Here is a 230686-nt window from a genome sequence, read left to right on the forward strand (position 1 = left end):
CGATGACGGTGTGCAGTAAGTCGATCAGGCCGGTCGTCTCCAGGTAGCGGGCGATGACCAGGAGCGCCCACGCCGGGCCCGGCGGCTCCCGCCGGTGGCGGCGGAGCGCCCAAGCCCGGCCCGCGGCCGGGTCCGGTCCCGCCCGCGCCCAGCACGCCGGTCACCCCGGCGCCCGCGCAGGCGTCCGCCCCGTCCAGCCCGGCCCCGCCGGTGCCCAAGGCTCCGGGCGGCGCGCCGGCCGGCGGCCAGCGCGACGGCGGCCCGCGTGAGGGCGGTCCGCGTGACGCCGGTCCGCGCGACGGTGGTCCCAAGCCCGGTCCGCGCGCGCCCAAGCCGGGCCCGCGTCCCGGCCCGCGCCGTGACGGCGGCGGTGGCGGCGGCCGCGGTCCCGGTGGACCGCGTCCCGGCAACAACCCGTTCAGCTCGACCAACACCGGCATGGGCCAGGCGCCCAAGCCGGGGCCGCGTCCCGGCCCCCGGCCCGGCGGCGACCGGCCCGGCGGCGGCGACCGTCCGGGCGGTCCGCGTCCGGCCGGCGGTCCCCGGCCCGGCGGCGCTCCCGGCGCGGGCGGTCCCCGCCCGAGTCCGGGCAACATGCCGCCGCGGCCGTCCGCGGGCGGCGGCCCGCGGCCGAGCCCGATGAACATGCCGTCCTCGCGGCCGTCGTCCGCCCCCGGGCGGGGCGGTCCCGGTGGTGGCGGCCGTCCCGGTGGCGGCGGTGGCCGCCCGGGTGGCGGCGGTCGTCCCGGCGGCGGTGGCCGTCCCGGTGGCGGCGGCGGCTTCGGCGGTCCCCGTCCCGGTGGTGGCGGCGGTCGTCCCGGCGGTGGCTTCGGTCCCCGCCCGGGTGGCGGCGGCCGTGGCCGCGGCGGTACGCAGGGCGCGTTCGGCCGTCCCGGCGGGCGTCCGGCCCGCGGGCGCAAGTCGAAGAAGCAGCGGCGTCAAGAGTTCGACCAGATGCAGGCGCCGGCGATCGGCGGCGTCCAGGCGCCGCGCGGCAACGGCAAGGCGATCCGGCTTCCGCAGGGCGCCACGCTGACCGACTTCGCCGAGCGGATCGGGGCCAACCCGGCCTCGCTGGTGCAGATCATGATGCACCTCGGCAAGATGGTCACCGCCACCCAGTCGGTGGAGGAGAGCGACCTGCAGGAGCTCGGCCTGGAGCTCGACTTCGAGGTCCACGTCGTGAGCCCCGAGGAAGAGGACCGCGAGCTGCTCGAGTCGTTCGACATCGAGTACGGCGAGGACGAGGGCGGCGAGGAGAACCTCCAGGTCCGCCCGCCCGTGGTGACCGTCATGGGTCACGTCGACCACGGTAAGACCAAGCTGCTGGACGCGGTGCGCAACGCCGACGTGCAGGCCGGCGAGGCCGGCGGCATCACCCAGCACATCGGCGCCTACCAGGTGCAGACCGTGGTGGACGGCGAGGACCGCAAGATCACCTTCATCGACACCCCGGGTCACGAGGCGTTCACCGCCATGCGTGCCCGCGGTGCCGACACCACCGACCTGGTGGTGCTGGTGGTCGCCGCCGACGACGGCGTCAAGCCGCAGACGACGGAGGCGATCGACCACGCCACGGCGGCCGGGGTGCCGATCGTGGTCGCGGTCAACAAGATCGACGTCGAGGGCGCGGACCCGCAGCGGGTGCGGGCCCAGCTCACCGAGTACGGCCTGATCGCCGAGGAGTTCGGCGGCCAGACCCAGTTCGTCGACGTGTCGGCCAAGCAGGGCCTCAACATCGACGGGCTGCTCGAGGCGATCGTGCTGACCGCGGACGCCGAGCTGGAGCTCAGGGCCAACCCGGACATGCCCGCGCAGGGCTCGGCCATCGAGGCCCACCTGGACAAGGGCCGCGGTGCCGTGGCGACCGTGCTGGTGCAGCGCGGCACGCTGCGGGTCGGCGACTCGATCGTCTGCGGCGTGGCCCACGGCCGCGTCCGGGCGATGCTCGACGAGAACTTCAAGCCCGTCGACGAGGCGCCGCCGTCGCGTCCGGTCCAGGTGCTCGGCCTCACCGCCGTGCCCGGTGCCGGGGACAACTTCCTGGTCGTCGAGGACGACCGGGTCGCCCGGCAGATCGCCGACAAGCGGGTCGCCCGCAAGCGCAACGCCGAGCTGCTCAAGAGCCGCAAGAGCCTGTCCCTCGAGGACGCGTTCGAGGACCTGCGGCGCGGCGAGCGGGACGAGCTGCTGCTCATCCTCAAGGGCGACGTGTCCGGTTCGGTGGAGGCCCTCGAGGACTCGCTGTCGAAGATCGACGTGGGCGACGAGGTCAACCTGCGCGTCATCCGCCGCGGTGTCGGCGCGATCACGCAGGACGACGTCAACCTGTCGCTGGCCTCCGAGGGCGCGGTGATCATCGGCTTCAACGTCCGGCCCGAGCGCAACGCGCAGGACCTGGCCGACCGCGAGGGCGTGGACATCCGCTACTACTCGGTCATCTACCAGGCGATCGAGGAGGTCGAGGCGGCCCTCAAGGGCATGCTGAAGCCGGAGTTCGAGGAGGTCCAGCTCGGCACCGCCGAGATCCGCGAGATCTTCAAGGTGCCGCGGATCGGCAACGTCGGCGGCTCGATGGTCACCTCCGGTGTCATCCAGCGCAACGCCAAGGCCCGCCTCGTCCGCGACGGCACGGTGGTGGCCGACAACCTCACGGTGTCGTCCCTGCGCCGGTTCAAGGACGACGCGACCGAGGTCCGCGAGGGCTTCGAGTGCGGTATCGGCGTCGGGTTCAACGACATCAAGCTCGGTGACGTCATCGAGTGCTTCGAGATGCGGGAGAAGCCCCGCGTCTGAGGCCCTCGCGACGGCCCCGGACACGAGGTCGCGCACGTAACGGCACGGCGCCAGGTCGCACTCGCGGCCTGGCGTCGTGCCGCGTCGGTCCACGTCGGTCCACCAGGGACGCGGTCCGGGAACACCCGGGCCGCCGCCCGTCGTTCCACTCGATACGAAGATCCACGAGGTGATCCATCAGGTGTACGTGGGTGCGCTGACACTCGATCTGCTGCTGGGGGACGTCCGTTCGCTGAAGGAGAAGCGCGCGGTCGTGCGCCCCATCGTCGCGGAGGTCCGCAAGAGGTTCCCGGGCGTGGCCGTGGCCGAGACCGGCGACAACGACCTGTACCGCCGGGCGGAGATCGGGGTGGCGGTGGTCTCCGGCACCGCCGCGAACTGCACCGAGGTGCTGGACAAGTGCGAGCGGCTGGTGCACGGCCGCCCGGAGATCGAGCTGCTGTCGGCGCGGCGGCGGCTCTACAACGGCGAGGACTAGCGAGCTCCTCGCGAGAACTACGGAAAGGGAGTGCGATCATGGTGGACGCAGCTCGCGCGCGCAAGCTCGCCGACCGCATCCAGCAGATCGTGGCGGAGATGCTGGAGCGGCGGATCAAGGATCCGCGGCTCGGCTTCGTGACCGTGACGGACACCCGGATCACCAACGACCTGCGCGACGCCACCGTCTACTACACGGTGTACGGGTCGGAGGGCGAGCGGGCCGAGACCGCCGCCGCCCTGGAGAGCGCGAAGGGGATCATCCGCTCGGAGGTGGGGCGGCAGACCGGCGTCCGGCACACCCCGAGCCTGACCTTCGTCGCCGACTCCCTGATGGAGGACGCCGCGCACATCAACGAGCTGCTGGCCAAGGCGCGGGCGCGGGACGCCGAGGTCGCGAAGGCGGCGCGGGGCGCCAGCCACGCGGGCGAGGCCGACCCGTACCGGGCGCCCGCCGGTGACACCGATGAGACCGGCGGGACCGGCGAAAACGCTGAGGACGAGGGCGGCGAAGCGGGACACTCGTCATCGTGAGCGAACCGGTGGCGGGCGGCCCGCGGGCACCGGGGAGCGTCTGGACGAGCGACCACGACGCCCCCGCGCTGGCCTGGGGCGGCGCCGTCGACCACGTCGACCACTCGCCGGGCGCGGCCTCGCCGGCCCCGTCCGCCTCGCCGGCCCCGGCCCCGGCCTCCGGGTGGGACGGGCTGGACTGGGACCGCGCCGTCCGGATCATCCGGGAGGCCGGCGAGATCTCGCTGGCCTGCCACATCGCTCCCGACGGCGACGCGCTCGGATCGATGCTGGCGCTGGCGCAGGCGCTGCGGGCGCTGGGCAAGGACGTCGCGGCGTCGTTCGGGGAGCCGTTCAAGGTCCCGGACATCCTGCGCTTCCTGCCCGGCCAGGAGCTGCTGGTCGAGCCGTCCCGGCTGCCCGCCGCCCCGGAGGTCATGATCACCCTGGACGCGGCGGGCGTGGAGCGGCTGGGATCCCTGGCCGGCCGGGCCGGCGCCGCCGGGGCGCTGATCGTCGTCGACCACCACGCGTCCAACACCGGGTTCGGCGCCGTCCGGCTGGTCGACCCCGACGCGGCGGCGACCGCCGTGCTGGTCGACGAGCTGATCCGCCGGCTGGGCGCGCGGCTCACCCCGGACATCGCGGAGGGCCTCTACGCGGGGGTCGCCAGCGACACCGGATCGTTCAAGTACCCCTGCACCACCCCGGAGGTGCACGACCTGGCGGGAAGACTCCTGGCCGCGGGCGTGCGGCCGGAGGCGGTGAGCCGGGAGCTGTGGGACCGCGCCCCGTTCGGTTACCTGATGGTGCTGGCGGGCGCGCTGAACCGGGCCCGGCTCGAACGCGACGCCGCCGGCGGCCTCGGCCTGGTCTGGACGACGATCGGCCGCGCCGACCGCGACGCCCGGGGCGTCCCGTACGACCAGCTGGAGGGCGTCATCGACCAGCTGCGCCGCACCGACGAGGCCGAGGTCGCGGTGGTCCTGAAGGAGAACGACCAGGGCGGCTGGTACGTCTCGACCCGTTCCAAGGGGCGGGTGGACGTGGGCCGCGCCTGCGTGGAGCTCGGCGGCGGCGGGCACCGCACCGCGGCCGCGTTCACCATCACCGGCGAGCCGGCCGACATCATCGACCGCCTGCGGGCCTCGCTCGGCGCGGCCTGAACCCCGCCGCACCGACGAAGGGAGCACCATGAGCACGGCCGCCTCGGGGCTGGTCATCGTCGACAAGCCCGCGGAGTGGACCTCCCACGACGTGGTCGGCAAGCTGCGGCGGCTGGCGCGCACCCGGCGGGTCGGGCACGCCGGCACGCTGGACCCGATGGCCACCGGCGTGCTGGTGATCGGCGTGGAGAAGGCCACCCGGCTGCTCGGCCATCTGGCGCTGACCGAGAAGGAGTACGCGGCCACGATCCGGCTCGGCCAGACCACCAACACCGACGACGCCGAGGGCGAGATCACCGCGACCGCGTCCGCCCGTGATGTGGCAGAGGAGGCGCTGCGGGCCGGGATCGCGTCGCTGACCGGGCCGATCGAGCAGGTGCCGCCGCAGGTCAGCGCGATCAAGGTGAACGGCGAGCGGGCGTACAAGATGGCCCGCAAGGGCGAGGAGGTGGCCCTGAAGGCGCGGCCGGTGACCGTGCACGCGTTCACGGTGACCGACGTCCGCCGCGAGGGCGACCTGGTCGACGTGGACGCGGTGATCGGCTGCTCGTCGGGCACCTACATCCGGGCGCTGGCCCGGGACCTCGGCGCCATGCTCGGCACCGGCGGGCACCTGACGGCGCTGCGCCGCACCCGGGTGGGGCCGTACGACCTGGGCATGGCCCGCACGATCGAGCAGCTCACCGAGAGCATGGAGATCCTGCCGATCGGGGACGCGGTGTCGGCCGCGTTCCCGCGCCGCGAGGTCACCGCCGAGGACGCCCGCAAGGTCGCGCACGGCGGCCGGCTGCCGGCGCTCGGCATGGGGCCCGGCCCGGTCGGCGTCTTCGCGCCGGACGGGACGCTGCTGGCGCTGGTGGAGGAGCAGGGGAGGGCGGCGAAGCCGCTGGCGGTCTTCGTCCCCTGACGCCCTCATGGCGGAAGGGCGCGCGGCGCCGGGGTGGCGAGGCTCACGCCCCGAGTCTCCCGTCGGCCCCTCCCGAATCAACCTACGGTCGCGTAACCTACGTAACCGTAGGTTGTTGAGCGAGGAGGTCGCCGTGGCCACGATGAACCGGCCGTCACCGTCCCTTCCCGAGGCTCCGTCCCCCACACGCCCCCGGCTGCGGGGCTGGCTGCATCTGGGCGCGTTCCCGGCCGTGCTCGTCGCCGGGCTGGTGCTGGTGGCGCTCGGGCCGACCCTGGAGGCGCGGCTGGCCTCCGCCGTGTACGTGCTGGCGTCCGGCCTGCTGTTCGGGATCTCCGGCACGTACCACCGGCAGCGCTCGACCCGGCTGGTGGAGCTGCTGCGGCGCTTCGACCACGCGAACATCTATCTGATCATCGCCGGGACGTACACGCCGTTCGCCGTGGTGGCCCTGGACGGCGGCACGCGCCTGGCGGTGCTCGCGGTCGTCTGGACCGGGGCGGTCGCCGGCGTGGTGTTCCGCACGACCTGGGTCGGCGCGCCGCGCTGGCTCTACGTGAGCCTCTACATCGCGCTCGGCTGGGTCGCGGTGTTCTTCATGCCGCAGTTCCTGGACGGCGCCGGGCTCGCCGCCTGCCTCCTGGTGGCGCTGGGCGGCGTCGCGTACAGCGTCGGCGGCGTCGTGTACGGCCTGCGCAGGCCCGACCCGTCGCCGCGCTGGTTCGGCTTCCACGAGGTCTTCCACGCCTGCACGCTCGCCGCGTACGTCATGCAGTACATCGCCGTCTCGCTGGTGGTGTACCAGTCCGCGTGAACGCCTGCTACCCACGGGTAGAATCGCCACGGGCAGCCCCTCCGGTCACCCCGCGACCGGCCGCATGGCAGTCTTGAGGGCGACAACTGGACCGGCAGGCAGGTTTCACGCAGGGAGTGCATGGTGCGGCGCTGGCATGGCCTCGAAGAGGTTCCCGCCGATTGGGGCAGGTCGGTCGTGACGATCGGCGTGTTCGACGGCGTGCACCGCGGTCATCAGCGGATCGTCCGCGCCGCCGCCGACCTGGCCCGCGAGCGCGGCGTCCGGTCGGTCGTGATCACGTTCGATCCGCATCCCGACGAGGTGGTCCGGCCGGGCACCCACCCGCCGCTGCTGGCCTCGACCCGGCGCCGGATCGAGCTGCTGGAGGGCCTCGGCACCGACGCGGTGGCGGTGGTCCCGTTCACGCTGGAGCTGTCCAAGGTGCCGCCGGACGAGTTCGTCCAGTCGGTGCTGGTCGACCGGCTGCACGCGTCCCACGTGATCGTGGGGGAGGACTTCCGGTTCGGCCACAAGGCCAAGGGCGACGTCCCGCTGCTGCGCGAGCTGGGCGAGAAGTACGACTTCACCGTCGACGGGATGCCGCTGGTGGCCAACGGCGGCACGATCTCGTCCACCTACATCCGGGAGCGGCTCGACTCCGGCGCGGTCGAGGACGCCGCCGCCGCGCTGGGCCGCCCGCACCGGGTCGAGGGCGTGGTGGTGCGCGGCCACCAGCGCGGCCGGGCGCTGGGCTTCCCGACGGCCAACCTGGAGAGCCTGCCGCACACCGCGATCCCCGCGGACGGCGTGTACGCCGGCCGGCTGGTCTGCGACTCCGACCGCTACCCCGCCTTCAGCTGGCCCGCCGCGATCTCCATCGGCACCAACCCGACGTTCGAGGGCGGCGAGCGCACCGTGGAGGCGTACGCGCTGGACCGCGACGACCTCGACCTGTACGGCGAGCACATGGCGGTCGACTTCGAGGCGCGGATCCGCGACACGCTCAAGTTCGACTCGATCGACGCGCTGGTCGAGGAGATGCGGCGCGACGTGGCGCGCGCCCGGGAGCTCACCTCCTCCTGACCCGCCGCCCCGGGAATGATCACAAAATCCCTGATCACGCACGGTGCCCGGAGCGGGACGGGGTATCGGGGCGGGCATGGTACGGTGAAGAATCGCCGGGAAGGACCCCGGCCGGTGAGCTGCACCCTCATGCGGCTCGCCACGTTTCCTGCGCACCATGCGGACCGCCGTGCCGACCGGGCCGGGATCTGCGGGTGACGATCTCATCGAAGGAGCCACGTGTCGCTCGACACCGCCACGAAGAACAAGATCATCTCTGAGTATGCGACCACTGAGGGTGACACCGGTTCTCCGGAGGTCCAGGTCGCGCTGCTGACCCGGCGGATCAACGATCTGACCGAGCACCTCAAGGAGCACAAGCACGACCACCACAGCCGCCGCGGCCTCCTGCTGCTGGTCGGCCGTCGTCGCCGGCTCCTGAAGTACCTGAGCAACAAGGACATCAACCGCTACCGGCAGCTGATCGAACGACTCGGTCTGCGCCGCTAGCAAGGCGAGGGAGTGGCTCATGCGGGCCGCTCCCTCCTCTGTATCGGCCCGGGATCGCGGCCCGCACGGGCCCGCCGCCCCACCGCGCGTCCGCCGCCAGGCGTAGAACCGCCGCGGAACGGGAATGCGAGTCCGCGGACGCGGCGCCGCTCCCGGCGGCCGGTACGAGAGCCCGGGAGCCCCGGGCTCCCGCGCGCGGCCGGCGGCCGTGACCGGTCATCGGACGGCACGCCCGGCCGGCCCGCCGTACAACTGGAAAGACAAGCCCCGCGGACACCGCCCTGGTGCGGCCGGTCCTCGGTAGTGGCTTCCGGATCGCTCCGCGCGAGCGCCCGCCGACGGCGGGCCCCGTCCGATCCGGACGCTTCGATCGAAGACCGGCACTGCGCGAAGCCACGGGAGACGACCGCGGGAACGACCGAAACCTAGGAGGTTTCCCGTGAGCGATGCCGTGCGCATCGACGGCGCGCAGAGCGCCGAAGCCGTGATCGACAACGGCTCCTTCGGTACCCGGACCATCCGGTTCGAGACCGGCCGGCTGGCCCGGCAGGCGGCCGGCTCGGCCGTCGTGTACCTGGACGACGAGACGATGGTGCTCTCGGCCACCACCGCGTCCAAGAAGCCCAAGGACAACCTGGACTTCTTCCCGCTGACCGTGGACGTCGAGGAGCGGATGTACGCCGCGGGCCGGATCCCCGGCTCGTTCTTCCGCCGCGAGGGCCGGCCCTCCGAGGACGCGATCCTCACCTGCCGGCTGATCGACCGCCCGCTGCGCCCGTCCTTCGTCAAGGGCCTGCGCAACGAGATCCAGGTCGTCGAGACGATCCTGGCGCTGCACCCCGAGCACCTGTACGACGTCGTGGCCATCAACGCCGCGTCGCTGTCCACGCAGCTCGCCGGGCTGCCCTTCTCCGGCCCGATCGGCGGCGTCCGCGTCGCGCTGATCGAGGGCCAGTGGGTCGGCTTCCCGACCCACCCCGAGCTGGAGCGCGCCACCTTCGACATGGTCGTGGCCGGCCGGGTGCTGGAGGACGGCGACGTCGCGATCATGATGGTCGAGGCCGAGTCCACCCGCGACACCCTCAAGCTGGTCGGCGAGGGCGCCACCGCGCCGACCGAGGAGACGGTCGCCGAGGGCCTCGAGGCCGCCAAGCCGTTCATCAAGGTGCTGTGCCAGGCGCAGAGCGAGATCGCGGCCGCGGCCGCGAAGCCGACCGCCGAGTACCCGCTGTTCCCCGACTACCAGGACGACGTCCTGGACGCGGTCACCGCCGCGGTCTCCGGGGAGCTGGCGCAGGCGCTGACGATCGCCGGCAAGCAGGAGCGCGAGTCCCGGCTGGACGAGATCAAGGCGTCCGCCGCCGAGAAGCTCGGCACCGACTTCGAGGGCCGGGAGAAGGAGATCTCCGCCGCGTTCCGCGCCCTCACCAAAAAGCTGGTGCGCGAGCGCGTGGTCCGCGACGGGCTGCGGATCGACGGCCGCGGGGTCAAGGACATCCGGCAGTTGACCGCCGAGGCGCACGTGATCCCGCGGGTGCACGGCTCGGCGATCTTCGAGCGCGGCGAGACCCAGATCATGGGCGTCACCACGCTCAACATGCTCCGGATGGAGCAGATGATCGACACGCTCAACCCCGAGCGCACCAAGCGCTACATGCACAACTACAACTTCCCGCCGTACTCGACCGGTGAGACCGGCCGGGTGGGCTCGCCCAAGCGGCGCGAGATCGGGCACGGCGCGCTGGCCGAGCGGGCGCTGATCCCGGTGCTGCCGACGCGCGAGGAGTTCCCGTACGCGATCCGGCAGGTGTCGGAGGCGCTGGGCTCCAACGGCTCCACCTCGATGGGCTCGGTCTGCGCGTCCACCATGTCGCTGCTGGACGCGGGCGTGCCGCTGAAGCAGATGGTGGCCGGCATCGCCATGGGCCTGATCCACGAGGGCGGCGAGTACGTCACGCTGACGGACATCCTCGGCGCCGAGGACGCGTTCGGCGACATGGACTTCAAGGTCGCCGGCACCCGCGACGTGATCACCGCGCTCCAGCTCGACACCAAGCTGGACGGCATCCCGGCCTCGGTCCTGGCCGCCGCGCTCAAGCAGGCCAAGGGCGCCCGGCTGGCGATCCTGGACGTGATGGCCGAGGCCATCGAGGCTCCGGCCGAGATGAGCGAGTTCGCGCCGCGGATCATCACGATCAAGGTCCCGGTCGACAAGATCGGCGAGGTCATCGGCCCGAAGGGCAAGATGATCAACTCGATCCAGGACGACACCGGCGCCGACATCACGATCGAGGACGACGGCACGATCTACGTCGGTGCCACCGACGGCCCGTCCGCCGAGGCCGCGCGGCAGGCGATCAACGCGATCGCCAACCCGCACATGCCGGAGGTCGGCGAGCGCTACCTCGGCACCGTCGTCAAGACCACGACGTTCGGCGCGTTCGTGTCGCTGCTGCCCGGCAAGGACGGCCTGCTGCACGTCTCGCAGATCCGCAAGCTGCACGGCGGCGCCCGGATCGAGAACGTCGACGACGTGATCTCCGTCGGCGAGAAGATCCAGGTCGAGGTCACCGAGATCGACCAGCGCGGCAAGCTGTCGCTGGTCCCGGTCGAGGTGGTCGAGAAGGAGGCCGAGGCCAAGGAGGCCGGCGGCGACGCCGCCGCGCCGGCCGCCGCCAACGGCTCCGCCGACCGCGGTGACGACGAGGGCGGCGAGCGCCGCGCCCCGCGCCGCCGCCGCACCCGCCGCGGCGACGAGGGCACGCAGCGCAACTCCTGAGCCCGCACGACGATGACGGCCGACCGGTCTGCCCGACCCACCGGGCAGACCGGTCGTCCGGTTTCACCCCCCGGCCGTCCGGCCCCTGGCCGTCCGGTCCCCTGGCCGTCCGGCCTCGGGCATCGCGACATCCAGCACCCCCGGTAGCCCGCCCCCGGGCATCCCGGCACCTCGGTTCCCAGGTTCCCCGGTTCCCGGGCTCCCGGGGCCGGTTTCCCGGACGCCGGTATCCCGGCACCCCCGACATCCCGTAACTTCGATTCGATGGAGAGTCCGCCCGTGACGCTGCCGGCCAGGGCGCAGGAGCCCGGCACCACCCACACGATCCACCCCGGCGCCGACGGCGGCGGGGCGGTGCGCCGCACGGTGCTGCCCGGCGGGCTGCGCGTGATCACCGAGTCGATGCCGACGGTCCGCTCGGCCGCGTTCGGCGTCTGGGCCGGGGTCGGCTCCCGGGACGAGTCCCCGGCCGACGCCGGCGCCAGCCACTACCTGGAGCACGTGCTGTTCAAGGGCACGAGGCGGCGGTCCGCGCTGGAGATCTCGGCCGCGATCGACGCGGTCGGCGGCGACCTCAACGCGTTCACCGCCAAGGAGTACACCTGCTACTACGCGCGGGTGCTGGACGCCGACCTGCCCCTCGCGGTGGACGTGGTCTCCGACATGGTCGCCTCGTCGGTCAACCGGCCCGACGACGTCGAGGCCGAGCGCGGGGTGATCCTCGAAGAGATCCACATGCGCGACGACGACCCGGGCGACCTCATCCACGACGAGTTCTCCACCGCGCTGTACGGCGACGTCCCGCTCGGCCGCCCGATCCTGGGCACGGTCGACTCCATCAACGCCCTGACCCGCGACCGCATCCACGGCTACTACCGGGAGCACTACGTGCCCCGCAACCTCGTGGTCGCGGTCGCCGGCAACGTCGACCACGACCAGGTCGTACGGCTGGTCTCGGACGCGTGGGCGGACCGCCTCACCGGCGACGACCGCCCCGCCGCGCCCCGCATCGACGGCGAGGCCACGCCAGCGTCCCCGCAGGTGCGGGTGATCGACAAGGACACCGAGCAGGCGCACGTGATCCTGGGCGGCGCCGGCGTGTCCCGTACCGACGACCGCCGCTTCGCGCTCGGCATCCTCAACGCGGCCCTGGGCGGCGGCATGTCGTCCCGGCTGTTCCAGGAGATCCGCGAGCGCCGCGGGCTGGCCTACTCGGTCTACAGCTACACCTCGCAGTACGCCGACACGGGCGTCTTCGGCGTCTACGCGGGCTGCCAGCCCGCCAAGATCGACGAGGTGCTGTCCATCTGCCGCGACGAGATCGCCAGGATCGCCGAGGAGGGCATCGAGGGCGAGGAGCTGGACCGCGGCAAGGGCCAGCTGCGCGGCGCGATGGTCCTCGGCCTGGAGGACAGCGGCTCCCGGATGAGCCGCATCGGCAAGAGCGAGCTGGTGTACGAGTCGCTGCTCCCGGTGGACGAGGTCCTCGCCCGGATCGACGCCGTCACCCCCGACGACATCCGCGAGGTCGGCCGCGCCGTGCTCGCCGAACCGCAGGCCCTCACCGTCATCGGCCCCTTCGGCGACCGCGACTTCAGCCTGAGCTGACCGCCGTGCGGCCGGGCCCGCCCGCCGGCGGGTCGGGCTCGCTCACCAACGGGGCCGGCCCGCCCGTCGGCGGTCGGCTCAGGGATGTTTTCGTTTCGCCGGGTGGCGTCTGGGTTCCACGGCCGAGCTGAGGAGGCCGGTCAGCCAGTGTTTGGTCGGGTCCGCGTCCACCAGCAGGGCGCGGACCAGGGTGCTCAGAGGCACGGCCAGGATGGCGCCCAAGGGGCCGAGGACCCAGGCCCAGAGGATCAGCGAGATGTTGACCAGGGTGAACGACAGGCCCACGGCGTCGCCGAGGAACTTGGGCTGGATCAGGGACTGCAGGACGAAGTTGATGGCGCAGTAGGCGACGATGACCCAGATCATCGTGCCGACGCCGCCGTCGAGGAGGCCGAGGACGGCCGGGGGCGCCAGGCCGACCACGAAGCCGATGTTGGGGATGTAGTTGGTGAGGAAGGACAGCAGGCCCCACAGGAGGGGCAGCGGGACCGCGAGGATGTAGAGGGCCGCGACGTCGAGGGCCGCGACGAGCAGGCCGAAGACCGTGGTGACGACGAGGAAGCGGCCGGTGTCGCGGGCGAACGCGCGCAGGGCGCGGACGAGGTCGGAGCGGGCGCCGTCCTGGTCGGCGAGCTTGGCGAGCTGGCGGACGGTGCCGGTCGCGTCGATGCACATGCCGAACAGCAGCAGCACGATGAGCACGAGGGCCGAGGACGCGCTCAGCAGGCCGTTCAGGAACGCCTGGACGTAGGCGAACAGCTGGCTCGGGTCGAGCCGGGACACCGCGTCCTGGAGCTTGCGCTGGTCGATGCCGTACTTGGCGAGCGTGTGCGTGGCCTCGGTGACGAGGGCGTTGAACTGGCTGGTGTAGTCGGGCAGCATCAGGGCGAGCTGGGCGACCGAGACGGCCAGCGCCGCGCCGAGGGCGAGCAGGACGAGGATCACCGTGGCCAGCGGTACGGCCACGCAGACCCAGAACGGGGCGCCGTGCCGGTCGAGCCAGCCGCGCAGCGGGTTGACCGAGATCGTCAGCACCAGGGCCAGGAAGGCGGGGCCGGCGAGCGAGCCGATCGCCTTGATGCCGGCCACCGTGACGACCGCGGCGGCCGTGCCCACCAGGACCCGCAGCGCGGGCGAGCGCGCCTGCTCCATTCGTCCCCCCGAGGTTCGCACGTGTCGTAACAGTATCGTTACGGGGTGTCATTTCGGTTCGCTGACCGGCGGCGGCCGGTCGCGGGCGCCGCGATAGGCTGCGGGCCGCAGTCACTTCTGGAGGAGCTTGTGATCAAGGTTGGGGTGCTGGGCGCGCGGGGCCGGATGGGCGCCGAGGTGTGCCGTGCCGTCGAGGGCGCCGCGGACATGGAGCTGGTCGCGGCCGTGGACCAGGGCGACGCGCGCGACGCCCTGACGGCCGCGGAGGTCGTGGTCGACTTCACGCATCCCGGCGTGGTCATGGACAACCTGCGCTGGTGCGTCGAGCACGGGCTGCACTCCGTCGTGGGCACCAGCGGCTTCGATCCGGCCCGGCTGGACGAGGTGCGCGGCTGGCAGGCGGGGCGGAAGGACGGGAACGTCCTGATCGCCCCGAACTTCGGCATCGGCGCGGTACTGATGATGCACTTCGCGGAGAAGGCGGCCCCGTTCTTCGAGTCGGTCGAGGTCGTCGAGCTGCACCACCCGAAGAAGGTGGACGCGCCGAGCGGCACCGCGTACCGCACCGCCGAGCTGATCGCGGCGGCGCGCGCCGCGGCCGGCGTGCCCGCCTCGCCGGACGCCACCACGTCCGAGCTGGACGGCGCGCGCGGCACCGACGTGGAGGGCGTGCGGGTGCACGCGGTACGGCTGTCCGGGGCGATCGCCCACCAGGAGGTCCTGCTGGGCGGGCACGGCGAGCTGTTCACGATCCGGCACGACTCGATGAACCGCGAGTCGTTCATGCCGGGCGTGCTGCTCGCCGTCCGCAAGGTCGGCGGGCTGGACGAGCGGCTGACCGTGGGCATCGAGTCCCTGCTGGGCCTGTGAGCCCGCTGCTCTTCGACGGGGAGCCGTGGGACTACCTCGGCGCGCACGAGGCGGTGGACCTGGAGCACGAGATCGTGCAGTCCACCGCCTCGGCGCTGCGCACGGGTGACGACATCGCGTACGCGCGCGCCGCGTTCGAGTTGGCGCGCGACGACGTCACCCATTCGATGGACGCCCGTGACAGGCGCGTCACCTGGCGCGCGTCGGACGTCCTGCGCGAGCGCACGGGGCTCTGCTACGCCAAGTCGCACGCGCTCGTCGCGCTGCTGCGGGCGGGCGGCATCCAGGCGGGGTTCTGCTATCAGCGGCTGCTGCTGGGCGACGATCCCGCCGGCGGGTACGCGCTGCACGGGTTCGCGGCGGCGCTGATCGACGACCGCTGGGTACGGCTCGATCCGCGCGGCGGCCGGCCGGGCGCCGGCGTCGGGTTCTCGGCGGACGAGGACCGGCTGGTGTACGAGGCTCGCCCCGAGTTGGGGGAGGCCGACTACCCGACGGTGTACGCCGCGCCGCATCCGGCCGTGCTGGAGGTCCTGAGGGCGGCCGACGACTGCGTCCGCATGTGCGAGACCGGGGGCCTGCCTTCCGCGGAGCTGTGACGGGTGTGCAGAATGCCCGGCATGGACGACTCGTACGCACGCACGCTCTGGTCGGTCATCGAGCCCCTCCACATCGTCACGTACTTCTCCCCGGAGTGCGTTCAGGGCCATAAGGACGTGGGCCTCAAGGGCTTCTGGATGGGGTACTTCGGCGGCCGTGCCGCCCCCATGGGCCCGGTGCCCGCGGGCGTCGTCGAGGCGACGTTCTACGGCTTCCACCCGGACCGGGTGCGCAAGGCGGTGCCCGACGCCTGGACGTTCGCGTCGCCCCAGGACATCCTCCGCTCCCGCGCGGAGAGCGCCGCCAAGGCGCTGCGGCGGCTCGCGCCCGGGATCGACGAGGTCGCGGGCAGGGCGAACCCGCTGCTGGCCGCGGCGGTGGACGCGGCGGACGGCGCGGGCCGCGCGCTGTTCGCCGCCAACCGCGACGTGCCGGTGCCGGACGACCCGGTCGCGGCCCTGTGGCAGCACGCCGCGTCCCTGCGCGAGCACCGCGGCGACGGCCATCTCGCCGTGCTCGCCACCGAGGGCCTGGACGGCCTCCGGTCGAACCTCCTGGCCGCCGCCGTCAACGGGGTCGCGTTCGACATGCTGACCCTCACCCGCGGCTTCTCCGCCGAGGAGATCGCGGAGGGGGCCGCCGACCTCGCCGGCCGCGGCCTGCTCGCCGCGGACGGCACGGTCACCGCGGAGGGCCGGGAGCTGCGGGCGCGGATCGAGGACCGCACGGACGCGCTCGCCGCCCCCGCGTACCGCGTGCTGGCCGACCCGGAGGCGCTGCACGCGCTGCTGGAGCCGGTCGCGCGGCCGGTGATGGAGTCGGGCGAGGTGCCGTTCCCCAACCCGATCGGCCTGAAGAGGCGCTAGGGCGCGGGCGTCACGAACCCGTACTTGTTGAACAGCTGCCGAGCGACGGGGGAGGTCAGCCAGGACACGAACCTGGCGGCCTCCTTCTCGTTCGCGCTCTCCTTGACCGCGCCCGCGGCGTAGGTGGCGGTGACGTTCTCCAGCGCCGGGATGGGGACGCTGCTCGCGGCGACGCCGGCCGCCTTGAGGTCGGTGATGTAGACCAGGCCGGCGTCGGCCTCGCCGGTACGGACGCGGTCCAGCACGGCCCGCACGCTGATCTCCTCCGCCGACGACCGCACGGTGATCCCGGCACCCGCGAAGATCTTGCGAGCGTACCGCCCGGCGGGCACGGCCGAGGCCGCCAGCGCGACCCGCAGGCCGGGCCGGGTGAGGTCGCTCAGGCCGCGGATCCGGCGCGGGTTGCCGGGCCGGACGACGATCGTCATCGAGTTGTGGGCGATCACCCGGCGGCGGCCGGTGAGGTTCTCGTCGGCCCCGTTCATCGTGACCTCGTCCGCGGTCACCAGCACGTCGCCCGCGTCGCGCTCGGGCAGCCGCGCGGCCATCTCCTGCGAGCCGCCGAACGTGAACCGCACCTGCACGTCCCGGTGCTCGCGGTGGTAGGCGACGCCCAGCTCGCGCATCACCTCGCGGGTGGAGGAGGCCGCGAGCACGCTCAGCGTCGTCCGGCCCGAGGAGTCGCCGCAGCCGCCCGCGACCGCGCCGAGGCCGAGGAGGGACAGCGCGGCGCATGCGAGCAGGCGGCGCCAGCGGGGGGAGTCCGGCATATGTCCAGATCTTAGGGTGGGGACCCTTGTGCTCAGGTGTTCGGCATTGGCGTGTCAGTGCCCGCCGCTAGGGTTTCCACCATCGTGCAAACCCTTCCCCGGAGGCCATCGATGTCCCTCGACCTGTTGGAACTGCTGCCCGGCGGCTGGCGCGAGCGCCTCGACCCGCTCGTCGACCCGGTCGGGGTCGCGGCGCTGGGCGCGTTCGTGGCGCAGGAGTACGAGGAGCAGACGGTCTACCCGGCCCGGGAGGACCTGTTCAACGCGTTCCGGCACTGCTCGTACGACGACGCCCGGGTCCTGATCCTCGGCCAGGACCCGTACCACGGGCCCGGCCAGGCGCACGGCCTGAGCTTCAGCGTGCGCGACGGCGTCAAGCTGCCGCCGTCGCTGCGCAACATCTACAAGGAGCTGGCGGCCGACCTCGACGTTCCGGTGGCCAAGACCGGCGACCTGTCGGCGTGGGCCGCGCAGGGCGTGCTGCTGCTGAACGCGGTGCTGACCGTCCGGGCCGGCGAGGCGGGCTCGCACGGGGGCAAGGGCTGGGAGGACTTCACCGACGCGGCCATCCGCGCGCTCAACGAGAAGGAGGAGCGGGTGGTGTTCGTCCTGTGGGGCGCGTACGCCCGCAAGAAGGCCAAGCTCGTCACGGGCGCCCAGCACGTGGTGATCGAGTCGGCGCATCCGAGCCCGCTGAGCGCGAAGAAGTTCTTCGGCACCCGCCCGTTCAGCGCCGTCAACAAGGCGCTGGTGGACGCCGGCCGTCCCGAGATCGACTGGACGGTACCGCCGGGAGCCTGATCGAGGCCGCCGCCGGGCCCGCACGCGGGCCGCGGCGGCGGTGTACCGCCTCCGCGCGCGTACCGGCCGCTCTCACGCCCCGGCGGGCCCGTCCCGGCTAGAGGGCCAGGCCCAGCGTCAGCAGGGCGCCGTAGGCGAGCTGGAGGCGGCCGGTGCCGCCGAGGACCGGGATCAGCGCCGGTCCGGTGGCGCCCCGCAGGACGGTCTGGGTCGGCGGCACCGACAGCGGCGCCGACAGCAGCGCGAGCAGCACCCACGGATGCGGCGCCGCCATGGCCAGGACGATCGTGTACGGGAGCGCCGTGCACGCCGCGTACAGGACGCGGGTGTTGCGGTCGCCGAGCACGACGGCGAGGGTGCGCTTGCCGGAGACCTCGTCGGTCGGGATGTCGCGCAGGTTGTTGGCGACCAACATGCCGCAGGCCAGCAGCCCGACCGGTACGGCCGCCGCCCACGCCTCCCACGGGAGGCCCTCGACCTGCACGTACACGGTGCCCACGACGGCGACCAGGCCGAAGAAGACGAAGACCGAGACCTCGCCGAGGGCGCGGTAGCCGTACGGCGTCTTGCCGCCGGTGTAGAACCAGGCGGCCAGGATCGCCACGGCGCCGACCAGGATCAGCCACCAGGTGGTGACGGCGGCCAGCACCAGCCCGGCGACGGCGGCGGCCAGGAAGCAGCCGAGCGCGGCGGCGAGCACCTGCTTCGGCTTCGCGACCCCGGACCCGACCAGCCGCAGCGGGCCGACCCTGTCCTCGTCGGTGCCGCGGATGCCGTCGCTGTAGTCGTTGGAGTAGTTGACGCCGATCTGCAGGACGAGCGCGACGAAGCCGGCGAGCACGGCGCGCCACCACACGGCCTGGCCTTCGCCGATCGCGACGCCCGTGCCGACGGCGACGGGGACGAGGGAGGCGGGGAGCGTACGGGGCCGCGATCCGGCGACCCATTGGGAGAGCGTGGCCACTGGTTACCGTTGGTTCTCGTGGGGCGACAGGGGACTAGGCCTTCGATTGTCCCCGACGCGGCCCGCCGTCGCGCCGCGGGGACGGGCCGGGCCGCAGCCGCAGCGACACGGCCAGGCCGAGCGCCAGGATCGCGCCCGTGGCGAGCGCGGCGTTCCGGGTCGCGGCGGCCAGGCTCTCGTCGGCGGCGCGGGCGATCGCGGCCCGGTCGGCGTCGGCGTGCAGCTCGCGGGCGTACGTGCCGGCGCTCTCGCGCAGCTCGTGCGCGACGGCGGCGCGCTGCTCGGGGGGCAATTCGGTGCCCTCCAGCCGGTCGGTCATGGTGCGGCCGAGGCCGGTGGCGAAGATCGTTCCGATCAGCGCGATGCCCAGCGCGGCGCCGATCTGCCGGGCCGTCGACTGCGTTCCGGACGCCTGCCCGGACAGCTCCCGCGGCACGTCGGCGAGTGCGACGCCGGTGAGCTGGGCGGAGGTGAGGCCGAGCCCGACGCCGTACACGAACATCCAGGGCGCCAGGCCGAAGCCGGTCGTCGTCGCGGACACCGTCAGCGCCAGCGCGAGGACGGCCGCGACCTCCAGCACCATGCCGATCCGCACGACGCGCACGGGCCCCTGCCTGCGCGCCAGCCGGTGCGCGACCGCGCCGGTCAGGAACGCGCCGGCGGCCATCGGCAGGATCGCCACGCTGATCTGCAGCGGCGCCGTCCCGTGCACGCCCAGCAGGAACAGCGGCAGCACGAAGACCAGCCCCAGCTCGCCCACGTTCACCAGGGCGGACGCGAGGTTGCCGTGCCGGAAGTTCGGGATCCGGAAGAGCGCGAGGTCGAGCATCACCGGGCGTCCGGCGGCGGCGCGCGCCCGCTCGACGACGACCAGCGCGGCCAGCAGCACGGCGCCGAGCCCGATCACCACCGGTACCGGCGACAGCGCGCCCTCCGGCCAGCTGAACGGGCCGGTGTGGAACACGCGCGTCGCCGTCCACCAGCCGTAGGTCTGGCCCTCGATCAGCCCGCACACCAGCGCGCCGAAGCCGAGCGCGGCCAGCACCCCGCCCGCCCAGTCGATCTCGCGCAGGGCCCGGCGGCCGCCCGTTCCGGGACGTTCCGGCCGCGTCTCGGGCATCAGCGCGAGCGCGCCCGCGATCAGCGCGAGCCCGAGCGGCAGGTTCACCCCGAACGCCCACCGCCAGTCGGCCGCGGACGCGATCGCGCCGCCGATCAGCGGGCCCAGCCCGGCCATCCCGGCGATCATCGCGCCGTACGTGCCGAAGGCGGCCGCGCGCTCCCGGCCGGTGAACATCGCGTTCACCGTGGACAGCGCGGCGGGCAGCACCATCGCCGCGCCGACGCCCTGCAGCGCCCGCGCCCCGATCAGCGCCGACCCGTCGCCGGCCGCCGCGGCGACCACGCTGGCCAGCGTGAACACCGCGGTGCCCAGCACGAACAGCCGGCGCCGCCCGAACAGGTCGCCGGCCCGCCCGAACGGGATCAGCAGCGCCGCGAAGACGAGGGAGTACACCGAGGTGACCCACTCGGCGTCCGACGTCGTCATGCCGAGGCCGGCGACGATCCGCGGCAGCAGGACGCCCACGATGGTGGCGTCCACGACGATCAGCGAGACGCCGAGGCTGATGACGACCAGGCCGAGCCGGCGCCGGCGGGCGTCGGACGGCGCGGCCGTCCGGGCAGGCGGCGGCGAGACGGAGGAGGTCAGGGACACGCCCACAAACCTATGCCCGCCCTCTCGCGGGCCCGCACCGACCCCTGCCTCAGGCCGGGGCGCCCGCCCTGATATCGGTGTGGAGGCGGATCTGCCGGACGGGTTCCCCCATGTCGAGGTCGCGCGCCGTGCCGTCCGGGGCCCAGCCGGCCGAGCCGAGGAACGCGCGCAGCACCTCGTCGCGCTCGAACGCCCATGTGATGAGCGTCTCGAAGCCGTCCTCGCGCAGGAGGTCGACGGTCGCGGCCAGCAGGCGGCTGCCGTGGCCCGCGCGGGCGTGCAGGGGGTCGACCAGCAGCGTCACCAGCTCGGCGGTCACCGCCGGGTCGCGGTCGGGGTCGTCCTCGGCGGGCGCGTGCGCGGCGAAGCCGACGACCAGGTCGGACGCGACCGCGACCAGCAGCCGGTGCCGGGGGCTCGGCGGCTCGGCCGCCGCCTGCGCCCACCGCTCGCGCCACGCCTTCCGGGCGTCGTCGCCGGTCACCTCGGCCAGCACCGCGGCGGGCAGCAGGTCGCGGTACCCCTGCCGCCAGGCGCGCACCTGGATGTCGGCGACGGCGGCGGCGTCCGCGCGGCGGGCGGGCCGTACGCCCACATCGGCCATGGCGGCACGTCCTTTCGTTCGGGTCGGCTGGGACGGAGTGGGATCGGGAGCCGCCGGCCAGCCTAGGGCGCCGGGGTGCGGCGCCGGGCCCGGTACGTGCGTGTCTTGGTGCGGTTCCCGCACACGCGCATCGAGCACCACGCGCGGCTGCGGTTCTTTGAGGTGTCGAGGAAGGCCCACAGGCAGGTGCTCTCCTGGCAGACCTTCAGCCGCGGCCACGTCCCGTCGGCCACCGCGTCCATGACGGCCGCGGCGATCCGGGCGAGTCCGGCGGCGGTGCCCGTACCGGACGGGACGAGCGCGGGGCGGCCGGCGGCGAGCGCCAGCCGCAGCGGCAGCCGTCCGAGGGCGTCCTCCAACCCGTCCGGCATGCCGGGTCCGGGGTCGTCCGATCCATGGCCGGGGGCGTGGTCGGGGGAGTGGTGGGCGAGCATCGCGGCGCGCAGGCCCTCGCGGAGGGCGGCGGCGGTCGCGAGGTCGGCGACGCCGGCGGGGGTGCCCGCCGGGACGAGCCCGCGGGCGGCCAGCCAGCCGGCCAGCTCGGCGGGCGTGCCGATCGCGTCGGCGGCGGTCTCGACGTCCAGGGTGTTGACGAACTCGCGCAGCAGCAGCGCGGCCGGGGACTCGGCCCGCGGCCCGGTCCGCTCGCCGCCGCTCATCACCGCTCCCGCCTGCTCGGCCGCCGTCAGGCGCACCCTACCAAGGGGACACCGGTGTACCGGGCTGGCCGGTTGCGCGCCGTCCCGACACCGGCGTAGCTTCGTCGGTGGTGTTCACGAGAGGCGGGAGGAGCCGCATGCGGCCGAGGGTGTCGAACGTCGCGATCGACTGCACGGACATGGACGCGATGGTCGCGTTCTGGGGCGCGCTGCTGGACATGAAGGTGACCGGCCGCGACGACGACTGGACCGACCTGGAGGCGCTCGGCGACGGCGGGCCGCTGCTGAGCTTCCAGCTCGTCCCGGACGGCAAGCGGGTGAAGAACCGGGTGCACCTGGACGTGGAGGTGCCCGACATCCACGCCGCCGGAGAACGGGCGCGCGCGCTGGGCGCAACGGTGCACGGCCCGCCGATGGGCGACAACCCGGACAAGCCATTCCAGGTCTGGCTCGACCCGCTGGGCAACGAGTTCTGCTTCGTCACCGCCTGACCGTGCCTGCCGGTGCCTGAAGGTCACCGCGCGGTGGCGCGGACGACCTCGGCGAGCCGCCGGACCCCCTCGGCCAGCTCGGTCTCCGACGCCGCCGAGCCGTAGCTGACCCGCAGGAACGGCGCGGGCGGCTCGGCGGGGAAGAACGGCCGTCCCGCGCTCACCAGCACCCCGGCGCGCAGGGCCGCGTCCGCGAGCCGCACGTCGTCGGTCCCGGGCGGCAGCCCCACCCACAGGTGCGGGCCGCCGGCCGGGTTGCCGACCGGCAGGCCGGGCAGCTCGCGGGCGAGCGCCGCCCGCACGGCGTCCCGGCGCGCCCGCAGCGCGGCGCGCACCGACCGCAGGTGGCGCGGCCAGCCGGGCGCGCTGACCAGCTCCAGCAGCGTCCCCTGCATCGGCCGGGCCGGGAAGAACTCCTCGATCAGCTGGGTGGCCCGGATCCGCTCGGCGACCGGGCCCCGCGCGATCACCGCGGCGACCCGCAGGCTGGCGGCGGTCGCCTTGGTCGGCGACGAGATGTGCACGACCCGGCCCTCCTGGTCGGCGCTCACCAGCGGCGGCGGGATCGCGTCGATGGCCAGATGGCGGGCGAAGTCGTCCTCGATCACGAAGGCGCCCGCCGCCCGCGCCACCGCCAGCACCCGCGCCCGCCGCGCGGCCGGCAGCACGGCGCCGGTCGGGTTGTGGAACGTGGGCTGCGTGTACAGCACCCGCGCGCCGGTCATCTCGAACGCCTCGGCGAGCAGTTCGGGCCGCAGGCCGTCCTCGTCCATCGGCACGGGCACCGGGTGCAGCCCGCTGGCCCGCGCGACCGCCAGCGCGCCCAGGTAGGTCGGCGACTCCACCAGCAGCGGCGCGCCCGGCGGCAGCAGCGCGCGCAGCACGGTCGTGAGCGACTGCTGCCCGCCGCTGGTGATCAGCACGTCGGCGGCCGTGGTCTCGCCGCCGGCCGTCCGGGCGAACCAGGCCCGCAGCTCCGGGATCCCGCCTAGCGGCGGCAGCTCCCAGGCGTCCGGGCGGCGGGCGGCCCGCGCCGCCGCGTTCGCCAGCGCCCGTACGGGCTGGAGCGAGGGGTGCAGGTAGCCGCCGCTGAGCGCGATGGCGCCCTCGGGCGGGGGAGTGAGCAGCCGCGCGACGCCCTCCCCGTCCACCGCCCGGTCGCCGAGCGTCACCGCCTGCCAGCCGAAGTCGGCGGGGCCCGCGGCGGCCTCGGGACGCTCGGCGGCGAACGCGCCGCTGCCCGGCCGGGTCACCACGAGCCCCTCGGCCGCCAGCAGTCCCAGCGCCCGCGTCACCGTGACGGGGCTGACCTGGTAGCGGCGCATCAGCGCGCGGCTGGACGGCAGCCGCTCGCCAGGGTGCAGCCTCGCGACCTCGGCCCGCAGGCGATCGGCCAGCGTGGCCACACTGCTATCCTGATGCATGATAGACCACGATAGCGCTACTGATGCCACGCCGATAGCGCTCGGCGGCCTCGGGCTCGCCGGGCTCGGCGTGCTCGCCTTCTCGCTCACCCTCCCCAGCACGGCCATCGCCCTCGAAGGGCTCGACCCGTACCTGATCGGCATCGGCCGCTCCGCCGCCGCGGCCCTGTTCGCGGCGATCGCGCTGGCCGCCGTTCGCGCCCCCGTCCCGTCCCGAGCGCAGTGGCCCGGGCTGCTGGTCGTCGCCGCCGGGGTGGTCTTCGGCTTCCCGATGTTCAGCACGCTGGCCCTCGACCACGGCTCCTCCTCGGCGCACGCGGCCGTCGTCGTCGGCCTGCTGCCCGCCGCGACGGCCGTCCTCGCGGTGCTCCGCGGCGGCGAGCGCCCGTCGCCCGCGTTCTGGGCGGCCGCGCTCGCCGGGGCCGCCCTGGTCACCGGCTTCGCGCTGGTCCAGGGCGCCGGGCGCCTGACCGGCGCCGACCTGCTGCTGTTCGCGTCGCTGGTCGCGGCGGCGGCCGGATACGCCGAGGGCGGCCGGCTCGCCCGCGAGATGCCGGGCTGGCGGGTGATCTCCTGGGCGCTGCTCCTCGCCGCCCCGGTCTCCGTGCCGGTGACGCTCTGGCTGCTCGCCACGACCGGCCCGGACTGGACGGGCCGGTCCGCGCTGGGCTTCGGGTACGTGACGGTGATGTCGGCGTACCTCGGCTTCTTCGCCTGGTACGAGGGGCTGGCCCGGGCCGGGATCGCGCGGGCGAGCCAGGTGCAGCTCGCCCAGCCGCTGCTGACCATCGTCTGGTCCGGGATCCTGCTGGCCGAGCTGATCGACGCCGCCACCGCGCTGGCCGCCGTGGGCGTGCTGGTCTGCGTCGCCCTGGCCCAGCGCGCCCGGGTGCGTACCGTGGCGCCCCTTGCGGCATGTGACACGCTCCCGCAGGCTGGGAAGGAACGCGTCACAAGGACGTGAGCGTGAGGAGCGAGCCGGCATGGACGAGAAGGTCACCGTTCCCGAGGGCGGGTTCTGGCCCGCCCCCGAGATCCGGCAGCCGAACATCTACCCCATGGAATGGCGGGTGGAGACCGACAAGCTGGCGGCCATCTACGAGAAGTCCAAGCGGACCGTATGGAACCCCGCCGACCTTCCCTGGGAAGGCATCCGCCCGGAGGACTTCACCCCCGAGCAGCGGCTCGGGATCATGTACTGGTTCGCCGTGCTGGCCAACTTCGACGCCTCCGGCCCCGCCGTGTTCGCCCGCGCCACCATCCACGCGTTCGAGCAGCACGAGGAGGACCCCGTCCGCAAGTGCTTCTTCTCGATCACCCGCGACGAGATGAACCACGAGGAGTGCTGCCAGCGCACGATCGCGAAGATGTGGCCGGGCGGACCGCTGGACTGGACGCCCCGCACCGACCTGGAGCGCGCCGCCCACAACAACATCAACTGGCTGTACTACAACGGCGGCCGCTACTGGCAGGGCTACAGCTCCGCCGTGGGCAAGTACTCGCTCGCCGTGCTGTTCACCAGCTTCATGATGGGCGAGATGGCGGCGTCCACCCTGTTCCGCGGCATGGCGTCCGGGACGCGGCACCCCGTCTTCGGCGAGATGTTCCACCGCATCGGCCGGGACGAGTCGCGCCACCTCCAGATCTGCATGACGATCCTGGACAAGGAGTGGCCCGGCCTCACCGAGGAGGTCAAGGGCCAGATCACCAGGCAGCTGCGGGCCGGCTTCGTGTTCCTGTCCATGATCCTCTGGGAGCCGCCGGACGGCTTCTGGGACCTGCCGCCGTACTTCCTCGGCAACCACCGCGTGCTGATGGGCCACGCCCGCGACGCCGGCCTCGGCGTGCTCTCCTTCGAGGAGCAGGCCGAGAACTGGCGCCAGGCGATCGCCCGCGTCCGTGCCATCGTCGAACGCTGGGGGATCCCGTTCCCCGCCATCCCCGAACTGGACATCACGGGCGTCCAGGTCGACTTCATCGACCCGGAGGACATCATCCCGGTGTTCTGAACCGCGCCGTTTCCGCGATCATTGCGCGATGGTGTGGAAAAGGCGGATCGTACGGTCCCTGCGGTGGACCGGCTGGGCGGCGGCGTACGGGCTCGGGCTCCTCGCGCTCCTCCTGGCCGGCGTCTGGGCCTGGTGGCAGCCCGAGCCCGAGTCCCGCGGCACCACCGTGAACGCCCTCTGGGCCCGCCACCAGTGGGTCGGCGAGACGCACAGCGAGCAGGAGTACCGCGACCTCGGCCGCCTCCTCCGGCAGAACGCGATCACCGACGTGTACTTCCACGCGGGACCGTTCGAGGCCGACGGCACCGTCCCGGCCGCCAAATACCGCAACGCCCGCACCCTGATCGAGAAGATGCGGGTCCACGCGCCCGGCGTCCGCGCCCAGGCGTACCTCGGCCAGATCCGCAAGGTCGACGGGCACGGCATCACCGACCTCGACGACCCCGCCGTCCGCGAGCGCGTCCTCGCCACCGACAAGATCTTCCTGGACCTCGGCTTCGACGGCATCCACTACGACTTCGAGCCCATCTACACCGGCGACGAGGCGTTCCTGACCCTCCTCGACCGCACCCGCGACCTCACCCGCGCCCGCGGCCGCCTCCTGTCCGTCGCCATCGAGCAGCTCACCCTCGTCGACGCCGCCCAGCCCCTCTACCGCGCCCTCATGCCCCGCGGCTGGGGCCGCTTCCACTACCCGCCGCGCCCCACCGAGGACTACCTCCGCCGCCTCGCCGACCGCGCCGACCAGGTCGCGATCATGACGTACGACGTCTCGCTGCCCACCGAATCCCTCGCCGGACGCCACTTCGCCCACCACACCGAACGCACCCTCCGCCTCATCGGCGACCGCACCACCGTCTTCATGGGCGTCCCCACGTACCGGCCGATGATGGACTGGGCCGAAGACCTCACCGTCGCGCTCCGCGGCGTCCGCCGCGGCCTGGACGCCCTCGACCGGCCCCCCGCCCGCCCGTACGGCGTCGGCATCTACGCGGAGTGGACGACCGTACCCGCCGAATGGGCCCTCTACCGGGCCAACTGGCTGCCGGACGGGTCACGTTAGTTTCACTTTGTCGGCACCTGGCACGTCACGTTCCCATTCTTGCCTTTGCCCAGGTCAACCACATTGTTGTACGAGCCCCCGGCGCGGGTACGCACCCACAAGACCATCAGGGATGGGCGGAAGAACGGAGTGGGGGCCGATGGGTATTCAGCGGAGCATGTGGCACGAGACCGACCGGCTGACCGAACTCTCGGCCGAGTTCGCCGGCTGGCGGATCGGCCGCGGCGGCTCCGGCCACTGGTGGGCCGTACGCGGCAACGAACTCGTCCGCACGCCCGACGTCGAGGAACTGCGCGCCCGCCTGTACGAACTCACCGAGACCAGCTAGGCGCGTTACCCAACCGAGTCCGGGAAGTAGCCGGACTGACCCCGTAACGCGGCATTTGCGTGCCACGATGAGCAAAGAGAAGCCGCCCGCCACGCGTACCCCCGAGCGTGTGGCGGGCGGCTCTCGTTTATTGCATTGCCCTTGGCGTCAGGCCTTGGCGGCCTTCCTTCGGCGGGCAATGCGGCGATCGCTGCATTGCTCCGTCTCGCCTTGGCGGCTCGCTGCGCGATCAGATTCTCGCTTCGCTCGAATCTGGCCTTCGGACGCGATCGCAACGCTCCCGGCCCGCAGCCACCTCAGCAGGCCACCCCAGCCAGTCACGCCCCACCCCACGCCTCGCCTCCGGCATCGCGGTGCAACCTCGCCTTCGGCATCGGCAGACTCGCCTTCGGCTTCGTGGGACCACCTGGCCTGCTCCGGCGTGGCAACCGCCTCGCCTCCGGCATCGCGACGAGGCTCGCCTTCGGCATCGCGACCTCGCCTCCGGCTTCGGCAGGCCCGCCTTCGACTTCGGGGGACCACCTGGCCTGCTCCAACATCGTGACCGCCTCGCCTTCGGCCTCGCGGCGTCGGCTCGCCTTCGGCATCGAAGGGCCGCTTCGCCTTTGGCTTGGGCAGGCTCGCCTCCGGTTTCGCGGCGCCACCTCGCCTCGGGCTTCGGCAGGCTCGCCTTCGGCTTTGTGGGGCTGCCTGGCCTGCTCCGGCATCGTGACCGCCTCGCCTTCGGCATCGCGGCGCGGGCTCGCCTCCGGCATCGAAAGGCCAGCTCGCCTCCGGCTCGGTGGGCTCGCCTTTGGCTTTGCGGGGCGCGCGGGAGAGGCGGGGGTGTGCGTGCGTGGGGGGTGCGCGTCTGTATGGGGGGTGTGCGTGCGTATGGGGGGGGTGTGGACGCGTCTGGGGTGTGGAGTGTGTGCCTTGTTGTCCTTTTGTGGGGCGGGGTGGGACTTTATGGGGGGAGCTCGGTTGGGGGTCCTGCGTTGTCGGGTGGGTGTTGCCGGAAGTTTTCCGTTCTGGGGAGGGTGTCGCGGGGGTTCCTGAAGGGGGTGGGGAGACGGGCGTCCTCCCAGGTGAGGGCGCCGCTCGCGTACGCCATGAACAGGGCGGTACCGTTCTGAGTTATGGCACCCAGCACAATCAGCGGCGCTCCCTTCGGGAGGATGCTGACCGCTATGGTCACGCCGTTCCGGCCCGACGGCGGGGTCGACTACGACGGAGCCGCGCGCCTGGCGACCTACCTGGTCGACGAGCAGCGCCATGACGGCCTCGTCATCAACGGGACTACGGGAGAGTCGCCGACGACGAGCGACGCCGAGAAAGACCGGCTGCTGCGCACGGTGATCGACGCGGTCGGGGACCGGGCCGTCATCGTGGCGGGGGCCGGCACCAACGACACCGCGCACAGCCGGTACCTGGCGCGGGCGGCGGAGGACGCCGGGGCGGACGGCCTGCTGGTCGTCACGCCGTACTACAACAAGCCTCCGCAGGAGGGGCTGCTCCACCACTTCACCGAGGTGGCGAACGCTTCGGGGCTGCCCAACCTGCTGTACGACATCCCAGGGCGGTCGGGGGTGCCGATCCTCACCGAGACGCTGCTGCGGCTGGGCGAGCATCCGCGGATCGTGGCGGTCAAGGACGCCAAGGGCGACCTGTTCGCCGGGTCCGTGGTGATGGCCGAGTCCGATCTCGCGTTCTACTCGGGGGACGACACGCTCAACCTGCCGTGGCTCTCGGTGGGGGCCGCCGGGTTCGTGAGCGTGGTCGGGCATGTGGTGGGGGCCGACCTTCATGAGATGATCGACGCGTATCTCGCCGGGGACCGGGAACGGGCGCTGCAGATTCACCGGCGGCTGCTTCCCGTCGTCACGGCGATCATGACCCGTACGCAGGGCGCAATCGCCGTCAAGGCCGCGCTGAGCCTGCTGGGGCTGCCGGGCGGCACGGTACGCGCGCCCCTGGTCGACGCCTCGCTGGAGTTCGCGGCGCGCCTGCGCGAAGACCTCACGATAGGGGGAGTCAAAGTGCCGGAGGTCACCATTCCGGAGGTCGCCCGGTGAGTCATCCTCACCCCGGGCTGCCATCTCCGCCGAAGCTTCCCGAGCACGGCCTGCGCATCGTCGCGCTGGGCGGGCTGGGGGAGATCGGCCGCAACATGACCGTGTTCGAGTACGGCGGGAAACTGCTGATCGTCGACTGCGGCGTGCTGTTCCCGGAGACCGAGCAGCCGGGCATCGATCTGATCCTGCCCGACTTCGAGTACATCCGCGATCGCCTCGACGCGATCGAGGCCGTGATCCTCACGCATGGGCACGAGGACCACATCGGCGCGGTTCCCTACCTGCTGAGGGAGCGGCCCGACATCCCGCTGGTGGGGTCGAAGCTCACGCTCGCCCTGCTGGAGGCCAAGCTCAACGAGCACCGGATCAAGCCGGTGAAGGTGGAGGTCAAGGAGGGGGCGCGCCAGTCGTTCGGGGTGTTCGACTGCGAGTTCCTGTCGGTCAACCACTCGATCCCGGACGCGCTCGCGGTCGCCATCCGCACCCCGGCGGGCCTGGTGCTGGCCACCGGCGACTTCAAGATGGACCAGCTGCCGCTGGACGGGCGGCTGACCGACCTCGGCGGGTTCGCCCGGCTGGGCGCCGAGGGCATCGATCTGCTGATGTCCGACTCGACCAACGCCGAGGTGCCCGGGTTCGTCACGAGCGAGCGCAACATCGGGCCCGTCATCGACGATGTCTTCCGGACCGCTCAGGAACGCATCATCGTGGCCTGCTTCGCGTCCCATATCCACCGGGTCCAGCAGGTGCTGGACGCGGCCGTGGCGAACGGGCGCAAGGTGTGCTTCATCGGGCGGTCGATGGTGCGCAACATGGGGGTCGCGAGGGAGCTCGGGTACCTGTCGATCCCCGACGAGCTGATGGTCGACCCCAAGCAGCTCGACGACATCCCGCCGGAGCGGGTCGTGCTGGTGTGCACGGGATCCCAGGGCGAGCCCATGTCCGCGCTGTCGCGGATGGCCAACCGGGACCACCAGATCCGGATCACCGAGCGCGACACGGTCATGCTGGCCTCGTCGATGATCCCCGGGAACGAGACCTCGATCAACCGGGTCATCAACGGCCTCACCCGCTGGGGCGCGCGGATCGTCCACAAGGGCAACGCGCTGGTGCACGTGTCCGGGCACGCGTCGGCGGGCGAGCTGCTGTACGTGCTCAACATGACCCGGCCCGGCAACTTCATGCCGATCCACGGCGAGTGGCGGCACCTGCGGGCGCACGCCAAGCTGGCCGCGCTGACCGGCGTACCGGACGAGAACATCGTCATCGCCGAGGACGGCGTGGTCGTCGACCTGGTGGACGGGCAGGCGTCGATCGTCGGCGCGGTCCCGGCCGGGTACGTGTACGTGGACGGCCTGTCGGTCGGCGAGGTGACCGAGACGTCGCTGAAGGACCGGCGGATCCTGGGCGAGGAGGGGTTCGTCTCCATCGTGGTGGGGATCGACTCGACCTCGGGCAAGATCGTCGCTGGGCCCGAGGTGCACGCCCGCGGCGCCGGGATCATGAACGAGGACTTCGACGAGATCATCGAGCGGATCGAGGCCGTGCTGAGCGACAGCGGCGCCGACGGGGTCAACGACCTGCACCAGCTCAACCAGGTGGTGCGCCGCACGGTCGGCAAGTGGGTCAACGACAACTACCGGCGGCGGCCGATGATCATCCCCGTCGTCGTGGAGATCTAGACACTCCGGGCGTTTCCCGGGTGCGGGGAACGCGTGCGGTCCTTGGTTAGTCTCATGACCATGGCCACACGTGCGTCCGGGGGAGCGAAGGCGTCGTCCCGTACCCGGTCCGGCGCCGGTGGTGCCCGCAAGCCCGCGAGCCCGGCCCCCCGCAAGCGCCCCAGCGGCGCCAAGGGGGGCGGGGGCCGCGGCGGCAAGGGGCGTCCCCCGCAGAAGCCGGATCCGATCCCGCAGCTGTTCGTCGGCTTCTTCAAGCTGATCTTCAAGCTCTACCACCTGGCCGCGGTCGCGGTCGGGTCGATCTTCCGCGCGTACGGGCGGGGCGCCCGCGGGCTGGACGCCGAGCACCAGCGCGACGGGCTCGGCCTGGCGCTGCTCGGCGCCGCGATCGTGCTCGCGTCCGTCACCTGGTTCCGGCCGGACGGCGTGGTGCCGGTCGCGCTGGAGCAGGTCGTCCGGGGCGGGCTCGGCGTGGTGGCCATGGCGCTGCCGGTGCTGCTGGCGGTGCTGGCGTGGCGGACGCTGCGCCATCCCGAGCACAACGAGGACACCGGCCGCATCGTCATCGGGCTGACCGCGCTGAGCGTCGGCGTGATGGGCGTGATCCACGTCGCCGCCGGCGGGCCCGCGCCCGCGAAGGACATGGCGGGCGTGCGGGAGGCCGGCGGCGTGGTCGGCTGGCTGTCGTCGGCGCCGCTGGAGTCCGCGCTGAGCGGCTGGGTGGCGGTGCCGCTGCTGCTCCTGCTGTCGGCGTTCGGGCTGCTGGTGGTGACCGCGACGCCGATCGCCCGGGTGCCCGAGCGGCTCGCGGACCTGTGGGCCGTCGCCACCCTCCAGGGCCGTCCCGCGCGGCCCGCCGAGAAGGGCGAGAAGGACGAGGAGACGGAGCCCGCCGCCAAGCCCAAGCGGAAGCGCAAGCCGAAGAAGGACGCCGAGGACGTCCCGCCGGACGACGAGCTGGAGGTCGGGGAGCACTCCCGGCCGTACGACACGCCCGTCCTGGAGGAGCAGCCCGCCAAGAAGGGCAAGGGCTCCCGCGAGCTGGCCGACGATCTCTTCGAGGCGGACCCGTTCGGGGACGTGCCACCGCCGCCGCCGGAGCCCGATCCCGGGCCCGAGGACGAGGCCGAGACGGTCGTCGACCCGCCGGAGCGGCGGGCGCCCGACCCGACGCCGGCGCCGCGCCGCGTGGAGCAGCTGCCGCTGTCGTCGTCCGGGGAGATCTACGAGCTGCCCGAGCCCGCGCTGCTGCGGCCCGGGAGCGTGGCCAAGCCGCGGACCAAGGCCAACGACACCGTCGTGAAGGCGCTCACCGGGGTGCTGGAGCAGTTCGACATCGACGCGCAGGTCACCGGGTTCACCCGGGGGCCGACGATCACCCGGTACGAGATCGAGCTGGGTCCGGCGGTCAAGGTCGAGAAGGTCACCGCGCTCACCAAGAACATTGCGTACGCGGTCAAGAGCGCCGATGTACGGATCATCTCCCCGATCCCCGGCAAGTCGGCGATCGGGGTGGAGATCCCGAACGTCGACAAGGACATCGTCAGCCTCGGCGACGTGCTGCGCTCGCCGGCCGCGACCAACGAGCACCACCCGATGATCGTGGGGCTGGGCAAGGACGTCGAGGGCCGCACGGTCGTGGCCAACCTGGCCAAGATGCCCCACATCCTGATCGCGGGTGCCACGGGCGCCGGTAAGTCGACCTGCATCAACGGCCTGATCACTTCGGTGCTGGTACGGGCGACGCCGGATGAGGTGCGGATGATCCTGGTCGACCCCAAACGGGTCGAGTTGACGATGTACCAGGGCATTCCCCATCTGATCACGCCGATCATCACCAATCCCAAGAAGGCCGCCGAGGCCCTGGAATGGGTGGTCGGGGAGATGGACCGCCGCTATGACGACCTGGCGGCGTCCGGTTTCCGGCATATCGATGATTTCAACAAGGCGGTGCGGGCCGGGAAGCTGACGGCGCCGCCGGGCAGCGAGCGGGTGTACCAGCCGTACCCGTACCTGCTGGTCATCGTGGACGAGCTGGCCGACCTGATGATGGTGGCGCCGCGCGACGTGGAGGACTCGGTCGTGCGGATCACCCAGCTGGCCCGCGCGGCCGGCATCCACCTGGTGCTGGCCACCCAGCGGCCCAGCGTGGACGTGGTGACCGGGCTGATCAAGGCGAACGTGCCGTCCCGGCTGGCGTTCGCGACCTCGTCGCTGTCCGACAGCCGGGTCATCCTCGACCAGCCGGGCGCGGAGAAGCTCGTCGGGCAGGGCGACGCGCTGTTCCTGCCGATGGGCGCCAGCAAGCCGATGCGGATCCAGAACGCCTACGTGGCGGAGAAGGAGATCCACGGCATCGTCGACCACTGCAAGGCGCAGATGGAGGCGAGGTACCGCGAGGACGTCACCGATGTCGCCGGTCCCAAGAAGGAGATCGACGAGGAGATCGGCGATGACATGGACCTGCTGGTGCAGGCGATCGAGCTGGTCGTCAGCACGCAGTTCGGCTCCACCTCGATGCTGCAGCGCAAGCTGCGGGTCGGGTTCGCCAAGGCCGGGCGGCTGATGGACCTGATGGAGAGCCGCGACATCGTGGGGCCGAGCGAGGGGTCCAAGGCGCGCGACGTGCTCGCCAAGCCCGACGACCTGCCGGGGGTGCTGGCGGCGCTGCGCGGCGGCCCGGAGGCCGGGGACTAACGGTCGGGGACTGGCCGTATCAGGTTAATTGTCCGTTCCGATTTCGGCCGCACAGTCGCAACGATCTTGTGGCGATTCGCGATGATCTCGGCGGGCCGCCCGACCAGGCATGGCGGAATGATGCGAAATCTTGCCCGGTTTCGAACGTGTTGCCGCTCGCCGAGTGGGCATTGCGGTTCCTAGACTGGAGTCGCTGGAGTGTGGGGTTTCGGTCATGGTCCGCTCTAAGGAGGCCTGGCGTGAGCATCGGTGAGACCTTGGCGAGAGAGCGCGAGCAGGCCGGTCTCACCCTGACCCAGGTGAGTCTCCAGACCCGGATCCGCGAATCGGTGATCCGGGCCATGGAGCACGACGACTTCAGCACCTGCGGCGGCAACTTCTACGCCCGCGGCCACATCCGCAGCGTCTCCCGCGTGATCGGCATCGATCCGGAGCCGCTCGTCCGCGAGTACGACGACGCGCACGGCGGCGCGCCCATGCCGCTGTCGGCCGCCGCCGCGTTCGAGCCGGAGCGGGCCGTGGCGTTCCGCGAGCGCCGTTCCCCCAACTGGAGCGCCGCGATGGCGCTCGCGCTGGCCCTCGTGGTGGTGTACGGGATCTTCCAGGTGGTGACCACCGCCGGCGGCGGCGAGCGGCGTACCGCCCGCCAGGTCGCCGGGACGCCCGCACCCGCCAGGACCACGCCGTCCAAGGCCCCGCCGAAGGCCAACGACCCGGTGGCCGCCGCGCCGCGCAAGAAGGTCGTCCTCCAGGTCAAGGCCCGCCGTACGACCTGGGTCAACATCCGGGGCGACAAGGGCGAGCAGCTGTTCAGCGGCATGATCCGGGCCGGCGACAGCCGGAAGTGGACCGAGAAGAAGAAGATCAGCATCCTGATCGGCAACGGCGGCGGGCTGCGCGTCGCGGTGAACGGCGAGGACATCGGCACGCCCGGCCAGGGCGGCGGGGTGACCCGGATGACCTTCACCCCGGACGATCCGAAGACCGCCTGATCGGGCGGCCGCTGGTCGGCTTAGGGGCCGGGGGCCATTACCTTAGGGTCATGTCCACTCGCCGTACGGTCTCCCTCGTCACGCTCGGCTGCGCCCGCAACGAGGTCGACTCCGAAGAGCTCGCCGCCCGGATGGAAGAGGCGGGCTGGGGCCTCACCGACTCCGCCGACGACGCCGACGTGGTCGTGGTGAACACCTGCGGGTTCATCGACGCGGCCAAGAAGGACTCCATCGACACGCTGCTGGCCGCGCACGACTCCGGCGCCAAGGTCGTGGCGGCCGGCTGCCTGGCCGAGCGGTACGGCGCGGAGCTGGCGGCCGAGCTGCCGGAGGCCGACGCGGTCCTCAGCTTCGACGACTACGCCGGGATCGGGCGGCGCCTCGACGACGTGATGGCGGGCCGCCGGACCGAGGCCCACAAGCCGCGCGACCGCCGCACCCTCCTCCCGATCAGCCCGGTCGAGCGCTCGGCGTCCCAGGTGGCCGTACCGGGGCACGGAGACCTGCCCGATGGGGTGGCACCCGCCTCCGGTCCGCGAGTGCTCAGGCGGCGGCTGGGCGGCGGGCCGGTGGCGCCGCTGAAGCTGGCGTCCGGCTGCGACCGGCGCTGCACGTTCTGCGCGATCCCGGCGTTCCGCGGCGCGTACGTGTCGCGCCGCCCGGACGAGGTGCTGGAGGAGGCGCGCTGGCTGGCCGGCCACGACGTGCGCGAGCTGGTGCTGGTGAGCGAGAACTCCACCTCGTACGGCAAGGACCTCGGCGACCTGCGCGCCCTGGAGAGGCTCCTGCCGGAGCTGGCGGCGGTCGAGGGGATCGAGCGGGTGCGGGCGAGCTACCTGCAGCCGGCCGAGCTGCGTCCCGGGCTGATCGAGGTGCTGTGCTCGACGCCGGGCGTGGCGCCGTACTTCGACCTGTCGTTCCAGCACGCCAGCGGGCCGGTGCTGCGCTCGATGCGGCGGTTCGGCGACCGGGAGCGCTTCCTGGAGCTGCTGGACCGCGTCCGCGACCTGGCGCCCGAGGCGGGCGTGCGGTCCAACTTCATCGTCGGCTTCCCCGGCGAGTCGGAGGACGATCTGGAGGAGCTGATGGCGTTCCTCTCGGCCGCCCGGCTGGACGCGATCGGCGTCTTCGGCTACTCCGACGAGGACGGCACCGAGGCCGCGAACCTGCCCGGCAAGCTGGACCCCGACGAGGTCGCCGCCCGCGTCGAGGAGGTCACCGCGCTGGCCGAGGAGCTGACCGCGCAGCGCGCCGAGGACCGGATCGGCACCGAGATCCACGTCCTGCTGGAGGAGAAGGCCGACGGCGGCGTCGAGGGCCGGGCCGCGCACCAGGCGCCTGAAGTGGACGGGACGGTCCTGGTCCGCGGCGACGGGCTGCCGCTGGGCGAGATCGTCGCCGCCCGGGTCACCGGGAGCGACGGCGTGGATCTGGTGGCGGAAGCGTCATGATGACCGGCGCGCCCGAGCCGGTCGCCGGGGCGCCCGCCCCCCAGGCGGGGCTCTGGAACATCGCCAACGTGCTCACGCTGAGCCGGATCGCGCTGGTCCCGCTCTTCCTCTGGATGCTGTTCCAGGAGGGCACCGCGTGGCGGCTGGGCGCGTTCGCCGTGTTCGCGGTCGCGTCGATCACCGACAAGATCGACGGTGACATCGCTCGCAAGCGCAACCTGGTCACCGACTTCGGCAAGATCGCCGACCCGATCGCCGACAAGGCGCTGACCGGCGCCGCGCTGATCAGCCTGTCCGTGCTGGGCGAGCTGTGGTGGTGGGTGACGATCGTGATCCTGGTCCGCGAGATCGGGATCACGCTGATGCGCTTCGTGGTGATCCGGTACGGGGTGATCCCGGCCGGCAAGGGCGGCAAGCTCAAGACGATGCTGCAGGTCCTCGCGATCGGCTTCTTCATCATGCCGGGCCCGCTGGACCCGGTCCGGTACGCCCTGATGGCGGCCGCGCTGGTGGTCACGGTGGTGACCGGGGCCGACTACGTCCTGCAGGCGTGGCGGCAGCGGCACGAGCGGCGGCGCGGGCGCTGACCGGGAGCGCCCCGGCGGCCGGTCGCCCGCGGCCGCCGGGGTTCTCAAGCCTCCCGCGACCGGCGGCCGAGGCGGCATGACCGCCCGGTCGCGGAGGGGGGAGAAGGCTCGGCGGCCCCGTCAGCCGTAGGCCCCGCCCCAGATCGCGTTGCTGCCCGCCGGGCAGTTCAGCCAGAACTCGCGGGCGCCCGAGTACGTGCCCCAGATGTAGCGGTAGCCGTTGGTGCAGTCGACGTACGGCCGGTAGGCGCTGCCCTCGCACTTCTCGTGGAAGGTGCGGCCCGAGCGCCAGCCGTCCCAGCAGCGGAACCACTTGGCCGAGACCTCGCCCGACTTGGCGCCCTTGGACGCCGCGACGCCGCCGCTGCGGTCGGTGGTCTTCTTGACGGCGACCACCGCCGCGCTGGTGCGCGTGCCGGACTTCGTCACCAGGGTGGCCTCGCCGTCGGCGGGGCCCTGCGCGGCCGCGGCGGGCGCCAGCCCGAGGCCGACACCGGCCGCGATCCCGGCGATGCCCAGCGTGGTACGGAGTTTCATCCTTTTTCACCCTTTCCCGGAGTGCGCGGCCGGCGAGGATCCCGCTCTCGCCGGTGCGCATTCGCCTGTCTTGCCGGACGGTTCAAGACTGCGTCCGGGGAAGGGGGCCGGGCAATTATTCTTTTGGATGAACTACTTATAAGTGGATTCTGATGATATGTCCCTACCAGCTGTTTCGTTGTCCGCGGGCACAGCGCACGGCTCAGGGGACGCCGGCCACGCCCGGCCGGCGTTCCCGGAGTCCGAGCAGGTAGAGCTGGGCCGCGAGCCCGGCCTGGAGCCGCGACTCGACCTCCAGTTCCTTGAGGATCTTGGCGATGTGGGCCTTGACGGTGTGCTCGCTCACCACGAGCGCGAGCGCGATGCTGCGGTTCGACATGCCCCGGCCCAGCAGGAGGAAGACCTCCAGTTGGCGAGATGTGAGCCGGTTCACGAGATCGAGCGAACGGGTCCAGTCTTCTGTGGTTGATTCTTCAGGCACTTGGCGGTAACCCTCGGCTTTGGCGGGGAGCGAAAACGAATGCCGCGTTAATGCTAAGACCGGCCCGTTATCGTTTCGCTATGTCCCGGGGCGGCCTGATGCGGACAATCGCCGCGGCGGCCCGCCGACCTCCCGGCGCCGGCCCGTGAACCGCTCCGCCGCCGCGGCCCAATACGTGGTGAGGCGAGACGACGAGGGACGGGGCGGCCATGGAGATCATCCGGAGCGGGGACCGCACGCCACGCGGCCCGGCCGGGCACCCGGCGGCGAGCGGCACGGCGGACGGCACTGCGGGCGGCACGGTGAGCGGTATGACGGGCGGCACGGCGGGCACTGCGGGCGGCATGGCGGGCGGCACGGCGGGCACTGCGGGCGGCATGGCGGGCGGTACGGCGGGCAGCGCCGCCGGCGCGGCGGCCGTACCGGCCGGGGAGCCGGACGACGCCGACCTGATCGAACGCTCCCTCCGGGCACCGGAGACGTTCGCGGCGCTGTTCGACCGCTACGCCGCCCGGGTGCACCGCTACCTTGCCCGGCGGGTCGGCCCGGACGAGGCCGACGACCTGGTCTCCGACACGTTCCTGGCGGCCTTCGAGCAGCGCCGCCGGTTCGACCCGGAGCGCGCGCCCGGAGCCCTGCCCTGGCTGCTCGGCATCGCGACCAACCAGGTCCGCGGCCACCGCCGGGCCGAGGCGCGGCGCTGGCGGACCCTGGCCAGGGCGCGCCCGGACGGCGCCGAGGCGTCCCCCGCCGAGCGGGTGGCCGACCGGGTCGACGCCGGCGCCGCCGCCCGCGCCCTGACCGGCGCGCTGGAGGAGATGCGGCCCGGCGACCGGGACGCCCTCCTCCTGCTGGCCTGGGGCGACCTGACGTACCCGGAGATCGCCTCCGCACTGGAGATCCCCGTCGGCACGGTGCGCTCGCGCATCCACCGCGCCCGGGGACGGCTCCGCCGACACGTGGACGGCACCCACATCGCAGAACGGAGTGACCACGGTGAATGAGATCGAACTGCTCTCCCGCCTGGGCAGCGAGGTGCCGCCCCTGCCGGACGGGGCACGCCAGGAGGCCCGCGCGGCGCTCATGCGGGCGGCCCGTACCGAACGGCCCGCGGCCCCCGCGCGGGTGCCCGCGCCCCCGGCCCGCCGCCGCGGGCGGCTGCGCCTGGGCCTGGCCGCGGCGGTGACCGCCGCGGCCGCGGTCACGGCGGCGGTGGCCCTGCCCGCGGTCCTGGACACCCCCGCGTACGCCGTCGAGAAGAAGCCCGACGGCTCCACCGAGATCACGATCAGGGAGTTCCTGGAGCCGGAGAAGCTGCAGGCGAGCCTGCGCGAGGCGGGCGTGCCCGCGGTGGTCGACTACGTCCCCGCCGGGCAGAGGTGCACCGCCCCGCGCGGCGGCGCCGTACCGCCCGGCCGGGCGCCGACGCTCGGCCAGGCCGCCACCAAGGAGGGCACCGTCCTGAACGTCGGCGCCGGCCGCCTGGCGCCCGACCGCTTCCTCGTCATCGAGGCGACCTTCGACCGGGCCGACCCGGCCCGCGCGGGCAGCGTGGCGGCGCAGGTCGTCACCGGCCCCGTCCGGGCCTGCGACCCGGTCCCCGCCGGGCCCGCCGGGGGCCCGGACCGGGTCCGGATCCCCGATCAGGGTGGAACCCCCGCCGACCCGGCGGGCCGGAGCGGGTCCGGGACCCCGTGATCGAGACCCGCCGTCCACCGATCGCCTGAGGTCCCGGCCCAGGGGCGGCCCCGCGCACCGCACGCGCGGGGTCGCCCCATGCCCCACACCCACCCGCCCGCCGAGACGTCGACTCGTGGCCTGTAGGCCTTCGGCACGCGAGCGCAGAGGGCCCAGCCACGAGCCGACGCGGCGGTTGCGGGCGTCGTGGGATGCGGGGGCGGGCGCGGGTGGGGCGCGAGGGGAGTGGGGGCGGCGGGGTGTCGGAGGGCTGGCGTAGATTCGGACGGGTCGGCGGGGTGGGCCGCCGGGTGGGGAGGACGCGGGTGCGGGTCGAGCTGGTCACCATCGGGGACGAGCTGCTGCTCGGCGACACGGTCAACGGCAACGCGGCGTGGATGGGGCAGCGGCTCGCCGAGCACGGCCTCGAGGTCACCCGCAGCGTGGTCGTGGGGGACGAGCTCGACGTGATCATCGCCGCGGTCGAGGAGGCGCTGGAACGGGCCGACGCGGTCATCACCACCGGCGGGCTCGGGCCGACGTACGACGATCTCACCCGGGACGCGCTGGCCAAGGCGGCCGGCGTGGCGCTCGTCCGCGACCCGGAGCTGGAACGGCGGCTGCGCGAGCGGGTGGCGGCGGCCGGGCACGAGCTGAAGCCCATGGCGCTGCGGATGGCCGACGTGCCCGCGGGCGCGGGAGTGCTGGTCAACTCGGCCGGGAGCGCGGCCGGGCTGCGGGTCGAGCTGGCGGGCGGCGTGGTGTACGCGCTGCCGGGCGTGCCGTTCGAGATGCGGACGATGATCGACGAGTCGGTGCTGCCGGAGCTGGCGGGCGGGTCCAAGGTGGCCCGCCGCACCCTCCGCACGGCGGCGCTCTGGGAGTCGGAGCTGGCGTCGGACCTGGCGCCGGTGGAGGCCATGGACGGGGTGCGGCTGGCCTACCTGCCCGATCCGGCCGAGGTGAAGATCCGGATCACCGCGACCGGGCCCGGCGCGGGCGCCCGGCTGGACGAGGCCGAGGCGGCGGTGCGGGAGCTGCTGGGCGACGCGGTGTACGGGTCCGGTGCCGAGACGCTCGACCGGGTCGTCCACCGGCTGCTGGCGGAACGTTCCGCGACGGTGGCGACCGCGGAGTCGCTGACCGGCGGCCTGATCGGGGCCGAGCTGACCCGGATGCCCGGATCGTCGGCCACGTACGCGGGGGGAATGGTGGCCTACGCGACCGCGTTGAAAGAGGTGCTGCTCGGTGTGCCGGGCGAGCTCCTCGCCGCACACGGCGCGGTGCATCCGGACGTCGCGGGGGCGATGGCGTCCGGGGTGCGGGACAGGCTCGGAGCGACGTACGGGCTCGCCGTGACCGGTGTGGCGGGCCCCGAAGCGCAGGACGGGCACCCCGTCGGCACGATTTTCGTCGCGGTGGCCGGCCCGGGGACGGAACCACGAGTGATACGTCCGTCACTTCCCGTGCCCGGTGCGGGAGCGGAGATTCGCGGTGTGATGCGGCGGATGACCGTCGTGCACGCCCTTGAGCAGCTACGACGTGTGATCCAGGGCCTTGACGTGGGCCCCGGAGGCCGGGAGGCTCGAAGAGATGGGGAGAAGCCGGGCTGATTACAGCGTTACGTTTCCAGCGAACACGAAATCCACGGTCTGCCACGCTCGCGTCCGAGCCGGGTACGGTGGAACCCAAGATGGTCCGAACTGAGGGAGGGAGCGAGACGATGGTCCTGCTTCGCCAGCTGCTCGGTGATGTACTGCGGCAGCTGCGGCTGCGCCAGGGACGCACCCTCCGTGAGGTATCCGCGGCGGCACGGGTCTCCCTCGGCTATCTCTCCGAGGTCGAGCGGGGACAGAAGGAAGCGTCATCGGAACTGCTGTCCTCGATCTGCAAGGCCCTGGGAGTGCCGCTCTCGCACGTGCTGCGGGAAGTGGCGGACCAGCTGGCCCTCGCCGAGCTGCAGCACGAGCCGGTCATGGCGGGCGCGCCCGAGCACGAGCGCATCCCGGCCGAGCGGATCTCGACCGAGAGCATCCCGGCCACGCCGGAGGGCATCGCCGACGAGTTCCGCGCCGACATGGTGGCGGCCTGAGCCCGCGTTCATTCCCCGCCGCGGTGTGGGGTTGTTCATGAGTGAACGCGGTATGACCGGGGACCCTTCCGTGTTGTAACGGACAAGACGCAACGACGCGGAAGGAGCCCTCATCATGGTGGCGGTCAAGAGCCCGCTCGCTGAGGCGGACCGTAAGGTCGCGGGCGAGGCGCTGCAGGGCGCCCTCGTCGACCTGATCGACCTGGCGTTGATCGGCAAGCAGGCCCACTGGAACCTCACCGGCCGGCATTTCAAGGTCGTGCACGAGCATCTGGACGAGCTGGTCGACCTGGCCCGGCAGTACCAGGACGAGGTCGCCGAGCGCGCCGTGGCGATCGGCGTGAACCCCGACGGCCGCGCCCGCACCGTCGCGGACCGCACCGAGATCCCGCAGCTGGAGGCCGGCTACCTCGCGGACGACAAGGTCGTCGCCGCGATCACCGACGCGCTGGCGCAGGTCATCGGGCGGTTCCGGGAGCGGATCACGGCGACCGACGAGCCCGACCCGGTCACCCAGGACCTGCTCATCGAGACGACGGCGGCCCTGGAGAAGCAGCACTGGATGTTCCAGGCGCAGGTCTGAGGACGTCCCGCGCATCAAGGCCCCGGTCCATCGGACCGGGGCCTCGCCCTTTCTCCGGGCGGAACCCGGCGGCCCGCTCCCGCGTCAGATCCGGATGATCTTCCCTGCCCCGGTCCGGGTCGCGGCGGCCGGAGCCGCCCTGCTCGCGCTGAACGCCTGCGGCACCGGCGCGTCCGGCGGCGCGCGCCCGTGCACGATGATCGCCGCCAGGCACGGCATCGGCCTCGACATCAGGCCCCCGGACGCCGCGAAGGTCGAGACCGCGACCATGCGGATCTGCTGGAACGGCGCCTGCCGGAACGAGAGGCTCACGCTCCGGGGAACGAGCAGGCCGGTCCCCATGGGCTGCGACGGCGAGGGCCCCGATGCCGCCTGCGGGGCGTCCAGTTCCCCGGACGGCGGCAAGCACGGCTTCGCCGAGGTCGGCGACCTGCCGCGGGCGCCGGTCCAGGTCACGGTGGTGCTCAGGGGCGCGGGCGGCAAGCGGCTCGTGGACGAGAAGATCGATGTCACGCCCCGCGTCACGTACCCGAACGGCAGGCACTGCGGCGCCGGATCACCGCAGGCCGGCCTCGTCGTGTCCGCCGGAAAGGTCGCTGTCCGCCCCTGAATGGCCTTCCTCCGGAGGCGTCCGGCGTCCGCGCGGTTCCGCTCCCGCGGCGGCTCGGTTAGTGCCGGGCAGGTTCTCCTCGATGGTCTTCGAGAACTCGGTCGCGGGCGGGCTGAGCGCGTCGAAGGCGCGGGCGGCCCAGCCGGCGGCGAGCGGGGGGAGGCCGCGGACCGGGATCAGGCGGACGATGCCGCCGGGGCCGCGGTTCCAGCCGGGCAGGGCGGGCAGGACCGCGTGGCCGAGGCCCAGTTCGGCCAGCAGGAGGGCGGTGTCCCAGTCCGCGACGCCGGCCGCGGACTCCAGCCGGACGCCGTGCCGCTCGAGGGCGCGTTCCAGGCTGAGCCGGGACGTGGAGTGCGCGGGCAGTTCGATGTGCCGGATCCCGGCCAGCTCGGCCACCGTGACCGACTCCCGGTGCGCCAGCGGGTCGTCCACCCGGACGGCCAGGATCCACGGCAGCTCCACGCAGGGGCGCTGCTCGACGCCGTCGCAGGGCGTGCCGGCGGTGACCCAGGCCAGGTCGGCCTCGTGCGCCTGGACGGCCTCCAGGCAGCGGCGGCTGGACCCGGCGGTGACGAACTGCAGCGCGACCTCGGGGTGCCGGTCCCGGAAGACGGCGACGCCCTCGGCCATGAAGTGCCGTACGGTCGTGGCGCCGGTCGCGATCCGGACCGTGCCGCCGGCGCCGCGGCGCAGGTCGTCGAGCTGCCGCAGCGCGGTGCCGAGGCCGCCAAGCCCCTCGGCTGCGGCGCGGTAGAGGATGCGGCCCGCGGGGGTGGGGGAGACGCCGCGCGGGCGCCGCTCCAGCAGCGGGACGCCGGTCTCCTTCTCCAGCCGCTTGACGTGCTGGCTCACGGCCGGCTGGCTGCGGCCGAGGTCGCGGGCCACGGCGCTCAGGCTCTCGGCCTCGCATACCGCGACGAACACGCGGAGGTCGTCCAGGGTCACGTACCCAAGGTAGTGCTAGGGGCTGACCAAGGGAATCCGAGAATTGACTTGGGTGCCGGCCAAGGCGCACGATCTTCGTACGGGCGCAGGATCCGGCGACCCGGACACCGGCGGCGACCCGCCCGGGGCAGGCGCGCGCCCCCGGACGGGCGCCGACCGCACGCGGGCGAACGCGCCGGTCAGCGGCGCGGCTGGCAGCGCGGGCACCAGAACGTCACGCGGTCGCCCGCGCCGGACGGCTGGTCGGCGCGCTTGATGCGGGTGCCGCAGCGGCGGCACGGGCGGCCGGCGCGCCCGTACACCCAGTGCTCGCGGCCCGGGCGGCGGTCGCCGGTGGTGATGTGGCCGTGCCGCTCCTTGTTGGCGTTGAGCAGGCGGCGGGCCAGCGCGACGACGGCGTCCAGGTCCGGTACGTCGCGTACCGGCGTCCAGGGGTCGAGGCCGCGCAGGAACAGGATCTCGGCCTTGTAGACGTTCCCGATCCCGGCCAGCAGGCCCTGGTCGAGCAGCGCCTCGCCGACGGCCCTGTCCGGCTCCTCCGACAGGCGGCGTACGGCCTCGGCGGCCAGGGCCGGGGACCACTCGGGATCCAGCAGGTCGGGGCCGAGCCGCCCGACGATCCCGGCCTCCTCCGGTGTCGGCACGACCTCCAGGATGCCCAGCGAGAAGCCGAGGGCCTGCCATTCGGCGTTCTCCAGGACGAGCCGCAGCCGGTGGTCGCGGGGCGGCGGCGGACCGGCCTCGCGGACCCGCCACCGGCCGTCCATCAGCAGGTGGACGTGGATCGTCAGGCCGCCCTCGACGCGGATCAGCAGATGCTTGCCCCGGGACAGGACCGCCTCGACCGTACGGCCGCGCAGGTCGGTGGTGGCGAGCCGGGGGACGCGGAAGTCGGCCCGCGCCAGCGGCCGCCCGACGAGCGCCTGGCGCAGGCGCCGGGCGGTCAGCCAGACGGCGTCACCTTCGGGCATGGCGGGAGCGGCTCAGATAAAGGAGGGGCTCTCCCATGCGGCCGGGTCCTCGGTGAGCTTGGCGACCGGCGGCGGCAGCTCGCCGTTCGCGATGTGCCCGAGGTTGACCCGCTCCAGGATGGAGCGCTCGCTGGCGCGCAGCGCGATCCACACCTCCTGGAGGGAGCGCGCCGGCCCCTCGTACCCCACGTGCTCGGGCCGCTCGCCGCGCACGCCGAGCAGCGGCCCGTCGATGGCGCGGATGATGTCGGCGAGCGAGATCTGGTCGCGCGGCCGCGCCAGCCAGTAGCCGCCCTCCGGGCCGCGCTGGCTGCGGACCAGGCCGGAGCGGCGCAGCTGGCCGAGGATGTTCTCGAGGAACTTCGGCGGGATCTGCTGGGCCTCGGCGAGCTGGACCGCGGTGACCGGATGGTCTCCGGCCACCGCCAGCTCCGCCGCGGCGCGCAGCGCGTAGTCGACCCGGGCGGACAATCGCATGTACGTATTATCCCTTGCCGATCGGACTGGTCGGGCTGTCCTCCCCGCTAGGGGGCCTCCCGGGACGCCGCTAGGCGGCCGCCGTGAGCCCGAGCCGCTCGGCGGCGGCCTGCGCGTTGGCCTGCGCGGCGCCGTAGGTGGCCAGGTGCACGGCCCCCTCGGGCGCCCAGACCGGCAGGCCCATCTCCACCAGCACCGCGTCCGGCCGGGCGGCCAGCACCGCCGTGGTGAACGCCCGCTGATCGGTGTGCCGGTGCGCGTCGCGGAGGACGACGACGAGGCCGCGGCCCTGGGCACGTTCCAAGACGGGGGCCACCTCGCCGTTCGCCCCGGCCGCCCGCACCATGCCGGGCGCCCACGGGCCCAGCCCCCACGGAGTCGGGCCGACCGCGATGTTGCCGGCCGCCTCCAGCTCCACGACCAGCGGCGGCGCGCCGTTCCAGCGGGGCAGCTCTCCGGAGACCCGCACCGCGCGGCGCGCCGCGTCCAGCCCGGCGGACCGGTCGACCACGGCGGGGCCGCGGCCGGCCAGCCACTCCTTGAGCCGCCGGGTCCGCTCGGCGGCGTCGGCGAGGCGCTCCAGCGGCAGCCGCCCCTCCCGCACGGCGGCGCCGATGGCGGCCAGCGTGGCGCGCAGGCTCTCCTCGTGCTCGCGCGGGCCCAGGCACAGCAGGTCGGCGCCCGCGGCCAGCGCCCGCACGCCCGCCTCCGGGATGCCGATCGCCCCGCTGGCGCCGTCCATGTCGAGGGCGTCGGTGACGATCACTCCCTCGTACCCGAGCCGCTCCCGCAGCAGCCCGGTGATCGCGGCGGGGGAGAGGGTGGCGGGCACGTCGCCGGTGACCGACGGCAGGGCGAGATGACCGGTCATGACCGCCCTGGCCCCCGCGTCGATCGCGGCGCGGAACGGCGGCAGCTCGCGCCGCTCCAGCACCTCCAGCCCCGCGTCCACGACCGGCACGCCCAGGTGGGAGTCCGTCGAGGTGGCGCCGTGGCCGGGGAAGTGCTTGGCGCACGCCGCCACCCCCGCCTCCTGCGTGCCGGCCACGGCCGCCGCGGCGTGCCGCGCGACCAGCTCCGGGTCGGACCCGAACGAGCGGGTCCCGATCACCGGGTTGTCGTCGGCGGTGTTGACGTCCACCGACGGCGCGAAGTTGAGGTTCACCCCCACCTCGGCCAGCTCGGCGCCCAGCGAGCGGTAGACCCGGCGGGTCAGCGCCGGGTCGTCCACGGCGCCGAGCGCGGCGTTGCCCGGGTACGGGCTGCCGGTCAGGTGCCCGCCGAGCCGGGTGACGTCGCCGCCCTCCTCGTCGATGGTGACCAGCGGCGTGCCGGCCTTGCGCAGCTCGCCGGTCAGTGCCGCCAGCTCCTCGGTGCCGGGCACGTTGCCGTTGATCGCGAACAGCGTGACCCCGCCCAGCCCGCGCTCCAGCTCGGCCAGCAGCCAGCCGGGCGCCGCCGCCCCGCCGAACGCGGGCAGCAGCGTGCCCCGCGCCAGCCGCCCGATCTCGTCGTCGCTCCGGTCGTTGCTCAACCCTTTACCGCCCCTGAGACCAGGCCGGACACCATCCGGCGCTGAACGATGAGAAAGAAGATCATGACCGGGATGGTGAACAGCGTGGAGGCCGCCATGATCGAGCCCCACTCCACCTGCGTCCGGCCGAAGTGGTACGACAGCGTGAGCGGCAGCAGGTACTTCTCCTGGTCCTTGAGGAACGCGAACGCGATCACGAACTCGTTCCACGCGGTCACGAACGAGAAGATGCTCGTCGCCACCAGCCCGGGCGCCACCAGCGGGAACGTGATCCGCCAGAAGATCGTCCGGCCGGACGCGCCGTCCAGCGCCGCCGCCTCCTCCAGCTGCTTCGGGATCGCGGCCACGAAGCCGCGCAGCATCAGGATCGAGAAGCCCAGCGACGACCCGATGTACACGATGATCAGCCCGGTCAGGCTGTTGAGCAGCTGGAGCCGCTGCGCGTTCAGCATCAGCGGCAGCATCAGCGCCTCCAGCGGCACCATCTGCACGACGATCAGCATGACCAGGAAGCTCGCCCGGCCGCGGAACCGCGTCCGCGCCACCGCGTACGCGGCCAGCAGCGCCACCACGCCCGAGACCGCCACCGTCGCCAGCGCGACGATCAGGCTGTTGGCGAAGAAGTGCAGGATGCCGAACTCCAGCCCCTGCCCGCTGAACACCGCCCGGAAGTGCTCCAGCGTCCAGTGCAGCGGTACGGGCAGCGGCGTGCTGGAGTTGATGTCCTCGTCGGTCTTGAACGCGGTCATCACCATCCAGAAGACGGGGAAGACGGCGAAGAGGAAGACCAGCAGCCCGGCCCCGTTCAGCGCGATCCTCGTGGACCGCTTCGCGGCACCGCGCCCTTCCGTCCCGCTCACGCGACCTCCCCCTGCTTGACCATGACGCGCACGTAGAAGCCGGTGAAGATCAGCAGGATCACGGTGAGGATCAGCGCGATCGCGCCGCCGAGGCCGTACTTGGCCGGGAACGCCACCGCGGCCGAGTAGGCGTACATCGACAGGTTGAACGAGTCCCGGTTGGCGGTGCCGCCGGACAGGAAGTACAGCTGGGTGAAGATCTTGAAGTCCCAGATGATCGACAGCACGGTCAGCACCAGGAACACCGGCCGCAGCAGCGGGAAGGTGATCTGCCAGAACGTCCGCCACGGGCCGGCGCCGTCCACCCGCGCCGCCTCGTACAGCTCGCCCGGCACGCTCTTGAGCCCGGCCAGCACCGAGACGGCGATGAACGGGAACCCCTGCCAGACCACGCACAGCACCAGGACGAAGTAGGTCGTCCCGGCGCTGCCGAACCAGTTGTAGTCGTTCCAGCCGGTCCCGGCGAGCCAGTCCGGCAGCGCGTTCAGGAACCACGGGACGATGCCGCCGCCCGGCGTGAACAGCCACTTGTAGACGATCGCCGCCGAGATCGCGGGGGTCGCCCAGGCCAGCAGCGCCCCGGCCGAGACCAGCAGCGACATCTTGCGGCCGAGCCGCTGCAGCAGCAGCCCGACCAGGGTGCCCAGCACCAGCGTGAGGATCACCATCGCGGCCGCCGAGACGACGGTGTTGACCAGGACCTTCCAGAAGAAGCCGTCGCCGAGGACGGTCCGGAAGTTCTCCAGCCCGACGTTCTCGGCCGGCTCCAGGCCGCGCGCCTCGCGGGAGCCGATCTTGTGGAACGCCATCCAGACGAGCTGGCCGATCGGGTACAGGATCAGCGCCGCGATGATCGCGACGGTGGGGACGATCAGCAGGTACGGCCCCGCCCGGAAGCGGGACCCGGCACGGCGGGGGCGGCCCGGCGCCGGACCGGACCGGGTCCGGTCCGGCGCGGGCCCCGCCACCTGGACGGTCTGCGCCATCAGCTCTGGTTGAGGGTGTCGGTCAGGGCCTTGTTGGCCTTGGCGATCGCCTGGTCGACCGGCGTCCCGTTCATGACCTCTTTGAGCATGGTCGGGATGATCTTCTTGTTCTGGTCGGCCTCGGTCCAGTTCGGCGTCTTCGGCGCGCCCTTGACGTTGGCCATCTGCTGCGCGGCCGGACCCTGGATCGGGTCACTGCCGTACCCGCCGCCCTGCAGCAGGTCGTTGTACTGCGGGAAGAACTTCAGCCCGTCGGCGAACGCCTTGGCGTTCTTCTTGCTGGCGACCGAGGCGAGGTAGTCGAACGCGACGTTCGGGCTCTTGCTGTCGCGCCAGACCGCCAGGTGCGAGCCGCCCGCGAACGCCGGGCCGATCTGCCCGGTCGGCGTCGGGATGGTGAAGACGCCCATGTCGGACGTGTGCTTCTTGCTGATCTTCTCGATCTGCGGGAGCGTCCAGGCGCCGTCGATGTACATCGCGACCTTGCCGTTGGCGAAGTCGCGCTGCGGGCCGGCCAGCTCGTTCACGCCGATGTACTTCTTGGGCGCGACGCCGTCCTTGACCAGGCCGGTGTAGTACTCGACGGCCTGCTTGGCCTGCGGGGTGTCGAGCTTGCCGACCCACTTGCCGCCCTCCTGGGCGGCGATCTCGCCGCCGGCGCCCCACAGGAAGCTGGCGAAGCCGTTGGTGAAGTCGCTGGGCGCCGCGATGCCGGCGACGTCGCCGCCCTCGCCGTCCTGCAGCTTCTTGGCCGCGGCCTTCATCTCGTCCCAGGTCTTGGGCGGGGTGACCTTGTGCTTCTCGAACAGGTCCTTGCGGTACCAGACGACGCGGACGCCCGCGTACCACGGCACCGCGTAGGTCTTGCCGTCGAGCTGCCCGAGCTCCAGCGAGCCCTTGATGATGTCCTTGCCCTCGGCCCAGCCGCCGTACTGCTTGGTGACGTCGGCGAGCGCCTCCTGCGCCGCCCAGGTCACCGCCTGGTCGTTGCCGATCTCGACGACGTCCGGGCCCTGGCCGGTGTTCAGCGCGTCCTGGAGCTTCTTGGTCGCGTCGGGCCACGGGACGTACACGACCTCGACGTCGGTCTTGGGGTGCTTCTGCTGGAAGTCCGCCTTGGCCTGGGCCAGGACCTTGTCCTGGGGCGCGTTGGCGGCGCCCATGAACCACGCGGTGATCTTCGCGGGGTCCTCGCCCGTGGATCCTTTTCCGTCGTCGCCGCCGCCACCGCAGGCGGACAGCCCGATCGCCAGGGCGGCACCGAGGGCCGCGAATTTCGCGATCTTCATGGGATTCTCCTTTTCCCGGCATCGGCCGGCGCGGCGCGGGGCCCGGGCGGGGCACGGGACGAGCGGGGGTGGGGAAGCGACCGTACCGCTAGGGTCCGGTCATGCCCCTCTCGTCTCCATGCCGTCCACCTGGACACCCGGCCCGCCGGCCGGCGCTGCGCACGTCCCCGCCGTTCCGCCCGGACCGGTCGCCGGGCGGCAGGACGCTTGGCGTAAACTAACAAGAAACTTTCCTAAACAAAACCGTCCGTTAGCGGATTGAGACTTCGAGGGGAACGCGAGCATGGCCCCACGCCCCGGGACGCCCCGGCTGCTGCGCGAGCTGAACGACCGCGCCGCGCTCGACCTGCTGGTACGGCAGGGCCCGCTGACCCGGGCCCAGATCGGCGAGCACACCGGGCTGTCCAAGGTCACCGCCTCCCAGCTGCTGTCCCGCCTCCAGGAGCGCGGCCTGGTCGAGGTCGCCGGAGAGCAGGCGGGCGGCCGGGGCCCGAACGCCGCGCTGTACGCGGTCGTGCCGTCCAGCGCCTACGTCGCCGGCCTGGAGGTCGGCCCCGACGGCGTCACCGCCGGCATCGCCGACATCACCGGCGCGATCACCGCGCAGGTCACCGTCGACCCCAACGGCGCCGACGATCCGGTGAAACTCGTGCACAACGCCGTGGTTAAGGCGTGCCGGTCCGCCCGGGTGGCGCTCGGGAAGCTCAGCGCGTTCGTGATCGGCAGCCCCGGCGTCGTCGACCCGCGCACCGGCGACGTGCAGTTCTCGTTCGACCTGCCGTCCTGGCACGAGGGCGTCCTGGCCGCCCTGCGGACCGACCTGCGCCGCCCGGTCACCATCGAGAACGACGCCAACCTCGCCGCCGTCGCCGAGCGCGCCTACGGGGCCGCGCGCGACGTCGACGACTTCGCGCTGATGTGGCTCGCCCGCGGCATGGGTCTGTCGATCATGCTGGGCGGCCGGCTGCACCGCGGCCGGTCCGGCGGCGCCGGCGAGATCGGCTACCTGCCCGTCCCCGGCGCGCCGCTGGCGTCGGGCAAGGCCCGCGTCCAGCCGGGCGAGGGCGTCACCGCGTCCAGCACCTGGGGCATCCCGGCCCTGGCAGGCGGCTACGGCGCGCTCGTCGGCGCCGACGCCGTACGGGAGCTCGCGCACGCCCACGGACTCGACGAGCCGACCGCGATCGGCTGCGTCCAGGCCGCGGCCGCCGACGAGGACCGCGGCGGGGCGTTCCTCGACGCCCTGGCCGACCGCATCTCCTACGGCGTCACGTCGGTCAACATCATCCTCGACCCCGGCCTGGTCGTCCTGTCCGGCGAGCTGGGGCGCGCCGGCGGCACGCCGCTCGCCGCCCGCATCGAACGCGCGGTCGGCCGCATGACCCCGACCCGCCCCCAGATCGCGGTCAGCGAGGTCGAGGGCAACCCCGTACTGCGCGGCGCCCTCCACGCGGCCCTGGAACAGGCACGCGACGAAGTGTTCTCGCGGTAGCCCCCCATGGCCGCTCGCGCTGTGGCCCCACGCCCCCTGGCGGGGGTCACAGCGGCTCGGGCCGGACGCTATTCGGCGTGCTCGTGTACGGCCGCGCGAGGCGCGTTCGCGTTCGGCTGCTTGTGCGCGCGGCGCGGGTCGTGGAGAGCGCGGTCGATGACCGTCTGGTTGATGACCTGGCGCTTGCGCCGCTGGGCGGCGGCCCGGCGAGTGGTAGGCGTCATGGTGAGAATCCCCGTTCCGCGGCGGCCCCATCACCGCCGCAACCCCATTGATCTGATCATCCCAGGTCTCGGGTGGGCGGGGATCCGCCGCAGGGATGAAATCGCGCTCAGACCTTCTGCCGAGGCTCGTCCAGACCCAGGTAGCCGGCCGTGTACGCGAGCATCCGCCCGGCGCGTTCGGCCAGGTGGCGGGGGCAGTGCCAGGCGTCGGCGTCGACGCGCAGGCCGTCGCCGCCGAAGCCGGCCAGCGCGCGCACGTACCGCAGGAGGGTCCGCGGCGGAACGTCCGGATGGCCGTGCGGATGCGGGCACGGGCCGCCGAGCGGCGCAAGGTCGATGGTGGCGAGCGCGTCGCGGTAGACCGCCACCATGCCGGGCGGGGTCGCGCACCAGTGGCAGTGCTGCGCCGCGAAGCACACGGTCAGGAACAGCGGCACCCGCTCCTCCGGCAGCGCCCGGCCGCCGAGCAGCCGGCGCGCCGCCCACAGGGCCGCCTGCTCGGCCAGGTCGTTCGGGCCGCCGGGACGGTGGCGCTCCACGGTCAGCGTCAGCTGCTCGATGTCGGCCCGGCCGCCGACAAGGAAGAACGCGTCCAGATCGGCGGTGTCCGGCGGCTCGAACCGCGCCCGGCGGCCGTTGCCGAGCAGGGTGAGCGTGTCGGCCGCCAGCGCGGCCAGGAACCGCGGGCAGTGCCAGCCGGCGTCCAGGGCACCGGCCCGGCCGGCCATGCGGGCGATCTCCTCGTGGTCGCCGAGCGCCGCCACGTCGGGATGGAGGTGGGCGCCCGGCGCCGCGCAGCCCCGCGCGCCGTACACCGCCGCCGCCCGCTCCGCGGCCTCCACCAGCGCGTCGATCACCGCGACCCGGCGGACGCGCCAGAGCGCGTAGCAGGCGGTCGCGGCCATGGCGAGGGTCAGCGCCGTCCCGTCCGGGCCCGGCGGTGCCGCGCGCGCCCGGACCGCCAGCCAGCCGAGCACGGCGGCCGGGTCGCGTCCCGGCCGGTCGGTCACGATGCCGAGGAGGTCGCGGGTGAGCCCGGCGCGGTCGAGCGTGCCGTCGTCCTTCAGGTACACCGGTACTCCTGGTCGCATCGGGCCGCGTCGAGTGATCGTCGTGATGGTTGGGACGGTCCGCGGGCGGGCCGGGTTCCGCCGCTGCTGGGATCATGGCGGGGGAACGTTTCCGGCCTGGGGAGATCATCATGGCCCTGCGCGATCGGCTGCGCCGCGTATTGCAGCGACCGGGGAGCACCGATCTCGCCCCGTACGAGCGGATCGTCGCCGCGGCGGGCGGGCTGGAGTCCCGCATGCGCGGCCTCACGGGGGAGGAGCTGGCGGCGGCCGCCCGGGAGGACCCGGCCGGGCTGTGCGCCGCCGGGCGGGAGGCGGCCCGGCGCGCGATCGGCGAGCGGCCGTACGACGTGCAGCTCCTCGGCACGCTCGCCCTGCTGAACGGGCAGGTCGCCGAGATGGCGACCGGCGAGGGCAAGACGCTGGCCGGTGCGCTGGCCGCCGCCGGGTACGCGCTGCGCGGCGAGCGGGTCCACGTCCTGTCGGTGAACGACTACCTGGCGCGGCGCGACGCCGAGTGGATGGAGCCGCTCTACACGCTGCTCGGCGTCACGGTCGGCTGGATCGGGCAGGAGTCCGCACCGGACGAGCGCCGCGCCGCGTACGCCGCCGATGTCACGTACGCGCCGGTCAGCGAGGTGGGCTTCGACCTGCTCCGCGACCGGCTCGCCACCGATCCGGACGACGTGGTGCAGCCCGGGCCGGGCGTCGCGCTGATCGACGAGGCCGACTCGGTGCTGGTGGACGAGGCCATGGTCCCGCTCGTCCTCGCGGGCGCCGCCGGCGGGCCCGTGGCGGGGGACGGCCGCTCGTACGCCGAGCTGGTCAGGCGCCTGCGGCCGGGCCTGCACTTCGCCACCGACGAGGAGGGCCGCAACGTGCGCCTCACCTCGGCCGGGACGCGCGAGGTCGAGCGGGCGCTGGGCGTCGACCTGTACGCACCCGGCAGCCTGGACGTCCTCACGGCCGTGAACGTGGCGCTGCACGCAGAGGTCCTGCTGCGCCGCGACGTGGACTACATCGTCCGGGACGGCGCCGTGCGGCTGGTCAGCGAGTCGCGCGGGCGGGTCGCCCTGCTGCAGCGCTGGCCGGACGGGCTGCAGGCCGCCGTGGAGGCCAAGGAGGCGGTGGAGGCGTCACCGAGCGGCGAGATCCTCGACTCGATCACCGTTCAGGAGCTGGTCGGGCGCTATCCGGTCCGGTGCGGGATGACCGGGACCGCGCTCGGCGTCGCCGGGCAGCTGCGCGAGTTCTACGGGCTGGAGATCGCGGTGATCCCGCCGCACCGGCCGCGGATCCGGGTGGACGAGCCCGACCGGCTGTACGCGACCGCCGTCGACAAGGACATCGCGATCATCGAGGAGATCGCCGCCGCGCACGCCGCGGGCCGGCCCGTGCTGGTCGGCACGCCGGACGTGGCCGCGTCCGAACGGCTCGCCCGCCGCCTCGACCGGGCCGGCCTGGAACGCGTCGTCCTCAACGCCAAGAACGACGCCGAGGAGGCCGCGATCATCGCCCGCGCCGGCGCCCCGGGCGCCATCACGGTCTCCACCCAGATGGCGGGCCGCGGCACCGACATCCGCCTCGGCGAGGGCGTCACCGAGGGTCTGCTGGTGATCGGCACCGCCCGCCACCACAGCGGCCGGCTGGACGACCAGCTGCGCGGCCGCGCGGGCCGCCAGGGCGACCCCGGCACCTCGGTCTTCTTCACCAGCCTGGAGGACGACCTGGTCACCCGGTACGCGCCGGGCGAGAAGGCCAAGGCGCCCGCCGACGGCGAGGGCCGGATCGAGAGCAAGGGCGCGCACTGGATCGTCGGTCACGCCCAGCGCGTAGCTGAGGGCGTCGACCTGGAGATCCACCGCAACACCTGGCGGTACCACCACCTCATCTCGCTCCAGCGCCGCGAGTTCCTGGCCGAACGCGACCGAGTCCTGAACGGCGACGCGGCCGACCTGCTGATGCGCGAGCGGCATCCGGCCCACCACGCGGAACTGTCCGGGGACGTCGCGGGGGCCGCCCGCCGGCTGCTGCTTTTCCACCTGGACCGCTGCTGGTCGGAGCATCTGGCCTATCTCGCCGACCTGCGCGAGGGCATCCACCTGCGCTCGCTGGGGCGCGGGCTGGACCCGCTGGCCGAGTTCCACCGCGAGGCCGTACCGGCGGGCAAGCGGCTGCTGGACCGCGCCGGCGACCGGGCCGCCGCCGCGTTCGCGGGGCTCACCAGCCTGGACGAGGTCGACGCAGGCACCCGCCGCCCCTCGGCCACCTGGACCTATGTCGTCCACGACAACCCGTTCGGGTCCATGGACGAGCGGGCGTTCCGGGGACTGGTCGCGCTGGTCAGGTCGCGGCGTTCATGATCATTTCGGCGGTGCCGCGGGCGGTCCGCGCGGCGTCCGGCATGTTCCCGACGCTGAACGCCACCACCGCGCCCTCGTGCAGGATCAGCAGCCGGTCCGCCATCTCGGCATCGAGGCCCGCCTCGGTGGCCAGCTCCGCGTACAGGTTCCGCAGCCACGCCTTCTGCTCGGCCGCCGTCCGGTGGACGGGATGCGCCGGATCGGGCAGCTCGGCGCAGGCGTTCACCATCGAGCAGCCGCGCGCGCTCCGCGTGCTCAGCCACTCGCCGATCGCGTCGAACGTCGCCAGGATCCGCTCCCTCGGGCCGCCGGACTCCGCCAGCCGGGCGTCCAGGAAGGTCCGCCAGCGCTCGTCGCGTTCCCGCAAGTACGCCAGGATGAGCGCCTCCTTGGACCCGAACCGGTCGTAGACCGTCTTCTTGGTCACGTTCGCCTCGGCGGCGATCAGCTCCATCCCGACCTGGCCGACGCCGCGCTCGTAGAACAGCCGGCCCGCCACGTCGAGCACCCGCCGCGCCGCCGGGGTCATCGTCCGTTCCATTCCGCCTCCCTCAGGTACACGACGAGTATACCCACCGGGTTAGTTAGTATCTATACCGGTATGTATACCTGCGGAGGTGGACCAATGAAGAAGGACGTCCTGCTCGGCGGCGGCTTCGTCATCCTGTGGAGCTCCGGCTTCATCGGCGCCGAACTCGGCGCGCGCAGCGCCCCCGCCTCGACCCTGCTGGCCTGGCGGTTCCTGATCGCCGTCGTGCCGCTGGCCGCGTGGCTGCTGTGGCGCCGCCCCCGGCTACCGCCGCGCGACCTGGGCCTGCACGTCCTCATCGGCACGCTCGGCCAGGCCGGCTACCTGTACGGCGTCTTCGCGGCCGTCGAGCACGGCGTGCCGTCCGGCACGAGCGCCCTGATCGCCGCCCTGCAGCCCATCGTGGCCGTCGCCCTGGCCGTCCCCCTCCTCGGCGAGTCCGTCGTCCGCCGCCAGATCGCGGGCCTGGCCGTGGGGCTGGGCGGCGTCGCGCTCGTGGTCGGCGGCGATCTCGGAACGGGCGCGCCCCCGTGGGCCTACGCGCTCCCCGCCGGCGCCATGCTCTCCCTGGTCGCCGCCACCCTCGTGGAACGCCGCACCCGCCCGGCGATCGGCGTCATCGACGCCCTGGCCGTCCAGGCCGGGATCAGCGCCGTGCTCTTCACCGCGCTCGCCCTGGCGTCCGGGACCCTCGCCCCGCCCGCCGAACCCGCGTTCTGGACCGCGATCGCCGTCCTGGTCCTGCCGGCCATGTTCGGCGGGTACGGCCTGTACTGGGTCAACCTGTCGCGCAGCGGTGTCGCCCGCGTCTCGGGACTCCTCTACCTGACCCCGCCCGCCACCATGCTCTGGTCGTGGCTGATGTTCGGCGGCACCATGACCCCCCTCTCCCTCACGGGCGTCGCCGTATGCGCCGTGGCCGTGGTGCTGATCCGTCCCGCGGCGGACCGGGCCTCGGCGGCGGACGGCGCGGGTCAGGCGCGCAGGCGCAGGCCCTTGGGGGTGGGGTGGAAGCCGGCGGACTCCAGGGCGGCCGCCAGCGGGGAGCCGGTGATGGCCTCGCCGTCGGCGCGCTCGACGGTGAGGCGGCCGAGTGCGCCCTCGCGGACGGCCAGGGCGAGCGCGTCGACCGCCGGCTGCAGGACGTCCGGGGAGGCGCCCCAGGTCAGGAGGGTGCGGCCGCCGCGCTCGACGTAGAGGACCAGCTCCCCCTCGATCAGGACGACCAGGGCGCCCGCCTTGCGGCCGGGCTTGTGGCCGCTGGCGACCTCGTCCTCGCGGGTCGGCCACGGGAGGGCCGCGCCGTACGGGTTGGCGGGGTCGGCGGCGGCGAGCACGAGGGCGCGGCGGCCGGACCGGGCCGGCTCGCCGGGGAGCGGGGTCTCCCAGGGGTCGGCGGGCGGGGCCGCGGGCGCCGGCTGCAGGGCGCGCAGGCGGTCGACGGCGCCGGGGATGGCGAACTGGGCGGCGCCCAGGCCCTCGACGAAGTAGCCGCGGCGGCAGCGGCCGCTCTCCTCGAACGCGCGCAGGACGGGATAGACGGCCGCGAACCCGCCGGGCGTGCGCTCGGCGGCGACGGCCCCCCTGATGACGATGCCGTAGCGGTCGAGGAGAGCCTCAGCGAGGGCGTGCGAGCGCAGCGTCGCGGCGGTCTCCCGCTCGGGGAGCGGCCACCAGCGTCCCGCGACCGTCGGCGGACCCGTGCGGGACGGGAGCACGGGGCGCCCGCGCCGGGTGGTGCGCGACCGGTGGGTCGGCCTTCCCGAGCCCAGGGCGGAGCGGAGCGGGGCGAGGGTGTCGTTGGTGAGGTGCCCCGCCCAGACCAGGTCCCACACCGCGGCGACCAGGTCCTGGTCGTTGACCGTGACCTGGGCGTTGACGCGGTCGGAGAGCATGCGGAAGAACAGCGCCCCGCCGTCGGAGAGCGCGTCGAGCACGGCCAGGTGGACGGGGGTGAGCGTGATCTCGGCCGGTTCCGGCATCAGGAGCGGCGCGGTGTCGGCCAGGTAGAGGGAGACCCAGCCGTCACCGCCGGGAAGCCCGCCCTGGCCGGCCCAGACGACCTCACCGGCGGAGGTGAGCTCGTCCAGCATCGCGGGGGTGTAGCCCTGGACGCGGGACGGCAGGACCAGGCTCTCCAGCGCGGACGCGGGCACCGCCGCGCCCTGGAGCTGCTCGATCGCCTGCACCAGGGCGTCGATCCCGCGCAGCCGGGAGTTGCCCGCGATGCCGTGCCAGACGGGCAGGAAGCGGCCGAGCGCCTCGGGCGGCACGGGCTCCACCTCGGCGCGCAGGCGCGCGAGGGAGCGGCGCCGCAAGGTCCGGAGAACACCGGTGTCGCACCATTCGCCCGTCAGCGGGCCGGAGACGCTCTCGACGGGCAGGAACTCGCCCTCGACCACCCGCCCGGCGGCCGCCAGCCTGCGCAGGGCCTCGACCACGACGGCGGGGCCGAGCCCGAAGCGGACGGCGGCGGCGGTCGCCTGGAACGGACCGTGCGTGCGGGCGTAGCGCGAGACGAGGTCGCCCAGGGGATCGTCGACCGGCTCCAGGAACGCCTCGGGGATGCCCACCGGCAGCGGCGCCCCGAGCGCGTCCCGCAGCCGTCCGGCGTCCTCGATCGACGCCCATCGCTCCTCGCCCGCGACGCGCACGCGGATGATCCGCCGGGTCGCCTCCAGGTCCTCCAGCCACACCGCCGCGTCCGGATTCCCGGGCACCTCGGCGGAGGGACGCGACTCCGCGGCGGCGTTCCCGGCGGCCTCTTCGGGCGGCGAGAACGTCGCGGGGGAGTCCGGCGGCGCCGTACGGGCGATCACCTCGGCGGTGGTCAGGGGGCCCAGGCCGCGCAGGAGGTCGGCGACGCCCTCCAGGTCGCGGGCGCGGCGATCGGCGGCGAGGCGCTGCAGCTCGTACTCGGTGTCCGCGACGACCTCGGGGTCGAGCAGCTCGCGCAGGTCGGCCTGGCCGAGGAGCTCGGACAGCAGCGCGGTGTCGAGGGCGAGGGCCTGGGCGCGGCGCTCGGCCAGCGGCGAGTCGCCCTCGTACATGAAGGCGCCCACGTAGTGGAACAGCAGCGAGCGCGCGTAGGGGGAGGGCTCGGGCGTCTCCACCTCGACGAGGCGGACCTTGCGGCCGGACAGGTCGCGCATCAGACCGACGAGGCCCGGGACGTCGAAGACGTCCTGCAGGCACTCCCGCATCGTCTCCAGGACGATCGGGAACGAGGGGTACTTGCTCGCGACCGCGAGGAGCTGCGCGGCGCGCTGGCGCTGCTGCCACAGCGGCATCCGCCGGTCGGGGCGGCGCCGGGGGAGGAGCAGCGAGCGGGCCGCGCACTCGCGGAAGCGGGCGGCGAACAGCGCCGAGCCGCCCAGCTCGTCCACCACGATCCGCTCGACGTCGTCGGGGTCGAAGACGGCGAGGTCGAGGCTCGGGGGCTCGTCCATGTCGGGGATGCGGATGACGATGCCGTCGTCGGCGTGCATCGCCTGCGCGTCGACGCCGTAGCGTTCACGCAGGCGGCCCGCTATCGCCAGCGCCCAGGGGGCGTGCAGGCGCGCTCCCAGGGGGGAGTGGACGACCATCCGCCAGTCGCCCAGCTCGTCGCGGAACCGCTCCACCACGAGGGTGCGGTCGTCGGGGACGTGACCGGTGGCCTCGCGCTGCTCGTCCAGGTAGGAGACGAGGTTGGCGGCGGCCCACTCGTCCAGCCCGGCGGTGGTGACGCGGTCGCGGGCCCGGTCGGCCGGGAGGCCGGCGAGCTCGCGGGTGAACGCGCCCAGGGCCCGCCCCAGCTCGGCGGGGCGGCCGAGGGTGTCGCCGTGCCAGAACGGGAGCTTGCCCGGCTGGCCGGGGGCGGGGGACACGAGCACGCGGTCGGGCGTGATGTCCTCGATCCGCCACGAGCTGGCGCCCAGGACGAACACGTCGCCCACGCGCGACTCGTACACCATCTCCTCGTCCAGCTCGCCCACGCGGGACGACTTCTCTCCCACGAGGAAGACGCCGAACAGGCCCCGGTCGGGGATGGTGCCGCCGCTGGTCACGGCGAGCCGCTGGGCGCCGGGACGCTCGCGCAGGACGCCCGTGACGCGGTCCCACACCAGGCGGGGGCGCAGCTCGCCGAACTCGTCGCTCGGGTAGCGGCCCGCGAGCATGTCGAGGGTCGCCTCCAGCGCGGAGCGCGGCAGCGTCGCGAACGACGCGGCCCGCTTGACCACGGCCTCCAGCTCGTCGACCGTCCACTCGTCCATCGCCACCATCGCGACGATCTGCTGGGCGAGCACGTCCAGCGGGTTGCGCGGGTAGCGCATCTCCTCGATCTCGCCGCCCCGCATGCGCTCGGCCACCACGGCCGTCTGCACGAGGTCGCCCCTGTACTTGGGGAAGATGACGCCCTTGGAGACGGCCCCCACCTGGTGGCCCGCGCGGCCGACGCGCTGGAGGCCGTTGGCCACGGACGGCGGGGACTCCACCTGGACGACGAGGTCGACCGCGCCCATGTCGATGCCCAGTTCGAGGCTGGACGTGGCGACGACCGCGGGCAGGCGGCCCTGCTTGAGGGCGTCCTCGATGCCGGCGCGCTCCTCCTTGGAGACCGAGCCGTGGTGGGCGCGCGCTATCTCCAGCGGAGCGCCCTTGCTCGCCCCCGCCTGCGCCATCGTCTCCGCGGGCGCGTGGTCCTCCGCGAGGGGGCCGTTGCCGCGCTCGTACGCCAGCTCGTTGAGCCGCCCGCACAGCCGTTCGGCCAGGCGCCGCGAGTTGGCGAAGACCAGCGTGGACCGGTGCGCCTCGATGAGGTCGAGCAGGCGGTCCTCGACGTGCGGCCAGATGCTGCGCTGCCGGGGATCGGCCGTCCCCGCGTCGTCGACGAAGTTCCCCACCTCGCCCATGTCCTCGACCGGGACGACGATGTCGAGGTCGAAGACCTTGTCGGACGGCGGCTGCACGGCGGCGGCCGGGCGGGTGCCGCCCAGGAAGGCGGCGATCTCCTCGACCGGCCGTACGGTCGCCGACAGGCCGACGCGCTGGGCGGGCCGTTCGAGCAGGGCGTCGAGGCGCTCCAGGGACAGCGCCAGGTGGGCGCCGCGCTTGGTGCCCGCGACCGCGTGCACCTCGTCGACGATCACCGTCTCGACGCCGCGCAGCGAGTCGCGGGCGCGCGAGGTCAGGATCAGGAACAGCGACTCGGGCGTGGTGATCAGGATGTCCGGCGGCCGGGTCGCCAGCCGGCGGCGCTCGTCGGCGGGCGTGTCGCCGGACCGGATCCCGACCCGCACGTCGGGCTCGGGCAGCCCCAGCCGCCGGGCGGCCTGCCGGATGCCCGTCAGGGGCGCCCGCAGGTTGCGCTCGACGTCGACCGCGAGGGCCTTGAGTGGCGAGACGTACAGGACCCGGCAGCGCTCCTTGGGGTCGGGCGCCTCCTCCCGGGCGGCCAGCCGGTCGAGCGACCACAGGAAGGCGGCCAGCGTCTTGCCGGACCCGGTGGGCGCCACGACGAGCGTGTCGTCCCCGCCGGAGATGGACTCCCAGGCGCCGGCCTGCGCGGGCGTGGGCGCGGCGAACGCCCCCGTGAACCACGCGCGGGTGGCGGGGGAGAAGCGTTCGAGCACGTCACCGCTCATGCCACCATCCTGCACCCCGCCTCCGACAGAACGCGCCGCCGGTGGCGCGCGTCACGTTGTAAGCGAATGCTTGCTTGGGTCATCCTGGAGGGCGGCCATGGCCCCGAGGAGGTTGAGACCCGATGTCGTACGCCCTGCTGGCCATCGGCGCGGCGGCCCTGCTGCTGGCCCTGAACGCCCGCTACCCCGTCCGCCACACGGCGGCCTTCGTGCCGAGCTTCTTCCTGGCATGGGGCGCCATCGAGCTGGCGCCCCACCTGCTGGTCGCGGAGATCGCCGCGATCGCCGGGACGGCCCTGGCGGGCGGCCTGGCCGGCTGGCCCGGCTGGACGGGCCTGGTCCTGGGCGCCGCGGGTACCGCGGGAACCGTGGCGAACATCCTCGCCTCCCGCCGTACGGTCGTCACGCTCCGGGACAGCGGCGCCCCGCTGGACCTGGACCCCGAAGGCGCCCCCCGCTACCCGTTCTGGCACCTGGTCGTCCCGCCCGCCTGCCTGATCCCCCGGCGCGGCGTGAAGGTACGGCGCGACGTGGTCTTCCACGAGGAAGGGCGGCTGCGGCTCAAGGCGGACGTCTTCCGGCCGGCCCGCGAGGGCGACGGCCTCCGGCCCGGGCTCCTGGAGATCCACGGCGGCGGCTGGGTCATCGGCAGCAGGCGCGAGCAGGGCCTGCCCCTCCTCAACCACATGGCCCTGCAAGGGTGGGTCGGCTTCAACGTCGACTACCGGCTCAGCCCGAAGGCGACCTGGCCCGAGCACCTGCTCGACCTGAAGCGGTTCATCAAGTGGTACCGCGAGCACGCCGCGGAGTACGGCGCCGATCCCGGCTGCCTGTACGTGACCGGCGGGTCCGCCGGCGGGCACCTCACGGCCATGGTGGCGCTCACCGCGAACCTGCCGGAGTTCCAGCCCGGGTTCGAGGACGTCGACACCTCCGTGAAGGGTGCCGTGCCGTTCTACGGCGTGTACGACTTCGTCGGAACCGAAGCGTGCCCCGTGCCCAGGCCCATGGTCAGGCTCCTGGAACGGGTCGTGCTGAAGAAGTCCGCCGAAAAGGACCCCGAGGCCTTCGCCAAGGCGTCGCCGATGCACTACCTGAGGCCGGACGCGCCGCCGTTCTTCGTCATCCACGGCAGCCACGACTCGCTCATCCCGGTGGAAGGGGCCCGCGCGTTCGCCGAACGCCTGCGCGAGGCGTCGGAGTCACCGGTCGTGTACGCCGAGATGAAGGGCGGGCAGCACGCGTTCGACGTGTTCCCCTCGTACCGTACGGCCCGGGTCATCGAAGGCGTGGAACGCTACCTGACGGGCCTGCACCGCGAATACGGCCGGAAGGCGGCCGGCGCGCCGCCCGCCGTACCCGACGAGGTCACCGACTCGCTCGGATAGCGCCGGCCCCGGGCGGTCACCGGGCTCGGATAGCGTGAGCGGGTGCGGCTCACAGTGTTCTGGGATCGGATGAGGCAGCAGTTCGGCGACGCCTACGCGGAGAGCGTGGCCAAGGACCACGTCATGGCCGAACTGGGCGGCCGTACGATCGAGCAGGCCCTCGCCGACGGCGAGCCCGCCAAGAAGGTCTGGCAGGCGGTGGTGGCCACCTTCGACGTCCCGCCCAGCCTGCGCTGAGGGGCGTCCAGGGGAGGCGGCCACCGCCTCCCGTCATCAGTAGACCGCGACGGCGGTGACGAACCCGATCATCAGGTTGGCGACCGCGAGCAGGATCGCGGCGGGCTCCAGCTTGTCCTCGGCGTCGTCGGCGAGGTCCTTGATGCTGATCCCGACCAGCCGGTCGAAGACCAGCGTGGCGATCGTCATCGCGACGATGCCGACACCGCCGAACACCAGCGTCCGGGCCAGGCCCTCCAGCAGGTCGCCGCTCGAGGCGAAGATCGAGACGGCCACGATCAGGCCCACCCCGATCGTCGAGGCCACCGCCAGCAGCGTGGCGTTGGGGTTGCGGTGCTCGCGGATGACCGTGATCAGCCGGCCCGGGGTGGCCAGATCGGTCATATAGAAGCCGATCACGAACAGCACCAGGCCGGCCGCGGCGTAGGCGAGCAGCGCGCCCGTCCCGTCCAGCAGGATCGAGCCGAGGCTCTCCTCGTTCGCCAGCGTTCTCATGGGTCTCCTTACGGAACTCGCGTCCCCCGCGTTCAGGGGCGGGGCATGCGCTTGCAGGGGGTGACTTGCAGAGGGTGCCTTACAGCGGGATGCGATGGGGGACGAACGACGAGCTGTCATCGGTGATGAGCCCCGCCGTCTCGCGGATGCCCAGCCCCGCGGCCTCGTCGTGGACCATCCAGGCGCCCAGCACCGGGTGCTCGCCGTCGAACTCGGGCAGCGCGCAGAACTCCTGGAAGACGAAGCCTTCCTTGCCGTAGTCCCCCTGCGTGCGCTGCTCGCTGCCGTCCGGGGTGACGATGCGCATGCTCGCCCCCTCCCGTCCCAGCAGCGGCTTCTGCACGTACGAGGTGAGGTCGGACGGCGTGTTCAGGTACGTGGGGAGCAGGTTGGGGTGCCCGGGGAACAGCTCCCAGAGGAGCACCAGGAGCGCCTTGTTTGACAGGACCATCTTCCAGATCGGCTCGATCCAGCGCGTCGGCGTCCCCGGGATGTTGCGGCCGAACGGCTCGTTGACGATCCACTCCCACGGGTACAGCTTGCAGAGGGTGCGGATCTCGAACTCCTTGAGGTCCACGAACCGGTTGCGCCGCGGATCCCAGCCGACCTCCTCCATGGCGATCGCCACCCCCGGCAGGCCCGCCTCCTCGGCGGTCTCCTGCATGTAGGCGATCGTCATGACCTCCTCGCCCGTCTCGTCGCCGTGGGTCCACGCGAAGTGCGCCGGGCCCTCGCCCACCTCGGAGGCGATCTCCTTCCACCGCGCCACCAGGCGCTCGTGGATGGAGTTCCACTGGTCGTCCCCAGGGAAGGCCTCCTGCAGCCAGAACCACTGCACGATGGAGCTCTCCACCAGGGACGTCGGGGTGTCGGCGTTGTACTCCAGCAGCTTGGCCGGCCCCTCGCCGTCGTAGCAGAGGTCGAAGCGCCCGTACAGGTGCGGGTCCCCGCGCCGCCAGGACGCCTCTATGAGCGGCGCCACCCAGTCGGGGATGCCCAGCACGTGGTAGCGCCCGGTGGTCACCACGTGCTCGACCACCTGAAGGCACATCCGGTGCAGTTCCTCGACGACCTCCTCCAGCGCCAGGACCTCGTCCATCTCGAAGACGTAGTGCACCGACTCGTCCCAGTAGGGCCGCGGGAGGTGCGCCGGATGCGCCGTCCGGTGGTACGCCAGGCCGTGCTCCTCGACCTTCTCCGCCCAGTTCTCGCGCGGCTTCGAACGTGCTCTCCGCACGGCCTAGCCCCCGCTCTTGCCGCCGCCGCCGAAGCCGCCGCGGCTCAGGGTGTTCCCCCTGCTGGACTTGATCTTGCCCTTGCTGGGCCCCACCCGGCTGCCGCCCGACACGTAGCCGTCGCTGTCGCGGTTGCCGCCGTAGTACCAGAAGTACCGGCCGTATGAGATCGTTCCACGCTCGATGTCGCGGGTGTCGCAGAAGGCGTCCGGAACGACCCGGTAGCCGCCCTTGGTCTTGCCGACGTTCGGCGCCATGCGGTCCACGCACCACGCGGTGGTGGTCTTCGAGCCGCAGGCCGCCACCGTGAGGGACAGCGCGCTGACCATCCCGATCTTGACGGCACGGGAGCTGAGCCGACGCTTCTGTTCCTGTGGGGGCAAGGCGAACACGTCCTTCGAAAACGAGGCGACCCGCGACCGGCCGGTTCCACGGGACGGGCGCGGACGCCCGCGGGGAAAGTGAACTCTCGGTCGCGAGGCCATAGCTTAGGGCTGGTCGTTCCTCGGACGGAAGGGACACCCGTCCCGTTCCCGAAGGCTTAGAACTCTGTTCGGAGGGCTCAGTCCGGGACCGGCAGATGCGCGTACAGGTCCATCGGATCGACCGTCGACGGAAGGTCGCTCACCTGGCCGTCGCCGACCTCGACCACCCGCCACGCGCCGTCCTCCCGGCACGCCAGGTCGGTCGTGATGAAACGGCAGCCCAGAGTACGGACGGCGGGCGCCACCGCGTCCAGGACGGGGTCGGGCTCGAGGTCCGGGCTGTCCGGGTGCGGCCCGACCAGCGCGGGCTCTCCATCCACCCACCACACGCGCGCCTCGCCGTACTCGTCGTACGGCTCGTACTCGCGCACGACCAGGCCGCCGGCCAGGAAGTCCTCCTGCAGCGCCAGCATCTTGGCCACGATCCCGCGCAGTGAGGAGAGGTTCTTCACGTCCGGGACGTAGCACGCCTCGTCCCATTCGTGCTTACGCGACTTCACGTAGTCCTTCACGATGGCGGGACCCCCGCGGAGGGGGCGCACCAGTTCCCCCAGATCTCCCGGGTCCTCGCCGGGGGCGAGCGGCCGCCACACGCTCTGCGGCGTCAATCCCGCGAACGTGTCGTGCCATCCCGGCAGCTCGTGCGCGCGCCGGTAGTCCTCCGGATGCGTCAGCAGGAAGGCGCCGCGCGCCTTCAGCAGGCGCGCCATCGCGGCGTACTCGTCGCTGGTGAGCATCCAGCCGCGGTACCAGACGGGCCCCAGGTCCCGCGGAACGGCCCGTACCGCCGCCTCGGCGTCCCCGTGCCGGAGCGCGTCGTGGTCGATCAGGGCGATCTCGCCGTAGTGGTCCCGTACGGCGGCCGCCTCGCGGGCGAAGTGGGGGTCAACGCGCCGGGGCCGGAGCGGGTCGACGCAGAAGATGACGGTCAGCGTCATGATGGAACCCTCCGTGGACGGCGCCAGCGTACGGGTTCTTGAGTGTCGCGCGCACGGCGATTCCCGGGCAAATCCTCGGCCGAGACCATGATCGAACGGATGTTCGGTAAAGTCGGGGTACCGCGAACTGTCGGTGGCACCCCGTAACGTCGCCTCCGACATCGAAGGACAGACGGAAAAAGGGGCGAACCTCATGGCAGCGAACGACCGGGAGAAGGCTCTCGAGACCGCACTGGCCCAGATCGAGCGGCAGTTCGGCAAGGGCTCGGTCATGCGGATGGGCGAGGAGACGCGGCCGCCGGTCGAGGTGATCCCCACCGGTTCCATCTCGCTCGACATCGCGCTCGGCATCGGCGGCCTGCCGCGCGGCCGGGTCGTCGAGGTGTACGGCCCCGAAGGGTCCGGCAAGACCTCCATCGCGCTGCACGCCGTGGCGAGCGTGCAGAAGAAGGGCGGCATCGCGGCGTTCGTCGACGCCGAGCACGCCCTCGACCCCGAGTACGCCGCCAAGCTCGGCGTCGACATCGACGCGCTGCTGGTCTCCCAGCCCGACACCGGCGAGCAGGCGCTCGAGATCACCGACATGCTGATCCGCTCCGGCGCCATCGACATCGTCGTCATCGACTCCGTGGCGGCCCTGGTGCCCCGTGCCGAGATCGAGGGCGAGATGGGCGACAGCCACGTCGGCCTCCAGGCCCGGCTGATGTCCCAGGCGCTGCGCAAGCTCACCGGCGCGATCAACCAGACCCGCACGACCGCGATCTTCATCAACCAGCTCCGCGAGAAGGTCGGCGTCATGTTCGGCTCGCCCGAGACCACCACCGGTGGCCGCGCGCTGAAGTTCTACGCCTCCGTGCGGCTCGACGTCCGCCGCATCGAGACCCTCAAGGACGGCACCGAGGCGGTCGGCAACCGCGTCCGCGTCAAGGTCGTCAAGAACAAGATGGCCCCGCCCTTCCGCGTCGCCGACTTCGACCTCCTCTACGGCCAGGGCATCTCCCGCGAGGGCGGCCTGATCGACCTCGGCGTCGAGCACGGCTTCGTCCGCAAGTCCGGCGCCTGGTACACCTACGACGGCGACCAGCTCGGCCAGGGCAAGGAGAACGCCCGCAACTTCCTCAAGGCCAACCCGGACATGGCCGACGGGATCGAGAAGAAGATCAAGGAGAAGCTCGGCATCGGCCCCAAGGTCGACAAGGAGGCCGAACCGGTCCCGGCCGCCGCCGGCGACACCCCGCCCCCGGCCGCCGCCGCCCCGGCTCCCGCCGCCCGCGCCGCCGCCTCCACCTCGCGCAAGGCCAAGACCCCCAAGCCGGGCGACTCGTGATCAAGTAACGGGGATTCCCCCGATCCGGGTGTCTCTTGACGAAGGCTGAGGAATGATCTCGTACGAAGGGCGGCGGCGCCCCATCCCGTACCCGGCGGGTACGCGGACCTTCCCCAATGGCGCCGCCGCTCCCGAGGACCGCCGATGACGCGCGAGAACCCCTGGTCCACCGAGGACGACCCGGCACCGCCCGTGGAGGACGGCCCCTGGTCGTCCCTGGACGCCCCGCCACCCCCCAACCCCTTCGCCACCCCCTGGTCCCGCAACGCCTGGACCCAGGACGGCGAGGAGGCCCAAGAGGGCGAGGGCGACGAGGACGAGGGGAGCGTCCGAACGCCACCACCACCCCCCGCCGCCCCGGCGAGCACACCCCGCCCCACACCCTTGCCGGGCGCGGAAGCGTCCGAAAAGGCCGCGATCCCCTGGGAAACGCAGAACCCCTGGAACCAGGAGCCCGGGACTCCGGCCAGGCCCGCCACACCCCCACCACCTGAGACCCGCCCGGGTCGGCGGCCCGCCGGGGGCGATGACGGTCTGTCCGCGAAGAGCACGAGCGAGCAGCCACCGGGCCTTGTCGCCGACGAGGCCGTCCGGCCGGTTCCAGGGGAAGAAGGACCCCGAGGCGGCGACCCCGCGAGTGCTGAAGCCCCCGCGGCGGCGCCTCCGGTCCCCGCTGCGACTGACGGCGCAGGGCGGAGCGCCGGACGCGGTGGGAGGAAACAGAAGCGGCGGAGCCGGAACGACGAGGAAGAGCAGCGAGACGACGCCCTGCCCTGGGAAGCCGGGGTGCCTCGCGGTGTCGAGTCCGGTGAGCGGGCGGGAGACGCCGGGGCCGTCGAGCCGGCGCAGGACGCCGAGGTGCGCGGGCGGGAGGACCGGGAAGCCGGGCGGGGCGATTCCGCCGGGCCATGGGACGGTGCGGCTCGGGGCGCAGGACGTGGTGAGGGCAAGCGGAAGCGGCGGGGGCGCAAAGGCGCGGAAGAGCGCCAGGGCGGCGGCTCGGTCTGGGAGGGCCGGGGGGCCGCCGGCGCCGCCACCGGTGAGCGGGCGGACGACGGCGAGCCCGCTGAGCGGGACGCAGGTGACCGGGGAGCAGGTGAACGGGGCGCGGGCGGGCGGGACGCCGAGGGGCGGGCTCGGGAGATCTGCCTGCGGCTGCTCGGGATGGGGCCCCGGACCCGGGCGCAGCTGGCGGACGCACTGCGGCGCAAGGGGATCCCGGACGAGGTCGCCGAGGGGGTGCTGGGCAGGTTCACCGAGGTCGGGCTCATCGATGACGAGGCGTTCGCGCAGGCGTGGGTGCAGTCGCGGCACAGCGGGCGAGGGCTGGCGCGGCGGGCGCTCGCGGCGGAGCTGCGCCGGCGCGGTGTCGCGCAGGAGACCGTGAACGACGCGGTGGAGACGCTGGACTCCGAGCAGGAGGAGCGGACCGCGCGGCGGCTGATCGAGCGGAAGGCGGCGGCGACGCGCGGGGTGGATCCGGCCAAGCGGACGCGGCGGCTGGTGGGCGTGCTGGCGCGCAAGGGGTATCCGCCGGGGCTGGCCTACAGGGTCGTGCGGGACGTGCTGGCGGAGGAGGGGACCGAGGTCGAGGAAATGCCCGATCCGGACTGATCGTCGCGACACGCCGGAATGACCGGAGCCCCTGACCGGGCGGGAGGCGGTGGTCTGACTGCGATCGGGCAGGTCGGGGCCATTGCAGGGGCGGTAAGAGACTTCTTCCGTGGGCGTTCGGTTAGCCCGGAATGCCCTGGGTTTGCTTGCTCATTACCTCCCTGCCGCTTACCGTTACGGCAGTGAGGAGTTACTCCGCGCACCGCGGATTGCGATACGACCGAGCACGTTCACGCAGCTGAGAGGCATAGAGGACTAGACGTTGGCCGACCTCGCCGGAGGGGCCGTGGCCGCCGGGTGGAGTTTCGTGCCGCCCGGGCGCTGCCGCGTACCCGCGGGGCGTGCGGCGTCGTGCGCCGGTCCGCCAGGGCGCGGGTGAATCCTCGCAGAGCAGGGCCTCGATCTCCGACGGGGCCCGCGGGCGAGGAAGGGTCTGCCTCATGGCTGAGAGCGTCCTGTTGGGTGCCGCGCTTCTGGTGACCCTGGTCGCTCTCGTCATCATGCTTCTGCGGCGGCCCGCCGGCCCCGGTGAGGACGACGGCCAGGCGCAGCGCGACGCAGACGAGATCAGGGCGGGCGCGCGGGCCGAGGCCGAGGAGATCCTCGCCAAGGCGCAGGCGCAGGCCGAGCGGCTCGGCAGTGCCGCGCGCGGCGAGCTGGAGGAGGAGGCCCGGGTCCTGCGCGAGGACCTGCGCACCCTGCGGGAGGACCTGGAGCGCCGCGAGACCCGGCTGGCCGAGCGCGAGCAGCGCCTGGACGGCGAGGTGCGGCGCCTGGAGGAGTGGTCCGGCCGGCTCGCCGACTCCAAGCGGACGCTGGAGGCGCGCAAGCAGGAGCTCGGCAGGCTGGAGGAGGAGCGCCGCCAGGTGCTGGAGCGCACCGCCGGGCTGACCGCCGACGAGGCCAAGGCCGAGCTGGTCGCCGCGCTGGAGAACCAGGCGAAGCGGGAGGCCATCCCGATCACCCGGGAGATCGAGAACGCGGCGCGGCAGGAGGGCGAGAAGCGCGCCCGCAAGATCGTGACGCTGGCGATCCAGCGGGTGGCCGGCGAGCAGACCGCCGAGTCGGTCGTGTCGGTGCTGCACCTGCCGGGCGACGAGATGAAGGGCCGCATCATCGGGCGCGAGGGCCGCAACATCCGGGCCTTCGAGTCCACCACCGGCGTCAACCTGATCATCGACGACACCCCCGAGGCGGTGCTGCTCAGCTGCTTCGACCCGGTGCGCCGGGAGGTCGGTCGGCTGACGCTGGAGAAGCTCGTCCTGGACGGCCGCATCCACCCGCAGCGCATCGAGGAGGTGTACGAGCGCAGCCGCAGCGACGTCGAGCAGCTGTGCGTGCGGGCCGGCGAGGACGCCCTCGTCGAGCTCGGGATCACCGACATGCACCCGGAGCTGATCACGCTGCTGGGGCAGCTGCGCTACCGGACCTCGTACGGCCAGAACGTCCTCAAGCACCTGATCGAGTCGGCGCACCTCGCCGGGATCATGGCGAGCGAGCTGCGGCTGCCGGTGGAGCTGGCCAAGCGCTGCACGCTGCTGCACGACGTCGGCAAGGCCCTCACCCACGAGGTCGAGGGCAGCCACGCGCTGATCGGCGCCGAGATCGCCCGCCGGTACGGCGAGCACGAGGACGTGGTGCACGCGATCGAGGCGCACCACAACGAGGTCGAGGTCCGTACCGTCGAGGCGGTCCTCACCCAGGCCGCCGACGCGATCAGCGGCAGCCGCCCGGGGGCCCGCCGCGAGTCGCTGGAGGCCTACGTCAAGCGGCTGGAGCGGCTGGAGGAGATCGCCCGGGAGCAGCACGAGGGCGTGGAGAAGGTCTTCGCGATGCAGGCCGGCCGGGAGATCCGGGTGATGGTCAAGCCGGACTCGGTCGACGACATCCAGGCCCAGGTGATCGCCCGCGACATCGCCAAGCAGGTCGAGGGCGAGCTGACCTACCCGGGCCAGATCCGGGTCACGGTCGTCCGCGAGTCCCGTGCCATCGAGTTCGCCCGCTGACCCCGCCGGCCCAGCCGACCCCGGGGAGCCTCTCGCCGAGGGGCCGCAGTGGGTTCGCGTGCCGGCCACTGCGGCTCTACCGGGACGTCAGCCTGCGGTCAGCTCGATCGGATCTACTCCTCGTGGCTGGAAGTTCAGGGTCTGGCCGTAGAAGGCGAGTTCGGCGCGCAGGCAGGCGATGACGGTCTCGGCCCGGCGGAAGCCGTGGGACTCGCCCTCGAACGTCAGGTACGCGTGGGGCGTCTTCTTGGCGGCCAGCGCCGCCGCGAAGCGCTCGGACTGGTCCGGGGGGACGACCGGGTCGTCCAGGCCCTGCAGGAGCAGGACGGGGCAGGCCGTCTCGTCGGCGCGGGTGAGGGGCGAGCGCTCCTCGTAGGCGCGCTCGAATCCGGGCAGCGGGCCGATCAGGCCGAACAGGTACCGGGACTCGAAGTCGTGGGTGCCCTCGGCGAAGCTGGTCAGCTCGCTGACGCCGTAGTAGCTCGTGGCCGCGCTGAACACCTTGGTCTGCGTGATCGCGGCGAGGGTCGTCCAGCCGCCGGCGCTGCCGCCGCGGATGGCCAGCCGCTCGGGGTCGGCGATCCCGCCCTCGACCAGGGCCTCGGCCGCGGCGACGGCGTCCTCGACGTCCACGACGCCCCACTGGCGGCGGAGCCGCTCGCGGTACGCGCGGCCGTAGCCGGTGGAGCCGCCGTAGTTGACGTCGATGATGCCGATGCCGCGGCTGGTGAAGTAGGCGCGCTCCAGGTTGAGGACCCGGGACACCCGGCTGGTCGGCCCGCCGTGGACGAACACGACGTACGGCGGCAGCTCGCCCTCGGTGCCCGTGTACTCCGGGTTGGACGGCGGGTACACGTAGGCGTGCACGGGCCGCCCGAACGGCCCCTCGATGAGCTCGGTGCGGGGCTTCGGCAGGTACGCGACGTCCGGCAGCTCGGCCAGCTCGCGGCGCAGGCCCTCGACGCGCCCGGTGGTGGTGTCGATCCGCACCACCGACGGCGGGACGGCGGGACCGCCCGCGATGCCCACGATGGTGGAACCGTGCGCCGAAAGCGCCGGCTGCCAGTCGTCGTACGGGACCTCCAGGTCGACCAGTTCGAGGGTCTCGGGGTCGTAGATGCCGAGCCGCTGGTCGCCCTCCCCGTGCAGTACGGCGAGGCGTCCGTCCTCCAGGAGGGCGTACGGCATGCCGCCCAGCTGCCAGAGGGCCCCGGCGAACTCCTCTTCGGCGGGGTAGAGGGCCTGCGGCGACTCTCCGTGGAGGCCGACCTGGTAGATGTTCCACCAGCCGGGCCAGTCGGAGATGACGTACAGGGACTCGTCGTCGCGCCACAGTGGGGCGATGGCGGATTCGGTGAGGCCGCCCTTGACGGTACGGGGCGCGACCGTCTGGCCGTCCTCCAGGGCCGCGACGCGGATCTCGGTGCCGTCCCAGGGCATGCGCGGGTGGTTCCACTGCACCCAGGCGAGGTGGCCCCCACTGGGGGAGGGCACGGGGCTCGCGTAGAAGTCGGCGCCGGTGACCAGCTCCCGGATGGCGGAGGGGTCGGCGGCGGCGCTGCCGTCCAGGGGGACGGCCACGATGGCGCGCCTGATGCCTTCGGGGGTGTGCCCTTCGCAGACGCACCAGATCTCGGTGCCGTCAGGGGAGACGACGGAGTCGGCGTAGCGCAGGCCGCCGGGGATGGCGGGCTCGGGCGTCAGCGGCCGCGGCTTGGGGTCGCCGGGGTCGAGCCGGTGGAGGCGCTGGTCGTCGTAGTTGGAGAAGACGATCGCGTGCCCTTCGCCCGTGCGTACGGGCAGGTAGGACCGGCCGCCGTACTCGTGCACGCGCGTACGCGCGTCCCAGGGCGCCTGCAGGAGCTCGGTACGGTGACCGCCCTGGAGGTGGACGACCGTGGTCCGGCCGCCCTCTTCCGGCCGGGTCTCCTGCCACCAGACGTCGCTGTTGTGCACGGTGGGGAAACTGAGACGCAGCCGGGCGCGGGCGACGTCGTCGGCTGATATCGGAGAGGGCCAGGAGCCGTAGGGAAGGGTCGCACGAGCGGTCATATGCGAATCGTCCCGCATACAGGGTTCGGTTGGGGCCATGACGGGGCAGTTGACCTCGGAAAGATACAACCCGTTCACAAGCGACCGCACCGGGTGCCGGATCGCTCAGGCCCCTGCGGCGAGGGGCAGCGGGGCGAGCAGGCCCTTGATGTCGCGGACGGCGGAACGGGCGGCGCGGCCCGCCCCGATCGTACTGGCCGAGGGCCCGTATCCCAGCAGGTGGATCCGCGGGTCGGCGGCGACGCGGGTGCCGTCCATGCGGATGCCGCCGCCGGGCCCGCGCAGCCGCAGCGGCGCCAGGTGGTCGAGGGCGGCGCGGAACCCGGTGGCCCACAGGATCACGTCGGCTCCGGCCGAGGTCCCGTCCGCCCACGCGACGCCGGTGGGCGTGACGCGCGTGAACATCGGCAGCCGGCGCAGGACGCCGCTCTCGCGGGCCGCCCGCACCTCGGGCGAGAGGACGAGCCCGGTGGCGCCGACCACGCTCCCGGGCGGCAGCCCGCGCCGGACCCGCTCCTCGACCCGGGCGACGGCCTCACGGCCCCGCTCCTGGTCGAACGGTCCCTCGACCCATACAGGAGGCCGCCGGGTGACCCATGTGGTCTCAGCGGCCGTCTCAGCGATCTCCATGAGCGCCTGCGTGGCGGACGCCCCGCCGCCGACGACCACGACCCGCTTCCCGGCGAACTCGTCCGGTCCCCGGTAATCGGCGGTGTGCAGCTGGCGCCCCCGGAACGTCTCCTGCCCCGGGTAGTACGGCCAGAACGGCCGGTCCCAGGTCCCCGTAGCGTTGATGAGCGTGCGCGTGCGGAACGTCCCCTCGGACGTGTCCATGACGAACCCGCCGGACTCGTCGCGGACGGACCGCACGTCCACGGGGCGGCGCACGTCCAGGCCGAACTCGCGCTCGTAGCGGGCGAAGTACTCCGACACCACCTCGGACGCGGGCCGCGACGGCTCTCGGTCCTCCAGCGGCATCCCCGGCAGATCGTGGATGCCGTGGGCGGCCCCCAGCGTGAGGGTCGGCCACCGGTACTGCCAGGCACCTCCGCTGCGCGGCGCGTGGTCGAACATCACGAAGTCGAGCCCGGACCTGCGCAGGAAGTACCCCGCGGACAGTCCCGCCTGCCCCGCCCCGATCACCGCCACGTCATGCGTCACGTCCGGGCAAACCGCGAAGGGGGGCGCCGGATTCCCGGCGGCCCCCTTCGTCCACGGCCGTGCGCGGTACGCGCCGTCCAGCCCGTTCCGGGCCGGTCAGCCCTTCCCGCCGGGCTCGGCGAGCGCCATCCCGGGAGCGGGCGGCGCGCCGGTCCCGGTGCCGATCGTCTTGGCGGACGTCTTGCGGCTGCGGCGGCTGCGCCGCTCCAGCGCGTTCGCCAGCGCGCTCACCGCCATGTTGATCGCGATGTAGATGATCGCGACGACGATGCCGGCCTGGATGATGTTGTTGCCGAAGTTGGGCGGGACCTGCTTGAACCCGGCCTGCAGCAGTTCCGGGTAGGCGATGATGAAGCCCAGCGCGGTGTCCTTGAGCAGCACCACCAGCTGGCTCACGATCGCGGGCATCATGACCGTGATCGCCTGCGGGAGCAGCACCAGCCGCATCACGCCGTTCTTGCGCAGGCCGATGGAGTACGCGGCCTCCGCCTGCCCCCGGGGGATCGAGTTGACCCCGGCGCGGACGACCTCGGCCAGCACCGAGCCGTTGTAGAGCACGAGCCCGAAGACCACCGCCGCGAACGCGGGGACGGTGATGGTGCCCGCGTTGATCTCCACCCCGAACAGCCCGCCGAAGGTCTCGACCATGACCCGCTGGAACGTCCCGAGCGGGGACTCGGCGATCGCCGGGCTGATCTTGTTCGGCACGAAGAACGCCAGGAAGATCAGGATCAGCAGCGGGATGGCGCGGAAGAACTCCACCACCGCGCCGGCCGGGATCCGGATCCAGGCGTGGTCCGACAGCCGCGCCAGGCCGAACACGACGCCGAACAGCAGGGCCAGCACCGAGCCGACCGCGGCAGCCTTCAGCGTGTTCCACAGGCCCGGGAGGATGAGGTTCGTCCACACGTCGGGCTGGAGGAACGGCTCCCACAGCCGCCACGCGAACTGGCCCTTGTCGGCGAGCCGCAGCACGAGCGCCGCGACGATGCCGCCCAGCAGCAGCACCGAGACGACGGTGAGGACGTGGTTGCGCTTGCGGGCCCGGGGGCCGGGCGCGTCGAAGAGGACGTTCGCTTCCTGGCTCATCGCGCCACCGCCGTCCGCTTGGCCAGCCAGCCGAAGAAGAAGCCGGTCGGCAGGGTCAAGATCATGAAGCCCACCGCGACGCCGATGAACAGCGGTATCGCCCCGCTGGTGAACGACGGCAGGTCCATCAGGCCCTTCATCACGGCCGCCGCCTCGGCATAGCTGGCGGCGATGGCCACGGTGGTGTTCTTGATCATGGCGATGAGGATGCTGCCCAGCGGCGCGACGACCGCGCGGAACGCCTGCGGGAGAATGATCATGCGCAGGGACTGGGTGAACGTGAGCCCGAGCGAGCGCGCCGCCTCGGCCTGGCCGAGCGGGACCGTGTTGATCCCCGAGCGCAGCGCCTCGCAGACGAACGCGCCGGTGTAGCCGGACAGGCCGAGGACGGCCCACCAGTAGTAGGTGGTGCCGGTGTCCTTCGAGAAGGCCAGGCCGAGCACGTCGTTCAGCGCCAGGCTGCACATCAGCAGCACGAGGGTGAGCGGGGTGTTCCGGACGACGTTGACGTAGCCCGTGCCGACCCATCGCAGGACCGGCACCGGCGCCACCCGGAAGGCGACCAGGATCGTGCCGATGATGAGCGACAGGACCGCCGACGCGATCGCCAGCCGGATCGTCGCCCAGAAACCGTCGAGCAGGACGTCGCTGTTGTCGAGTACGGGGCCGAAGTCAAACAGGTCGAGTAGCTGTTCCATGGCGTTCCAGCGGGTCAGGGCCAGACCGGCGCGCTCCCCGGGTCGGGTCTGCCGGGGAGCGCGCCGGCATGGCGGGCGTCAGCCTGGGATCAGGCGCAGCCCTCGAACTGCGGGACGGTGGTGACGGTCTTGAGGCCGGTGCCGGCGAAGTGCTTGTCGAGCAGGCTCTTGCCGGTGCCGTCCTGGTACATCTTGGTGATGGCCTTGTTGACGGCCTCGCAGGTCTCCTTGTCGCCCTTCTTGATGCCGACGCCGTACTTCTCGTCGGTGAAGGGGGCGTTGATGACCTTGAACTTGCCCTTCTGCTGGTTGGCGAAGCCGGCCAGGATCAGGTCGTCGGTGCTGACCGCGTCGAGCGCGCCCGCGGCGAGCTTGGTGGCGCACTCGGAGTAGCTCTGCGCGTCCACCAGGTCGACGCCCTTGACGGCGAGCTTGCCGTCCGGCGGGCCCTCGGTGACGCGGCGGAACGAGTTGGAGCCGGCCGCCTTGCAGAGCTTCTTGCCCTTGAGGTCCTCGGCCTTCTTGATGCTGTTGTCGTCCGCGCGGACCATCGTGTCCTGGTGCGCGACGTAGTACGGGCCGCCGTAGGTGACCTGCTGCTTGCGCGCGTCGGTGATGGAGTACGTGGCGATGACGAGGTCGACCTGGCCGCCGCCGAGGAACGACTCGCGGTTCGCCGAGGTGGTCTCCTTGAACGTGATGCCGCTCTCGGGGACGCCCAGTTCCTTGGCGATGTACTTGGCGACGTCGACGTCGAAGCCCTCGAACGTGCCGTCGGGCTTCTTCAGGCCGAGCGCCGGCTGGTCGTACTTGATGCCGACGGTGATCTTCTTGGTGTCCTTGGCCTTCTGCGCGACCGTCTTGGCCTCGGTCTTCTCGGTGTCGGCGCCACAGGCCGTCAGGGCCAGGGCAAGCGCGGTCGCCGCACCGATGGCGGCGCCGAAACGACGTACTCGCATGTGCTGGTTCTCCCTCTGCTTTCGCCGGAGCCGTACAAGTGCTCGACGCGGGGTCTCAAACGGGTCCGGAGGCGGCTCGGCGAGCGGCCCCCGGTGAAGCCTCAGTGCGTAAGGATCTTGGAAAGGAAGTCCTTGGCGCGGTCGGTGCGCGCGTTGGTGAAGAACTCGTCGGGGGTGTTCTCCTCCACGATCTGGCCGTCGGCCATGAACACGACCTTCTGCGCCGCCCGCCGCGCGAACCCCATCTCGTGGGTCACCACGATCATGGTCATGCCGTCCCTGGCCAGCCCGGTCATGACCTCCAGCACCTCGTTGACCATCTCGGGGTCGAGGGCCGAGGTCGGCTCGTCGAAGAGCATCACCTTGGGCTTCATCGCCAGGGAGCGCGCGATCGCGGCGCGCTGCTGCTGCCCGCCCGACAGCTGCGCGGGGTACTTCTGCGCCTGGTTGGCGATCCCGACGCGGTCGAGCAGCTCCATCGCGTGCTTCTCGGCCTCGCTCTTGGAGGACTTGCGCACCTTGATGGGGCCGAGGGTGACGTTGTCCAGGATCGTCTTGTGGGCGAACAGGTTGAACGACTGGAACACCATGCCGACGTCGGCCCGGAGCTTCGCCAGCTCCCGGCCCTCCTTGGGCAGTTCCTTGCCGTCGACCCTGATCACGCCGTCGTTGATCGGCTCCAGCCGGTTGATCGACCGGCACAGGGTCGACTTGCCGCCGCCCGACGGGCCGATGACCACGACCACCTCGCCGCGGTTCACGGTGAGGTTGATGTCCTTGAGCACGTGCAGGTCACCGAAGTGCTTGTTGACGTGCTCGACCTCGACGAGGGGCTCGCCGGCCGCGCCGGCCGCGCCGTCGTCGTCCCGGGAACCGCCCTTGGCGACCTCGGGGTCCTGGGGTTCGCCCTTGGTGACCTCGGGGGTGACCTCGAGCTCGTCTCCGCTGTCCGTCATGGAGCCGGACTTTACGTCATCGCCGCTCACCGGCGACTCTCGGCGCGGTACCGATCCGATCACGAATCCGCACGTCGGCGGCATGATGGGCGATTGCGGGCAGGACCTGCGCGGAGTCCCCGCACGATGATCGCCCGAGGGCCCCGCGGGACGCCTCGACTGATCGCGTACGCGGAGCCGGTGCCTGCGCGTACCCTTGGTGACTGTCATGAATGCGCCCATGGAGACCGGCGCCCGCACGTACGAGATCCGTACCTATGGGTGCCAGATGAACGTCCACGACTCCGAGCGGCTCTCCGGGCTGCTGGAGGACGCCGGCTACGTGCGCGCGGGGGAGGGCGAGCCCGACGTCGTCGTCTTCAACACCTGCGCCGTACGGGAGAACGCCGACAACCGCCTCTACGGCAACCTCGGGCATCTGCGTCCCGTCAAGGACGGGCATCCGGGGATGCAGATCGCGGTCGGCGGGTGCCTGGCGCAGAAGGACCGCGACACGATCGTCAGGCGGGCGCCCTGGGTGGACGTGGTCTTCGGGACGCACAACATCGGGTCGCTGCCCGCCCTCCTGGAGCGCGCCCGCGTCCAGGACGAGGCGCAGGTCGAGATCGAAGAGTCCCTGGTGACCTTCCCGTCGACGCTGCCGACGCGCCGCGAGTCCCCGTACGCCGCGTGGGTGTCGATCTCGGTGGGCTGCAACAACACCTGCACGTTCTGCATCGTCCCGTCGCTGCGCGGCAAGGAGCGGGACCGCCGGCCCGGCGAGGTGCTGGCCGAGGTGGAGGCGCTGGTCGCCGACGGGGTCCTGGAGATCACGCTGCTGGGCCAGAACGTCAACGCCTACGGGTCCGGCTTCGGCGCCCTGGCGACCGCGCCGGACGAGGTGCGCGCGATGACGGCGGGCGGCCAGAGCGCCTTCGCCGGGCTGCTGCGCGCCTGCGGTGACGTGGCGGGCCTGGAGCGGGTCCGGTTCACCTCGCCGCACCCCAAGGACTTCACCGACGACGTCATCGCCGCCATGGCCGAGACGCCGAACGTCATGCCGTCGCTGCACATGCCGTTGCAGTCGGGTTCCGACCCGGTGCTGAAGGCGATGCGCCGCTCCTACCGGCAGGAGCGCTTCCTCGGCATCATCGACAAGGTCCGGGCCGCGATCCCGGACGCCGCCATCACCACCGACATCATCGTCGGCTTCCCGGGCGAGACGGAGGAGGACTTCGAGCAGACCCTCCACGTCGTGCGGGAGGCGCGGTTCTCCGGGGCGTTCACGTTCCAGTACTCCAAGCGTCCCGGCACCCCCGCGGCGACCATGGACGGGCAGCTGCCCAAGGAGGTCGTGCAGGAGCGGTACGAGCGGCTCGTCGCCCTCCAGGAGGAGATCTCCTGGGAGGAGAACAAGAAGCAGCTCGGCCGCCGGCTGGAGGTGCTGGTCGCCGAGGGCGAGGGCCGCAAGGACGGCGAGACGCGGCGCCTCTCCGGACGCGCCCGCGACAACCGCCTGGTGCACTTCCGGGCGCCCGACGAGGCGGCCGGGACGGTCCGGCCCGGTGACATGGTGACGGTCGAGGTCACGTACGCGGCGCCCCACCACCTGGTGGCCGACAAGCCGGTCGAGGCGGTCCGCCGCACCCGTGCCGGCGACGCCTGGGAGGTCCGCCAGGGCACGGCGGCGCCGCAGGGCGTCGCGCTCGGCATGCCGGGCATCGGCCGCCCGGCGCCCGCTCCGGCCGCCGCCCCGGGCTGCTCGACCTGCCCGTGAACGCCGCCCGCACCATGCTGATCTCCGCGGCGGTCTGCCCGCATCCGCCCCTGCTGGTCCCGGCCATGGCGGGAGAGGCCGCGGGCGAGCTGGACGCGCTGCGCGCGGCGTGCGGAACGGCCGTGGGGCGCCTCCGGGCGGCCGTGGAGGCGAGCGACGGCTGCGTCCTGTACGTGGTGGGCGGCGACACCGTCACCCGCGCCTACGGGCCGGACGCGTCCGGTTCGCTGCACCCCTACGGACTCGGCGAACGCCCCGCGCCGGACGCCGCCGTCCTGCCGCTGTCACTGACGATCGGCGAGTGGCTCCTGCGCGGCAGCGGGTTGGACGCGCGCTTCCAGGGCGTCGCGTACGACGCCTCTCCCGAGGAGTGCGCCCGGCTCGGCCGGGAACTGGCCGGCTCGGCCGGGCGCGTGGCGCTCCTGGTGATGGGCGACGGGTCCGCGTGCCTGACGGAGAAGGCCCCCGGCTACCTCCACCCGGACGCCGGGGCGTACGACGCCGCGGTGGCGCGCGCCCTTGAGCGGGCCGACGCCGCCGCCCTGGCGGCTCTCGACCCCAAGGTCTCCCATGAGGTCCAGGCGGCAGGGCGGGCGGCGTGGCAGGTGCTGGCGGGCGCGGCCGTGACGGCTCCGGCACCCGCCCGTTACGAATCCGAGCTGCTGGCCTACGAGGCCCCTTACGGCGTCGGCTACTTCGTGGCCTCCTGGGACGGCGTCCCGTGACGGCCGAAGCGGGCCGGGACGCGATCAGACGCCGTCGTCGCGCTGGCGCCCCTGCTCGTCCTGCCGGCCCTGGGTGCCCTGCCTGTCGATGTAGTCGCCGGCCCGCTCCTGGGCCTTGTCGACATGCTTGGAGTACTTGCCCCCGGTCCGCTGGTCGAGCATGTCACCGCCCTTCTCGACACCCTGCCGGGCCTTGTCCCCGTGCTGGCCGAGCATTTCCTTCACCTTGTCGACGATGGACATCTGGTTCCCCCCGGATCCCTCGTCCTGATGCGGCGTGCGCGGCAGCGGGCGGTGGCCGCCCGCTGCCCCTTACGTTCGGATCCCTACCCGTTCCGCCGGTTCCGTCACCAGAAGTAGGCCAGTGACCAGCAAAGCCGTCATCGCAGTCGTGGGCCCGACCGCGGCGGGGAAGTCCGATCTGGCCGTCGAGCTGGCGCTGCGCCTGGACGGCGAGGCGATCAACGCGGACTCCATGCAGCTGTACCGCGGCATGGACATCGGCACCGCCAAGCTCACCGCCGCCGAGATGCGCGGCGTCCCGCACCACCTCTTGGACATCTGGGACGTGACCGTCACCGCGAGCGTCGCCGAGTACCAGCGGCTCGGTGCCGAGGCCATCGAGAAGGTCCGTGCGCGGGGCCGGGTGCCCGTGCTGGTGGGGGGCTCCGGGCTGTACGTGCGGGCCGCGCTCGACCACATGGAGTTCCCCGGCACCGATCCGGACGTCCGGGCGCGGCTGGCGGGCGAGTTGGACGAGGCCGGGCCCGCCGCCATGCACGAGCGGCTGGCCGCCCGCGACCCGGCGGCGGCCGCGGCGATCCTGCCGAGCAACGGGCGGCGGATCGTCCGGGCCCTGGAGGTCATCGAGATCACCGGGCGGCCGTTCAGCGCGACGATGCCGGAGCGGCGCTACCGGTACGACGCCGTCCAGATCGGGCTCTCCGTCCCGCGCGAGGAGCTGGACGCGCGCATCGCCCTGCGCGTGGAGCGGATGTGGGAGGCGGGCCTGGTGGAGGAGGTCCGCGCGCTGGAGCGGGACGCGGGCCTCCGGGACGGCCTCACGGCGAGCCGCGCGCTCGGGTACGCGCAGGTCCTGCGGTTCCTGGCGGGGGAGTGGACCGAGGAGCGCGCCATGGAGGAGACGGTCCGGGCGACGCGGCGGTTCGCGAGGCGCCAGGAGTCCTGGTTCCGGAGCGACCCGCGGGTGCGCTGGCTCCCGTACGACGCCCCCGACCTGCCCGGGCGGGCGCTCGCGCTGACCGGCTGACGAGGCAATACGATCGATGCCATGCGGTTTGTCAAGGGGCACGGGACCGAGAACGACTTCGTCATCCTGCCGGACGCGGACGGCGGGCTCGACCTGGACGCGGCGTCGGTGGCGCGGATCTGCGACCGGCGGGCCGGGATCGGCGCCGACGGGGTGCTGCGCGTCGTGCGGGCCAAGGCCGCCGGCGATCCGGCCGCCGAGGCGCAGGCCGGCGACGCCGAGTGGTTCATGGACTACCGCAACGCCGACGGCGGCATCGCGGAGATGTGCGGCAACGGCATCCGGGTGTTCGCCCGCTACCTGGTCGACTCCGGGCTCGCCGCGCCGGGGGAGTGGGACGTCGCGACCCGCGCGGGGCTGCGCAGGGTGACGCTGGGCGCGTCCGGCGACGTGAGCGTCGACATGGGGCCGCCCGAATACCTGGGAACGGGCGAGGCGTCGATCGCGGGGCGTGTCCACACCGGTACGCGCGTGTCCATGGGCAACCCGCACCTGGCCTGCCCGGCCGGCGAGCCGGTCGCGGGGCTCGACCTCACGCGCGCGCCCGTGTTCGACCCGGCGGCCTTCCCGGAGGGGGTGAACGTGGAGTTCTTCCGCCCGGTGGGGGAGCGCCACGTGGAGATGCGGGTGTACGAGCGCGGTTCGGGCGAGACGCGCTCCTGCGGGACCGGAACCGTCGCGGTGGCCGCCGCCGCTGCGAGGGGGGCAGGCGCCGCCGAGGGGGACGCCGCGGGAGAATGGACCGTGGACGTGCCCGGCGGGCGGGTCCTGGTCACCCTCGACGGGCGGACCAGCCACCTGCGCGGCCCGGCCGTCCTGGTGGCCGAGGGAGAAATTCTTTCCGGGTGGCTGCGGGGCTCCTGAGGCCGCCGGAGGGGCGTCCGCAACGCCCTGACCTGGGTGTTCGCATCCACGGTGCCGCTCATCGGACGGTTCGCCCGGCAGTCCCCCGTACGGTCCCGGGAATATCGGGACGAGTGTCCCTGACCAATGGGACCGAAAGGCGCTACCTTCAGTAGTGCACACCCTCTGGTGAAGGCCCGCTCGGATCGGGATGGGAGCCCCGATCCGGGTGGCGCCGAGGGCCGGTGGCTCCTTCTTGGCGGGGGGCGGCCACCGGCCCTCCACTCCAGTAGAGAGTGGAGGGCGCGCCTGTAGAGCGCGACCCAGCGACCCCGATGAGCCTGCGCGAAGCTAGGCGAATTCCTGGGACGGGCCGCTGCCGCCGCCTCCGTTGGCGCCGACCGGAAGCCTCGCCCGGACGACCGTTCCCCCTTCGGGGCCGGGTTCCACCGTGCACGATCCGCCGATTTCGGCGGCGCGCTCGCGCATGGACGACATCCCCACGCCCGAACGGGCGCCCTCGGCCATGCCCACGCCGTCGTCCCCCACCCAGACGTGCAGGTCGCCGTTCAGCGAGAGCCGCACGAGCGCGTTCCCCGCCTGGGCGTGCCGGTAGACGTTCGTGAGGGCCTCCTGGACGATCCGGTACGCGGCGACCTCGGCGGCGGCGGGCAACTCGCCCAGATCGCCCTCCACCTCGACCTCGACCTCGGGCCCGTCGCCGGTCGCGACCACTCCGCCCAGCGCCCTGATGGCGCCGGCCAGGCCCAGGTCGTCCAGCGCGGGCGGGCGCAGCCCGTACACCAGCTCCCGGATGTCGCCGATGGTGCGGCCCATGGTCAGCCGCAGGTCCTCCAGGAGGGCGTCCACCGCGGCGGGGTCGGACTTGAGCGTGATGCGCGCCGCGTCCACCGTCATCGCGAGGCTGGCCAGCGTGGGGCCGAGGCCGTCGTGCAGGTCGCGGCGCAGCCGGCGGCGCTCCTCCTCGCGGGCGCGCAGGATGCGTTCCCTGGAACGTTGCACGTCGGCGGCCAGCCGCGCCGAGCTGGTCAGCTCGGCGAGGTTGCGGGCCAGGACCCCGGCCGTCCGGGCGTCCGGGCGGCGGGTGACGCCGAACAGCAGCCGGCCGACCGGCTCGCCGTGCCAGACCAGCGGGACGAGCCGCGGCGCGTCGCCCAGCTCCCCGTCCTCGGTGGCCGCCGTCGTGCGGCCGTCCCGGTCGAGCACCTCGATCCGCACCCCGGACGCGCGCAGCGCCTCGCGGACCATCGAGGCGGCGGCCGCCAGCGCCGCGGCGGGGTCGGAGGTGGTCTGCAGCCGGCGGTTGAGCCGGTCGGCGATCCGGTACGGGTCGCGCTCGCCGTGGATCAGCCGGTCCACGGCCCGCTGGAGGCGGCGCCGGGCGGGCTCGAACACCACGCCGGCGGCGATCGCGCCGAACAGCCCGACCATCGGGCCGCGCCCGGCGAACACGTTGCTGATCAGCCCGACCAGCGCGAAGTACACCCCGGTGATCACCACGACCAGCCCCGCGTACACCAGGGTCCGGCCGATGACCAGGTCGATGTCGTACAGCCGGTACCGGGTGATCGCGATCGCGATGCAGATCGGGACGACGGCGATCGTGACGTTGCGGACCGGGTCGCTGATCGGCGTGGTCTCGCCGATGTAGATGATCGCCATGGCGAGCACGCCGGGGTAGATGATCCAGCCGATCTGCCGCCGGACGTCGGGCGCGGAGCGCGCGAAGCGCAGCGCGACCGACAGGAAGCCCAGCGCCAGCGTGCCGAGGATCGTCGCGCTGATCGCGAGCGGGATGTCCTGGAACGGGTAGACCGAGACCCCGTTGTGCCAGCGGCGCGCGTCCGGGTCGATCGTGAGGTGGACGCAGACGATGAGCGGGACGGCGCAGGCCACGGCCAGGACGGGCCGGAACCGGGCCGACACCAGCCGGCCGTCGGGGAAGATCAGCGGCAGTACCAGGGTGAGCCCGAAGGTGTCCACGGCCCACAGCCAGACGCCGAGCCAGGTCAGGAACCCGGCCCCGGGCAGGTCGTGCAGCTCGAAGAGCGGCCCGAGGTTGAGCGCGAGGACGTAGACGGCGGCGCTCATGCCGCAGCCCAGCATCAGCAGGCCGACCCGGAGGCGGGGGCGGTACCGCAGGAGCAGGGCGGCGACCGGTGTCCAGAAGAGCGCGATGACGATCTCCGGGTGCCACCAGACCAGCCGCAGCGGCTCCGGCAGCCAGCGTCCCGCGATCAGGGAGGCGGCGACCGCGGCGAGGGCGGCGAGGGCCAGCGGTACGGGCCACCGGGCGGCCCCGCCGCGGTCCTCGGTCACCATGCGCTCTCCCCGCTCAAAAGTAATGGAATGTTAAAACGTCCCGCCGGGTGCATCGCCGGTCAAGGGACGGCCGCCTCAGGACAGCGGCGCGCGAGGGCGTACCGGAGTCCGCCGCCGCGGGCCGGTGGTATGGCGGCGTGGGCGGCGTGGACGGCGCGGAGGGGACGTGAAGGGGGCACGGGTGGCGGGGTCGGCTCGCAGGGACGCAAGGGGGCGGGAATGAGGTGAACGTGAGGTACCTGCCCGGCCGCGGGGAGGCGGGGCCGATGGCTAAGAGGTACCCGAACCACCCATATCGGGGCAAGACCCCCAGGCGGTCCGGGGATCGGACGGCCGGATCCGCGGCCGTATTGTGATCTTCGCGGGCGCCCGCGGCGAGCCGGGACGGGGCGGCCGCGGCGCGGTCAGGCGCCCTGGACGGGGTCGGTGGTGGCGCCCGCGGCGAGCAGGCTCTCGCGGGCCATCGCCCGGACGCCCGCCCGGAGCTCCTCGGGGGAGGCGTCGTCCAGGATGAGCCGCTGCAGCAGGAAGCCGGGGATGATCCCGAAGATCGCCTTGCCGGCCGCCACCGGATCGGTGTCCGGCGGCAGCAGCCCGGCGGCGACGCACCGCCGGGCGTACTCCGCCCAGTGCACGCGCAGGCCGACGACGTTCTGCTGCACGTAGCGGCGCAGGTCGGGGTCGTACATGGCGAGGGCCCAGGCCTGCGGGGCGAGCCGCATCGTGCCGTCCGGGCCGCTCAGCGCCACCACCCGCTCGGCCACGCGCACCACGAGCTCGTCCAGCGGCAGGACGGGGTCGTGCTGGACGAGCTCGCCCAGGAACGTGTGGAGGTCGCCGATCACCGTGCCCGTGATGGCCTCGATGATCTCGGTCTTGCTCTTGAAGTAGCGGTAGACCGCGCCGGCCGAGAGCCCCGCCTCGGCGAAGATGTCCTGCATCGAGGTGGCGTGGACGCCCTCGCGGATGAAGCAGGTCCGGGCGGCGTCGAGGATCTGCTGCCTGCGCCGTTCCAGGTGCTCGGGGCTCACTCGTGGCATGGCGCCAATTTAAAACGAATGTTCGTTCTTGACAACCGGGCGCGCCGCGCGCAGTCTGGTGAAGACAGAGAACGGACATTCGTTTTTGGAGGGGACCGTGAACTCCTCGCTCGCCAAGCGGGCCGTCGGCGTCACCCTCGCCGCCGCCGTGCTGCAGCTTCTGATGATCATCGCTTTCTCCTGGCCGGCGGTCCGGACCGCCCCGAACGACGTGCCGATCGTGACGGCCGGGCCGCAGGCCGCGGCGGTGGCCGAGCGGCTGGACCGGCAGCGTCCCGGCGCGTTCGCGGCGGCCGCCGTCGCCGACGAGGCGGCGGCCCGGGCGGCGCTGGCCGACCGGGAGGCCTACGGCGCGATCGTCACCACGCCCGCCGGCCCGCGGGTGCTGGTCGCCTCGGCGGCCTCGCCGGCGGTCGCGCAGCAGCTCACCCAGCTGGGCGTCCAGCTCGCCGGGGCACCGGCGGGCGGGGCCGTCCAGGACGTGGTGGCGGCCGACCCCGACGACCCGCGCGGGGCCGGGTTCGGCGCGCTGGCGCTGCCGCTGATCATGTCGAGCCTCGCCGCCGCCGTGCTGCTGACCTTCGCCCTCCCGCGGCTCGGCGCGCGGGCCGCGGCGCTGGTGGCCTTCGCGATCCTCGGCGGCCTCGCCGTGACGTGGCTGGCCCAGGGCTGGCTGTCGGTGCTGCCGGGCTCCTACCCGGCCGTCGCCGCGGTGATGGCCCTGACGATCCTGGCCGTCTCGGGAACGGTCACCGGGCTCGCCGCGGTGCTCGGACGGGCCGGGATCGGGCTGGGCGCGCTGACGCTCCTGCTGCTCGGCAACCCGCTGTCGGGCGCCACCTCAGCCCCGGAACTGCTGCCGCAGCCGTGGGGCGACCTCGGCCAGCTGCTCCCGCCCGGCGCGGCGGCCACGCTGCTGCGCTCGGTGGCGTTCTTCGACGGCGCCGGCGCGGGCGGGGCCCTGACCGTCCTGCTCGCCTGGGCGGCGGCCGGGCTGCTCCTGCTGGGGGCCGGCGCCCTGCGCGGCCGCCGCGGAGAAGCCCCCGCGGCCGCCGAGCGGGAACCGGCCATGGCCTCGTGATCCGTACGCCCTGGGAGGACGGCTCCGGCCGGTGACATCGGCTCGATGTCACCGGCCGGGGCCTTCTGCTCGCGGTCCCGTCCGCTCTACGGGAAGGCGATCTCGATGCCCTTGCGGTCGCTGGTGTAGCGGGCGTTCCACACGTACAGCCTGAGGTCCTCGGCCTTGAGGCCGTCCTTGACCGGCAGGTCGGTCGCGATGCGCACGACGTACGACGCCCCCGGCGGGATCAGCGTGTCGCCCGCCTCGCTGATAGGCGCCTCGGCCCCGTTCACCCGGGCGGTGACGCGGCTGCGGTTGGGCAGCGTGCACATGTCCTCGGGGATGCCGGGCTGCGGCATGCAGCGCTCGCGCGACTCGTCGGGCACCTGCTCGCGCGGCATGAACAGGTCGGCCGGATAGTCCAGCAGCGCGGGACGGCGCTGGTTGTTGGTGAGGACGTAGTCGGCGTACGCGTACGTCGTGCCCTCGGGCGGCGGCTGCGCGTCGTCGAGCGGGCGGTCGTCGGTGCCGGCCTTCGCCGCCGCGAGCCCGTACCCGTAGCCCTCGGGCGTGTTGACGCTGAGCGCGGGGCCGGTCGCGGGGGCCTGGCCGCTGGGCGGCTCGCCCTGCGCGCCGTCGCCCTGGCTGGCGAGGGTGGACGGGGACCCGTGCTCCTGCCCGCCCGGCGGGCGGAAGACGACGATCCCGGCGGCGACCGCCGCCATGGCGACGGCGCCGCTGAGCGCACCCGCGATGCCGAGCTTGCCCGCCCCGCGCTTCTTGCGGCGGCGGTGTGAGGGGTGGCCGCTCGGCATCGGCCTGGGCGGCGGCGTCGGCCTGTAGGACATGGCTTTGCGTACTCCTCGGCCTCTCCGGTCGGTAAGTACGACCTTTCTTGGCGGGCAGCCAACGATACAGGATGACCGTTTGTAGCAAATATGTCCCCTGTTGGGCCTTTCTTGGCGGGCGTGCCGGCCGCCGCCGCGTCATCCCGCGCGGGGCACCAGCGCCTCCCTGCCGAGCCCGCGGAGGGACGCGTCGAGGACCTCCGCCGTGTGCGCGACCGCGAGCCGGGCGCCCCGCCGCTCCAGCGCCGTCGCGATCTGCATCGAGCAGCCCGGGTTGGCGGCGACCAGCAGTTCCGCGTCCGTCGCGCGCACGTTCGCCGCCTTCCGGTCGCCGAGCTCGGCCGCCGCCTCCGGCTGCAGGATGTTGTACGTCCCGGCCGAGCCGCAGCAGATCTCGGGATCGGCGATCTCCTTGATCGTCAGCTCCGGGATGCCGGCCAGCAGCGCCCGCGGCTGCGCGCGGACGCCCTGCGCGTGCGCGAGGTGGCAGGCGTCGTGGTACGCGACCGTGACCGGAAGTGGCCGCCGGGGCGCCCGGGGACCGAGTTCGGCCAGGTACTCGGCGAGGTCCCTGGTCTTGGCCGACAGCGCCTCGGCCCGGCCCGCCCACTCCGGGTCGCCGGCCAGGACGTCCCGGTAGTCCTTCATCGCCGAACCGCAGCCCGCCGCGTTCACCACGACCACGTCGACCGCCTCGAACGCCACGATCGTCCGGCGCGCGAACGCCGTGGCCTCCTCCTCGCGGCCCGAGTGCAGCGACAGCGCCCCGCAGCACCCCTGCCGCGCGGGGATGACGACGTCGCAGCCCTCCATGGCCAGGACGCGCGCCGTCGCGGCGTTCACGCCGGGGAAGAACTCGCGCTGCACGCAGCCGGTGAGCATGCCGACCGTGGCGCGCCGCTCCCCGCGCGCCGCGACGCGCTCGGGCAGCCTGGGGGAGCGGGAGAGCGGCGGCGCGAGGCGTTCCATGGCCGCCAGGGAGGGGGACAGGCGCTCCAGGATGCCGCTGCGCCGCACCAGCCGCTCCAGGCCGGTCTTCTGGTACGCGCGGAGCGGACCACGCAGGGCGCGCAGGCGGTTCGGGTACGGGAACAGCCGGAAGATCGCCTCGCGCAGGGCCCGTTCGGGCAGCGGACGCGCGTGCTCCTCTTCGACCGTGGCGCGGGTCGCCTCGATCAGCCGGTCGTACCGCACGCCGGACGGGCACGCCGTCACGCACGCCATGCATCCCAGGCACTGGTCGAAATGCTGCACCATCGGCGCCGACATCGGCGCGCCCTCCTGGTGCTGCTCCATCAGATGGATCCGCCCGCGCGGCGAGTCCATCTCCTCGCCCCACAGGACGTACGTGGGGCACGTCGGCAGGCAGAAACCGCAGTGGACGCAGTCGCCGAGCAGCTCGGGCAGCCCCCGCGGCTCCGCCCCGTCCCGTTCGTCCCTCTCGCCCGCCATCACAGACCTCCCACGAAACGCCCGGGGGACAACCGGTTCTCCGGATCGAATTGCTCCTTGACCCGCCGCATGAGGGAGAACGCCGGCACGGGCCCCCAAAGGTCGATCTCGTTCCGTACGGCCTCGGGCGTGTAGCGCACGACCGCTGCGCCATTGTGGCGCCCGCCCAGGTCCTCCCGGACGCGCGCCAGCGTCCCGGCGGGATCCGCCTCCGGCGTTAGGCCCAGATAGCCGTGCCCGGCCGCCGACCAGGAGAGGGAGACGCCTTCCGTACGGTGTTCGAGAAGCGTCGCCAGGGCGGACGGCGGGGCGGTCACGTCGATGAGGGTCGTCCCGTCCGGATAGGCGCCCCACCACTCCGGCGGCTCCTGCGCGGTCCGCACTTGCGTACCGGCCGCGCCCAGAAGGGCCGAGACCTGCTCCGTACGGGCCGCCACTCCTTCCGGGACGCCCTCCAGGAGCACCCCAAGCGTCAGGCCGTCCTGAGAGGAGGAGACCACCTCGACGGCGCTCGGCACGGCGGGGGAGTGCAGCACCGCTTGGACGGCCTCGTACGCGCGCGTGGCGTCGGTCAGATCGCAGGTGATGTACGCCTGGGCCGCCGGGATCGGATGGAGCCGGAACGTCGCCTCGACGATCAGGCCGAGCGTCCCGTACGAGCCGCTGAACAGCCGGCCCAGGTCGTACCCGGCCACGTTCTTGACGACCTTGCCCCCGGACCGCGCCACCCGGCCGTCCGCGCGGATCACCGTGAGCCCGATGACCAGGTCGCGGGGCGTCCCGTACAGCAGGCGCAGCGGCCCGGCGGCGGCCGTGGCGATCGTGCCGCCGACCGTGGAGCCGGGCAGCGGGGCGTCCAGCGCGAGCCGCTGCCCGCGCTCGGCCAGCACCTCCGCCAGCCGGCCGGTGTCCAGGCCCGCCTCGGCCGTCACCACCAGGTCGCCGGCCGCGTGCTCGACCACCTGGTCCAGCCGGGCGGTGTCGACCAGCACGTCGCAGCGGGCCGGCGGCGCGCCCCAGTCGAGCCGCGTCTCCGCGCCGCGCGGCACGACGGCCAGCCCGAGCTCCGCGGCCGTCCGCATCACCTCGGCCGCCTCGGCCGAGGTCGCCGGCGCGGCCACCACGCCCGGGACGACGCCCAGGACGCCCTCCTCGGGCTCGCCCGGGCGCACGTCGCCGCAGACCTTGGTAAGCGCATCGAGCGCGTCGCGCGCCTTGGCACCGCCCTCGGCCGCCATCAGAACTGCTCCGCCTTCCCCTGCTCGACCAGCGGATGCACGCCCTTGCGGAACCCCGGCACCTCGCCGCACAGCCGCGGGGTCGGGAACACCTTGCCCGGATTGCACAGCCCCGCCGGATCGAACCCGCAGCGCACCATCTGCATCGTGTCCAGATCGGTCTCGGTGAACATGCGCGGCATGTAGCGGGACTTGTCGACGCCCACGCCGTGCTCCCCGGTGATCGACCCGCCGTGCTCGATGCACAGGTCGAGGATCTTCCCGGAGACCTCCTCCGCCCGTTCCGCCGCGCCGTGCTCGGCGTCGTCGAACAGCACCAGCGGATGCAGGTTGCCGTCACCGGCGTGGAACACGTTCGCGACCCGCACGCCGGACTCCGCCGACAGCGCGTCGATCCCCGCCAGCACGCCGGGCAGCGAGGTGCGCGGGATGACGCCGTCCTGGACGAGGTACGCCGGGCTGATCCGGCCCACCGCCGCGAACGCCGACTTGCGCCCCTTCCAGATCAGCGCCCGCTCGGCGTCGTCCGCCGCGACCCTGATCTCGAACGCGCCCGCCTCCCGGCACAGCCGCTCCACCTCGCCGAACTGGTGCTCCACCTCGGCCGCCGGGCCGTCCAGCTCCACGATCAGCACCGCGCCCGCGCCCGGCGGGTACCCGCAGTCCACCGCCGCCTCGGCCGCCTCGATCGACAGCGCGTCCATCATCTCGATCGCGGCCGGCACCATCCCCGCGCCGATGATCGCCGACACCGCCGTGCCGCCCGCCTCGATCGACCCGAACGCCGCCAGCAGCGTCTGCACGGTCTCCGGCAGCCGCGTCAGCCGTACCGTGATCTTGGTGGTGATGCCCAGCGTGCCCTCCGCGCCGACGAACACGCCGAGCAGGTCGTACCCGGGGCCGCCGGCCGCCAGCTCGGTGATCTCCCCGTCCGGGGTGACGATCTCGCAGGCCAGCACGTGGTGCGCGGTGAACCCGTACTTCAGGCAGTGCGCCCCGCCGCTGTTCTCCGCGACGTTCCCGCCCACCGAGCAGATCTGCTGGCTGGACGGGTCGGGCGCGAAGTAGTAGCCGTACGGGCGGGCCGCCCGCGACACGTCCAGGTTGATCACGCCGGGCTCGACCACCGCCCGCCGGTTCGCGATGTCGATCTCCAGGATCCGGCGCATCCGGGACGTCACGATCAGCACCCCGTCGGTACGGGGCAGCGCGCCGCCCGACAGGCCGGTGCCGGACCCGCGCGCCACGTACGGGATCCCGGCCTCCGCGCAGGCGCGCACGATCGCCGCGATCTGCTCGGCCGACTCGGGGAGCACGACCAGCCCGGGAGTCGCCCGGTGGGTGGTCAGGCCGTCGCAGTCATAGGTGCGCAGCCGTACCGGATCCGAGATCACCGCCTCGGTCCCGAGGAGCCGCTCGCATCGCCGCGCGAGCGCCTGGAGTGCGGGGGATTCCATTCTCTTCACCATGCTCCCGTGGACGGCCGACCGCAAGATCGGCGGTGCCGCCCGCGCCCCGCCGGAGCGCGGGCGCGGGCGGCGTCCGGTGTCAGGGCATCCGCTCGTACGCCGGGGTCGTCAGGAACTCCGAGTACTCGTCGGCCAGCGTGACCTCCTTGAACAGCGTCACGGCCTGCTCGTAGCGCGGCTCGTTGTACGCGTCGCCCAGCTCCTCGCGGATCTTGCCGAGCTCCTCGTCCAGGAGCCGCCCGACCAGCTCCTTGGTGACCTTGGGGCCGTCCTTCAGCTCGACCCCGTTGTAGATCCACTGCCAGACCTGGGACCGGGAGATCTCCGCGGTGGCGGCGTCCTCCATCAGGTTGTGGATCGCCACCGCGCCCGCGCCGTCCAGCCAGGTGGCCAGGTAGCGCAGCGCGACGTCGATGTTGTTGCGCAGGCCGGCCTCGGTGATGTCGCCCGGCGTCGCGGCCACGTTCAGCAGGTCGGCGGCCGAGACCTTGACGTCCTCGCGCAGCCGGCCGCGCTGGTTGGGCTCGTCGCCGAGGATGCCGTCGAAGACCTCGCGGCAGACCGGGACCAGGTCGGGGTGGGCCACCCAGGACCCGTCGAACCCGTCGCCCGACTCGCGCGTCTTGTCCGCCCGGACCTTCTCCAGCGCGACCTTGTTGACCTCCTCGTCCCGGCGGGACGGGATGAACGCGGCCATGCCGCCGATCGCGTGCGCGCCGCGCTTGTGGCAGGTGCGCACGAGCAGCTCGGTGTACGCGCGCATGAACGGCGCCGTCATCGTGATCGCGTTCCGCTCCGGCAGGACGTACTCCGCGCCCCGGTCCCGGAACTTCTTGATCACCGAGAACAGGTAGTCCCAGCGGCCGGCGTTCAGCCCGGCGGAGTGGTCGCGCAGCTCGTAGAGGATCTCCTCCATCTCGAACGCGGCCGGGATCGTCTCGATCAGCACGGTCGCCCGGATCGTGCCGCGCGGGATCTCCAGCTTGTCCTGCGCCAGGTTGAACGCGTCGTTCCAGAGCCGCGCCTCGAGGTGGCTCTCCATCTTCGGCAGGTAGAAGTACGGGCCCTTGCCCTTGTCCGCCTGGCGGCGCGCGCAGTGGAAGAAGTACAGGCCGAAGTCGAACAGCGACCCCGACATCGGCTTCCCGTCGACCAGGAGGTGCTTCTCCTCCATGTGCCAGCCGCGCGGCCGGACGACGATGGTCGCCAGCTCGGCGTCGTCCTTGAGCGCGTACGACTTGCCGCTCTTCGAGTCGGTGAAGTCGATCGTCCGGTCGAGGGCGTCGCGCAGGTTGAGCTGCCCCTCGATCATGTTGTTCCACAGCGGGGTGTTGGCGTCCTCGAAGTCGGCCAGCCACACCTTCGCGCCCGAGTTGAGGGCGTTGATGGTCATCTTCCGGTCGGTCGGCCCGGTGATCTCGACCCGGCGGTCCTCCAGGCCCGGGGCCGGCTCGGCGACCCGCCAGCTCTCGTCGGCGCGGACGTCCGCCGTCTCCGGCAGGAAGTCCAGCGTGCCGCCCGCCGACAGCCGCTCCTGCCGCTCGGCGCGGGCCCGCAGCAGCTCCTCGCGGCGGCCGCCCAGCTCGCGCTGCAGGGCGGCGAGCAGGCCGAGCGCCTCGGGGGTCAGGATCTCGTCGTATCGCTCGTTCAGGGGACCGGTGACCTCGACGCCTTCGGGTGCAGCCATCTGCCTGCCCTTTCGTATCGTGAAATTCGGCTTCTGTTGTGTGAAGAAACGCTACTCGGCGGTACGGAGCCGGGTCAAAGCACCCCCGCGCCTGGGCGCCGCCGGGCCGCCCCTGCGGTGTGCCCGTTCTCGGCCCGCGGGCACCCGCCCGGCGCCGGTGACCTGGACGCGCGGCGTTCGCGCAGGTCGTACGCCATCGCGGCGGGGCCGTCCGGCGGGGATAATCGGGTGAAGCCGGCGGCGGCCCGTGAGACCATCGCCGGGAAGATCCGGCCGCGCCGCGGCGTTGACAGAGGACATATGACGCAGACCTTTTCCGAAGACCGAGAGACCCGAGTGACCGACACGTTCGAGTACGGCGAGTACGGCGCCCACGACGGCGCCGAGCCGATGACCGGCGAGCTGGACCTGGAGGAGCGGCGCGCACTGCGCCGCGTCGCCGGGCTCTCCACGGAGCTGACCGACGTCACCGAGGTCGAGTACCGGGCGCTGCGCCTGGAGCGCGTCGTCCTGGTCGGCGTCTGGACCGAGGGCACGGCCGAGGCGGCGGTACGGCCGGGGCGGCCGATGGTGCTGGCGCGGGCCAGGGCCGAGGCCGTCCAGGTGCAGGGGCGCCGGGTGCGGGTGAGGGTGCCGGTGCTGCTCATCGCCGCCGACCGGCGGTGGATCGGGCTGCTGCCCAGCCAGCGGGTGCGGCTGAACGGGAGCCTGGCGCCGCCCCGGCGGGCCGAGCTGCTCGCGGCCGTCGTGTTCGTGCGGGGGCCGCCGGAGCCGGTGGGACGGCCGTCGGCGCTGCAGCGGGGCGCTGAGGCGGTACGGGCGAAGCTGCGCCGGGCGGTGGAGCGGCTTCCGGCCGACCAGCGGGGAGTGCTTCCCGGCATGGTCGTGGGCGACACGTCGCGGCTGGATCCCGCGCTCGCCGAGGACTTCCGGACGTCCGGGCTGGCGCATCTGCTGGTGGTGTCCGGCGCCAACCTCGCGATCATCATCGGGGCCGTGCTGGGGCTCTGCCGGATCGCGGGGCTGGGGCGGCTGCGGGCGCCGCCGGTGGCCGTGCTGGCGGTGCTGGCGTTCGTCGTGGTGGCGCGTCCCGAGCCCAGCGTGCTGCGCGCGACGGTGATGGGGCTGATCGGGCTGCTGGCGCTGGTGACCGGGCGGCAGCGGCAGGGGCTGCCCGCTCTCGGGGCGGCGGTGCTGGTACTGGTGCTGCTCGATCCGGCGCTGGCCCGCTCGTACGGGTTCGTGCTGTCGGTGCTGGCCACGGCCGGCCTGCTCGTTCTGGCGCCGGCCTGGCGGGAACGGCTGGGGCGGCGGCTGCCGGGGCCGCTGGCCGACGCGGTGGCGGTCGCCGCGGCGGCGCAGGTCGCGGTCGCGCCCGTGCTGGTCATGCTCTCGGGGGAGGTGGGCGTGGTCGCGATCGCGGCCAACCTGCTGGCGGCGCCGGCCGTCGCGCCGGCCACGCTGGTGGGCGCCCTCGCCGCCGTTGTGGCGCTCGTGTCCGTGCCGGTCGCGCAGTTGATGGTGTGGCCCGCGGGGCTGGCGGCGGGATGGATCTGCGCCGTCGCGCGGGTCGCGGCCGATCTTCCGTACGCAACGGTTCCGTGGGCGCGCGGCGGGCTCGGGGCGGTGGGGCTGGCCGCGGCGATGGTGGTGGCGGTGGCCGTGCTGCGGTTCCGGCGGGTACGCCTGGCCGTGGTCGCCGTGATGGCGGGCGTCCTGCTGGCGGTCGCGGGCCTGCGCGCGGCGGCCCCCGGCTGGCCGCCGCCGGGGTGGGCGCTGGTGGCCTGCGCGGTCGGGCAGGGCGACGCGCTGGTCCTCGCGGCCGGGCCGGGACGCGGGGTGGTGGTCGACGCCGGCCCGGACCCGCGGGCGGTGGACGGCTGCCTGGGACGCCTCGGCGTACGGGACGTGCCGCTGCTCGTCCTCACGCATCCGCACGCCGACCACATCGACGGGACCGCCGGTGTCAGGAACGGCCGCACGGTACGGATGGTCCTGGTCAGCCCGTCGGCCTTCGGCCGTGAGGCACGCCATACGGGCGGGCTGCCCGTCCGGCGCGCGCAGGCCGGCGGGCGCTGGAGCGTCGGCGAGCTCACGCTGGACGTCATCGGCCCCGCCCACGCGCCGGTCCTGTCGGCGGCCGACGACGGGGCGGCGATCAACAACGCGAGCGTCGTGCTCGTGGCGCGCCGCCCCGGGTTCAGCGCCCTCCTGAGCGGGGACGCGGAGCCCGAGGCGCAGCGGGCGCTGGCGCCGGGCGTCCCGCCGGTGCAGGTGTTCAAGGTCCCGCACCACGGTGCCCGCGCGCAGGACCCCGCGTTCTTCGCGGCGGCCCGCGCCGCCGTCTCGATCGTCTCGGCCGGCCGGGACAACGACTACGGGCATCCGGCGCCCGCGACCCTGGACCTGCTGCGCCGGCACGGCATGCGCGTCCACCGGACCGACCAGGAGGGGGACGTGGCCGTCGTCCGTACGAGAGGAGGGATCGCCGTCGTGACCCGCGGCTGAGCCGCCGTGGCGGGGAGCGTGCGGTTGGAGCGGGAGGGGGTTCGGCGTGGGATGCTGGAGGGGTGTCTGCTGATGCCATCACTCTGATCGTGGGAGACGAGGAACTGCTCGTCGAGCGGGCGATCGGGGACGTCGTCGGCACCGTCCGGGCGGGCGATCCCGAGGCCGAGGTGATCGACCTGGGGCCCGGCGGGCTGGAGCCGGGGCGGCTGGCGGAGCTGACCTCGCCCTCGCTGTTCGGGGGCGGGAAGGTGCTGGTCCTGCGGTCGGTCCAGGATCTCGGCAAGGACCTGAGCGCCGAGGTGCTCAGGTACGTGAAGAGCCCCGCGGACGACGTGGCGCTGGTGGCCGTGCACCACGGCGGGGCCAAGGGGAAGGCGCTGGTGGACGGGCTGGCCAAGGCCGGCGCGCGCAAGGTGTCGTGCCCCAAGGTCACCAAGGTGGGGGACCGGGTCGACTTCGTCCGGGCCGAGATCCGCCGGCACGGCGGGAAGATCTCGGCGGACGGGGCGCGCGGGCTGATCGAGGCCGTCGGGAACGATCTGCGGGAGCTGGCCGGGGCGTGCAGCCAGCTGGTCGCCGACACCGGCGGGAAGGTCGACGACGCGGCCGTCGCCCGCTACTACCGCGGCCGGGCCGAGGTCAGCGGGTTCACGGTGGCCGACAAGGCGATCGACGGGCAGCCGGCCGAGGCGCTGGAGCAGCTGCGGTGGGCGCTGGCGACCGGCGTGGCGCCGGTGCTGATCGTGAGCGCGCTGGCGCAGGGCGTCCGGGGGCTGGCCAAGGTCGGCGGGGCGCCGCCGGGGGCGCGCGGGGCGGCGCTGGCCAAGGAGCTGGGCATGCCGCCGTGGAAGATCGACCGGGTGCAGCGGCAGCTGCGCGGCTGGTCCGGCGAGGGCGTGGCGCGCGCGCTGAGCGCGGTCGCGGAGGCGGACGCGCAGGTCAAGGGCGGTGCGGCCGATCCGGCGTACGCGCTGGAGAAGGCGGTGTCGCAGATCATCGCGGCCCGCCGGATCAGGACTCGGCCAGGCGCTTGAGCCCCGCGGCCTCCATCGTGACGTACCGCCGGCTCAGCCGGCCGTAGAGCAGGCCGATCAGCGGCGCGGCGGGCCCCCGCTGGGTGAGGGTGAGGCGGGCGGTGGTGCCGGCCGGGCCCGCGGTGACGATGTGGCCGCCGGTCGTGACCACGCCGGGCGCGCGGGACTCCCAGGTGAACGAGCCGCCGGCGGTGAACTCGGTGACCGTCCAGGTCGCCGGGGCGAGTCTCGGCTGGTGGATGAGGACCCGGCTGCCCGGTCCGAGAGGGCCGTCGTCGAGGCGCTCGGCGCGGGTGACCGACGCCGTCATCTCCGGCCAGCGCTCGAAGTCGATCAGGTGCCGCCAGACGGTCTCGGGGTCGGCGGCGATGTCGACCGCGGTCTCGAAGTGCATGACGCTCCGTTCAGGGGAGGGTGAGGAAGCGCGCGGGCACGGCGTCGACGAGCCAGACGCCGTTGGCGCTGACGCGGAACTCGTGGCCCGCGGCGGCCATGCCGGCGGCGTCGACGGTGAGGATGACGGGCCGGCCGCGGCGGGCGCCGACGCGGGTGGCGGTCTCCTCGTCGGGGGAGAGGTGGACGGCGTGCCGCGCCATGGGCAGCAGCCCGTCCCGGCGGATCTCGGGGAGCGCGCGGGCGACGGTGCCGTGGAAGAGCGTCGCCGGCGGGGGAGTGACGGGCAGGTCCAGGTCGACCGGGACGGTGTGGCCCTGGCTCGCCCGGATCCGGTCGCCGTCGAGCTCGAAGCGCTTCTTGTCGTTGACCGCGACGACGTGTTCGAGTTCCTCGCGGGTGATGGGGAAGCGGTGCGCGGCGGCGGCGCGCAGGAGGTCGTCCACCCGGCACCAGCCGGCGCCGTCGAGGGCGATGCCGATCCGGCCGGGCTGGTGCCGCAGGTGCTTGGAGAGGTACTTGGAGACCTTCACCGTCCGGCGTTCGTCCATGATCCCCACTTTAGAGGGACGGAACGCCTGGAGGCATGACAAAACCGCGGCACCCGCTCGGGGTCCGCGGTCTCGCCGGTCGGTGCAGGGAGGAGTCTCAGCCGGCCTGCAGGGCGGCGGCGCGCTTGGCGATCGCCGACTTGCGGTTGGCGGCCTGGTTCTTGTGGATGACGCCCTTGCTCACGGCCTTGTCGAGCTTGCGGGCGGCGTTGCGCTGGGCCGCGGTGGCCTTCTCCACGTCGCCGGCCTCGGCGGCCTCGCGGAACTGGCGGATCGCCGTCTTGAGCTCGGACTTCACGGCCTTGTTGCGCAGCCGGGCCTTCTCGTTCTGCTTGTTCCGCTTGATCTGGGACTTGATGTTAGCCACGTCGTAGTGCCTCAGCCTTGGTCGCGATCCTCGCCTGCCGCGCAGCGGGCGGCAGGCTCCAACGTTCAGAAATAGACGGGGCGACGGTGCCCCGAGGCACGACGGTACGCCACACGCAGTGGCACAGCTTACCAATCACCGGGCCAGGCCCCAAACCCGGCCGCGTACGGAGCATCGAGCCGGGCATGGGACCATGGGATACGGCAAGATCTGCCACATTCCTGTCCACCAGCGAGAGTTTGCGAACGGACCCCGGTGCCAGCGCCTGAGCCCAACAAGACCGATCCCGCGATCATCCGGAACTTCTGCATCATCGCGCACATCGACCATGGCAAGTCGACCCTCGCGGACCGCATGCTGCAGCTGACCGGGGTCGTCGAGGAGCGCCGCATGCGCGCGCAGTACCTCGACCGCATGGACATCGAGCGCGAGCGCGGGATCACGATCAAGAGCCAGGCGGTGCGGCTGCCGTGGACCGGCGAGGACGGCACCGGCTACGTCCTCAACCTGATCGACACGCCCGGCCACGTGGACTTCTCGTACGAGGTGTCCCGCTCGCTGGCGGCCTGCGAGGGCGCGGTGCTGCTGGTGGACGCGGCGCAGGGCATCGAGGCGCAGACGCTGGCCAACCTGTACCTGGCGATCGAGGCCGACCTGCACCTCATCCCGGTGCTCAACAAGATCGACTTGCCCGCCGCGCAGCCGGAGAAGTACGCCGAGGAGCTCGCCGGGATCATCGGCTGCGACCCGTCGGACGTGCTGAAGGTCTCCGGCAAGACCGGCGAGGGCGTCGAGGCGCTGCTCAACCGGATCGTGGAGACGGTGCCGGCGCCGGTCGGCGACCCGGACGCGCCGGCCCGCGCGCTGATCTTCGACTCGGTGTACGACACCTACCGCGGCGTGGTCACGTACGTGCGGATCATGGACGGGCACCTCTCCCGGCGGGAGAAGAGCCTGATGATGTCCACGGGCGCCGCGCACGAGACCCTCGAGGTCGGGGTGATCTCGCCGGAGCCGCAGCCGGTGGGCGGGCTCGGGGTCGGCGAGGTCGGCTACCTGATCACGGGTGTGAAGGACGTCCGGCAGGCCCGGGTCGGCGACACGGTGACCGGGGCGTCGCACGCGGCGTCCGAGGCGCTGGGCGGCTACCAGGACCCCAAGCCGATGGTGTTCTCGGGCCTGTACCCGCTGGACGGCGACCAGTATCCGGAGCTGCGCGACGCGCTCGACAAGCTGCGGCTGAACGACGCCGCGCTGATCTACGAGCCGGAGACCTCGGCGGCGCTCGGGTTCGGCTTCCGCTGCGGGTTCCTCGGGCTGCTGCACATGGAGATCGTCCGGGAGCGGCTGGAGCGCGAGTTCAACCTGTCGCTGATCTCCACCGCGCCGAACGTGATCTACCAGGTGGTCATGGAGGACGGGTCGGAGCACACCGTCACCAACCCCAGCGAGTTCCCCGAAGGCAAGATCGCCAAGGTGTACGAGCCGGTGGTCAAGGCCACGCTGCTGTCGCCGAGCGAGCACATCGGCGCGATCATGGAGCTGTGCCAGGGCCGCCGCGGCGTGCTGCTCGGCATGGACTACCTGTCGGAGGACCGGGTCGAGATCCGCTACACGCTGCCGCTCGCCGAGATCATCTTCGACTTCTTCGACCAGCTGAAGTCCCGGACCCGCGGCTACGCCTCGCTCGACTACGAGCCCAGCGGCGAGCAGGAGTCCGACCTGGTCAAGGTCGACATCCTGCTGCAGGGCGAGTCGGTCGACGCGTTCAGCCAGATCGTGCACCGCGACAAGTCCCGCGAGTACGGCCTGATGATGACGGCCAAGCTCAAGGAGCTCATCCCGCGCCAGCAGTACGAGGTGCCGATCCAGGCCGCGATCGGCGCCCGGATCATCGCCCGGGAGAACATCCGCGCCATCCGCAAGGACGTCCTGGCCAAGTGCTACGGCGGTGACATCTCCCGCAAGCGCAAGCTCCTGGAGCGGCAGAAGGAGGGCAAGAAGCGGATGAAGACGATCGGCCGTGTCGACGTCCCGCAGGAGGCCTTCGTGGCCGCGCTCTCCACCGGCGAGGCCGGCGGCGGGGACAAGGGCAAGAAGTAGCCGCCCGGCGGTTTCCTCCCCGAAATCGTAAAGCGGTGGTGACTTAGCGTCCGCACAGGGACACTGGGCGTTGTGACTCACACGTTGCTGCACCAGGTCCTCGTCTCCAGCCTGGTCGTCCCGGTGGGCCTGGCGGAGTCGGCCGGGCAGCGGTCGGCCACGGCCATGGGCGCCTGGCTGGACGACCGCACCTGGCTCCGCGCCGATCTGATGGTCTTCCGCGAGGAGCAGGAGGACCCCGAGACGGGGTACGTGCGGGGCGCGCCGCTGCTGGCCGTCGAGGTGTCCTCGGACGCGTCCCGCGAGCCCGACCTGGGTCCCAAGAAGGACGTGTACGAGCGCTTCGGCGTGCCGTGCTACTGGGTCGTCGACATGAAGGGCGACGCCCCCGAGGTGCTGGTGTACGAGCTGAGCGACGACGGCCGCTACGCCGAGGAGGCCCGGGTGGGCTGGGGCCGGTCGTGCTCGCTGACCCGGCCGTTCCCGATCGAGGTGGCCCCCGACGAGATCTTCCGCCGGCTGCCCAGCCGGCCCGCCCCCAGGAGGCTGATGACGGTGACCGAGCAGACCGCGGAACGCGCCGGAACGGAGCGGGTCGGGCCCGACCTGCCGCACAGCGAGGAACCGATCCTGATCGACGCGTTCGGCCGGCGGTGGCCGACGGGCGCGGAGAAGGTCGAGCTGTGGGACGGCTGCCCGGTGTTCTACGGCGGCTGGGACGAGCGCGACGTCGTGATCGCGGAGCGCGCCTACCCGGGCCGCGTCGTCCGCCTCGACCAGCCGCCGGGCGAGCCCGGCACGATGACCATCCTCCCCGGCCCGTCCCCGGAACCGGCCCCGGAGCCCGAACCGGAGCCGGAATCGAAGGACACCGGATCAGAGGACACCGGATCGAAGGACGCCGACGAGCCCGCCGCGATGGAGACCGGCGGACTCGAAGGTCTCGAAGGTGACGTCCGGCTAGGGTGACGTCCGGCTGGCGCTACCTGCCCGACTTGAGCAGGGGCCAGGCGACGAAGGCCGGGACCTGGCGGAACTCGCCGCGGTTGGCCGACCGGGCCGCGTAGACCAGGAAGAACATCACCGCGGCGGTGAAGCCCAGCGGGACCCAGATCAGGGCCTCCAGGAGCAGGGAGAGCAGGCCGAACACGGCCCAGACGGCGATCGCGGCCAGGCCCATGTTGAGGCCCTGGGCGGCGTGCCGGCGGACGAACGGCGAGCGGCCCTTGCCGAAGAAGACGACCACCGGAGCGACCGCGCCGACCAGGAACTGGCCGAGGTACGCCATCAGCGCCCAGGACTTGTCGTCGTGGCTCACCGGGCCGGGGTGCTGCGGCATGGGGGACTGCGGCATGGGGCTGGTGCGCGGCGGCGGCTGCTGCCAGCCCTGCTGCTGACCGTAGTTCTGCTGCTGACCGTAGCCGGGCGAAGGCGGAGGCCCGTAGGCCATGGCGGCGTGTCCTCTCCGGAGTGCGCGTGAAGCTCTGGCGAAGTGTACGACTACTTGGACGCGTCCGGAGTTCGCTGGTTCCCGATGGTTCTCGATCCTTTCTTCCAGAGGACGGCCGCCGGGGACGCCGGGGTGAGGGTGACCGAGCCCGTCCAGCGGAAGGCCGGCGGGTCCGGGAGATGGGCCCGGTTCAGGAAGAAGGCGCGGTGGAGGGCGGTGACGACGGCCGGGGCGCCGTTGTCGACCAGGCCCATGGGGGTGCGGACGGCCTCGATGCTCGCGATGTCGCCGGCGGTGGTGCCGGGCGGCAGCTCGACGGTGGTGGAGGCGGGGCCGTCGCGGTCGATGGACCAGCTCCGTTCGCCGTGGTCGGAACGGTAGAGGCGGTCGTCCCCTTCCAGACGGACGGCGAGGGACACCCCTGGGGCCGTGCCCCAGTTCCTCGGGGCGCCCGTCGTCTTGGCCAGTTCCGCGAAGAGGTACGCGCGCGGGTCGCCGACCTCCCGGGTGGCGGGGTCCGAGGGCTCCTCCAGGCGGCCCTCGCGGCGGAGTTCCTGCGCCATGACGCGGTACGTCCAGGGCTCCATGACGGCCTCGCGCGCGCGGTCGGCCGGGCGCGTGCCGGAGGCGTCGGGCAGGAAGCGCAGGGGCGGGCGCGGGGAGATGACGTCGCACATGTTGTTGTTGGACGTGCACGTCTGCAGGACGGGATGGTCGCCCTCGTAGCGGCCGGTGAATTTCAGCGTGAGGTGCTGCGGCCCCTGGTAGACGCCCGTTCCCGCCACCCGGCGGCCTTCGGCGTCCACCTCCACCCGGTAGACCCATTCGATGTCGGTGGTCCGTCCCCAGCGCGCCATCAGGGCCGGGGTGTCGGTGCCGCCGTCCTCGTTGGAGAACACCATCGAGTACTCCAGGACGCGGTGCCCGGGTGCCGCCGCGGGGCGCGACTCGTGCCAGGCGAGCAGCGGGGTGTCGGTGCGCGCGTTCTGGTACGGGTCGCCGAACGGCCAACCGGTACGCCCGACCACGATGGGGGAGTGCCGCAGCGCGACCTGGTCGGGCATCCGCACGCGGGGGCGGCCGAGGGTGACGCGCCGGGCGGCGGGGGCGCTGCCTTCGGCGAACCGCAGGGTCACCTTGTGCGGGCCCTTGCCGACGCGGCCGAGTCCCAGGCTGCGCGGGGTGGGGTCCGCTCCCGGGACAACGAGGTCGGTGACGTGGCGGCCGTCCACGCCCACCGCCACGACGGCGGCCTCGGCGCCCCGGCGGGCCCAGGAGACGCCGGGGGCGGCGGCCGTGAGGCCGATGACCGCCTCGCCGTCGCGGGCGGCCGTGAACGCGACCGTCCGGGCCGGGCCGCCGCGTTCGACGACGAGGCCGCCGGGCGGCGGCGACGCCTGCGCGGGGGCGGCGGGGGACACGGCGGCGAGGGGGATGCCGCCGAGCGCGAGGGTGAGGGCGGTGGCGCGCGCACGGGCTCTCATGGCCCGCGAACCTAGGGAACCGGGATTGCGTTCCGGTGACGAACGGGTCCCCCGTGGGTGTCGGGGCGATGATCGAGGTCACCGGAACGGCGGAAAGTCCCGATGGGCGACGGTACGTCCGGAAAAGGCCGCGTCAGCGCCGCAGGTACAGGGAGGCGAGGGCGGACGGCAGGGCCAGGGACGCGCCCGAGAAGCGCTCAGACGGCCCCTCGGAGCCCCGGTGGAGGGTCAGGCCCGCCTGGGGCACCCGGAAGCCGCTCCGGCCCCAGGAGACCACCTCGTGGCCGAGGTCGCGGAAGAGCGCGACGACGTCCCCGGCCGGCTCGTCCAGCAGGTCGATGCCGTCCAGCCGCGGCCGCAGCTCGGGATTGCCGCTCCACCCGGCCTCGCGCGCGGTGTGGATCTCGGCGATCCGCTCGGCGCCGTCGTCCCCGCGCTGGGTGGAGACGTCCAGGCTGCCCCTGCCGACGCGGACGCTGCGATGGCCGGTATACCCGCACAGGAACGACTCCTTGGGCGCGGGCGTGCGGCAGCGTTCGGAGACGGCGGCGAGCGTCGTCCAGGCGTCGGCGGCGAGAGTGGAGAAGAGCAGGTGCGCGCCGGGGAGCAGGGCGCCGCGTCCGGGCTCGAACGTCACCACGAACGGCGGCACCTTGCCGGGGAAGCGCGCCGGATCGGCCTCCCGCAGCGTGACGAGCCCCTCCCACCGGGCCGGCTCCGCCACGGCGAACCACGTGATCTCGGCTTCGGAGCCCAGCTCGGCGAACGTGCGGTCGGTGAGCGCCCGGCCGATGAGGCCGCGCAGCGCCTCGGCAGTCTCGTCCAGATGGCGCCGCCACCATGGGGGCTCGGGGTCGTCGCGGCGCCGGCCCTGCGGCGCCTGCCAGCGGACGCCGGGGCCGCACAGGGGGACGCGCTGCTCGTCCCCGTGCTGGTCGACGACCGTGTAGTGCCAGCCGTCCGCCTCGCCGTTCAGCAGCACGCGCGCGGGAACCCGCCCGTAACGCACCGTTCCCTCGCCGGCAGCCCCCTGATCACCCACTCGGACGACTCTATCGGCGCGACACGGGCGCCGCCGCATGGTCCGGGCCGCCGGGTCGTCGGTACGGTCAGGAGGCCGTCGCCTTTTCCGTTCCGGAGGTTCGTCCGTGGCCAACTCCGAGCAGGTCCTGCAGTCTCCGAAGGAGCGGGCCGTGGTGAACGGCGCCGTCCGCGCGCTGCGTTCCGCCGCGCCCGCCGGCTGGGAGCGGCTCGGGTTCGAGTTCCGCGCGACAATCGGCATCGACAGCGTGTCGTTCGAGGTGGTGGACGCGGCGGGCGCCACGCGCACGGCGACCCCGCCCGGCCAGGCGGTCGGCAAGATGGACGAGCTGCGCCGGGCGATGTACCGGCGGGGCAAGGGGGCGTGGTTCACCGCCCGCCTGCGGGTGGAGCGCGGCGGCCGCTTCAGCGCCGAGTTCGACTACGACGGCGAGCCGGAGTTCACGCCGCCGCTGAAGGCGTCCGCGTACGCCCTGGACCTGGAGCGCTTCCCGCGTACCGAGGAGCACATCCCCGGCTGGCTGCGCGACAAGCTGCGCCGCGGCTGACGGACGGAGCAGGCCGGGTCGCACGGCAGACTTGAGGGGTGCCCTCGACCCTGCCTGATGGTGACCCCGTACCCGCCGACGGGGCGCTGCCCCCCGCGTCCCTCAAGGGGCTGGGGGAACGGCCGTTCGCGTTCTACGTGCACGTGCCGTTCTGCGTGACGCGGTGCGGCTACTGCGACTTCAACACCTACACGGCGACGGAGCTCGGGCCCGGGGCGAGCAGGGACTCGTACGCGGACACGGCGATCGAGGAGGTCCGCCTGGCCCGGCGTGTACTGGGCGACGCGGATCTGCCGGTGGAGACGGTGTTCGTCGGAGGGGGCACGCCGACCCTGCTCCCTCCGGAGGACCTCGGGCGCGTCCTGGGCGCCATCGACGCGGAGTTCGGGCTGGCCCCCGGCGCGGAGGTCACCACGGAGGCCAACCCCGAGTCGGTGGACGCCCGCTACCTCGGCCGGTTGCGCGAGGCCGGGTTCACGCGCGTCTCGTACGGCATGCAGAGCGCGCGCGAGCACGTCCTGGCCGTCCTGGACCGCACCCACACGCCCGGGCGCGTGCCGCAGGTCGTGGACTGGACCCGTGAGGCGGGCTTCGAGCACATCAACCTCGACCTCATCTACGGCACCCCCGGAGAGAGCGACGACGACTGGAGGGCCTCCCTGGAGGCGGCCCTGGAGTCCGAACCCGACCACGTGTCCGCGTACGCCCTCATCGTGGAGGAGGGGACCCGCCTGGCCGCCCGCGTGCGCCGCGGCGAGCTGGCCGCGCCCGACGACGACGCGATGGCCGACCGCTACCTGATGGCGGACGAGCTGCTGAGCGCCCGCGGCCTGCGCTGGTACGAGATCTCCAACTGGGCCACCGGGCCCGCGGCCGCATGCCGGCACAACCTCCTGTACTGGACGGGGGCCGACTGGTGGGGCGTCGGCCCCGGCGCGCACAGCCACGTGGGCGGGACCCGCTGGTGGAACGTCAAGCACCCCGCCGCGTACGCCGCGCGCCTCGCGGAGCGGGTCACGCCCGCGCACGCGCGCGAGATCCTGGACGACGAGGACCGCCGCATCGAGCGCGTCATGCTGGAACTCCGCCTGGCGGACGGCTGCCCGGCGGAACTGCTGGACGCGGCGGCCGTACGGCGGGCGATCGCCGACGGCCTGGTCGAAACGGGAGCCTACGAGGAGGCCGGCCGCGCCGTGCTGACCCGGCGCGGCCGGCTGCTCGCCGACGCGGTCGTCCGCGACCTCACTTGATCATGGGCCAGGCCATGAACGCCGGGAACCGGTACCACTCCCCGCGGTTCCCGGCCACCGCGGCCAGGATCAGGTAGACCAGCTGCGCGATGCCCAGCGCGATCGTCGGGAGCAGCCAGATGCCGAGCGTGACGACGCTTAGCACGATGTTGACCATGAGGTACACGTACTGGCTGATCGCGAGGTTGAGGCCCTGGGCGCCGTGGTGCCGCAGGAACGCCGACTCGTCCTTCTTGATCAGGTAGACCAGCAGCGGGGCGAGGAACCCCAGGAGCAGCTGCCCGAGATGGGCCATCAGCGCCCACTGGCGCTCGTCCGGGGTCGGCTGGCCGGGACCGTACTGGCCGTATCCGGGCGCCCCGTACGGCTGCATCTGCCCGCCGTATCCGGGCTGCTGGCCGTACCCGGGCGCCTGCCCGTAACCCGGCTGCGCGTACCCGGGTTGCCCGTACTGCTGCCCGTATCCCTGCTGGTCGTAACCGGGGGCCTGCCCGTAGCCGGGCTGGGTGCCGTACCCGGGGTGCTGTCCGTAGCCGGGGTCCTGGCCGTACCCGGGCTGCTGCTGTTGCTGGGGCTGCTGTCCGTGATCGGGTTGTTCCGGAGGGCCGTACGACATCGTGTGCTCCTCTGTCGGGACGCTGGCGGACGCGGTCTGGCGGGGAGCGGACGGACGCGGGAAGGGGAAGGGGCCTCAGCTCTCCTCGGGGGCGGTGACGAAGTCGATGAGCTCCTCGACCCGGCCGAGGAGGGCGGGTTCGAGGTCGGTGTAGGTGGTCACCGAGCCGAGGATCCGCTTCCATCCGGCACGCACGTCGTCCCCCCAGCCGAGCGCGGTGAGCACCCCTTCCTTCCAGGGTACGCCGCGGGGCACGCGAGGCCAGGCGGAAATCCCGACCGCCGCCGGCTTCACCGCCTCCCAGACGTCGATGTACGGATGCCCGGTGATCAGCACATGGGGGGAGGAGACCCGGGCGGCGATGCGGCTCTCCTTGGAGCCCTCCACCAGGTGGTCGACGAGCACGCCCAGCCGGCGTCCCGGGCCCGGCGCGAACTCCTCGACGATGGCGGGCAGGTCGTCGACGCCCTCCAGGTACTCCACGACGACGCCCTCCACGCGCAGGTCGTGGCCCCAGATCTTCTCGACCAGCTCGGCGTCGTGCACGCCCTCCACGTAGATGCGGCTCTCCTTGGCCACCCGCGCGCGCAGCCCCCGCACGGCGATCGACCCGGACGCCGACCGCGCCGCGGCCCCGGCCCCGCCGTTCCCGGTCCCGCCGTTCCCGGACGGGACGGGCCGGACGAGCGTCACCGGCCTCCCGTCGATCAGGAAGCCCGCCTTGACCAGCGGGAACACCCGCCGCCTGCCGAACCGGTCCTCCAGCGTCACGCCGAACTTGTCGCAGCCCACGACCGCGCCGCAGAATCCGCTGCCGGGGTCCTCCGCCACCAGCCCCGGCTCGGCCGGGACCTCCGGGACCTCCGTCTTCGGGACCCGGCGGCCGCCCCGCCGCCGCAGATCCCCTGCCAGAACGTCGTCGCCATAGTCCTTACTGCGCACGCTCAGGCACTCTAACGAGCACGGGGGGACGCCGGCACCTCCGAACTCGGCTCGGCTGGCCGTACACTTGGCACTCGGAAGTATTGAGTGCCAGTACGAGTTGCAGCACGAGTATCAGCACGGGGGCAGAGGAGGTGACCACGTGCTCGACGACAGGAAACTCGCGGTCCTGCGGGCCATAGTCGAGGACTACGTCTCCACCAACGAGCCGGTGGGCTCCAAGGCCTTGGTGGACCGGCACAACCTGGGCGTGTCCTCGGCCACGATCCGCAACGACATGGCCGTGCTGGAGGAGCAGGGGTACATCCACCAGCCGCACACCAGCGCGGGCCGCGTCCCCACCGACAAGGGCTACCGGCTGTTCGTCGACCGGCTGTCCACGATCAAGCCGCTGTCGGGCGCCGAGCGCCGCGCGATCGAGACGTTCCTCAGCGGCGCGTACGACCTCGACGACGTCGTGGGCCGCACCGTGCGGCTGCTGGCGCAGCTGACCCGCCAGGTGGCGGTGGTGCAGTACCCCTCGCTCACCCGCTCGGCCGTCCAGCACGTGGAGCTGGTCCCGGTGGCGTCCCGCCGGCTGCTGCTGGTGCTGATCACCGACACCGGCCGGGTCGAGCAGCGCATGATCGAGACCCCGAACGAGCTGTCCGAGGAATCGATCGGGCACCTGCGGGCGTTGCTCAACACATGCCTCGACGGGTGCGGGCTCGGCGAGGTCCCCAGCGCGGTCGCCGACCTCCCCGACCGGGTCCAGCCCGAGGAGAGGCCGGTCCTGGCGGCCGTGCTCTCGGTCCTGCTGGAGACGCTGGTGGAGAAGCACGACGAGAAGATCGTCTTCGCCGGCGCCGCCAACCTCGCCGCCGTGGACTTCTCCAAGAGCCTGCGCGAGGTGCTGGAGGCGCTGGAGGAGCAGGTCGTCCTCATGCGGCTGCTCGGGGAGACCGGCGACTCCTCTACAGTTACGGTGCGGATCGGCACCGAGAACCCCGACGAGGGGCTCCGATCCACCTCCGTGGTCGTCGCCGATTACGGCGTCGGCGACATGACCCTGGCCCGGCTGGGAGTGCTCGGGCCGACACGCATGGATTACCCCGGCACGATGGGAGCGGTACGGGCAGTGGCACGCTACGTCGGACAGATCCTGGCGGGGTCGTAAGTGGCCAACGACTACTACGCGACCCTCGGCGTCCGCCGCGACGCCAGCCCGGACGAGGTCAAGAAGGCCTACCGCCGGCTCGCCCGGGAACTCCACCCGGACGTCAACCCGGATCCGGAGACCCAGGAGCGGTTCAAGGAGATCACCCAGGCCTACGAGGTGCTCTCCGACCCCAAGAAGCGCGAGATGTACGACCTGGGCGCCGACCCGTTCGCGCCCGGCGGCGCGGGGGCGGGCGCCGGCGGCTTCGGCGGCGCCGGGTTCCCGTTCAGCGACATCATGGACGCGTTCTTCGGCACGGCCGCCTCGCGCGGCCCCCGCACCCGGGCCCGCCGCGGCCGCAACGCCACCCTCCGGGTCGAGCTCGGCCTGGACGAGACGGCGTTCGGCACCACCCGCGAGCTGACCGTCGACACGGCGGTGGCGTGCACGACGTGCACCGGCTCGGGCTGCGCGCCCGGCACGCACCCCGACACCTGCGACACCTGCCACGGGCGCGGCGAGGTGCAGCAGGTGCAGCGCTCGTTCCTCGGCCAGGTCATGACGGCCCGGCCCTGCCCGCAGTGCGGCGGCTTCGGCAGCGTGATCCGGACCCCGTGCCCGGAGTGCTCGGGCGACGGCCGGGTCCGCACCCGCCGCACCGTCAAGGTCAAGATCCCGGCCGGGGTGGAGAACGGCATCCACATCCAGCTCGCCGGCGAGGGCGAGGTCGGTCCCGGCGGCGGCCCGCCCGGCGACCTCTTCCTGGAGATCGTGGAGAAGCCGCACGAGATCTTCGAGCGGGAGGGCGACGACCTGCACTGCACGGTCGAGATCCCGATGACCGCCGCGGCGCTCGGCACCAACGTCACGATCGAGACCCTGGACGGCGCCGAGGAGGTCGACATCAAGCCCGGCACCCAGTCCGGCCAGGTCATCACCCTGTACGGGCGGGGCGTGCGGCACCTCAACGAGAGCGGCCGCGGCGACCTGCTGATCCATGTCGACGTCGAGACCCCGAACCGGCTCGACGACGAGCAGGAGGAGCTGCTGCGCCGGCTGGCCAAGCTCCGCGGCGAGGAGCGGCCCCCGGGCAAGTTCGCGCCGGGCCAGCGCAGCGTGTTCTCCAGGCTCCGGGACGTCTTCAACCAGTGAGCCCGCCGGTGTTCCTGGCCGGCCCGGCCGCCCTCGAAGGCGACCGGGTCGTGCTGGACGGTGCCGAGGGGCGGCACGCGGCGACCGTGAAGCGGCTGCGGCCCGGCGAGCGCGTCGACCTCACCGACGGCGCCGGCCTGCTCGCCGAGTGCGTCGTGGCCGCCGCCGACCGCTCCACCCTGACGGTGGACGTCCTGGAACGGCACCGCCACCCGGCCCCCGAACCGCGCCTCGTCGTCGTCCAGGCCCTGCCCAAGGGCGACCGCGGCGAGCTGGCCGTGGAGACGATGACCGAGGCGGGCGTGGACGAGATCATTCCGTGGGCGGCCGCCCGCTGCGTCACCCAGTGGCGCCCGGAGCGCCGCGAGAAGGCCCTGGGACGCTGGCGCTCCACGGCCCGCGAGGCGGCCAAGCAGGCGCGCCGCAGCCACCTGCCGGAGGTCGCCGACCTGGCCGCCACCGCGGAGGTGGCCGCCCGGCTCGCCGCCGCGACGACCGGGCTCGTCCTGCACGAGGAGGCGGACGGCCCGCTCAGCGCGGTACGGCCGCCGGCCACCGGCGAGATCGTGGTCGTGGTCGGTCCCGAAGGCGGGATCACCGCGGACGAGCTGGCGGAGTTCGCCGCGGCGGGCGCGCGGGCCGTACGGCTCGGGCCGACCGTCCTGCGCACCTCGACCGCCGGCGTCGCCGCGGCGGCGGTCCTCCTGGCGGCGACCGGCCGCTGGTGAGGCCCCGGAACCGGCCGCGCTAGGCGGCGGGCTCCTCCGCCTTCGCCGGCGCGGGCGGGTCGCTGGCCGGCGGCGAGGACGGCGTCGTCGGCTGCACCGGCTCGCTCGTGTCGCTGTCCGACGGGGACGGCGTCGGCGAGACCGACGGGCTCCCGCTCGGGCACGGCGCCGTACCGGAACCGCCGCCGGAATCCGTGCCGGTGTCCGGCGAGGCGCTCGCCGTCGCCGAACTCGTGGCCGGCGGCGTGGCGCACGCGGTCGCGCCGATCGAGGTGTCCGGCGACGGCGAGCCCGAGTCGGCCGGCGCGCCGCTGCGGGGCGTCTCGGTGGAAGCCGGCGGCCGCGCGTCCGGCGGCACCCCCGCGGAACCGGGCGTGCCGCCGCCCGTGCCGTCGTCGTGCCCCTCGCCGGCCGCGCCGTTGCTGCCCACCGACTGGATGAGGTCGATCGTCTGCGGCGCCGTCACGCCGATCCCGGCGATCAGCACCGCGGCGGCCACGGCCAGCACGGGACGGGCCCAGACGGCGCCCACGTTCCCGCCCGTGAAACCGAGGAACCAGTCGCGGCCGAACCGCCGCTGCGAACGCTCGTCGATGCGCGCGCGGATGCGTTCGAGGCCGTCCGCCGCCGGAATGACCGACTCCGCCTCCGCCTGCAGGGCGCGGCGGAGGATCTCGCCGTGCTCGTCGTGAGGGTCGGTGGTCATGAGAACTGCTCCAGGATGTTGCGTAGCGCGGCCATGCCGCGTGCCGTGTGACTCTTGACGGCACCTCGGGAGATGCCCATCGTCTGGGCGATCTCGGCTTCGGAGAGATCGGCGTAGTAGCGCAGGACGAGTGCCTCCCGCTGGCGGGTCGGGAGCCTGTGGAGCGCCTGGACGACCGCGGAGCGCTCCAGCTCCCCGATCGCCCCGGCCTCCGCGCTGGGAGCGTCGGGCAGGCCCTTGGGGGCGTACTTCTCGACGACCGCGCGGTGCCGCAGCACCGACCGCGACCGGTTCACCACGGACTGGCGCAGGTAGGACAGGGCCTTGTCGGGGTCGCGGAGCCGCCGCCAGCCGCCGTGCATGGCCACGAACGCGTCCTGGACGACCTCCTCGGCCGTCCCCGCGTCGCGCACCAGCATCGCGGCTAGGCGTACCAGCGAGCGGTAGTTGGCACTGTAGAGCGCGGTCACCGCCTGGTCGGCGTCCCAGGCCACGGCTACCGCACCCGCCGTGCCCCTGGCCACGAGGGTCTCGGTCACGTCAGTGGGACGCACACCCTCGTCGTCCGGTTTACGAAAGGCCATCTGCTGTCTTGCCTCGGTCACCTATACGCCGCCTTTGCCGACCCCCGCCGCCCATTCGGGCGCCGGCCCCCGGGTTGGCGCGACGGTGTGAAGCGGCCGGTCGGGAGGCGTGGCACGCTGCTGACGAGCCGGGGGTACGCCTGGGTTGACAACCCTAATCCAGCCATCGGACGAAAAGGGTCCGAACCGGCCAGACGTTGATCAGCGCGACCTTATCCGGCGCGGGCCGCCGCGGGCCATGGGACGCCGGTCTCGATAGGATCACCGCGTTCCTGACCGGCGGGAGGAGAACGATGACGGACTGCCTGTTCTGCAAGATCGTGTCGGGTGACGTGCCCGCCAAGATCGTGCGCGAGTCGCCGGGCGCGGTGGCGTTCCGCGACATCAACCCGCAGGCTCCCACCCACGTCCTGGTGATCCCGAGGGCGCACCACCCGACCGCGGCGGAACTGGCCGCCGCCGACCCCGAGGCGCTGGCGGAGGTCGTGACGGCGGCCCACCAGGTCGCGGTGGACGAGGGCATCGCCGAGACCGGCTACCGGATCGTGTTCAACACCGGTGCCCAGGCCGGCCAGACCGTCTTCCACGTGCACGCCCACGTCCTGGGCGGCCGTGGCCTGAACTGGCCGCCCGGCTGACGGCCGGCCCCGCCGTTCCGCGCGCCGCGTCCCCGGGCGGGCGAGCGGAAATACGGCGGCGTGACCGCACGGGCGGCCAGTACCATTGGAAGGGACAGGGAGCAGGACACACCGGAGCGACAGAAGGCAGGTCGGAGAGGCCGCGAGGCCCGGCTGATGGTCGAATCAACTCACGCGGGACGCGGTGACCGGACGGATCCGCGGTCCCAGATCAAGATCGTGGTGCCGGACGACCATTCGATGGTGAGCCTGCTGGGCTCCCGGGATGAGTTGCTCCACGTCATCGAGCGCGCGTTCCACAGCGACATCCACGTGCGCGGCAACGAGATCACGGTGACCGGCCCGGACTCGGAGACCGAACTGGTGTCCCGGCTGTTCGCCGAGCTGATCGATCTCCTCCGCGGCGGCACCCAGCTCACCCCCGACGCGGTCGAGCGGAGCCTGGCGATGCTGCGCGGCCAGACCGAGGAGCGCCCGGCCGAGGTGCTGACCCTGGACGTGCTGTCCAGCCGGGGCCGCACCATCCGGCCGAAGACGCTCAACCAGAAGCGGTACGTCGACGCGATCGACAAGCACACGATCGTGTTCGGCATCGGCCCCGCCGGCACCGGCAAGACCTACCTGGCGATGGCCAAGGCGGTCCGCGCCCTGCTGGACAAGCAGGTCAACCGCATCATCCTGACCCGCCCGGCCGTCGAGGCGGGCGAGCGCCTGGGCTTCCTCCCCGGCACCCTCTACGAGAAGATCGACCCGTACCTGCGGCCCTTGTACGACGCGCTGCACGACATGGTCGACCCCGACTCCATCCCCCGCCTGATGTCCGCCGGGACCATCGAGGTCGCCCCCCTGGCGTACATGCGCGGCAGGACGCTCAACGACTCGTTCATCATCCTCGACGAGGCGCAGAACACCTCGCCCGAGCAGATGAAGATGTTCCTGACGCGGCTCGGTTTCGGGTCGAAGGTCGTGGTGACCGGGGACGTGACGCAGGTGGACCTGCCCGGCGGTACGCAGAGCGGGCTGCGGGTGGTCCAGGACATCCTGGAGGGCGTCGAGGACATCCACTTCTGCCGGCTCAACAGCAAGGACGTCGTGCGGCACCGGCTGGTGACCGACATCGTGGACGCCTACAACCGGTGGGACGAGAGCCGCGTTCCCGACATCAAGCAGGGTGGGGCGCGCAACGCGTCCCGTAAGCGGGGGCGTTAGGGCATATGAGCATCGAGGTGCTGAACGAGTCGGGCGCCGAGGTCGACGAGAAGGGGCTGGAGGCCCTGGCCCGGCACGTGCTGGACGGGATGCGGGTGCATCCGCTGGCGGAGCTGTCGCTGCTGCTGGTGGACGAGGCCGCGATGACCGAGCTGCACGAGAAGTGGATGGGCGAGCCGGGGCCGACGGACGTGCTGGCGTTCCCGATGGACGAGCTGCGGCCCGGGCACATGTCGGGCGGTTCGGACGAGGACGGCGAGGTCGACCCGGGGCTGCTGGGCGACGTGGTGCTGTGCCCGGCGGTCGCGGAGCGGCAGGCGGCGACGGCGGGGCACGGCCGGGAGGACGAGCTGGAGCTGCTGTGCACGCACGGCATCCTGCATCTGCTCGGGTACGACCACGCCGAGCCGGAGGAGCACAAGGAGATGTTCGGCCTGCAGGCCGGCCTGCTGGAGTCCTGGCAGGAGAAGCGCGGGCCGCGATGATCGTCCGAGCGCGGGGGGACCGGAGGGCGGCATGAGCTCCGCGCAGGGGTGGCTGCTGGCGCTGGCGGTCGGGCTGGTGTGCCTGGCCGGGCTGCTGGCGGGCACCGAGGCGGCGCTGGCGCGGGTGTCCCGGGTGCGGGTCGAGGAGCTGGTCCGGGAGGAGCGCCGCGGCGCGGCGCGGCTGGCGGCGGTGGTCGCCGATCCGGCGCGCTACCTCAACATGGTGCTGCTGCTGCGGATCGGCTGCGAGCTGGTCGCGACGGTGATCGTCGCGGATCTGTGCATCTCGTGGCTGGACGAGACGTGGCGGGCGTACGTGGTGGCCGCCGCGATCATGATCGTGGTGAGCTACGTGGCGGTCGGGGTGGGCCCGCGGACGCTGGGGCTGCAGCACGCCGACCGGATCGCGCTGGCGGGCGCGGCGGTGATCCATCCGGTGACCCGGGTGTTCGGGCCGCTGCCGCGGCTGCTGATCGCGCTGGGGAACGCGCTGACGCCGGGGAAGGGGTTCCGGGAGGGGCCGTTCGCGTCGGAGGCGGAGCTGCGGGACCTGGTGGACCTGGCCGAGCAGCGCAGCCTGATCGAGCCGGACGAGCGGGAGATGATCCACTCGGTCTTCGAGCTGGGCGACACGCTGGTGCGCGAGGTCATGGTGCCGCGCACGGACATCGTGTTCATCGAGCGCGGCAAGACGCTGCGGCAGGCGCTGACGCTGGCGCTGCGCAGCGGGTTCTCGCGGATCCCGGTGGTGGGCGAGAACGAGGACGACGTGGTCGGCATCGCGTACCTGAAGGACGTGGTGCGGCGGAGCCACGAGCACCGCGAGGGCGAGTCGGTGGAGACGGTCGAGTCGGTGATGCGGCCGGCGAGCTACGTGCCCGACAGCAAGCCGATCGACGAGCTGCTGCGGGAGATGCAGGCGCGGCAGATCCATGTGGCGATCGTGATCGACGAGTACGGCGGCACCGCCGGGCTGGTCACGATCGAGGACATCCTGGAGGAGATCGTCGGGGAGATCACCGACGAGTACGACGTGGAGACGCCGCGGGTGGAGTGGCTGGACGACTCCACCGCCCGGGTGACGGCGCGGCTGCCGGTGGAGGACGTCGCGGAGCTGTTCGGGGCGGAGATCGAGGTCGAGGACGTCGAGACGGTCGGGGGGCTGCTGGCGCACGCGCTGGGCCGGGTCCCGATCGAGGGTTCGACGGCGGAGGTGGCGGGGCTGTCGCTGCGGGCCGAGAGCATCGCGGGGCGGCGCAACCGGATCGGGACGGTGCTGGTGCACCGGCTGCCCGAGCCGTCCGGTGAGGGCGCCGAGGCGGGCCAGGGGGCGCACCGTTCTCCGTGATTCCCCGTGATCCCGTGCGGTGACCCTGCGTGTTTAGTCGTCACTCTCCGGGAACAAGGCGGGCATGGCAGGCATCGTGCGGTTGGCCGTGGCCGGGGCGGTCGCGCTCGTGCTGGTCAAGAGCTGCGGCAGGCCCGCCGAGGAGGTCCGTGAGGCCGCCGCGCGCCCGCCGGGTCCGGCGGCGATGGCCCGGGCCGTGCTGTCGCAGCAGGAGGTGGCGGGCGGGTTCGTGCCCGCCGAGGACGGCGAGGTCTTCGCGGGGCTGGATCCGGACGACGCGCAGTGCGCGCGGCTGCTGCGCCTGGCGGACCTGCGGGAGGGCGGGCTGCGCGGGGCGCACGGCGCGCGGGAGGCGCACGCGGCCTTCTACCGGCAGGACCCGCCGGCGTCGCTGGCCGAGCACGTGTTCCGGCTCCCGCCGGGGCGGGCGTCCCGGTTCGTCGCGCGGGCCCGTACGGCGCTGGCCGGCTGCCCCGGGATCCCGAACGGCGGCCGGGTTCTCGAACGGTCCCGGCTGGAGCGGCCGGAGGGCGCGCGGGACGCGGTGGGCGCCACCTTCGGGGACGGGAGGGGCGGGACCGCGCTGAACGTCGTGTTCGTACGGTCCCGCAACGATCTCCTGATCCTGGCGGCGGCCGGCGCGGGCACGGCGGGGGCGCCGATGGAGCGGCTCGCGGCGGGGGCGGTCGGCAAGCTGGAGGCGTTCCAGCTCGAACGCGCCCGGAAGGCCGTCCGGGCGGCTCCCTGAGCGCTCAGGCGAGCGTGCCGCGCAGCGACCCGTCGGGGCCGGCGACGAGCACGGGGGCCTTGGGGCCGAGGTCGCGGACGGCGGCCACGTCCGACTCGCGGGCGGTGTCCTCGGCGGTGACCACGGCGGCGGCCTCCAGGTCCTCGGCGCCGCTGGAGACGGCCATGGCGACCGCGACCTGGAGGGCGGTCAGCTTCAGCGAGGGCAGGTCGACGGTGGTGGCGGCGTAGGTGCGGCCGGTCTCGTCGCGTACGGCGGCGCCCTCGGCGGCCCCGGCGCGGGCGCGGGACGACCGGGCGAGGGTGATGATCTTGGCGTCCTCGGGGTTCACGTCGTTCACGGGGCAAGCCTACGGCCCCACTCCGCGCGGAGAGCACCGGGAGAGTTCTAGGAAAGCACTGACCTGCGCTTGCGGCGGGGTCGGTACGGGCCGCAAGCGAGCGGCAAGCGGCCGCCAAGAGGGGCGAGACAGCCTGGGGGCGTCAACGGAGACCTGCAATAGGGGAAGCTGATGTCTCGTCTTCTGTACCGCCTGGGGAGGGCCGCGGCGCTGCGGCCCTGGCGGTTCATCGTGGCCTGGGTGCTGGTCGTGGGCGCGGTGGGCGGGGTGGCCGCCGTGGCGGGCGGCGACCTGCACGACGACTACAGGCTCGCCGGTACGGGGTCCCAGCGGGCGGCGGATCTGCTGGCGGAGCGGTTCCCCGCGTTGTCGGGGGCCGACGCTCGGGTGGTCGTCCACAAGGACGGTGGACGGGTCGACCAGGACGGGGTGGCGGCCGCGCGGGAGCGCCTGGCCGGGCTGCCGCACGTGAGCGCGGTCGATCCGGCGGTGCCGAGCCGGGACGGCGCGACGTCGCTGATCACGGTCCGGTACGACGTCCCCGTGACCGATCTGGCGCCCGGCGAGACCCTGGACCGCCTGCGCTCCGCCACGCAGGGGCTGGCGGGGTCGGGCCACCAGGTGGAGTTCGGCGGCCAGGTGCCCGAGAACGTGACCGCGCCCGGCGGGCTCGCCGAGGCGGTCGGGGTGGTCGCGGCGCTGGTGATCCTGCTGCTGGCGTTCGGATCGGTGGTCGCGGCCGGGCTGCCGCTGGCGGTGGCGCTGGCCGGCCTCGGCGCCGGGGTGTCGGGGATCACGGTGCTGGCGGCGTTCGCGAACGTGGCGACGACGGCCCCGACCCTGGCGGTGATGACCGGTCTCGGGGTCGGGATCGACTACGCGCTGTTCGTCCTGACCCGGCACCGGGAGGGGCTGGCCGAGGGGCTGCCGGTGCCGGAGGCGGCGGGCCGGGCGAACGCGACCGCGGGCCTGTCGGTGCTGTTCGCCGGGTTCACGGTGCTGCTGGCCCTGTGCGGGCTGGTGCTGTCGCGCATCCCGGTGTTCATGACCATGGGGTTCGCGACCGGGATCGTGGTGGCGGCGACGGTCGCGAGCGCGGTGACGCTGCTGCCCGCCGTGCTGGGGCTGGCGGGGCGCCGCGTGCTCCGCAAGCGGGACCGCGCCGAGGGGGCGCCGATCGCCACCGAGTCGCCGCGCGTGCGGCGGTGGGCGGATCACGTGGGGCGGCACCCGTGGGCGTGGCTGCTGGCGGCGCTCGTGCTGATGCTCACGCTGGCCGCGCCCGCGCTGGGGATGCGGACGTGGCCGAGCGACGCCAGCAGCGAGCCGGAGTCCAACACCGTCCGCAAGGCGTACGACCTGGTGGCCGAGTCGTACGGCGCGGGCGCGAACGGCCCGCTGCTCGTGGCCGTCGACCTGCGCGAGTCCCCGGACACGGCGGGCCTCCGGCGGGATCTGGCGGCGACGCCCGGGATCGTCCAGGTGGCGCCGCCGCTGCTCGCGCCGGACCGGAGCGCCGCCGTGCTGGTGGTGACGCCCGCGTACGGGCCGCAGGACGAGCGCGCCACCGGCGTCGTCGACCGGGTGCGCGCGGACGTGCTGCCGCCCGGCGCGGAGATCACCGGGCTGACCGCCGCGTACGTGGACCTCAGCCGGGTCCTGGACGAGCGGCTCTGGCCGGTCATCGGGGCCGTGGTGGCGACCTCGTTCCTGATGCTGATGATCGTCTTCAGGTCGCTGCTGGCGCCGCTCAAGGCGGCCGCGATGAACCTGCTGTCGATCGGCGCCGCGTACGGCGTGCTGACCGCCGTGTTCCAGTGGGGGTGGGGCGCCGGGCTGCTCGGCCTGCCGCACGCCGTGCCGGTGTCGAGCTTCATCCTGCTGCTGATGTTCGCGGTGCTGTTCGGCGTCTCGATGGACTACGAGGTGTTCCTGCTCTCCAGGGTCCGCGAGGAGTGGCTGCGCACCGGCGACGCGCACGGGTCGGTGTCGACCGGGCTGGCCGTCACCGGCCGGGTGATCTCCAGCGCGGCGCTGATCATGGTGGCGGTCTTCCTCGGCTTCGCGCTGGACCCCGGGCTGGTGATCAAGCAGATGGGGGTGGGGCTGGCCGTCGCGGTCGCGCTGGACGCCACCGTCGTGCGGCTGGTGCTCGTACCGGCGACGATGGCGCTGCTCGGCCGGGCGAACTGGTGGCTCCCGCGCCCGCTGGCCCGGGTGCTGCCCGTGATCGACGCGCACGGCGCGCACGGCGCCGGCCCGGCCGCCCCCACGGCCGGGTCCGCGCCGCGGGAACCGTCGCGGGTCTGAGCCCGCAGGGGTCCCCGGAGGGTTCGCCATGTCCCGGTTTAGGCTGGCCGGGACATGGCGAACGTGCGCGCGCTCGGGACCTTCGAGGCCTCGCTGGACGGGGCCGCCGTCGACCTCGGCGGCCCCCGCCAGCGGTCCGTGCTGGCCAGGCTGGTGGTCGCCCGCGGCGCGATGGTCCCCGCGGGCACGCTGGTCGGGGACCTGTGGCCGGGCGGGGCCCCGCCGCGCGCCGCCGCCGGCCTCCAGTCGTTCGTGTCGCACCTGCGGCGCGCGCTGGAGCCGGACCGCCCGCCGCGCACGCCCGCCCGCGTCCTGGTCACGGCGCCGCCGGGGTACGCGCTGCGGCTCCCGGACGACGGCGCGGACGTCTGGCGGTTCGACACCCTGGTCGACCGGGCCGGTGAACGGCTGGCGGCCGGCGATCCCGCGGGCGCCCGCGCGGCGGCCGAGGAGGCGCTGGGGGAGTGGCGGGGCCCGGCGTACGCCGAGTTCGCCGACCTGCCCTGGGCGGCCACCGAGGCCGGCCGGCTGGACGAGCGCCGCCGCACCGCCGTGGAGCGCCGCGCCGAGGCGATGCTGCGGCTGGGCGCCGCCGCCGAGGCCGTACCGGACCTGGAGGCCCACGCGGCGGCCCATCCGCTGCGCGAGGAGGCCTGGCGGCTGCTGGCCCTCGCGCTCTACCGGTCGGCGCGGCAGGGCGACGCGCTGGCCGCGCTGCGGCAGGCCCGCGCGACCCTGGCGGAGGAACTGGGCGTGGACCCAGGCCCGGCGCTGCGCGCCCTGGAGGCCGACATCCTCGCGCAGGCGCCCGGGCTCAGCGCCCGCCCGCGGCTGCGCGTCGCGCCCGAGCCCGCGCCGGCGGCCGCCGCGGAGCCGCCGTTCGTCGGCCGCGGCGACGAGCTGCGACGGCTGGCCGCCGCGGCCCGGGACGCGGCCGGCGGCCGGTGCGCGCTCGCCCTCGTCGGCGGCGACGCCGGAATGGGCAAGACCTCCCTGGCCGAACGGCTCGCCCGCACGCTCGCCGAAGAGGGCTGGACCGCCGGCTGGGGCCGCGCGCCCGAGACCGGCGGCGCCCCGGCCGCCTGGCCCTGGGCCGAGCTGCTGCGCGAGCTGGCCGCCGCCGGGCCGCCGCCCGCCGACCTCGCCGCGCGGCTCGCCCCGCTGCTGTCCGACGCCGCCACGGCCCCCGGCACCACTTCCGGCAGCGCTCCCGGCATCACTCCCGGCACCACTCCGGACATAACGACGGCCCGGTTCCGCCTGCACCGCGCCGTCGGCGACTACCTGGCCGGCCTGGCGGACCGGACGCCGCTGCTGCTGGTCCTGGAGGACCTGCACTGGGCGGACGAGGAGACGCTCGCTCTCCTGGCCGCCCTCCCCACCCGGCTGCGGGACCGGCCCGTCCTGCTGGTGGGGACGTTCCGGCAGACCGAGGCGCCCGAACGCCTCACCGGCACGCTCGCCGCCCTCGCCCGGCACGAGCCGCTGCGCGTCGAGCTGGCCGGGCTGCCCGCCGCCGACGTGGCCGCCCTCGTCCGCGCCACCTGCGCCGCCGAGGTCGGCCCCGGCGAGCTGGCCGCGATCGCCGAGCGCACCGGCGGCAACCCGTTCTTCACCCGCGAGACCGCCCGGCTGCTGGACGCCGAGGGCCCGCGCGCCGCGACCCGGCTCGTCCCGGCGGGGGTGGGCGACGTGCTGCGGCACCGGATCGGCCGGCTCCCGGAGTCCGCGCAGGCCGTCCTGCGGTACGCCGCCGTCGCCGGCCGCGACGCCGACGTCGGCGTGCTCGCCGACATCGCCGGCGGCGAGGACGCCGTGCTGGACGCCGTCGACGCGGGGGTCACCGCCGGGCTGCTGACCGAGCCGGGACCGGGCCGGATCGGGTTCGCGCACGCGCTCGTCCGCGACACCCTCTACACCGGGCTCTCGCGGGCCCGCCGCACCCGGCTGCACGGCCGTGTCGCCGCCGCGCTGGAACGCCGCCGCCCCGGCGAGGTCACCGCGATCGCCCACCACCATCTGGAGACCGGCGGCGCCGACCCGGGCAAGGCCGTCCGCTACGCCCGGCTCGCGGCGGAGGCGGCCGAGGCCAGGTTCGCGCACCGCGCGGCGGCCGACCTGTGGATCGCCGCATCCGGGACGCTGCGCGCCCAGGGCGGCGGCGCATGGCTGGAACCCGAGGCCGCCGCGATCCGGGCCGCCGCTCTGGCCGGGGACGTCGTCGAGGCCCGCGCCCGCCGCTCCGCTGCGCTGGGCCCGGCCCGCGCGTTCGGCGACGCCCGGCTGCTGGCCCGCGTGATCGTCGCGTTCGACGTGCCGACGCTGTGGACCAGCCGCGAGTACGGGTCGATCGACTCGGAGGTCATCGAGGCCGCCGAGGAGGCGCTGGCCCACCTGGGCGACGACCCCGAGCTGCGGGTACGGCTCCTCACCACCCTCGCCATCGAGCTGGAGGGCGAGCAGGACGACCGGTGCGTCGCGGCCGCCGACGAGGCCGTCCGCCTCGCCCGCGGGCTGGACCGCCCCGAGCTGCTGGCCGTCGCGCTGAACGGCCGCTACATCAACGGCTACCGCGGCGCGGGCGCGGCCGCCGAGCGGCGCGCGCTGGCCGCCGAGCTGCTCGACCTCGCCACCGCCCACGACCTCGGCATGTACCGCGTCCTCGCGCACCTCCAGCTCCAGCAGTCGCTGCTGGCCGGGCTCGACCTGGACGCCGCCCGGCGGCACCGCGCGGAGGGCATCCGGCTCGCCGAGCAGTACGGGCTGCCGCTGCTCGGCATGATCGCCGGCTGGTACGACGCGCTCGGGCACGCGTTCGCCGCCCGGTTCGGGGACGCCGAGAAGGCCTACCAGGAGGTCGCCGCGGCCATCGGCGCCCGGATCTGGAGCAGCGAGCGCGGCATGGCGTTCCTCGGGATCTTCTGCCTGCGGCTGATCCAGGGCCGGGCCGGGGAGCTGGTGGAGCAGGCCCGCTGGCTCCGCGACCGCTGGCCGCACGTGGGCGGCACCGCCGACCTGTACGCGCTCGCCCTCGCCGGCGCGGGCCGTACCGCCGAGGCCCGCCGGGCGGCCCGCGGCGCCGGGCCGGTCCGGCTCGACTACTTCTACGACCTCGTCATGGCGGTCCGGGGCCGCCGCGCCATCGTGCTGGAGGACCCGGAGACGGCCGCCGAGGCGTACGCGGGGCTGCTGCCGTACCGGGACCACATCGCGGGCGGCGGCACCGCCGTGGTGACGCTCGGCCCGGCCGCGCAGACGCTGGGGGACCTGGCGCTCTTCCTGGGCCGCCCCGCCGAGGCCGCCGCGCACTACCGGCACGCGGCCGGGATCGCCGCCCGGATCGGGGCTTCGGCGTGGCGGACGATCGCCGCCGATTCGCTGCGGGCGCTCGGCGACCCGGCCGCGTGACCGATCCGTCCGCCGCGTACGCGACAATTGACAGCGTGACATCGCTGGGAGAGACGACACACCGGTCCGGGTTCGCGTGCTTCGTCGGGCGGCCGAACGTCGGCAAGTCGACGCTGATGAACGCGCTGGTCGGCACGAAGGTGGCGATCACCAGCAGCCGGCCGCAGACCACCCGCCGGGCGATCCGCGGCATCGTGCACCGCCCCGACGCGCAGCTGATCGTGGTCGACACCCCCGGCCTGCACCGGCCCCGGACGCTGCTGGGCGAGCGCCTCGACAGCCTGGTGCGCTCCACCCTCACCGAGGTGGACGTCCTGGGCTTCTGCGTGCCGGCCGACCAGAACGTCGGCCCCGGCGACCGCTTCATCGCCCGGGAGCTGGCCAACGTCAAGAAGACCCCGGTCGTGGCGATCGTCACCAAGACCGACCTCGTGCCGCCCGAGCGCGTCCTCGAGCAGCTCGCCGCCGTGTCCGAGCTGGGGGACTTCGCCGACATCGTGCCCTGCTCCGCCCAGGACGGCTTCCAGGTGGACGTTGTCGCCGACCTGCTGATCAAGCACCTGCCCGAGGGGCCCGCGCTCTACCCGGAGGGCGATCTCACCGACGAGCCCGAGCAGGTCCTGGTCGCCGAGCTGATCCGCGAGGCCGCGCTGGAGGGCGTCCGGGACGAGCTGCCGCACTCGATCGCCGTCGTCGTGGACGAGATGGCGCCCCGCGAGGGCCGCGAGGACCTCATCGACGTGTACGCGCACCTGTTCGTCGAGCGCCCCAGCCAGAAGGCCATCGTCATCGGCACCAAGGGGGCGCGGCTGCGCGACGTCGGCACCCGCGCCCGCAAGCAGATCGAGGCGCTGCTCGGCACCAAGGTCTTCCTCGACCTCCGGATCAAGGTCGCCAAGGACTGGCAGCGCGACCCCAAGCAGCTCCGCCGCCTCGGCTTCGACTAGCCCTCGGCCCCCCTCGGCCGCTCGCCCTGCGGCTCGTCGCCGTGCGCCGGGCCGGCGTCGGGCCGGTCCTCCTGGCCGCTCTGCGGCTGCTCGGCCTGTGGCGCGCGGCCGTACGGCTGCTCCGCCTGCGGCTGGCCGGCGTACGGCTGCTCGCTGGGCGGCCGACCACCGTACGGCTGGTCGGGCTGCGGCGCGCCGGTGTACGGCTGGTCGGGGTGCGGGGGCGGCGTTTCGCGGTCGCGGCGGGGCGCGCCCATGCGGGCCGCCAGCGGGCGCGCCAGGGCGAAACCGATGATCAGCAGGGACATGGCGACGGCGAGGTACCAGCCGGTCACCACCGCGACCTCGTAGCCCACCGTGAGGCTCTCGTCCGCGATGCGCTCCTTCAGGTCGCCGAGCCGCAGCACGAACAGCACGCACACCAGCAGGGACAGCGCGCCCGGAACGGCGCCCAGCGCGGAGATCCGGTCGTCGCGGCCGACGACGCCCCACAGCGCCATGCCCGCCGCGACCAGCGCCAGCACGGGGACGGCCGCGACCATGCCGTCCGCCTCGATCCCGATCACGGTCCCCAGGTCCCGGCTGAGCGTCCGGCCGAAGATGTCGACCGCGATCCGCGCCTCGGCCCAGGGCAGGAACGCCGAGACCAGCAGCAGCACCGAGGACAGGACCACGGCGATGTTCCACACGTTCCCCTGGCCCGCGGGCTCGGGCGGCGGGGGCGGTCCCCACGCGGGATGGCCGTAGGGGCGCTCCTCGGCCGGCGGCAGGAACCCCGGGCGCGCGCCCGCCCGGCCCTCGTACGCCTCCGCCCCGGCCCCCGGCGCCGTCCAGCCGCCGCCGGCGGGACGGGCGCCCTCCGGCGGCGGCGGGCCCGCGGCGCCGCCCGCCCGCTCCTCCCCGGCACCCTGATCACCAGTCATGTGGCCAGCGTACGGGGCGCGCCCGTGCGCGGCGGGTCGGGCGCGGCGGGACGGGCGCGGCGGGACGGGGGATCGGTACTTTGGAGGGAAGCCCGTTATGGGAGGAGAGATCCGGTGCTGCTCATCTTCGGCCTGTCGGTCTTCTACCGGACCCTCGGCGAGGGAACGTTCTACTGTCCCCACTGCGGCGGCGACCGCGCGTACCGGCACCGCGCGGGGCGGCGCTGGTTCACGCTGTTCTTCCTGCCGGTGGTCCCGCTCGGCAAGGTCGGCGAGGTCGCCGAGTGCCGGACCTGCCGGTCGCGCTTCACCACCGCGGCGCTCCGCTCGCCGACCGCGCAGCAGATGGCCGCCGCGCTGCCGGCCGGGATGCGGGCCGCCGCCGCCCTGGTGCTGCGCGCGGGCGACCCGTCCGACGCCGCGTCCCGCGCGAGGGCCGTGGACGCCGTGCGGGGGTACGGCGAGGCGCGCTTCGACGACTCGGGCGTCCAGAGCGACCTGGGCCTCCAGCAGCCGTACCTGGAGGAGCAGGTCTCGGCGGCGGGCGCGCAGCTCGCGAACGAGGCCAAGGAGTGGTTCCTGGCGCAGGCCGCCCGCGTCGCGCTGGCCGACGGCCCGCTGAGCGACGCCGAGCGGCAGACCCTGCACCGCGTCGCCCACCTGCTGGGGATGTCGCACGCGCACGCGCTCGGCGTCATCATGACCACCGAGGGCGCCGCGCGCTGACCTCGCCCGACCTCGCACGACTGCGGCCGGCGGCGGCTCACGGGCCGCCGCCGGCCCGGTGAGATCTTCGTAAACCTCTTGTAACACGGCGGTCGCGAGGCAGAAATCTATTTCCGGAGACTTGTCACAGAAAACGCTGTTCCGGGGGCATGTTCTGTGAGGAGTCACCGTTGCGGAAATCATTCTGGCGGCCTTTGGGGCTGGCGCTGGCACTGCCGGCGGCCCTGCTGACCGCGTGTGGCGGCGAATCCGGTGATGTATCGAGCGCCGGCGGTGCTTCCGGAAACACCATCAAGGTCGGTGTCCTGCATTCGCTGAGCGGCACGATGGCGATCAGCGAGGTCACCGTCAAGAATTCCGAGATGCTGGCCATCGAGGAGATCAACGCCAAGGGCGGGGTCCTCGGCAAGAAGCTGGAGCCGGTGGTGGAGGACGGCGCCTCCGACTGGCCCACGTTCGCCCAGAAGGCCCAGAAGCTCATCAAGAAGGACAAGGTCGCGACCGTCTTCGGCGGCTGGACCTCGGCCAGCCGCAAGGCCATGCTGCCGGTCTTCGAACGCAACAAGGCGCTGCTGTGGTACCCCGTCCAGTACGAGGGGCTGGAGAGCTCGCCGTACATCTTCTACACCGGCGCCACCACCAACCAGCAGATCGTGCCCGGCCTCGACTATCTCAAGGAAAAGGGCAAGAAGAAGATCTATCTGGTCGGCAGCGATTACGTCTTCCCGCGCACCGCGAACAAAATCATCAAGGCGTACGCGGCGGCCAACGGAATGCAGGTCATGGGCGAGGAGTACACCCCGCTCGGCCACACCGAATACAGCACGCTGGTCAATAAGATCAGCCAGGCAAAGCCGGACGCGGTGTTCAACACGCTCAACGGCGACAGCAATGTCGCGTTCTTCAAGCAGCTCAAGAGCGCCGGATTCGGCGCGCAGAACCTCCCGGTGATGTCGGTGAGCATCGCCGAGGAGGAGGTCAAGGGAATCGGCGTCGCGAACATCGCCGGGCAGCCGGTGGCCTGGAACTACTACCAGACCACCGAGGGCCAGCGGAACGAGCAGTTCGTCAAGGCGTTCCAGGCCAAGCACAAGGGCGCGGTCACGTCCGACCCGATGGAGGCCGGCTACAACGCCGTGCACCTGTGGGCCGAGGCCGTCAAGAAGGCCGGCAGCACGGACGTGGCGGCCGTGAAGAAGGCCGCCGCAGGGATCTCGCTCGACCTGCCCGAGGGCAAGGTCACCATCGACGGCGCCACCCAGCACGTCCACAAGACCGCCCGGATCGGGATCGTCCAGCAGGACGGCCTGATCAAGGAGGTGTGGAGCTCCAAGGAGCCGATCAAGCCCGACCCCTACCTGAAGTCCTACCCCTGGGCCACCGGGCTCTCCTGAGGAGGGTCACCGTGGAATCACTGCTCAACCAGCTGCCGATCGGGCTCAGCATCGGCGCGGTGCTGCTGCTGATCGCGCTCGGCCTCACGTTCACGTTCGGCCAGATGGGCGTCATCAACATGGCGCACGGCGAGTTCATCATGGCCGGCGCGTACACCGCGTACATGCTCCAGGACTGGGCCGGCACGCAGGCCGTGCTGGTCGCGCTGCCGGTCGCCTTCCTCCTGGCGGGAGGCCTCGGCTGGGTCCTCGAGCGCACCGCCATCCGGCACTTCTACGGGCGGCCGCTCGACACGCTGCTGCTCACCTGGGGCGTCAGCCTCGTCCTGCAGCAGGCCGCCCGCGACATCTTCGGCGCGCCGAACGTCCAGGTCACGGCGCCGGGCTGGCTCACCGGCCGGATCGAGGTGATGGGGGCGAGCCTGCCGTACTCGCGGCTGTTCATCATGGCCCTCGCCGTAGCCTGCGTGATCGGGATCTGGCTCTACCTGTCCCGCTCGGCGCAGGGCCGCCGGATGCGCGCGGTCATGCAGAACCGCGAGCTGGCCGCGTGCAGCGGCGTGGCGACCGGCCGCGTCGACCAGCTCACCTTCTTCATCGGCTCCGGCCTGGCCGGCGTCGCCGGGGTCGCGCTGACGCTGATCGGCCCGGTCGGGCCCTCGCTCGGCACGTACTACATCGTGGACGCGTTCCTCGTCGTGGTGGCCGGTGGGCTCGGCCAGCTGCGCGGCGCGGTGATCGCCGCGTTCGCGCTCGGGATGCTCAACTCGTTCGCCGAGTTCTGGACCGACGCCAGCCTGGCCAAGGTCATCGTCTTCGCGGTGATCATCGCGTTCCTCCAGATCCGGCCGCAGGGCATGTTCGTGCTGCGGACGAGGGCGCTGACATGAGCGCCCGGATGCGCGGCTACGCGCTGTTCGCCCTGGTCTCGCTGCTCCTGCTGGTGGTCGCGCCGCTGGCGCTGCCGGCGTTCCGGCTGGACGAGCTGGCCAAGTACCTCTGCTTCGCCATCGCCGCGCTCGGCATCGGCCTCGCCTGGGGCCAGGGCGGGATGCTCACCCTCGGCCAGGGCGTGTTCTTCGGCCTCGGCGGCTACGCGATGGCGATGTACCTGAAGCTGCACGACGCCGGCGGCGACCTGCCCGACTTCATGGTCTGGAGCGGCGTCGAGCAGCTGCCGGCGCTGTGGAAGCCGTTCGGGAACCCGGCGTTCGCCCTCGCGGCGGTCATCGTCGTACCGGTCCTGATCGCCGTGGTGCTCGGAACGCTGGTGTTCCGGCAGCGGGTGCGCGGCGCGTACTTCGCGATCCTCACCCAGGCGCTCGCCGCCGCGTTCGTGATCCTGCTGGTCGGTCAGCAGGGACTCACCGGCGGCACGAACGGCATGACCAACTTCTACGACTTCTTCGGCCGCGACCCCGAGGCCGAGAGCACCCAGCGCACGATGTACTTCGTCACCGCGATCGTGCTCGGCGTCCTCTACCTGGGCGCCCGGCAGCTGGTGAAGAGCCGCTTCGGCCGCCTCCTGGTGGCGGTGCGGGACGGCGAGGACCGGGTCAGGTTCCTCGGCTACAACCCGGCCACGGTCAAGACGATCACGTTCGCGATCTCGGCGGGCATGGCCGGGCTGGCGGGCGCCCTGTTCGTCCCGGTCGTCGGCATCATCTCGCCGTCGCTGCTGGGCGTGGTGCCGTCCCTGGAGCTGGTCGTGGCGGTCGCGGTCGGCGGCCGGTACGCGCTGGCCGGCGCCATCCTGGGCGCCGTCGTCATGAACTACGCCAAGACCTCGTTCAGCGAGGAGTGGGCGGGCGGCTGGCTCTACCTCCAGGGCGCCCTGTTCATCCTGGTCATGACCCTGGCCCCCAAGGGCGCCGTGGGCCTGTACGAGCAGGCCCGCGACACCGTGGCCCGCCGCCGCGCCCTGGCCGCGGCGCCCGTACCGCCGAAGGTGAAGGAGGAGGTCCCCGCATGAGTGAGCCGGAGGGAAGGCGGTGCCTGAAAGCGCCCTGGAGGCGAACGGGGAACACAGCAATGAGTGAGCCGGAGGGGCGCGGCGCCGCCTGGACTGACGAGCGAGGTACGAGCGAGGAGGGAAGGCGGTGCCTGAAGGCGCCCCGGAGGCGAACGGGGAACACAGCATGAGCGCTCTGCTGGAGATTCGCGGGCTGGAGGTCGTGTTCGACGGGTTCCGGGCGATCGGCGGGATCGACCTGACCGTCGAGCAGGGCGAGCTGCGGTTCCTGATCGGGCCGAACGGGGCGGGCAAGACCACCCTCATCGACGTGATCACCGGGCTGACCCGGCCGGCGGCCGGCTCCGTCCGGTTCGCCGGGACCGAGCTGACCGGACGGAAGGAGCACCGGATCGTCCGGCTGGGGATCGGCCGCACGTTCCAGACGTCGGTCGTCTTCGAGGAGCTGACCGTCGTCGAGAACCTCGATCTGGCCGCCGGGTTCCGCCGCCCGCTGCCGACCCTGCTGCGGCAGCGGCGCGGGATCTCCGGCCCGGTCGCGGCCGCGCTCGACACCATCGGGCTGGGCGCGCTGGCCGACCGGCCCGCCGGGGTGCTCTCGCACGGCCAGCGCCAGTGGCTGGAGATCGGGATGCTGATCGCCCAGGGCCCGCGGCTGCTGCTCCTGGACGAGCCGGTGGCCGGGATGAGCCAGGACGAGCGGGAGCGCACCGGCGAGCTGCTCACCGAGATCGCCAAGGACCACACGGTGATCGTCGTCGAGCACGACATGGAGTTCCTGCGCCGGTACGCCTCCCAGGTCACGGTCCTGCACGAGGGCACCGTCCTGATGGAGGGCGACGTGGCCGCCGTCCAGGCCGACCCCCGCGTCCAGGAGGTCTACCTGGGCCGTTCCAGGGAGGAGGCCGCATGAGTGAGCCGGAGGGAAGGCGGTGCCTGAAGGCGCCCTGGAGGCGAACGGGGGGCACATCGTGAGTGAGCCGGAGGGGCGCGGCGCCGCCTGGACTGACGAGCGAGGTACGAGCGAGGAGGGAAGGCGGTGCCTGAAGGCGTCCCGGAGGCGAACGGGGGGCACAGCGTGAGTGGCGAGGCGTTGCTGAAGGTCAGCGGGCTGGAGGCCGCGTACGGGCGGGCCCGGGTGCTGTTCGGGGTGGACCTGGAGATCCCCGCCGGGACGCTGATGTGCGTGATGGGCCGCAACGGCGTCGGCAAGACCACGCTGCTGAACGCGATCATGGGCGTGCTGGGCCCCGCGGCGGGGTCGGTGGTGTTCGACGGCGCGGATGTCACCCGGCTGCCCACGCACGAGCGGGTGCGCCGCGGCATGGGGTACGTTCCGCAGGGCCACGAGACGTTCCCGCAGCTCACCGTGTTCGAGAACCTCCAGGTCACGCTGGAGGCGTCGCGGCACCGGGACAGGGGCGCGATCGAGGAGGCGCTGGAGGTCTTCCCGCGGCTCAAGGAGCTGCTGGGGCGCCGGGCGGGGTTCCTGTCCGGCGGCCAGCAGCAGCAGCTCGCGATCGCGCGGGCGCTGGTCACCCGGCCCCGGATGCTGATCCTGGACGAGCCCACCGAGGGCATCCAGCCGTCCATCGTGGCCGAGATCGAGGCGGCGGTGGAGCGGCTCAACAAGGAGGGCGGGCTCGCGGTGCTGCTGGTCGAGCAGTACCTGGAGCTGGCGCTGCGGCTGGCCGACCGGTTCGTGATCATCGAGGGCGGGGCCGTCCGGCACGCGGGGACGGCCGAGGACCTGCGCGACGAGAACGTGAAGCGCCTGCTGGCGGTGTAGCCGGGCACGGAGCGCAGGCACGCAGGCACGGAGAACGGGCGCGGCCGTCACGGGTGTGTCTCACGGCACGCCGGTGACGGCCGTGTTCCGTCTCAATCCGCGAGACACGGTTTCTGAATCCGGAGATCCATCTGTTACCTTGACAGGCGTGTTGCGTGAGCTGCTCCTCCTTAGCGGCCGCAGCGGGGCCCTATAACGGTCGGCACCCTCGCTGCGGGAAACAGCCGTGCGTGAGCACCCCGGCGTGAACGCCGGCCGCAGGACCGAGAGCAGAGGAACTCCACGGATGTACCCGCAGCAGACCCCTTCCGGCATGCCCTTCGAGCGCTACCGCCCGTTCGCGCCGGTCAAGCTGGCCGACCGCACCTGGCCGGACAAGGTGATCACCGAGGCGCCGCGCTGGTGCGCGGTCGACCTGCGCGACGGCAACCAGGCGCTCATCGACCCGATGGACTCCCAGCGCAAGCTGCGGATGTTCGAGCTGCTGGTACGGATGGGCTACAAGGAGATCGAGGTCGGGTTCCCGGCGGCCAGCCAGACCGACTTCGACTTCGTCCGGCAGATCATCGAGGAGGGCCGGATCCCCGACGACGTGGTGATCCAGGTCCTGACCCAGGCCCGGCCGGAGCTGATCGAGCGGACCTTCGAGTCGGTACGCGGCGCCAAGCAGGCGATCGTCCACCTGTACAACTCCACCAGCACGCTCCAGCGGCGCGTGGTGTTCGGCCAGGACCGCGACGGGATCACCGCGATCGCCGTCGAGGGCGCCAAGCTGTGCGCCAAGCTGGCCGAGGACATGGGCGACACGGAGATCTTCTTCCAGTACTCGCCGGAGTCGTTCACCGGCACCGAGCTGGAGTACGCGGTCGAGGTCTGCAACGCCGTCAACGACGTGTGGAAGCCGACCCCGGACAAGAAGGTCATCGTCAACCTGCCGGCCACCGTCGAGATGGCCACCCCGAACGTCTACGCCGACCAGATCGAGTGGATGAACCGCAACCTGGCGTACCGGGACTCGGTCATCCTGTCGCTGCACCCGCACAACGACCGCGGCACCGCCGTGGCCGCCGCCGAACTGGGCTACATGGCGGGCGCCGACCGGATCGAGGGCTGCCTGTTCGGCAACGGCGAGCGGACCGGCAACGTCTGCCTGGTCACGCTGGGGCTGAACCTGTTCACCCAGGGCGTCGACCCGATGATCGACTTCTCCGACATCGACGAGATCCGCCGCACCGTCGAGTACTGCAACCAGCTGCCGGTGCACGAGCGGCACCCGTACGGCGGCGACCTGGTCTACACCGCGTTCTCCGGCTCCCACCAGGACGCGATCAACAAGGGCTTCGACCACCTGGCGAGGGACGCGGAGCGGGCCGGGACGCCGGTCGACGCGTACACCTGGGAGGTCCCGTACCTGCCGATCGACCCCAAGGACGTGGGCCGCTCGTACGAGGCGGTCATCCGGGTCAACAGCCAGTCCGGCAAGGGCGGCGTGGCGTACGTCATGAAGACCGAGCACGCGCTGGAGCTGCCGCGGCGGCTGCAGATCGAGTTCTCCCGGGTGGTGCAGGAGCACACCGACTCCGAGGGCGGCGAGGTCACCCCCGAGCGGATGTGGGAGATCTTCGAGGCCGAGTTCCTGGCCAACGGCCCGCGCGCCGGGCTGCTGGCGCACCGCGCGACCTCGCGGGTGGACGAGAAGGACGTGCTCAGCTGCGACGTCCGGATCGACGGCGAGATCCGCGAGATCGAGGGCGTCGGGAACGGCCCGGTGTCGGCGTTCGAGTCGGCCCTGGCGACCGTCGGCGTGAACGTGCGGGTGCTGGACTACGCCGAGCACGCGATGAGCGCCGGCGGCGACGCCCGCGCCGCCGCGTACGTCGAGTGCGACGTGGACGGCGCCACGGTCTGGGGCGTGGGCATCGACGGCAACATCGTCACCGCCTCGCTCAAGGCCATGCTGTCGGCCGTCAACCGCGTGACCCGTACCGCGGCCTCCGGCTGACCCGGACGCCGCCGAAAGATCTTCTCCCGGGCGGGCCCGCACGACGGGGCGCGGGGAGAGCACGAGCGTTCCGCTCGCGCCCGCGCGGGGGCGCGGGCGGAATCCAGACCCGGTCGCGCGCGGTGAGACCCCTGCGCGCGGTCGATGCCCGGGCCCCGGCCGTGACGATCTCACGGCCGGGGCCCTCGCGATTCTCCGGCCCCGGGGCGGGGCGTCAGCGGTCCGGCCCGGCCGGGGCCCGCCGGCGGCTCCCCGCCGGGCATGCGTGCCGTCAGGGGCCCTGGCCGAGGACGTGGTGGACCAGTTCACGCAGCGGGCCGTGTAACTGGGCCTCCCCGACGGTGGTGGTGTCCCCGTCGATGTCGATCTCGTACAGGAACTGGTCGGGGATCCGGCCGGGCGGCGGCACCGCCGCCAGGTCGACCCGGTCGACCAGCCGGGCCAGCAGCGGATCCGTGGCGCTGTCGGCGTGTCCCCGTACCTCGATCCCCGCGAAGCCCCCGCTGCGGACCACTGTCACGTTCAACTGTCTCTCCCGCTCGCCCTCGCGGCCGTGCGGCCGGCCCGTCCGGGCCGGCCCGGCGCTGCGTCGCTCTCACCGGGGGACGGCCACCCCCACTCCCGCCCAGGCGTCGCGTACCGCCCGGGTCTCCGCGCCGCCGGCACCGTAGAGCCCGGCCGCGGTGGCGACCGTGGCGGCGGCGAACCCGGCGAAGTCGGTCGTGCGTTCGATCCTGCCCCCGGTGAGCGTGTCGTACCACACCCGCCCGGCCTTTTCCCAGGCGTTCCCGCCGATCGCGGTGGCGGCGAGGTAGAACGCGCGGTTGGGGATGCCCGAGTTGATGTGGACGCCGCCGTTGTCGCTGTGCGTCTCGACGTAGTCGTTCATGTGCCCGGGCTGCGGGTCCTTGCCCAGGCGCGGGTCGTCGTACGCGGTGCCGGGCTCCTTCATCGAGCGCAGCGCCTTGGCGTTGACGCCCTCGGCGAACAGGCCCTGCCCGATCAGCCAGTCGGCCCGGTCGGCGGTGTGCTTGAGGTGCCACTGCTTGACGAGCGACCCGAACACGTCGGAGACCGACTCGTTGAGCGCCCCGGACTGGCCCTGGTAGTCGAGGTTGGCGGTGTACTGCGTGATGCCGTGCACGAGCTCGTGGCCGGTGACGTCGAGCGGGCCGGTGAACGCCAGGAACAGCCGCCCGTCCCCGTCGCCGTAGACCATCTGCTCGCCGTTCCAGAACGCGTTCTCGTACGAGCGGCCGTAGTGGACGGTGGAGACGAGCCGCAGCCCGGCCCCGTCGATCGAGTCGCGCCGGTACGCGGCCTCGAAGAAGTCGAAGGTCACGCCGAGCCAGTCGTAGGACTGGTCGACGGCCTTGTCGCCGGTGGCGGGAGCGCCCTCGTCGCGGGCCTTGTCGCCCGGCAGGGTCTCCTGGTTGCGGGCGTTGTGGACGCTGCGCTTGGCGGTGAAGTCCGCGCTGGGAGCGGGCGCCTCTATGGTGAGCGCGCGGCGGGCGGCGCGCTGTTCCGAACTGATCGTGAGGGAGCGTCGGGCGGACTCGCGGAGGGCCGGATCCTCGGCGGCCTCGGCGACCCGCTCCAGGATATGGGGCGGCACGATGGTGCATCTCATAGAACAACGCTGCCAGCTCCGCGTGACGAGGGCCACGACTTCGCGAATACTCTGACGGCCTAATGCGGTCACTTACGGTGATGGTAACCGGTCGGACATGGTACGTGTCGGCCGCGTTCGCGCCCCGGGCGCCGGGTGCGGGAGAATGGGGGGCGTGACCCTCTACCGCGATGAAGGCATCGTCCTGCGCACCCAGAAGCTGGGCGAGGCCGACCGGATCGTCACGGTGCTCACCCGGCGCACCGGGCGGATCCGCGCGGCCGCCAAGGGGGTCCGCAAGACGAAGTCGCGGTTCGGCGCCCGGCTGGAGCCGTTCACCCACGTGGACCTCCAGCTGTACGAGCGGCGCTCGCTGGACCTGATCACGCAGGCCGAGACGCTCCGCCCGTACGGCGAGCACCTGGTCACCGACTACCCGCGCTACACGGCCGGGACGGCGATGCTGGAGACCGCGGAGAAGCTCACCGCCGAGGAGGGGGAGCCGGCGCTGCGCCAGTTCCTGCTGCTGGTGGGCGGGCTGCGGACGCTGGCCGAGCGGTCCCACGACCCCCGGCTGGTGCTGGACGCGTTCCTGCTGCGGTCGCTGTCGGTCGCGGGCTGGGCGCCGGCGATCGACGAGTGCTGCCGGTGCGGCGACCGCGGCGGGCTGCGCGGGTTCGCGATCGCGTCCGGCGGCGCGGTCTGCGCGCGCTGCCGCCAGCCGGGGGCGGCGACCCCGGCGCCGCCCACGTTCGCGCTGATGCTGGCGCTGCTGCGCGGCGACTGGGACTACGCGGACGAGAGTTCGCTGCGGCACCGGGTAGAGTGCAGCGGCCTCGTGGCCGCCTATCTGCAGTGGCATCTGGAGCACGGCATCCGGTCCCTCCGCCATGTGGAGCCCGAGGACACCGGAACGATCGACAGGGAGAGAGTTTGAGAAGGGCCGTTCAGCCCCCCGAGCCGCACAAGGACGGGGTGCGCCCGCCCGCGATCCCGGCGAACCTGGTCCCGCGGCACGTGGCGATCGTCATGGACGGCAACGGGCGCTGGGCCAAGGAGCGGGGGCTGCCCCGCACCGAGGGCCACAAGATGGGGGAGGACTCCCTCTTCGACGTCATCATGGGCGCGATCGAGCTGGGCGTCCCGTACCTGTCGGCGTACGCGTTCTCGACCGAGAACTGGAAGCGCTCGCCCGAGGAGGTCCGCTTCCTCATGGGCTTCAACCGGGACGTGATCCGGCGGCGCCGCGACCAGCTGAACGCGATGGGCGTGCGGGTCCGCTGGGCCGGGCGGCGCCCCAAGCTGTGGCGCAGCGTGATCAGCGAGCTGGAGACCGCGGAGGAGATGACCCGCGGGAACGACGTGCTGACGCTCCAGTTCTGCGTGAACTACGGCGGCCGGGCGGAGATCGCCGACGCCGCCGCGGCGATCGCCCGGGACGTGAAGGCGGGCCGGCTCAATCCAGACAAGATCACCGAGAAGGTGTTCGCCCGCTACCTGGACGAGCCCGGCATCCCGGACGTGGACCTGTTCCTGCGCTCGTCCGGCGAGCAGCGCACGTCCAACTTCCTGATCTGGCAGTCGGCGTACGCGGAGATGGTCTTCCTCGACACGCTCTGGCCGGACTTCGACCGGCGGCACCTGTGGCACGCGTGCGAGCTGTACGCCTCCCGCGACCGCCGGTACGGCGGGGCCGTCCCCAATCCGGTGGAGCCCGCCCCGGCCACCTGAGCCGGGACGGGCGGAGGGCCGGAGGGTCAGGCGAGGGCCGCGTCCAGGGTGATCTTGGTCGCGGCCAGCGCCTTGCTGACCGGGCAGTTCTCCTTGGCGTTCTGCGCCGCCTTCTCGAAGTCGGCCGCCGACAGCCCGGGGACGTCGGCGCGGACGGTCAGGTGGATGCCGGTGATGCCCTCACCCGGCTGGAACGTCACCTCGGCCTTGGTGTCGACCTTGTTCGGCGGGGTGCCGGCCCCGGCCAGCCCGTGCGACAGGGCCATCGAGTAGCAGGTGGAGTGGGCCGCCGCGATCAGTTCCTCGGGGCTGGTGCGGCCGTCCGGCTCCTCGGCCCGCGACGGCCAGGTGACCTCGAAGGTGCCGACCTTCGAGGAGTCCAGCGAGACCGTCCCCTGGCCGCCCATGAGCGGCCCTTCCCAGTGTGCGTTCGCGGTACGTGTCGTAGCCATGCCGTCGATTCTTCACCATGCGGCGGGCCGCGCGGGCGTCAGCCCTCGGCGCAGTCGCCGCAGGTGCCGAAGACCTCCACGGTGTGCGTGATGTTCACGAACCCGTGCTCGGCGGCGATCGCGTCCGCCCACTTCTCCACGGCCGGGCCGCCGACCTCGACCGTGCGGCCGCACGCGCGGCAGACCAGGTGGTGGTGGTGCTCCTCGGTACGGCACGCGCGGTAGACCGCCTCGCCGTCGTCGGTGCGCAGCACGTCGACCTCGCCCGAGTCGCTGAGCGCCTGGAGCGCCCGGTAGACCGTGGTGAGGCCGATCTTGGAGCCGTCCGCCCGCAGGTCGGCGTAGATGTCCTGCGCGCTGCGGAAGCCCTCGCACCCCGCCAGCGCCTCGCGTACCGCGTTCCGGCGGGTCGTCGTCATCCCCGTGCCACCTCCGCCTCGGCTTCCGTACCTGTCCTGGGCGCGCCGGCGGCCGCCTGCGCGCCCGATCCCGCACCCGGTTCCGCGGACCGCCGGGCGGCCGTGGCCGCCCGCCATCGCCGCAGGACCGCGCCCCCGGCCACCGCGACCACGAACACCGCCAGCGCGAGCAGCACGATCGAGGGGCCGGGCGACAGATCGTACTGGAACGACCCGGCGAGCCCGGACACCGCCGACAGTACACCGATCCCCATGGCCACCAGCATCGTGCTCCGGAAACCCCGGGTCAGCTGCTGCGCCGCCGCCACCGGAACGATCATGAGCGCGCTCACCAGCAGCAGCCCGATCGCGCGCATCGCGATCACCACCGTGACCGCGGCGGTGGCCGCGATGAGGACGCTGAGGAACCGCACCGGCAGCCCCGCCGCCCGCGCGACCTCCTCGTCCTGGCAGAGCAGGAACAGCTCGCGGCCGAACAGCGCCACGATGCCGAGCACCGCCACCGCCAGGCCCGCGACCACGTACAGGTCGCTCGCCGACACGCTGCTGATCGAGCCGAACAGGTACGACTGGAGGTTGCCCGCGCCGCCGCCGCTGGCGCCGGTGAGCAGCACGCCGCCGGCCAGGCCGCCGTAGAACAGCAGGGCCAGCGCGACGTCCGCGCCGCTGCGGCTGCGCGCGCGCAGCACCTCGATCGCCACCGCGCCGAGCACCGAGACCACCAGCGCGCCCAGGATCGGTGAGGACCCGGTGAGCAGGCCCAGCCCGATGCCGGTCAGCGCGATGTGCCCGATCCCGTCGCCGAGCAGCGACAGCTTCCGCTGCACGATGAACGTGCCGACCGCCGGCGCGGTCAGCCCGATCAGCACCGCCATCACCAGGGCGATGCGCATGAAGTCGTACTCGAGCATCTCCATCATGAGGCACGCCCCAGAGCGGCGGCGGCGCCGGCCGGGGCCGCGGTGGAGGTCTGCCGGGCGACGCGGCCGTGCTCCAGGACGACCGTCCGGTTGATGAGCGGCTCCATCGGGCCCAGCTCGTGCGCCACCAGCACCACCGTGCGGCCGGCGGCGGCCAGCTCGCCCAGCGTGCCCGCCAGGGCGGCCTGGCTGGCCGCGTCGACGCCCGCGGTGGGCTCGTCCATCACGAACACGTCCGGCTCACCGGCCAGCGCGCGGGCGATCAGCACCCGCTGCTGCTGGCCGCCCGACAGCAGGTGCGCCGAGTCGCGGGCGCGGGCGGACAGCCCGACCGCCTCGATGGCGCGGTCGACCGCGGCCCGGTCGGCGGCCGACGGCGGGCGCCAGCGCGACTGGCGGGCGATCCGGCCCGAGGCCACGACCTCCCGTACGGTCGCGGGCACGCCGCCGCCCATCGGCAGCCGCTGCGGGACGTACCCGATCCGCTTCCAGTCGCGGAACCGGGCGGGCGGGCGGCCGTAGATCTCGGTCCGGCCCGCCGACAGCGGGAGCAGCCCGAGCAGGGCCTTGACCAGGGTGGACTTGCCGGCGCCGTTCGGGCCGAGCACGGCCAGCAGGTCGCCGGGCTCGACCACCAGGTCGACGCCGCGCAGCACGTCGCGGCCGTCCATGCGGACGTGCCCGCCGTTCATCGCGAACGGCGGGCTCGGTGGAGCGGAGTACTGCTTCATGTGCATCCAAGTGCGGGCTTCAGCGTTTGCAGGTTCTTGCGCATGACGGAGAGGTAATCGTCGGAGGACCCCTCCTTGATTCCCTCGACCGGGTCGAGCACCGCGGTGCGGACCCCGGCCGAGCGCGCGAGGGTCTCGGCGACCTTGGGGCTGACCAGCGTCTCGGTGAAGATGGTGGTGGCCTTGGACTCCCTGACCTCGTGCGTCAGGTCGGCCAGCCGCTTGGGGGACGGCTCGGTGCCGGGGTCGACCCCCGCGATGGAGATCTGCTGGAGACCGTACCGGTCGGTGAGGTAGCCGAACGCCGCGTGCGCGGTCACGATCGTCTTGCGCTCGCAGGTCTTCAGGCCGTCCTTGAACTCCTGGTCGAGCCTGTTCAGCTCGCCGGCGAGGGCGGCGGCGCGGGACTTGTACCCGGCGGCGTGCGCGGAGTCGGCGGCCGCGAGCCGGTCGCCGAGGGCGGTGGCGATCGTGGCCATGCGGCTCGGGTCCAGCCAGATGTGCGGGTCGGTCGGGCCGTGATCGTGCCCGGCCTCGCCCTCACCCTCGCCCTCGTGCTCGTGGCCGTGCTCGTGCCCGTGCTCCTCGCCTTCACCGGGCTCGGCGGGTGCGGGCAGCTGCTTGACGACGCTCGCGGCGTCCAGCGCCTTGCCCTTGGCGTGCTTGGCCACCGCGTCGTCGACGGCGGGCTGCAGGCCCTTCACGTAGACGGTGTAGTCGGCCTTGCCGACGTCGGCGATCTGCCGCGGGCTGAGTTCGAGGTCGTGCGGCTCCGTGCCGGGGCTGGTCAGCGTCGCCACCGTGGCGTCCGGGCCGCCGATCTTGCCGGCCAGCCAGCCGACCGGGTAGAAGGACGCGACGATCTCGGACTTGCCGCCTCCGCCGCCGGCGCCCGCCTCGCCACCGCACGCGGTGAGGCCGGCCAGGCCGGCGACGGCCAGCGCGGTGATCGGGAGGGCGCGGAGGGGGCTGCGGAAGGTGAACACCCCTCCAGTGTGGAGGAAAGTGAAAACCGTTGTCAAAACCGATCAAAGAACCGAGATCGGTCTCACACCAGATGATCCACCACGAACACCGCCACCAGCGCCAACGCCGCGATCCGCAAAATCCTTTCCGGCGTGCCCAGGCCGGGCCAGCTGAGATAGGCGAACCAGCCCAGCGGGACCAGCAGCGCCAGCAGCCCCGCCGCGCCCACCCAGCCGCTGCCGATCAGCCCGACGGCCAGCAGCGCGAAGACGGCGGCCAGCAGGACCCAGCGCGGCAGCCGGGTCAGGTACACCAGCGGCGCGGCGCTCCACCGTTCGACGGCGGCCCGCATCCCCGACGACTCTTCCGTGTCCACGTGGACCAACGTACCTATCCGGACCCCGGGACGGCGGGTGCCAGGATGGGCGGGTGATCGCGATTACCCGCTACCGGGTGCCCGAACAGGAGTCCGCCGGCTTCGCCGAGACGATGGCGGCGGTCCTCGACGCGCTGGCGGCCAGCCCCGGCTACCGCGCCGGGAGCCTCGCCCGCACGGTCGACGACCCCGCCCTGTGGGCGCTGGTGACCGAATGGGACGGCGCCGGCTACTACCGCCGCGCGCTCGGCGCGTACGAGGTCCGGGTGCGGTTCATCCCGCTGGCGGCGCTGGCCGTGGACGAGCCCGGCGCGTACGAGATCGTGACCTCCCGTGCCGCGGGTCAACGTCCGGAAAAGAACCCCTGACGCCCGGTTTCGGGGTTCCGGAGGCGGTGATCACAGCCCCGTCGTGATCATCTTCGCGGGGGAGTCGTGATGCGCCATGTTCCGGTACTCAGCGGTCTGCTCGGAGCGGTGGCGCTCTCGCCCCTCCTCGCCGCACCCGAGCCGTCCGCCTCGCGGGCCCCGGGAGACCCGTCCGCCGCGCTGAACGCCGCCGCGGCGGCCGCCGGCGGGCCCGCCGCGGGGACGCGGGTGCTCTCCTACCGGGGCGTGCGCTTCCCCGTACCCGAGGGCTGGGCGGTGCACCGGCTCGACCGCGACCCGAACCGGTGCGTGCGGTACGACCAGCGCGCGATCTACGTCGGCACCCCGGGCCCGCGGCCGGACTGCCCGGCGCGCGTGGTCGGCGGCGCGGACGTCCTGCGGATCGAGCCGCTGCCCGGCGGCGCGGCGGCGGCGCCCGGCCGCTCCGGGCCGCGGTCCGGCGCCACCCGGCTCGCCCGCTTCACGGTGGAGCGGACCACCGACCACCGGACGCGGGTGGCGGTCCCGGAGGCCGGGGTCAGGCTCGTCGGCGCGTACGGGCCCGATCCGTCCGATGTCGAGGACCTCATCCGGTCCGTGAAGATCGACACGGGCTGGGACCCCGACGACCCCGTCCCGGACCCGGTCCCCGCCCCGGTCCCCGCCCCTGCCCCGACCTCCGACCCCGTCCCGGACGGCGCTCCGGCGGCGCCCGGGCCGGAACCGGCGGAGAAGCCGACCGGGCCGCCGGCCGGCGAAGGGAACGAGAAGGCGTGGGCGGTCGGCAAGGGCTTCGACGCCTGCACGGCCCCGTCGATCTCCGCCATGCGCGCCTGGCGGCGGGCGTTCAGCGTCTCCAACATGTACATCGGCGGCGCCTCGCGCGGCTGCGCCCAGCCCAACCTGAACCGCAAGTGGGTGCGGGCCGTACGGAAGATGGGATACCGGCTCATCCCCACGTACGTGGGCCTGCAGGCGCCCTGCAGCAGGTACCGGACCCACTTCACCGCCAAGAACGCCGCGAAGGAGGGCCGGAAGGCGGCGGTGGACGCCGTCAGGAAGGCCAAGGCGCTCGGCGTCCCCGAACGCAAGCCCCTCTACTTCGACATGGAGGCCTACGACAGCCGCAAGAAGTCCTGCCGCAGGGCCGTGCTGAGGTTCCTGGAGAACTGGTCGCGCAAGACCGCGTCCCTCGGGTACGTCCCGGCCGTCTACAGCAGCGTGACCTCGGCGATCCGCGACCTGGTCAGGGCCACGGACGTCCTCCAGCCCGACGCGATCTGGTTCGCGCACTGGGACGGCAAGAAGTCGCTCTACAACCACCCGGCGATCCCGGACCACCGCTGGCACCCGCACCGCCGGATCAAGCAGTACCGGGGCGGGCACAAGGAGACGCACGGCGGGGTCACGATCAACATCGACAGCAACAACGTCGACGGCCGGGTCTACTGACGGGCCCATGACCTGGGATCACGCGGCGTACGGGCGGGGGCGCGCGTGCTCTAAGCTGGGGAGCGCTCCGGAGCGCTGGGGACGCGCTCCCGGAAGCGGAACACACCGGGGATCACGCACTCGCCTTCGCGCCGCCCGTGGCCTCGCCCGTGGCCGGGCGGAGGGCGTACGGACAATCCCGCCGACCGCCAGTTGGATGGAGAACCGCTCATGGCACGCCGTTCCGACGTGTTGGACACGATCGTCAACCTCGCCAAGCGCAGGGGCCTGGTCTACCCGTCGAGTGAGATCTACGGCGGACTGCGCGCCTCGTGGGACTACGGCCCGCTCGGCGTGGAGCTCAAGAACAACGTCAAGCGCCAGTGGTGGAAGTCCATGGTGCAGGGCCGCGACGACGTCGTCGGCCTCGACTCCTGCGTGATCCTGGCCCGGGAGGTCTGGGAGGCCAGCGGGCACGTGCAGGCGTTCGTCGACCCGCTCACCGAATGCCAGTCCTGCCACAAGCGCTTCCGGGCCGACCACCTGGAGGAGGCGTACGCCGAGAAGCACGGCAAGGCGCCCGCCAACGGCCTCGCCGACCTCTCCTGCCCGAACTGCGGGGTGAAGGGCTCGTTCACCGAGCCGCGCAACTTCAACGGGCTGCTGAAGACCTACCTCGGCCCGGTCGACGACGAGTCCGGCCTGGCCTACCTGCGGCCGGAGACCGCCCAGGGAATCTTCATCAACTACCTGAACGTGCAGCAGTCGGCCCGGCGCAAGGTGCCGTTCGGCATCGGCCAGGTCGGCAAGTCGTTCCGGAACGAGATCACGCCCGGCAACTTCATCTTCCGGACCCGCGAGTTCGAGCAGATGGAGATGGAGTTCTTCGTCCGGCCCGGCTCGGACGAGGAGTGGCACCAGTACTGGATCGACGAGCGGCTGCGCTGGTACACCGACCTGGGCATCACCAAGGAGAACCTGCGGCTGTTCGAGCACCCGCAGGACAAGCTCTCGCACTACTCCAAGCGCACGGTCGACATCGAGTACCGGTTCGACTTCGTCGGCGGCGAGTGGGGCGAGCTCGAGGGCATCGCCAACCGCACCGACTACGACCTCACGACGCACGGCAAGGCGTCCGGCACCGACCTGTCGTTCTTCGACCAGGAGGCCGGGGAGCGGTTCGTCCCGTACGTGATCGAGCCGGCGGCGGGCGTCGACCGGTGCACGCTGACGTTCATGATGGACGCCTACGCCGAGGACGAGGCGCCCAACGCCAAGGGCAAGCTGGAGAAGCGCACGGTGATGCGGCTCGACCGGCGGCTGGCCCCGGTCAAGGTCGCGGTGCTGCCGCTGTCGCGCAACACCGACCTGTCGCCCAAGGCCCGCGACCTGGCGGCCCGGCTGCGCCGCAACTGGAACGTCGACTTCGACGACGCCGGCGCGATCGGCCGCCGCTACCGCCGCCAGGATGAGATCGGCACCCCGTTCTGCGTGACGGTCGACTTCGACACTCTCGAGGACGACGCGGTGACGGTGCGCGAGCGCGACACCATGAGCCAGGAGCGCATCTCGATCGACCAGGTCGAGTCGTTCCTCGCGGCGCAGCTGGTCGGCTGCTGAGCGGTCGCTGAAGGAACCGCCTCCATGGGCTAGCGTGGCCGGTGCCGGGGTGCGATCTCCGGCACCGGCCGTTCCGGCCGCCTGGAGCCGACGGGAGGATGCGCGTGCGCGACGTCCGGCGCCCCGTCCTGCCCGGGTCCCCGCCGCCCGGCCGGGACGAGCGGGGCCGGCTGGCCCGGCTGCTGATCATCGCGCTGGGCCTGGTCGGCTTCGTGGCCGCGCCCGCGGCCGGGGCCACGGCGGCCGGCGCGGGCGCCCAGACCGGCGTGCGCGCGGCCGGCGTCCCGCAGGCCGGGCAGAACGTCCAGGGGACGCGCCCGGCCGCGCAGGCCTCCGGCCGGCAGCGCACCCACCAGACCGCGCCCCCCGAGCGCGCGATCGTGGCCGCCGGCGCGTCCCGGCAGCCCGCCGTGGCGCAGGCGCCGCTGCCCGTCCTCGCGGTCCCGCCGCCGGGCGTCACCGTCCTTCCCCCCTACGACCTGGCGGAACGGCCCCTCCCGGCCTCGCACGAGGCTCCGGCCGTTCCCGGCGGCGGCGCGCCGCGCGGGCGCGCCCCGCCGCCCTCCACCGGGATCTGACGCTGTCCGGCCGGTGCGCGGCACCGGCGTTCCCGCGGCGCCCAAGGGCGCCGGCACCTGTGGAGGTAGCTCCTTGACTCGCGCCAACGTGGTGCGGGCGTTGCTGGCATTGGCCGTCCTCGCCACCTCGTGCTATTTCGCGTTCTCCAAACCCGCCCGCCTGGGACTCGACCTGCGCGGCGGCACCCAGATGGTCCTGGAGACCAAGGACTCACCGACGGTCAAGGCCGGCCGGGAGTCCACCGACCGCGCCAAGGAGGTCCTGCAGCGGCGCGTCGACGCGCTCGGCGTCGCCGAGTCCACGATCACCCGGTCCGGCGACCGGCGCATCATCGTCGAGCTGCCCGACGTCCAGGACCCGACCCGCGCGGCGGAGGTCGTCGGCAAGACCGCGCAGCTCACCGCGCATCCCGTCCGGACCAACGACGGCAAGCCCAAGCAGGGCGAGAAGATCATCAACGACGAGCAGGGGCAGCCGATCCTGATCGGTCCCGCCGGGCTCACCGGGGACGGGATCGGCTCGGCCGACTCCGGGTTCGACCAGCAGAACATGAGCGGCTGGTTCGTCACCGTCAAGTTCCGCGGCGGGGGCGGCGCGACCTGGGAGAAGATGACCGCCAAGGCCGCCTGCGGCATGGGCGACGACCGCCGGATCGCGATCGTCCTGGACGGCGAGGTGATCTCCTCGCCCGCCGTCACCCAGGACGTCCAGTGCAACATCGGCATCACCGGCGGCAGCACCCAGATCACCGGTGACTTCACCCCCGAAGAGGCCAAGAACCTGGCCGCGCTCATCCAGGGCGGCTCCCTGCCCGTCCCGGTGGAGATCATCGAGCAGCGGGTGGTCGGCCCCACGCTGGGCGACGCGGCCATCGAGGCCAGCGCCCAGGCCGCGATCATCGGCATCCTGCTCACCGGCCTGTTCATCATCGCCGTCTACCGGCTGGTCGGCTTCCTGGCCACGGTCTCGCTGGCCTGCTACGCGCTGATCTCGTACGCGGCGCTCGTCGCGATCGGGGCGACGCTCACCCTGCCCGGCCTGGCCGGGTTCGTCCTGGCCATCGGCATGGCGATCGACGCGAACGTGCTGGCGTTCGAACGGGCCAGGGAGGAGTACGCCGACCGGCCCGGCAGAGGCGTCCGGCGGGCGCTCGCGACCGGCTTCGACAAGGCGTGGTCGGCGATCGCCGACTCCAACATCACCACGCTGCTGGCCGCCGGGCTGCTGTTCTTCCTGGCCTCCGGGCCGGTCCGGGGCTTCGGCGTCACGCTGTCCATCGGCGTCCTCGGCTCGATGGTCTCGGCGATGCTGCTGAGCCGGGTGCTCACCGACGCGGTGCTGTCGCGCCGGATGGTCGCCCGCCGGCCGAAGCTGACCGGCCTCGGCTCCACTGGCCGGGTCCGCCAGTGGCTGGAGCGCCGCGACTTCGACATCATGAAGCGGCGGCGGCTGTTCCTCGGCATCTCGGCGCTGGCCGTGGTCATCGCGATCAGCGGGATCTTCGTCCGCGGGCTGAACTTCGGCGTCGAGTTCACCGGCGGCCGGCTGGTCGAGTACTCCACCTCGCAGCCGATGAGCATCGACACCGCGCGAGCGGCGGTCGCCGACGCCGGGTTCCCCCGCGCGGTCGTCCAGTCCTCCGGGACCGACGACATCTCCGTACGGACCGAGAAGCTCACCAACGCCGAGGTGGCGTCCATCCAGAAGGCCCTCGCCGACAAGGGCGGCGGCCAGGTCGCCAAGCAGCGCGACGAGCTGATCGGCCCGAGCCTCGGCGACGAGCTGCGCACCAAGGCGGTCATCGCGCTGCTGATCGCGCTGCTGGCCCAGCTTGCCTACCTGGCGATCCGGTTCCGCTGGACGTTCGGGCTCGGCTCGGTGATCGGGATGTTCCACGACGTGATCATCGTGATCGGCGTCTTCGCCTGGCTCGGCAAGACCCTGGACGGCGTCTTCCTCGCCGCGCTGCTCACGGTCATCGGGTACTCGGTGAACGACTCGGTCGTCGTCTTCGACCGCGTCCGGGAGCTGTGGGGCGCCAGACCCAAGGCCCAGTTCGCCGAGGTGGCCAACGCGGGCGCGCTGCAGACCGTCCCCCGGACGGTCAACACCGGCATGGGCGCCCTGTTCATCCTGGCCGCCCTCGCCTTCCTCGGCGGCGACTCGCTGACCGACTTCGCGATCGCCCTGCTGATCGGCATCGTGGTCGGCACGTACTCCAGCGTCTTCGTCGCGACGCCGCTCGCGGTCGTCCTGGAGAGGCACGCCAAGTCGCCGCCCCCGCGCCCGAAGCTCAAGCGCCAGCCCCAGCGCGAGCGCACCGACTCCGGCGCGGTCATCTGACGAACCGGGGCGGGGCCACCCGGCCCCGCCCCGTCCCCGCCCACCCGGGCACGACGGACCGGGTGAGATCCTCGCCCTCGGCGCCGGTGCGCCTCAGGCGAGTGGGGGCTGGTGCTCGTCCTGTTCGGCGTTGATCACTTGCATGACCGCGTTGATCAGGGCCAGGTGGGTGAACGCCTGGGGGAAGTTGCCCAGGTGGCGGCCGGTGTGGGGGTCGATCTCCTCGGCGTACAGCTGGAGGGGGCTGGCGTACGAGAGGAGCTTCTCGCAGAGCGCGCGGGCGCGCTCCAACTCGCCGATCATCACCAGGGTGCTCACCAGCCAGAACGAGCAGATGGTGAACGTGCCCTCCTCCGACTGGAAGCCGTCGTCGGTCTCGCTCGCGCGGTAGCGCAGGACGAGGTCGTCCTCGGACAGCTCGTCGGCGATGGCCAGGACGGTCTCGCGGACGCGCTTGTCGTCGGCCGGGAGGAAGCCCAGCAGCGGGATCAGCAGGGCCGAGGCGTCCAGGGCGGTGGCGCCGTAGTGGGCGGTGAAGACGCCGCGCTCGTCGAGGGCGTTGGCCAGCACGTCGGCGTGGATCTCGTCGGCGGCCGCCTGCCAGCGGCGGGCGCGGTCCTGGTCGCCGCGGATGCGGGCCAGCCGGGCGCCGCGGTCGGCGGCCACCCAGCAGAACATCTTCGACGAGGTGAAGTGCTGCGGCTCGCCGCGCACCTCCCACATGCCGCAGTCGGGGGTGCGCCAGTTGGCCAGCGCGTCCTCCACCTGCTTGACCACGATCTTCCAGAGCCGGTCGTCCAGCCGGTCGCGCTTGCGCACGAACATGTAGATGGAGCCGATGATCGCGCCCCAGACGTCGTGCTGGGCCTGCATGTACGCCTCGTTGCCGATCCGGACCGGGCGGGCGTCGTCGTAGCCGCTGAGATGGTCGAGGGTCGACTCGGGCAGCTCCTCGCGGCCGTCCAGGCCGTACATGATCTGGAGCTTGCCCTCGGCGGCCTCGGCCACGTCGGTGATGAAGTAGAAGAAGTCGTTGGCCTCCCAGTCGTACCCCAGGGTGTAGAACGCCCACAGCGCCATCGTGGAGTCGCGGATCCACGTGTAGCGGTAGTCCCAGTTGCGGTCGCCGCCGGGCGTCTCCGGCAGGGACGTGGTCGCGGCGGCGGCCACGGCGCCGGTGGGGGCGTACGTGAGGCCCTTGAGGGTGAGGGCGCTGCGCTGCAGGTGGCTGCGCCAGGGGTGGTCCGGGAAGCGGCCGCGGTCGAGCCAGTGCTGCCAGTGGTGGACGGTCCAGACCAGCCGCTCCTGCGCCTCGGCCCAGGTGCCGGGCGGCTCGTGCTCGCTCCAGGACAGGGCCACGAAGCGGGAGTCGCCCTGCTTGAGCAGGGTGCGGGACGTGGCCAGCGAACCCTCGAAGCCGACGTTCATGTCGGTGGTCAGGCGCAGGTTGACGCCGTTCCCGCGGGCCACGGCCTCGTGGTAGCCGGCGCCGGTGTGCTCCCAGCGGGCCGGGGTCTGGCCGTAGTCGAACACCGGCATGCAGTCGAGCCGCACCTGGACCTGGCCGTTCACGCACCGCACCATGCGCAGCAGCACGTGGTCGGCGTCGTAGTCGGTGGGGGCCCGGCGGTGCGTGTGGGACCGCTCGGTCTCGTGGTGCCAGGGCCCCATCAGCAGGGCGTCGGTCACCACCAGCCAGCCGCCGTGCACCCACCAGGTGGTCTCCATGACCATGGTCCCGGGGATGTAGCGCTGCGCCGCGGGCACCTCGACGCCGGCCGGGCCCACCCGGAAGTAGCCGGCGTCGCGGTCCAGGATCGACCCGAACACGCTCGGCGAGTCCATCTTCGGCAGGCACATCCACTCGATGTTGCCGCTCGGGGCCACCAGTGCGGTGGTCTCGCAGTCCGACAGGAACCCGAAATCGGCGATCGGGGCGAACGGGTCTCCCGCACGGCCACCGGCGACCTTCGGCCTCACAGCCTCACCTCCTCGTTCCATCATTCCCTCTCGATCGCAGTGGGTACGCCACGTCACGGCGGGGTTTCCGGCGGATGACCGGCCGGTGACCCGGGTGACAGGGGTGTTTCTCATGCAATCTGTCTTGTATGTCCATATTGGAATAGACCAGTACATGGGCTCTGACCTGCGATGACACCGTACGGCCCATAGGGCGCCGAACGAAGCTCGGCTTCGCGGGTACAGTCCCGGCCAACAGGGCGGCGGCCGACCACCGCGGCCTTGTTTCCGGGTGGAATCGGAGCGTTAAGGAGCACCCCGTGCCGAAGTTCGTGTTCGACTTCACTGAGGGGAACAAGGACCTCAAGGACCTGCTGGGGGGCAAGGGCGCCAACCTGGCCGAGATGACCAACCTCGGTCTCCCGGTACCGCCGGGATTCACGATCACCACCGAGGCCTGCCGGCACTACCTGGAGCACGGGTCCTTCCCTGAAGGCCTGGGCGCCGAGGTGAACGCGCACCTGGCGGCGCTGGAGGAGCGGATGGGCAAGCGCCTGGGCGAGCCCGGCGACCCCCTCCTCGTCAGCGTACGGTCGGGCGCCAAGTTCAGCATGCCCGGCATGATGGAGACCGTCCTCAACATCGGGCTCAACGATGAGTCCGTGCACGGCCTGGCCGCGCAGTCGGGCGACGAGCGGTTCGCCTGGGACTCGTACCGGCGCCTGATCCAGATGTTCGGCAAGACCGTGCTGGACATCGAGGGCGACCTGTTCGAGGACGCCATCGAGGCCGCGAAGGAGGCCAAGGGCACCAAGGACGACGGCGACCTGGACGCGGCGGACTTCCGCGCCCTGGTGGACCGGTTCAAGGGCATCGTCCGCGAGCACGCCGGGCGGGACTTCCCGACCGACCCGCGCGAGCAGATGGACCTGGCGATCAAGGCCGTCTTCGACTCGTGGAACGCCGACCGGGCGATCCTCTACCGCCGCCAGGAGCGCATCCCGGTCGACCTGGGCACCGCCGTGAACATCTGCTCGATGGTGTTCGGCAACCTCGGCATGGACTCGGGCACCGGCGTGGCGTTCACCCGCGACCCCGCGTCCGGCCAGCAGGGCATCTACGGCGACTACCTGCAGAACGCCCAGGGCGAGGACGTCGTCGCCGGCATCCGCAACACCGTCCCGCTGACCGAGCTGGAGCGGATCGACAAGGCGTCCTACGACCGGCTGCTCGAGATCATGGAGACGCTGGAGAACCACTACCTCGACATGTGCGACATCGAGTTCACGATCGAGCGCGGCAGGCTGTGGATGCTCCAGACCCGGGTCGGCAAGCGCACCGCCGCCGCCGCGTTCCGGATCGCCTGCCAGCTGCTCGACCAGGGGCTGATCGACGCCGACGAGGCCGCGTCCCGGGTCACCGGCGACCAGCTCGCCCAGCTGATGTTCCCGCGCTTCGACGAGGCCCGGCTCGCCGACGCTCGCAAGCTCACCAAGGGCATGAACGCCTCGCCCGGCGCCGCCGTCGGCAAGGCCGTCTTCACCTCCGAGGCGGCCGTGGCGGCCGCCGCGAACGGCGAGGACGTGATCCTCGTCCGCCGCGAGACCAACCCCGACGACCTGGCCGGCATGTACGCCGCCCGCGGGGTGCTCACCTCCCGCGGCGGCAAGACCTCGCACGCCGCCGTGGTCGCCCGCGGCATGGGCAAGACCTGCGTCTGCGGCGCCGAGGAGCTGGACGTGGACGTCAAGGGGGGCCGGTTCACCGCGCCCGGCGGCGTGGTGGTGAACGAGGGCGACGTCGTCTCCATCGACGGCAGCAGCGGCCTCGTCTACCTCGGCGAGGTCCCGGTCGAGGACTCGCCGGTCGTGCAGTACTTCGAGGGCCGGCTGCGGGCCTCCGACGGCGGCGAGCTCGTCCAGGCCGTGCACCGGATCATGAAGCACGCCGACGAGCGGGCCGCGCTGAAGGTGCGGGCGAACGCCGACAACGCCGAGGACTCCGCGCGGGCGCGCCGGTTCGGCGCGCAGGGCATCGGGCTGTGCCGGACGGAGCACATGTTCCTCGGCGACCGGCGGCAGCTGGTGGAGAAGCTGATCCTGGCCGACGGGGACGCGGAGCGGCAGGCCGCGCTCGACGCGCTGGAGCCCCTCCAGAAGAGCGACTTCGAGGGCATCTTCGAGGCGATGGACGGACTGCCGGTCACGATCCGGCTGATCGACCCGCCGCTGCACGAATTCCTCCCCGACATGACCGAGCTCTCGGTCAAGGTCGCCCTCGCCGGTGACGGCGCCGATCCGCAGGACCGCCGGCTGCTGGAGGCGGTCCGGCGCCTGCACGAGCAGAACCCTATGCTGGGACTGCGCGGCGTGCGGCTGGGTTTGGTCATCCCGGGACTTTTCTCCATGCAGGTACGGGCGATCGCCGAGGCCGCGGCCGAGCGGCGGCGGGCCGGCGGCGACCCGCGTCCGGAGATCATGATCCCGCTCGTGGGGGCCGTCCAGGAGCTGGAGGCGGTCCGCGACGAGGCCAGGGAGATCCTGGCGGAGGTCGCGGCGGCCACGGGCGTGGACGTCCCGGCGCTCGTCGGCACCATGATCGAGCTGCCCCGGGCGGCGCTGACCGCGGGCCAGATCGCCGAGGCGGCCGAGTTCTTCTCGTTCGGCACCAACGACCTCACCCAGACGACCTGGGGCTTCTCCCGGGACGACGTGGAGGCGGCGTTCTTCTCCCGCTACCTGGAGCTGGGGATCTTCGGGGTGTCGCCGTTCGAGACGCTGGACCGCGAGGGCGTCGGCCGGCTGATCAGGATCGCGGTGGAGGAGGGCCGGCGGACCCGGCCGGAGCTGAAGCTCGGCATCTGCGGGGAGCACGGCGGCGACCCCGACTCGGTGCACTTCTGCCACGAGGCCGGGCTCGACTACGTCTCGTGCTCGCCGTTCCGGATCCCGGTGGCGCGGCTGGAGGCGGGCCGCGCCGCGATCGCCGACTGAGACCGGCCGGTTACACCTGTCCCGTTCCGGCCAGACTGTGATGTGAAACCGGTGGCCACCGGCGCGAACCGCCGGTGGCCGCCGGGCCGTCTAACCTGACGTGTCGAGTGCGATGACGTTGGAATTCGAGCCGCCGGGAACAGAGTTGCCGGATACAGGGCGGGACGACCCGCCGCAGGGGGACGAGCCGGGCCGCGAGGAGCCCGGCGGGTCCCGCACGGACGGGCGCCGCCGCCGGCCGCGCTGGTTCTCGATCAGCCTCATCGTGGTGCTCGGCCTGCTGGCGTTCGTCGTGCTGACGCCGCTGACCGTGGCCTGGCGGGTCTGGTACCAGGCGCGCCAGGACGAGCGCCCCAAGTCGGACGCGATCATCGTGCTCGGCGCCGCCCAGTACAACGGCCGGCCCTCGCCCACGCTCCAGTGGCGGCTCCAGCACGCCCTCGACCTCTACCGCAAGGGCACCGCCAAGGCGATCGTGACCGTCGGCGGCAAGCAGGAGGGCGACAACTTCACCGAGGCCGCCGCCGGCCGCACCTGGCTGATCGAACGGGGCCGCGTCCCGGCCGCGAAGGTCGTCGCCGTGCCGGAGGGCGCCGACACGCTGGAGAGCATGCGGGCGGTCGGACGGCGGTTCGACCAGCTGGGCTGGAAGTCGGGGATCATCGTGACCGACCCCTGGCACGGGCTGCGGTCGAAGAAGATGGCCGAGGACCAGGGGATCGAGGCGGCCGCCTCGCCGACCCGCAGCGGCCCGAGCGTCCAGACCCGGGAGACGCAGCTCCAGTACATCGTGCGGGAGACCGGCGGCTACCTGTCGTACGTGCTGCTCGGCAAGAGCGTCCGGGCGCCCAGCGAGACGATCAAGACGGTCCCGTCGCAGACCGCCACCCCCTAGCCATGGCGAATCCACCTGCACAGGGGCCCGCGCGCATACGCTGGGCACGATGACGGACTATTCGGACCGCGACCGGGAGCGCTGGGCCCCCGAGGCGCCCAAGCGGCGCGACCGCACCGCGTTCGAGCGCGACCGGGCCCGGGTGCTGCACAGCGCGGCGCTGCGCCGGCTGGCCGCCAAGACCCAGGTCGCCTCGCCGGGCGCGGACGCCCCGGGCAGCGTGCAGAGCCTGCGCACCCGGCTCACCCACTCGCTGGAGTGCGCCCAGGTCGGCCGCGAGCTGGGCAAGGCGCTCGGCTGCGACCCCGACCTGGTCGAGACGGCGTGCCTGTCGCACGACATCGGGCACCCGCCGTTCGGCCACAACGGCGAGGTCGCGCTGGACGCGGTCGCGCAGCCCTGCGGCGGCTTCGAGGGCAACGCGCAGAGCCTGCGCGTGCTGACCCGGCTGGAGCCCAAGTCGTTCGCGCCGGCGGGCCCGCCGCTGTACGGGCGGGGCGTCGGCCTCAACCTCACCCGCGCGGCGCTCGACGCGGCGATGAAGTACCCGTGGCCGCAGGCCGGCGCAGTGAACGGGAAATTCGGCGTCTACCAGGACGACGCGGACGTGGCTGCATGGGTCCGCGAGGGCGCCGCCGGCACCCGGACGTGCTTCGAGGCGCAGGTCATGGACTGGAGCGACGACGTCGCCTACTCCGTCCACGACCTGGAGGACGCCCTGGTCGCCGGGCACGTCGACTTCGGCCGGCTGGCCGATCCGGCCGAGCGGCGGCTGGTCGCGGACACCACGATGAAGCTGTACTGCGACGACGCGACCCCGGCCGAGCTGGAGGAGCGGTTCGCGGCGCTGCTGGCCGAGCCGTACTGGCCCGACCGCTACGACGGCACCCCGCGCACGCTGGCCGCGCTGAAGAACCTCACCAGCACGCTGATCGGCCGGTTCTGCCTGGCCGCCGAGGACGCCACCCGCGAGGCGCACGGCGACCGTCCGCTCACCCGGTACGCCGCGGACCTGATCGTGCCGCGCGCGCAGCGGCTGGAGTGCGCGCTCCTCAAGGGCGTGACCGCGCACTACGTCTGGATCAGCCACGAGGAGACCCGGGCCCGGCAGCGGGAGCTGATCCTGGAGCTGGCCGAGCTGATGCTGGCGGGCGCGCCCGGCACGCTGGACCCGCTGTTCCGTCCCGCGTTCGTGGACGCCGCCGACGACGCGGCCAGGCTGCGCGCGGTCGTCGACCAGATCGCCTCCCTCACCGACACCTCGGCGATCGAGCGGCACCGGGCCCTCCGCGGCGGCTAGGGTCGTCCGGGGACGCGGCCCTACCGGGAAATCTTGGCCGCGGGGTGGCGCAGTTCATGCCCGCGGGTGGCGATAGGCGGGCCTTGTCTTGGTAATGACGCCGCTGTAGGGATACAGGAACGACGCCCAAAGCGTGCGCACCCTCAGGAGGTCGCCATGTCCCAGGAGACGTTCGTCATCGTCGGCGCGAGCCTGGCGGGCGCGAAGGCGGCGGAGACGCTGCGCGCGGAGGGCTTCGACGGGCGGGTCCTGCTCGTCGGGGAGGAGATCGAGCGGCCGTACGAGCGGCCCCCGCTGTCGAAGGGGTTCCTGCTCGGCAAGGAGCCCAGGGAGAAGGCGCACGTCCACGACGCCGACTGGTACGAGGCCAACGGCGTCGAGCTGCGCCTCGGCGTGAAGGCCACCGGCATCGGCCGCGAGCAGCGGGAGATCCGGCTGTCCACCGGCGAGCCGGTGACCTACGACCGGCTGCTGCTGGCGACCGGGGCCTCGCCGCGCCGGCTGGACGTGCCGGGCTCGAAGCTGCAGGGCATCCACTACCTGCGGTCGATGGCCGACGCGGCGGAGCTGCGCGAGGCGCTGTCGCACGGCGGGCGGCGGGTGGTGGTGGCCGGGGCGGGCTGGATCGGGCTGGAGACGGCGGCGGCGGCCCGCACGTACGGCAACGACGTGACGGTGATCGAGCCGGAGCCGACCCCGCTGCACTCCTCGGTCGGCCCGGAGGTCGGCGGGCTGTTCGCCGACCTGCACCGGCGGCACGGCGTGGACCTGCGGCTGGACCAGGGCGTGGCCGGGTTCTGGGGCGCCGGGCAGGTGTCGGCGGTGGTGACCTCGGGCGGGGCGGAGATCCCGGCGGACGTGGTGATCGTCGGGATCGGGGTGCGGCCGAACACGGCGCTGGCCGAGGAGGCCGGGCTGGAGGTCTCGGACGGGATCCTGGTGGACGCCTCGCTGCGCACCTCCGATCCGGCGATCTACGCGGCGGGTGACGTGGCCAGCGCGTACCATCCGCTCCTCGGCCGCCGGATCAGGGTGGAGCACTGGGCGAACGCGCTCAACGCGGGCCCGGCCGCCGCCCGCGCGATGCTGGGCCGGGACGTGAGCTACGACCGGGTGCCGTACTTCTTCACCGACCAGTACGAGCTGGGCATGGAGCTGTCGGGCGTGGCCGCGCCGGGCGAGTACGACGACGTGGTCTTCCGCGGTGACGTGGACGGCCTGGAGTTCATCGCGTTCTGGCTGGCCGGCGGCCGGGTGGTCGCCGGGATGAACGTCAACGTGTGGGACGTGACCGGCGACCTCCAGGCGCTGATCCGCTCCGGCGAGCCGGCGGACCCGGCCCGCCTGGCCGATCCGAAGATCCCTCTGGGCGACCTGATCTAGCCTCCGGGCAAGTGATCGTCCCGCTTCCCGGCACGTAGGGTCGGCCGGGTGGCGACGGAGACGATCAACGTACTGGGGCGGGCGCGGACCGCGGTGACCGTGGCGTTCGTCGTGCACGGGCTGATCGGGGCCGCGTGGGTGGCGCGGATCCCGCAGATCAAGCGGGAGCTGGGGCTGAGCGAGGGGGCGCTCGGGGTGGCGCTGCTGGGCGCGCCGGTCGGCGTGGTCCTGGCCGTGCGGTTCGCGCGGTGGGCGGTCGCGCGGTGGGGGAGCCGGGCGGTGACGCTGGCGGCCGGGGCGGCGGGCGCGCTGTCGCTGGTCCCGCTCGGGCTGGCGTGGAACCTCGGCGCGCTGACCTGCTCGCTGGTGCTGCTGGGCGGCTCGCTGGGGCTGATGGACGTGGCCATGAACGCCCAGGGCGTGGCCGTCGAGCGCGGGTACGGCCGCCCGCTGATGTCGGGCATGCACGGCGCGTACAGCGTCGGGACGCTCGCCGCGGCGCTGGCCGGGGCGGCCGCGGCGCATCTGGGCGTGCCGGTGGCGGCGCATCTGGGGGCGGCCGCCGCCGTCCTGGTCGCGGCGCTGTTCCTCGGCTGCCGGGGGCTGCTGGACCGTTCCGCGGACGCCGAGCCCGAGCCGGTGCCGGATCCGGCGGGCGCGGGCGCGACGGCGGCGCCCAGGGTGCGGGCCGGGCGATGGACGCTGGCGCTGCTGGGCGTCATCGGGCTGTGCTCGTTCGTGGGGGAGGGCGCGATGGCCGACTGGAGCGCGGTCTACCTGCGGGAGACGCTGCACACCGGGCCGGGCGTGGCGGGCCTCGGCTACGCGGGCTGCGCGGTGGCGATGGCGGCCGGGCGGCTGGCGGGGGACCGGGTGGTGGCGCGGTTCGGGCCCGTCCCGGTGCTGCGGGCCGGGTCGCTGATCGCCGCGCTGGGGCTCGGGCTGGGGCTGGCGGCCGGGCATCCGGCCGCCGCCGTGGCCGGTTTCACGCTGTTCGGGCTGGGCGTGGCGCCGGTGGCGCCGGTCACCTTCAGCGCGGCGGGCAACCTGCCGGGCATCCCGGCCGCGGCGGGGATCTCCCGGGTGACGGCGGTCGGCTACCTCGGCCTGCTGGGCGGCCCTCCGGTGATCGGGTTCGTGGCGCAGGGGGTCGGGCTGGCGTGGGCGCTGGCGGTGCCGGTGGCGCTGGCCGCGGCGATCGTGGCGGTCGCCGGGGCGGTATCGGCGGCGCAGTCGGCGCCCGGCTGACGGTCTTCGCGGAGGTCGTGGCGCCGGCGGCCGGACGGCTCGGGTAAGGTCTCGGCGCGTGAGCATCCTGCAGCGGTCGGCGCCGGTCGAGACGGCACCGGCCGCCCTTCCGCGCCGCGCGTTCGTGCGCGAGCTGCTCACGTTCGGGTGCGTCGGGTTCCTCGGCACGGTGATCACCATCGGCGGCGCCAACCTGCTGCGGCACTGGCTCGGCGGCGGGCCGCTGACCAGCGTGGTCGTCCCGACGATCGCCTCCACGCTGACCTCGTACCTGCTCAACCGGCACTGGACGTTCAGCCACCGCGACAGCGAGGGCTCGGGCCGGGAGCTGCTGCTCTTCGTCGGGCTGAACGGCGTCGGGATGGCGATCCAGGTGCTGTGCACCGGCTTCGTCTTCTACACCCTCGGCCTGCAGGGGAAGGTCGCGTACAACGCGGGCCTGCTGGTGGGGCTGGCGCTCGGGTCGGCGTGGCGGTACTGGTCGTACCGCAAGTGGGTGTTCACGCCGGCGGCCGCCGCCTGAACGCGGCCGCGTGACAGCGGCGTGAGAGCGGTGTGAGAGAGCGGCGGGAGAACGGAGGCCCCGGCGGTACGCGGGGTCGCGTACCGCCGGGGCCGGTGACCGTTCAGGCCGTCGCGGTCAGCGGCGGTCGAAGTAGTCGGGCTGTGCCTGGGCGTTCAGCTCGTCGAGCCGCACGCGGGCGCCCTTGTCGGTGCGCCTGTCCTTGATCTGCAGGACGTCCAGGCCCTTCTGGATGTCGTTGGAGTAGATGTAGCCGTTGTAGTAGTACGCCGACCACGAACCGCCGATCAGCAGGGTGTCGGAGAACGGCCCCCGCTCGAACCAGCCGATCTCCTTAGGCCGGCGCGAGTCGGTGAAGTCCCACACCGAGACGCCGCCCTGGTACCAGGCCTGCACCATGATGTCCTTGCCCTTGACCGGGATCAGCGAGCCGTTGTGGGCGACGCAGTTCTCGGTCTCGGCGTTGGGCCGCGGGATCTTGTAGTAGCTGCGGAACTCCAGCTTGCGCTTGGAGCCCTTGCCGACGATGTCGTAGATCGCGTTGGCGCCCTTCTCGGGGCCGACCTCGGCGTTGCAGGTGGCCGCGCCGCCGCCGCCGAGCTCGTCGGTGAAGACGATCTTCTTGGCGCTGTTGTTGAACGTCGCCGAGTGCCAGAACGCGAAGTTCTCGTCGTCCCGGACGCTGGTGATGGTGCGCGGTCTCTCCGGGTCCGAGATGTCGAAGAGCACCCCGTCGCCCATGCAGGCGCCGGCCATCAGGTCCTTGTCCGGGTAGGACGTCAGGTCGTGGCAGCCCGAGGTCTCGGAGGTGCCGTTCGGCCAGGGGGTGCCGGGCGGGTCACCGGGGTTGCCGCCGTCCGGGAACAGGTTCGGCTCACCCACGACGGCCGCGGCCTGCGGGTTCTTCAGCGGGACCTTGATGATCGAGATCAGGTCGTGCGGCGGCTGGCAGTCCGGGTAGGTGCTGCTCGGGCGGTACGAGGACACGTAGATGTACGCGGTGCCGCGCTTGCCCGGGACGAGCGTGTTGGTGTGCGAGCCGCACTTGGTCTCGACGGCCTTGACGTAGCGCGGGTTGCGCACGTCGCTGATGTCGAAGATCTTGATGCCCTCCCAGGCGGTCTTGTCCGTGGCCGGCTTCGGCACGGCCTGGCAGGAGTCATCGCTCATCGACGAGTCGGTCGACAGGAACAGCAGGTTCCCGGAGATCGTCACGTCGTTCTGCGGTCCGGGACAGCTCACGACGCTGACGACCTTGGGCGAGTGCGGCCGGCTGATGTCGTAGATCGTGAAGCCCGCGTAGTTGCCGCCGAACGCGTACTTGCCCTTGAACGCCCAGTCGGAGCCGTAGTTGTTGACTCCCTGCAGCGGCCCCTGCTTGGGGATGTTCGCCAGGTGGTGCATGTTGGGAGTCTTGGCGATCTCGTCCTTGCCGGGGATGTCGGCCGAGGCCGCCGGGGCGACCAGGACGGTGGAGATCGCCAGGACCGCTGCCGAGAGTGTGCCCAGCAAGGTCCTGCGCGTGGTTCTTCGTCCAGGGAATCGTGCCACTCTGCACTCCTTCGCCGATGCCATCGGTAGCCATGGCATAGATCATCCGGAGTATGAAGAAAAACGTCCCGCTTGGATAGGTCTGAACACATCTGTGAGCGTCTTGAGATCTGCACCCCTTTTCGGGTAGCACGTCCGGTGGATACCGTCGCCGTAGCCGAGGGGCGGGAGGACGGATGCGGCAGCGGATCTGGGCGGCGGCGATGGCGCCCGTGCTGGTCATGGGGGTGCTGGCCGGGTGCAGCGGCGAGCCGGAGGGCAAGGCGGCGCCGAGCGCCACCGTGCTCCAGCCGGGCCGCCCGGGCGAGCCGAACAAGACCGCCGTGAAGGGGCCGGCCACCCCGGCGCCGCCGACCGAGGCCGAGATCCGGTTCGTGGAGATGATGATCCCGCACCATCAGCAGGCGCTGGAGATGTCCGTGCTGGCGCCCGGCCAGGCCAAGAGCGCGCAGGTCAAGTCGCTGGCGGAACGGATCAAGGCCGGCCAGGGCGCCGAGATCGGGGCCATGCGGGCCTGGCTCGGGCGGAACGGGCGCGCGTCCACCTCCGGCCACGGCGGGCACGGCGCCCACGGCAAGCCCTCGGCCGGGGCGGGCGATCACGCCGGGATGCCGGGCATGGCCACGCCCGAGCAGATGGCGCGGCTGAAGGCCGCCCGCGGCGCCGAGTTCGACCGGCTCTTCCTGACCCTCATGATCACGCACCACCAGGGCGCGCTGACCATGGCCGAGGGCGCGCTGGACAAGGGTACGGACGTGGTCGTCCAGGAGCTGGCGCGGGACGTCCAGTCCGGCCAGCAGGCCGAGATCAACCGGATGCGCGCCCTGCTCGCCGAGTGAGCCCCGGCCGGCCGCGCCGGCCTGCCGCTCCGGACGGCGGAGCGCGGGCGGGTCAGCGCCCGGCCGGGACGATCTTCTCGGTCTGCGCCAGCGCCTCGCCCAGCGGCCCGGCCAGGTCCTGCCCGGTGCCCTGCGACCAGATCACGTGGTCGACGCCCGCCTCGGCGAGCCTGCCCACGGTGTCCACCGCCTGGTCCACCGACGGCGCGCGGCCGTCCGCGAAGGTGGTCAGCGAGGTCTTCTCGATCTCGCCGTAGTCGCGGCCCTCGCGCTCGCAGTGCTCCCGCAGCACCTCCAGCTTCCGGGGCAGCTCGTCGGAGTCGAAGATGTTGCAGGCGTCGGCGTACTTCGCCACGAACCGCAGCGTCTTCTTCTCCCCCGTCCCGCCGATCAGCACCGGCGGGTGCGGCCGCCGGACGGGGGCCGGCGAGTCCAGCGGCCGCTCCAGCCGGTAGTGCCGGCCCTCGTACGGGCTCTCGTCGCCCTTCCACATCCGGTGGGCGATCTGGAGCGTCTCCTCCAGCCGCTCGAACCGCTCCGCGGTCGGCGGGAACGCGACGCCCAGCCCGCGCGACTCCTCCTCGTTCCAGGCGGCGCCGATGCCCAGCCAGGCCCGCCCGCCCGACAGCACGTCCAGCGTGGTGACGGTCTTGACCAGGATGCCGGGATGCCGGTACGTCACGCCGGTGACCAGCGTGCCGAGCGTGATCCGCTCGGTCCGCGCCGCCGCGTACGCCAGCGCCGAGTAGCCCTCCAGCATGGGCTCCTCGGGCGGGCCGACCATGGAGATCTGGAAGAAGTGGTCCATCACCCAGAGCGAGCGCAGCCCCGCCTGGTCGGCGTCGCGTGCCATCCGCCCGAACTCGGGGCCGATCCGCTCCGGTCCGCCGGAGAAGGTGAAGCTGGGTATCTGCAGTCCGATGCGCATGTGCGTTGGTTCCTCCGCGAGAGGCGGGACGGGTGTGCGGCTCCACTCTGCGAGCTGGAGCGCGCTCCAGGTCAAGCCCGGCCTTCCCGCGGAACGGCGGCCGAACCGGGACGGCCCGCGCCGGGCATTGACCTGGAGTGCGCTCCAGGTGCGAGGCTGGAGGGCGTGAGCTCCTACTCCCCAGCAGAGACGGCCGAGAAGAGCGGCTTCAGCATCGACACCCTGCGCTACTACGAGAAGATCGGGCTGCTGGCGCGGATCGCGCGCGACGCCTCGGGCCGCCGCGTGTTCAGCGACGACGACCTGGCCTGGCTCGGGATGCTGCGCTGCCTGCGCGAGACCGGCATGCCGATCGCCGAGATGCTGCGCTACTCCGAACTGGTCCGCGGCGGCGAGGCGACCCTGCGCGAGCGGATCGAGCTGCTCCAGGAGCACGACCGCCGGGTCGAGGATCAGATCGCCCGCCTGCGCTCGCAGCAGGGGCAGATCAAGTGGAAGATCGACCTCTACCGGGGGCGGGCCGGGACAGGGGCCGGGGCCGTGGCCGGCGCCCGTGTCAGCGCCGCGCGGACGTGATGCGGCGGCCGTCGGGGCCGAACAGCAGCATCCGCTCCAGGTCGACCTCCAGCAGCACCTCCTCGCCGCGCGCCGGACGTTCCGTACCGGTCCGGAAGACGAGGTGCGACCTGCGGTGATGCCCCTCGTGCTCGGCGGGCTCGGGCGCGGGGCGCTCCGCGCGCCGCAGCAGCCCGCGCAGCCGCCCCCCTGACGCCGGGACCGGCTCCGGGGCGGGCGCGGGGCGGCCGACCTCGTTCGGGTCGACCGCGGGGATCCCCGCGTCGGCGTACGCGAGCCACTCGTGCCCGTGGAACTCCACCGCGCGCACCTGCCCGGCGAGTGTGCGGCCCGGCGCCTCCACGGCCGTCCAGGCCAGCGCGTCCGGGCGGACGCCCACGATCACCGGCCCGCCGTGGTGGCTGATGAGCCGCGGCGACCGGGGATCGTTCCACGGCACGGTCAGCCGCCGCGCGCCGAAGTCGAGCACCACGCCCTCGTCCTGGACGGCCCACGCGGTCGCCTGGAGCAGATTGATCGGCGGCGAGCTGAGGAACGCCGCCACGAACACCGTGGCCGGGTCGCGGTAGATCTGCTCGGGCGTGCCGACGTCCTCCAGCACCCCGTCGCGCAGCACCGCGATCCGGTCGGCCATCGTCATCGCCTCGACCTGGTCGTGCGTGACGTACACGGTCGTGGTGCCGGTGGTGCGCACCAGCGCCGCGATCTCCAGCCGCAGCTCGGTGCGCAGCCCGGCGTCCAGGCTCGACAGCGGCTCGTCCATCAGGAACAGCGACGGCTCGCGGATCAGCGCCCGGCCGATCGCGGCGCGCTGCCGCTGGCCGCCCGACAGCGTGCGCGGCAGCCGGTCGGCCATCGGGCCGAGGCCGAGCGCCCGGGACAGCTCCGCGACCCGCTCGCGCGCCTCGGCCCGGTCGCCGCCGGCCACCTCCAGCGGGAACATCATGTTCCCCGCGACCGTGCGGTGCGGGTAGAGGGCGCCGTCCTGGAAGACCATCGCGACGTTGCGCTCGCGGGGCGACAGGTCGTTGGCGACGCCGCCGTTCAGCCGCAGCTCGCCGGACGTCGCCTCCTCCAGCCCGGCGATCATCCGCAGGATCGTCGACTTGCCGCAGCCGGACGGCCCGAGCAGCACGAACAGCTCGCCGTCGGCGATCCGCAGCCGCACGTCGCGGACGGCGTGCTGGCCGCCGGGGTACACCTTGCCGACACCGTCGAGCACGACATCCGTCATCGGGGCCACCTTGGGGCGCGGGCGGGTCACTGTGGTGACCGATCTCACCTGCTACCCACGGGTTTGTCCAGAGCCCAGCGGCCCCTCAGTCCCAGGCGACCCGCAGGACGGTGGTCGCCTGGAGCGGGTCCTCGCCGCGGTGGGTGGCGAGGATCCCCTCGCCCTCGGCGGTCGAGGTGCGGACCGCGTCCCCGGCCGAGATCCAGGCGTTCCAGGCGGTGACGAACGCCGCGAGTCGCCGCCGGTTCCGGCCGAAGACCGCGGGAACGGAGTGGTAGACGACGCCGTCGGCGCCGCCGTCGCGCGCGTACCAGGCCTCGGTGAGCGCCAGCAGCTCCTCGCCGGTTCGGGGACGCAGGATGTAGCGCGGGACGGCGTACCGGGGCGCGGCCATCGGGGCGAGGACCTCGTCCAGCGCCACGGCGAACCGCTCGGAGGCGAGGGCGTCGACGCCGTCGAGCGAGAAGCGGTAGGTGCCGTCCGGCTCCGGCCGGACCGCGACGGCCCGCGCGCCGCGCGGGGCGAGCCCGGCCGCCTCCAGCGCGTCGGCGACCGCGTACGCGAACCGCGTGACGGGCGGTCCGGCGGCCATCCCGGCGAGGTGCGCCGACGCCGCCGCGGTCGCGCGCGCCCGGGCCGCGGCGACGGTCCTGGCCTTCCTCCTGTCGGCGAGCCGGTACGCGGCGTCGAAGAGGACGGTCAGCACCGGCGCGGTCGCCAGGACCGTCCAGATCGCGGCACCGCCGAGCGAGAGGGAGGCGGCGAAGACGATGATGAGCAGCCAGGCCCAGACCCACATGCCCACCCGGGCGCCGTCCCGCCGGTAGGGCGCCGGCCTGAACGGGGGCCACTCGGGGAGGTTCGCGGCCGGTACGTACCGGGGCCGGTCCGGTGTGCTCCCGGGCACGTCCGCCGGCGTGACGGCGAGCGCGCGGGACGGGCGGACGCGCAGGGTGTGCACCAGCTCGTCGCGGAACGGGGTGCCGAGCCGCCAGGCGCCGCGGGTCGCGGCGCGGTCCCGGGCGCGGTCCAGCATCGCCCGGTTGAGCCCGTCGAACGCGGCCGTCTCCGGCGGCGCGTACGGGGAGAACGACGCCTCCACGTGCGCGACCCCCGACACGATCTCGCCGTTCTCCGCCGCGGCGAGGTAGCCGCCATGCTTGCGGACGAACCGGTCCCAGTCGGCGGCGCCCTTGGGATGCCGGTCGGAGACGCACACGACCGTCCACGTGTTGGCGGTCTTCTCCGGCCGGTCCGGGTCCAGGCGGAGCGCCCGGCCGCGGGTCTGGACGACGGAGGTGGGCGTGGTCGCGGTGGTGAGGTCGACGAGGGTGTTGACGCCGCGGGCGTCCCAGCCCTCGCCGAGCAGGCCCCGGGTGCCCACCAGCACCCGGCAGCCGCCCGCCTCGAAGAACTCGGTGATCAGCCGTACCCAGACGCGGGGCGACCAGGGCCCGGTGACGGCCGCGGTGCCGTCGCCGGCGGGCACCGCGGTCAGGCCGCGCTCGGCGTACTCCAGGACGAACGCCCGCGCGGTGTCCTCGTCGGCGGCGACCGTCCGGCCGGTGACGAGCATGGGGGACAGCGCCCGCGTCCGCGGGTCGGCGACCAGGTTGCGCAGCATCAGCCGGGCCGAGCCCGCCTCGGCGTCCAGCACCTCGCGCAGCCGGGCCGGGAGCGTGGCGCCGGCCCGCTCGTGGTCGCACAGCACCAGGCAGCGCAGCCGGTCGCCGAGCGCCGCGCCCTCCGCCGCCGCGATCTCCACCGCGCCGTGCGTCTTCGCGGCGCTGCGGGCGAGCACCCGGTCCACCGGGGAGCGGCCGGCGCGGATGCCGCGCGCGGTCAGCTGGTACCCGACGGCGGGCAGCGCGCGCCTGATCGCCTCCAGCGCCGCCCGGTCCTTCTTCTCCCCGCTCGGCATCAGGCAGTGCAGGACGTAGTCGTTCAGCAGCGTGACCCAGTCCTCGGCCGTGGGCGGGCGGCGGTGCTCCTCGCGCATCCGGGCGCCGGGCGGCAGCACGAGCAGCTCCGCGTGGTGGAACCGCAGCGCGGCGGCGGCGATCCGCGGCTCGGCGGTCTCCAGCCGCGACCACGGCACCGTGCCTTCCGGGCCGCCCGTGCCTCCCGGGCCGCCCGCGTCCCCGTCACCGGCCGTGCCGGCGGTGCGTTCGACCATGCGGGCGTCCAGCCACTCCAGCAGCCCGGTCGAGGTGAAGTCCGGATCGATCAGGCCCACGGTCAGCTCGGTGAACCGCTCGGCCTCGCCGGCGACGTACTCGGCCTCCACCGCGGTCGGCGCGGTGAGCCAGGCCAGCTCCGCGAACGGCGCCAGGTACCGCTGCCGGACCATCGCGGGGATGGACGCGCCCAGGACCGGCGTGCCGAACAGCGCGTCGACCAGCTTCGACTCGTCCGGGGTGAGCGACTCCGGCGGCGTGGCGGTCAGGCCGACGACCCGCGCGTCCGGCAGCTCGTCCAGGATCTCGGCCAGCAGCCGGCCCCACACGTCCAGCAGGTGGTGGCACTCGTCCAGCACCAGCGTCAGCGGCCCCGCCTCGTGCATGGCCTCGACGAGCGCCCGCCCGTTGTCGTGCAGCAGCCGGACGAGCCCGCCGCGCCGGCGCTTCTGGCGGCCCTCCTCGTCGGTCTCGGCGTCCGGATCGAAGACCGCCAGCGACTGGTACGTCAGGACGGTGACCGGGGCGGCCAGGTCCCGGTCCGTGCCGGCCTCGCCGCCGCACCGCGCCCAGTGCACGACCCACTGGTTCTGGATCGCGGTGTTCGGGACGAGGACGACGGTCCGCCGCCCCAGCCGCCGCGCCGCCTCCAGCCCGACGAGCGTCTTGCCCGCGCCGGGCGGCAGCACCACCCACGCCCGCCCGTGCCCCCCGGCCCAGACCCGGTCCAGCCCGGCCAGCGCCTTCTCCTGGTACGGCCGTAGTTCCCCCGGCCACCGGGCCCCGTCCAGTTCCATCGGATCATTGTCACCGGCCGGCGGGCGAAAGCGAATGTTCCGGGCAGTACTCCTGCTCGGCACGGGCCAGGCGGCGGCGGAGCGCGGCCGAGTCCGGCGCCGTCGCCGTGATCAGGACGCCGGGGCCGGCGAGGGGCAGCACGGCCACGCCGCCGTCCGCGCGGGGCTCGCGCGGCAGGCCGGGGCCCGCCAGCAGCACGCAGCCCACGGCCCGCGCGCCGCCGAGGACGGCCCCGCTCCCGTACACGGCCGGGTCGTCCAGGCACAGCTCGTGCCGGAGCAGCGGGACGCCGCCGGCCGTCACGTCGAGGCGGCTCGCGTGCCGGCCGGGCGGCTCGCCGTGGCGGCCGAGGACCAGCTCCTCGTACCAGCGCAGCGCGGCGCCCGCCGCGAGGGTGATCCGCGCGGCCGACCGGTGGCGGCAGCCGGCCGCCGCCACGGCCGGTTCCGGGGCGAAGTCCAGGCGGCCGCCGGCGGCGACGTCCGCGCGCACGGTCAGCCGCGACTCGCCCGCGCCCGGCAGCGCGACCGACGTCGCGGCCGAGCGCACGGCGAGCGACGCGCCCTCCCGTACCGCGATGTCGAGGCGCAGGTCGTCGCCGCCGAGCGGGCCGGCCGCCGCCCCGACCAGGTACACGGCCCCGGCCGCCTCGCGCAGCGCCAGCGGGCCGTCCGAGCGCAGCAGGGGCAGGCGCGTCCGGCCGGACGCGTCGCGCTCGGCGGTGACGGCCGCGCGCGCCGTGTACGCCCGGCCGGGGGAGCGTCCGCCGGTCACGAGGCGGCGGCGCGCGCCCGGCCGCCGACGATCTCGCGGACCCACCCGGCGACCTCGGGGGCGCCGGGCCGCTCCCGCAGCGAGGTGAACGCGACCGGCCGGCCGTCGCGGACGCGGGCGGCGTCGCGGGCCATCAGGTCCAGGTCGCTGCCGACCAGCGGGGCGAGGTCGGTCTTGTTCACGACGAGCAGGTCGGCGGCCGCGACGCCGAGGCCGCCCTTGCGCGGGACGTCGTCGCCGCCCGCGACGTCCAGCACGAAGATCTGCCGGTCCGCGAGACCGCGGCTGAACAGCGCGGTCAGGTTGTCGCCGCCGCTCTCGACGATGATCAGGTCGAGGCCGGGGTGCCGCTCCTCCAGCGCCTCCACCGCGTCCAGGTTGGCGGAGATGTCGTCGCGGATCGCGGTGTGCGGGCAGGCGCCGGTGCGCACCGCGGTGATCCGGTCATCGGGCAGCACGGCCTCGCGGCGCAGGAAGTCGGCGTCCTCGGTGGTGTAGATGTCGTTGGTCACCACGGCCAGCTCCAGCTCGCCGCGCAGCGCGCGGCACAGCGCGGCGGTCAGGGCCGTCTTGCCGCTGCCGACCGGCCCGCCGATGCCGAGGCGCAGCGCGCGCCCGCCCGCCGGGGCGGCGTGGTGCGGATCGTCGTGATGATGGGCGCCCATGGGGACCTCCGTGGTTCAGGATTCGAAGAGGCGCAGCTCGGCGCCGAGGTGGAGCTCCGCGTACAGGTCGAGGAGCGGCGCGGACGGCGCGGGCAGCCCGGCCCAGTCGCCGGGCTCGCGCGCGGCCCGCTCCGCGACCGCGTCCATCTCGGGGGCCAGGCCGGCCAGCGCGCGGTGCACGGACAGGGGGTCGAGGCCGAGGAGGCGCACGGCGGCGGAGGCCGGGCCGGTGACCGCGCCGTACGCGCCGATGGCCGCCGCGTCCGCCGGGGCGCCCCCGGCCGCGGCGGTGGCGGCGCCCTGGACGAGCGGCTGGTGCGGTTCGCGCAGCACGGCCAGGGCGTCGAGCGCGGGATGCGGCCAGGTGCGGAGCGCGGCGCGCATCAGCGACCGGCCCTGCGCGCGGGACGCCGACCGCTGTGCGGGGGAGGGGGTGCGGGCGTCCGCCTCCGCGTCCAGGGCCTCCCAGCGCCATCCGGACCCGTGGCCGGACGCGGCGTGCGCGCACGCGGCGGCGGCCAGCGCGGCCGACACCAGTCCCGCCGTCGCGAGGCGGCCGCGCAGGAAGCCGGCGAGCCCCGCGACGTCCGCGACCGCGCCCGCCGTGACGGCCGGTTCGAGGCCGCCGGAATGGGCGTGGCCGCCCGCCGGGAGGCGCGAGTCCGCCAGCAGGAGCAGATGCGCGGGCAGGGTCATCGGCGCGCCATCAGAACAGGAAGTAGCGCTGGGCCATCGGCAGCTCCGCCGCGGGCGCCGGCTCGATCTCGTCGCCGTCCACCGTCACGGTGAACGTGTCGGGATCGACCTCGATGCGGGGGAGCGCCCCGTTCAGCGGCATGTCCGCCTTGCCGAGCCGCCGGGTGTCCTTCACGGGGACGAGCGCGCGCCGCACGGCGAGCCGCCCCGCCAGGCCGTCCTCGACCGCGGCCTCCGACACGAAGTGCACCGACGTCCCCGCCGCGACCGGCGGCGACGCGCCGAACATCGGGCGCGGCAGCACCGGCTGCGGCGTCGGGATCGAGGCGTTCGCGTCGCCCATCGCCGCCCACGCGATCATGCCGCCCTTCACCACCACGTGCGGCCGGACGCCGAAGAACGCCGGATCCCACAGCACCAGGTCGGCCAGCTTGCCGGGCTCCACCGAGCCGACCTCGCCGTCCAGGCCGTGCGCGACCGCCGGGTTGATCGTGTACTTGGCCACGTAGCGGCGCGCCCGCAGGTTGTCGGCCGGGCCCTCCAGCGCGCCGCGCCGCCGCTTCATCACGTGCGCGGTCTGCCAGGTGCGCAGCACCGTCTCGCCGATCCGGCCCATCGCCTGCGAGTCCGACCCGATCATCGAGATCGCGCCCAGGTCGTGCAGCACGTCCTCGGCCGCCATCGTCGTCGGCCGGATCCGCGACTCGGCGAACGCCAGGTCCTCGGGCACCGACGGGTTCAGGTGGTGGCACACCATCAGCATGTCGAGGTGCTCGTCCAGCGTGTTGACCGTGTGCGGGCGGGTCGGGTTGGTGGACGACGGCAGCACGTTCGGGTGCGCGGCGACCGTGATGATGTCGGGCGCGTGCCCGCCGCCCGCGCCCTCGGTGTGGTACGCGTGGATCGACCGGCCGCCGATCGCGCCGAGCGTCGACTCCACGTACCCGGCCTCGTTCAGCGTGTCGCTGTGCAGCGCCACCTGCACGCCGGACGCGTCCGCCACCCGCAGGCAGGCGTCGATCGCGGCGGGCGTGGAGCCCCAGTCCTCGTGCAGCTTGAACCCGGACGCGCCCGCGCGCAGCTGCTCCCACATCGCGTCCTCGGACACGGTGTTGCCCTTGCCGAGCAGCGCCACGTTCACCGGGTGGCCGTCCAGGGCCTCCAGCATGCGGTGCAGGTACCAGGCGCCGCTGACCGTGGTCGCCTTCGTGCCCTCGGCCGGGCCGGTGCCGCCGCCGATCAGCGTGGTCACGCCGGCGCCGAGCGCCTCGTCCAGCAGCTGCGGGCAGATGAGGTGGACGTGCGAGTCCACCGCGCCCGCCGTGAGGATCCTCCCGTTCCCGGCCAGCACCTCGGTGGACGGGCCGATCACCAGATCGGGGTGGACGCCGTCCATCGTGTCCGGGTTGCCGGCCTTGCCGAGCGCGACGATCCGGCCGTCCCGGACGCCCACGTCCGCCTTGACGACGCCCCAGTGGTCGAGCACCACCGCACCCGTGACCACCAGGTCGAGCGCGCCCTCCGCGCGGGTCGCGCGGGCCTGGCCCATCGACTCGCGGATCACCTTCCCGCCGCCGAACACCGCCTCGTCCCCGGCGCCCGCCGGGCCCCGGCTGCGGTCCTCGGTCACCTCCACGAACAGATCGGTGTCGGCCAGCCGGATCCGGTCGCCCGCGGTCGGCCCGTACAGCGCGGCGTACCGCTCCCGCGACAGCTGAGTGCTCAATTGCCTCGCCTCCGCTCGGCGCTTCGCGGGCGTTGCCGGTGGCGCTCAGTGCCCATCTAGGGGTCCGTTCCTTTCCATTCGCAGGCCCGGGACGACGCGCGCGCCGGCCAGCGGGACGAGGTCCACGTCGCGGGTGAGGCCGGGCTCGAAGCGGACCGCCGTCCCGGCGGCCACGTCCAGCCGGTGCCCCCACGCCGCGTCGCGGTCGAACTCCAGTGCCGGGTTCGCGACGGCGAAGTGGTAGTGCGAGCCGACCTGCACGGGCCGGTCGCCGGTGTTGACGACGGTGACCGTCACGCGCGGGCGGCCCGGGTTCAGCTCGACCGGCTCCGGGCCCGGTACGACCTCGCCGGGGATCAGCGGGCGGGTCACGGCACGGGCCGGTGTACGGTGACGAGCTTGGTGCCGTCGGGGAACGTCGCCTCGATCTGGACCGACTCCAGCATCTCGGGCACGCCTTCCATGACGTCGTCACGGGTGAGAACGGTGCGGCCGGACTCCATCAGCTCGGCCACGGTGCGCCCGTCGCGGGCGCCCTCCAGGAGGTGCACCGCGATGATCGCGGTCGCCTCGGGATGGTTGAGCCGCAGCCCGCGCGCCCGGCGGTCGCGGGCCACCCCGGCGGCCACATGGATCAGCAGGCGCTCCTGCTCGTGTGGGGAGATCAGCACGATTGAGGACGCTAATCCCCGCTGACCTGCAAAGGAACGGGTGCGTTGCGCATTTAACGCCCATTTCACATAACCCCGGACGGGAAACGCCGCCGTCACCCGCATCTCACACCGCCGCAACAGCGGTGTGCGCCCGCCGGCCTGGAACGGTCCCGGTGAGGGGATGGAAACCGGCTGCTTACCGGCCGCGCCCCCGGACGAAACGGAACATTTCCAGACTTCCGCCGACGGTTGGACGATCTTGGAGGTGCTCCTTGGCCGAGGGGACGACGGAGGCGGGCGTCAGCAGGCGCGGCTTCCTCACGCGCGTCGGCGCCACCGGCGGCGCGGGCGCGATGTTCGCCACGATGGGCGCGCTGGGCCTGGCGCCCAGCGCGGAGGCGGCGGCGAGGGCGCCCTTCGTGCCGCCGCGCGCGTCGGACTTCCGGCTGCGCGGCCGCGCGGCCGCGAAGGTGGCCGTGCTCGGCGCGGGCGTGGCCGGGCTGGCCGCCGCGTACGAGCTGGGCAAGGCCGGGTACGAGGTGACCGTCCTGGAGGCGCAGGACCGGGTCGGCGGCCGCAACCGCACCCTGCGCGGCGGCGACCGCCTGGCCGAGACCGGCGGCGCCACCCAGCGCGTCGGTTTCGGCAAGGGCACCTATCTGAACGCCGGGCCCGCGCGCATCGCGCAATGGATGACCACCATGGACTACTGCCGCGAACTCGGCGTCCCCCTGGAGGTCTTCACCAATTCCAACGCCGACGCCTACCTCTTCAACGAGTCGGCCGGAATGGCGGCGCCGGTACGGTGGCGCACCGCGAAGGCCGACGTCTACGGCTACGTCTCCGAACTGCTCGCCAAGGCCACCGACCAGGGCGCCCTCGACGGACGGCTCACCGGCGCAGACAAGGAACGGCTCCTGTCGTTCCTCTCCGGATTCGGCGCGATCGGCGGAAAGGCGGACGGCTTCGCGTACAAGGGCACCGACGGCCGGCGCGGCTATTCGGTGAATCCCGGCGCCGCCGACACCGCCGGAACGGTCCTCGGCCCGGTGCCGTCCCTTTCCGACGTCTTCGCGCACGGCACCGGGCGCTATTTCTCGTTCGAGTTCGGCTACAGCCAGGCGATGCTGATGTTCCAGCCCGTCGGCGGCATGGACGCCATCCCCCGCGCCCTCGCCAAGGCGGTCGGGCACGGGCGGATCCGGACCGGCGCGGTGGTCACGAAGATCTCCAACCTGGCCCGCGGCGTGCGGATCGAGTACGAACGGGACGGCCGCGCCCGCGCGCTCGACGCCGACTTCTGCGTCGCGACGCTGCCGCCGCACATCCTCGCCAAGATCCCGCACAACCTCGGCGCCGGCGTCCAGTCGGCCCTCGCGACGCCGGTGCCCGTCTCCACCGGGAAGATCGGGCTGGAGTACCGGGGCCGCTGGTGGGAGGACGAGGAGCGGATCTACGGCGGCATAACGAACACCGACCTGGACATCTCCACCATCTGGTACCCGTCGCACGGCTACCACGGCGACCGGGGCCTGGTGGTCGGCTACTACAACTTCGGCGCCGCCGCCGACGCCTACGCCGCGCTGGACCACGCCGGCCGGCTCCGCCGCGCGCTCGACCAGGGCGCCAGGATCCACGGCGACCGCTACCGCCGGAACATCGCCTCCTCCGCGTCCATCGCCTGGAAGCGGCATGAGCACATCGAGGGCGGCTGGATCTCCTGGCCGTCGCGCGGCGCCGCGTACGCGCTGCTCAACAAGCCGCAGGGCAACGTCTACTTCTCCGGCGACTGGCTCAGCCACGAGATCGCCTGGCAGCACGGGTCGTTCGAGTCGGCGCGCAAGGTCGTCACCGAGCTCCACCAGCGGGTTCTGCAGAGCTGAACGAGGGAGACCCAGCATGATCATGCGAAGGACCATCGTGGCCGGGAGCGTGGCGGCCGTCCTGATCGGGGCGGGCGGCGCCGCGTCCGCCGCGCCAGCGAAGAAGCCGCGCCCGCCGCGCGCCACCGAGGTGCGCCCGGCCCTGCCTGACGGGCAGAGCAACCCGTCCATCGCCAACGGCGTCGCGGTCGGCTCGCTCGTCGCGACGTACACCGCCAGCGGGCTCGGACCCCGCGACGCCAACCCGGCGGCCCCCGCCGGCTCGCCGGAACGGTACGTCGACTTCCCGGGCGGCGCCCTGCCGGCCGGGGTAACGCTGACCGAGGCGCAGTCGATCAACGCGTTGAAGGCGATCAACGAGAACCTCAGGGCACAGGGCCTCACGGCAAGGGACGTGATCTCGATGCGGGCCTATCTCAGCGACCCGCCCGGCGCGGCCGGCGCGGACTTCGCCGGATGGAACCGCGCCTACCGCCAGTTCTACGCCAACACCGACCTGTCCACCGGAAAGCCGGTGAACGTCCCGCTCGGGACCGCCCCGCCCGCCGCGCCCATGCTCGTCAATCCCGCCAGACCGGCCCGGGTCACCCTGGAGATCGAGAACCTGCCGGTCGCCGGCTGGCTGGTCGAGGTGGAGGTGGTCGCCGCCTTCCGGCAGCGCTGAACGCCGCACCAGGCAAAGGAGAGCTCCCATGTCCGACTCCGCGCGTCCCGTCAGCCGCCGCACGTTCCTCCACCGCACCGGGGCGGGGGCCGCCCTGCTGGCCGGGGGCGTCCTGGCCGGCGGGACGGCCGCCGCCGCGCCGCCCGCCCGCCGGGCCGCCGCGGGCATCGCGCCCGGCGACCTCGACCCGCTCGCCCTGCTCAAGAAGATGCTCGCGTTCGACACCCAGAACCACGGCGAGGGCGGCGTCACCCGCCCGCACGCCGAGATGCTCAAGGCCGTCTGGGACTCGGCGGGCGTCCGGTCCGAGATCATCCCGACCCCGAAGAAGGACAACGTCCACCTCATCGCCCGGATCGAGGGCACCACCGCCGCCGCGCCGCTGCTGCTGCTCGGGCACTCCGACGTCGTTCCCGTGGAACGCGCCAAATGGTCGGTCGACCCGTTCGCCGGGATCGTCGAGGACGGCGAGATCTACGGCCGCGGCGCGCTCGACATGAAGGGCGCGAACGCCGCGTTCGTGTCCGCCCTGCTCCGCCACCTGAACGAGGGAGGCAGGTTCGAGCGCGACATCATCGTGCTCACCGACTGCGACGAGGAGGCCGGCCCGCACGGCTCGCGCTGGCTCGCCGAGCACCACTGGGACAAGATCGACGCGGGGATGGTCCTCACCGAGGGCGGCTGGTTCCTCGCGCAGAAGGACCGCAGGACGCCGATGCTCATCACGGTGACCCGCCAGGACAAGGTCTACTTCAACCTCGACATCACCGCCGACGGCACCGCCACCCACTCCTCCAAGCCGAACCCCGACTCCGCCATCGCGACGCTGTCCCGGGCCGTCGCGCACCTCGACGGCTGGCTCGCGCCGGTCACCCTCACCCCGGTCACCCGCGAGTACTTCACCGCGCTCGCCGAGGCGACCTCCGACCGGGCGTTCCGGAAGGCCGTCGAGCTGATGCTGGCCGCCCGGTCCCGGCCCGCCCTCGAACGGGCCGCCGCCCTCGTCGTCAAGCGCAGCTCGTACCCGTGGCTGCACCGCGCCCTGCTCCGCACCACCCACGCCTTCGTGATCGAGGACGCGGGCTACAAGGAGAACGTGATCCCGTCCACGGCCACCGTCCGGATCAACTGCCGCGGCGTGCCCGGAGGGCAGCGCCCGCGCGACTTCCTGGCCGATGTCCGCGGCCGCCTCAAGGACCGGAACGTCACCGTCAAGCTCGTCGGCAACCCGGGCGAATCGGAGGAGGACGCCCTCAAGCGGCTGGACGAGACGTTCGCCAAGCCGCCGTCCAGCATCGACTCGCCCCTGTACGAGGCCATCAGCGGCGCCGCCGCGCGGACCTACCCGGACGCGCTCTTCGCCCCCGCCCTGTTCGAGGCGGGCACCAGCCTGGCGCCGTGGACGTCGCGCGGCGTCCCCGGCTACGGCGTCTACCCGTACGTCCTCGACAACGACCAGCTCATCGGCATGCACGGCAACGACGAGCGCATCACCGTCGAGGCCCTGAAGCAGGGCACCGACTTCATGTACCGCCTCTTCGACCGCTTCAGGACCCGGTGATCCCCGCCAGCCGCCCGATGGACGGGTAGTCGGCGACCAGCCCGTCCCTGAACTCGATGTCCTCCTGGAACCCCTCGCTGGAGAAGCGGAACACCAGGTGGCCGCCGTCCCGGCGGACGCGCTCGTACGTCTGCCGGGACGGCACCACGGCCAGGTCGGGCACCGACACCCACGCCATCAGGTGCTCGGCCGGCCCGTCGCCGTCCAGCCGCAGCGCCGGCATCGAGTTGGTCAGCGGCGACAGCCCGAGATCGCAGTCCAGCGCGCCGCGCAGCGCCGCCGCGTCCCCGCCCGGCGGCGGCATGGCGACGCGCCCCTCGGCGCGGGCGCTGACGCTCCATTCGCCCTCCGGCCGGTTGACCAGCTCCAGCCACCGCCGCCACGGGCCCGTCTCCGGGTCGGTGCCGTACGTCTCGACCAGCAGCCGCGCGGTGACGTACCGGTCGCCGGTGGTCAGCTCGTACTCCAGCCGGTACGGCGGCGGCCCGGCGCCGATCGCCGTCCCCGAGGCGGTCAGCCGCCCCGCGGCGATCTCCACCTCCGCGATCTCCGCACCCTCCGGCTTCACCCACACGACCGATCGGACCATGCCGCCTCCTCTACCCCGAGGTGATCCTGATCATCGCGGGCACGACGGCGTCCCACACCCGGCGCGGCAGCTCCTGGCCGGTTCCGGGCAGGACGAGCAGCTCGGCGCCGGGGATGTCGCGGGCCAGCGCCTCACCGTTCCCGACCGGGAAGAACGGGTCGTCCTCCCCATGGACCACCAGCGCCGGGACGGCGATCCCGCCGAGCCGCTCCCGCCACCGCGGGCGGGAGTCCATCGCCGCGAACGAGGTCCCCAGGTGGTTGGACCGCTGGACGGCGCGGTCCGCGGACGGTGCCCGGTCGTAGACCCGGCCGGCGCGCTCGCGGACCGCCGCCTCGTCGATACCGGCGGAACCGGCCAGGTGCCGCGCCCCCTCGACCATCGCCTCGACCACCGCAGCGCGGTCGGACCAGTCGGGCTCCGGCGCCGACATCATGAACTTCATGAACGCGGGGGAGTGCTCGGGCAGGTCCGGGTCGGCGGGGCCGGGCGCGACCGCGCGGGAGGCGATCAGCGTGAGCGAGGCGACCCGGTCCGGATGGTCGAGGGCCAGCAGCTGGGCGATCCAGCCGCCCGCGCCGAACCCCGCGACGTGCGCGCGCGGCAGCTCCAGCGCGTCCAGCAGCCCGGCCGCGTCGGCGACGAGGTCGCGCAGCGTGTACGCGGGCGCGTCCGGGTCGGCGGTCGTGGAGCGGCCCGTGTCGCGCAGGTCGTAGCGCACCACGAGCCGCGGCCCCTCCTCGGCGAGCCGCGCGCACAGGCCGTCCGGCCAGGCGAGCATCGACGTGCCGATCAGCAGGAGCGGCACGCCCCCGGGCCTCCCGAACGTCTGCGCGCACAGCTCGACCCCGTTCACCGGCACGAGGCGCTCATCACTCACGGTCACTCCCTTCTCTCCGGAAACTTCCGTGGGGGCAGACCGCCGGGGGAACCGGAACTCATCGGCCCGGCGGGCTCGGGCCCGGGATGTCCCAGGGCGGGATTAGACTCGCCGCCGTGGCAGGCCGGATTCGTAATGAGGACATCGCGCTCGTGCGGGAGCGGTCACCCATCGACGACGTCATCGGGGAGTACCTCCAGCTCCGCAACGCCGGGGGCGGCAACCTCAAGGGTCTGTGCCCGTTCCATGACGAGAAGTCGCCGTCGTTCAACGTGACCCCGTCCCGGGGCCTCTTCTACTGCTTCGGCTGCGCCGCCGGCGGCGACGTGATCAAGTTCGTGCAGGAGATCGACCACCTGTCGTTCTCCGAGGCCGTCGAGCGGCTGGCGGTGAAGGCCGGCGTCCAGCTGCGGTACGAGGACACCGGCGGCTACACCCCCCGGCAGGACTCCGGCCAGCGCGCGCGGCTGCTGGAGGCGCACCGGGCGGCGGCGGAGTTCTACGCCGAGCGGCTGCGGTCGCCGGACGGGGTGATCGGGCGCAAGTTCCTGTCCGAGCGCGGGTTCGAGGCGGCCGACGCCGAGCGGTTCGGGGTCGGCTTCGCGCCGCGCGAGTGGGAGGGCCTGGTCCGGCACCTGCGCGGGCGCGGGTTCGCCGACCGGGAGATGATCGCCGGCGGGCTGGCCAAGGAGGGCCGGCGCGGCCCGATGGACCGCTTCCGCGGTCGGCTGATCTGGCCGATCCGCGACCTGAGCGGCGACGTGATCGGCTTCGGCGCCCGGCGGCTGTACGAGGACGACGACGGCCCCAAGTACCTCAACACCCCCGAGTCGCCGCTCTTCCACAAGGGCTCGGTGCTGTACGGCGCCGACCTGGCCAAGAAGGAGATCGCGCGGCGCCGGCAGGCGGTGGTGGTCGAGGGCTACACCGACGTGATGGCCTGCCACCTGTCCGGGGTTCCCACGGCCATCGCGACCTGCGGCACCTCGTTCGGCGACGACCACATCAAGATCCTGCGCCGGCTGCTGATGGACCAGGACGAGTTCCGCGGCGAGGTGATCTTCACCTTCGACGGCGACTCGGCCGGGCAGAAGGCGGCGCTGCGGGCGTTCGCCGACGAGCAGAAGTTCGTGACGCAGACGTTCGTGGCGGTGCAGCCGGACGGGCTCGACCCGTGCGACCTGCGGATCCGGCAGGGCGAGGCGGCGGTGCGCGATCTGGTGGCGTCCCGGCTGCCGCTGTTCGAGTTCGCCATCCGCAGCGCGATCGAGCAGCACGACCTCGACACCGCCGAGGGCCGGCTGGGCGCGCTGGACGCGGCCGCCCCGGTGGTCGCGGCGATCAAGGACCGGGCGCTGCGGCAGATGTACGCGGTCAGCCTGGACCGCTGGCTCGGGATCATGGACGAGCAGTTCGTGCTGCGCCGCGTGCGGGAGCTGGCGGCCCGGCGGGCGGGCACCGGCCGCCAGGGCGCCAACGGCCAGAACGGGCGCCAGGGGCAGCCGGGAGGCCCGCAGGGGCGCGGGCAGGGCCAGGGGCAGAACGGCCCGGGACCGGCGGACGCGGCGGCCGAGCGGCCCGCGTTCGATCCGGGCGACCCGGAGGTGCGCCGCGAGCGCGAGCTGCTCAAGCTGGCGGTGCAGCGCCCGGCGCTGCTGGGCCCGGAGTTCGACGAGGTCCCGGCGGAGGCGTTCATCGCGCCGCCGCACGCCGCGGTGCGCGCGGTGATCGGGTCGGCCGGCGGGGTGGCCGCGGCCGGCGGTGCCCAGGAGTGGGTGGCCGCGCTGCTGGAGCTGGCGCCGAACGACCAGGTCAAGGGGCTGGTGACGCAGCTCGGAGTCGAGCAGGTGCACTCCGCTCAGGAATCGGATGACCGCTATGCCGCGGAACTGCTCGCCCGAATCCAGGAACGCCAGCTCACACGCTTGATCGCGGACGCCAAATCTAAACTCGGGCGGCTGAATCCGGTCGAGCAGGCCGAGGAGTACAACCGGCTGTTCGGCGATCTTGTCGCGCTTGAGCAGCAGAGACGAGTGATGCGCGAGCGCGGCCTCGGGTCACAGTAAGTCAAGGGACCGCAAAATGGGTCCTGTGATCTTGGGCCCCCTTGCCGCAGACTGTCTCCGTGGGCCCTTCGGTGCTGCCAAGCGAGGCGCCATCGGTTGACCAGGTGGCGGACCTTGTCGCGCGCGGCAGAGAGCGCGGCGGTGTGACCGTCGACGACGTAGCCGCTGCACTCGATCGCTCCGACTTGCCGGACGACTCCCTGGAGCGGGTCGTCCGGATGCTCGCAGAGCAGGGGGTAGAGGTCCTCGAATCTCCGCAGGAGACCGAGGACGTCACGCGAGCTGACGAGGGAGACCTCGGCAAGCGGGCGCCGACGAGCGATCTGGTCCGGATCTATCTGCGGGAAATCGGTCGCGTACCGCTTCTCACGGCAGAAGATGAAGTCGAACTAGCGAAATCGATCGAGGCGGGGCTGTTCGCCGAGGAGAAGATGGCGCACGCCGTCATCCTCTCCCGGGCCGAGCGGATCGACCTCGAACTGCTCGCCCGCGACGGGGCACGGGCGAAGCAACGACTGATCGAGGCCAACCTCCGGCTGGTGGTCTCGATCGCCAAACGCTACGTGGGCCGGGGAATGCTCTTCCTCGACCTCATCCAGGAGGGAAATCTCGGACTCATCCGCGCGGTCGAGAAATTCGACTACACGAAGGGGTTCAAGTTCTCGACGTACGCGACCTGGTGGATCCGCCAGGCGATCACCCGGGCCATCGCCGACCAGGCCCGGACCATCCGGATCCCGGTGCACATGGTGGAGACCATCAACAAGCTGGTGCGGGTGCAGCGCCAGATGCACCAGGACTTCGGCCGGGAGCCGACCCCGGACGAGATCGGCCTGGAGATGGGGCTGTCCCCGGTCCGGGTCGTGGAGATCCAGCGGATCGCCCAGGAGCCGGTCTCGCTGCAGTCGCCGATCGGGGAGGAAGACTCCGACCTCGGCGACTTCATCGAGGACGCCGACGCCGTCGTGCCGATCGAGGCGGCGGCGTTCATCCTGCTCCAGGACCAGCTGGAGGACATCCTCGGCACCCTGTCGGAACGGGAGCAGCGCATCATCCAGCTGCGCTTCGGCCTGACCGACGGCCATCCCCGGACGCTGGAGGAGGTCGGCCGGGAGTTCGGGGTCACGCGGGAGCGGATCCGCCAGATCGAGTCGAAGACGCTGGCGAAGCTGCGCCACCCCTCGCGTGCCCAGACCCTTCGCGAGTACCTCGACTGACCCTCTCGACCCTGTCCCCCCTGTGACCTCTGCCGTGACCGCGTCCGCGGTCACGGCAGAGGCCCGTCCGGCGGATTCGGCGGGCGAATCAGGAGCGAAGTGAGCATTCCGTCCCCGCCGTGGATTACCGTGGGGGCATGCTGATCGTGACGACCGATGGTCTGCCGGGGTACGAGATCCGCAGCGTGCTCGGCGAGGCGCTGGGGGTGGCCGTCCAGACCGATCAGGCGCGGGCCGCGGCGCCGGGGCACGGGGGCAGCAGCGCCACGTTCCGGGTGACCGGTGAGACGCCGGCCGCGGGGCTGGCCGCCGCCCGCCGCGAGGCCGTCGACCGGCTGGGCGAGGAGGCCCGCCGCAAGGGCGCCAACGCGGTGCTGGGCATGTGCTTCGAGACGGTGGCGCTGGCCGGAGGCGGCCACGAGGTGTGCGCGTACGGCACGGCGGTCTGGGCCGAGGCCGCGCCGAACGCCGCGCAGGGCCACCAGGCGCCGGGCCACCCGGGTGCCGTCCCGCAGGCCAAGCAGCCGCAGCCGCAGGGCGGCATGCCGCCGTACGGCGAGCCGCAGCCCGGCGGGCCGCCAATGGCCGCCCGCAACCTCACGATCGGGTTGCACGACCGGCCGCGCTGACCCACCGGGCCGGACCGGCCGACTCCGGACGATCACGGCGTACCGGTTGACGCAGCGGCTCCCCGCGCCGGCTAATTCAGGCGAGCCTTAGTGGACCAAGGGGAGCCCTCATGCGTCTTGTCCGTGCCCTGGCCTGCGCGAGCGCGGCCGCCCTGCCGATGACCGTCCTCGCGGCGTGCGGCGGGGAGGAACGCACGCGGGCGGGCGCGAGCCCGGCGGGCGGCGGCGGGGCGGTGGCGATCGAGGCGTCCGACAACGGGTGCGAGGTCGCCAAGAAGGAGTACACCGCCGGCACGATCGACTTCCGGATCACCAACAGGGGCCGCGAGGTCACCGAGGTGTACGTGTACGCCCCCGGCGACAAGATCATGACCGAGCGGGAGAACATCCGGCCCGGGACCACCGTGACGCTGACCGTCCAGCTCGGCGCCGGCAACTACCAGATCGCCTGCGAGCCCGGCATGACCCCGCCCGACTTCCGGCAGGACATCACCGTCAGCGGCCAGGCCGACCATGCCACCGATCCGCGGCTGGCCAGGGCGCTCACCGGCTACCGGGCCTACGTCGTCCGGCAGACCGACGACTCGATCGCCAAGGCGCGCGCGTTCGTGGCCGCGTTCAAGAAGGGCGACGTCGCCGAGGCCAAGCGGCTGTACGCGCCGTCCCGCGTCGGCTGGGAGCGGATCGAGCCGGTCGCCGAGTCGTTCGGCGACCTCGACCCCCGGGTGGACGCCCGCGAGGCCGACCTGGAGCCCGGCCAGAAGTGGACGGGCTGGCACCGGCTGGAGAAGGCGCTGTGGAAGACCGGCTCCACGAAGGGCGAGGAGGGCCACGCCGACCGGCTGCTGAAGGACCTCGGCGAGCTGCGCGCCAAGGTGACCGCGGCGCAGCTGGACCCGCCGATCACCCCCGCGTCGATGGCCAACGGCGCCAAGGAGCTGCTGGACGAGGTCGCCACCGGCAAGATCACCGGTGAGGAGGAGGCGTTCAGCCACACCGACCTCGTGGACTTCAAGGCCAACGTCGACGGCGCCCGCACGGTGTACGACCTGCTCAAGGTGGTCGTGCTGGAGAAGGACCCCGCGCTGGCCAAGGAACTGGACGGCGCGTTCGCCGAGGTGGACGGCCTGCTGAAGAAGTACGAGAAGAGCGGCGGCTTCGGCGGCTACGTCTCGTACGACACGGTCGGGAAGGCGCAGCGCAAGGAGCTGTCGGACGCCGTGAACGCGCTCGGCGAGCCGCTGTCCAGGCTCGCGGCGTCCGTCGTCCGATGACGGGCGTGTCCCGGCGGCGGCTGCTCGGCGTGTCGGGCGCGGGCCTGCTGGCGGGCGCCGCGGCCGGCGCGGGCGCCGAGCGCGCCGCGTCCGCCGGGCGGGACGCCGCCGAGGAGGAGGCGCCGGCCGCGATCCCCTTCTACGGGAGGCATCAGGCGGGGATCGCGACGCCCGTCCAGGACCGGCTCCACTTCGCCGCGTTCGACGTGGTCACCCGGGACCGGGAGCGGCTCGTCCGGACGCTGCGGGAGTGGACGGCGGCCGCGGCGGCGATGGCGGCGGGGGAGCCGGTCGGCGGCGGCGCGGTCGGCGGGCCCGGCCTGGCGCCGCCCGACGACACCGGCGAGGCGCTCGGCCTGCCCGCGTCCCGGCTGACGCTCACCGTCGGGTTCGGCCCGTCCCTGTTCGAGAACGAGCACCTCGGCCTCCAGGCCCGCCGCCCGCCCGCGCTGGTGGACCTGCCGCGCTTCCCCGGCGACCGGCTGGACGCCGGGCGCAGCGGGGGCGACCTCGCCGTCCAGGCGTGCGCCGACGACCCGCAGGTGGCCGTGCACGCCGTGCGCAACCTCGCGCGGATCGGGTTCGGGACGGTGGCGGTGCGCTGGTCGCAGCTCGGCTTCGGCAAGACGTCCTCGACGACGCCGGCGGCGCGGACGCCGCGGAACCTGTTCGGGTTCAAGGACGGGACCGCGAACATCCCCGGCGGCGACGCGGCGCTCCTGGACCGGCACGTGTGGGCGGCGGCGGGCGACGGCGCGCCCTGGATGGCGGGCGGCTCCTATCTGGTGGCCCGCCGGATCCGGATGCACATCGAGACGTGGGACCGCACCTCCCTGCGCGAGCAGGAGGACATCATCGGCCGCAGCAAGGGCGAGGGCGCCCCCGCGGGGCGCCTGAGGGAGCGCGACGAGGTCGACCCGGCCCGGATGAGGCCGGACGCGCACGTCCGGCTCGCGCATCCGAGCGCCGGCGGCGGCGCCCGCATGCTGCGGCGCGGCTACTCGTTCACGGACGGGACCGACGGGCTGGGGCGCCTGGACGCCGGCCTGTTCTTCATCGCGTTCCAGCGCGACCCGCGCACCGGCTTCATCCCCGTGCAGAGGTCGCTGGCGGACGACGCGCTGAACGAGTACGTCCAGCACGTCGGCTCGGGAGTCTACGCCTGCCCGCCCGGCGTCCGGGAGGGCGGCCACTGGGGCGAGGGGCTCTTCACCTAGCCGCCCCCGGCCCCCTCAGCCCCCTAAATCTGCCTCAGCCTTTGCCGGCGCGCTCGTCCCGGATGCGGGTGACCACGTCGCCCGCCGCCGTCTTGATCGACTCCAGCTCCTGGAGGTACGACCAGTAGTCCGGATGCGCCCCGGTGAGCCGCCGCGGGGCCGTCTCCAGCCGCTCGACCAGGGCGTCGAGCGCGCGGGCGTGGTGCGGGGCGGCGCCGCCCGGCTGCGCCGTCGCGAGCTTCTGCGCGTCCCGGACGGCGAACCGCACCGCCTCGGCCGGCTTCTCCGGATCGGCCTTCACCGCGTCCAGCTCGGCCACCCGGCCGGTGACCTGCGCCGCCCGCCGCTCCGCGCCGTTCAGCTCGGTGCGGGCCGCCGTCAGCGCCCGCTGCGCGGGCCTCCACTCGTTGCGCGCGATGTGCTGGGACGCCTCGTCCAGCCGCTCCCGGGCCCGCTCGACGCCCGCGCCGACGGCCTCGGGGGCGCCCCTGAGGTCCTGCCAGCAGGCCTGCGAGTAGTGCCGCAGCAGCAGCCGCATCGCCTGCCGCACCGGCTCGATCCGCCCGGCGACCATGTCGGAGCGGGTGCGGACCGACGCCAGCGAGTTGCGGACCTTCTGCCCGAGCCGGGGCAGCTCCTCGGCCTCCTCGCGGGCCTGGTCGGCGGCCTGCCGCACCTCGTCGGCCAGGTCCATCGCCCCGGCCAGCCCCAGCCCGCCGAGCCCCTGCGAGCTCAGCCGGGCCAGCGACTCGCGCGCCCGCGCCAGCCGCGCCTCGGGGTCGGCGGCGTCCATGCCCGCGGAACGGGCCTCCCCGATGGCCGCCTCGGCCGCCGCGACGGCGTCGCGGGCGGCCGCCAGCCGGGGCGGCAGCCGGTCCAGCGCGGCCTCCAGCCGCGCCATCTCGGGCGCCAGCCGCTCGCCGAACCGCTCCAGATCGCGGGTGATCTTCTTGAGCCGGTCGGTGACCGCCACGAACGCCCGGCGCGCCGCGTCGTACTCGGCCGGCCCCCGCTCCCGGTCGTCGTCGAGGTCGTTGGCGTCCAGGACGGAGATGTAGGCCACGGCGGCCGCGTCCGCGCTGTCGCTGAGCGCGCCGAAGTCGTGCCGGACGGGCGCGGCGGCCTTGGCGTCCAGATCGCCGAAGACCGTGACCCGCCCCTGCAGGTACTTCTGCGCGCGGTCCATGTCGTAGAAGGCGGCGGCCGCGGCCTCCCGGGCCTCGGCCGCGGCGGTGTCCGGCCGCGGCCCCCGGCCGCGGCGACGCTGGTCCCCTGCTCCCCGCAACGGGCGCCTCCCTTCGCTCCCGCCCCCCAGTCTCGCTCAGGAGGCCCTCCGAGTTCACCGTCCAGGCACATCCTGTACGTGATCGGCCACGTAATCCTGGGCACGTTCGGGGGCCGACGGAGCGGCAGGGAACGGATAGCATCGCTCCAACGTCGGGTATAGGGGACGCGTGCGGCGTCCACCGGCCCTGACGCCGTCCGGCGGCGACGGCCGGGCGGCAAATGGTAGCGATCTTGGAGGCACCGGTGGGCGTCAGTCTCAGCAAGGGCGGCAACGTATCCCTGACCAAGCAGGCCCCGGGGCTGACCGCGGTGACGGTGGGGCTCGGCTGGGACCTGCGCACCACCACCGGCGCCGACTTCGACCTGGACGCCTCCGCGCTGGTGCTGGACGCCTCCGGCAAGATCCTTTCGGACCAGCACTTCGTCTTCTTCAACAACCTCCGCACCCCCGACGGCGGCGTGGAGCACACCGGCGACAACAAGACCGGTGTCGGCGAGGGCGACGACGAGCAGATCCGGGTGAACTTCGGCACCATGCCCGACACCGCCGAGCGCGTCGCGTTCGCCGTCTCGATCTACGAGGCCGACACCCGCGGCCAGAACTTCGGCCAGGTGCGCAACGCGTTCATCCGCGTGGTGAACGACGGCGACCGCTCCGAGATGGCCCGCTACGACCTCAGCGAGGACGCCTCCACCGAGACCGCGATGGTGTTCGGGGAGCTCTACCGCAACGGCGCCGAGTGGAAGTTCCGCGCCGTCGGGCAGGGCTACGCCTCCGGCCTGGCCGGCATCGCGACCGACTTCGGCGTCAACCTCTAGCCCGCCGCACGCAGCACGTCCGTCCCCCCGCAGCGACAGGGAGCAGTTCGATCATGGGAGTTTCGCTCGCCAAGGGCGGCAACGTCTCGCTCACCAAGGCAGCGCCCGACCTCACCGCCGTCTCCGTGGGTCTCGGCTGGGACGTGCGGGCCACCACCGGCGCCGACTTCGACCTCGACGCGTCGGCGCTGCTGCTCGGAACGGGCGGTAAAGTACTCTCCGACCAGCACTTCGTCTTCTTCAACAACCTCAAGAGCCCGGACGGGTCGGTGGAGCACACCGGCGACAACCTCACCGGCGAGGGCGAGGGGGACGACGAGTCCATCAACGTCGACCTGAACGCCGTCCCGGCCGAGTGCGACCGGATCGTCTTCCCGGTGTCCATCTACGACGCCGACAACCGTGGGCAGAGCTTCGGCCAGGTGCGGAACGCGTTCATCCGCATCGTGAACCGCACCGACGGGAACGAGCTCGCCCGCTTCGACCTGACCGAGGACGCCTCCACCGAGACCGCGATGGTCTTCGGCGAGCTCTACCGGCGCGGCGCGGAATGGAAGTTCCGCGCCGTGGGCCAGGGGTACGCCTCGGGACTGCACGGCATCGCCACCGATTTCGGTGTCAACGTCGGCTGACAGCCGCCGCCCGCAACGAACAGAAATGTACGTATGATTCTTCGCACCTTCGGCTGGTCCTTCGGGGTCACCGCCATCGGCCTGGTCATCGCGCTGCTCTACGGAGGCCCGGCGGGCCTGGCCCTGGTGGCGGTGCTGGCGATCCTGGAGATCTCGCTCTCGTTCGACAACGCCGTGGTGAACGCCAAGGTGCTGGACCGGATGAGCCCCTTCTGGCAGAAGATCTTCCTGACCATCGGCATCGCCATCGCGGTGTTCGGCATGCGGCTGGTGTTCCCGCTGCTGATCGTGGTGATCACCGCCGGGCTCGGGCCGATCGAGGCGTTCGACCTGGCGCTGAACGAGCCCGACAAGTACCACCACGCGATGGAAGAGGCGTACCCGACGATCGCCGCGTTCGGCGGGATGTTCCTGATGATGCTGTTCCTCGACTTCGTGTTCGAGGACCACGCGCACAAGTGGCTGCCGTGGCTGGAGCGGCCACTGGCCCGCATCGGCAAGCTCGACCAGCTGTCGGTGGTCGTGGCGGGCGGCGCGCTGGCGCTGGTGTCGGGCCTGTGGGCCGAGAACCCCGGCGACGTGATGATCGCCGGCGTGCTCGGCATGGTCACCTACATCCTGGTCAACGGGCTCGGCGAGCTGTTCTCCCAGGCCGGCGACCTCGACGACGATGACGACGAGGACGGCGACGGGATCGGCGAGGTCAGTGTGGGCCGCAAGGGCCCGAGCGATCTCGCCCTGGCGACCGGCAAGGCCGGCTTCTTCCTGTTCCTCTACCTGGAGGTCCTGGACGCCTCGTTCTCCTTCGACGGCGTCATCGGCGCGTTCGCCATCAGCACCGACCCGATCGTGATCGCGCTGGGGCTGGGCATCGGCGCCATGTACATCCGGTCGCTCACGGTGTTCCTCGTCCGCAAGGGCACCCTGCACGAGTACGTCTACCTGGAGCACGGCGCGCACTGGGCGATCGGCGCCCTGGCCACCTGCATGCTGATCAGCATCGCGCACCACGTGCCCGAGTGGATCACCGGCGGGCTGGGCGCCGGCCTGATCATCGCGGCGTTCGCCAGCTCGGTCGTCTTCCGCAGGCGCCGCGCGGACGGCGACGCCGGCGGCACCGAGGCCGGCGAGGACAAGCAGCTGCACTCCACCCAGGTCTGAACCGAAGGCGAAGGAGCCGACGATGTCGATCTCGCTGCAGAAGGGCCAGAAGGTCTCCCTGGAGAAGCCGGGCGGCGGTGGCCTGACCCGGGTCCGGATGGGCCTGGGCTGGGACGCGGTCGTCAAGAAGGGCCTGTTCGGCAAGGGCAAGGCCCAGACGATCGACCTGGACGCGTCCTGCCTGCTGTTCGACGCCGGCGGCAACCTCGCCGACTCGGTGTGGTTCCGGCAGCTGCGCAGCAAGGACGGCTCGGTCCTGCACACCGGCGACAACCTGACCGGCGAGGGCGAGGGCGACGACGAGGTCATCAACGTCGACCTGTCCGCGGTGCCGGCCAACGTCACCCAGCTGGTGTTCACCGTCAACTCGTTCACCGGGCAGGACTTCTCGCAGATCGCGAACGCGTTCTGCCGGCTGGTCGACGAGACCACCGGGCAGGAGATCGCCCGCTACGAGCTGAGCGGGTCGGGCCAGCACAACGCGCAGATCATGGCGAAGGTGTCCCGGGACGGCCAGGGCTGGTCGATGACCGCGATCGGCGCGACCGCGAACGGGCGCACGTTCCAGCACCTCCTGCCGACGGTCTCAGCGCACCTGTGACGATGGCGGTGTTGACGGTGTCCCCGTGGCCGGGCCGAGCGGGAGGGCCCGGAGTGCATGCGGCACTTTGACCACGTCGACCCCGCGCTCCGCAAGCACCTGTTCCACCGGCAGCCCCGGGCGTTCGACCGCCATGACGACCGCGCCGTCCTGGCGGTCGCGCTCGGCGCCACCCTGTACAGCCCGGCGATCCGGCCGACGCTGGCCGCCGACGTCGCCAAGGCGGCCCGGCGCGGCGTGACCAGCATGGTGCTGTGCCTGGAGGACGCGATCTCCGACGAGGAGGTGCCGGCCGCCGAGGCCAACCTGGTCGCCCAGCTGGAACGCGTCCGGGCGGGCGGGCAGGAGCCGCCGCTGCTGTTCGTCCGGGTCCGCGCCGCGGAGCAGATCCGCGACCTGGCCGTACGGCTCGGCGGCGCCGCGGAGCTGGTCACGGGCTTCGTCCTGCCGAAGTTCACCGCGCAGGCCGGCGGCGAGGCGCTGGAGGCGGTGGCGGAGGCCGCCGACCGTACCGGGCACCGGCTGCTGGCCATGCCGGTGATCGAGAGCCACCAGGCCGTCTACCGGGAGACCCGCTCGGAGCTGCTGCAGGACGTGGCGCGGCTGCTGGCCAAGCACCGCGAGCGCGTGCTGGCCGTGCGGATCGGCGCGACCGACATGTCCGCCGCGTACGGGCTGCGCCGCCCGCCCGACCTGTCGATCTACGACATCCACCCGGTGGCCGGCGCGATCTCCGAGGTGGTGAACATCCTCGGCCGCGCGGACGGCACCGGCTTCGTGGTCACCGGACCGGTCTGGGAGTACTTCTCGGCCGGCGAGCGGATGTTCAAGCCGCAGCTGCGGCAGTCGCCGTTCGAGCGGCAGCACGCCGCGCCGCTCCGCGAGCGGCTGATCACCTCGGATCTGGACGGCCTGATCCGCGAGGTCCATCTCGACAAGGCCAACGGCCTGATCGGCAAGACGGTGATCCACCCCAGCCATGTGGCGGCCGTCCACGCGCTGTCGGTGGTGACCCACGAGGAGTACTGCGACGCCTCCGACATCCTGGGGGAGGCCGGTGGGGGAGCGATGGCGAGCGTCTACGCCAACAAGATGAACGAGGCCAAGCCGCACCGCGCCTGGGCCGAGCGCCTCATGCTGCGCGCTCGCGTGTTCGGCGTGGCCGCCGAGGGCGTCACCTTCGTCGAGCTGCTCGACGCGGCGGGTGGCCGGTGAGCGCCGCCCGTCCCGGCTCTCGGCCCGGTACCTGGCCCGGCGCGTGGGTCGCCGGCCGGCTCGGCGTGACCCTCCACGACGGCGCCCGCCCGGCCGGCGCGGGCCTGCCCGACCTGGTCGGCCTCGCGGTGCGCCGCAACCCGCGCCGCGCGCACCTGCTGGTGTCGGCCGTCCTCGGCAAGCACGTCCCGACGGACCCGCGCCTCGTCCACGGCGCGGGTCTCCTCCTGGGCGCCCTCGTCCGCCGCGCCCTGCGCCCGGACGAGCCCGCGCCGGACCACGGCCCCCTCCTGCCGGCCCTGCGCGGCGAGCCGGGCGCGGCCGCGGCCCTGCGCGACCGCCTCGCCGCGCCCGATGCGGCGGACGCGGCGGTGGACGCGGTCGTGCTCGGGTACGCGGAGACCGCGACCGCGCTCGGGCATTCGGTGGCGGACGCGCTGGGCGGGGCGTTCTACCTGCACTCGACGCGGCGGCCCGTCGAGGGCTTCGCGCGCTACGGCGGGTTCGAGGAGGAGCACAGCCACGCGACGAGCCACCTGCTGCTGCCGGGGGATCCCGCGGCGCTGGAGCGGGACGTGCCGCTGGTGCTGGTGGACGACGAGCTGTCGACCGGCCGGACGGTGATCAACACGATCCGGGCGCTGCACGCGATCAAGGCGCGGCGGCACTACGCGGTGGCCGCGCTGGTGGACCTGCGCGGGGACGCGGACCGGGCGGCGTTCGCGGCGTTCGCGGACGAGATCGGCGCCCGCGTCGACGTCGTCGCCCTCGCCGAGGGGCGCGTGGGCCTGCCGGAGGGGATCCTCGAGGCCGGGCAGGAGCTGGTGGCGGGGCTCGCACAGGGGACCGCTGAGGCCGGGACGGCTTCGGACGGGACCGCGCCGGGCGGGTCGTTCGAGATCACGCGGGTCGATCCGGGCTGGCCGGAGGGGCTTCCCGACGGCGGGCGGCACGGGTTCCTGCCCGAGCACCGCGAACGGCTCGGCAAGGAGCTGCCGGCCATGGCGGGCCGGCTCGCCCCCCTCCTGGAGGGGCGGTCGCGGGTGCTGGTGCTGGGCTTCGAGGAGCTGATGTACGCGCCGCTGCGGCTGGCGGAGGCGCTGGCGGACGCGCTTCCCGCCGGCGTGGACGTGCGCTACTCGACGACGACCCGTTCCCCCGTACTGGCCGTGGACGACCCGGGCTACGCGATCCGCACGCGGCTGGCCTTCCCCGCGCACGACGATCCCGCCGACGGGCCGGGCGAGAGGTACGCCTACAACGTCGCCCCCGGCAGGGACGCCTCGCGGTCGTTCGATTCGATCGTCCTGGTCGTGGACGACGTGGGGGACACCCGGGAACTGGCCGACGGGCTCCTGGCCGAGCTGGCGCGGCTCGCTCCCGTGGTGCTGGCGACCGTTCCGTCGTACCGCGCTCCCGAGCGCACCGAGGCCCTCCCGCGCGCCCTGCACGGGCCCGACTTCGGCAGTTACGCGGCCGAGGACGTCGCCTGGCTGCTGAAGGACCTGTCGGGCGTGCGCCTGGAGGCCCCCACGGAGGAGCGGGAGGCGGCGATCCAGGCGGGGCGGGCGCACTACGCCGAGTCGCTGCCGGTCGAGTACCAGCCGGGAGCCGAGTACCGGCGGCTCTTCCACGAGGCCCTGGACGCCTCCGCCGGCCGGCTCGCCCATGCCGTCGGCCTGGTGACCGAGATGATCATCGCCGAGCGGGGGCCGGAGGCGGTGCTGGTGTCGCTGGCCCGCGCCGGGACGCCGGTGGGGATCCTCGTCCGGCGGTGGGCGCGGTTCGCGCACGGCCTCGACCTGCCGCACTACGCGATCAGCATCGTGCGGGGCCGGGGGATCGACGAGGTCGCGCTGGCGTACATCGCGGCGCGGCACGACCCGTCCCGGGTCATGTTCGTGGACGGCTGGACCGGGAAGGGCGCGATCAGCAAGGAGCTGACGGCGGCCCTGGACGCGTACGCCGCCGCGACCGGCCGCCGCTTCCCCGCCGATCTCGCGGTGCTGGCCGACCCGGGCCGCTGCACGCCCCTGCACGGGACGCGCGAGGACTTCCTGATCCCGTCCGCGTGCCTCAACTCCACGGTGTCGGGCCTGGTCAGCCGTACGGTCCTGAACGCGGAGCTGATCGGGCCGGGCGAGTTCCACGGGGCCAAGTTCTACGCGGAGCTGGCCGAGGGCGACGTCTCGGCGGCCTTCCTGGACGCGGTCTGCGCGCGCTTCGGCGACGTCGCCGGGCGGGTGGCGGCCGACCTGCCGGGGCTGCTCGCGGCCGACCGGACGCCGGACTGGTCGGGCTGGGAGGCGGTCCGCCGGGTCGGGCGGGAGCAGGGCGTCGACGACCTCAACAAGATCAAGCCGGGGGTGGGGGAGACGACCCGGGTGCTGCTGCGCCGCGTCCCGTGGAAGGTGCTGGCCCGCGCCGGCGCCGGGGCGGAGCTGGCCCACATCCGGCTGCTGGCGGCCGAACGCGGCGTCCCGGTGGAGGAGGTCGCCCCGGACGCGTTCCCGTACGCCTGCATGGGGCTCGTCCACCCCAGCTTCGGCGCCGGATCCGTCCAGTAGGCCCCGCCGGCCGGATGTCCGATATTTTCTACTTTGTAAAGGAGGGCGGTCTCCGGTGAGCGTGCTCGTCTGCTCGGATCTGGACCGTACGCTCATCTACTCCTCGGCCGCCCTCCACCTGGAGGGCACCGACGCAGCCATGCCGCGCCTGCTCTGCGTGGAGCTCTACCAGGCGGCCCCGCTGTCCTTCATGACCGAGACCGCCGCGCGCGGGCTCGAAGCGCTCGCGGGCGCCGCCACGCTCGTACCGACGACGACGCGCACGCCGGAGCAGTACGCGCGGGTGCACCTGCTGGAGAAGCAGCCCGCGTACGCCATCTGCGCCAACGGCGGGCACATCCTGGTGGACGGCGCCGACGACGCCGACTGGGCATCGGCGGTACGGGCCCGCATGGAGGAGTCGTCCGCCGCCCTGGCCGAGGTACGGGAACACCTGGCGAGCGTTCAGGGGGAGTTCGTCCTCAAGCAGAGGACCGCGTCCGACCTCTTCGCCTACACGGTGGTCGACCGGGCGGCCCTTCCCCAGGGCTGGGTGGAGGACCTCACCGGATGGTGCGCCGAACGCGGCTGGCGCACCTCGCTGCAAGGGCGCAAGGTCTACTGCCTGCCCACCGGCCTGACCAAGGCGGCCGCGGCGGCGGAGGTCGCCCGCCGCACCGGTGCCGAGGCGATGCTCGCCGCCGGCGACTCCCTGCTGGACATCGAGCTGCTCGAAGCCGCGACGGCGTCCATCCGGCCCGCCCACGGCGAGCTGCACGACACCGGCTGGACCGCGCGGTCCGGTCCCGCCACCGCCGTCACGCGGGCGCGGGGCGTCCTGGCGGGGGAGGAGATCGTCGCCTGGCTGCTGGTACGCTCCGGCGCCGGCCTCCCTGGAACAATCACGGGAACGGCGCCGCCGGCGTAGACAAGCACCGCCGGAACAGGGGTCGCCGGACGCGCGTTCTGCGGTCACAATCGGGGTGGCTTCCGTACTCGCGAGGAGGTCGCACTGGCCCTATGACGACCCGTCTGACCGGTGACGAGACCGCGCTCTGGGACGCCGCGGCGCGGGTCCTCGATGCCAACTGGACGGGGACGGGCACCGTCCCGTCGCCGGGCCTGTACCCGCACCAGTGGAGCTGGGACTCCACGTTCGTCTCGATGGGCCTGGCCAGGCACCGCCGCGACCGGGCCGAGCGCGAGCTGATGTCCCTCTTCCGCGGCCAGTGGCGGGACGGCCTGCTGCCGCACATCGTCTTCAACACCGATCTCGCGCGCCACGCGTACTTCCCCGGGCCCGAACTGTGGCACGGCGACCGCCAGCCCGCCGCGCCCAGCGGGGTGCACACCTCCGCCCTCACCCAGCCGCCGCTGCAGGCGCTCGCCGCGCTGCGCCTGCACGAATGCGCGGGCCCGGCCGACGCCGAGCGCAGCCGCGCGTTCCTGGCGCGCCTCTACCCGATGCTGGTCGCGCAGCACCGCTACCTCGCCGAATGCCGCGACGTGGACTCCAGCGGCCTGATGGCCATCGTCCACCCCTGGGAATCGGGCATGGACAACAGCCCCGCCTGGGACAGGCCGCTCGGCGCCCTCCATCTGCCGCGGGCCCTGTACGCGCCCGGCCGCGACGCCTACAGCCTCCCAACGGGCGAGGACTACGAACGGTACGTGTGGCTCGTCACACTGCTGCGCGAGGCCGGCTACCGGCCCGAGTACATCCGGGACGCCCACCCGTTCGCCATCGAGGACCCGCTGGTGAACGCGACGTACCTGGCCTCGACCCACGCCCTCGCCGAGCTCGCCGCCATCGTCGGCCGCGACCCCGTACCGCACCGGGAACGGGCGCGGCTCATCCACGGCGCGATCCTGGAGCGGCTGTGGGACTGCGAGACCGGCTGCTTCAGGGCCCGGGACCTGCGCGACGGCCGGCTGCTCCCCGTCCTCACCGTGGCGGGCTTCGCGCCGCTCCTGGACCCGGAGCTGCCCGCCCCGATCGCGCGCGGCCTCGTCGACCTGCTGCTGTCGGCGCGCTTCGCGGGCGCGGCCGGCTACCCGGTGCCCACCTGCGACATCCAGGCGCCCGCGTTCGACCGCGGCGGCTACTGGCGGGGGCCGACCTGGATCAACACCAACTGGCTGCTGTGGCACGGCGCCCTGGCGCACGGCCACTCGGTCATCGCGGACCTGCTGTACGGCTCCACGCTGCGGCTGGTCCGCCAGTCGGGGTTCCGCGAGTACTTCGACCCGTTCGACGGCACGGGCCGCGGCAGCCACGACTACAGCTGGTCGGCGGCGCTCGTCCTGGACCTCCTCGGCGCCCGCCGCGCGCCCCGCGCCGCCTGACGGGAGGGCCGCCCGATCGCCTACGGTGGTCGCATGCGCCTGACCCGGCGGCCGCCCGCCCCCGTCCGCGACCGGCTCGACCTCGAACGAGGCGAGCGGACGCTCGCCACCGCGCCCACCCGCGGCGGCTCCTTCGTCGTCGCCACGACCACGGCCCTGCACGTCCCCACGGTGTCCGGCGGGTTCGCCCGCGTCCCGTGGGAGCGGATCGACCAGGCGTCCTGGAAGGACGGCTGGCTGCACGTGCACGAGACCGCGGGCGGGCCCGAGCACCATGTCCGGCTGACCGAGGCGGGTTCGGTGCCGGAGACCGTCCGGGAGCGCGTCACGGCCACCGTCGTGGTCAGCCACAACGCGAGGCTGCCCGGCGGCGGCGGTGTCCGGATCGCCGGCCGCCGGCCGTCCGGCGGCGGCGACGTGCGCTGGAGCTTCGTGTTCGAGTCCGGGCTGGACCCGGACGACCCGGGCCTGCGCGCCCAGGCCGAGCAGCTCCTCGAGGACCTGCGCCGCCAGACCGGCCTCTGAGGGCGCCCTGAGCGCCCTGGGGGTGCCTAGAGGGTCGTGCGCGGGGTCGCCGCGGTCCCGTGCGTCGTGGTCTCCTGGCGCGGGTCCTTGTACTCCTGCGGCATGTCGTCACGGTGCTTGCCGGGCATCTTGTTGCCGATCTGCTCGGGCACCCGGTCCCGCGCGGCCCCGGCGATCTCGCCGCCCTTGGTGCGGAGCACCTCGGCGTACTCCTGCACCCGCGGGTTCTCGGTGAACCGCTGCGAGGCCTGCTTCATCTGCTCGTACCGTTCGCGGCCGGCCTTCGTGCCCAGGACGTAGCCGACGGCCGCGCCCGCGAAGAACATTGCACGGTGCTTCATAGGTCAAAACTCCCGGTGCTGCGGTTGGTGACCGACCCATACCCACGAAAGGGCGGAGCAGTCGCCCGGGATTTATGGGTGCGCGAACACCTCCTGGGATGCGCTAATCTAGACGCGCCGGGCAGGGGCGAGGCCCCGCCGGCCGCGACGATCCCGCGTAGCTCAATCGGCAGAGCAGCCGGCTGTTAACCGGCAGGTTACTGGTTCGAGTCCAGTCGCGGGAGCAAGGTCAGCTTGCGCGAGGCCCCGGCCGTACCGGCCCGGGGCCTTGTTCCGTTCCGGCCGCGATGGTGTTTGATGGGCGATCGTGGCCGATCCCTCCGTACACCTCCCGATCTTCCGCACGGCGACCCCGTGGAGGCCGCGATGATCGCGAACCGGCGCGGGCCGCGGACGAGGCGCCCCCCGTTCCGGGTGATCGTGCCCCTCGCCGTGCTCCTCCTGGCCGCCGTCGCCGCCGGTGTCGCCCTGCTGGGCGGCGGGGACCCGCGCCCGCGCCCCGTGCCGTTCGAGGCCCGCCGCGTGTACGAGACGGGCGAGCAGCGGCGGATCGAGACGGGAGGCCGCGCCGTCACGTACGTCCCGGCCGGCGGGCGCACGCTCGACAGCCGCGCCGGATGCCTCGCTGGCGCCGGCGGCGCGCGGAGCCGGGCGCTGCTGGCCGATGTGGCGTGCCAGGGGCGCGTCCAGGCGTCGTTCCGTACGACCGGGAACGTGACGGTCGACGGGCACGTCCTCAGGTTCAAGGACTCCGCGGACGCCGCGGCCGCGGGCGCCTGGCTCGCGTACACCGACCTGCGCTTCACCGGCGGCGGCACCGCGCGGGACGGCCGCGTCGACCGCCGGGGACGGTACGTGGTGGTGACCGCGGGCGCGTCCCAGGACCCGAAACGGACGGCGGACGCCGTCGCGGCGCTGCACGGCGCCACCCTTACCATCCTCGGTCCCGGCGAATAGGGCCCGATGAGCTTCGGGAACTTCGCCCGTAAGGCGCGCGACCCGTCGCTGCCGCACCGGAAGCGGGTGTCGATGCTGCGCTCCTGCGTGCAGCTCTACCGGCCGATCGGTTTCCACGCGACGCTGAGCTTCCTGGAAGCGCGCGCGGGGCGATTCCAGGAGGACGAGGCGGCGCTGCTCCGGGCCCTGGACGAACTTGAGGCGAGCCGCGCGGTGTGGCACGCGGAGCTGGCCGCGTACGACGAGACCCGCCGCGCGGCCAAGAGGAGGGGCATACGTTCGCCGCGTCCCCGGGACCCCAATCCGTACCACGTGGACCACTGGTACGGCGCCCGCCGCGAGGCCGCCCTGCACGCCGTCCTCTATTGGAACCGGCGGCGGCTCCCCGCCCTCGTCACCGACGACGTCTCCCGCGATCTGCGGGCATGCGTGAACGCGTGCCTGGAGTCCGGCGGCCGCCTGGCCCCGGACGAGCGGCGGACGCTGGCCGCCTGCGCCGGCCGGCTCAGGAGCCGCATGGACGCGGGGCGGTGGGAGGACCGGATCGAGTACTTCCGCACCAGGGACCTGCTTACGATCATCCGGCTTCTGGAGGACGCGGCCGGCGCGCCACCGGAACCTGGTTCGATGGCCGGATGAGGAACGACGGCGGCGGCGCGGCCCGCCACATCAGGAGGCGGGAAGACCACGACATCGACGGCTGCGTCCGGGTGCTCGCGGAGGTGCACGGGAGCGACGGCTACCCGGTGGACTGGCCCCGCGACCCGGCCGGGTGGCTGGCACGGCCGTCGCTCATCGGGGCCTGGGTGGCGGAGCTGGACGGCCGGATCGCCGGCCATGTCGGCCTGTCGCGCAGCACCCCGGACAACGCGGCGCCCGCGCTCTGGAGCGCCCGTACCGGTACCGGCATCGCGGCGACCGCCATGGTGAGCCGGCTGTTCGTCGCCCCCTCGGCGCGCGGCCGCGGGATCGGCGCGCTGCTGATGGCGCGGGTGTCCGGCGAGGCGCGGGACCGCGGCCTGCACCCGGTGCTGGACGTGGTCGCGTCCGACACCGCCGCGGCGGCCCTGTACGAGCGGCTCGGCTGGAGCCTCCTGGACACGGTCGAGCAGCAGTGGGGCCCGGACCGGCGGGTGGCCGTCCGGTGCTACGCGGCCGCGGCGACCTGAGCGGCGCCCGCGGTGCGCCGGGGGCTGACGTTCCGAGTGTTCGTGGGGTTTGATGAGCGTTCGTGACCGAGACCCCGCCGCGGCCCGCCGTGTTCCTCCCCGCCGGCACCGATCCCGCCGAGGCGTCCGAGGACGGGACGCGCCGCGTCCGGGTGCTGGCGGGCGCCCGCCGCCGGACCGCCTCCCGGCTGATCGACTACTTCGCCGTCGTCGTCGTGTGGACGGCGGCGCTCGCGCTCCCGCTGCTGATCTCCGCGAGCACGCCCGATGCCGCGAGCGGCGTCCTGCTGGCCGTCGTGGCCGTGACCCCCGTGCTCACGGGGACCGCCGGCTGGTACTTCCTGCGCGTCGGGCGGCTGGCCCGGTGGGGCTGCACGGTCGGCCAGCGCATCGCCGGGACGCGGGTGGTGACGCTCGACGGCGTGAGCAACCCGAGCCGCCGGCAGGCGTGGAAGCGCTGGCAGCCGACCTGGGGCGACAACTCCTCGCCCAGCGGTCCGTGGGACGACTACTTCGCGTGGAAGGGGTCCAGCGGCCGGCGGGCGCGCGCGGGCCAGTGCCTCCACGACCTGAACGCGGGTACGGTGGTCGTCCTGGTGGGGAACGTGCCGGGGGAGCGCGCCCGCAGGATCCTGCTCGGCGCGGCGCTGGCGGTCGCGGCGCTGGTGGCGGTGGCCGCGTTCTCCTGGGGCTCGGCCCAGATCTCGCGGTGACGCGGGTTCCCGTTCCGGCGCGGTAACACCGGCGGCTCTCCCGACACGTAGGGGGTGTTCCCGTTCCCGGACGAAGGAGAGTCACGTGAGCCCCGTGAGACATGAGGGACCCGGCCCCAGGGCCCTCGATGGGTGAGCGCGAGACCGCGTTCGAGGCCCTGTACGCCGCGACGTACGAGCCCATCCTCGGCTACGCGCTGCGCCGCTGCGCGTCCCCGGACGACGCCGCCGACGTCGTCGCGGAGACGTTCACCGTCGCGTGGCGGCGCTTCGGCGAGATCCCGCCCGGCGACCGGGCGCGGCTGTGGCTGTACGGCGTCGCGCGCCGCGTCCTCGCCAACCACCGCCGCTCCGCCGAGCGGCACCGGCTGCACACCACCGGCCTGCGCGACGAGATCGCCGCGGTCGCCGTCTCCGACCCCGCCGAGGGCGCGGCCATCGCCCAGGCGTTCGGCGGCCTGTCCGACGGCGACCGCGAGGTGCTGGCGCTGGTCGCCTGGGAGGGGCTCGACCACACCGCGCTGGCCGCCGTCCTCGGCTGCTCGGCCGGCGCCGCGCGCGTCCGGCTGCACCGCGCCCGCCGGCGCCTCGCCCGCGCCCTGCGCTCGGCGGGCGTCGACCACCGGCCCGTTACCCGGACCTCAGCGAACGGAGCCCACTGACATGAAGCCGCACTCCACCGACGAGCCCGTGCGGACGCTGGCCCGCGTCCGGGACGTCGACCTGGCCGGGCACGCCGCCCGGCCCGCCGCGCGCGAACTGCTCGCCGGCATCATGACCGCGGACACCGCCGACACCGCCGACACCGCTGCCTCACGCCCGCGCGCCCGCCGCACCCGCCCGTTCGCCGTACGGCTGGCCGCCGTGGGTACGGCGGCCGCCGCCATCGCCGCCGGCGTCGCCCTCTGGCCCTCGGACGGCGGCGGGAGCGCACCGCCCGGCCCGCCGCCCGCCGCGATCCGGCTGGCGTCGGCCGCCGAGGCCGGGAAGGTGCTCGACCGCGCCGCGAGGACGGCGGAGGAGCGCCCGTCCGCCGTGCCCGGGCCGCGGCAGTGGGTCTACACCAAGATGCGCCTGACCACCGGCGCGCAGGCCGGGGGGTCCGTCACCGGCGGCCCGTACAAGACCGAGGAGTGGGAGCTCTGGCGGCGCGGCGACGGCAAGCAGTACGCCGCGTACGAGAACGGCAAGATCTCGGTCGGCCACGAGACGGTCGACTCCGCCCGCGCCTCCAGGTACCTGCCCCTGCCCACCGATCCCGAGGCGCTGTTCCGCAAGATCCACGGCGGCGGCGAGGGCGGGCCGCTCATGACGTTCGAGACGCTGATCACCATCCTGCGCGAGAACGTCCATACGCCCGAGACGGAGGCGGCGATCTACCGCGCCATGAAGCGCGTTCCGGGTGTGGTGCTCGTCGAGGGCAAGGCCGATGCGGCCGGCCGTCCCGCGCTCGCCCTCGGGATCGTGGACCAGTGGGTGCACACGGAGGTGCTGCTCGACCCGGGGACCTACGCCTACCTGGGCGACCGCGCCTTCGCCGTCAAGGGGCACGAGGTCGAGGACGGGTCCGGGGACCGCATCCTGAAGGGCACCCTCCAGCGCCAGACGGTCCGCGTCGCCGTCGAGATCGTTGATAAGCCGGGCGCACGTTCCTGACGCGGGTGGGGACCGTCCGGGCACTGCCCGGGCGGTCCTTCACTATGCCGAAACGCCCGCCGGGGGGAGCAGCGAACCCGTGGCCAGGCCCGTGAAGAGGATCTCGGCGGCGGCGTCGGCCGCCTCGCCGGCCTGGCGGGCCGCCACGCGGAGATCGTGCAGGCGCCGGAAGGCGCGGCCGTAGCGGCGCTGCTCGTCGAGCGGGAGCAGCGGCACGCGCAGCCGCCGCGCGTCGACGTGCGCCGCGGAAGTGCCGGCGGACGCCTGGCCGGCGTTGCCGGGCGCGCCCAGGAAGCCCGCCAGGAACCACGGGTCCATCCGGTCCGGGTCGGGCCTGATGAGGTGCACGTTCGGGCCGAGCAGGCACCTGGCGTCCTCGTCGTCGGCGACCTTGGCCGCGGCTCCCCGCGGGCCGGCGACGCCGGACAGGAGCACGTCCCCCGCCGTGATCACGGTCGGCGCGATCGGGCGGATCTCGCTCGCGTCGCCGGTGGCGCGCCCGCCCGCCGCCAGGTCGCGGCCGGTCAGCACGGACCGCCCCTCGTACCTCGCCAGGATCTCCGAACCCCGGGTGGCCCGGTACAGCGTCAGCGCGCCGCCGCGCGCGAGGTCCGCGACCGTGGCCGTACGCCAGGCGCGCGCCTCGTCCCCGGCCGGCCGCCACTCGCCGACCGCGCCCGCGAGGGTGAGGGACGCGATGCTCGCGCCCAGCTCCTCGACCAGATCCCTCGCGTGCCCGGCGACCAGGGCCGGGGCGGTGATCGCGGCGGCGGTGCGGACGTGCCGGGCCGGCGTCAGGTCCACGTACTCGTCGAGCAGGTCGATGATGGGGACGGCGCGCGCGAGGCCCGCCTCGCCCGCGAAGCCGCCGGGGTCCCCGTGGAACGCCCGCCACGCGGCCAGGACCGTCCCGCCGAGCGTGTCCCACTCGGCCGGGGAATGCTCGGAGGCGTCGACGAACAGCGCCGTGTCCCTGGCCGGGCCGCCGGGCGCGGGGCGTTCCAGGATCCACAGGTGCAGGCTGACGTGCAGGGGCGGCGCGATCCTGGACGGCAGCGCGACGACGGCCCGGAGCGCGCCCGCGCGCAGCAGCTCCGACCGCACGCGGCGGCCCGACCCCCGGGAGGCGACCGAAGGCGGCAGCAGCATGACCGCCAGGCCGCCGGGGGACAGGTGCGACAGCGCGTGCTGGACCCAGGCCAGCTCGGACTCGGCGCGCGGCGGGATCCCGTACGTCCAGCGGGCGTCGTGCGCCAGCTCGTCGTGCCCCCACTCGCGGTCCGCGAACGGCGGGTTGCACAGCACCCCGTCGGCCGTCACGCCCGGGAACGCGTCGTCCCGGAGGCTGTCGCCGGCGCGCACGGTCACGTCCGCGGAACCGAGCAGGAGCCGTACGGCACTGCGCTGGGCCTGGACGGGCACGCGGTCCTGGCCGAGGAGGACCGAGGCGCCGCGCTCGGCGGCGGCGGCCAGCAGCGCCCCGGCGGCGCACGACGGGTCGAGGACGCGCCGCGGGTACGGGCCGTCCTCGGGCGCCAGCAGCCCGGCCATCAGGTCGGCCAACGGCGGTGGCGTGTAGTAGGTGCCCGTGGAGGCGCGGTCGCCCAGCTCCCGTTCGGCGAGCACGTCCAGCGCCGCCTGCGGGCCGGCCTTCCGGACGCACCGGAGCAGGGCGCGCAACGCGCCCGCGTCCTTGGCCTCGTACTGGACGGAGTCCGCGCCCGGCAACGCGCCGCCTGCCTCGGCGACCAGGTCGCACGCACGCGAAGCCAGGTCCGCGTCCGGAAGCCCGCCCAGCTCGGCCGCCGCGGTGCCGAGCCGCGCGGCGGAGAGGACGAGAGGGAACAGCCGCCCGGCGAGGGTGCCGTCGTCGGCGTTCAGCCGCAGTGCCGTGCGCAGCTCCGCGGCCGGGGTGGCGGCGGACGGGCGGCCACGCGCGCGCAGCCAGGCCCGTACGGCGTCGAGGTCGAAGAGCGGGCTGCCGTCCGTGCCGCCGACCGGGGCCGGGAAGTCCGCGTGCCGCTTCCGCCAGTTGCTCACCGTTGCGCGCGTGACCCCGGCAAGACGCGAGATCTCTGCGGCGGTCACCCGCGCGGAGGCGTTCTCCATGGCATCCCCGACCGTTTGGCGTATATTGGTCGACAGCATACACACGCGTTGCCATGGTGAACGCTGCTTTGACGATACCGCCCGGGATGGACGCCTGGCCCCTGGCGTGCCGCCCCTGTTCAATGGACGCCGTGAGCCTGCTCGTGGATGTCTTCATGACGGACGAAAACGGCGAGCGGGTGGTGCTCGACCCGCCGCCGGGCGTCTCCGACCTGGCCGGACATGAGCGGATGCGCACCCTCCTGTGGGGCTCCGCCGCCATCAGCGAACTCGGGGCCCCGCCACCTGCCCGTTCTCGCCGAGAAGGACCTGTGGGTGGAGCCGGGGGAGGTCGCGGACTTCCTGGCCGAATGCGAACTGATCCGTGCCCACGTTCCCGCCATCGCGGCCCGCACGGAACGGCGCGAGGACTACATCTCGTCCCGGCTGGACAACATCATCGACGCGGCCCGCCGCGCACAGGAGATGGGAGGCGGGGTCGTCATCTGGTGACGCGACGCGCGCCGCCGTACGCCGATCTCCCTTGTGGACCATCGTCCGAAATGGCACGCTCCTGCCATGGACCTCGGACTCGCACCCCACACGATCGCCATCGTGATCGCGGTGGCCCTCGCCGGCATCGCGGCGCTCGCCGTCGCGATCCGGCAGGAAGAGTCCGACAGCCGTGCGCTGCGGCTGGTCTCCGACGAGGTCGGACGCCTCGAACTGGCCGAGATCCGGCAACTCCTCAGCCAGGGCCTCGTGACGCCGAACCCGCAGTACTGGCAGGTCCTCGAAGAGGGCCTCGTCTCGTTCCGGCCGCGCGACCGCCAGGAGGAACTCCAGCGCCAGCGCCTCCTCCAGGACGTCCGCCTCCGCCTCCTCCCCTGACGCGCGAGAACGGCCTGCCCTGCAAGGCCCAGCAGCCGTCAGGACTCTTCTTCTCCGGCCGGCGGCGGGACGTCCGGGGCTAGCCGTTCGTGATGGAGGCGAAGTCGGCGTTAGCGCCGGTCGCTGTTGTGGGGGTCCTCAAGGTCGGTGTGGAGGTCGTCGAGGGCCGTGGTGAGGGCTTCGGCGTTGGCCGGAGTGAACCATGTGGTGCGGATGCGTTCATTGTTTCCGTTCGGGGTCTCGTGGTCGGCGGCGAGTTGACGCAGGGAGCGGGTCCGGTCGTTCAGGGTTCGGCCGATGCCCTGGAAGAGGCCGCGGACGTAGGCTTCGGCGTCGTCGGGGGTGATGCCGTGGCCGGTGGCCCATGAGGTGAGGGTGGCCAGGTAGGAGTAGTGGGTGGTCAGCGTCCCGGTCAGCGCGGAGAAGACGTTGAAGGCCGTCTCGTCCGCGACGGGGAGGACTCCGCCCAGGTACTCGAAGAGGGAGTCCGCCGTCGGATGCGACGGGTACGTCACGGTGACGGCGCGGCGTTCGCGGACGGCGGGCAGGGGGATGGCCCGGACGATCGGGGCGGTGGTGGCCAGCGTCCGGCGCAGATCGTCCAGGTCGACTCCGGCCATCACGTTGACCACGAGCTTGTCCGCGTCCACCGTCAGGCCGGCGAGCGCCTCGTGCCGGTCCTGGCGGCGTACGGCGATGATCACCACGTCGGAGTGGTCCACCACCTCCTGGTTGCCGACGCATACCCGGGCGTTCTCGTAGCGCTCGGACAACTCCGCGGCCGTGGCGGCTCCTCGCGGGGACAGGAACACCTCTGGTGCCCTGTCGCCGTCGCACAGGCCCGTCACGATGGCGCGGCCGATCTCGCCGACTCCGATGATGCCGATGCTTTTCATCGCATTGCCTCCATGGTCTGTGCGGTGGGGGTTCCCCGCGTCCACAGCAGTGTGATGGCCACTAGGCCCGCCAGGCAGGGGGCCAGGCCGGTCCAGCCCAGGGCGGGCGGCAGGCCGGTGTCGCCGGCGGTGTCCTTGGTGAGCAGCCCGGTCAGGCCGATGGTGGTGCCGAGGACGAACAGCGCGGTCGCGGCGGGGCGGGCCCACCGCCTGCCCGCGCCGACCGCCCGGATCGTCCAGAGCCAGGCGATGGCGCCGGACGCCCCGATGGCGGTCAGCAGGATCAGGTAGGTGGTGACGGCCGTGTCGACTCGCGCCTGGGAGTAGGCGGGATAGCCGTCCCGGATGTGGTCGGCCAGCAGGTGGAGTGTCGCGCGGTCGACGTACGGGACGGCCGTCGCGGCGATGGTGAGCGCGAGCCCGGTGTACATCGCCGAGGTGGCCCATCGTTCACGGGGATTCTTCGTCATCGGAACGCCTTCCTTTCGGATTGAAATCTACGCTGTAGGTTTCCCTGGAACGGTAGATTCTACGGTGTAGGTTTGGCAAGGAGGGGAGGGCGAACGTGACCAGGCGCACGCGGGGCACCTCGGCGGGGCTCGACCGCGCACGCATCGCGGCCGCCGCCGTCGCGCTCGTCGATCGCGACGGGCTGGACCGCTTCGGGGTCCGCCGGCTCGCCGACGACCTCGGGGTCGATCCGATGTCGATCTACCACCACATCAAGGGGAAGGCGGCGCTGCTGGACGCGATCTCGGAGGCCGTGATCGCCGAGATGGAGGCCGGTGGGCGCGGGGCGTCCGACGGCTGGGAGGAGGTCGCCCGCCGGACGGCGCACGACTACCGGCGGATGGCCTACCGGCATCCCCGGGTGTTCCCGCTGCTCGCCACCCGCCCCCAGAAGTCGCCGGTGGCGCTGGCCGCCCTGGAACGCCTGGTGGCCGCGATGCGCGACGGGGGCCTGCCCGACCGGGTGGTCGCGGACGCGCCGGGGGTGCTGTTCGGCTTCCTCAACGGCCACCTGCTGGCGGTTCTCGGCGGCGGCCCCGACGAGGCGCCCGCGATCGACCCCGCCGACTACCCGGCCATGGCGGCCCTCACGCCCCTCCAGGCCGACTTCGGGTCCGTGGCGGAGTTCGACCGGCTGCTGGACTCGGTGCTGGGCGGAATCAGGGACCAGGCCGCACGGCACGGGCGGGCGCATGCGGCGGATTGACCGCGGTCTCTGGCGCCGCCTTCATGACGAGCTGATCGATGCCGGGGACGCGCGGGCCGTCCTCGACGGCTGGACGGCCGCCACCGCCGGGCTCCTGGACGTCCTGTCCCCGCTGCGCCATCGCGAATCGCCGCAGGTGGGCGACGATGGGGAGGCGGCGGCGTGGTACCGCGAGGGGCTCTTCGCCCTGTACGCGCTCAGCCGGGTCAGCGACCTGCTGATCGAACGCGGCTGCCCGGCCGGGGGCACCGGCGGGCGCACCCTGGATCGCGCCGCGCTCTCCGTGCACGAGCGGTTCTTCGGGCGGGTCGGGCTGGAGCGCGTCCGGCACGGGGAGGCGTTCTCGCCGTTCCACCACGAGATCTTTGCGGTGAGCGTGGACGAGAGCGCCGGCGCCGTCACGGTCGAGGACGTCCTGTGGCCCGGGTTCCGGTTCGGTGACCTGCTGTTCTGCCGTGCGGGCGTCCGCGTGCGGGCGCCGTCCCGCCTTCTGGACGCGGGGACGGCCACCACGTCCACGCTGTACTTCACCGACCGGCGCGATCCCCGCCCGAGCGACGACCTGTCCCACGGGTGGGGATCGAACTCCCAGTGGCGCACCAGGTTCCACCGCTTCTACGAGGACTCGGCGGGGCTGCACCTCAACTGGGACGGCGAGAAGTACATAGGGGAGGGGTTCGTGGCGCCGGAGGACGACGCCAACGGCGGGCTGACCGTGCCGCAGCGCCGCGAGCTGCTCCTCCACCGCTGTTTCGTCACGGCGCCGATGCCGGCCGGGGAGTCGGACCACTATCCCTACGACGACCGCGTCAGCCTGCGGGCGGGCGCCTGGCCGCTCGACCCCGGCGACGTCCTGCCCGACCCGGTGAACGGCTAGCGGGGGTCGCGTTCGGCGAGGCGGCGGGTCTGGTCCCTCAGGACCTCGATCATGTTCTGTACGTAGTCGGCGATCGCGGCCTGCTCGCGCTCGCCGTACTTGGAGACGACGGCCGCCATCCTCCGGCCGAGTTCGGCGAACACCGCCGCGACGTCCTCGGGGACCTCGTGGGTGGCCGTGACGAGGGCGCGCCGGCGGTCGCGCGGATCGCTGGTCCTGCTGACGTGGCCGGCGCGTTCGAGGCGGTCCACCAGGCCGGTGACCGCGCCGGGGGTGAGTCCGGTCAGGTGGCTCAGCTCGCCGGCGGTCATGGGTCCGTGCAGGCCGATCAGTGTCAGCGCGCGATGGTCGGCGGGGGTGAGCCCGAGGTGCCGTCCCACCGCCTCGTGGAAGAACACCACCGCGGAGCTGAGCTCCCGCCCGAACCTGTCGCCCTGCCCCACGGTTCCTCCGTCCGCGTCCATCCCGCCTCCATTTATTTTAGTCAGCTAAAATATTTAGTACGCTGAAGCGCATGTCATTCTCCCTCCAGTGGCGCACCGCCGTTGAGGTGCCCTCGCAGGCCCTCGCGTTCTACCGGCGGCATCTGGTCCTCATCGCCGGGATCTCGCTGGTCCCGGGGGCGCAGCGGTTCGTGTCCCTGCTGACGGACCTGCCCGGCCCGTTCCCGGTCGTGCTGGAGGGGGTGACGATCCTCGCGCGGGTCCTGCTCATCGGCCTGATCGTCCGGCTGGCGTTCTGGCGGGAGCCCGCGGGGGACGGCGGCCGGCCGGGGCGGTTCCTGCGGGAGCGGTGGCCGAGCCTCGGGATCCAGGCGATCATGCTGGGCGGGCTGGTGGCGTTCTTCAACTGGATCCAGAGCCTCGGCGAGAGCGTCCACACCGCCGTGATGCTGCTGGTCATGAACCCCACGGTGATCGCGTTCACCTTCGTCTGGACGGTCCTCGCGGCACGGCAGGTCGTGACCTACGCCCCCGGCGACCGTCTGGACCCGCCCCAGGTCGCCGCCGGCAAGCCCTGACCTTCCGGGACGGTCATCACTCCAGGGCGGCGGTCATCCGGTCGAGGTCGGCCAGGAGGGCGTCCAGGCGGCGGGACGGGATCGCGGCGATCATGCGGCGTTCGATGTCGTACACCGCCGTCCGGGCCGCGGTGAGCCGGCGTCGGCCCGCGCCGGTGAGGTGGACGGGCAGCGCCCGGCCGTGGTCGGCGGTCGCGGGGCGGGCGACCAGGCCGCCGTCCTGGAGGCCGCGCAGCACCACGCTCGCCGACTGGCGGGTGACGAAGGTGCCGCGGGCGAGTTCGGCGCTGGAGATGCCCGGATTCTCGTCGAGCAGTTCCAGGCAGGAGTACTGCGGCACGGTCAGGCCGTGCTCGCGCAGCGCCCTGTCCATGGCGCCGCGCAGTGCCGCGGCGGTGCGCTTGAGCCGGTACCCGACGTGCTCGGTGATGTCCGCGGCCGGGTGCGGCGGGACGGGCCCCTCTTCGGCGTGCATGTCAGCATTTTGACATAGGTGGCGCGGCGCGCGTACCGTCATGGATGTCAAAGTCCTGACATACAAGCGGGAGTGCCCATGACCGTCACCGGACCCGACTTCATCGCCCTCCAGGTGCGCGACCTGGAGGCGGCCGCCGCCTTCTTCGAGGAGCGCCTGGGGCTGACCCGGGCGCCGGACGCGCCCCCGCACGCGGTCGTGTTCGCCACCGAGCCGGTCCCGTTCGCCGTCCGCGAGCCGCTGCCCGGCGTCGACCTCGACGGCGGCCGCCCCGGACTCGGCGTGGCCCTGTGGTTCGCGGCCGACGACGCGCAGGCGCTGCACGACCGGCTCGCCGCCGCCGGCGTGCCCATCGCCGTACCGCCGCAGGACGGGCCCTTCGGACGGATGTTCACCTTTCTGGGGCCCGAGGGGTACGCCATCACCGCGCACGGCGGCTGAACCGCCCCGGCGGAGCGCGGAGCCCCGGCCGCCGTGACGGCCGGGGCTCCGCGCATGGGGGCGGGATCAGGGACCGGGGCGGTCGACCTGGCCGCGCCAGGCGCCGGTGGGGGCGCCGCGCTTCTCGATGAACGACTTGAAGCGCTGCATGTCGCCCTTCACGCGGTTCTTGATGGTCCCGGACTTGTCGGCGGCCTTCTCGGCGAAGCCCTCCGGATCGATCTCCATCTGCGCGGTGACGCGGGTCGTGGAGTCGTCGAGCCGGTGGAACGTCACCACGCCGGCGTGGGTGGGGCCGTCCACCGACTTCCAGGCGACGCGCTCGTCGGGCAGCTGCTCGGTGATCACGGCGTCGAACTCCCGCGAGACGCCCGCGATCCTGGTGATCCAGTGGGTGCTGGTGTCGTCGAGCTGCCGGATCTCCTTCACGCCCTCCATGAAGTGCGGGAAGTCCTCGAACTGCGTCCACTGGTCGTAGACGGCCCGGACCGGCGCGTCCACATCGACCGATTCGGTGATGGTGCTCATCGTTCCCCCTGAGCGTTGGCGTTCGGATGGGCGGTCGCGGGGCGCGGGGCCCCGCCACTGGCGCCGCTACCCGAGAAGGCGCGGCGTACACACGGCGGTGCCGTCCGCCTGAGTCCGCCCGCGCTGGGTCAGGGGAAGCGCCAGAGGCGGATGGTGCCGCCGCCGGTGGCGCTGGCCATGGCGCGCCCGTCCGGGGTGAACGCCAGGGCGGACACGTCGTCGGGATCGATGGTCAGCGTGGCGATGGACGCGCCCGTCCGGACGTTCCACAGCCGGATGGTGCCGTCGTCCGCGCCGCTGGCGAGCGTGCCGCCGTCAGGGCTGAAGGCCAGCGCGTCGGCATTTTCGGTGTGGCCCTGGAGCGTGTGGACGCGCCGTCCCGTGCGGGCCTCCCAGACGTGGACGTACTGCTCGTAGTCGGTCACTCCGGCCAGGAGCGTGCCGTCCGGGCTGAACGCCAGCTCCAGCGGGGCGTTGCCCTTGATCTCGGCGACGGTACGGCCGGTCGCGGCGTCCCAGACCCACATCGGCCCGTTCGGCCAGGCGCCGCCCGCGAGGAGCCTCCCGTCCGCGCTGAAGACGCAGCCGGAGACGTCGCCGAAGTCCGGGCCGGTCCTGCGGCCGGTCCGCACGTCCCAGATGCCGACGGCCTCGCCGTGCTTGACGGCGATCCTGCCGCCGTCGGGGGCCAGCGCGATCGTGGCGGGCCGGTCCGGGAACTCGATGCGGCGGGTCGTCCGGCCGGTGGCGGGATCCCCGAACGCGACGAAGTCGCCGGGACAGCCCGCCACGACCCGCCCGTCGGCGCTGATCGCCCACGAGCCGGAGGCGAGGACTTCGGGCATGTGGACGGGCGTGCCCTGGCCCGTCGACAGGTCCCATCGCCACAGCTCCTTGCTGCCGGGGCCCAGCAGCGTGCGGCCGCCGTCGGCGAACGCGAACGTGTTGACCCCGATCGGCCCGCCGACGAACACGGTCGGGCTCGGCGTGCCGGTCGGGCGGAACGGGGGCGGCTTCGCCGGCGCCTCGTCCGGGCGCCCCAGCAGCAGCGCCGCCGGGACGCCGGCCGCCGCGGCGGCGGTGGTGGCGGCCGCGGCGGCGATCAGGGCCCGGCGCGGGACGCGGCGTGCGCCCGCCGGCGCCGGCGGTGCGGCCAGGCGGCGGCCGATCTCGCCGAGCGCGGGCCGCCGGTCCGGGTCCTTGTCCAGGCAGGCCGCGACGAGGGCGCGCAGGTCGCCGCCGAGGCCGTCGAGGCGGGGCGGCTCCGCGATGATCCGGTGGACGATCGCCGCGACGCCGCCGCCCTCGAACGGGGCGCGCCCGGTGGCGGCGTACGCGAGCACGCAGCCGAGGGCGAACACGTCGGCGGGCGGCCCGGCGCGGTCGGCGCGGATCTGCTCGGGCGCCATGTACGCGTAGGTGCCGACGACGGACCCGGTGCCGGTGAGCGTGGTGGCGTCGGTGGCGCGGGCCACCCCGAAGTCGATGATCCGCGGCCCGTCCGGAGACATGATCACGTTGCTCGGCTTGAGGTCGCGGTGGACCAGGCCGCAGGCGTGGACGGCCGCCAGGCCCTCGGCGAGCGCGGCGCCCAGCCGCCGCACCGCCGCCGGGTCGAACGGCCCGCCGGAGGCGACCGCGTCCCGCAGCGACGGGCCCGGAACGTACGCGGTCGCCATCCAGGGCTCCGAGGCCCGCGCGTCGGCGTCCACCACCTGCGCGGTGTAGAAGCCGCCGACCTTGCGGGCGGCCTCGACCTCGCGGGCGAAGCGGGCGCGGAAGCGGGGGTCGGCGGCGTACTCGGCCTTGATCACCTTGACCGCCACCCGGCGCCCGCCGGGGGAGGTGCCGAGGAACACCTGCCCCATCCCGCCCTCGCCGAGCCGGTGGTCCAGCCGGTACGGGCCGACCGCGCGGGGGTCGTCCGGCAGCAGTGCCCGCATCTACCGCACCTTCCAGAGCCGTACGGCCTCGTCGTCGCGGCCGCCGCCGGCCGCGACGGTGCGCCCGTCCCGGCTGATCGCCACCGCCGTGAGGTTCCCCGTGGCGCCGGTCAGGACGGCGGTCGTGCGGCCGGAGGCCACGTCCCAGAGCCGCGCGGTCCTGTCCTCCGCGCAGCTGGCCAGGGTGCCGTCCCCGGCGAACGCCAGCGCCCGCACCTCGCCGAGGTGGCCGGTGAGGCGGTCGGTGGCGCGGCGCGACGCGGGGTCCCAGAGCTGGATCTCCTCGCTGCCGCCGCACGCGGCGAGGACGGCGCCGTCGGGACTCAGCGCCAGCGCCACGTTCTCCTCGGTCGGGCCGCGCAGCACGGCCACCTGCCGGCGGGCCGCCGCGTCCCAGATCAGGATCGCGCCCCGGTCGCCCTCGCGGCCGTACCCGTCGAGGGCGGCGGTGAGGGTCTTCCCGTCCAGGGCCCACACCAGCCCGAGGACCAGGTTCGGTACCGGGTGGCCGAGCCCGTTCCGGGTGAACGGCCCGGTGCCGAGAACGGTGGCGCGGCCCGTCGCGACGTCCCACAGCCGGATGTCGGAGCCGCCGCCGGCCAGCGTCCGGCCGTCCGGGCTGAACGCGACCGACCAGACGCCGTGCTCGCCGGCCCCGGACCGCCTGATCCTGCGGCCGGTCGCGACGTCCCAGAGCGAGGCGGTGCCGTTCTGGTCGCCGGTGGCCAGGTACCTGCCGTCCGGGCTGAACGCGACGGCCAGGACCCCGTCGCCGGTCAGCTCCCGCAGCGGGCGGCCGGTCGCGACGTCCCAGAGGCGGGTCGTCTCGTCGCTGGGCGATCCGCTGGCCAGCGTCCGGCCGTCTGGGCTGAACGCGACCGCGCCGACGGGCTCGGTGTGGCCGGTGAGCGCGGCGGAAGGCGAGACCAGCCTGGTCGAGGCGGGCTCGGGCTCGGGGCCGGGGCCGGCCGGGCCGCCGGCGCGCGCCCAGGCGAGCAGCGCCCCGCCGCCGGCGGCGAACGCGCCGGCGGCCACCGCGCCCGCCAGCACGGCGCGGCGCCCCGGCCGCCGTACGCTCCGGCCGCCGGGCGGCGCGCCCTCCTCCTTGGTCGCGACGATCGTCCCGGGAGGCGCCGTGGGCTCGTCCGCGGCGGGCCACGTGGGCGGCGGCGGTGCCGGCGGCGGGACGGGCGCGTCCGGCAGGCCGGAGGCCTCCGGGTCGGCGAGGTGGGCGATGAGCGCGGCGGTGGACGGCCGGTCGCCGGGGGCCTTGGCCAGGCACGCCCCGGCCGCCCGGGCGAGGTCGGCGGGCATCCCGGCGAGCCCCGGGTTCTCGCCGAGGACGCGGTGGACGATGGCCGGGACCGTGGAGGCGTCGAACGGCCCGCTCCCGGTGGCGGCGTAGACGAGCACGCAGCCGAGGGCGAACAGGTCGGCGGCCGGCCCGGACGGCTCCCCGCGGATCTGCTCGGGCGCCATGTACGCGAAGGTGCCGACGACCGCGCCGTCGGCCGTCAGCGGATCGGCGTCCGCGGCCCGGGCGATGCCGAAGTCGATGATGCGGGGCCCGTCGGGGGACATGATGACGTTGCCCGGCTTGAGGTCGCGGTGGACGAGCCCGTGCCGGTGGATGGCGGCCAGGCCCTCGGCGAGCGCGGCGCCCAGCCGGCGCACGGCGTCGGAGGGGAGGGGGCCGTCGCGGGTGACGTGCTCCTTGAGGGAGGGGCCGGGGACGTACGCGGTGGCCATCCACGGTGACCCCGCCTCGGCGTCGGCGTCCACCACCTGCGCGGTGTGGAAGCCGCCGACCTTGCGGGCGGCCTCGACCTCGCGGGCGAAGCGGGCGCGGAAGCGGGGGTCGGCGGCGTGCTCGGCCTTGATCACCTTGACCGCCACCCGGCGGCCGCCCGGTGACGTGCCGAGGTACACCGTCCCCATCCCGCCCTCGCCCAGCCGCCCGTCCAGCCGGTACGGGCCCGCCTGGGCGGGGTCGCCGCGCCGCAGTGGAATGATCACGTTGACAGAGCCTAACCGCGGGCGCGGCGGCTCACTAGAACATCATTGTCTTTCCGAGGGTGAGGGCCCGGACGAGCGGGTGACCTTACCTGTCAGAAAGGTCGTACTATCGCGGAGGTAACGGCCGAGGGCGCCTGCGCCGAGATCCTCCAGGCACCGACCCGCATGAACGGACGGAGACGTTGATGAGCATGGCCCCGAGGCCGGACGCGCCCGCGCGGCACGCCGCCGACAGCCACGACATGATCCGCGTGCACGGCGCGCACGTGAACAACCTCAAGGGCGTCAGCGTCGAGCTTCCCAAGCGCCGGCTGACGGTCTTCACGGGAGTGTCCGGCTCCGGCAAGAGCTCGCTGGTGTTCAGCACGATCGCCGCGGAGTCGCAGCGGCTGATCAACGAGACCTACAGCGCCTTCGTGCAGGGGTTCATGCCGACGCTGGCGCGGCCCGAGGTCGACATGCTGGACGGGCTGACGACCGCGATCATCGTCGACCAGGAGCGGCTGGGCGCCAACCCCCGCTCCACCGTCGGCACCGTCACCGACGCCAACGCGATGCTGCGCATCCTCTTCAGCCGGCTCGGGCGGCCGCACATCGGCCCGCCCAACGCGTACTCGTTCAACGTCCCGTCGGTGAAGGCCAGCGGCGCGATCACCGTGGAGCGCGGCGGCAAGACGAAGGCGGAGAAGGCGACCTTCAACCGCCTCGGCGGCATGTGCCCGCGCTGCGAGGGCATGGGCTCCGTCAGCGACTTCGACCTGACCGCCCTGTACGACGACGCCAAGTCGCTCGCCGAGGGCGCGCTCACCGTCCCCGGCTACAGCATGGACGGCTGGTTCGGCCGCGTCTTCGGCGGCAGCGGCTACTTCGACATGGACAAGCCGATCAGGGAGTTCACCGAGAAGGAGCTGCACGACCTGCTCTACCGGGAGCCGACCAAGATCAAGGTCGAGGGCGTCAACCTGACCTACGAGGGCCTGATCCCGAAGATCCAGAAGTCGATGCTCTCCAAGGACGTCGACGCGATGCAGCCGCACATCCGTGCCTTCGTCGAGCGGGCGATCACGTTCCAGCCCTGCCCGGAGTGCGACGGCACCCGGCTCGCCGCGGAGGCCCGCTCCTCGAAGATCGCGGGAAAGAACATCGCCGACGTCTGCGCGATGCAGATCAGCGACCTGGCCGAGTGGGTCCGGCGCCTGGACGAGCCGTCGGTCGCCCCGCTGCTCGCCGGGCTGCAGCACCTCCTGGACTCCTTCACGGAGATCGGGCTGGGCTACCTGTCGCTCGACCGCCCGTCCGGCACCCTGTCCGGCGGCGAGGCGCAGCGCACCAAGATGATCCGCCACCTCGGGTCGTCGCTGACCGACGTCACCTACGTGTTCGACGAGCCCACGATCGGCCTGCACCCGCACGACATCCAGCGGATGAACGACCTGCTGCTGCGCCTGCGCGACAAGGGCAACACGGTGCTGGTCGTGGAGCACAAGCCGGAGACGATCGCGATCGCCGACCATGTCGTCGACCTCGGCCCGGGCGCCGGGACGGGCGGCGGCACCGTCTGCTTCGAGGGCACCGTCGAGGGGCTGCGGGCCAGCGACACCCTGACCGGCCGCCACCTCGACGACCGGGCGGCGCTCAAGGAGCAGGTCCGCGAACCCGCCGGCGCGCTGGAGGTCCGCGGCGCGTCCGAGCACAACCTCCGGGGCGTGGACGTCGACATCCCGCTCGGGGTCCTCTGCGTGGTCACGGGCGTCGCGGGGTCCGGCAAGAGCTCGCTGATCCACGGCTCCGTCGCCGGCCGCGACGGCGTGGTGGTGATCGACCAGGGCGCGATCCGCGGTTCGCGGCGCAGCAACCCCGCGACCTACACCGGCATGCTCGACCCGATCCGGAAGGCGTTCGCGAAGGCCAACGGGGTGAAGCCGGCGCTGTTCAGCTCCAACTCCGAGGGCGCCTGCCCCACTTGCAACGGCAACGGCGTCATCTACACCGACCTGGGCGTCATGGCCACCGTCGAGTCCACCTGCGAGGACTGCGAGGGCAAGCGGTTCCAGGCGGCGGTGCTGGAGTACACGCTGGGCGGCCGGAACATCGCCGAGGTGCTCGCGATGCCGGTGGCCGAGGCCGAGGAGTTCTTCGGCGCCGGGGACGCGCGCACCCCGGCCGCCCACAAGATCCTGCAGCGGCTCGCCGACGTCGGGCTCGGCTACCTGACCCTCGGCCAGCCGCTCACCACGCTGTCCGGCGGCGAGCGGCAGCGGCTCAAGCTGGCGGTCAGCATGGGCGAGAAGGGCGGCGTCTACGTCCTGGACGAGCCGACGACCGGCCTCCACCTCGCCGACGTCGAGCAGCTGCTCGGCCTGCTCGACCGGCTCGTGGACGCCGGCAGGTCGGTCATCGTGATCGAGCACCACCAGGCGGTCATGGCGCACGCCGACTGGATCATCGACCTCGGCCCCGGCGCCGGCAACGACGGCGGCAAGGTGGTCTTCGAGGGCACGCCCGCCGCCCTCGTCGCCGCCCGCACGACCCTCACCGGCGAGCACCTCGCGGAGTACGTCGCCTGACCGCGGCCGGCGCGGCGGCACCCCGCTCCGCCGCGCCCGCCGCGCCTACGGGGCGATCCGCGCCTCGGCGGGGAGGGGCAGCGTCCGGCTCCACAGCATCGCGAAGTGGCTCTGCGACATCCGCCACTCGCCGTCCTCGACGACGTAGCGGTCGTCGTACTCGCCGGTCATCACGGTCTCGGTGCCCTCGGCCAGGTTGATCTGGCGGAACCGCAGCGTCCAGCGGCCGGCGGCCGTCCCGTCGCCGTGCAGCGTGATCTCGGGGTGCAGGCCGTGGTGCATGTCGAGGATCACGTACCGGCCGTCCCGCCGCAGCAGCGCCACGTCCGCGAAGATCTCGGCGATCGGGTCCGCGTCGTCGAACCGGCCGAGCCGCCCGTAGTCGACCGAGGCGCCCTTCCTGACGAAGCAGCTCCGGAACGCCTCGGGGTCCTTGCCGTCGCAGGACCGCCAGTACCGGTACTTGAGCGCCTTGATCGCCTCGACGGCCTCCAGCCGCGCGATCCGGCGCTCGAGCGCCTCGATGTCCGCGCTCATGGGCGCCTCCCTCTCCAGTGGCCGGGCGTCGCGCGCAGCCTAGACACGGCCGGCGCCCGGCGCGGCGGACATTCCCGATCAACGGGAGTCGTTCCGGGTAGGTACCGCGGCATGCCGGTGCTCATCGGTACGTCCGGATGGCAGTACGCGGACTGGCGCGGAGTGCTCTACCCGGAGGGCGTGCCCCAGCGGCTGTGGCTGGAACGGTACGCGGAGTCGTTCGCCACGGTGGAGAACAACGGCGCCTTCTACCGGCTGCCCAAGCGGGAGACGTTCGAGAGCTGGCGCGAACGCACACCGGACGGCTTCGTGATGGCGGTCAAGGCCAGCCGCTTCCTCACGCACATCAGGCGCCTCAAAGAGCCGGCCGAACCCGTCGAGCGCCTCATGAACGTGGCCCGCGGCCTGGGCCCCAAGCTCGGCCCCATCCTGCTGCAACTCCCGCCCACCCTCCAGGCCGACCCCGTACGCCTGGACGCCTGCCTCTCCCTCTTCCCGGCCGATGTGCGCGTCGCGGTGGAGCCCCGCCACCCGTCCTGGTGGACGGACGAGACCCGCGGCGTCCTCGAACGCCACGGCGCGGCGCTCTGCTGGGCCGACCGCCTCGGACGTCCCGTGGCCCCGCTCTGGCGCACGGCCGACTGGACGTACCTGCGCTTCCACGAGGGCGCCGCGAACCCATGGCCGCACTACGGCCGGCAGGCGCTGGCGACGTGGGCCGGCCGCGTCGGCGACGACGGCTACGTGTACTTCAACAACGACCCGGGCGGCGCCGCCGTACGGAACGCGCGGCAGTTCACGCGGGCGTACGCGAGATCCTCTCCAGCCGCGCCGTCCGCTGGTCCGGCGTAGGGACGGCCCGGAGGTAGAAGGGGGGCCTGGCCGGTTCCCTGCGCTCCACTTCGAGGACCGTGTCCATCGCGGTCCAGCCGAACACCGCCACGAGCCTGCGGTCGGCCTCGTACCAGCACCGCCGGTACCAGAAGCCCAGGAGCAGCACCCACCCGAGAAGGTACGACCAGAACGCGGCCTCGGCGATCCACCGGGGCGCCCCCAGCAGGGACATCTCGATGAGCACCGCGCCGGCCAGGAGGGGAACGAGCGAGAGCATCGCGTTCCGGTTGTAGCGGCGAACGGAGGCGACGGCGCTCACGAGGTAGGCGAGCCCGGCCTCCTGCTCGCCCTCGTCCAGCTCCAGGAACCGGGAGTCGACGACCACGGTGCCCTTCCTGAGACGCAGCCGGAGGATCGCTCCCCCCGCCGACCACTGGGGCACGCGGCCCGGTCGCACCTTCGGGGCCGGAACGCCGGCCCGTTCCGCGTACTCGGCGGCGACGGCGCCGGCCTGATCGAGATCCATGGATGAATGATCGCCGAACGGGGCCGCCGGCGGGCGCGTACGATCCGGCCATGAGCGGTCTCTACGCCATCAGCGATCTGCACGTGAGCTTCGACGACAACCGGTACTTCGTCGAGGGGCTGCGGCCGGAGAGCGAGGACGACTGGCTGCTGGTGGCGGGGGACGTCGCGGAGCGGTTCGCCGACGTGGAGTGGGCGCTGCGGACGCTGAGCGGGAAGTACGCGCGGGTCGTCTGGGTCCCCGGCAACCACGAGCTGTGGACGATGAAGGACGACCCCGTGCAGGCCAGGGGCGAGGAACGCTACCGCGAGCTCGTCGAGATGTGCCGGGGCCTGGGCGTGCTGACCCCGGAGGACCCGTACGCGACCTGGCAGGGCCCGGACGGGCCGCTCACGATCGTGCCGCTGTTCATCCTGTACGACTACACGTTCCGCCCCAAGGGCGCCACCACGAAGGAGGAGGCGCTGGCGATCGCGTACAAGGCCGGGGTCGTGTGCACCGACGAGGCGCTCCTGCACCCGGACCCGTACCCGAGCCGTGACGCCTGGTGCGACGCCCGTATAACGGAGACCGAACGCCGCCTTGCGCAGCTCCCGGAGGACGCGCGGACCGTCCTGGTGAACCACTTCCCTCTCGTACGCGACCCCACGGAAGTGCTCTGGTATCCCGAGTTCGCGCAGTGGTGCGGCACCGTCCGCACGGCCGACTGGCACACGCGCTACAAGGCGGCTTGCGTCGTCTACGGGCACCTGCACATCCCGCGCACGATGCACAGCGACGGCGTCCCGTTCGAGGAGGTCTCCGTCGGCTACCCCAGGGAGTGGCGCAAGCGTGGCGCCACCCCGAACGGCCCCCGCCGCATCCTCTAGAGCACTGTTGACAGAGTGTCACTGTAGAATCACGAACTGTGAGTGATTCTCGTATGCCGTCGGAGGCCGCGGTCGAGATGATGAACCTGCTGGGCGGGTTCATGATCTCGCAGGGGCTGTTCGCGGCGGCGCGGCTCGGAGTGGCCGACGAGCTGGTGGACGGGCCGCGGCCGGTCGGCGAGGTCGCCGCGGCGGTGGGGGCGCGGCCCGAGCCGCTGCGCCGGCTGCTGCGGACGCTGGCCGTGCACGGCGTGTTCCGGCTGGACGGGGACGAGGCCGCGCTGGGACCGCTCGGCGGGACGCTGGCGTCCGGTACGCCCGAGTCGCTGCGCAACATGGCCCTGATGTGGATGGAGACGCACTACGCCCCGTTCGGCGACCTGCACCGGACGCTCGTGGACGGGCGGCCGGCCGTGGAGCACCACCACGGCGTTCCGTTCTTCGAATGGCTCGGCCGCGCCCCGGAGCGGACCGCGCTGTTCTCCGCCGCCATGTCGGACGCGCTGCGGGCGCTGCGGATGGGCGCGCTGGACGGCATCGACCTCTCCTGGGCGGCCACGGTGGTCGACGTGGGAGGGGCGGACGGCGCCGTGCTGGCCGAGCTGGCCGCGCGGTACCCGCGGCTGCGCGGCACGGTGTTCGACCTGCCGGAGGTGGCCGCGAGCGCGGCCGAGCGGCTGGCGGCGGCCGGGGTCGCCGACCGGGTCGGCGCCGTGGGCGGCGACTTCTTCGAGTCGGTGCCCGCCGGCGCGGACGCCTACCTGGCGTGCCTGATCCTGCACGACTGGGACGACGAGCGGGCGTCCAGGATCCTGCGCGGCGTGCACGCGGCGGCCCCGGCCGGCGCGCGGCTGATCCTGATGGACGTGGTGCTGCCCGAGCGGGACGTCCCGCCCGCGGCGGCGCTGCTCGACCTCACGATGATGGGGATCCTCGGCGGCCGCGAGCGGACCGAGGAGGACTGGCGCGCCCTGCTCGGCGGGGCCGGTTTCGCGCTCGACCGCGTGCTGCGCCCTCCGGGTCCGTGCGCGGTGCTGGAGACCACGCGCGTCTAGCGGGACGGCCGCAGGCCGTCGAAGACGATCGAGAGGGTGCGGTCCTGGAGGTCGGGGGCCCAGTCGGCGTACAGGGCGGCCTGGCACACGCCGATCAGCAGGGCGATCACCTCGGCGGACCGGACGTCGGCGCGGACGGTGCCCGCGCGCTGGGCGCCTGCCAGCAGGTCCTCGATGGTGCGGCGCAGGGTCTCGACGGGCTTGGCGACCGTGATCGGGATGTCGGCCTCGGCGAGCAGGTCGATGACCGTCTTGGTGCGGGCGGAGCGCTCGACCATCGAGGTGAAGAAGGTGAAGAACGCGGTGGCGGGGTCGCCGTCGCGGGCCAGCGACTCGGTGTCGGCGGCCAGCCGGCCGGCGAGCTCGCCGAGGATGGCCTGGAGCAGGGCCTCCTTGGTGGGGAAGTGGCGGAACACGGTGCCGACGCCCACGCCGGCGCGGCGGGCGATCTCCTCGGTGGAGGCGGCCGGGCCCTTGGCGGCGAAGACCTGCTCGGCGGCCGCCAGGATGCGGGCGCGGTTGCGGCGCGCGTCGGAGCGCAGGGTCCGGCCCGCGGTCGCGGGCTCGTACGGGGCCATTCGATGGGTCTCCATGTGCGTTGACATCCGGAGTCGCCGCTCCGTAATCTGAAGCCGAGTATAGACTCCGTTTCGGCCCGCGGCGGCAGGGGGCACGTGATGTTCGAGAGGTTCACCGACCGGGCGCGGCGGGTTGTCGTTCTGGCTCAAGAGGAAGCCAGGATGCTCAACCACAACTACATCGGCACCGAGCACATCCTGCTGGGATTGATCCACGAGGGCGAGGGCGTCGCGGCGAAGGCCCTGGAGAGCCTCGGGGTGAGCCTGGAGGCGGTCCGCCGCCAGGTCGAGGAGATCATCGGCCAGGGCCAGCAGGCGCCGTCCGGGCACATCCCGTTCACCCCGCGTGCCAAGAAGGTGCTGGAGCTGTCGCTGCGCGAGGCGTTGCAGCTGGGCCACAACTACATCGGCACCGAGCACATCCTCCTTGGGCTCATCCGTGAGGGCGAGGGTGTGGCGGCGCAGGTGCTGGTGAAGCTGGGCGCCGACCTCAACCGGGTCCGCCAGCAGGTCATCCAGTTGCTGCACGGCTTCCAGGAGAAGGAGCAGGGGCGTGCCGGGGAGCCCGCGGAGGCGGGCGGGCCCGCGACGTCGCTGGTGCTCGACCAGTTCGGCCGCAACCTGACGCAGGCGGCCCGGGAGGGCAAGCTCGACCCGGTCATCGGCCGGGACAAGGAGATGGAACGGGTCATGCAGGTGCTGTCCCGCCGTACCAAGAACAACCCGGTACTGGTGGGCGAGCCCGGCGTCGGCAAGACGGCGGTGGTCGAGGGCCTCGCGCAGAAGATCGTCAAGGGTGAGATCCCGGAGACGCTCAAGGACAAGCAGCTGTACACGCTGGACCTGGGCGCGCTCGTGGCCGGGTCGCGGTACCGCGGTGACTTCGAGGAGCGGCTGAAGAAGGTCCTCAAGGAGATCCACACGCGCGGCGACATCATCCTGTTCATCGACGAGCTGCACACGCTCGTGGGCGCCGGGGCGGCCGAGGGCGCGATCGACGCGGCGAGCATCCTCAAGCCCAAGCTCGCGCGGGGGGAACTCCAGACGATCGGCGCGACGACGCTGGACGAGTACCGCAAGCACCTGGAGAAGGACGCGGCGCTGGAGCGGCGCTTCCAGCCGATCCAGGTGGCCGAGCCGTCGCTGAGCCACACGATCGAGATCCTCAAGGGCCTGCGGGACCGCTACGAGGCGCACCACCGGGTGTCGATCACGGACGCGGCGCTGGTGGCGGCGGCGCAGCTGGCCGACCGCTACATCAGCGACCGGTTCCTGCCCGACAAGGCGATCGACCTGATCGACGAGGCCGGGTCGCGGATGCGGATCCGCCGGATGACCGCACCGCCGGACCTGCGCGAGTTCGATGAGAAGATCGCGGGCGTCCGGCGGGAGAAGGAGTCCGCGATCGACGCGCAGGACTTCGAGCGCGCCGCCCGCCAGCGCGACAACGAGAAGCGCCTGCTCGCGCAGAAGGCGCAGCGGGAGAAGGAGTGGAAGGCCGGCGACATGGACGTCGTGGCCGAGGTGGACGAGGAGCTGATCGCCGAGGTCCTGGCCACCGCCACCGGCATCCCGGTCTTCAAGCTCACCGAGGAGGAGTCGACGCGGCTGCTGCGCATGGAGGACGAGCTCCACAAGCGCGTCATCGGGCAGCAGGACGCGATCAAGGCGCTCTCGCAGGCGATCCGCCGCACGCGCGCGGGGTTGAAGGACCCGAAGCGTCCGGGTGGCTCGTTCATCTTCGCCGGCCCGTCGGGTGTCGGTAAGACGGAGCTGTCGAAGACGCTCGCGGAGTTCCTGTTCGGGGACGAGGACGCGCTGATCCAGCTGGACATGTCCGAGTTCATGGAGAAGCACACCGTCTCGCGGCTGTTCGGCTCCCCGCCCGGCTACGTCGGGTACGAGGAGGGCGGCCAGCTCACCGAGAAGGTCCGCCGCAAGCCCTTCTCGGTCGTGCTGTTCGACGAGATCGAGAAGGCGCACCAGGACATCTTCAACAGCCTGCTGCAGATCCTGGAGGACGGCCGGCTGACCGACGCCCAGGGCCGGGTGGTCGACTTCAAGAACACCGTGATCATCATGACCACCAACCTCGGGACGCGGGACATCTCCAAGGGGCAGAGCCTCGGGTTCGCGCGCGCCAACGACGAGCAGGGCTCGTACGAGCGCATGAAGTCGAAGGTGGGAGAGGAGCTGAAGCAGCACTTCCGGCCGGAGTTCCTGAACCGTGTCGACGACACGGTGGTGTTCCACCAGCTGACGCCGAAGGAGATCATCCAGATCGTGGATCTGATGATCGCCAAGGTGGACGAGCGGCTCAAGGACCGCGACATGGGGATCGAGCTGCGGCAGGAGGCCAAGGACCTGCTGGCCGAGCGGGGCTACGACCCCGTGCTGGGGGCGCGGCCGCTGCGCCGCACCATCCAGCGCGAGATCGAGGACCAGCTGTCGGAGAAGATCCTCTACAACGAGGTCAAGTCCGGCCAGATCGTCATCGTCGGCACCCAGGGCTCGGGCGAGGACGCCAAGTTCACCTTCAAGGGCGTGCCGAAGCCGTCCACCGTGCCGCCCGCGGCCGGCATCACCTCACTCTGACCGGGAGGGAGCGGCCGGCATGGGCGGACACCGGGCGTTCTGGCTCGACGAGCGGTCCGACAGGGAGCGCGCCCGGTTCGGCAAGGGCTTCTACGTCGAGCAGCTGTGGGTCAACATCGGCGAGTTCGACGGGGCGTGGGGCGACATCGCGCCGGTCGCGTTCTGCTGCGCGGCCTGGCGGATCGCCACCCCGCCGCTGTCGGACCCGGGGCTGGTGCGCTGGCACCGGCGGATCCTGTCCGCCGAGTGCGTCCGCAACGCCTGGGACGGGTCGATGACCGCGCGGGTGACGCTGGTGTCGCCGCCGCCGGCCGCGCTCACCACCTCCCGCGAGTGGTGGCGCGACCGCGGCTGGCAGGGCTGGCCGGAGATCTTCGGCCAGTTCGTCGAGCCCGCCGAACGGGACGTCGCCAAGGCCCCGCACCTGCGCGCCACCCTCCAGGTGGAGGCGCCCGTCCCGCTCGACCGGCTCCCGGCCGCGCCCGAGTCGATGACCGACCACCCCGAGGAGATCGCCGAGACCGCGTACCGCGCGCTGGCCGTCATGGTCGCGGAGCTGAACGAGCTCCTCACCCCGATCGTCGCCCGCCTGGAGGACGCCCCGGACTGACCGCCGGAGAGCCCGGGCGGCGGCGATCGCCGTATCGATCGTCCGGCCGTACGGCCGTTCGGCGGTGCGGCGCGGCCGTTGGGCGCCGGTGGCGGGTCGCTGGGCGCAGAAAGGGCCGGTGCGCGGTGGCCGCGGCGCCGGGCGAGGCACATACCAAGGAGGAACGGCGACGACGCCCGCACCGCAGGCCCGGGCGGGCGGCATCGCCCCCGCCCGCCCCTCCGCAGGAAGGCCCGCCGTGTACGAACCGCCCATCTTCGAGCTGCCCGCGACCGTGACGCCGTCCCATCTGCCGCTCGGCCAGCGGCTCGCCGAGTCCTGGCGGATCCACGGGGCCTTCCAGGTACGGGTCGAGCCCGTGCCCGCGCAGCGGATCGTCACCGCGATGACGGCGGGCCGGCGGTTCTTCTCGATGCCGGCGGCGTACAAGGCCCGGCACGTCGGCGACCTCTCCTACAGCGGCTACACCGCCCCCGGCGAGGAGCACACCGGCGGCGGGCCCGGCCACGCGGAGATCTTCAACGTGTGCCCGGACGTCCCGTACGGGGACGGCCGGGTCCGCCAGGGCCTGCCCTGCCACGGGCCGGTGCCGTGGCCCGACCTCGAGTACCGGCTGGCGATGCGGGCGTACATGGACCAGGCGGGCGAGATCGGGGACCGGGTGCTGCGGCTGGTCGCGCTCGGGCTCGGGCAGCCCGCGGACGCGTTCACCCGGCTCACCGCGAACGGCTGGCACCACCTGCGGGTGCTGCGGCTCCCGCCGCGGACGCCGGAGAACCGGTGCGGCATCGGCGCGCACACCGGCCACGGGCTGCTGACGATCGTGGCGCGGGAGGGCGCGGGCGGGCTGCGCGTCCGGCCGCCGGTCCCCGGCGAGAAGCGCCCGCGCAACTGGCGGGAGGGCGAGAGCACGGCCGGCGCGTACGAGCACGAGGAGCCGTGGTCGCGCGTGCCCGTCCGGCCCGCCGCGCTGCCGGTGCTGCCCGGCGACCTCATGCAGTTCCTCACCGGCGGGCTGGTGACCGCGACCCCGCACAAGATCCTGCTGGGCGACCGGGACGGGCACGCGCTGGCGTACTGCCACGGCCCGGCGTTCGAGACGAGCGCCGGCCCGATCGGCTCCGGCGACGAGACCCTCCACTACGGGACGCATTTCACGAACATGCTCATGCGCCGCCATCCGGACCGCGCCGTGACCCGGCGCATCCAGTCGGACGGCGGGCTCGAACTGCTCGCACGGCTGCGCGCCGGGGCACTGCCGCGCTGAGGCCGGGCGGCGTACCGTTTGCCGGATGACGGTGTTCGCTCCATGAGTGAGGCCATCGCCGTGGCCGCGGCGCTGGCGGTCACCTGGATCCCGGCGCTGCTGTGGTGGCGGGTGCAGGGCCGCGGCGGCAACCTCGGCGGACCGGCGCGGCGCGCGACGTTCGAGACGCTGCACACCGCCTCGCGCGCGGCGCCCGCGCTGCGCGCCGGGCTGACCGGCCAGGGCGCGCAGAAGGCGGCCCGCCACCTGCGCGCCCTGCTCGGCTCGCCCGCCCTCGCGATCACCGACGGGGAGCGGGTGCTGACCTGGGACGGCGCGTACGACCACCACGCCGGCGAGGCCCTCGGGCACGCCGAGGTCACGCTCGGCAGTGGGCGCACCCAGGTGCACGACGTCGAGTGCGACCTGCTCGACTGCCCGATCCGCCGGGTCGTGGTCGTCCCGCTCGCCACCGACGACCGGGTGATCGGGACGCTGGCGGTATACGGCGAGGAGGTCCCGGCCGGGCTGATCCGCGCCGCCGAGGAGGTCGCCCAGTGGATGGACTCGCAGCTGGAGCTGGCCGAGCTGGACCGGTCGCGGACGCTGCTGATGGAGGCCGAGATGCGGGCGCTGCGCGCGCAGATCTCGCCGCACTTCATCTACAACTCGCTCACCACGATCGCCTCGTTCGTGCGCAGCGACCCGGAGCGGGCCCGCGAGCTGCTGCTGGAGTTCGCCGGCTTCACGCGCTACTCGTTCCGGCGGCACGGCGACTTCACCACGCTCGCCGAGGAGCTGCGCTCCATCGACCGCTACCTGCTGCTCCAGCGCGCGCGGTTCGGGGAGCGGCTGCGGGTGACGCTGCGGATCGCGCCGGAGGTGCTGCCGGTCGCGGTGCCGTTCCTCTGCCTGCAGCCGCTGGTGGAGAACGCCGTCCGGCACGGTCTCCAGGACCGGTCCGCGCCCGGCCGGATCACGATCGTGGCCGAGGACGCCGGCGCCGACTGCGCGATCAGCGTGGAGGACGACGGGGTCGGCATGGACCCGGAGGAGGTGCGGCGGCTGCTGGCCGGCGAGCGCCGCGGCGGCGACGAGCCCGGCGACGGGAACGAGCGGACCGAGGCGGCGGCGGGGATCGGGCTGGCCAACGTCGACGACCGGCTGCGCCAGGTGTACGGCGACGAGTACGGCCTGGCGGTCGAGACCGGGCCGGGCGCCGGGACGAAGGTGACGCTGCGCGTCCCCAAGTACCGGCCGGGCGTCACCGCGTCGCAGGCGGCCGACTAGACCCGGTTGACTTGGGGCCCGCCTGCCGCTGGAATGTGACCCACGGCACTGGGAGACGGCGCTGGAAGCCGCTACTGGAAGGGCGTCCGAGTGGGGCTGCGGGTCCTGGCGGTGGACGACGAGGCGCCCGCGCTGGACGACCTCGTGCACCTGCTGCGCGCCGATCCCCGGATCGGCGAGATCTGCACGGCGCGCGACGGCGCCACCGCGCTGCGCCAGCTGGACCGGGCGCTGGCCGAGGGCCGCCCGTTCACCGCGGTCTTCCTCGACATCCGCATGCCCGGCCTGGACGGCACGGTGCTCGGCCGGGTGCTGGCGCAGTTCGCCCGCGCCCCGCACATCGTGTACGTGACCGCCTACGAGGGCCACGCGGTCGACGCGTTCGAGATCAAGGCGACCGACTACATCCTCAAGCCGGTGCGCCCGGAGCGGCTGGCCGAGGCGATCCGCCGCGTCACCGAGTCGGCGTCCGGCGGCCCGCCGGACGGCGCGGCGGGCGCGGCCGGAGCGCCGCCGCCGCGCGCGGAACCGGAGCCGATGCCGGTCGAGCTGGGCGGCGTGACCCGCTTCGTCGCGCCCGCCGAGGTGCTGTACGTCGAGGCGCAGGGCGACTACGCCCGCCTGCACACCTCCGGCGGCAGCCATCTGGTGCGGATCCCGCTGGCCGCGCTGGAGGACCGCTGGCGCGGCGCCGGGTTCGTCCGGGTGCACCGCAGCCATCTGGTGGCGCTGCCCGCGATCGAGGAGCTGCGGCTCGACTCCGGGCGCTGCACGATCCTGGTCGGCGGCGCCGAGCTGCCGGTCAGCCGCCGGCACGTCCGCGAGCTGCGCGACCTGCTCGTCCGGCGGGCGAGGCGGAGCCCGTGACCGGGCCGGAGCGGGCGGACCACGCACGAGGGGAGACCGCACGAGGGGAGACCGCACGAGGGGAGACCGCACGAGGGGAGACGGCACGAGGGGAGAGCGCGCCGGGACGGACGCTGGTCACCGGGCCGCGCACCCGGGCCGCGCGCCGCCCCCGCTACCCGGTGACCCGCGAGATCGACGAGCAGACCGGGCTGGGCGAGGCGTACATGCGCTCGCTCCTCCAGACCCAGCTGCGCCTGGCCGTACGGCTGTGCCTGGTGCTGGCGGCCGTGGTGTTCGGCCTCCCGGCGCTGTTCGCGCTGTTCCCCGGCCTGCGCGAGCAGCGGGTGCTCGGCCTGCCGGTGGCGTGGCTGGTGCTGGCCGGGCTCATCTACCCGTTCTTCGTGCTGTGCGGCTGGTGGTACGTGCGGCACGCCGAGCGCAACGAGCGCGACTTCGCCGAACTGGTCGACCGCGCCCCCGGCGAGGACGGCGGGTGACCGCCGGCAGGGCGCGATGAGCGCCGCCTACGGGCTGGCCGGGGTCGTGCTGGTCGTGCTGGCCACCGTCCTCATCGGCACCCTCGGGCTGCGCATCTCCCGCACGACCTCGGACTTCTACGTCGCGTCCCGCACGGTCACGCCGCTGCGCAACGCGTCGGCGATCGGCGGCGAGTATCTGTCGGCCGCCTCGTTCCTCGGCATCGCCGGGCTCATCCTCGCCTACGGCGCCGACATGCTGTGGCTGCCGGCCGGCTGGACCGGCGGCTACCTCGTGCTGCTGGTCCTGGTGTCGGCGCCGCTGCGGCGCTCCGGCGCGTACACCCTCGCCGACTTCGCCGAGGCGCGGCTGGAGTCGATGGCCGTGCGGCGCGTCACCAGCGTGCTCGTGGTGCTGATCGGGTGGCTCTACCTGCTGCCGCAGTTCCAGAGCGCCGGGCTGGTGCTGCGCACCGTCGCGGGCGCGCCCGCGTGGGCGGGCAGCGTGCTGATCGCCGTGGTCGTCGCCGTGGCCGTCCTCGCGGGCGGCATGCGCAGCATCACGATGGTCCAGGCGTTCCAGTACTGGCTGAAGCTGACCGCGCTGGCCGTACCGCTGATCTTCCTCGTGCTGGCCTGGCGGTACGACGGCGCGCCCGGCCTGGACCGCGACACCCCGCCGCGCTTCCCCGAGCGCACCACCGTGACCGCCGCGCTCGCCGTCACCGTCCGGGTCGCCGAGCCGGTGACCGTCACCGCCGACGGGACGATCGACGGGCGGCCGTACGGCGGGGCCGCGGTCGCGCTCGGCCCCGGGCCGCACCGCATCGACCGGGACACCGCCGTCACGTTCCCGGCGGGCGCGCTCGTCCCGCACGCCGACGGCACCGAGACCGTCACCGACCGCGAGTGGGCGATGCCGCTCACCGGACGCGAGCACTCGCTGTACGCGACGTACTCGCTGATCCTCGCCACGTTCCTCGGCACGATGGGGCTGCCGCACGTCCTGGTCCGCTTCTACACCAACCCGGATGGGAAGGCCGCGCGCCGCACCACCGTGATCGTGCTGTCGCTGCTCGGCGCGTTCTACCTGCTCCCCGCCCTGTACGGGGCGCTCGGCCGGCTCTACACGCCCGAGCTGCTGATGACGGGGCGTACCGACGCGGTCGTCCTCACCCTCCCCGGCCGGGTCGTCGGCGGGCTCGGCGGCGACCTCCTCGGCGCCCTGGTGACCGGCGGCGCGGTCGCGGCGTTCCTGTCCACGTCGTCGGGCATCACGGTGTCGGTCGCGGGCGTGCTCGGGCAGGACATCCTGCGCGGCGGCGTCCGCTCGTTCCGCGCCGCGACGCTGCTCGCGCTGACCGTGCCGCTCGGGCTGTCGATCGCGGCCCGCTCGCTGGCGGTGGCCGACGTGGTCGGGCTGGCGTTCGCGGTGGCGGCGTCCACGTTCTGCCCGCTGCTGGTGCTGGGCATCTGGTGGCGGCGGCTGACCGTGGCGGGCGCGCTGGCCGGGCTGGTGACCGGCGGCGCGCTGGCCGGCGCCGCCGTCGTGGTCACGATCGCCGCCGGGCCGCCGGGCGGGCTGGCCGGGGCGCTGCTGGCCCAGCCGGCCGCGTGGACGGTGCCGATCGCGTTCGCCGTGATGATCGTCGTCTCCTGGTGCACGCCCGGCCGCGTCCCGCCGGGGGTGGCCCGGATGATGGTCCGCCTGCACGCCCCGGAGTCGCTGGACGTCGACCGCGGGACGTGGCGGCCGAAACGGGTGTGAGCGCGGCGCGGACCGCCGTTCGGCGCACGGAACGCACCGTTCATCGACGCCGGGCGTAGATCAACGCGGCCGGCCGGCGGCTGGGCGCAGCCGCCCGGCCGCGCCCTCGATCGGGACCGGGCCGTTCCTTACGGTGGCGCGTGACCGCCGTCACACCGAAGGAGGCGTCGTGGCCATCGACAGACAGGCCGGCGGCACCGTTTACGAACGGTTCCAGAGCAGCACCGAGTTCCAGGAGCTGCGGCGCAGGTTCCGCCGCTTCGCCTTCCCGATGACCGCCGCCTTCCTCGCCTGGTACCTGCTGTACGTCGTGCTGTCCGGCTGGGCGCGCGGCTTCATGGGCACCAAGATCGTCGGCGAGATCAACGTGGCGCTGGTCTTCGGGCTGCTGCAGTTCGTGTCCACGTTCCTGATCGCCTGGCTGTACTCGCGGCACGCCGAGCGCAGCCTCGACCCGATCGCCGACGGCCTGCGCACCGCGGTCGAGTCCGACGGCGAGGTGGAGAAGCCATGAGCCACGAGACCCTCGCCGTCAGCCTCTTCCTCCTCTTCGTCGCCGGCACCCTGCTGATCACCGTCTGGGCCAGCCGGCACACCAAGGACGCCACCGACTTCTACGCCGGCGGGCGCTCGTTCACCGGCGTCCAGAACGGCATGGCGATCGGCGGCGACTACATGTCGGCCGCCTCGTTCCTCGGCATCGCCGGGCTCATCGCCCTCTACGGCTACGACGGCTTCCTCTACTCGATCGGCTTCCTGGTCGCCTGGCTGGTCGCGCTGCTCCTCGTCGCCGAGCTGCTCCGCAACTCCGGCCGCTTCACGATGGCCGACGTGCTGGCGTTCCGGATGAGCCCGCGCCCGGTCCGCACCGCCGCCGGCGTCTCCACCATCGCGGTGTCGATCTTCTACCTGCTGGCGCAGATGGTCGGCGCCGGCGCCCTGGTCGCCCTGCTGTTCGGCTTCACCTCCGAGTTCGCCAAGGCCGCGACGATCGCGCTGGTCGGCGCGCTGATGATCGTGTACGTGGTGTTCGGCGGCATGAAGGGCACCACCTGGGTGCAGATCGTCAAGGCCGTCCTGCTGATGGGCGGCGCCACCCTCGTCACCGTCCTCGTCCTCGGCAAGTTCGGCTTCAACCTCTCCACCCTCCTCCGGGACGCCGCCGACCAGAGCGGCAAGGGCGGCGCGTTCCTCGAACCGGGCCTCCGGTACGCCACCGAGGCGCAGGGGCTGGCCGGCAAGCTCGACCTGATCAGCCTGGGCCTGGCCCTGGTGCTCGGCACCGCCGGCCTGCCGCACATCCTGATCCGCTTCTACACCGTCCCGACCGCCCGCGACGCCCGCAAGTCGGTGCTGTGGGGGATCGGCATCATCGGCTCGTTCTACCTGCTCACCCTGGTCCTCGGCTTCGGCGCCGCCGCCCTGGTCGGCACCAAGGAGATCGCCGCCGCCAACCCGGCCGGCAACACCGCGGCACCCCAGCTCGCCGAACGGGTCGGCGAACTCGTCTTCGGCGAGGCGGGCGGCACGATCCTGCTCGCGATCATCGCCGCCGTCGCGTTCGCCACGATCCTGGCGGTCGTCGCGGGCCTCACGCTCGCCTCGTCGTCCTCGTTCGCCCACGACCTGTACGCCCACGTGTTCAAGAAGGGCAAGGCCACCGAGCGCGACGAGGTCCGCGTCGCCCGCATCGCCGCCCTGGTGATCGGTGCCGTCGCGATCGTGCTCGGGATCTTCGCCCAGCGCCTGAACGTGGCGTTCCTGGTGGCGCTGGCGTTCGCGGTCGCCGCGTCCGGCAACCTGCCCGCCATCCTCTACAGCCTGTTCTGGAAGAGGTTCAACACCGCCGGCGCCGTCTCGGCCATCTACGGCGGCCTCGGCGCGGCCCTCTTCCTGGTGATCTTCTCACCGGTCGTGTCCGGCTCGGAGAAGGCGCTGTTCACCGGCGCCGACTTCAGCTGGTTCCCGCTGGAGAACCCGGGCATCGTCTCGATCCCGTTCGGCTTCCTGTGCGGCTGGCTCGGCACGATGCTCAGCAAGGAGAGCAATCCGGCCAAGTACGCCGAGATCGAGGTCCGCTCCCTCACCGGAGCGGGCGCCGAGAAGGCCACCCACCACTAGCGGCCCCGCGCGGCCGACCAGCGCCCGGCACCGCGCGGCCCGCGGCCCCGCCTCCCCCCGGAGGCGGGGCCGCACCATTCCCTCCCCGCCCCCGCTTCAGCTGAGCAGGAGGCGGGTCAGGGTTTCGGCGCAGGCGGTGATGTTGGGGACGGAGCAGGTCTCGTCGGTGACGTGGGCCTGTTCGGGGTCTCCGGGGCCGTAGACGATGACGGCCGGGTCGCCCAGTTTCGACTTCAGGACCGAGGCGTCGGTGAAGTACGTCGCGTCCGGCTGTGGTGAGGACCCCGGGGAGAGGATCTCCATGTGCGCCGCGACGAGCGCCGGGTCCGTGGCGACGCCGGGGAGGTCCATCAGCGTTTCCAGGGTGACGTCCGGGCCGCAGAGGTCGGTGATCGCGGCGCGGGCGCGGGACGAGTCGTAGGCCGCGGTGGTGCGGAAGTCGATCGTCATCTCGGCGTGGTCGGGGACGAGGTTGGGCTGGACGCCCGAGTGGAAGGTGCCGACGTTGGCGGTGGCGCCGCCGGGCCAGGTGCGGGCGTGGACGCGCAGGGCCGCCTCGGCGAGGGCGGCGATGGCGTTGCGGCCCAGGTCGGGGCGGGAGCCGTGGGCGGAGACGCCGCGGGCCGTGGCGCGGAGCCACAGGGCTCCCTTGTGGCCCAGGACGACCTGGTTGGCGGTGGGTTCGGCGACCAGCAGCAGGGGCGTGGGCGTCAGGGTGGCGGGGTCGATGAGGGCGGCGCCGTCGCAGCCCGTCTCCTCGCCGAAGGTGAAGATCAGCTGGAGGGGTGCCGCCGTGGTCGCGGCGGCGTGGACCTGGGCGGCGACGCCGGCCTTCATGTCGCTGCCCCCGCGGCCGAGCAGGCGGTCGCCGGCGATGTCGCCGCTGAACGGGGAGAACGACCATTCGTCCTCGGCCGCGGGCACGGTGTCCAGATGGCCGGTGAACGTGACGGCCGGGTCGCCGCGGCGGGCGATCAGGTTGGCGCGGCCGGGGACCGGCTCGTCGATCCGGATGTCGAAGCCGGGGCCGAGGGCGTCGGCGACCAGGTCGGCGGCGCGGCGCTCGTTCCCGGCGCGGGTGTCCAGCCGGACGAGGGCCTGGGCGAGTTCGACGGCGTTCATCGGGGCTCCTTCGCGCGGGTGCTGTCTCTGACGACGAGCCGGGGGACCAGGGAGATGTGGGCGCGCGAGGCGCCGCCGGCGGCGCCGAGGAGGCGGACGGCCTCGGCGGCGATCTGGTCGCGCGGCTGGTCCACGGTGGTCAGCGCGGGCTCGCCGAGGCGGGCGAACTCGATGTTGTCGAAGCCGGTGACCTGGACGCGGGCGGGGACGTCGATGCCGTGCGAGCGGCAGGCGCGGGTGACGCCGAGCGCGATGAGGTCGTCGGCGCAGACGATGGCGTCGGGCAGGTCGGGCAGCCGCGCCACCGCCTCCTCGCCCCACTCGACGGTGTAGTCGCCGAGCAGGATCCACTCGTCCCGCACGGTCAGGCCCGTCTCGGCGGCGCGGCGGCGGAAGCCGTCGAGGCGCTGCTCGCTGGAGGAGTTGGTCAGCCGGGAGCCGACGAACGCGGCCGAGCGGGCGCCGCCGGCGTGCAGGTGGTCGACGACCTGGCGCATCGCGGCGATGTCGTCCACGCCGACCCAGTCGGTGTCGGTGCCGGCGACGAAGCGGTCGAGCTGGACGAGCGGGAGCCGGTCGGCCGTCTCCTGGACGGCCGGGCCGCTCTCGGTGCCGTGGCTGGGGCTGACGATGATGCCGTCGACGTTGCGGGCGACGAGGGAGGCCAGCCGGCGGGCCTCGATGCGCGGGTCGGAGCGCGCGTCGCAGAGGAAGAGCTCCTTGCCCTCCTGGCCGAGGACGTGCTCGACGCTCTCGACGAGCGAGGTGAAGAACGGGTTGGTGATGCTCGGCACGACCATCCCGACGGTGCCGGTACGGCCGTCGCGCAGCGCGCGGGCGATGGAGTTGACCTGGTAGCCGAGGTCTTCGGCGGCCCGCCGGACGCGCCGCGCCATGTCCTCGGAGACCTGGCCCCGGCCGGACAGCACGCGCGAGACGGTGGCCGTGGACACGCCCGCGCGGGCGGCGACCTCGGCGATGGTGACCCGCTGCAATCGTTTACCTCCGTGAAACGATCCGCAACCGGTTCGTCATCGGTTGCCGCTGCTGAGGCGAGTATAGGGCCTTGACTACCTGCGGATATATAGCTTACGTTCACTGGCACTTCATCTGAAATCGATTACAGCAAGGGAGCCGGGGATGGCGGAGTCGTCCGGGCTGGGTGTGTTCCCGCCCAAGCCGAACGCGATCAAGGAGCTGTTCGGCACCGGCAAGGCCGTCATCGGCGCCGTGCACCTGCCGCCGCTGCCGGGCAGCCCGCACTACGAGGGCGTGCCGCTGGACGAGATCTCGGTGTTCGCGATCGAGGAGGCCCGCGGCTACCTGGAGAACGGCTGCCACGGCGTCATCGTGGAGAACCACTGGGACATCCCGTTCCCGAAGCCGGGCGAGCACGGCTACGAGACCGCCGCGTCGATGGCCGTGGTGACCCAGCGGGTGCGGGCGGCCCTGGCCGAGGGGCGCTCCGGGTCGGTGGGCGTGAGCGTGCTGTCGAACGCGGCCGAGTGCTCGATCGCCTCGGCGTGGGCGGCCGGCGCCGGCTGGGTCCGGGTCAACCAGTGGGCCAACGCGTACGTGGCGAACGAGGGCATCATCGAGGGCCAGGCCGCGAAGGCGACCCGGTACCGCAGCCGGATCGGCGCCAAGCCGGTCAAGGTGTTCGCCGACGTGCACGTCAAGCACGGCTCGCACTCGATCGTCGCGGACCGGTCGCTGGCCGAGCAGACCGAGGACGCCGAGTTCTTCGACGCCGACGTGCTGATCGCGACCGGCTCGCGGACGGGCGACGCGGCCGCGATCGACGAGGTGGAGGGCATCGCGTCCTCGACCGTGCTGCCGGTGATCATCGGGTCCGGGATCAGCGCCGCCAACATCGGGACGCTGCTGCCGGCCTGCGACGGCGTGATCGTGGCCTCGTCGGTCAAGGACAACGGGCGCTGGTGGGGCCGGGTCGACCCGGCCAAGGTGCGCGAGCTGACCGCCGCCGCGCGGGCCGCGGGAGCCGAGCTCCCGTGATCGTCTTCTGCGGCTACGCGAACGCCGACATGACGGTCGGCGTCCCGGTGCTGCCCGGCGCCGGGGAGCGCGTGCAGGCCACCCGGATCGACCGCGGCGACGGCGGCATGGGGGCCAACGCCGCGGTCGCCGCCGCGCGGATGGGCGCCGGCGTCCGGTTCGCGGGGGTCGTGGGGGACGACCCCATGAGCGAGGTCTTCCTGGCCCGGCTCAGGGAGGACGGCGTCGACACCTCCTGGACGGCGCGCGGCGGGACGCTGACCACGTCGGTCATCCTGCTCACCCCCGACGGGGAACGTTCCATCATCAGCCAGGACGACGAGCTGACCGCCGCGCACGTCGCCGAGGTGGCGGCCAGGGTGGGCGGCGACGACCTGCTCTACCTGGACGGATACCGTTTCCCTGAGGCCGCGGACGTGCTCGGCGGCGTCCGGGCCGTCGTGGACCTCGACGGGGCGGAGACCGCCGCGGCGGCGCGGGCCGCGCTCCGCGCCGCGGCACATGTGATCGTCGGCCGGGAGCAGGCGGCCCGGCTGATCGGGGACGACGCCGCGCTCGCGGCCGCGGCGGAGGCGGCGGGCAGCCACCTGATCGTCACCGCCGGGCCGCTCGGCTGGACGCTGTTCGCCCCGGACGGCGAGCGGTACGACGGGCGCGCGATCAGCGTCGAGACGGTCGACGCGACCGGCGCCGGGGACTGCTTCGCCGGCACGTACTGCGCCGAGATCGACCGCGGGACGGCCCCGGTGGAGGCGGCGCGGTTCGCCGCCGTCGCCGCGGGACTGTCCTGCACCCGGCCGGGCGCGCGGGACGGGTCGCCGACCCGGGCCGCCGTCCGCGCCTATCTGGACGGTTCCACCGGGCCCAC

At 73.3% G+C, this 230686-nt stretch carries 212 protein-coding genes, 1 tRNA gene and 1 pseudogene (1 of these 214 cut by a window edge); 128 read left to right on the plus strand and 86 right to left on the minus strand.

All coding sequences use genetic code 11. The features are described from left to right. The first annotated feature begins 954 nt into the window (after positions 1–954). From infB to AB0881_RS02795, 10 genes are all read left to right on the plus strand, one after another. Complete coding sequence (gene infB, locus AB0881_RS02750; RefSeq protein WP_366613722.1) at positions 955–2796, plus strand: translation initiation factor IF-2; 1842 nt, start codon at positions 955–957, stop codon at positions 2794–2796. A gap of 169 nt (positions 2797–2965) precedes the next feature. Further along, on the plus strand, positions 2966–3274 hold the full coding sequence (locus AB0881_RS02755) for a DUF503 domain-containing protein (RefSeq protein WP_366613723.1): 309 nt from the start codon (positions 2966–2968) through the stop codon (positions 3272–3274). 38 nt (positions 3275–3312) lie between these two features. Then, positions 3313–3807, plus strand: coding sequence for a 30S ribosome-binding factor RbfA (gene rbfA / locus AB0881_RS02760; RefSeq protein ID WP_366613724.1), 495 nt, complete (start codon positions 3313–3315; stop codon positions 3805–3807). Further along, complete coding sequence (locus AB0881_RS02765; RefSeq protein ID WP_366613725.1) at positions 3804–4952, plus strand: bifunctional oligoribonuclease/PAP phosphatase NrnA; 1149 nt, start codon at positions 3804–3806, stop codon at positions 4950–4952. The genes rbfA and AB0881_RS02765 overlap by 4 nt, the downstream gene beginning before the upstream one ends. 28 nt (positions 4953–4980) lie before the next feature. Continuing rightward, on the plus strand, positions 4981–5859 hold the full coding sequence (gene truB / locus AB0881_RS02770) for a tRNA pseudouridine(55) synthase TruB (RefSeq protein WP_366613726.1): 879 nt from the start codon (positions 4981–4983) through the stop codon (positions 5857–5859). A gap of 142 nt (positions 5860–6001) precedes the next feature. After that, entirely contained in the window at positions 6002–6673 is a 672-nt protein-coding gene (locus AB0881_RS02775) for a hemolysin III family protein (protein ID WP_366613979.1), read from the plus strand. Between the two features lie 123 nt (positions 6674–6796). Next, entirely contained in the window at positions 6797–7738 is a 942-nt protein-coding gene (locus tag AB0881_RS02780) for a bifunctional riboflavin kinase/FAD synthetase (RefSeq protein WP_366613727.1), read from the plus strand. Between the two features lie 219 nt (positions 7739–7957). Next, positions 7958–8227: a 30S ribosomal protein S15 gene (gene rpsO, locus AB0881_RS02785; protein WP_067884254.1), complete on the plus strand. Its 270-nt coding sequence runs from the start codon at positions 7958–7960 to the stop codon at positions 8225–8227. Between the two features lie 457 nt (positions 8228–8684). Then, the gene (locus tag AB0881_RS02790; protein WP_366613981.1) at positions 8685–11006 is read left to right on the plus strand and encodes a polyribonucleotide nucleotidyltransferase; all 2322 of its coding nucleotides are present in this window, start codon (positions 8685–8687) and stop codon (positions 11004–11006) included. Positions 11007–11270: 264 nt separating this feature from the next. Beyond that, the gene (locus tag AB0881_RS02795) at positions 11271–12614 is read left to right on the plus strand and encodes a pitrilysin family protein (RefSeq protein ID WP_366613728.1); all 1344 of its coding nucleotides are present in this window, start codon (positions 11271–11273) and stop codon (positions 12612–12614) included. Between the two features lie 78 nt (positions 12615–12692). Here the strand turns inward: AB0881_RS02795 and AB0881_RS02800 are convergent, their stop codons facing one another. Next, the gene (locus tag AB0881_RS02800) at positions 12693–13766 is read right to left on the minus strand and encodes an AI-2E family transporter (RefSeq protein ID WP_366613729.1); all 1074 of its coding nucleotides are present in this window, start codon (positions 13764–13766) and stop codon (positions 12693–12695) included. A gap of 129 nt (positions 13767–13895) precedes the next feature. Between AB0881_RS02800 and dapB the strand changes: the two genes are divergently transcribed. The 3 genes from dapB to AB0881_RS02815 are packed head-to-tail and all read left to right on the plus strand — an operon-like array spanning position 13896 to position 16102. After that, the gene (dapB, locus tag AB0881_RS02805; protein WP_366613730.1) at positions 13896–14636 is read left to right on the plus strand and encodes a 4-hydroxy-tetrahydrodipicolinate reductase; all 741 of its coding nucleotides are present in this window, start codon (positions 13896–13898) and stop codon (positions 14634–14636) included. Further along, entirely contained in the window at positions 14633–15235 is a 603-nt protein-coding gene (locus tag AB0881_RS02810) for a transglutaminase family protein (RefSeq protein WP_366613731.1), read from the plus strand. Before dapB ends, AB0881_RS02810 begins: the two co-directional genes overlap by 4 nt. Before the next feature lie 21 nt (positions 15236–15256). Then, on the plus strand, positions 15257–16102 hold the full coding sequence (locus tag AB0881_RS02815) for a hypothetical protein (RefSeq protein ID WP_366613732.1): 846 nt from the start codon (positions 15257–15259) through the stop codon (positions 16100–16102). Here AB0881_RS02815 and modA read toward each other — a convergent pair. After that, a complete protein-coding gene (gene modA, locus AB0881_RS02820) occupies positions 16099–16872 on the minus strand; it encodes a molybdate ABC transporter substrate-binding protein (RefSeq protein WP_366613733.1) in 774 nt (257 codons plus the stop codon). The genes AB0881_RS02815 and modA overlap by 4 nt on opposite strands. Positions 16873–16983: 111 nt before the next feature. On the opposite strand from modA, the gene AB0881_RS02825 reads away from it, so the two are divergent. Then, positions 16984–17673 (plus strand): uracil-DNA glycosylase, encoded by a 690-nt coding sequence (locus tag AB0881_RS02825; protein ID WP_366613734.1) that lies wholly within the window; start codon positions 16984–16986, stop codon positions 17671–17673. A gap of 97 nt (positions 17674–17770) precedes the next feature. Here AB0881_RS02825 and AB0881_RS02830 read toward each other — a convergent pair whose 3' ends face one another. The 4 genes from AB0881_RS02830 to AB0881_RS02845 form a co-directional block, all read right to left on the minus strand. Then, positions 17771–18637, minus strand: coding sequence for a 1,4-dihydroxy-2-naphthoate polyprenyltransferase (locus AB0881_RS02830; RefSeq protein ID WP_366613735.1), 867 nt, complete (start codon positions 18635–18637; stop codon positions 17771–17773). Between the two features lie 34 nt (positions 18638–18671). Continuing rightward, on the minus strand, positions 18672–20354 hold the full coding sequence (locus tag AB0881_RS02835) for an MFS transporter (protein WP_366613736.1): 1683 nt from the start codon (positions 20352–20354) through the stop codon (positions 18672–18674). Positions 20355–20403: 49 nt separating this feature from the next. Continuing rightward, a complete protein-coding gene (locus tag AB0881_RS02840) occupies positions 20404–20958 on the minus strand; it encodes a GNAT family N-acetyltransferase (protein WP_366613737.1) in 555 nt (184 codons plus the stop codon). Between the two features lie 62 nt (positions 20959–21020). Then, positions 21021–21653, minus strand: coding sequence for a CGNR zinc finger domain-containing protein (locus AB0881_RS02845; RefSeq protein ID WP_366613738.1), 633 nt, complete (start codon positions 21651–21653; stop codon positions 21021–21023). Between the two features lie 101 nt (positions 21654–21754). Here AB0881_RS02845 and AB0881_RS02850 point away from each other — a divergent pair, with 101 nt between their 5' ends. Further along, a complete protein-coding gene (locus AB0881_RS02850) occupies positions 21755–22108 on the plus strand; it encodes a VOC family protein (RefSeq protein ID WP_366613739.1) in 354 nt (117 codons plus the stop codon). A 23-nt stretch (positions 22109–22131) separates the two neighbouring features. On the opposite strand, the gene AB0881_RS02855 is transcribed toward AB0881_RS02850, so the two are convergent. After that, on the minus strand, positions 22132–23532 hold the full coding sequence (locus tag AB0881_RS02855) for a PLP-dependent aminotransferase family protein (protein WP_366613740.1): 1401 nt from the start codon (positions 23530–23532) through the stop codon (positions 22132–22134). Between AB0881_RS02855 and AB0881_RS02860 the strand changes: the two genes are divergently transcribed. The 10 genes from AB0881_RS02860 (at position 23531) to pgsA (ending at position 36395) form a co-directional block, all read left to right on the plus strand. After that, a complete protein-coding gene (locus tag AB0881_RS02860; protein ID WP_366613741.1) occupies positions 23531–24496 on the plus strand; it encodes a DMT family transporter in 966 nt (321 codons plus the stop codon). The two genes, AB0881_RS02855 and AB0881_RS02860, sit on opposite strands and share 2 nt — an antisense overlap. Positions 24497–24515: 19 nt before the next feature. After that, positions 24516–25541 carry a hypothetical protein gene (locus AB0881_RS02865; RefSeq protein WP_366613742.1) on the plus strand — a complete coding sequence of 342 codons (1026 nt, stop codon included), beginning with the start codon at positions 24516–24518 and terminating at the stop codon, positions 25539–25541. A 28-nt stretch (positions 25542–25569) separates the two neighbouring features. Further along, positions 25570–26604, plus strand: coding sequence for a hypothetical protein (locus tag AB0881_RS02870; RefSeq protein WP_366613743.1), 1035 nt, complete (start codon positions 25570–25572; stop codon positions 26602–26604). 157 nt (positions 26605–26761) lie between these two features. After that, complete coding sequence (locus AB0881_RS02875; protein WP_366613744.1) at positions 26762–26932, plus strand: hypothetical protein; 171 nt, start codon at positions 26762–26764, stop codon at positions 26930–26932. Between the two features lie 1118 nt (positions 26933–28050). Beyond that, positions 28051–28986 carry a 4-hydroxy-tetrahydrodipicolinate synthase gene (gene dapA / locus AB0881_RS02880; RefSeq protein ID WP_366613745.1) on the plus strand — a complete coding sequence of 312 codons (936 nt, stop codon included), beginning with the start codon at positions 28051–28053 and terminating at the stop codon, positions 28984–28986. Next, positions 28983–30668 (plus strand): ribonuclease J, encoded by a 1686-nt coding sequence (locus AB0881_RS02885; RefSeq protein ID WP_366613746.1) that lies wholly within the window; start codon positions 28983–28985, stop codon positions 30666–30668. Before dapA ends, AB0881_RS02885 begins: the two co-directional genes overlap by 4 nt. Positions 30669–30728: 60 nt before the next feature. Next, complete coding sequence (locus AB0881_RS02890; protein ID WP_366613747.1) at positions 30729–33365, plus strand: DNA translocase FtsK 4TM domain-containing protein; 2637 nt, start codon at positions 30729–30731, stop codon at positions 33363–33365. 239 nt (positions 33366–33604) lie between these two features. Further along, positions 33605–34357 carry a helix-turn-helix domain-containing protein gene (locus AB0881_RS02895; RefSeq protein WP_366613748.1) on the plus strand — a complete coding sequence of 251 codons (753 nt, stop codon included), beginning with the start codon at positions 33605–33607 and terminating at the stop codon, positions 34355–34357. 50 nt (positions 34358–34407) lie between these two features. Beyond that, a complete protein-coding gene (gene rimO / locus AB0881_RS02900; RefSeq protein ID WP_366613749.1) occupies positions 34408–35808 on the plus strand; it encodes a 30S ribosomal protein S12 methylthiotransferase RimO in 1401 nt (466 codons plus the stop codon). Further along, positions 35805–36395 carry a CDP-diacylglycerol--glycerol-3-phosphate 3-phosphatidyltransferase gene (gene pgsA, locus AB0881_RS02905; protein ID WP_366613750.1) on the plus strand — a complete coding sequence of 197 codons (591 nt, stop codon included), beginning with the start codon at positions 35805–35807 and terminating at the stop codon, positions 36393–36395. Before rimO ends, pgsA begins: the two co-directional genes overlap by 4 nt. A 120-nt stretch (positions 36396–36515) precedes the next feature. Here pgsA and AB0881_RS02910 read toward each other — a convergent pair whose 3' ends face one another. Continuing rightward, on the minus strand, positions 36516–36932 hold the full coding sequence (locus AB0881_RS02910; RefSeq protein WP_366613751.1) for a hypothetical protein: 417 nt from the start codon (positions 36930–36932) through the stop codon (positions 36516–36518). A 202-nt stretch (positions 36933–37134) separates the two neighbouring features. Beyond that, on the minus strand, positions 37135–37413 hold the full coding sequence (locus AB0881_RS02915) for a helix-turn-helix transcriptional regulator (RefSeq protein WP_366613752.1): 279 nt from the start codon (positions 37411–37413) through the stop codon (positions 37135–37137). A 209-nt stretch (positions 37414–37622) separates the two neighbouring features. Here AB0881_RS02915 and AB0881_RS02920 point away from each other — a divergent pair, with 209 nt between their 5' ends. The 6 genes from AB0881_RS02920 to AB0881_RS02945 all read left to right on the plus strand — a co-directional run bounded on the left by AB0881_RS02920 (position 37623) and on the right by AB0881_RS02945 (position 42375). Then, positions 37623–38417, plus strand: a complete 795-nt coding sequence (locus AB0881_RS02920) for an RNA polymerase sigma factor (RefSeq protein ID WP_366613753.1) — start codon at positions 37623–37625, stop codon at positions 38415–38417. Then, on the plus strand, positions 38410–39111 hold the full coding sequence (locus AB0881_RS02925) for a hypothetical protein (RefSeq protein WP_366613754.1): 702 nt from the start codon (positions 38410–38412) through the stop codon (positions 39109–39111). Before AB0881_RS02920 ends, AB0881_RS02925 begins: the two co-directional genes overlap by 8 nt. Positions 39112–39416: 305 nt before the next feature. Beyond that, complete coding sequence (locus AB0881_RS02930) at positions 39417–40703, plus strand: CinA family nicotinamide mononucleotide deamidase-related protein (protein WP_366613755.1); 1287 nt, start codon at positions 39417–39419, stop codon at positions 40701–40703. Between the two features lie 110 nt (positions 40704–40813). Then, entirely contained in the window at positions 40814–41182 is a 369-nt protein-coding gene (locus tag AB0881_RS02935; protein ID WP_366613756.1) for a helix-turn-helix transcriptional regulator, read from the plus strand. A 115-nt stretch (positions 41183–41297) separates the two neighbouring features. After that, positions 41298–41765, plus strand: a complete 468-nt coding sequence (locus AB0881_RS02940; protein WP_366613757.1) for a DNA starvation/stationary phase protection protein — start codon at positions 41298–41300, stop codon at positions 41763–41765. A gap of 94 nt (positions 41766–41859) precedes the next feature. Continuing rightward, entirely contained in the window at positions 41860–42375 is a 516-nt protein-coding gene (locus AB0881_RS02945) for a hypothetical protein (protein WP_366613758.1), read from the plus strand. On the opposite strand, the gene AB0881_RS02950 is transcribed toward AB0881_RS02945, so the two are convergent. The 7 genes from AB0881_RS02950 to AB0881_RS02980 form a co-directional block, all read right to left on the minus strand. Then, on the minus strand, positions 42322–43323 hold the full coding sequence (locus tag AB0881_RS02950; RefSeq protein WP_366613759.1) for a LysR family transcriptional regulator: 1002 nt from the start codon (positions 43321–43323) through the stop codon (positions 42322–42324). The two genes, AB0881_RS02945 and AB0881_RS02950, sit on opposite strands and share 54 nt — an antisense overlap. A 179-nt stretch (positions 43324–43502) precedes the next feature. Continuing rightward, complete coding sequence (locus AB0881_RS02955) at positions 43503–44294, minus strand: DNA-formamidopyrimidine glycosylase family protein (protein ID WP_366613760.1); 792 nt, start codon at positions 44292–44294, stop codon at positions 43503–43505. Between the two features lie 12 nt (positions 44295–44306). After that, entirely contained in the window at positions 44307–44771 is a 465-nt protein-coding gene (locus AB0881_RS02960; protein WP_366613761.1) for an Rrf2 family transcriptional regulator, read from the minus strand. Between the two features lie 70 nt (positions 44772–44841). Further along, positions 44842–46305: a glycoside hydrolase family 3 N-terminal domain-containing protein gene (locus AB0881_RS02965; protein WP_366613762.1), complete on the minus strand. Its 1464-nt coding sequence runs from the start codon at positions 46303–46305 to the stop codon at positions 44842–44844. After that, positions 46302–47165: a carbohydrate ABC transporter permease gene (locus tag AB0881_RS02970; RefSeq protein ID WP_366613763.1), complete on the minus strand. Its 864-nt coding sequence runs from the start codon at positions 47163–47165 to the stop codon at positions 46302–46304. Before AB0881_RS02970 ends, AB0881_RS02965 begins: the two co-directional genes overlap by 4 nt. Beyond that, complete coding sequence (locus AB0881_RS02975) at positions 47162–48151, minus strand: sugar ABC transporter permease (RefSeq protein ID WP_366613764.1); 990 nt, start codon at positions 48149–48151, stop codon at positions 47162–47164. Before AB0881_RS02975 ends, AB0881_RS02970 begins: the two co-directional genes overlap by 4 nt. Continuing rightward, positions 48151–49440, minus strand: coding sequence for an extracellular solute-binding protein (locus AB0881_RS02980; protein ID WP_366613765.1), 1290 nt, complete (start codon positions 49438–49440; stop codon positions 48151–48153). The genes AB0881_RS02975 and AB0881_RS02980 overlap by 1 nt, the downstream gene beginning before the upstream one ends. 283 nt (positions 49441–49723) lie before the next feature. Here AB0881_RS02980 and AB0881_RS02985 point away from each other — a divergent pair, with 283 nt between their 5' ends. Then, a complete protein-coding gene (locus tag AB0881_RS02985; RefSeq protein WP_366613766.1) occupies positions 49724–50932 on the plus strand; it encodes an ROK family transcriptional regulator in 1209 nt (402 codons plus the stop codon). A gap of 68 nt (positions 50933–51000) precedes the next feature. Here AB0881_RS02985 and AB0881_RS02990 read toward each other — a convergent pair whose 3' ends face one another. Then, on the minus strand, positions 51001–51156 hold the full coding sequence (locus AB0881_RS02990) for a hypothetical protein (protein ID WP_366613767.1): 156 nt from the start codon (positions 51154–51156) through the stop codon (positions 51001–51003). Between the two features lie 107 nt (positions 51157–51263). Beyond that, complete coding sequence (locus AB0881_RS02995) at positions 51264–52229, minus strand: hypothetical protein (RefSeq protein ID WP_366613768.1); 966 nt, start codon at positions 52227–52229, stop codon at positions 51264–51266. 128 nt (positions 52230–52357) lie between these two features. Between AB0881_RS02995 and secA2 the strand changes: the two genes are divergently transcribed. Further along, positions 52358–54589: an accessory Sec system translocase SecA2 gene (gene secA2, locus AB0881_RS03000; RefSeq protein ID WP_366613769.1), complete on the plus strand. Its 2232-nt coding sequence runs from the start codon at positions 52358–52360 to the stop codon at positions 54587–54589. On the opposite strand, the gene AB0881_RS03005 is transcribed toward secA2, so the two are convergent. Then, positions 54570–55130 (minus strand): TetR/AcrR family transcriptional regulator, encoded by a 561-nt coding sequence (locus AB0881_RS03005; RefSeq protein ID WP_366613770.1) that lies wholly within the window; start codon positions 55128–55130, stop codon positions 54570–54572. The genes secA2 and AB0881_RS03005 overlap by 20 nt on opposite strands. Before the next feature lie 84 nt (positions 55131–55214). On the opposite strand from AB0881_RS03005, the pseudogene AB0881_RS03010 reads away from it, so the two are divergent. Beyond that, a pseudogene (locus AB0881_RS03010) lies at positions 55215–56039 on the plus strand (DMT family transporter); the annotation flags it as partial. Positions 56040–56092: 53 nt separating this feature from the next. Here AB0881_RS03010 and AB0881_RS03015 read toward each other — a convergent pair. After that, entirely contained in the window at positions 56093–60745 is a 4653-nt protein-coding gene (locus tag AB0881_RS03015; protein WP_366613771.1) for a DEAD/DEAH box helicase, read from the minus strand. Positions 60746–60867: 122 nt separating this feature from the next. Between AB0881_RS03015 and AB0881_RS03020 the strand changes: the two genes are divergently transcribed. Then, positions 60868–62133 (plus strand): alpha/beta hydrolase, encoded by a 1266-nt coding sequence (locus AB0881_RS03020; RefSeq protein ID WP_366613772.1) that lies wholly within the window; start codon positions 60868–60870, stop codon positions 62131–62133. 42 nt (positions 62134–62175) lie between these two features. After that, complete coding sequence (locus AB0881_RS03025; RefSeq protein ID WP_366613773.1) at positions 62176–62370, plus strand: DUF3046 domain-containing protein; 195 nt, start codon at positions 62176–62178, stop codon at positions 62368–62370. A gap of 36 nt (positions 62371–62406) precedes the next feature. On the opposite strand, the gene AB0881_RS03030 is transcribed toward AB0881_RS03025, so the two are convergent. The 4 genes from AB0881_RS03030 to AB0881_RS03045 form a co-directional block, all read right to left on the minus strand. Further along, a complete protein-coding gene (locus AB0881_RS03030) occupies positions 62407–62865 on the minus strand; it encodes a DUF350 domain-containing protein (RefSeq protein WP_366613774.1) in 459 nt (152 codons plus the stop codon). A gap of 79 nt (positions 62866–62944) precedes the next feature. After that, entirely contained in the window at positions 62945–64102 is a 1158-nt protein-coding gene (locus AB0881_RS03035) for a glutathionylspermidine synthase family protein (RefSeq protein ID WP_366613775.1), read from the minus strand. Positions 64103–64105: 3 nt separating this feature from the next. Further along, positions 64106–64483 (minus strand): hypothetical protein, encoded by a 378-nt coding sequence (locus tag AB0881_RS03040; RefSeq protein ID WP_366613776.1) that lies wholly within the window; start codon positions 64481–64483, stop codon positions 64106–64108. Positions 64484–64662: 179 nt separating this feature from the next. Beyond that, the gene (locus AB0881_RS03045; protein ID WP_366613777.1) at positions 64663–65523 is read right to left on the minus strand and encodes an ATP-grasp domain-containing protein; all 861 of its coding nucleotides are present in this window, start codon (positions 65521–65523) and stop codon (positions 64663–64665) included. 193 nt (positions 65524–65716) lie between these two features. Between AB0881_RS03045 and recA the strand changes: the two genes are divergently transcribed. The 3 genes from recA (at position 65717) to rny (ending at position 70470) form a co-directional block, all read left to right on the plus strand. Beyond that, positions 65717–66850 (plus strand): recombinase RecA, encoded by a 1134-nt coding sequence (gene recA, locus AB0881_RS03050; RefSeq protein WP_366613778.1) that lies wholly within the window; start codon positions 65717–65719, stop codon positions 66848–66850. Positions 66851–67636: 786 nt separating this feature from the next. Continuing rightward, the gene (locus tag AB0881_RS03055) at positions 67637–68464 is read left to right on the plus strand and encodes a regulatory protein RecX (RefSeq protein WP_366613779.1); all 828 of its coding nucleotides are present in this window, start codon (positions 67637–67639) and stop codon (positions 68462–68464) included. Between the two features lie 440 nt (positions 68465–68904). Then, on the plus strand, positions 68905–70470 hold the full coding sequence (rny, locus tag AB0881_RS03060; RefSeq protein ID WP_366613780.1) for a ribonuclease Y: 1566 nt from the start codon (positions 68905–68907) through the stop codon (positions 70468–70470). A gap of 87 nt (positions 70471–70557) precedes the next feature. On the opposite strand, the gene AB0881_RS03065 is transcribed toward rny, so the two are convergent. From AB0881_RS03065 to AB0881_RS03090, 6 genes are all read right to left on the minus strand, one after another. After that, the gene (locus tag AB0881_RS03065; RefSeq protein ID WP_366613781.1) at positions 70558–72522 is read right to left on the minus strand and encodes a prolyl oligopeptidase family serine peptidase; all 1965 of its coding nucleotides are present in this window, start codon (positions 72520–72522) and stop codon (positions 70558–70560) included. A 105-nt stretch (positions 72523–72627) separates the two neighbouring features. Next, positions 72628–73683 carry an NAD(P)-binding domain-containing protein gene (locus AB0881_RS03070; protein ID WP_366613782.1) on the minus strand — a complete coding sequence of 352 codons (1056 nt, stop codon included), beginning with the start codon at positions 73681–73683 and terminating at the stop codon, positions 72628–72630. Between the two features lie 96 nt (positions 73684–73779). Beyond that, entirely contained in the window at positions 73780–74772 is a 993-nt protein-coding gene (locus AB0881_RS03075; protein WP_366613783.1) for an amino acid ABC transporter permease, read from the minus strand. After that, on the minus strand, positions 74769–75470 hold the full coding sequence (locus AB0881_RS03080) for an amino acid ABC transporter permease (RefSeq protein ID WP_366613784.1): 702 nt from the start codon (positions 75468–75470) through the stop codon (positions 74769–74771). The genes AB0881_RS03075 and AB0881_RS03080 overlap by 4 nt, the downstream gene beginning before the upstream one ends. A gap of 89 nt (positions 75471–75559) precedes the next feature. Then, positions 75560–76429, minus strand: coding sequence for a glutamate ABC transporter substrate-binding protein (locus AB0881_RS03085; RefSeq protein ID WP_366613785.1), 870 nt, complete (start codon positions 76427–76429; stop codon positions 75560–75562). A gap of 101 nt (positions 76430–76530) precedes the next feature. Further along, the gene (locus AB0881_RS03090; RefSeq protein WP_366613786.1) at positions 76531–77385 is read right to left on the minus strand and encodes an amino acid ABC transporter ATP-binding protein; all 855 of its coding nucleotides are present in this window, start codon (positions 77383–77385) and stop codon (positions 76531–76533) included. 208 nt (positions 77386–77593) lie between these two features. Between AB0881_RS03090 and miaB the strand changes: the two genes are divergently transcribed. Continuing rightward, complete coding sequence (miaB, locus tag AB0881_RS03095; RefSeq protein ID WP_366613787.1) at positions 77594–79141, plus strand: tRNA (N6-isopentenyl adenosine(37)-C2)-methylthiotransferase MiaB; 1548 nt, start codon at positions 77594–77596, stop codon at positions 79139–79141. Beyond that, positions 79138–79866, plus strand: coding sequence for a hypothetical protein (locus AB0881_RS03100; RefSeq protein WP_366613788.1), 729 nt, complete (start codon positions 79138–79140; stop codon positions 79864–79866). The genes miaB and AB0881_RS03100 overlap by 4 nt, the downstream gene beginning before the upstream one ends. A gap of 24 nt (positions 79867–79890) precedes the next feature. Here the strand turns inward: AB0881_RS03100 and AB0881_RS03105 are convergent, their stop codons facing one another. After that, positions 79891–80109, minus strand: coding sequence for an antitoxin (locus tag AB0881_RS03105; RefSeq protein ID WP_366613789.1), 219 nt, complete (start codon positions 80107–80109; stop codon positions 79891–79893). 121 nt (positions 80110–80230) lie between these two features. On the opposite strand from AB0881_RS03105, the gene miaA reads away from it, so the two are divergent. Together miaA and dapF are read left to right on the plus strand one after the other, a co-directional pair. After that, positions 80231–81136 (plus strand): tRNA (adenosine(37)-N6)-dimethylallyltransferase MiaA, encoded by a 906-nt coding sequence (miaA, locus tag AB0881_RS03110; RefSeq protein ID WP_366613790.1) that lies wholly within the window; start codon positions 80231–80233, stop codon positions 81134–81136. Between the two features lie 21 nt (positions 81137–81157). Beyond that, positions 81158–82000, plus strand: coding sequence for a diaminopimelate epimerase (dapF, locus tag AB0881_RS03115; RefSeq protein WP_366613791.1), 843 nt, complete (start codon positions 81158–81160; stop codon positions 81998–82000). Positions 82001–82330: 330 nt separating this feature from the next. Here the strand turns inward: dapF and AB0881_RS03120 are convergent, their stop codons facing one another. Both AB0881_RS03120 and AB0881_RS03125 read right to left on the minus strand, forming a co-directional pair. Continuing rightward, a complete protein-coding gene (locus AB0881_RS03120; RefSeq protein WP_366613792.1) occupies positions 82331–84322 on the minus strand; it encodes a histidine kinase in 1992 nt (663 codons plus the stop codon). Positions 84323–84726: 404 nt separating this feature from the next. Beyond that, positions 84727–85362 (minus strand): TetR/AcrR family transcriptional regulator, encoded by a 636-nt coding sequence (locus AB0881_RS03125; RefSeq protein ID WP_366613793.1) that lies wholly within the window; start codon positions 85360–85362, stop codon positions 84727–84729. 97 nt (positions 85363–85459) lie between these two features. On the opposite strand from AB0881_RS03125, the gene AB0881_RS03130 reads away from it, so the two are divergent. Beyond that, positions 85460–86443: a hypothetical protein gene (locus AB0881_RS03130; RefSeq protein ID WP_366613794.1), complete on the plus strand. Its 984-nt coding sequence runs from the start codon at positions 85460–85462 to the stop codon at positions 86441–86443. An 86-nt stretch (positions 86444–86529) separates the two neighbouring features. Here the strand turns inward: AB0881_RS03130 and AB0881_RS03135 are convergent, their stop codons facing one another. The 5 genes from AB0881_RS03135 to aceB form a co-directional block, all read right to left on the minus strand. Continuing rightward, on the minus strand, positions 86530–87273 hold the full coding sequence (locus AB0881_RS03135; protein WP_366613795.1) for a hypothetical protein: 744 nt from the start codon (positions 87271–87273) through the stop codon (positions 86530–86532). 138 nt (positions 87274–87411) lie between these two features. After that, on the minus strand, positions 87412–88725 hold the full coding sequence (locus AB0881_RS03140; RefSeq protein ID WP_366613796.1) for a heterodisulfide reductase-related iron-sulfur binding cluster: 1314 nt from the start codon (positions 88723–88725) through the stop codon (positions 87412–87414). Then, a complete protein-coding gene (locus tag AB0881_RS03145) occupies positions 88725–89963 on the minus strand; it encodes an FAD-binding oxidoreductase (protein ID WP_366613797.1) in 1239 nt (412 codons plus the stop codon). The genes AB0881_RS03140 and AB0881_RS03145 overlap by 1 nt, the downstream gene beginning before the upstream one ends. Then, a complete protein-coding gene (locus tag AB0881_RS03150; protein ID WP_366613798.1) occupies positions 89963–91420 on the minus strand; it encodes an FAD-linked oxidase C-terminal domain-containing protein in 1458 nt (485 codons plus the stop codon). The genes AB0881_RS03145 and AB0881_RS03150 overlap by 1 nt, the downstream gene beginning before the upstream one ends. A gap of 91 nt (positions 91421–91511) precedes the next feature. Then, a complete protein-coding gene (gene aceB / locus AB0881_RS03155) occupies positions 91512–93119 on the minus strand; it encodes a malate synthase A (protein ID WP_366613799.1) in 1608 nt (535 codons plus the stop codon). Positions 93120–93509: 390 nt separating this feature from the next. Between aceB and AB0881_RS03160 the strand changes: the two genes are divergently transcribed. Beyond that, positions 93510–95627, plus strand: coding sequence for a ComEC/Rec2 family competence protein (locus AB0881_RS03160; protein ID WP_366613982.1), 2118 nt, complete (start codon positions 93510–93512; stop codon positions 95625–95627). Between the two features lie 62 nt (positions 95628–95689). After that, on the plus strand, positions 95690–96664 hold the full coding sequence (holA, locus tag AB0881_RS03165; RefSeq protein WP_366613800.1) for a DNA polymerase III subunit delta: 975 nt from the start codon (positions 95690–95692) through the stop codon (positions 96662–96664). On the opposite strand, the gene AB0881_RS03170 is transcribed toward holA, so the two are convergent. From AB0881_RS03170 to rpsT, 3 genes are all read right to left on the minus strand, one after another. Then, positions 96642–97058, minus strand: coding sequence for an SRPBCC family protein (locus AB0881_RS03170; protein WP_366613801.1), 417 nt, complete (start codon positions 97056–97058; stop codon positions 96642–96644). The genes holA and AB0881_RS03170 overlap by 23 nt on opposite strands. 10 nt (positions 97059–97068) lie before the next feature. Further along, the gene (locus AB0881_RS03175; RefSeq protein ID WP_366613802.1) at positions 97069–97608 is read right to left on the minus strand and encodes an RNA 2'-phosphotransferase; all 540 of its coding nucleotides are present in this window, start codon (positions 97606–97608) and stop codon (positions 97069–97071) included. A gap of 97 nt (positions 97609–97705) precedes the next feature. Next, entirely contained in the window at positions 97706–97975 is a 270-nt protein-coding gene (rpsT, locus tag AB0881_RS03180; protein WP_366613803.1) for a 30S ribosomal protein S20, read from the minus strand. A gap of 255 nt (positions 97976–98230) precedes the next feature. Between rpsT and lepA the strand changes: the two genes are divergently transcribed. Together lepA and AB0881_RS03190 are read left to right on the plus strand one after the other, a co-directional pair. Next, positions 98231–100078 carry a translation elongation factor 4 gene (gene lepA / locus AB0881_RS03185; RefSeq protein ID WP_366613804.1) on the plus strand — a complete coding sequence of 616 codons (1848 nt, stop codon included), beginning with the start codon at positions 98231–98233 and terminating at the stop codon, positions 100076–100078. 72 nt (positions 100079–100150) lie between these two features. After that, entirely contained in the window at positions 100151–101047 is an 897-nt protein-coding gene (locus AB0881_RS03190; protein WP_366613805.1) for a Uma2 family endonuclease, read from the plus strand. Positions 101048–101060: 13 nt separating this feature from the next. On the opposite strand, the gene AB0881_RS03195 is transcribed toward AB0881_RS03190, so the two are convergent. The 3 genes from AB0881_RS03195 to AB0881_RS03205 form a co-directional block, all read right to left on the minus strand. Then, positions 101061–101528 (minus strand): DUF4870 domain-containing protein, encoded by a 468-nt coding sequence (locus AB0881_RS03195; RefSeq protein WP_366613806.1) that lies wholly within the window; start codon positions 101526–101528, stop codon positions 101061–101063. Positions 101529–101578: 50 nt separating this feature from the next. Beyond that, positions 101579–103012 carry a hypothetical protein gene (locus tag AB0881_RS03200; protein ID WP_366613807.1) on the minus strand — a complete coding sequence of 478 codons (1434 nt, stop codon included), beginning with the start codon at positions 103010–103012 and terminating at the stop codon, positions 101579–101581. A gap of 133 nt (positions 103013–103145) precedes the next feature. After that, the gene (locus AB0881_RS03205; protein ID WP_366613808.1) at positions 103146–104054 is read right to left on the minus strand and encodes a hypothetical protein; all 909 of its coding nucleotides are present in this window, start codon (positions 104052–104054) and stop codon (positions 103146–103148) included. 106 nt (positions 104055–104160) lie between these two features. On the opposite strand from AB0881_RS03205, the gene AB0881_RS03210 reads away from it, so the two are divergent. Together AB0881_RS03210 and hemW are read left to right on the plus strand one after the other, a co-directional pair. Beyond that, positions 104161–104601: a hypothetical protein gene (locus AB0881_RS03210; RefSeq protein WP_366613809.1), complete on the plus strand. Its 441-nt coding sequence runs from the start codon at positions 104161–104163 to the stop codon at positions 104599–104601. Between the two features lie 38 nt (positions 104602–104639). Beyond that, positions 104640–105851, plus strand: coding sequence for a radical SAM family heme chaperone HemW (gene hemW / locus AB0881_RS03215; RefSeq protein ID WP_366613810.1), 1212 nt, complete (start codon positions 104640–104642; stop codon positions 105849–105851). Here the strand turns inward: hemW and AB0881_RS03220 are convergent. Both AB0881_RS03220 and AB0881_RS03225 read right to left on the minus strand, forming a co-directional pair. Further along, on the minus strand, positions 105844–106467 hold the full coding sequence (locus tag AB0881_RS03220; RefSeq protein ID WP_366613811.1) for a DUF4870 domain-containing protein: 624 nt from the start codon (positions 106465–106467) through the stop codon (positions 105844–105846). The two genes, hemW and AB0881_RS03220, sit on opposite strands and share 8 nt — an antisense overlap. A 75-nt stretch (positions 106468–106542) precedes the next feature. Continuing rightward, positions 106543–107409 carry a DUF3097 domain-containing protein gene (locus tag AB0881_RS03225; RefSeq protein ID WP_366613812.1) on the minus strand — a complete coding sequence of 289 codons (867 nt, stop codon included), beginning with the start codon at positions 107407–107409 and terminating at the stop codon, positions 106543–106545. A 142-nt stretch (positions 107410–107551) separates the two neighbouring features. On the opposite strand from AB0881_RS03225, the gene hrcA reads away from it, so the two are divergent. The 3 genes from hrcA to AB0881_RS03240 are packed head-to-tail and all read left to right on the plus strand — an operon-like array spanning position 107552 to position 110427. Beyond that, positions 107552–108565, plus strand: coding sequence for a heat-inducible transcriptional repressor HrcA (hrcA, locus tag AB0881_RS03230; RefSeq protein WP_366613813.1), 1014 nt, complete (start codon positions 107552–107554; stop codon positions 108563–108565). Next, the gene (dnaJ, locus tag AB0881_RS03235) at positions 108566–109699 is read left to right on the plus strand and encodes a molecular chaperone DnaJ (protein WP_366613814.1); all 1134 of its coding nucleotides are present in this window, start codon (positions 108566–108568) and stop codon (positions 109697–109699) included. Next, a complete protein-coding gene (locus AB0881_RS03240; RefSeq protein ID WP_366613815.1) occupies positions 109696–110427 on the plus strand; it encodes a 16S rRNA (uracil(1498)-N(3))-methyltransferase in 732 nt (243 codons plus the stop codon). Before dnaJ ends, AB0881_RS03240 begins: the two co-directional genes overlap by 4 nt. Before the next feature lie 19 nt (positions 110428–110446). Here AB0881_RS03240 and AB0881_RS03245 read toward each other — a convergent pair whose 3' ends face one another. Further along, complete coding sequence (locus AB0881_RS03245; RefSeq protein WP_366613816.1) at positions 110447–111133, minus strand: hypothetical protein; 687 nt, start codon at positions 111131–111133, stop codon at positions 110447–110449. Continuing rightward, the gene (locus AB0881_RS03250) at positions 111130–111672 is read right to left on the minus strand and encodes a SigE family RNA polymerase sigma factor (RefSeq protein WP_366613817.1); all 543 of its coding nucleotides are present in this window, start codon (positions 111670–111672) and stop codon (positions 111130–111132) included. The genes AB0881_RS03245 and AB0881_RS03250 overlap by 4 nt, the downstream gene beginning before the upstream one ends. 338 nt (positions 111673–112010) lie before the next feature. Here AB0881_RS03250 and AB0881_RS03255 point away from each other — a divergent pair, with 338 nt between their 5' ends. The 5 genes from AB0881_RS03255 to AB0881_RS03275 all read left to right on the plus strand — a co-directional run bounded on the left by AB0881_RS03255 (position 112011) and on the right by AB0881_RS03275 (position 116145). Next, on the plus strand, positions 112011–112355 hold the full coding sequence (locus tag AB0881_RS03255; RefSeq protein WP_366613818.1) for a histidine triad nucleotide-binding protein: 345 nt from the start codon (positions 112011–112013) through the stop codon (positions 112353–112355). A gap of 156 nt (positions 112356–112511) precedes the next feature. Beyond that, positions 112512–113564, plus strand: coding sequence for a PhoH family protein (locus AB0881_RS03260; RefSeq protein WP_366613819.1), 1053 nt, complete (start codon positions 112512–112514; stop codon positions 113562–113564). A gap of 5 nt (positions 113565–113569) precedes the next feature. Beyond that, positions 113570–114049 carry an rRNA maturation RNase YbeY gene (ybeY, locus tag AB0881_RS03265; RefSeq protein WP_366613820.1) on the plus strand — a complete coding sequence of 160 codons (480 nt, stop codon included), beginning with the start codon at positions 113570–113572 and terminating at the stop codon, positions 114047–114049. Between the two features lie 31 nt (positions 114050–114080). After that, positions 114081–115397, plus strand: coding sequence for a hemolysin family protein (locus AB0881_RS03270; protein ID WP_366613821.1), 1317 nt, complete (start codon positions 114081–114083; stop codon positions 115395–115397). A gap of 64 nt (positions 115398–115461) precedes the next feature. After that, positions 115462–116145, plus strand: coding sequence for a hypothetical protein (locus AB0881_RS03275; protein ID WP_366613822.1), 684 nt, complete (start codon positions 115462–115464; stop codon positions 116143–116145). Between the two features lie 4 nt (positions 116146–116149). Here AB0881_RS03275 and AB0881_RS03280 read toward each other — a convergent pair whose 3' ends face one another. After that, positions 116150–116485, minus strand: a complete 336-nt coding sequence (locus tag AB0881_RS03280; protein WP_366613823.1) for a cytidine deaminase — start codon at positions 116483–116485, stop codon at positions 116150–116152. 171 nt (positions 116486–116656) lie between these two features. On the opposite strand from AB0881_RS03280, the gene AB0881_RS03285 reads away from it, so the two are divergent. The 3 genes from AB0881_RS03285 to era are packed head-to-tail and all read left to right on the plus strand — an operon-like array spanning position 116657 to position 123150. Further along, the gene (locus AB0881_RS03285; RefSeq protein WP_366613824.1) at positions 116657–118795 is read left to right on the plus strand and encodes an MMPL family transporter; all 2139 of its coding nucleotides are present in this window, start codon (positions 116657–116659) and stop codon (positions 118793–118795) included. Positions 118796–118849: 54 nt separating this feature from the next. Beyond that, positions 118850–122203: a BTAD domain-containing putative transcriptional regulator gene (locus tag AB0881_RS03290; protein WP_366613825.1), complete on the plus strand. Its 3354-nt coding sequence runs from the start codon at positions 118850–118852 to the stop codon at positions 122201–122203. A 35-nt stretch (positions 122204–122238) separates the two neighbouring features. Continuing rightward, a complete protein-coding gene (gene era, locus AB0881_RS03295) occupies positions 122239–123150 on the plus strand; it encodes a GTPase Era (RefSeq protein WP_366613826.1) in 912 nt (303 codons plus the stop codon). Here era and AB0881_RS03300 read toward each other — a convergent pair. After that, entirely contained in the window at positions 123147–124073 is a 927-nt protein-coding gene (locus AB0881_RS03300; RefSeq protein ID WP_366613827.1) for a hypothetical protein, read from the minus strand. The two genes, era and AB0881_RS03300, sit on opposite strands and share 4 nt — an antisense overlap. 114 nt (positions 124074–124187) lie before the next feature. On the opposite strand from AB0881_RS03300, the gene AB0881_RS03305 reads away from it, so the two are divergent. The 7 genes from AB0881_RS03305 (at position 124188) to leuA (ending at position 131956) form a co-directional block, all read left to right on the plus strand. Continuing rightward, positions 124188–124799, plus strand: coding sequence for a TerB family tellurite resistance protein (locus tag AB0881_RS03305; protein WP_366613828.1), 612 nt, complete (start codon positions 124188–124190; stop codon positions 124797–124799). A 194-nt stretch (positions 124800–124993) separates the two neighbouring features. Next, positions 124994–126193: an urea ABC transporter substrate-binding protein gene (urtA, locus tag AB0881_RS03310; RefSeq protein WP_366613984.1), complete on the plus strand. Its 1200-nt coding sequence runs from the start codon at positions 124994–124996 to the stop codon at positions 126191–126193. An 11-nt stretch (positions 126194–126204) separates the two neighbouring features. After that, positions 126205–127083 carry an urea ABC transporter permease subunit UrtB gene (urtB, locus tag AB0881_RS03315; protein ID WP_366613829.1) on the plus strand — a complete coding sequence of 293 codons (879 nt, stop codon included), beginning with the start codon at positions 126205–126207 and terminating at the stop codon, positions 127081–127083. Further along, on the plus strand, positions 127080–128165 hold the full coding sequence (gene urtC / locus AB0881_RS03320) for an urea ABC transporter permease subunit UrtC (protein WP_366613830.1): 1086 nt from the start codon (positions 127080–127082) through the stop codon (positions 128163–128165). Before urtB ends, urtC begins: the two co-directional genes overlap by 4 nt. Before the next feature lie 166 nt (positions 128166–128331). Further along, positions 128332–129078: an urea ABC transporter ATP-binding protein UrtD gene (gene urtD / locus AB0881_RS03325; RefSeq protein WP_366613831.1), complete on the plus strand. Its 747-nt coding sequence runs from the start codon at positions 128332–128334 to the stop codon at positions 129076–129078. Between the two features lie 165 nt (positions 129079–129243). Continuing rightward, positions 129244–129954, plus strand: coding sequence for an urea ABC transporter ATP-binding subunit UrtE (urtE, locus tag AB0881_RS03330; protein ID WP_366613832.1), 711 nt, complete (start codon positions 129244–129246; stop codon positions 129952–129954). Positions 129955–130240: 286 nt separating this feature from the next. Next, positions 130241–131956 carry a 2-isopropylmalate synthase gene (gene leuA, locus AB0881_RS03335; protein ID WP_366613833.1) on the plus strand — a complete coding sequence of 572 codons (1716 nt, stop codon included), beginning with the start codon at positions 130241–130243 and terminating at the stop codon, positions 131954–131956. 271 nt (positions 131957–132227) lie between these two features. On the opposite strand, the gene AB0881_RS03340 is transcribed toward leuA, so the two are convergent. Next, positions 132228–132476: a protealysin inhibitor emfourin gene (locus AB0881_RS03340; protein ID WP_366613986.1), complete on the minus strand. Its 249-nt coding sequence runs from the start codon at positions 132474–132476 to the stop codon at positions 132228–132230. 75 nt (positions 132477–132551) lie between these two features. Continuing rightward, entirely contained in the window at positions 132552–133586 is a 1035-nt protein-coding gene (locus tag AB0881_RS03345; protein ID WP_366613834.1) for a M4 family metallopeptidase, read from the minus strand. Between the two features lie 154 nt (positions 133587–133740). On the opposite strand from AB0881_RS03345, the gene recO reads away from it, so the two are divergent. Both recO and AB0881_RS03355 read left to right on the plus strand, forming a co-directional pair. After that, entirely contained in the window at positions 133741–134502 is a 762-nt protein-coding gene (gene recO / locus AB0881_RS03350) for a DNA repair protein RecO (protein WP_366613835.1), read from the plus strand. Continuing rightward, positions 134499–135296 carry an isoprenyl transferase gene (locus AB0881_RS03355; RefSeq protein WP_366613836.1) on the plus strand — a complete coding sequence of 266 codons (798 nt, stop codon included), beginning with the start codon at positions 134499–134501 and terminating at the stop codon, positions 135294–135296. The genes recO and AB0881_RS03355 overlap by 4 nt, the downstream gene beginning before the upstream one ends. Positions 135297–135322: 26 nt before the next feature. Here AB0881_RS03355 and AB0881_RS03360 read toward each other — a convergent pair whose 3' ends face one another. From AB0881_RS03360 to AB0881_RS03385, 6 genes are all read right to left on the minus strand, one after another. Then, on the minus strand, positions 135323–135748 hold the full coding sequence (locus AB0881_RS03360) for an OsmC family protein (RefSeq protein WP_366613837.1): 426 nt from the start codon (positions 135746–135748) through the stop codon (positions 135323–135325). Positions 135749–135786: 38 nt separating this feature from the next. Next, positions 135787–136167: a transcriptional repressor gene (locus AB0881_RS03365; protein ID WP_366613838.1), complete on the minus strand. Its 381-nt coding sequence runs from the start codon at positions 136165–136167 to the stop codon at positions 135787–135789. Next, on the minus strand, positions 136164–137087 hold the full coding sequence (locus AB0881_RS03370) for a metal ABC transporter permease (protein ID WP_366613839.1): 924 nt from the start codon (positions 137085–137087) through the stop codon (positions 136164–136166). Before AB0881_RS03370 ends, AB0881_RS03365 begins: the two co-directional genes overlap by 4 nt. Then, complete coding sequence (locus AB0881_RS03375; protein WP_366613988.1) at positions 137084–137779, minus strand: metal ABC transporter ATP-binding protein; 696 nt, start codon at positions 137777–137779, stop codon at positions 137084–137086. Before AB0881_RS03375 ends, AB0881_RS03370 begins: the two co-directional genes overlap by 4 nt. A 35-nt stretch (positions 137780–137814) precedes the next feature. Beyond that, positions 137815–138804: a metal ABC transporter substrate-binding protein gene (locus AB0881_RS03380; protein WP_366613840.1), complete on the minus strand. Its 990-nt coding sequence runs from the start codon at positions 138802–138804 to the stop codon at positions 137815–137817. 62 nt (positions 138805–138866) lie between these two features. After that, on the minus strand, positions 138867–139160 hold the full coding sequence (locus AB0881_RS03385) for a DUF6703 family protein (protein WP_366613841.1): 294 nt from the start codon (positions 139158–139160) through the stop codon (positions 138867–138869). Between the two features lie 53 nt (positions 139161–139213). Here AB0881_RS03385 and AB0881_RS03390 point away from each other — a divergent pair, with 53 nt between their 5' ends. The 5 genes from AB0881_RS03390 (at position 139214) to secD (ending at position 145501) form a co-directional block, all read left to right on the plus strand. After that, positions 139214–139528, plus strand: coding sequence for an antibiotic biosynthesis monooxygenase (locus AB0881_RS03390; RefSeq protein WP_366613842.1), 315 nt, complete (start codon positions 139214–139216; stop codon positions 139526–139528). 108 nt (positions 139529–139636) lie between these two features. Further along, positions 139637–140980 (plus strand): DUF1906 domain-containing protein, encoded by a 1344-nt coding sequence (locus AB0881_RS03395; protein WP_366613843.1) that lies wholly within the window; start codon positions 139637–139639, stop codon positions 140978–140980. Positions 140981–141190: 210 nt separating this feature from the next. Next, positions 141191–142579 (plus strand): glycine--tRNA ligase, encoded by a 1389-nt coding sequence (locus AB0881_RS03400; RefSeq protein ID WP_366613844.1) that lies wholly within the window; start codon positions 141191–141193, stop codon positions 142577–142579. A 104-nt stretch (positions 142580–142683) separates the two neighbouring features. Then, positions 142684–143157, plus strand: coding sequence for a hypothetical protein (locus AB0881_RS03405; protein WP_366613845.1), 474 nt, complete (start codon positions 142684–142686; stop codon positions 143155–143157). A gap of 73 nt (positions 143158–143230) precedes the next feature. Continuing rightward, positions 143231–145501 (plus strand): protein translocase subunit SecD, encoded by a 2271-nt coding sequence (secD, locus tag AB0881_RS03410; RefSeq protein ID WP_366613846.1) that lies wholly within the window; start codon positions 143231–143233, stop codon positions 145499–145501. 93 nt (positions 145502–145594) lie between these two features. Here the strand turns inward: secD and AB0881_RS03415 are convergent, their stop codons facing one another. Next, the gene (locus AB0881_RS03415; protein ID WP_366613847.1) at positions 145595–147481 is read right to left on the minus strand and encodes a glycoside hydrolase family 15 protein; all 1887 of its coding nucleotides are present in this window, start codon (positions 147479–147481) and stop codon (positions 145595–145597) included. Positions 147482–147780: 299 nt separating this feature from the next. Between AB0881_RS03415 and ppdK the strand changes: the two genes are divergently transcribed. The 6 genes from ppdK to AB0881_RS03445 all read left to right on the plus strand — a co-directional run bounded on the left by ppdK (position 147781) and on the right by AB0881_RS03445 (position 155802). Next, positions 147781–150453, plus strand: a complete 2673-nt coding sequence (gene ppdK / locus AB0881_RS03420; protein ID WP_366613848.1) for a pyruvate, phosphate dikinase — start codon at positions 147781–147783, stop codon at positions 150451–150453. Positions 150454–150598: 145 nt separating this feature from the next. Next, a complete protein-coding gene (locus AB0881_RS03425; protein WP_366613849.1) occupies positions 150599–151348 on the plus strand; it encodes a YdcF family protein in 750 nt (249 codons plus the stop codon). Positions 151349–151397: 49 nt separating this feature from the next. Next, positions 151398–152648 (plus strand): deoxyguanosinetriphosphate triphosphohydrolase, encoded by a 1251-nt coding sequence (locus tag AB0881_RS03430; RefSeq protein WP_366613850.1) that lies wholly within the window; start codon positions 151398–151400, stop codon positions 152646–152648. Positions 152649–152804: 156 nt separating this feature from the next. Next, positions 152805–154031: an FAD-dependent oxidoreductase gene (locus AB0881_RS03435; RefSeq protein WP_366613851.1), complete on the plus strand. Its 1227-nt coding sequence runs from the start codon at positions 152805–152807 to the stop codon at positions 154029–154031. A 48-nt stretch (positions 154032–154079) separates the two neighbouring features. Next, positions 154080–155279, plus strand: coding sequence for an MFS transporter (locus AB0881_RS03440; RefSeq protein ID WP_366613852.1), 1200 nt, complete (start codon positions 154080–154082; stop codon positions 155277–155279). A gap of 58 nt (positions 155280–155337) precedes the next feature. After that, positions 155338–155802: a GtrA family protein gene (locus tag AB0881_RS03445; protein ID WP_366613853.1), complete on the plus strand. Its 465-nt coding sequence runs from the start codon at positions 155338–155340 to the stop codon at positions 155800–155802. Positions 155803–155919: 117 nt separating this feature from the next. Here the strand turns inward: AB0881_RS03445 and AB0881_RS03450 are convergent, their stop codons facing one another. Further along, positions 155920–157314, minus strand: a complete 1395-nt coding sequence (locus AB0881_RS03450) for a hypothetical protein (protein ID WP_366613854.1) — start codon at positions 157312–157314, stop codon at positions 155920–155922. 215 nt (positions 157315–157529) lie between these two features. Here AB0881_RS03450 and AB0881_RS03455 point away from each other — a divergent pair, with 215 nt between their 5' ends. Next, a complete protein-coding gene (locus AB0881_RS03455) occupies positions 157530–158192 on the plus strand; it encodes a DUF305 domain-containing protein (RefSeq protein WP_366613855.1) in 663 nt (220 codons plus the stop codon). 52 nt (positions 158193–158244) lie between these two features. On the opposite strand, the gene AB0881_RS03460 is transcribed toward AB0881_RS03455, so the two are convergent. Then, complete coding sequence (locus AB0881_RS03460; RefSeq protein ID WP_366613856.1) at positions 158245–159120, minus strand: LLM class F420-dependent oxidoreductase; 876 nt, start codon at positions 159118–159120, stop codon at positions 158245–158247. 165 nt (positions 159121–159285) lie between these two features. Here AB0881_RS03460 and AB0881_RS03465 point away from each other — a divergent pair, with 165 nt between their 5' ends. Beyond that, complete coding sequence (locus AB0881_RS03465) at positions 159286–159696, plus strand: MerR family transcriptional regulator (RefSeq protein WP_366613857.1); 411 nt, start codon at positions 159286–159288, stop codon at positions 159694–159696. Here AB0881_RS03465 and AB0881_RS03470 read toward each other — a convergent pair. From AB0881_RS03470 to AB0881_RS03505, 8 genes are all read right to left on the minus strand, one after another. Beyond that, positions 159677–160930 carry an ABC transporter ATP-binding protein gene (locus AB0881_RS03470; RefSeq protein WP_366613858.1) on the minus strand — a complete coding sequence of 418 codons (1254 nt, stop codon included), beginning with the start codon at positions 160928–160930 and terminating at the stop codon, positions 159677–159679. The two genes, AB0881_RS03465 and AB0881_RS03470, sit on opposite strands and share 20 nt — an antisense overlap. Positions 160931–161015: 85 nt before the next feature. Then, positions 161016–163904 (minus strand): DEAD/DEAH box helicase family protein, encoded by a 2889-nt coding sequence (locus AB0881_RS03475; RefSeq protein ID WP_366613859.1) that lies wholly within the window; start codon positions 163902–163904, stop codon positions 161016–161018. A 10-nt stretch (positions 163905–163914) separates the two neighbouring features. Further along, positions 163915–164679: an urease accessory protein UreD gene (locus AB0881_RS03480; protein WP_366613860.1), complete on the minus strand. Its 765-nt coding sequence runs from the start codon at positions 164677–164679 to the stop codon at positions 163915–163917. After that, positions 164676–165344 (minus strand): urease accessory protein UreG, encoded by a 669-nt coding sequence (gene ureG, locus AB0881_RS03485; protein WP_366613861.1) that lies wholly within the window; start codon positions 165342–165344, stop codon positions 164676–164678. Before ureG ends, AB0881_RS03480 begins: the two co-directional genes overlap by 4 nt. Before the next feature lie 15 nt (positions 165345–165359). Continuing rightward, entirely contained in the window at positions 165360–166040 is a 681-nt protein-coding gene (locus tag AB0881_RS03490) for an urease accessory UreF family protein (RefSeq protein ID WP_366613862.1), read from the minus strand. Positions 166041–166050: 10 nt separating this feature from the next. Then, positions 166051–167766 (minus strand): urease subunit alpha, encoded by a 1716-nt coding sequence (locus AB0881_RS03495; RefSeq protein ID WP_366613863.1) that lies wholly within the window; start codon positions 167764–167766, stop codon positions 166051–166053. A 45-nt stretch (positions 167767–167811) separates the two neighbouring features. Continuing rightward, on the minus strand, positions 167812–168126 hold the full coding sequence (locus AB0881_RS03500) for an urease subunit beta (protein WP_366613989.1): 315 nt from the start codon (positions 168124–168126) through the stop codon (positions 167812–167814). 8 nt (positions 168127–168134) lie between these two features. Continuing rightward, entirely contained in the window at positions 168135–168437 is a 303-nt protein-coding gene (locus AB0881_RS03505; RefSeq protein WP_366613864.1) for an urease subunit gamma, read from the minus strand. A gap of 254 nt (positions 168438–168691) precedes the next feature. Here AB0881_RS03505 and AB0881_RS03510 point away from each other — a divergent pair, with 254 nt between their 5' ends. Genes AB0881_RS03510 through AB0881_RS03520 form a run of 3 tightly spaced genes read left to right on the plus strand, consistent with a single transcriptional unit; the run spans position 168692 to position 172527 of the window. Continuing rightward, positions 168692–170302 (plus strand): FAD-dependent oxidoreductase, encoded by a 1611-nt coding sequence (locus AB0881_RS03510; protein ID WP_366613865.1) that lies wholly within the window; start codon positions 168692–168694, stop codon positions 170300–170302. A 16-nt stretch (positions 170303–170318) separates the two neighbouring features. Continuing rightward, positions 170319–170966, plus strand: coding sequence for a Rid family hydrolase (locus AB0881_RS03515; protein ID WP_366613866.1), 648 nt, complete (start codon positions 170319–170321; stop codon positions 170964–170966). 28 nt (positions 170967–170994) lie between these two features. Further along, positions 170995–172527, plus strand: coding sequence for a M20/M25/M40 family metallo-hydrolase (locus AB0881_RS03520; RefSeq protein WP_366613867.1), 1533 nt, complete (start codon positions 170995–170997; stop codon positions 172525–172527). Here the strand turns inward: AB0881_RS03520 and AB0881_RS03525 are convergent. Both AB0881_RS03525 and AB0881_RS03530 read right to left on the minus strand, forming a co-directional pair. Next, a complete protein-coding gene (locus AB0881_RS03525) occupies positions 172514–173116 on the minus strand; it encodes a putative glycolipid-binding domain-containing protein (RefSeq protein WP_366613868.1) in 603 nt (200 codons plus the stop codon). The two genes, AB0881_RS03520 and AB0881_RS03525, sit on opposite strands and share 14 nt — an antisense overlap. Before the next feature lie 10 nt (positions 173117–173126). Next, a complete protein-coding gene (locus tag AB0881_RS03530) occupies positions 173127–173996 on the minus strand; it encodes an alpha/beta hydrolase (protein WP_366613869.1) in 870 nt (289 codons plus the stop codon). 116 nt (positions 173997–174112) lie between these two features. Between AB0881_RS03530 and dnaG the strand changes: the two genes are divergently transcribed. From dnaG to efeB, 5 genes are all read left to right on the plus strand, one after another. Further along, positions 174113–176062 carry a DNA primase gene (gene dnaG, locus AB0881_RS03535; protein ID WP_366613870.1) on the plus strand — a complete coding sequence of 650 codons (1950 nt, stop codon included), beginning with the start codon at positions 174113–174115 and terminating at the stop codon, positions 176060–176062. Positions 176063–176133: 71 nt separating this feature from the next. Further along, entirely contained in the window at positions 176134–177279 is a 1146-nt protein-coding gene (gene rpoD / locus AB0881_RS03540; protein WP_366613991.1) for an RNA polymerase sigma factor RpoD, read from the plus strand. Positions 177280–177416: 137 nt separating this feature from the next. Continuing rightward, entirely contained in the window at positions 177417–177908 is a 492-nt protein-coding gene (locus tag AB0881_RS03545) for a heavy metal-binding domain-containing protein (protein WP_366613871.1), read from the plus strand. Positions 177909–178018: 110 nt separating this feature from the next. Continuing rightward, entirely contained in the window at positions 178019–179182 is a 1164-nt protein-coding gene (efeO, locus tag AB0881_RS03550) for an iron uptake system protein EfeO (RefSeq protein ID WP_366613872.1), read from the plus strand. Then, complete coding sequence (efeB, locus tag AB0881_RS03555; RefSeq protein ID WP_366613873.1) at positions 179179–180399, plus strand: iron uptake transporter deferrochelatase/peroxidase subunit; 1221 nt, start codon at positions 179179–179181, stop codon at positions 180397–180399. The genes efeO and efeB overlap by 4 nt, the downstream gene beginning before the upstream one ends. Positions 180400–180433: 34 nt before the next feature. On the opposite strand, the gene AB0881_RS03560 is transcribed toward efeB, so the two are convergent. Next, positions 180434–181684, minus strand: a complete 1251-nt coding sequence (locus AB0881_RS03560) for a molecular chaperone DnaJ (RefSeq protein WP_366613874.1) — start codon at positions 181682–181684, stop codon at positions 180434–180436. Between the two features lie 245 nt (positions 181685–181929). On the opposite strand from AB0881_RS03560, the gene AB0881_RS03565 reads away from it, so the two are divergent. The 9 genes from AB0881_RS03565 (at position 181930) to AB0881_RS03605 (ending at position 191531) form a co-directional block, all read left to right on the plus strand. Continuing rightward, on the plus strand, positions 181930–182505 hold the full coding sequence (locus AB0881_RS03565; protein WP_366613875.1) for a TerD family protein: 576 nt from the start codon (positions 181930–181932) through the stop codon (positions 182503–182505). 53 nt (positions 182506–182558) lie between these two features. After that, positions 182559–183137 carry a TerD family protein gene (locus tag AB0881_RS03570; protein WP_366613876.1) on the plus strand — a complete coding sequence of 193 codons (579 nt, stop codon included), beginning with the start codon at positions 182559–182561 and terminating at the stop codon, positions 183135–183137. Positions 183138–183170: 33 nt separating this feature from the next. Continuing rightward, positions 183171–184298 carry a DUF475 domain-containing protein gene (locus AB0881_RS03575; protein ID WP_366613877.1) on the plus strand — a complete coding sequence of 376 codons (1128 nt, stop codon included), beginning with the start codon at positions 183171–183173 and terminating at the stop codon, positions 184296–184298. 22 nt (positions 184299–184320) lie between these two features. Beyond that, positions 184321–184899 carry a TerD family protein gene (locus AB0881_RS03580; protein WP_366613878.1) on the plus strand — a complete coding sequence of 193 codons (579 nt, stop codon included), beginning with the start codon at positions 184321–184323 and terminating at the stop codon, positions 184897–184899. A gap of 57 nt (positions 184900–184956) precedes the next feature. After that, entirely contained in the window at positions 184957–186114 is a 1158-nt protein-coding gene (locus AB0881_RS03585; RefSeq protein WP_366613879.1) for an HpcH/HpaI aldolase/citrate lyase family protein, read from the plus strand. Beyond that, complete coding sequence (locus AB0881_RS03590) at positions 186111–188681, plus strand: phosphoribosyltransferase (RefSeq protein ID WP_366613880.1); 2571 nt, start codon at positions 186111–186113, stop codon at positions 188679–188681. Before AB0881_RS03585 ends, AB0881_RS03590 begins: the two co-directional genes overlap by 4 nt. Positions 188682–188736: 55 nt before the next feature. Next, positions 188737–189588, plus strand: coding sequence for an HAD family hydrolase (locus tag AB0881_RS03595; protein ID WP_366613881.1), 852 nt, complete (start codon positions 188737–188739; stop codon positions 189586–189588). 92 nt (positions 189589–189680) lie between these two features. Further along, a complete protein-coding gene (locus AB0881_RS03600; protein WP_366613882.1) occupies positions 189681–191006 on the plus strand; it encodes a hypothetical protein in 1326 nt (441 codons plus the stop codon). Between the two features lie 33 nt (positions 191007–191039). After that, the gene (locus AB0881_RS03605) at positions 191040–191531 is read left to right on the plus strand and encodes a hypothetical protein (protein WP_366613883.1); all 492 of its coding nucleotides are present in this window, start codon (positions 191040–191042) and stop codon (positions 191529–191531) included. Between the two features lie 26 nt (positions 191532–191557). On the opposite strand, the gene AB0881_RS03610 is transcribed toward AB0881_RS03605, so the two are convergent. After that, positions 191558–191872, minus strand: a complete 315-nt coding sequence (locus AB0881_RS03610; RefSeq protein ID WP_366613884.1) for a YtxH domain-containing protein — start codon at positions 191870–191872, stop codon at positions 191558–191560. A 151-nt stretch (positions 191873–192023) separates the two neighbouring features. Here AB0881_RS03610 and AB0881_RS03615 point away from each other — a divergent pair. From AB0881_RS03615 to AB0881_RS03645, 7 genes are all read left to right on the plus strand, one after another. Continuing rightward, a tRNA-Asn gene (locus AB0881_RS03615) sits at positions 192024–192096 on the plus strand. A gap of 142 nt (positions 192097–192238) precedes the next feature. After that, a complete protein-coding gene (locus AB0881_RS03620) occupies positions 192239–192829 on the plus strand; it encodes a hypothetical protein (protein ID WP_366613885.1) in 591 nt (196 codons plus the stop codon). A 6-nt stretch (positions 192830–192835) separates the two neighbouring features. Then, positions 192836–193468 (plus strand): hypothetical protein, encoded by a 633-nt coding sequence (locus AB0881_RS03625; RefSeq protein WP_366613886.1) that lies wholly within the window; start codon positions 192836–192838, stop codon positions 193466–193468. Then, a complete protein-coding gene (locus AB0881_RS03630) occupies positions 193465–193998 on the plus strand; it encodes a GNAT family N-acetyltransferase (RefSeq protein WP_366613887.1) in 534 nt (177 codons plus the stop codon). Before AB0881_RS03625 ends, AB0881_RS03630 begins: the two co-directional genes overlap by 4 nt. Positions 193999–194060: 62 nt before the next feature. Continuing rightward, the gene (locus AB0881_RS03635; protein ID WP_366613888.1) at positions 194061–194711 is read left to right on the plus strand and encodes an RDD family protein; all 651 of its coding nucleotides are present in this window, start codon (positions 194061–194063) and stop codon (positions 194709–194711) included. A 128-nt stretch (positions 194712–194839) separates the two neighbouring features. Then, positions 194840–195373 (plus strand): sigma-70 family RNA polymerase sigma factor, encoded by a 534-nt coding sequence (locus tag AB0881_RS03640; RefSeq protein WP_366613889.1) that lies wholly within the window; start codon positions 194840–194842, stop codon positions 195371–195373. A 1-nt stretch (position 195374) separates the two neighbouring features. After that, a complete protein-coding gene (locus tag AB0881_RS03645; RefSeq protein ID WP_366613890.1) occupies positions 195375–196367 on the plus strand; it encodes a CU044_5270 family protein in 993 nt (330 codons plus the stop codon). A gap of 42 nt (positions 196368–196409) precedes the next feature. Here AB0881_RS03645 and AB0881_RS03650 read toward each other — a convergent pair whose 3' ends face one another. Then, positions 196410–198407: an N-6 DNA methylase gene (locus AB0881_RS03650; RefSeq protein ID WP_366613891.1), complete on the minus strand. Its 1998-nt coding sequence runs from the start codon at positions 198405–198407 to the stop codon at positions 196410–196412. Positions 198408–198791: 384 nt separating this feature from the next. On the opposite strand from AB0881_RS03650, the gene AB0881_RS03655 reads away from it, so the two are divergent. Together AB0881_RS03655 and AB0881_RS03660 are read left to right on the plus strand one after the other, a co-directional pair. Next, entirely contained in the window at positions 198792–198968 is a 177-nt protein-coding gene (locus AB0881_RS03655) for a hypothetical protein (protein WP_366613892.1), read from the plus strand. Between the two features lie 66 nt (positions 198969–199034). Further along, on the plus strand, positions 199035–199346 hold the full coding sequence (locus AB0881_RS03660; protein WP_366613893.1) for a hypothetical protein: 312 nt from the start codon (positions 199035–199037) through the stop codon (positions 199344–199346). Between the two features lie 110 nt (positions 199347–199456). Here AB0881_RS03660 and AB0881_RS03665 read toward each other — a convergent pair whose 3' ends face one another. Further along, on the minus strand, positions 199457–200242 hold the full coding sequence (locus AB0881_RS03665; protein WP_366613894.1) for an NAD(P)-binding domain-containing protein: 786 nt from the start codon (positions 200240–200242) through the stop codon (positions 199457–199459). Beyond that, entirely contained in the window at positions 200239–200712 is a 474-nt protein-coding gene (locus AB0881_RS03670) for a hypothetical protein (RefSeq protein WP_366613895.1), read from the minus strand. The genes AB0881_RS03665 and AB0881_RS03670 overlap by 4 nt, the downstream gene beginning before the upstream one ends. A gap of 95 nt (positions 200713–200807) precedes the next feature. On the opposite strand from AB0881_RS03670, the gene AB0881_RS03675 reads away from it, so the two are divergent. Next, positions 200808–201458, plus strand: coding sequence for a TetR/AcrR family transcriptional regulator C-terminal domain-containing protein (locus AB0881_RS03675; RefSeq protein ID WP_366613896.1), 651 nt, complete (start codon positions 200808–200810; stop codon positions 201456–201458). Beyond that, positions 201445–202335, plus strand: a complete 891-nt coding sequence (locus AB0881_RS03680) for a hypothetical protein (protein WP_366613897.1) — start codon at positions 201445–201447, stop codon at positions 202333–202335. Before AB0881_RS03675 ends, AB0881_RS03680 begins: the two co-directional genes overlap by 14 nt. On the opposite strand, the gene AB0881_RS03685 is transcribed toward AB0881_RS03680, so the two are convergent. Continuing rightward, complete coding sequence (locus tag AB0881_RS03685; RefSeq protein ID WP_366613898.1) at positions 202332–202799, minus strand: MarR family transcriptional regulator; 468 nt, start codon at positions 202797–202799, stop codon at positions 202332–202334. The two genes, AB0881_RS03680 and AB0881_RS03685, sit on opposite strands and share 4 nt — an antisense overlap. 50 nt (positions 202800–202849) lie before the next feature. Here AB0881_RS03685 and AB0881_RS03690 point away from each other — a divergent pair, with 50 nt between their 5' ends. Further along, positions 202850–203356, plus strand: a complete 507-nt coding sequence (locus AB0881_RS03690) for a hypothetical protein (RefSeq protein WP_366613899.1) — start codon at positions 202850–202852, stop codon at positions 203354–203356. 16 nt (positions 203357–203372) lie between these two features. Here AB0881_RS03690 and AB0881_RS03695 read toward each other — a convergent pair whose 3' ends face one another. Next, positions 203373–203831 carry a MarR family transcriptional regulator gene (locus AB0881_RS03695; RefSeq protein WP_366613900.1) on the minus strand — a complete coding sequence of 153 codons (459 nt, stop codon included), beginning with the start codon at positions 203829–203831 and terminating at the stop codon, positions 203373–203375. 78 nt (positions 203832–203909) lie between these two features. Here AB0881_RS03695 and AB0881_RS03700 point away from each other — a divergent pair, with 78 nt between their 5' ends. Beyond that, positions 203910–204272 carry a VOC family protein gene (locus AB0881_RS03700; RefSeq protein WP_366613901.1) on the plus strand — a complete coding sequence of 121 codons (363 nt, stop codon included), beginning with the start codon at positions 203910–203912 and terminating at the stop codon, positions 204270–204272. A 66-nt stretch (positions 204273–204338) separates the two neighbouring features. On the opposite strand, the gene AB0881_RS03705 is transcribed toward AB0881_RS03700, so the two are convergent. The 3 genes from AB0881_RS03705 to AB0881_RS03715 form a co-directional block, all read right to left on the minus strand. Then, entirely contained in the window at positions 204339–204800 is a 462-nt protein-coding gene (locus AB0881_RS03705; RefSeq protein ID WP_366613902.1) for an SRPBCC family protein, read from the minus strand. 128 nt (positions 204801–204928) lie between these two features. Then, positions 204929–206743, minus strand: coding sequence for a serine/threonine-protein kinase (locus AB0881_RS03710; protein WP_366613903.1), 1815 nt, complete (start codon positions 206741–206743; stop codon positions 204929–204931). Then, positions 206744–208759, minus strand: a complete 2016-nt coding sequence (locus AB0881_RS03715) for a serine/threonine-protein kinase (RefSeq protein ID WP_366613904.1) — start codon at positions 208757–208759, stop codon at positions 206744–206746. It lies immediately after the preceding gene. 185 nt (positions 208760–208944) lie between these two features. Between AB0881_RS03715 and AB0881_RS03720 the strand changes: the two genes are divergently transcribed. Then, positions 208945–211326 carry an excinuclease ABC subunit UvrA gene (locus AB0881_RS03720; RefSeq protein WP_366613905.1) on the plus strand — a complete coding sequence of 794 codons (2382 nt, stop codon included), beginning with the start codon at positions 208945–208947 and terminating at the stop codon, positions 211324–211326. A 45-nt stretch (positions 211327–211371) separates the two neighbouring features. Here the strand turns inward: AB0881_RS03720 and AB0881_RS03725 are convergent, their stop codons facing one another. After that, positions 211372–211863 (minus strand): nuclear transport factor 2 family protein, encoded by a 492-nt coding sequence (locus AB0881_RS03725; RefSeq protein WP_366613906.1) that lies wholly within the window; start codon positions 211861–211863, stop codon positions 211372–211374. A 111-nt stretch (positions 211864–211974) separates the two neighbouring features. On the opposite strand from AB0881_RS03725, the gene AB0881_RS03730 reads away from it, so the two are divergent. Further along, the gene (locus tag AB0881_RS03730; protein WP_366613907.1) at positions 211975–212715 is read left to right on the plus strand and encodes a DUF72 domain-containing protein; all 741 of its coding nucleotides are present in this window, start codon (positions 211975–211977) and stop codon (positions 212713–212715) included. Here AB0881_RS03730 and AB0881_RS03735 read toward each other — a convergent pair. Further along, complete coding sequence (locus AB0881_RS03735; RefSeq protein ID WP_366613908.1) at positions 212660–213223, minus strand: hypothetical protein; 564 nt, start codon at positions 213221–213223, stop codon at positions 212660–212662. The two genes, AB0881_RS03730 and AB0881_RS03735, sit on opposite strands and share 56 nt — an antisense overlap. Positions 213224–213273: 50 nt before the next feature. Between AB0881_RS03735 and AB0881_RS03740 the strand changes: the two genes are divergently transcribed. Together AB0881_RS03740 and AB0881_RS03745 are read left to right on the plus strand one after the other, a co-directional pair. Continuing rightward, positions 213274–214092, plus strand: a complete 819-nt coding sequence (locus tag AB0881_RS03740) for a metallophosphoesterase (protein ID WP_366613909.1) — start codon at positions 213274–213276, stop codon at positions 214090–214092. 38 nt (positions 214093–214130) lie between these two features. After that, entirely contained in the window at positions 214131–215147 is a 1017-nt protein-coding gene (locus tag AB0881_RS03745) for a methyltransferase (RefSeq protein WP_366613910.1), read from the plus strand. Here the strand turns inward: AB0881_RS03745 and AB0881_RS03750 are convergent. Next, entirely contained in the window at positions 215144–215740 is a 597-nt protein-coding gene (locus AB0881_RS03750) for a helix-turn-helix domain-containing protein (RefSeq protein ID WP_366613911.1), read from the minus strand. The genes AB0881_RS03745 and AB0881_RS03750 overlap by 4 nt on opposite strands. 84 nt (positions 215741–215824) lie before the next feature. On the opposite strand from AB0881_RS03750, the gene AB0881_RS03755 reads away from it, so the two are divergent. From AB0881_RS03755 to AB0881_RS03795, 9 genes are all read left to right on the plus strand, one after another. Further along, a complete protein-coding gene (locus AB0881_RS03755; RefSeq protein ID WP_366613912.1) occupies positions 215825–218320 on the plus strand; it encodes an ATP-dependent Clp protease ATP-binding subunit in 2496 nt (831 codons plus the stop codon). Between the two features lie 19 nt (positions 218321–218339). Beyond that, positions 218340–218930 carry a hypothetical protein gene (locus AB0881_RS03760; RefSeq protein ID WP_366613913.1) on the plus strand — a complete coding sequence of 197 codons (591 nt, stop codon included), beginning with the start codon at positions 218340–218342 and terminating at the stop codon, positions 218928–218930. Between the two features lie 238 nt (positions 218931–219168). Further along, positions 219169–220197: a 2-oxoglutarate and iron-dependent oxygenase domain-containing protein gene (locus tag AB0881_RS03765; RefSeq protein ID WP_366613914.1), complete on the plus strand. Its 1029-nt coding sequence runs from the start codon at positions 219169–219171 to the stop codon at positions 220195–220197. Positions 220198–220239: 42 nt separating this feature from the next. After that, positions 220240–221466 carry a histidine kinase gene (locus tag AB0881_RS03770; protein WP_366613915.1) on the plus strand — a complete coding sequence of 409 codons (1227 nt, stop codon included), beginning with the start codon at positions 220240–220242 and terminating at the stop codon, positions 221464–221466. A 90-nt stretch (positions 221467–221556) separates the two neighbouring features. Then, a complete protein-coding gene (locus tag AB0881_RS03775) occupies positions 221557–222333 on the plus strand; it encodes a LytTR family DNA-binding domain-containing protein (protein WP_366613916.1) in 777 nt (258 codons plus the stop codon). Then, positions 222330–222812: a DUF485 domain-containing protein gene (locus AB0881_RS03780; protein ID WP_366613917.1), complete on the plus strand. Its 483-nt coding sequence runs from the start codon at positions 222330–222332 to the stop codon at positions 222810–222812. Before AB0881_RS03775 ends, AB0881_RS03780 begins: the two co-directional genes overlap by 4 nt. Positions 222813–222828: 16 nt before the next feature. Next, entirely contained in the window at positions 222829–224559 is a 1731-nt protein-coding gene (locus AB0881_RS03785) for a cation acetate symporter (protein WP_366613918.1), read from the plus strand. Between the two features lie 169 nt (positions 224560–224728). Beyond that, entirely contained in the window at positions 224729–225073 is a 345-nt protein-coding gene (locus AB0881_RS03790; protein ID WP_366613919.1) for a DUF485 domain-containing protein, read from the plus strand. Continuing rightward, on the plus strand, positions 225070–226680 hold the full coding sequence (locus AB0881_RS03795; RefSeq protein WP_366613920.1) for a cation acetate symporter: 1611 nt from the start codon (positions 225070–225072) through the stop codon (positions 226678–226680). Before AB0881_RS03790 ends, AB0881_RS03795 begins: the two co-directional genes overlap by 4 nt. A gap of 96 nt (positions 226681–226776) precedes the next feature. Here the strand turns inward: AB0881_RS03795 and AB0881_RS03800 are convergent, their stop codons facing one another. Then, positions 226777–227802 carry a M20 family metallopeptidase gene (locus AB0881_RS03800; protein WP_366613921.1) on the minus strand — a complete coding sequence of 342 codons (1026 nt, stop codon included), beginning with the start codon at positions 227800–227802 and terminating at the stop codon, positions 226777–226779. After that, positions 227799–228797 carry a LacI family DNA-binding transcriptional regulator gene (locus AB0881_RS03805; RefSeq protein WP_366613922.1) on the minus strand — a complete coding sequence of 333 codons (999 nt, stop codon included), beginning with the start codon at positions 228795–228797 and terminating at the stop codon, positions 227799–227801. The genes AB0881_RS03800 and AB0881_RS03805 overlap by 4 nt, the downstream gene beginning before the upstream one ends. A gap of 145 nt (positions 228798–228942) precedes the next feature. On the opposite strand from AB0881_RS03805, the gene AB0881_RS03810 reads away from it, so the two are divergent. Then, on the plus strand, positions 228943–229818 hold the full coding sequence (locus AB0881_RS03810) for a BtpA/SgcQ family protein (protein WP_366613923.1): 876 nt from the start codon (positions 228943–228945) through the stop codon (positions 229816–229818). After that, positions 229815–230686: the 5' portion of a carbohydrate kinase family protein gene (locus tag AB0881_RS03815; RefSeq protein ID WP_366613924.1), read on the plus strand. Its footprint extends 55 nt past the window's final position; only the first 872 of its 927 coding nucleotides appear in the window; the start codon lies at positions 229815–229817; its stop codon lies beyond the right edge, outside the window. The genes AB0881_RS03810 and AB0881_RS03815 overlap by 4 nt, the downstream gene beginning before the upstream one ends.

This window comes from Spirillospora sp. NPDC029432, from assembly GCF_040703975.1.
Classification (GTDB): Bacteria; Actinomycetota; Actinomycetes; order Streptosporangiales; family Streptosporangiaceae; genus Spirillospora.

Coding starts and splice junctions, on each gene's coding strand:
- infB (WP_366613722.1), top strand. CDS start 955: ATGCAGGCGCCGGCGATCGGCGGCGTCCAGGCGCCGCGCGGCAACGGC.
- rbfA (WP_366613724.1), top strand. CDS start 3,313: ATGGTGGACGCAGCTCGCGCGCGCAAGCTCGCCGACCGCATCCAGCAG.
- truB (WP_366613726.1), top strand. CDS start 4,981: ATGAGCACGGCCGCCTCGGGGCTGGTCATCGTCGACAAGCCCGCGGAG.
- AB0881_RS02775 (WP_366613979.1), top strand. CDS start 6,002: ATGAACCGGCCGTCACCGTCCCTTCCCGAGGCTCCGTCCCCCACACGC.
- AB0881_RS02795 (WP_366613728.1), top strand. CDS start 11,271: ATGGAGAGTCCGCCCGTGACGCTGCCGGCCAGGGCGCAGGAGCCCGGC.
- AB0881_RS02800 (WP_366613729.1), bottom strand. CDS start 13,766: ATGGAGCAGGCGCGCTCGCCCGCGCTGCGGGTCCTGGTGGGCACGGCC.
- AB0881_RS02815 (WP_366613732.1), top strand. CDS start 15,257: ATGGACGACTCGTACGCACGCACGCTCTGGTCGGTCATCGAGCCCCTC.
- modA (WP_366613733.1), bottom strand. CDS start 16,872: ATGCCGGACTCCCCCCGCTGGCGCCGCCTGCTCGCATGCGCCGCGCTG.
- AB0881_RS02825 (WP_366613734.1), top strand. CDS start 16,984: ATGTCCCTCGACCTGTTGGAACTGCTGCCCGGCGGCTGGCGCGAGCGC.
- AB0881_RS02840 (WP_366613737.1), bottom strand. CDS start 20,958: ATGGCCGATGTGGGCGTACGGCCCGCCCGCCGCGCGGACGCCGCCGCC.
- AB0881_RS02850 (WP_366613739.1), top strand. CDS start 21,755: ATGCGGCCGAGGGTGTCGAACGTCGCGATCGACTGCACGGACATGGAC.
- AB0881_RS02860 (WP_366613741.1), top strand. CDS start 23,531: ATGATAGACCACGATAGCGCTACTGATGCCACGCCGATAGCGCTCGGC.
- AB0881_RS02855 (WP_366613740.1), bottom strand. CDS start 23,532: ATGCATCAGGATAGCAGTGTGGCCACGCTGGCCGATCGCCTGCGGGCC.
- AB0881_RS02865 (WP_366613742.1), top strand. CDS start 24,516: ATGGACGAGAAGGTCACCGTTCCCGAGGGCGGGTTCTGGCCCGCCCCC.
- AB0881_RS02870 (WP_366613743.1), top strand. CDS start 25,570: ATGGTGTGGAAAAGGCGGATCGTACGGTCCCTGCGGTGGACCGGCTGG.
- AB0881_RS02875 (WP_366613744.1), top strand. CDS start 26,762: ATGTGGCACGAGACCGACCGGCTGACCGAACTCTCGGCCGAGTTCGCC.
- dapA (WP_366613745.1), top strand. CDS start 28,051: ATGGCACCCAGCACAATCAGCGGCGCTCCCTTCGGGAGGATGCTGACC.
- AB0881_RS02890 (WP_366613747.1), top strand. CDS start 30,729: ATGGCCACACGTGCGTCCGGGGGAGCGAAGGCGTCGTCCCGTACCCGG.
- rimO (WP_366613749.1), top strand. CDS start 34,408: ATGTCCACTCGCCGTACGGTCTCCCTCGTCACGCTCGGCTGCGCCCGC.
- pgsA (WP_366613750.1), top strand. CDS start 35,805: ATGATGACCGGCGCGCCCGAGCCGGTCGCCGGGGCGCCCGCCCCCCAG.
- AB0881_RS02910 (WP_366613751.1), bottom strand. CDS start 36,932: ATGAAACTCCGTACCACGCTGGGCATCGCCGGGATCGCGGCCGGTGTC.
- AB0881_RS02920 (WP_366613753.1), top strand. CDS start 37,623: ATGGAGATCATCCGGAGCGGGGACCGCACGCCACGCGGCCCGGCCGGG.
- AB0881_RS02935 (WP_366613756.1), top strand. CDS start 40,814: ATGGTCCTGCTTCGCCAGCTGCTCGGTGATGTACTGCGGCAGCTGCGG.
- AB0881_RS02940 (WP_366613757.1), top strand. CDS start 41,298: ATGGTGGCGGTCAAGAGCCCGCTCGCTGAGGCGGACCGTAAGGTCGCG.
- AB0881_RS02945 (WP_366613758.1), top strand. CDS start 41,860: ATGATCTTCCCTGCCCCGGTCCGGGTCGCGGCGGCCGGAGCCGCCCTG.
- AB0881_RS02955 (WP_366613760.1), bottom strand. CDS start 44,294: ATGCCCGAAGGTGACGCCGTCTGGCTGACCGCCCGGCGCCTGCGCCAG.
- AB0881_RS02960 (WP_366613761.1), bottom strand. CDS start 44,771: ATGCGATTGTCCGCCCGGGTCGACTACGCGCTGCGCGCCGCGGCGGAG.
- AB0881_RS02975 (WP_366613764.1), bottom strand. CDS start 48,151: ATGGCGCAGACCGTCCAGGTGGCGGGGCCCGCGCCGGACCGGACCCGG.
- AB0881_RS02980 (WP_366613765.1), bottom strand. CDS start 49,440: ATGAAGATCGCGAAATTCGCGGCCCTCGGTGCCGCCCTGGCGATCGGG.
- AB0881_RS02985 (WP_366613766.1), top strand. CDS start 49,724: ATGGCCCCACGCCCCGGGACGCCCCGGCTGCTGCGCGAGCTGAACGAC.
- AB0881_RS02990 (WP_366613767.1), bottom strand. CDS start 51,156: ATGACGCCTACCACTCGCCGGGCCGCCGCCCAGCGGCGCAAGCGCCAG.
- secA2 (WP_366613769.1), top strand. CDS start 52,358: ATGGCCCTGCGCGATCGGCTGCGCCGCGTATTGCAGCGACCGGGGAGC.
- AB0881_RS03005 (WP_366613770.1), bottom strand. CDS start 55,130: ATGGAACGGACGATGACCCCGGCGGCGCGGCGGGTGCTCGACGTGGCG.
- AB0881_RS03015 (WP_366613771.1), bottom strand. CDS start 60,745: ATGAGCGGTGACGTGCTCGAACGCTTCTCCCCCGCCACCCGCGCGTGG.
- AB0881_RS03020 (WP_366613772.1), top strand. CDS start 60,868: ATGTCGTACGCCCTGCTGGCCATCGGCGCGGCGGCCCTGCTGCTGGCC.
- AB0881_RS03030 (WP_366613774.1), bottom strand. CDS start 62,865: ATGAGAACGCTGGCGAACGAGGAGAGCCTCGGCTCGATCCTGCTGGAC.
- AB0881_RS03045 (WP_366613777.1), bottom strand. CDS start 65,523: ATGACGCTGACCGTCATCTTCTGCGTCGACCCGCTCCGGCCCCGGCGC.
- recA (WP_366613778.1), top strand. CDS start 65,717: ATGGCAGCGAACGACCGGGAGAAGGCTCTCGAGACCGCACTGGCCCAG.
- rny (WP_366613780.1), top strand. CDS start 68,905: ATGGCTGAGAGCGTCCTGTTGGGTGCCGCGCTTCTGGTGACCCTGGTC.
- AB0881_RS03065 (WP_366613781.1), bottom strand. CDS start 72,522: ATGACCGCTCGTGCGACCCTTCCCTACGGCTCCTGGCCCTCTCCGATA.
- AB0881_RS03075 (WP_366613783.1), bottom strand. CDS start 74,772: ATGAGCCAGGAAGCGAACGTCCTCTTCGACGCGCCCGGCCCCCGGGCC.
- AB0881_RS03080 (WP_366613784.1), bottom strand. CDS start 75,470: ATGGAACAGCTACTCGACCTGTTTGACTTCGGCCCCGTACTCGACAAC.
- AB0881_RS03085 (WP_366613785.1), bottom strand. CDS start 76,429: ATGCGAGTACGTCGTTTCGGCGCCGCCATCGGTGCGGCGACCGCGCTT.
- AB0881_RS03090 (WP_366613786.1), bottom strand. CDS start 77,385: ATGACGGACAGCGGAGACGAGCTCGAGGTCACCCCCGAGGTCACCAAG.
- miaB (WP_366613787.1), top strand. CDS start 77,594: ATGAATGCGCCCATGGAGACCGGCGCCCGCACGTACGAGATCCGTACC.
- AB0881_RS03105 (WP_366613789.1), bottom strand. CDS start 80,109: ATGTCCATCGTCGACAAGGTGAAGGAAATGCTCGGCCAGCACGGGGAC.
- dapF (WP_366613791.1), top strand. CDS start 81,158: ATGCGGTTTGTCAAGGGGCACGGGACCGAGAACGACTTCGTCATCCTG.
- AB0881_RS03120 (WP_366613792.1), bottom strand. CDS start 84,322: ATGGTGACCGAGGACCGCGGCGGGGCCGCCCGGTGGCCCGTACCGCTG.
- AB0881_RS03125 (WP_366613793.1), bottom strand. CDS start 85,362: ATGCCACGAGTGAGCCCCGAGCACCTGGAACGGCGCAGGCAGCAGATC.
- AB0881_RS03135 (WP_366613795.1), bottom strand. CDS start 87,273: ATGTCCTACAGGCCGACGCCGCCGCCCAGGCCGATGCCGAGCGGCCAC.
- AB0881_RS03140 (WP_366613796.1), bottom strand. CDS start 88,725: ATGGCGGGCGAGAGGGACGAACGGGACGGGGCGGAGCCGCGGGGGCTG.
- AB0881_RS03145 (WP_366613797.1), bottom strand. CDS start 89,963: ATGGCGGCCGAGGGCGGTGCCAAGGCGCGCGACGCGCTCGATGCGCTT.
- AB0881_RS03150 (WP_366613798.1), bottom strand. CDS start 91,420: ATGGAATCCCCCGCACTCCAGGCGCTCGCGCGGCGATGCGAGCGGCTC.
- aceB (WP_366613799.1), bottom strand. CDS start 93,119: ATGGCTGCACCCGAAGGCGTCGAGGTCACCGGTCCCCTGAACGAGCGA.
- AB0881_RS03160 (WP_366613982.1), top strand. CDS start 93,510: ATGACCGGCGAGCTGGACCTGGAGGAGCGGCGCGCACTGCGCCGCGTC.
- AB0881_RS03170 (WP_366613801.1), bottom strand. CDS start 97,058: ATGCACTTCGAGACCGCGGTCGACATCGCCGCCGACCCCGAGACCGTC.
- AB0881_RS03175 (WP_366613802.1), bottom strand. CDS start 97,608: ATGGACGAACGCCGGACGGTGAAGGTCTCCAAGTACCTCTCCAAGCAC.
- AB0881_RS03195 (WP_366613806.1), bottom strand. CDS start 101,528: ATGGCCTACGGGCCTCCGCCTTCGCCCGGCTACGGTCAGCAGCAGAAC.
- AB0881_RS03200 (WP_366613807.1), bottom strand. CDS start 103,012: ATGAGAGCCCGTGCGCGCGCCACCGCCCTCACCCTCGCGCTCGGCGGC.
- AB0881_RS03220 (WP_366613811.1), bottom strand. CDS start 106,467: ATGTCGTACGGCCCTCCGGAACAACCCGATCACGGACAGCAGCCCCAG.
- AB0881_RS03245 (WP_366613816.1), bottom strand. CDS start 111,133: ATGACCACCGACCCTCACGACGAGCACGGCGAGATCCTCCGCCGCGCC.
- AB0881_RS03255 (WP_366613818.1), top strand. CDS start 112,011: ATGACGGACTGCCTGTTCTGCAAGATCGTGTCGGGTGACGTGCCCGCC.
- AB0881_RS03260 (WP_366613819.1), top strand. CDS start 112,512: ATGGTCGAATCAACTCACGCGGGACGCGGTGACCGGACGGATCCGCGG.
- ybeY (WP_366613820.1), top strand. CDS start 113,570: ATGAGCATCGAGGTGCTGAACGAGTCGGGCGCCGAGGTCGACGAGAAG.
- AB0881_RS03270 (WP_366613821.1), top strand. CDS start 114,081: ATGAGCTCCGCGCAGGGGTGGCTGCTGGCGCTGGCGGTCGGGCTGGTG.
- AB0881_RS03275 (WP_366613822.1), top strand. CDS start 115,462: ATGGCAGGCATCGTGCGGTTGGCCGTGGCCGGGGCGGTCGCGCTCGTG.
- AB0881_RS03285 (WP_366613824.1), top strand. CDS start 116,657: ATGTCTCGTCTTCTGTACCGCCTGGGGAGGGCCGCGGCGCTGCGGCCC.
- AB0881_RS03290 (WP_366613825.1), top strand. CDS start 118,850: ATGGCGAACGTGCGCGCGCTCGGGACCTTCGAGGCCTCGCTGGACGGG.
- AB0881_RS03300 (WP_366613827.1), bottom strand. CDS start 124,073: ATGACTGGTGATCAGGGTGCCGGGGAGGAGCGGGCGGGCGGCGCCGCG.
- urtC (WP_366613830.1), top strand. CDS start 127,080: ATGAGCGCCCGGATGCGCGGCTACGCGCTGTTCGCCCTGGTCTCGCTG.
- urtD (WP_366613831.1), top strand. CDS start 128,332: ATGAGCGCTCTGCTGGAGATTCGCGGGCTGGAGGTCGTGTTCGACGGG.
- leuA (WP_366613833.1), top strand. CDS start 130,241: ATGTACCCGCAGCAGACCCCTTCCGGCATGCCCTTCGAGCGCTACCGC.
- AB0881_RS03345 (WP_366613834.1), bottom strand. CDS start 133,586: ATGAGATGCACCATCGTGCCGCCCCATATCCTGGAGCGGGTCGCCGAG.
- AB0881_RS03360 (WP_366613837.1), bottom strand. CDS start 135,748: ATGGCTACGACACGTACCGCGAACGCACACTGGGAAGGGCCGCTCATG.
- AB0881_RS03365 (WP_366613838.1), bottom strand. CDS start 136,167: ATGACGACGACCCGCCGGAACGCGGTACGCGAGGCGCTGGCGGGGTGC.
- AB0881_RS03370 (WP_366613839.1), bottom strand. CDS start 137,087: ATGATGGAGATGCTCGAGTACGACTTCATGCGCATCGCCCTGGTGATG.
- AB0881_RS03375 (WP_366613988.1), bottom strand. CDS start 137,779: ATGAACGGCGGGCACGTCCGCATGGACGGCCGCGACGTGCTGCGCGGC.
- AB0881_RS03400 (WP_366613844.1), top strand. CDS start 141,191: ATGGCACGCCGTTCCGACGTGTTGGACACGATCGTCAACCTCGCCAAG.
- AB0881_RS03430 (WP_366613850.1), top strand. CDS start 151,398: ATGACGGACTATTCGGACCGCGACCGGGAGCGCTGGGCCCCCGAGGCG.
- AB0881_RS03435 (WP_366613851.1), top strand. CDS start 152,805: ATGTCCCAGGAGACGTTCGTCATCGTCGGCGCGAGCCTGGCGGGCGCG.
- AB0881_RS03455 (WP_366613855.1), top strand. CDS start 157,530: ATGCGGCAGCGGATCTGGGCGGCGGCGATGGCGCCCGTGCTGGTCATG.
- AB0881_RS03460 (WP_366613856.1), bottom strand. CDS start 159,120: ATGCGCATCGGACTGCAGATACCCAGCTTCACCTTCTCCGGCGGACCG.
- AB0881_RS03470 (WP_366613858.1), bottom strand. CDS start 160,930: ATGACGGATGTCGTGCTCGACGGTGTCGGCAAGGTGTACCCCGGCGGC.
- AB0881_RS03475 (WP_366613859.1), bottom strand. CDS start 163,904: ATGGAACTGGACGGGGCCCGGTGGCCGGGGGAACTACGGCCGTACCAG.
- ureG (WP_366613861.1), bottom strand. CDS start 165,344: ATGGGCGCCCATCATCACGACGATCCGCACCACGCCGCCCCGGCGGGC.
- AB0881_RS03490 (WP_366613862.1), bottom strand. CDS start 166,040: ATGACCCTGCCCGCGCATCTGCTCCTGCTGGCGGACTCGCGCCTCCCG.
- AB0881_RS03515 (WP_366613866.1), top strand. CDS start 170,319: ATGATCATGCGAAGGACCATCGTGGCCGGGAGCGTGGCGGCCGTCCTG.
- AB0881_RS03520 (WP_366613867.1), top strand. CDS start 170,995: ATGTCCGACTCCGCGCGTCCCGTCAGCCGCCGCACGTTCCTCCACCGC.
- AB0881_RS03525 (WP_366613868.1), bottom strand. CDS start 173,116: ATGGTCCGATCGGTCGTGTGGGTGAAGCCGGAGGGTGCGGAGATCGCG.
- AB0881_RS03545 (WP_366613871.1), top strand. CDS start 177,417: ATGCTGATCGTGACGACCGATGGTCTGCCGGGGTACGAGATCCGCAGC.
- efeO (WP_366613872.1), top strand. CDS start 178,019: ATGCGTCTTGTCCGTGCCCTGGCCTGCGCGAGCGCGGCCGCCCTGCCG.
- efeB (WP_366613873.1), top strand. CDS start 179,179: ATGACGGGCGTGTCCCGGCGGCGGCTGCTCGGCGTGTCGGGCGCGGGC.
- AB0881_RS03570 (WP_366613876.1), top strand. CDS start 182,559: ATGGGAGTTTCGCTCGCCAAGGGCGGCAACGTCTCGCTCACCAAGGCA.
- AB0881_RS03575 (WP_366613877.1), top strand. CDS start 183,171: ATGATTCTTCGCACCTTCGGCTGGTCCTTCGGGGTCACCGCCATCGGC.
- AB0881_RS03580 (WP_366613878.1), top strand. CDS start 184,321: ATGTCGATCTCGCTGCAGAAGGGCCAGAAGGTCTCCCTGGAGAAGCCG.
- AB0881_RS03585 (WP_366613879.1), top strand. CDS start 184,957: ATGCGGCACTTTGACCACGTCGACCCCGCGCTCCGCAAGCACCTGTTC.
- AB0881_RS03600 (WP_366613882.1), top strand. CDS start 189,681: ATGACGACCCGTCTGACCGGTGACGAGACCGCGCTCTGGGACGCCGCG.
- AB0881_RS03605 (WP_366613883.1), top strand. CDS start 191,040: ATGCGCCTGACCCGGCGGCCGCCCGCCCCCGTCCGCGACCGGCTCGAC.
- AB0881_RS03610 (WP_366613884.1), bottom strand. CDS start 191,872: ATGAAGCACCGTGCAATGTTCTTCGCGGGCGCGGCCGTCGGCTACGTC.
- AB0881_RS03620 (WP_366613885.1), top strand. CDS start 192,239: ATGATCGCGAACCGGCGCGGGCCGCGGACGAGGCGCCCCCCGTTCCGG.
- AB0881_RS03625 (WP_366613886.1), top strand. CDS start 192,836: ATGAGCTTCGGGAACTTCGCCCGTAAGGCGCGCGACCCGTCGCTGCCG.
- AB0881_RS03630 (WP_366613887.1), top strand. CDS start 193,465: ATGAGGAACGACGGCGGCGGCGCGGCCCGCCACATCAGGAGGCGGGAA.
- AB0881_RS03640 (WP_366613889.1), top strand. CDS start 194,840: ATGGGTGAGCGCGAGACCGCGTTCGAGGCCCTGTACGCCGCGACGTAC.
- AB0881_RS03645 (WP_366613890.1), top strand. CDS start 195,375: ATGAAGCCGCACTCCACCGACGAGCCCGTGCGGACGCTGGCCCGCGTC.
- AB0881_RS03660 (WP_366613893.1), top strand. CDS start 199,035: ATGGACCTCGGACTCGCACCCCACACGATCGCCATCGTGATCGCGGTG.
- AB0881_RS03665 (WP_366613894.1), bottom strand. CDS start 200,242: ATGAAAAGCATCGGCATCATCGGAGTCGGCGAGATCGGCCGCGCCATC.
- AB0881_RS03670 (WP_366613895.1), bottom strand. CDS start 200,712: ATGACGAAGAATCCCCGTGAACGATGGGCCACCTCGGCGATGTACACC.
- AB0881_RS03680 (WP_366613897.1), top strand. CDS start 201,445: ATGCGGCGGATTGACCGCGGTCTCTGGCGCCGCCTTCATGACGAGCTG.
- AB0881_RS03685 (WP_366613898.1), bottom strand. CDS start 202,799: ATGGACGCGGACGGAGGAACCGTGGGGCAGGGCGACAGGTTCGGGCGG.
- AB0881_RS03690 (WP_366613899.1), top strand. CDS start 202,850: ATGTCATTCTCCCTCCAGTGGCGCACCGCCGTTGAGGTGCCCTCGCAG.
- AB0881_RS03695 (WP_366613900.1), bottom strand. CDS start 203,831: ATGCACGCCGAAGAGGGGCCCGTCCCGCCGCACCCGGCCGCGGACATC.
- AB0881_RS03700 (WP_366613901.1), top strand. CDS start 203,910: ATGACCGTCACCGGACCCGACTTCATCGCCCTCCAGGTGCGCGACCTG.
- AB0881_RS03705 (WP_366613902.1), bottom strand. CDS start 204,800: ATGAGCACCATCACCGAATCGGTCGATGTGGACGCGCCGGTCCGGGCC.
- AB0881_RS03710 (WP_366613903.1), bottom strand. CDS start 206,743: ATGCGGGCACTGCTGCCGGACGACCCCCGCGCGGTCGGCCCGTACCGG.
- AB0881_RS03720 (WP_366613905.1), top strand. CDS start 208,945: ATGAGCATGGCCCCGAGGCCGGACGCGCCCGCGCGGCACGCCGCCGAC.
- AB0881_RS03725 (WP_366613906.1), bottom strand. CDS start 211,863: ATGAGCGCGGACATCGAGGCGCTCGAGCGCCGGATCGCGCGGCTGGAG.
- AB0881_RS03730 (WP_366613907.1), top strand. CDS start 211,975: ATGCCGGTGCTCATCGGTACGTCCGGATGGCAGTACGCGGACTGGCGC.
- AB0881_RS03735 (WP_366613908.1), bottom strand. CDS start 213,223: ATGGATCTCGATCAGGCCGGCGCCGTCGCCGCCGAGTACGCGGAACGG.
- AB0881_RS03740 (WP_366613909.1), top strand. CDS start 213,274: ATGAGCGGTCTCTACGCCATCAGCGATCTGCACGTGAGCTTCGACGAC.
- AB0881_RS03750 (WP_366613911.1), bottom strand. CDS start 215,740: ATGGAGACCCATCGAATGGCCCCGTACGAGCCCGCGACCGCGGGCCGG.
- AB0881_RS03755 (WP_366613912.1), top strand. CDS start 215,825: ATGTTCGAGAGGTTCACCGACCGGGCGCGGCGGGTTGTCGTTCTGGCT.
- AB0881_RS03760 (WP_366613913.1), top strand. CDS start 218,340: ATGGGCGGACACCGGGCGTTCTGGCTCGACGAGCGGTCCGACAGGGAG.
- AB0881_RS03770 (WP_366613915.1), top strand. CDS start 220,240: ATGAGTGAGGCCATCGCCGTGGCCGCGGCGCTGGCGGTCACCTGGATC.
- AB0881_RS03785 (WP_366613918.1), top strand. CDS start 222,829: ATGAGCGCCGCCTACGGGCTGGCCGGGGTCGTGCTGGTCGTGCTGGCC.
- AB0881_RS03795 (WP_366613920.1), top strand. CDS start 225,070: ATGAGCCACGAGACCCTCGCCGTCAGCCTCTTCCTCCTCTTCGTCGCC.
- AB0881_RS03800 (WP_366613921.1), bottom strand. CDS start 227,802: ATGAACGCCGTCGAACTCGCCCAGGCCCTCGTCCGGCTGGACACCCGC.
- AB0881_RS03810 (WP_366613923.1), top strand. CDS start 228,943: ATGGCGGAGTCGTCCGGGCTGGGTGTGTTCCCGCCCAAGCCGAACGCG.